The sequence below is a fragment of the Streptomyces sp. NBC_01549 genome (assembly GCF_026339955.1).
Lineage (GTDB): Bacteria > Actinomycetota > Actinomycetes > Streptomycetales > Streptomycetaceae > Streptomyces.
In genome coordinates this window covers 115,344-346,029 of record NZ_JAPEPW010000001.1, presented here as the reverse complement: position 1 = coordinate 346,029, position 230,686 = coordinate 115,344, and the positions used below count along the sequence as shown (strand labels likewise).

At 70.8% G+C, this 230,686-nt stretch carries 173 protein-coding genes and 12 pseudogenes (2 of these 185 only partly in view); 94 read left to right on the top strand and 91 right to left on the bottom strand.

Going from position 1 to position 230,686, the window contains the following annotated elements:
• Positions 1-690 carry the 3' portion of an aminoglycoside phosphotransferase family protein gene (locus OG819_RS01460; protein WP_266647623.1) on the top strand. Its footprint begins 240 nt before the window's first position, so only the last 690 of its 930 coding nucleotides appear in the window; its start codon lies beyond the left edge, outside the window; the stop codon is at positions 688-690.
• Positions 691-717: 27 nt separating this feature from the next.
• On the opposite strand, the gene treZ is transcribed toward OG819_RS01460, so the two are convergent.
• Positions 718-2,463, bottom strand: a complete 1,746-nt coding sequence (gene treZ / locus OG819_RS01455) for a malto-oligosyltrehalose trehalohydrolase (protein WP_266647621.1) — start codon at positions 2,461-2,463, stop codon at positions 718-720.
• Positions 2,464-2,704: 241 nt separating this feature from the next.
• Here treZ and OG819_RS01450 point away from each other — a divergent pair, with 241 nt between their 5' ends.
• The 3 genes from OG819_RS01450 (at position 2,705) to OG819_RS01440 (ending at position 5,187) form a co-directional block, all read left to right on the top strand.
• Positions 2,705-3,256: a DUF1707 and FHA domain-containing protein gene (locus OG819_RS01450; RefSeq protein WP_266629960.1), complete on the top strand. Its 552-nt coding sequence runs from the start codon at positions 2,705-2,707 to the stop codon at positions 3,254-3,256.
• Between the two features lie 150 nt (positions 3,257-3,406).
• The gene (locus OG819_RS01445) at positions 3,407-4,774 is read left to right on the top strand and encodes a M14 family zinc carboxypeptidase (RefSeq protein ID WP_266647619.1); all 1,368 of its coding nucleotides are present in this window, start codon (positions 3,407-3,409) and stop codon (positions 4,772-4,774) included.
• Positions 4,771-5,187, top strand: coding sequence for an SSI family serine proteinase inhibitor (locus tag OG819_RS01440; RefSeq protein ID WP_266629964.1), 417 nt, complete (start codon positions 4,771-4,773; stop codon positions 5,185-5,187). The genes OG819_RS01445 and OG819_RS01440 overlap by 4 nt, the downstream gene beginning before the upstream one ends.
• Positions 5,188-5,336: 149 nt before the next feature.
• Here OG819_RS01440 and OG819_RS01435 read toward each other — a convergent pair whose 3' ends face one another.
• Positions 5,337-6,587, bottom strand: coding sequence for a M14 family zinc carboxypeptidase (locus OG819_RS01435; RefSeq protein WP_266647617.1), 1,251 nt, complete (start codon positions 6,585-6,587; stop codon positions 5,337-5,339).
• 423 nt (positions 6,588-7,010) lie between these two features.
• Here OG819_RS01435 and OG819_RS01430 point away from each other — a divergent pair, with 423 nt between their 5' ends.
• Complete coding sequence (locus OG819_RS01430) at positions 7,011-8,111, top strand: cytochrome P450 (RefSeq protein WP_266629968.1); 1,101 nt, start codon at positions 7,011-7,013, stop codon at positions 8,109-8,111.
• Here the strand turns inward: OG819_RS01430 and treY are convergent.
• Positions 8,071-10,476: a malto-oligosyltrehalose synthase gene (treY, locus tag OG819_RS01425; RefSeq protein WP_266647615.1), complete on the bottom strand. Its 2,406-nt coding sequence runs from the start codon at positions 10,474-10,476 to the stop codon at positions 8,071-8,073. The genes OG819_RS01430 and treY overlap by 41 nt on opposite strands.
• Positions 10,477-10,536: 60 nt before the next feature.
• Positions 10,537-12,645 (bottom strand): glycogen debranching protein GlgX, encoded by a 2,109-nt coding sequence (gene glgX / locus OG819_RS01420; protein WP_266647613.1) that lies wholly within the window; start codon positions 12,643-12,645, stop codon positions 10,537-10,539.
• Positions 12,646-12,823: 178 nt separating this feature from the next.
• On the opposite strand from glgX, the gene OG819_RS01415 reads away from it, so the two are divergent.
• The 4 genes from OG819_RS01415 to OG819_RS01400 all read left to right on the top strand — a co-directional run bounded on the left by OG819_RS01415 (position 12,824) and on the right by OG819_RS01400 (position 17,261).
• Positions 12,824-13,639, top strand: coding sequence for a Tat pathway signal sequence domain protein (locus tag OG819_RS01415; protein WP_266647611.1), 816 nt, complete (start codon positions 12,824-12,826; stop codon positions 13,637-13,639).
• A 96-nt stretch (positions 13,640-13,735) separates the two neighbouring features.
• Complete coding sequence (locus OG819_RS01410; protein ID WP_266629976.1) at positions 13,736-15,055, top strand: copper amine oxidase; 1,320 nt, start codon at positions 13,736-13,738, stop codon at positions 15,053-15,055.
• Positions 15,056-15,168: 113 nt separating this feature from the next.
• Positions 15,169-16,407 carry an SAV2148 family HEPN domain-containing protein gene (locus OG819_RS01405; RefSeq protein WP_266429616.1) on the top strand — a complete coding sequence of 413 codons (1,239 nt, stop codon included), beginning with the start codon at positions 15,169-15,171 and terminating at the stop codon, positions 16,405-16,407.
• Between the two features lie 131 nt (positions 16,408-16,538).
• On the top strand, positions 16,539-17,261 hold the full coding sequence (locus OG819_RS01400) for a 3'-5' exonuclease (protein ID WP_266629978.1): 723 nt from the start codon (positions 16,539-16,541) through the stop codon (positions 17,259-17,261).
• Between the two features lie 34 nt (positions 17,262-17,295).
• Here OG819_RS01400 and OG819_RS01395 read toward each other — a convergent pair whose 3' ends face one another.
• Entirely contained in the window at positions 17,296-18,159 is an 864-nt protein-coding gene (locus OG819_RS01395; RefSeq protein ID WP_266629980.1) for a phosphotransferase enzyme family protein, read from the bottom strand.
• Between the two features lie 217 nt (positions 18,160-18,376).
• Between OG819_RS01395 and OG819_RS01390 the strand changes: the two are divergent.
• A pseudogene (locus OG819_RS01390) lies at positions 18,377-18,652 on the top strand (sugar ABC transporter permease); the annotation flags it as partial.
• Here OG819_RS01390 and OG819_RS01385 read toward each other — a convergent pair.
• On the bottom strand, positions 18,591-19,970 hold the full coding sequence (locus OG819_RS01385) for a transposase (protein ID WP_266647609.1): 1,380 nt from the start codon (positions 19,968-19,970) through the stop codon (positions 18,591-18,593). The pseudogene OG819_RS01390 and the gene OG819_RS01385 overlap by 62 nt on opposite strands.
• A gap of 239 nt (positions 19,971-20,209) precedes the next feature.
• Between OG819_RS01385 and mgt the strand changes: the two genes are divergently transcribed.
• A complete protein-coding gene (gene mgt / locus OG819_RS01380; RefSeq protein ID WP_266647607.1) occupies positions 20,210-21,409 on the top strand; it encodes a macrolide-inactivating glycosyltransferase in 1,200 nt (399 codons plus the stop codon).
• A gap of 164 nt (positions 21,410-21,573) precedes the next feature.
• Here the strand turns inward: mgt and OG819_RS01375 are convergent, their stop codons facing one another.
• Positions 21,574-23,838, bottom strand: a complete 2,265-nt coding sequence (locus OG819_RS01375) for an MMPL family transporter (protein ID WP_266647605.1) — start codon at positions 23,836-23,838, stop codon at positions 21,574-21,576.
• 276 nt (positions 23,839-24,114) lie between these two features.
• Between OG819_RS01375 and OG819_RS01370 the strand changes: the two genes are divergently transcribed.
• Together OG819_RS01370 and OG819_RS01365 are read left to right on the top strand one after the other, a co-directional pair.
• Positions 24,115-24,663 carry a DUF1697 domain-containing protein gene (locus tag OG819_RS01370; RefSeq protein WP_266629990.1) on the top strand — a complete coding sequence of 183 codons (549 nt, stop codon included), beginning with the start codon at positions 24,115-24,117 and terminating at the stop codon, positions 24,661-24,663.
• Positions 24,656-25,033 (top strand): nuclear transport factor 2 family protein, encoded by a 378-nt coding sequence (locus OG819_RS01365; protein ID WP_266629992.1) that lies wholly within the window; start codon positions 24,656-24,658, stop codon positions 25,031-25,033. Before OG819_RS01370 ends, OG819_RS01365 begins: the two co-directional genes overlap by 8 nt.
• On the opposite strand, the gene OG819_RS01360 is transcribed toward OG819_RS01365, so the two are convergent.
• On the bottom strand, positions 25,014-25,880 hold the full coding sequence (locus OG819_RS01360; protein ID WP_266647603.1) for a transglutaminase-like domain-containing protein: 867 nt from the start codon (positions 25,878-25,880) through the stop codon (positions 25,014-25,016). The two genes, OG819_RS01365 and OG819_RS01360, sit on opposite strands and share 20 nt — an antisense overlap.
• A gap of 34 nt (positions 25,881-25,914) precedes the next feature.
• Positions 25,915-26,745, bottom strand: coding sequence for an aldo/keto reductase (locus OG819_RS01355; RefSeq protein WP_266647601.1), 831 nt, complete (start codon positions 26,743-26,745; stop codon positions 25,915-25,917).
• Positions 26,746-26,784: 39 nt separating this feature from the next.
• Between OG819_RS01355 and OG819_RS01350 the strand changes: the two genes are divergently transcribed.
• The 4 genes from OG819_RS01350 to OG819_RS01335 all read left to right on the top strand — a co-directional run bounded on the left by OG819_RS01350 (position 26,785) and on the right by OG819_RS01335 (position 31,904).
• A complete protein-coding gene (locus tag OG819_RS01350) occupies positions 26,785-27,840 on the top strand; it encodes a 2-dehydropantoate 2-reductase N-terminal domain-containing protein (protein ID WP_266647599.1) in 1,056 nt (351 codons plus the stop codon).
• Positions 27,841-27,850: 10 nt separating this feature from the next.
• The gene (locus OG819_RS01345) at positions 27,851-28,462 is read left to right on the top strand and encodes a TIGR03086 family metal-binding protein (protein ID WP_266647597.1); all 612 of its coding nucleotides are present in this window, start codon (positions 27,851-27,853) and stop codon (positions 28,460-28,462) included.
• A 55-nt stretch (positions 28,463-28,517) separates the two neighbouring features.
• Positions 28,518-29,147 (top strand): DsbA family protein, encoded by a 630-nt coding sequence (locus tag OG819_RS01340; RefSeq protein WP_266647595.1) that lies wholly within the window; start codon positions 28,518-28,520, stop codon positions 29,145-29,147.
• Positions 29,148-29,303: 156 nt separating this feature from the next.
• Positions 29,304-31,904, top strand: a complete 2,601-nt coding sequence (locus tag OG819_RS01335; RefSeq protein WP_266647594.1) for a fibronectin type III domain-containing protein — start codon at positions 29,304-29,306, stop codon at positions 31,902-31,904.
• Between the two features lie 4 nt (positions 31,905-31,908).
• Here OG819_RS01335 and OG819_RS01330 read toward each other — a convergent pair whose 3' ends face one another.
• From OG819_RS01330 to OG819_RS01270, 14 genes are all read right to left on the bottom strand, one after another.
• Entirely contained in the window at positions 31,909-32,649 is a 741-nt protein-coding gene (locus OG819_RS01330) for a sirohydrochlorin chelatase (protein ID WP_266647592.1), read from the bottom strand.
• A gap of 8 nt (positions 32,650-32,657) precedes the next feature.
• Entirely contained in the window at positions 32,658-33,578 is a 921-nt protein-coding gene (locus tag OG819_RS01325; protein ID WP_266429584.1) for an ABC transporter permease, read from the bottom strand.
• Entirely contained in the window at positions 33,565-34,353 is a 789-nt protein-coding gene (locus OG819_RS01320) for an ABC transporter ATP-binding protein (protein ID WP_266431878.1), read from the bottom strand. Before OG819_RS01320 ends, OG819_RS01325 begins: the two co-directional genes overlap by 14 nt.
• 36 nt (positions 34,354-34,389) lie before the next feature.
• Positions 34,390-35,505 (bottom strand): aliphatic sulfonate ABC transporter substrate-binding protein, encoded by a 1,116-nt coding sequence (locus OG819_RS01315; protein WP_266647589.1) that lies wholly within the window; start codon positions 35,503-35,505, stop codon positions 34,390-34,392.
• Positions 35,506-35,737: 232 nt separating this feature from the next.
• Entirely contained in the window at positions 35,738-37,093 is a 1,356-nt protein-coding gene (locus OG819_RS01310; protein ID WP_266429581.1) for a sulfate adenylyltransferase subunit 1, read from the bottom strand.
• Between the two features lie 2 nt (positions 37,094-37,095).
• The gene (gene cysD / locus OG819_RS01305) at positions 37,096-38,034 is read right to left on the bottom strand and encodes a sulfate adenylyltransferase subunit CysD (RefSeq protein ID WP_266647587.1); all 939 of its coding nucleotides are present in this window, start codon (positions 38,032-38,034) and stop codon (positions 37,096-37,098) included.
• The gene (cysC, locus tag OG819_RS01300; RefSeq protein ID WP_266429576.1) at positions 38,031-38,603 is read right to left on the bottom strand and encodes an adenylyl-sulfate kinase; all 573 of its coding nucleotides are present in this window, start codon (positions 38,601-38,603) and stop codon (positions 38,031-38,033) included. The genes cysD and cysC overlap by 4 nt, the downstream gene beginning before the upstream one ends.
• The gene (locus OG819_RS01295; RefSeq protein WP_266647585.1) at positions 38,600-39,328 is read right to left on the bottom strand and encodes a phosphoadenylyl-sulfate reductase; all 729 of its coding nucleotides are present in this window, start codon (positions 39,326-39,328) and stop codon (positions 38,600-38,602) included. The genes cysC and OG819_RS01295 overlap by 4 nt, the downstream gene beginning before the upstream one ends.
• 304 nt (positions 39,329-39,632) lie before the next feature.
• Positions 39,633-41,327 carry a nitrite/sulfite reductase gene (locus OG819_RS01290; RefSeq protein WP_266429569.1) on the bottom strand — a complete coding sequence of 565 codons (1,695 nt, stop codon included), beginning with the start codon at positions 41,325-41,327 and terminating at the stop codon, positions 39,633-39,635.
• Positions 41,328-41,462: 135 nt separating this feature from the next.
• The gene (locus OG819_RS58510) at positions 41,463-41,546 is read right to left on the bottom strand and encodes a putative leader peptide (protein ID WP_310591794.1); all 84 of its coding nucleotides are present in this window, start codon (positions 41,544-41,546) and stop codon (positions 41,463-41,465) included.
• A 171-nt stretch (positions 41,547-41,717) separates the two neighbouring features.
• Positions 41,718-42,290: a GNAT family N-acetyltransferase gene (locus tag OG819_RS01285; protein WP_266630023.1), complete on the bottom strand. Its 573-nt coding sequence runs from the start codon at positions 42,288-42,290 to the stop codon at positions 41,718-41,720.
• A gap of 382 nt (positions 42,291-42,672) precedes the next feature.
• Positions 42,673-44,052, bottom strand: a complete 1,380-nt coding sequence (locus OG819_RS01280; protein ID WP_266647583.1) for a hypothetical protein — start codon at positions 44,050-44,052, stop codon at positions 42,673-42,675.
• 81 nt (positions 44,053-44,133) lie between these two features.
• Positions 44,134-45,540 (bottom strand): GAF domain-containing protein, encoded by a 1,407-nt coding sequence (locus tag OG819_RS01275; RefSeq protein ID WP_266647581.1) that lies wholly within the window; start codon positions 45,538-45,540, stop codon positions 44,134-44,136.
• 344 nt (positions 45,541-45,884) lie between these two features.
• A complete protein-coding gene (locus OG819_RS01270) occupies positions 45,885-47,519 on the bottom strand; it encodes an acyl-CoA dehydrogenase family protein (protein ID WP_266630028.1) in 1,635 nt (544 codons plus the stop codon).
• 17 nt (positions 47,520-47,536) lie between these two features.
• On the opposite strand from OG819_RS01270, the gene OG819_RS01265 reads away from it, so the two are divergent.
• The gene (locus OG819_RS01265) at positions 47,537-48,703 is read left to right on the top strand and encodes a YihY/virulence factor BrkB family protein (protein WP_266630030.1); all 1,167 of its coding nucleotides are present in this window, start codon (positions 47,537-47,539) and stop codon (positions 48,701-48,703) included.
• Positions 48,704-49,084: 381 nt separating this feature from the next.
• Positions 49,085-49,771 (top strand): helix-turn-helix transcriptional regulator, encoded by a 687-nt coding sequence (locus tag OG819_RS01260; RefSeq protein ID WP_266647580.1) that lies wholly within the window; start codon positions 49,085-49,087, stop codon positions 49,769-49,771.
• On the opposite strand, the gene OG819_RS01255 is transcribed toward OG819_RS01260, so the two are convergent.
• From OG819_RS01255 to OG819_RS01240, 4 genes are all read right to left on the bottom strand, one after another.
• Positions 49,754-50,158 (bottom strand): VOC family protein, encoded by a 405-nt coding sequence (locus OG819_RS01255; protein WP_266647578.1) that lies wholly within the window; start codon positions 50,156-50,158, stop codon positions 49,754-49,756. The genes OG819_RS01260 and OG819_RS01255 overlap by 18 nt on opposite strands.
• 394 nt (positions 50,159-50,552) lie before the next feature.
• A complete protein-coding gene (locus OG819_RS01250) occupies positions 50,553-50,768 on the bottom strand; it encodes a hypothetical protein (RefSeq protein WP_266647577.1) in 216 nt (71 codons plus the stop codon).
• Positions 50,765-51,004 carry a hypothetical protein gene (locus OG819_RS01245; RefSeq protein ID WP_266647575.1) on the bottom strand — a complete coding sequence of 80 codons (240 nt, stop codon included), beginning with the start codon at positions 51,002-51,004 and terminating at the stop codon, positions 50,765-50,767. Before OG819_RS01245 ends, OG819_RS01250 begins: the two co-directional genes overlap by 4 nt.
• Positions 51,004-51,204 carry a hypothetical protein gene (locus OG819_RS01240; protein WP_266647573.1) on the bottom strand — a complete coding sequence of 67 codons (201 nt, stop codon included), beginning with the start codon at positions 51,202-51,204 and terminating at the stop codon, positions 51,004-51,006. Before OG819_RS01240 ends, OG819_RS01245 begins: the two co-directional genes overlap by 1 nt.
• Positions 51,205-51,377: 173 nt before the next feature.
• Here OG819_RS01240 and OG819_RS01235 point away from each other — a divergent pair, with 173 nt between their 5' ends.
• Both OG819_RS01235 and OG819_RS01230 read left to right on the top strand, forming a co-directional pair.
• Positions 51,378-52,133, top strand: a complete 756-nt coding sequence (locus OG819_RS01235; protein ID WP_266647572.1) for a DUF6879 family protein — start codon at positions 51,378-51,380, stop codon at positions 52,131-52,133.
• Between the two features lie 15 nt (positions 52,134-52,148).
• On the top strand, positions 52,149-53,000 hold the full coding sequence (locus OG819_RS01230; protein WP_266647570.1) for a helix-turn-helix transcriptional regulator: 852 nt from the start codon (positions 52,149-52,151) through the stop codon (positions 52,998-53,000).
• A 1-nt stretch (position 53,001) separates the two neighbouring features.
• On the opposite strand, the gene OG819_RS01225 is transcribed toward OG819_RS01230, so the two are convergent.
• On the bottom strand, positions 53,002-53,589 hold the full coding sequence (locus OG819_RS01225) for a hypothetical protein (RefSeq protein ID WP_266647569.1): 588 nt from the start codon (positions 53,587-53,589) through the stop codon (positions 53,002-53,004).
• A gap of 162 nt (positions 53,590-53,751) precedes the next feature.
• Here OG819_RS01225 and OG819_RS01220 point away from each other — a divergent pair.
• From OG819_RS01220 to OG819_RS01200, 5 genes and pseudogenes are all read left to right on the top strand, one after another.
• A pseudogene (locus tag OG819_RS01220) lies at positions 53,752-54,380 on the top strand (DUF6879 family protein); the annotation flags it as partial.
• A 12-nt stretch (positions 54,381-54,392) separates the two neighbouring features.
• Positions 54,393-55,115 (top strand): Scr1 family TA system antitoxin-like transcriptional regulator, encoded by a 723-nt coding sequence (locus OG819_RS01215; RefSeq protein WP_266647568.1) that lies wholly within the window; start codon positions 54,393-54,395, stop codon positions 55,113-55,115.
• Between the two features lie 82 nt (positions 55,116-55,197).
• The gene (locus tag OG819_RS01210; protein WP_266647566.1) at positions 55,198-56,427 is read left to right on the top strand and encodes a transposase; all 1,230 of its coding nucleotides are present in this window, start codon (positions 55,198-55,200) and stop codon (positions 56,425-56,427) included.
• 34 nt (positions 56,428-56,461) lie between these two features.
• Positions 56,462-56,773, top strand: a pseudogene (locus tag OG819_RS01205) (Scr1 family TA system antitoxin-like transcriptional regulator); the annotation flags it as partial.
• A gap of 71 nt (positions 56,774-56,844) precedes the next feature.
• A complete protein-coding gene (locus OG819_RS01200; RefSeq protein WP_266647565.1) occupies positions 56,845-57,498 on the top strand; it encodes a ThuA domain-containing protein in 654 nt (217 codons plus the stop codon).
• Here OG819_RS01200 and OG819_RS01195 read toward each other — a convergent pair.
• From OG819_RS01195 to OG819_RS01165, 7 genes are all read right to left on the bottom strand, one after another.
• A complete protein-coding gene (locus OG819_RS01195) occupies positions 57,495-58,541 on the bottom strand; it encodes a LacI family DNA-binding transcriptional regulator (RefSeq protein WP_266647564.1) in 1,047 nt (348 codons plus the stop codon). The genes OG819_RS01200 and OG819_RS01195 overlap by 4 nt on opposite strands.
• Before the next feature lie 191 nt (positions 58,542-58,732).
• Positions 58,733-60,340, bottom strand: a complete 1,608-nt coding sequence (locus tag OG819_RS01190) for a glycoside hydrolase family 43 protein (protein WP_266647563.1) — start codon at positions 60,338-60,340, stop codon at positions 58,733-58,735.
• Complete coding sequence (locus OG819_RS01185) at positions 60,337-61,260, bottom strand: carbohydrate ABC transporter permease (protein WP_266647561.1); 924 nt, start codon at positions 61,258-61,260, stop codon at positions 60,337-60,339. Before OG819_RS01185 ends, OG819_RS01190 begins: the two co-directional genes overlap by 4 nt.
• Positions 61,261-61,262: 2 nt before the next feature.
• The gene (locus OG819_RS01180; protein WP_266647559.1) at positions 61,263-62,147 is read right to left on the bottom strand and encodes a carbohydrate ABC transporter permease; all 885 of its coding nucleotides are present in this window, start codon (positions 62,145-62,147) and stop codon (positions 61,263-61,265) included.
• An 11-nt stretch (positions 62,148-62,158) separates the two neighbouring features.
• Positions 62,159-63,490, bottom strand: a complete 1,332-nt coding sequence (locus OG819_RS01175; RefSeq protein ID WP_266647557.1) for an extracellular solute-binding protein — start codon at positions 63,488-63,490, stop codon at positions 62,159-62,161.
• Between the two features lie 378 nt (positions 63,491-63,868).
• The gene (locus OG819_RS01170) at positions 63,869-64,957 is read right to left on the bottom strand and encodes a LacI family DNA-binding transcriptional regulator (protein WP_266647555.1); all 1,089 of its coding nucleotides are present in this window, start codon (positions 64,955-64,957) and stop codon (positions 63,869-63,871) included.
• Positions 64,958-65,080: 123 nt separating this feature from the next.
• Complete coding sequence (locus OG819_RS01165) at positions 65,081-66,094, bottom strand: hydroxyacid dehydrogenase (protein ID WP_266647554.1); 1,014 nt, start codon at positions 66,092-66,094, stop codon at positions 65,081-65,083.
• A 759-nt stretch (positions 66,095-66,853) separates the two neighbouring features.
• On the opposite strand from OG819_RS01165, the gene OG819_RS01160 reads away from it, so the two are divergent.
• The 7 genes from OG819_RS01160 to OG819_RS01130 all read left to right on the top strand — a co-directional run bounded on the left by OG819_RS01160 (position 66,854) and on the right by OG819_RS01130 (position 78,143).
• Positions 66,854-68,227, top strand: a complete 1,374-nt coding sequence (locus OG819_RS01160; RefSeq protein ID WP_266647553.1) for an extracellular solute-binding protein — start codon at positions 66,854-66,856, stop codon at positions 68,225-68,227.
• The gene (locus tag OG819_RS01155; protein WP_266647551.1) at positions 68,224-69,222 is read left to right on the top strand and encodes a carbohydrate ABC transporter permease; all 999 of its coding nucleotides are present in this window, start codon (positions 68,224-68,226) and stop codon (positions 69,220-69,222) included. Before OG819_RS01160 ends, OG819_RS01155 begins: the two co-directional genes overlap by 4 nt.
• A complete protein-coding gene (locus tag OG819_RS01150) occupies positions 69,219-70,091 on the top strand; it encodes a carbohydrate ABC transporter permease (protein ID WP_266647550.1) in 873 nt (290 codons plus the stop codon). The genes OG819_RS01155 and OG819_RS01150 overlap by 4 nt, the downstream gene beginning before the upstream one ends.
• A 40-nt stretch (positions 70,092-70,131) precedes the next feature.
• Complete coding sequence (locus OG819_RS01145; RefSeq protein ID WP_266647548.1) at positions 70,132-71,658, top strand: glycosyl hydrolase family 28 protein; 1,527 nt, start codon at positions 70,132-70,134, stop codon at positions 71,656-71,658.
• 254 nt (positions 71,659-71,912) lie between these two features.
• The gene (locus OG819_RS01140; protein WP_266652534.1) at positions 71,913-75,158 is read left to right on the top strand and encodes an alginate lyase family protein; all 3,246 of its coding nucleotides are present in this window, start codon (positions 71,913-71,915) and stop codon (positions 75,156-75,158) included.
• 28 nt (positions 75,159-75,186) lie between these two features.
• Positions 75,187-76,434 (top strand): alginate lyase family protein, encoded by a 1,248-nt coding sequence (locus OG819_RS01135; protein ID WP_266630068.1) that lies wholly within the window; start codon positions 75,187-75,189, stop codon positions 76,432-76,434.
• 104 nt (positions 76,435-76,538) lie between these two features.
• Positions 76,539-78,143 (top strand): carboxylesterase family protein, encoded by a 1,605-nt coding sequence (locus OG819_RS01130; RefSeq protein ID WP_266647546.1) that lies wholly within the window; start codon positions 76,539-76,541, stop codon positions 78,141-78,143.
• Here OG819_RS01130 and OG819_RS01125 read toward each other — a convergent pair.
• A complete protein-coding gene (locus tag OG819_RS01125; RefSeq protein WP_266630072.1) occupies positions 78,096-79,214 on the bottom strand; it encodes a LacI family DNA-binding transcriptional regulator in 1,119 nt (372 codons plus the stop codon). The two genes, OG819_RS01130 and OG819_RS01125, sit on opposite strands and share 48 nt — an antisense overlap.
• Before the next feature lie 183 nt (positions 79,215-79,397).
• Positions 79,398-80,345: a homocysteine S-methyltransferase gene (gene mmuM, locus OG819_RS01120; protein ID WP_266647544.1), complete on the bottom strand. Its 948-nt coding sequence runs from the start codon at positions 80,343-80,345 to the stop codon at positions 79,398-79,400.
• Positions 80,346-80,475: 130 nt separating this feature from the next.
• On the opposite strand from mmuM, the gene OG819_RS01115 reads away from it, so the two are divergent.
• Complete coding sequence (locus OG819_RS01115; RefSeq protein WP_266647542.1) at positions 80,476-81,153, top strand: hypothetical protein; 678 nt, start codon at positions 80,476-80,478, stop codon at positions 81,151-81,153.
• Here the strand turns inward: OG819_RS01115 and OG819_RS01110 are convergent.
• Positions 81,138-82,193: pseudogene (locus OG819_RS01110) on the bottom strand (autotransporter); the annotation flags it as partial. The gene OG819_RS01115 and the pseudogene OG819_RS01110 sit on opposite strands and share 16 nt — an antisense overlap.
• 159 nt (positions 82,194-82,352) lie before the next feature.
• Between OG819_RS01110 and OG819_RS01105 the strand changes: the two are divergent.
• Entirely contained in the window at positions 82,353-83,762 is a 1,410-nt protein-coding gene (locus OG819_RS01105; protein ID WP_266647540.1) for an RICIN domain-containing protein, read from the top strand.
• 2 nt (positions 83,763-83,764) lie between these two features.
• Here the strand turns inward: OG819_RS01105 and OG819_RS01100 are convergent, their stop codons facing one another.
• Complete coding sequence (locus OG819_RS01100; protein ID WP_266647539.1) at positions 83,765-85,435, bottom strand: rhamnogalacturonan lyase B N-terminal domain-containing protein; 1,671 nt, start codon at positions 85,433-85,435, stop codon at positions 83,765-83,767.
• Between the two features lie 189 nt (positions 85,436-85,624).
• Between OG819_RS01100 and OG819_RS01095 the strand changes: the two genes are divergently transcribed.
• The 4 genes from OG819_RS01095 to OG819_RS01080 all read left to right on the top strand — a co-directional run bounded on the left by OG819_RS01095 (position 85,625) and on the right by OG819_RS01080 (position 90,456).
• Positions 85,625-86,671, top strand: coding sequence for a rhamnogalacturonan acetylesterase (locus OG819_RS01095; RefSeq protein ID WP_266647537.1), 1,047 nt, complete (start codon positions 85,625-85,627; stop codon positions 86,669-86,671).
• 78 nt (positions 86,672-86,749) lie between these two features.
• A complete protein-coding gene (locus OG819_RS01090) occupies positions 86,750-88,450 on the top strand; it encodes a DUF2264 domain-containing protein (RefSeq protein WP_266647535.1) in 1,701 nt (566 codons plus the stop codon).
• A gap of 465 nt (positions 88,451-88,915) precedes the next feature.
• Positions 88,916-89,692, top strand: a complete 777-nt coding sequence (locus OG819_RS01085; RefSeq protein WP_266647533.1) for an isocitrate lyase/phosphoenolpyruvate mutase family protein — start codon at positions 88,916-88,918, stop codon at positions 89,690-89,692.
• A 257-nt stretch (positions 89,693-89,949) separates the two neighbouring features.
• On the top strand, positions 89,950-90,456 hold the full coding sequence (locus OG819_RS01080; protein WP_266647531.1) for a CAP domain-containing protein: 507 nt from the start codon (positions 89,950-89,952) through the stop codon (positions 90,454-90,456).
• A 21-nt stretch (positions 90,457-90,477) separates the two neighbouring features.
• On the opposite strand, the gene OG819_RS01075 is transcribed toward OG819_RS01080, so the two are convergent.
• Positions 90,478-91,287 carry an alpha/beta fold hydrolase gene (locus OG819_RS01075; protein WP_266647527.1) on the bottom strand — a complete coding sequence of 270 codons (810 nt, stop codon included), beginning with the start codon at positions 91,285-91,287 and terminating at the stop codon, positions 90,478-90,480.
• A complete protein-coding gene (locus tag OG819_RS01070) occupies positions 91,280-91,873 on the bottom strand; it encodes a TetR/AcrR family transcriptional regulator (protein WP_266647526.1) in 594 nt (197 codons plus the stop codon). Before OG819_RS01070 ends, OG819_RS01075 begins: the two co-directional genes overlap by 8 nt.
• Positions 91,874-92,017: 144 nt before the next feature.
• Here OG819_RS01070 and OG819_RS01065 point away from each other — a divergent pair, with 144 nt between their 5' ends.
• A complete protein-coding gene (locus OG819_RS01065) occupies positions 92,018-93,115 on the top strand; it encodes an alanine racemase (RefSeq protein ID WP_266647524.1) in 1,098 nt (365 codons plus the stop codon).
• Between the two features lie 115 nt (positions 93,116-93,230).
• On the opposite strand, the gene OG819_RS01060 is transcribed toward OG819_RS01065, so the two are convergent.
• Together OG819_RS01060 and OG819_RS01055 are read right to left on the bottom strand one after the other, a co-directional pair.
• Entirely contained in the window at positions 93,231-94,745 is a 1,515-nt protein-coding gene (locus OG819_RS01060) for a hypothetical protein (protein ID WP_266647522.1), read from the bottom strand.
• A complete protein-coding gene (locus OG819_RS01055; RefSeq protein WP_266652532.1) occupies positions 94,720-95,469 on the bottom strand; it encodes an aminoglycoside phosphotransferase family protein in 750 nt (249 codons plus the stop codon). Before OG819_RS01055 ends, OG819_RS01060 begins: the two co-directional genes overlap by 26 nt.
• Before the next feature lie 622 nt (positions 95,470-96,091).
• Between OG819_RS01055 and OG819_RS01050 the strand changes: the two are divergent.
• A pseudogene (locus tag OG819_RS01050) lies at positions 96,092-96,282 on the top strand (cytidine deaminase); the annotation flags it as partial.
• A gap of 81 nt (positions 96,283-96,363) precedes the next feature.
• On the opposite strand, the gene OG819_RS01045 reads toward OG819_RS01050, so the two are convergent.
• On the bottom strand, positions 96,364-97,227 hold the full coding sequence (locus tag OG819_RS01045) for a serine hydrolase domain-containing protein (RefSeq protein WP_266647520.1): 864 nt from the start codon (positions 97,225-97,227) through the stop codon (positions 96,364-96,366).
• Between the two features lie 980 nt (positions 97,228-98,207).
• Between OG819_RS01045 and OG819_RS01040 the strand changes: the two genes are divergently transcribed.
• The gene (locus OG819_RS01040; protein WP_266647518.1) at positions 98,208-99,455 is read left to right on the top strand and encodes an MFS transporter; all 1,248 of its coding nucleotides are present in this window, start codon (positions 98,208-98,210) and stop codon (positions 99,453-99,455) included.
• Here OG819_RS01040 and OG819_RS01035 read toward each other — a convergent pair.
• Both OG819_RS01035 and OG819_RS01030 read right to left on the bottom strand, forming a co-directional pair.
• On the bottom strand, positions 99,386-99,640 hold the full coding sequence (locus OG819_RS01035) for a DUF397 domain-containing protein (protein WP_266647516.1): 255 nt from the start codon (positions 99,638-99,640) through the stop codon (positions 99,386-99,388). The two genes, OG819_RS01040 and OG819_RS01035, sit on opposite strands and share 70 nt — an antisense overlap.
• Positions 99,637-100,464, bottom strand: a complete 828-nt coding sequence (locus OG819_RS01030; RefSeq protein ID WP_266647514.1) for a helix-turn-helix transcriptional regulator — start codon at positions 100,462-100,464, stop codon at positions 99,637-99,639. The genes OG819_RS01035 and OG819_RS01030 overlap by 4 nt, the downstream gene beginning before the upstream one ends.
• Before the next feature lie 114 nt (positions 100,465-100,578).
• On the opposite strand from OG819_RS01030, the gene OG819_RS01025 reads away from it, so the two are divergent.
• From OG819_RS01025 to OG819_RS00995, 7 genes are all read left to right on the top strand, one after another.
• Positions 100,579-101,016: an ATP-binding protein gene (locus OG819_RS01025; protein WP_266647512.1), complete on the top strand. Its 438-nt coding sequence runs from the start codon at positions 100,579-100,581 to the stop codon at positions 101,014-101,016.
• A gap of 134 nt (positions 101,017-101,150) precedes the next feature.
• A complete protein-coding gene (locus OG819_RS01020) occupies positions 101,151-102,887 on the top strand; it encodes a PHP domain-containing protein (protein ID WP_266647510.1) in 1,737 nt (578 codons plus the stop codon).
• Positions 102,884-103,462 (top strand): hypothetical protein, encoded by a 579-nt coding sequence (locus tag OG819_RS01015; RefSeq protein WP_266647509.1) that lies wholly within the window; start codon positions 102,884-102,886, stop codon positions 103,460-103,462. Before OG819_RS01020 ends, OG819_RS01015 begins: the two co-directional genes overlap by 4 nt.
• 87 nt (positions 103,463-103,549) lie before the next feature.
• Positions 103,550-104,011, top strand: a complete 462-nt coding sequence (locus OG819_RS01010; RefSeq protein ID WP_266647507.1) for a hypothetical protein — start codon at positions 103,550-103,552, stop codon at positions 104,009-104,011.
• Between the two features lie 825 nt (positions 104,012-104,836).
• On the top strand, positions 104,837-106,540 hold the full coding sequence (locus tag OG819_RS01005; protein ID WP_266647505.1) for an IS1634 family transposase: 1,704 nt from the start codon (positions 104,837-104,839) through the stop codon (positions 106,538-106,540).
• Between the two features lie 100 nt (positions 106,541-106,640).
• Positions 106,641-107,009, top strand: a complete 369-nt coding sequence (locus OG819_RS01000) for a GNAT family N-acetyltransferase (RefSeq protein WP_266652530.1) — start codon at positions 106,641-106,643, stop codon at positions 107,007-107,009.
• A 533-nt stretch (positions 107,010-107,542) separates the two neighbouring features.
• Positions 107,543-107,815, top strand: a complete 273-nt coding sequence (locus tag OG819_RS00995) for a hypothetical protein (RefSeq protein ID WP_266652524.1) — start codon at positions 107,543-107,545, stop codon at positions 107,813-107,815.
• A gap of 2 nt (positions 107,816-107,817) precedes the next feature.
• Here the strand turns inward: OG819_RS00995 and OG819_RS00990 are convergent.
• Both OG819_RS00990 and OG819_RS00985 read right to left on the bottom strand, forming a co-directional pair.
• Positions 107,818-108,217 (bottom strand): annotated as a pseudogene (locus OG819_RS00990) (ferritin-like domain-containing protein); the annotation flags it as partial.
• 208 nt (positions 108,218-108,425) lie between these two features.
• Entirely contained in the window at positions 108,426-109,832 is a 1,407-nt protein-coding gene (locus tag OG819_RS00985; protein WP_266647503.1) for an IS4 family transposase, read from the bottom strand.
• 597 nt (positions 109,833-110,429) lie between these two features.
• Here OG819_RS00985 and OG819_RS00980 point away from each other — a divergent pair.
• Complete coding sequence (locus OG819_RS00980; protein ID WP_266647502.1) at positions 110,430-111,179, top strand: hypothetical protein; 750 nt, start codon at positions 110,430-110,432, stop codon at positions 111,177-111,179.
• 95 nt (positions 111,180-111,274) lie between these two features.
• Here OG819_RS00980 and OG819_RS00975 read toward each other — a convergent pair whose 3' ends face one another.
• Entirely contained in the window at positions 111,275-111,886 is a 612-nt protein-coding gene (locus tag OG819_RS00975; RefSeq protein WP_266647500.1) for a hypothetical protein, read from the bottom strand.
• A 681-nt stretch (positions 111,887-112,567) separates the two neighbouring features.
• Between OG819_RS00975 and OG819_RS00970 the strand changes: the two genes are divergently transcribed.
• The 5 genes and pseudogenes from OG819_RS00970 to OG819_RS00950 all read left to right on the top strand — a co-directional run bounded on the left by OG819_RS00970 (position 112,568) and on the right by OG819_RS00950 (position 116,714).
• A complete protein-coding gene (locus OG819_RS00970; protein WP_266647498.1) occupies positions 112,568-113,773 on the top strand; it encodes an acyltransferase in 1,206 nt (401 codons plus the stop codon).
• Between the two features lie 146 nt (positions 113,774-113,919).
• Positions 113,920-114,759: pseudogene (locus tag OG819_RS00965) on the top strand (permease); the annotation flags it as partial.
• Between the two features lie 84 nt (positions 114,760-114,843).
• A complete protein-coding gene (locus OG819_RS00960; protein WP_266652522.1) occupies positions 114,844-115,242 on the top strand; it encodes a DUF6153 family protein in 399 nt (132 codons plus the stop codon).
• Between the two features lie 85 nt (positions 115,243-115,327).
• Positions 115,328-115,981, top strand: coding sequence for a DUF305 domain-containing protein (locus OG819_RS00955; RefSeq protein ID WP_266647497.1), 654 nt, complete (start codon positions 115,328-115,330; stop codon positions 115,979-115,981).
• 58 nt (positions 115,982-116,039) lie between these two features.
• Positions 116,040-116,714 carry a class I SAM-dependent methyltransferase gene (locus tag OG819_RS00950; RefSeq protein ID WP_266647495.1) on the top strand — a complete coding sequence of 225 codons (675 nt, stop codon included), beginning with the start codon at positions 116,040-116,042 and terminating at the stop codon, positions 116,712-116,714.
• Between the two features lie 25 nt (positions 116,715-116,739).
• Here the strand turns inward: OG819_RS00950 and OG819_RS00945 are convergent, their stop codons facing one another.
• Positions 116,740-118,167 (bottom strand): DHA2 family efflux MFS transporter permease subunit, encoded by a 1,428-nt coding sequence (locus tag OG819_RS00945; protein WP_266647493.1) that lies wholly within the window; start codon positions 118,165-118,167, stop codon positions 116,740-116,742.
• Between the two features lie 275 nt (positions 118,168-118,442).
• On the opposite strand from OG819_RS00945, the gene OG819_RS00940 reads away from it, so the two are divergent.
• On the top strand, positions 118,443-119,105 hold the full coding sequence (locus OG819_RS00940; protein ID WP_266647492.1) for a TetR/AcrR family transcriptional regulator: 663 nt from the start codon (positions 118,443-118,445) through the stop codon (positions 119,103-119,105).
• Between the two features lie 213 nt (positions 119,106-119,318).
• Here OG819_RS00940 and OG819_RS00935 read toward each other — a convergent pair whose 3' ends face one another.
• Positions 119,319-119,642, bottom strand: coding sequence for a class I SAM-dependent methyltransferase (locus tag OG819_RS00935; protein WP_266652520.1), 324 nt, complete (start codon positions 119,640-119,642; stop codon positions 119,319-119,321).
• Between OG819_RS00935 and OG819_RS00930 the strand changes: the two are divergent.
• A pseudogene (locus OG819_RS00930) lies at positions 119,634-120,187 on the top strand (HAD-IC family P-type ATPase); the annotation flags it as partial. The gene OG819_RS00935 and the pseudogene OG819_RS00930 overlap by 9 nt on opposite strands.
• Before the next feature lie 153 nt (positions 120,188-120,340).
• Here the strand turns inward: OG819_RS00930 and OG819_RS00925 are convergent.
• Together OG819_RS00925 and OG819_RS00920 are read right to left on the bottom strand one after the other, a co-directional pair.
• Complete coding sequence (locus OG819_RS00925) at positions 120,341-121,138, bottom strand: hypothetical protein (protein ID WP_266647491.1); 798 nt, start codon at positions 121,136-121,138, stop codon at positions 120,341-120,343.
• Between the two features lie 288 nt (positions 121,139-121,426).
• Positions 121,427-121,705, bottom strand: coding sequence for a hypothetical protein (locus OG819_RS00920; RefSeq protein WP_266647490.1), 279 nt, complete (start codon positions 121,703-121,705; stop codon positions 121,427-121,429).
• Between OG819_RS00920 and OG819_RS00915 the strand changes: the two genes are divergently transcribed.
• Positions 121,704-122,072 (top strand): hypothetical protein, encoded by a 369-nt coding sequence (locus OG819_RS00915; RefSeq protein ID WP_266630137.1) that lies wholly within the window; start codon positions 121,704-121,706, stop codon positions 122,070-122,072. The two genes, OG819_RS00920 and OG819_RS00915, sit on opposite strands and share 2 nt — an antisense overlap.
• Positions 122,073-122,279: 207 nt before the next feature.
• Here OG819_RS00915 and OG819_RS00910 read toward each other — a convergent pair whose 3' ends face one another.
• The 3 genes and pseudogenes from OG819_RS00910 to OG819_RS00900 form a co-directional block, all read right to left on the bottom strand.
• Positions 122,280-122,921 carry a hypothetical protein gene (locus OG819_RS00910; RefSeq protein ID WP_266647489.1) on the bottom strand — a complete coding sequence of 214 codons (642 nt, stop codon included), beginning with the start codon at positions 122,919-122,921 and terminating at the stop codon, positions 122,280-122,282.
• Positions 122,922-123,235: 314 nt separating this feature from the next.
• Positions 123,236-123,445, bottom strand: a complete 210-nt coding sequence (locus tag OG819_RS00905; protein WP_266652934.1) for a hypothetical protein — start codon at positions 123,443-123,445, stop codon at positions 123,236-123,238.
• Positions 123,446-123,804: 359 nt separating this feature from the next.
• Positions 123,805-123,900, bottom strand: a pseudogene (locus OG819_RS00900) (DUF2000 family protein); the annotation flags it as partial.
• A 216-nt stretch (positions 123,901-124,116) separates the two neighbouring features.
• Between OG819_RS00900 and OG819_RS00895 the strand changes: the two are divergent.
• Positions 124,117-125,379 (top strand): MFS transporter, encoded by a 1,263-nt coding sequence (locus OG819_RS00895; RefSeq protein ID WP_266652518.1) that lies wholly within the window; start codon positions 124,117-124,119, stop codon positions 125,377-125,379.
• On the opposite strand, the gene OG819_RS00890 is transcribed toward OG819_RS00895, so the two are convergent.
• The 11 genes and pseudogenes from OG819_RS00890 to OG819_RS00840 form a co-directional block, all read right to left on the bottom strand.
• Entirely contained in the window at positions 125,358-126,245 is an 888-nt protein-coding gene (locus OG819_RS00890; RefSeq protein WP_266647487.1) for an ABC-2 family transporter protein, read from the bottom strand. The two genes, OG819_RS00895 and OG819_RS00890, sit on opposite strands and share 22 nt — an antisense overlap.
• A gap of 2 nt (positions 126,246-126,247) precedes the next feature.
• Entirely contained in the window at positions 126,248-126,982 is a 735-nt protein-coding gene (locus OG819_RS00885) for an ABC-2 family transporter protein (RefSeq protein WP_266652516.1), read from the bottom strand.
• A gap of 71 nt (positions 126,983-127,053) precedes the next feature.
• On the bottom strand, positions 127,054-128,049 hold the full coding sequence (locus OG819_RS00880; RefSeq protein ID WP_266630143.1) for an ATP-binding cassette domain-containing protein: 996 nt from the start codon (positions 128,047-128,049) through the stop codon (positions 127,054-127,056).
• Positions 128,046-129,218, bottom strand: coding sequence for an MFS transporter (locus OG819_RS00875; RefSeq protein ID WP_266647485.1), 1,173 nt, complete (start codon positions 129,216-129,218; stop codon positions 128,046-128,048). Before OG819_RS00875 ends, OG819_RS00880 begins: the two co-directional genes overlap by 4 nt.
• Complete coding sequence (locus tag OG819_RS00870; RefSeq protein ID WP_266647483.1) at positions 129,211-132,078, bottom strand: glycoside hydrolase family 2 TIM barrel-domain containing protein; 2,868 nt, start codon at positions 132,076-132,078, stop codon at positions 129,211-129,213. Before OG819_RS00870 ends, OG819_RS00875 begins: the two co-directional genes overlap by 8 nt.
• 29 nt (positions 132,079-132,107) lie before the next feature.
• A complete protein-coding gene (locus OG819_RS00865; protein ID WP_266630149.1) occupies positions 132,108-132,980 on the bottom strand; it encodes a carbohydrate ABC transporter permease in 873 nt (290 codons plus the stop codon).
• A complete protein-coding gene (locus tag OG819_RS00860; protein ID WP_266647482.1) occupies positions 132,977-133,942 on the bottom strand; it encodes a carbohydrate ABC transporter permease in 966 nt (321 codons plus the stop codon). Before OG819_RS00860 ends, OG819_RS00865 begins: the two co-directional genes overlap by 4 nt.
• A 20-nt stretch (positions 133,943-133,962) precedes the next feature.
• Entirely contained in the window at positions 133,963-135,228 is a 1,266-nt protein-coding gene (locus OG819_RS00855) for an extracellular solute-binding protein (protein ID WP_266647481.1), read from the bottom strand.
• A gap of 194 nt (positions 135,229-135,422) precedes the next feature.
• A complete protein-coding gene (locus tag OG819_RS00850; RefSeq protein ID WP_266647479.1) occupies positions 135,423-136,670 on the bottom strand; it encodes an ROK family transcriptional regulator in 1,248 nt (415 codons plus the stop codon).
• A gap of 81 nt (positions 136,671-136,751) precedes the next feature.
• Complete coding sequence (locus OG819_RS00845; protein WP_266647478.1) at positions 136,752-138,002, bottom strand: FAD-binding protein; 1,251 nt, start codon at positions 138,000-138,002, stop codon at positions 136,752-136,754.
• Positions 138,003-138,177: 175 nt separating this feature from the next.
• Positions 138,178-138,354: pseudogene (locus OG819_RS00840) on the bottom strand (GNAT family N-acetyltransferase); the annotation flags it as partial.
• Positions 138,355-138,540: 186 nt separating this feature from the next.
• Here OG819_RS00840 and OG819_RS00835 point away from each other — a divergent pair.
• From OG819_RS00835 to OG819_RS00780, 12 genes are all read left to right on the top strand, one after another.
• On the top strand, positions 138,541-139,887 hold the full coding sequence (locus tag OG819_RS00835; RefSeq protein WP_266630158.1) for a radical SAM protein: 1,347 nt from the start codon (positions 138,541-138,543) through the stop codon (positions 139,885-139,887).
• A 311-nt stretch (positions 139,888-140,198) separates the two neighbouring features.
• Entirely contained in the window at positions 140,199-141,722 is a 1,524-nt protein-coding gene (locus OG819_RS00830; RefSeq protein ID WP_266647477.1) for a cellulose-binding domain-containing protein, read from the top strand.
• Between the two features lie 392 nt (positions 141,723-142,114).
• Entirely contained in the window at positions 142,115-142,831 is a 717-nt protein-coding gene (locus OG819_RS00825; protein ID WP_266652514.1) for a Crp/Fnr family transcriptional regulator, read from the top strand.
• Positions 142,832-142,941: 110 nt separating this feature from the next.
• Positions 142,942-143,790: a hypothetical protein gene (locus OG819_RS00820; protein ID WP_266647475.1), complete on the top strand. Its 849-nt coding sequence runs from the start codon at positions 142,942-142,944 to the stop codon at positions 143,788-143,790.
• 5 nt (positions 143,791-143,795) lie between these two features.
• A complete protein-coding gene (locus OG819_RS00815; protein WP_266647473.1) occupies positions 143,796-146,306 on the top strand; it encodes a hypothetical protein in 2,511 nt (836 codons plus the stop codon).
• A complete protein-coding gene (locus OG819_RS00810; RefSeq protein ID WP_266647472.1) occupies positions 146,299-147,396 on the top strand; it encodes a hypothetical protein in 1,098 nt (365 codons plus the stop codon). Before OG819_RS00815 ends, OG819_RS00810 begins: the two co-directional genes overlap by 8 nt.
• Positions 147,393-147,941: a Pycsar system effector family protein gene (locus tag OG819_RS00805; RefSeq protein WP_266647471.1), complete on the top strand. Its 549-nt coding sequence runs from the start codon at positions 147,393-147,395 to the stop codon at positions 147,939-147,941. The genes OG819_RS00810 and OG819_RS00805 overlap by 4 nt, the downstream gene beginning before the upstream one ends.
• A 70-nt stretch (positions 147,942-148,011) precedes the next feature.
• Positions 148,012-150,327 carry a VWA domain-containing protein gene (locus OG819_RS00800; protein WP_266647470.1) on the top strand — a complete coding sequence of 772 codons (2,316 nt, stop codon included), beginning with the start codon at positions 148,012-148,014 and terminating at the stop codon, positions 150,325-150,327.
• A 136-nt stretch (positions 150,328-150,463) separates the two neighbouring features.
• Positions 150,464-153,940 carry a tubulin-like doman-containing protein gene (locus OG819_RS00795; protein ID WP_266647469.1) on the top strand — a complete coding sequence of 1,159 codons (3,477 nt, stop codon included), beginning with the start codon at positions 150,464-150,466 and terminating at the stop codon, positions 153,938-153,940.
• Positions 153,937-156,495: a hypothetical protein gene (locus OG819_RS00790; RefSeq protein WP_266647468.1), complete on the top strand. Its 2,559-nt coding sequence runs from the start codon at positions 153,937-153,939 to the stop codon at positions 156,493-156,495. The genes OG819_RS00795 and OG819_RS00790 overlap by 4 nt, the downstream gene beginning before the upstream one ends.
• A 58-nt stretch (positions 156,496-156,553) precedes the next feature.
• The gene (locus OG819_RS00785; protein ID WP_266647466.1) at positions 156,554-158,677 is read left to right on the top strand and encodes a hypothetical protein; all 2,124 of its coding nucleotides are present in this window, start codon (positions 156,554-156,556) and stop codon (positions 158,675-158,677) included.
• The gene (locus tag OG819_RS00780) at positions 158,674-160,704 is read left to right on the top strand and encodes a hypothetical protein (RefSeq protein ID WP_266630183.1); all 2,031 of its coding nucleotides are present in this window, start codon (positions 158,674-158,676) and stop codon (positions 160,702-160,704) included. Before OG819_RS00785 ends, OG819_RS00780 begins: the two co-directional genes overlap by 4 nt.
• A gap of 181 nt (positions 160,705-160,885) precedes the next feature.
• On the opposite strand, the gene OG819_RS00775 is transcribed toward OG819_RS00780, so the two are convergent.
• A complete protein-coding gene (locus OG819_RS00775) occupies positions 160,886-161,392 on the bottom strand; it encodes a hypothetical protein (protein ID WP_266630185.1) in 507 nt (168 codons plus the stop codon).
• Positions 161,393-161,550: 158 nt separating this feature from the next.
• Between OG819_RS00775 and OG819_RS00770 the strand changes: the two genes are divergently transcribed.
• The 6 genes and pseudogenes from OG819_RS00770 to OG819_RS00745 all read left to right on the top strand — a co-directional run bounded on the left by OG819_RS00770 (position 161,551) and on the right by OG819_RS00745 (position 168,869).
• The gene (locus tag OG819_RS00770; protein ID WP_266647465.1) at positions 161,551-164,253 is read left to right on the top strand and encodes a SpoIIE family protein phosphatase; all 2,703 of its coding nucleotides are present in this window, start codon (positions 161,551-161,553) and stop codon (positions 164,251-164,253) included.
• 192 nt (positions 164,254-164,445) lie between these two features.
• Positions 164,446-165,069: a DUF6230 family protein gene (locus OG819_RS00765; RefSeq protein WP_266630189.1), complete on the top strand. Its 624-nt coding sequence runs from the start codon at positions 164,446-164,448 to the stop codon at positions 165,067-165,069.
• A gap of 110 nt (positions 165,070-165,179) precedes the next feature.
• A pseudogene (locus OG819_RS00760) lies at positions 165,180-165,545 on the top strand (DUF6114 domain-containing protein); the annotation flags it as partial.
• Between the two features lie 28 nt (positions 165,546-165,573).
• Complete coding sequence (locus tag OG819_RS00755) at positions 165,574-166,293, top strand: hypothetical protein (RefSeq protein ID WP_266647463.1); 720 nt, start codon at positions 165,574-165,576, stop codon at positions 166,291-166,293.
• 253 nt (positions 166,294-166,546) lie between these two features.
• Entirely contained in the window at positions 166,547-167,431 is an 885-nt protein-coding gene (locus OG819_RS00750; RefSeq protein ID WP_266647461.1) for a hypothetical protein, read from the top strand.
• 202 nt (positions 167,432-167,633) lie between these two features.
• Positions 167,634-168,869, top strand: a complete 1,236-nt coding sequence (locus OG819_RS00745; protein WP_266647459.1) for a GNAT family N-acetyltransferase — start codon at positions 167,634-167,636, stop codon at positions 168,867-168,869.
• Positions 168,870-168,891: 22 nt separating this feature from the next.
• On the opposite strand, the gene OG819_RS00740 is transcribed toward OG819_RS00745, so the two are convergent.
• Complete coding sequence (locus tag OG819_RS00740; protein ID WP_266634783.1) at positions 168,892-169,830, bottom strand: L,D-transpeptidase; 939 nt, start codon at positions 169,828-169,830, stop codon at positions 168,892-168,894.
• A gap of 407 nt (positions 169,831-170,237) precedes the next feature.
• Between OG819_RS00740 and rsgA the strand changes: the two genes are divergently transcribed.
• Entirely contained in the window at positions 170,238-171,392 is a 1,155-nt protein-coding gene (gene rsgA, locus OG819_RS00735; RefSeq protein ID WP_266630195.1) for a ribosome small subunit-dependent GTPase A, read from the top strand.
• A gap of 301 nt (positions 171,393-171,693) precedes the next feature.
• Positions 171,694-173,061 carry a DNA-3-methyladenine glycosylase 2 family protein gene (locus OG819_RS00730; protein WP_266652512.1) on the top strand — a complete coding sequence of 456 codons (1,368 nt, stop codon included), beginning with the start codon at positions 171,694-171,696 and terminating at the stop codon, positions 173,059-173,061.
• A gap of 51 nt (positions 173,062-173,112) precedes the next feature.
• Here the strand turns inward: OG819_RS00730 and OG819_RS00725 are convergent, their stop codons facing one another.
• A complete protein-coding gene (locus tag OG819_RS00725) occupies positions 173,113-173,481 on the bottom strand; it encodes a PPOX class F420-dependent oxidoreductase (protein ID WP_266429302.1) in 369 nt (122 codons plus the stop codon).
• 204 nt (positions 173,482-173,685) lie between these two features.
• Between OG819_RS00725 and OG819_RS00720 the strand changes: the two genes are divergently transcribed.
• Positions 173,686-174,951 (top strand): SGNH/GDSL hydrolase family protein, encoded by a 1,266-nt coding sequence (locus OG819_RS00720; protein ID WP_266647457.1) that lies wholly within the window; start codon positions 173,686-173,688, stop codon positions 174,949-174,951.
• Between the two features lie 31 nt (positions 174,952-174,982).
• On the opposite strand, the gene OG819_RS00715 is transcribed toward OG819_RS00720, so the two are convergent.
• The 3 genes from OG819_RS00715 to OG819_RS00705 form a co-directional block, all read right to left on the bottom strand.
• The gene (locus tag OG819_RS00715; protein ID WP_266647456.1) at positions 174,983-177,292 is read right to left on the bottom strand and encodes a Tat pathway signal sequence domain protein; all 2,310 of its coding nucleotides are present in this window, start codon (positions 177,290-177,292) and stop codon (positions 174,983-174,985) included.
• 161 nt (positions 177,293-177,453) lie between these two features.
• Positions 177,454-177,936, bottom strand: coding sequence for a DUF456 domain-containing protein (locus tag OG819_RS00710; RefSeq protein ID WP_266647454.1), 483 nt, complete (start codon positions 177,934-177,936; stop codon positions 177,454-177,456).
• Between the two features lie 36 nt (positions 177,937-177,972).
• Positions 177,973-178,953 carry a TrmB family transcriptional regulator gene (locus tag OG819_RS00705; protein WP_266647452.1) on the bottom strand — a complete coding sequence of 327 codons (981 nt, stop codon included), beginning with the start codon at positions 178,951-178,953 and terminating at the stop codon, positions 177,973-177,975.
• 1,105 nt (positions 178,954-180,058) lie between these two features.
• Here OG819_RS00705 and OG819_RS00700 point away from each other — a divergent pair.
• The 3 genes from OG819_RS00700 (at position 180,059) to OG819_RS00690 (ending at position 184,203) form a co-directional block, all read left to right on the top strand.
• Positions 180,059-181,432, top strand: a complete 1,374-nt coding sequence (locus OG819_RS00700) for a PP2C family serine/threonine-protein phosphatase (protein ID WP_323139382.1) — start codon at positions 180,059-180,061, stop codon at positions 181,430-181,432.
• A gap of 83 nt (positions 181,433-181,515) precedes the next feature.
• Positions 181,516-183,258, top strand: a complete 1,743-nt coding sequence (locus OG819_RS00695; protein ID WP_266647449.1) for a pyruvate dehydrogenase — start codon at positions 181,516-181,518, stop codon at positions 183,256-183,258.
• A gap of 489 nt (positions 183,259-183,747) precedes the next feature.
• Positions 183,748-184,203: an ATP-binding protein gene (locus OG819_RS00690; protein ID WP_323137107.1), complete on the top strand. Its 456-nt coding sequence runs from the start codon at positions 183,748-183,750 to the stop codon at positions 184,201-184,203.
• 64 nt (positions 184,204-184,267) lie between these two features.
• Here the strand turns inward: OG819_RS00690 and OG819_RS00685 are convergent, their stop codons facing one another.
• On the bottom strand, positions 184,268-185,317 hold the full coding sequence (locus OG819_RS00685; protein ID WP_266429280.1) for a DUF2637 domain-containing protein: 1,050 nt from the start codon (positions 185,315-185,317) through the stop codon (positions 184,268-184,270).
• Positions 185,318-185,634: 317 nt separating this feature from the next.
• On the bottom strand, positions 185,635-186,513 hold the full coding sequence (locus tag OG819_RS00680) for a (2Fe-2S)-binding protein (protein WP_266647448.1): 879 nt from the start codon (positions 186,511-186,513) through the stop codon (positions 185,635-185,637).
• A 214-nt stretch (positions 186,514-186,727) separates the two neighbouring features.
• Between OG819_RS00680 and OG819_RS00675 the strand changes: the two genes are divergently transcribed.
• Both OG819_RS00675 and OG819_RS00670 read left to right on the top strand, forming a co-directional pair.
• Positions 186,728-187,561 carry a GntR family transcriptional regulator gene (locus OG819_RS00675; protein ID WP_266634788.1) on the top strand — a complete coding sequence of 278 codons (834 nt, stop codon included), beginning with the start codon at positions 186,728-186,730 and terminating at the stop codon, positions 187,559-187,561.
• Positions 187,562-187,931: 370 nt separating this feature from the next.
• Positions 187,932-188,231, top strand: a complete 300-nt coding sequence (locus OG819_RS00670) for a hypothetical protein (protein ID WP_266647446.1) — start codon at positions 187,932-187,934, stop codon at positions 188,229-188,231.
• Positions 188,232-188,265: 34 nt separating this feature from the next.
• Here OG819_RS00670 and OG819_RS00665 read toward each other — a convergent pair whose 3' ends face one another.
• Both OG819_RS00665 and OG819_RS00660 read right to left on the bottom strand, forming a co-directional pair.
• Positions 188,266-189,039 carry a hypothetical protein gene (locus OG819_RS00665; protein ID WP_266647444.1) on the bottom strand — a complete coding sequence of 258 codons (774 nt, stop codon included), beginning with the start codon at positions 189,037-189,039 and terminating at the stop codon, positions 188,266-188,268.
• Between the two features lie 149 nt (positions 189,040-189,188).
• Positions 189,189-190,862 (bottom strand): PucR family transcriptional regulator, encoded by a 1,674-nt coding sequence (locus OG819_RS00660; RefSeq protein WP_266647443.1) that lies wholly within the window; start codon positions 190,860-190,862, stop codon positions 189,189-189,191.
• A gap of 342 nt (positions 190,863-191,204) precedes the next feature.
• On the opposite strand from OG819_RS00660, the gene OG819_RS00655 reads away from it, so the two are divergent.
• The 5 genes from OG819_RS00655 (at position 191,205) to OG819_RS00635 (ending at position 197,840) form a co-directional block, all read left to right on the top strand.
• Positions 191,205-192,095, top strand: coding sequence for a xanthine dehydrogenase family protein subunit M (locus OG819_RS00655; protein WP_266647441.1), 891 nt, complete (start codon positions 191,205-191,207; stop codon positions 192,093-192,095).
• Positions 192,095-192,679, top strand: a complete 585-nt coding sequence (locus OG819_RS00650) for a (2Fe-2S)-binding protein (RefSeq protein WP_067375648.1) — start codon at positions 192,095-192,097, stop codon at positions 192,677-192,679. The genes OG819_RS00655 and OG819_RS00650 overlap by 1 nt, the downstream gene beginning before the upstream one ends.
• A 2-nt stretch (positions 192,680-192,681) precedes the next feature.
• Positions 192,682-195,066, top strand: a complete 2,385-nt coding sequence (locus OG819_RS00645; RefSeq protein WP_266647439.1) for a molybdopterin cofactor-binding domain-containing protein — start codon at positions 192,682-192,684, stop codon at positions 195,064-195,066.
• Positions 195,067-195,175: 109 nt separating this feature from the next.
• Positions 195,176-196,633, top strand: a complete 1,458-nt coding sequence (locus OG819_RS00640) for an NCS2 family permease (protein WP_266647437.1) — start codon at positions 195,176-195,178, stop codon at positions 196,631-196,633.
• 55 nt (positions 196,634-196,688) lie between these two features.
• The gene (locus OG819_RS00635; protein WP_266647435.1) at positions 196,689-197,840 is read left to right on the top strand and encodes an XdhC/CoxI family protein; all 1,152 of its coding nucleotides are present in this window, start codon (positions 196,689-196,691) and stop codon (positions 197,838-197,840) included.
• A gap of 28 nt (positions 197,841-197,868) precedes the next feature.
• On the opposite strand, the gene OG819_RS00630 is transcribed toward OG819_RS00635, so the two are convergent.
• Both OG819_RS00630 and OG819_RS00625 read right to left on the bottom strand, forming a co-directional pair.
• A complete protein-coding gene (locus OG819_RS00630; protein WP_266647432.1) occupies positions 197,869-200,835 on the bottom strand; it encodes a SpoIIE family protein phosphatase in 2,967 nt (988 codons plus the stop codon).
• Between the two features lie 108 nt (positions 200,836-200,943).
• Positions 200,944-201,399, bottom strand: a complete 456-nt coding sequence (locus OG819_RS00625; protein ID WP_266647430.1) for an SRPBCC family protein — start codon at positions 201,397-201,399, stop codon at positions 200,944-200,946.
• A gap of 555 nt (positions 201,400-201,954) precedes the next feature.
• On the opposite strand from OG819_RS00625, the gene OG819_RS00620 reads away from it, so the two are divergent.
• Positions 201,955-203,169: a cytochrome P450 gene (locus OG819_RS00620; protein ID WP_266630233.1), complete on the top strand. Its 1,215-nt coding sequence runs from the start codon at positions 201,955-201,957 to the stop codon at positions 203,167-203,169.
• A 10-nt stretch (positions 203,170-203,179) separates the two neighbouring features.
• On the opposite strand, the gene OG819_RS00615 is transcribed toward OG819_RS00620, so the two are convergent.
• Positions 203,180-203,947 carry a polysaccharide deacetylase family protein gene (locus OG819_RS00615; protein WP_266652510.1) on the bottom strand — a complete coding sequence of 256 codons (768 nt, stop codon included), beginning with the start codon at positions 203,945-203,947 and terminating at the stop codon, positions 203,180-203,182.
• Positions 203,948-204,244: 297 nt separating this feature from the next.
• Here OG819_RS00615 and OG819_RS00610 point away from each other — a divergent pair, with 297 nt between their 5' ends.
• The gene (locus OG819_RS00610; RefSeq protein WP_266647428.1) at positions 204,245-206,008 is read left to right on the top strand and encodes a hypothetical protein; all 1,764 of its coding nucleotides are present in this window, start codon (positions 204,245-204,247) and stop codon (positions 206,006-206,008) included.
• Here OG819_RS00610 and OG819_RS00605 read toward each other — a convergent pair.
• Genes OG819_RS00605 through OG819_RS00580 form a run of 6 tightly spaced genes read right to left on the bottom strand, consistent with a single transcriptional unit; the run spans position 205,965 to position 221,910 of the window.
• A complete protein-coding gene (locus OG819_RS00605; protein ID WP_266647427.1) occupies positions 205,965-207,932 on the bottom strand; it encodes an ABC transporter ATP-binding protein in 1,968 nt (655 codons plus the stop codon). The two genes, OG819_RS00610 and OG819_RS00605, sit on opposite strands and share 44 nt — an antisense overlap.
• A complete protein-coding gene (locus OG819_RS00600) occupies positions 207,929-209,125 on the bottom strand; it encodes a glycosyltransferase (protein ID WP_266647425.1) in 1,197 nt (398 codons plus the stop codon). The genes OG819_RS00605 and OG819_RS00600 overlap by 4 nt, the downstream gene beginning before the upstream one ends.
• Positions 209,126-209,929 (bottom strand): alpha/beta fold hydrolase, encoded by an 804-nt coding sequence (locus OG819_RS00595; protein WP_266630242.1) that lies wholly within the window; start codon positions 209,927-209,929, stop codon positions 209,126-209,128.
• A 2-nt stretch (positions 209,930-209,931) separates the two neighbouring features.
• A complete protein-coding gene (locus OG819_RS00590) occupies positions 209,932-210,279 on the bottom strand; it encodes an acyl carrier protein (protein ID WP_266630244.1) in 348 nt (115 codons plus the stop codon).
• Positions 210,269-214,786 (bottom strand): type I polyketide synthase, encoded by a 4,518-nt coding sequence (locus tag OG819_RS00585; protein WP_266647423.1) that lies wholly within the window; start codon positions 214,784-214,786, stop codon positions 210,269-210,271. The genes OG819_RS00590 and OG819_RS00585 overlap by 11 nt, the downstream gene beginning before the upstream one ends.
• Before the next feature lie 5 nt (positions 214,787-214,791).
• Positions 214,792-221,910 carry a type I polyketide synthase gene (locus OG819_RS00580; RefSeq protein WP_266647421.1) on the bottom strand — a complete coding sequence of 2,373 codons (7,119 nt, stop codon included), beginning with the start codon at positions 221,908-221,910 and terminating at the stop codon, positions 214,792-214,794.
• A gap of 686 nt (positions 221,911-222,596) precedes the next feature.
• On the opposite strand from OG819_RS00580, the gene OG819_RS00575 reads away from it, so the two are divergent.
• Positions 222,597-223,361, top strand: coding sequence for a response regulator transcription factor (locus tag OG819_RS00575; protein ID WP_266630248.1), 765 nt, complete (start codon positions 222,597-222,599; stop codon positions 223,359-223,361).
• A 32-nt stretch (positions 223,362-223,393) separates the two neighbouring features.
• Positions 223,394-224,852: pseudogene (locus tag OG819_RS00570) on the top strand (sensor histidine kinase).
• A gap of 51 nt (positions 224,853-224,903) precedes the next feature.
• Here OG819_RS00570 and OG819_RS00565 read toward each other — a convergent pair.
• The 5 genes from OG819_RS00565 to OG819_RS00545 all read right to left on the bottom strand — a co-directional run.
• Positions 224,904-225,626, bottom strand: a complete 723-nt coding sequence (locus OG819_RS00565) for an alpha/beta fold hydrolase (RefSeq protein ID WP_266630252.1) — start codon at positions 225,624-225,626, stop codon at positions 224,904-224,906.
• 33 nt (positions 225,627-225,659) lie between these two features.
• Positions 225,660-226,631: an alpha/beta hydrolase gene (locus OG819_RS00560; protein WP_266647419.1), complete on the bottom strand. Its 972-nt coding sequence runs from the start codon at positions 226,629-226,631 to the stop codon at positions 225,660-225,662.
• 179 nt (positions 226,632-226,810) lie between these two features.
• Positions 226,811-227,689, bottom strand: coding sequence for a helix-turn-helix domain-containing protein (locus OG819_RS00555; RefSeq protein ID WP_266630256.1), 879 nt, complete (start codon positions 227,687-227,689; stop codon positions 226,811-226,813).
• A gap of 163 nt (positions 227,690-227,852) precedes the next feature.
• A complete protein-coding gene (locus OG819_RS00550) occupies positions 227,853-229,730 on the bottom strand; it encodes a BTAD domain-containing putative transcriptional regulator (protein ID WP_266652508.1) in 1,878 nt (625 codons plus the stop codon).
• Positions 229,731-229,811: 81 nt separating this feature from the next.
• Positions 229,812-230,686 carry the 3' portion of an alpha/beta fold hydrolase gene (locus OG819_RS00545; protein WP_266647417.1) on the bottom strand. 88 nt of this gene lie beyond the right edge of the window, so only the last 875 of its 963 coding nucleotides appear in the window; the start codon falls outside the window, past its right edge; the stop codon is at positions 229,812-229,814.

The following is a 230,686-nucleotide window of genomic DNA, read 5'->3' as shown; positions in this document are numbered from 1 at the left end:
GCGGTGCCGACGAGCGTCGCGCACGGCGACTGGGCGGGCGGGCTGACCTACACCCTCGACACCCGGCTGCCCGGCCGCTCCGGCGAGGTGCAGCACGTCTCCGCGGTCGGGGAGGCGGACCTCGCCGGCCTGCTCACGGGGCTGCGCGAGGTGTCCGTACGGCAGGCCGAGGCGCTCGGGGTGCCACGGGCGGCGCCACGCTCCCTGGAGGAGCTGCGGACGGCCGTGGAAGCGGCCGCCGAGCGGCTCGCCGCCGCCGACGAGTTCGACCCCGGACGCCTCGCCCAGCTCACCCCGCCCGCCGCCGGCCAGCTCGCCGCGCAGACCGCGGCCGCCGTCCTCGTCCACCACGGCCTCAAGGGCGAACACCTGGTGGTGAGCGCCGACGGGCGGGTGCGCGGGGTCCTGGGCTGGACCGACGCGGTCCTCGGGGACCCCGCCGAGGACATCGCCGGGCTCGCGATCGCCGTCGGCGCCCCCGCCGCCGTACGCGCCGCCACCCTCGCCGGCTATGGCGCCCGCCCTTGTCTGCGCGGCCTGTGGCTGTCCCGGTGCGACACGGTGATCCGCCTCGCCGAGCGTCTGCGGGGCCGCGCCGAGGGCCCGCTCCCGCTGCTGCGGACCCAACTGGGCCGCGCCTGGGAGCCGATCCTCCTCGAACGGGTCACGGAACTGCCGGGCGACGACTGAGCCCGGCAGCGCGAAACCGTCCGGCGCTCACGTCTGCGTCAGCACCACACACGACTCGCCGGGCACGCTCAACAACCCGTCCGCGTCCGGCGCCTCGACCGGTTCCCACGCGGCCAGCACCCGCGCGTGGCGCAGGCCCAGCGGGATCGCGGCGGCCTCCTTGCCGAGGTTCACCGCCACCCGTACGTCTCCGCGCCGCAGGGCCAGCCAGCGGGCCTGGTCGTCGTAGGCGACCTTGACGGCGGCGAGGTCGGGGTCCGCGAGGTCGGGCTGGCGGTGGCGCAGGTCGATCAGCTCGCGGTACCAGGCCAGCACACGCGCGTGGAGAGTCTTTTCGGGCTCCGACCAGTCCAGGCAGGAACGGTCGCGGGTCGCCGGGTCCTGGGGATCGGGGATGTCCTCCTCGGCCCAGCCGTGCGCCGCGAACTCCCGGCGCCTGCCCCGCCGTACGGCCTCGGCGAGCTCGGGATCGGTGTGGTCGGTGAAGAACTGCCAAGGGGTGCCCGCCGCCCACTCCTCGCCCATGAACAGCATCGGGGTGAAGGGCCCGGTGAGCGTCAGCGCGGCCGCGCAGGCCAGCAGCCCGGGGGAGAGGGACGCCGACAGCCGGTCCCCCTGGGCGCGGTTGCCGATCTGGTCGTGGGTCTGGGAGTAGCCGAGAAGCCGGTGCGCCGAGACGCGCGTACGGTCCAGGGGGCGACCGTGGCGGCGACCCCGGAAGCTCGAGTACGTGCCGTCGTGGAAGAAACCGGACGTCAGCGTCTTCGCGAGCGTCGCGAACGGAGCCCGTGCGAAGTCCGCGTAGTAGCCCTGCTTCTCACCGGTCAGCGCGGTGTGCAGCGCGTGGTGGAAGTCGTCGTTCCACTGCGCGTGCAGCCCGAGACCGCCCTCCACGCGCGCGGTGACGAGCCGCGGGTCGTTCAGATCCGACTCCGCGATCAGGAACAGCGGCCGGCCCAGATCGTCGGCGAGAGCGTCCACGGCCGTCGACAGCTCCTCCAGGAAGTGCGTCGCGCGCGTGTCCCGCAACGCGTGCACCGCGTCCAGCCGCAGCCCGTCCAGCCGGTAGTCCCGCAGCCAGGCCAGCGCGCTGCCCACGAGATACGCGCGCACCTCGTCCGAACCCGGTGCGTCCAGGTTCACGGCCGAGCCCCAGGGCGTCTGATGGGTGTCCGTGAAGTACGGCCCGAACGCGGGCAGATAGTTGCCGGACGGGCCGAGGTGGTTGTGCACGACGTCGAGGACCACGCCCAGACCGAGGTCGTGCGCCCGGTCGACGAAACGCTTCAGCGCCTCCGGGCCGCCGTACGGCTCGTGCACGGCCCACAGACAGACACCCTCGTACCCCCAGCCGTGCCGCCCGGGGAACGGGCACAGCGGCATCAACTCGACGTGCGTGACGCCCAGTTCCGCGAGGTGTTCGAGCCGCTCGGCCGCCGCGTCCAGCGTTCCTTCAGGGGTGTACGTCCCCACGTGCAGCTCGTACAGGACCGCGCCCGGCAGCGGTCGCCCCGCCCACTCGGTGTGCCACGCGTACTGAGCCTGGTCGACCACCGCGCTCAGCCCGTCCGGGCCGTCCGGCTGCCGCCGTGAGCGGGGATCGGGCAGCACGGGGCCGTCGTCCACCGCGAACCCGTACCGCGTGCCGTCCTGCGCGTCCGCGTCGCCCGTCCACCATCCGGCGCGCTCCGGATCGCGCTCCAGCGCGCGCGTGGCGCCCGCGCAGTGGAGCGTCATCCGGTCGGCCTGCGGTGCCCACACCTCGAACCGCACAGACGGTTCCCCCTTGTCCGCTCTCCGTTGTCCGCTCTTCGTGACAGAGCGCGACGTGAGTGACGCAGCATGTCGTGACGTAGCACGTCCATGGTGCTTCACACGAGATCAATTCGCTTTCGAATCCACCCTTTTGCCGCATGTTTGCCACGTGATGGACGCGTGGAACCCACCTGTCGGCGGCAGCGGCCGTTTCCGGGTCTTCTGGACACCCCGCTCCTACTGACCGACAATCACCTCCGTGACGTCGTCTTTCGAGTTCCACACGTACCCCGCGCGGTTGTCCGACGCGGAGCGCGACCGGGCGCTGAAGGCGCTCAGTGACGGCGTCGCCCTCGGGCGCCTCTCGCACGACACGTTCGTCCGCCGGATGGAACTGGCGCTCGCCGCCCGCCGCTCCGACGAACTCGACGTGCTCATCGCCGACCTGCCCACCGAGGGGCGCTGGTCGAAACTGGTGTTCGGCACCGTCGAGGCGGTCTCCGGCTTCACCGTACGGCTGCGCAGAGCCTGGCAGGCCGAGCGGCTCCCCAAGCTGCTGCTGCCCCACCCGGGCAACAACTACCCGCTGCGGATCGGCCGCGACCCCGCGAGCGGACTGCGGCTCAACCACGAGACGGTCTCCCGCGTCCACGCCGAACTGAGCCGCCAGGGCGGCCTGTGGGTGCTGCGCGACCTCGGCTCGACCAACGGGACGACCGTCAACGGGCGGCGGGTGATCAGCGCCGCCGTCGTCAAGGAGGGCGACCAGATCAGCTTCGGACGCATGTCCTTCCGCCTCTCGTCCTCCTGAGCGACCGACCCGCACCCGCGTGAGCCTTGGCCCCGGTTTCACTCACCGATTTCCTCGAATTCCCTTACGGCCGACAGTGTTGACGTACCCCCACAGTCGTGACTGACTGTGCGTACACCATGCACAGCAGGTGAACCGACGGCACCACATTTGTGGAGGTGCGCCCTGCCGCCACTCCTCCGCTACCCGACCGTGGACGAGCTGGGCGCCCGTGCGGCCGCGCTCGTCGCCCGCCGGCCGGTCGACGCCCGACTGCGCCGCGTGGGCACGTCACGGGCGGGCACCCCGCTGTGGCTGCTGTCCGTCGGACACGGCGGACGCCAGGCCCTCGTCGTCGCCGGACCCCACGCCAACGAACCCGTGGGCGGCGCCACGGCCCTGCGCCTGGCCGAACGGGCACTCGCGGACCCCCGGCTCTGCGAGGGCGCCGACGCCACCTGGAACCTGCTGCTCTGCCTCGACCCCGACGGCGCCCGCCGCAACGAGGCCTGGCTGTCCGGGCCGTACGTCCTCGGCCACTACTTCCGGAACTTCTTTCGCCCCGGCTTCCTGGAACAGCCCGAGTGGCTGCCCGAGGGCGCGGCAGGCGCCACCCTCCCCGAGACCCGCGCCCTCCTCGACCTCCAGGACGAACTGCGGCCGGTCTTCCAGTGCTCCCTGCACGGTGTCGACGTCGGCGGCGCCTTCGTCGAGCTGACCCACGAGCTGCCCGGGCTCGCCCAACGCGTCGCCCACACCGCGGCCCGCCTCGGCATCCCGCGTGAACTCGGGCCCTACGACACCCTGTACTGGCCGAGGCTCGGCCCCGCTGTCTACCGCATCCCGCCGCCGCACCCCGGCGACCTGGCCGCCGCGATCACCGAGGCCGCCGTCGAGTCCACCTGGTTCCATCCGCACCGCTACGGCACCGTCACCGCCGTCGTCGAGGCCCCCATGTGGGGCGTGGCGGCCGTGGAGGACACCGGCCGGCCCGCCGACGCCGACGCCGTGCTGCGCTCCGTCAGCCACACGCTGCGCCACGACACACGGCTCCTGGAGGGCATCCTCGGGCGGATCCGCCCGAGCCTCGACACCTTCCCGGAAGCGGCCCGTCTCCTCCGGCCCGTGGACGACTATTTACTCGTCGGTCCCGGCCTCGCCGACTCCTGGGACCCCGACGTGCAGGACGCCGGGGAGCGCCGCCTGCCACCGCTCGACACCGCCCGCCTGACGGCCCTGCGCCTCGCCGGCCGCCGGGTCGCCCTGCGCACGGCCGGGCTGCTGCACCAGCTCGTGACCGGTTCCGGGCACGACCCGAGCGGGGCGCTGCCGGAGCTCGACCGGCTGATCGACGCGTGGTGCGCCGACTACCGCGACGGCTGCGGGGCGCGCTGGATCCCAGTCGCCCGCCAGGTCGAGTACCAGGCGCGGGTGGTGATCGCCGCGTTCGAACTCGCCGGGCGGTACGCGCCCGTGCGCTCCCATTCGAGTGAGACGGGGTGGGGTTCGCAGGCCGCGCTGCCGATGCACCGGGAATGACGAGAAAAACCCACGCGGTACGCAACGCTCTCCTCGCGACAGCCGCCCTGCTCACCCTGGGCGCGACCCCGGCCCAGGCGGCGCCCCAGGAGGCGTTCCCCGGCAACTGGCTCTACCTCACCCTCACCACCGGCGATGCCCACTCGAGCAGTATCCGCGGCACGCTCCTGCTCTGCGACCCGCCCCAGGGCCACTCCCACGCGGCGGAGGCCTGCGCCGAACTCGCCACCACCGGGGGCGACATCTCCCGGATCCCACCCAAACCAGACACCATCTGTTCCATGATCTACGGCCCGGTCACCGCCGTCGCGCGTGGGGAGTGGGAGGGGCGGCAGGTGACGTACTCGCACACGTTCTCGAACTCGTGTGTGATGGGGGCTGAGACGGGGGCGGTGTTCGCGTTGTCGGGCTGAGGTGACGTCGGATGACAAATGACGAAATCTGTCATCGGATATCCGTCATCTGATATCTGTCATCCGTTGCCTGGCATCTGGCATCTGGCATCTGGCATCTGGCATCTGGCATCTGGCATCTGCCTTCTGTCAGACGTCAGCGTCAGACGTCAGACCGCGCCGTCCCGCGCATGCCGCGCCGCCGCGACCACCGTGCGGGACTGGTGCTCGACCTGGTGCTCCAGGGGGACCCAGCGGGCCCGGAAGCGTACGGCGAAGGCGTCGCTCCAGGTGGCGACCAGGCGTTCGAGGTGCGGCGCCGCCCGGTCGTCGGCCTCCCGGAGGACCCGCAGCAGCATCGCGGCAGCCCGCAAAGGGAGGCGGCGCCCGAACGCGTCGACACTGCCGACGTAGGCCATCGTCGGGTCGGGAGGCGGCGTCCGCACCCAGTCGTCGGCCAGGCCCGGTACCAGCTCCAGCGCCCACTTCGCGGCACGCAGGAGCGGCCCGTCGGGACCGGGGAGCCTCGGCAGGACCTCCGCGAGCACCGTCTCCACCTGGAGCGCGTCGCGCAGCAGCCGGTGTGCCAGGCGCCGCATCGCCGCGTCCGGCGCGGGATGCGGCGCCGGGTCGTCCACGAGGTCGCTGGCCCACATCGGCACCTCGACGACCGCGGTCAGACCGCCGTACCGGTGGGTGTGGTACCAGGTGCTGTGCCGGGCGTCGTCGGGCATGCTCGGGTACGCGGCGTCCGAGCCAGGCGCCGGCATCACATGCACCCCGGGTCCGGAGGCGGGCCAGCCGGCGGCGTCCGACGCGCCCGTTTCCACGGGGATGTGCAGTTCCGCCGCGGACTTGGCGAAGGGTTCGGCGAGGCCCGGGATGTCCTTGGTCAGCTGTACCCAGCTGCCGCCGAGGTCGGTGCCGTGCAGGGTCACCTGAAGGTAGGGCCGCAGCTCGTCGATGACCCCGGTGAGGGCGCGGGTCTCCGGGGGCAGCCGGTCGGGCGGCAGGACGGAGGGCGACCACTCGGGCTGCTCGGGGCCGGCCGGACGGAAGAACCCGAGGTGGTAGTCGAACAGGGTGCGTGGCGTCGGCGTCACATGGAGGCTCGCGCCGTCCGGATCCGCGCAGAGCAGGAAGTGCCAAGAGGTGTCGGTCCGCAACTCCCTTTCGTGCAGTACACGTTCGGCCAGGGCCTGGAGCGTCGAGCCGCCGGTCGGCTCGTTCGCGTGGGCGCCCGCCACGACGAGGACCGCGCGTTCGGCGTGACCGATGGACAGCAGGTGAAGGGGTCTTCCCGCGCGTGAGACGCCGATCTGTCTGAGGACGCACAGCCCGGGACGGTGAGCCGCCAACGCCCGGGCGGACGATACGATTTCGGTCACACTGGGGTAGCGCAACTCCGGCAGGAGACTCACCCCCGACTTGTCCGCCCTGCGTCGCTTTCCGCAGTACTCCACGGTCTGGGGGAACTGTCAAGGAGAGGGCGGGGCGACACCCCGGGGCGCCGGGTGGCATTGATCTCCGGCAGGGCGGGTGGGCGGCGCTGAACGAGGCGTGCGCGACGCCGCTCGCGCCCCGTCCAAGGGTCTGGACCGACCTCGGGAGCCCCGGTGTCACCCGTACGGGCGTACGAGGACTGCGGTACGGGGGCCGCGATGGTCGGCTGGGGACAACCGCGTGCCGCCCACGGCGCGCAGACCCGACGTGGGAGGCCCACGGTGTTGTGTCCTCACGGCCTTCCCGTCGAAGGCGCGTCGCTCGCGCCCAACACTCCCGTCGCTACGGTCGCTCCGGTCACGTCCATCGCTCCGGTCGCGACCTCGACACGACCGCCCGTCGTGCGACGGCTGTCCGACCCCCCGAGCCTGCTCACCCCCGGCATCGAACGCGATCCGTACCCCCTGTACCGCACCCTGCGCGAGAAGTTCCCGCTCGTGTACGACCGGCCGTTCGACGCCTGGCTGGTCAGCCGGTACGCCGATGTGCGCGCCGCCCTCGCCGACCCCCGGCTCGTCGCCCCGCCGCCCGGACGCACCCTGGCCCATTTGGAGGGCGGCACGCACAGCGCGCACCGGGCGCTCGTCTCACCGGCGTTCCGCGGACACGCCCTGACCGCGCTGACCGCCGGGGTCGAACGGACGGCGTACGTCCTCGCCCGCCGTCTCGCCGGCCGCCAGGAGGCCGACCTCGTCGCCGAGTTCTGCCACTGGCTGCCCACGGCGGCGGCCGTCGCCGCACTCGGGCTGCCCTACGAGGACACCGCGCGGGTGCACGCCTGGTGCCGCACCGGCCTCGACCATCTCGGCGGGCGCCACGCAGAGCTCGACGCCTTCCTGCGCCCATACATCGCTCGCCGCCGCGCCGACCCGGGCGACGACCTGCTCTCCGCGCTGTGTACGGCGCGGGCGGACGGGCGCCCGCTGTCGGACGAGGCCGTGGCCGGGATCGCTGGGACGCTCCTCGGCGCGGGCGGCGAGGCGACCGCGCACGCGCTGGCGTCGTTCCTCGCCAACCTCCTCGACCACCCCGGCCAGCTGGCGCTGGTCCGCGCCCGCCCCGAGCTGACGGCCGGGGCCTGGGCCGAGTCGCTGCGCCGCGATCCCCCGCTGCACATCGTGCTGCGCCGGGCCGTCGAGCCGGTCGGCGCGGTACCCGTGGGCGCCACCGTGGCGTGCCTGCTGGGCGCCGCGGGACGCGACCCGGCCCGGTTCGCCGACCCGGACCGCTACGACGTCTTCCGCCCTGACCCCGGGCAGCTCGCGTACGGCTCCGGACGGCACTTCTGCCCCGGCGCGCTGCTCGCCCGGCTCACCGCGGAACACGGCCTGCACGCCCTGCTCGCTGCCCTCCCGGAGCTGCGCAGGTCCCCGGGTTTTCGGCCCGCCGCGGACGGCCTGCTCAGCCGCTCGCCCCGGAGCCTGCTGGTCCGCCCGCGCTGACCCGCTCCAGAAGGACCACCGGCAACCGCTCGAAAAGCTCCGCCACACGCGTGTGCCCGGTGAACTCCCGCTCCGGAGCGAGCACGTCCGCCCACCGCCCTTCCGGGAGGGCGAGCCGGGTGTCGCGCCAGCCGCCCGCCTGAGCCAGGCGCAGCGAGAGCCGCGTGACGGCGGAAATCACCTCCCCGGAGCGGACGAACGCCGTGCAGTGCGCGGCGCCCGGACCCTCCGCCGTCAGCGGTGTGTATGTCGCCGCGTCGCCGAAGACCTCGGGACGCCGCCCGCGCAGCCGCAGCGCCGCCGTCGTGAGCGCGGCCTTCGCCGACGCCTGCTCCAGGGGCACGAACGGCTCCCGGTTGTCCGGGTCGACCAGCGCCAGATACTCGCCCTCGGTGCCCTGGTAGACGTCGGGCACCCCGGGCATCGTCAGCTGGACCAGAGCGGCCCCCAGGACGTTCGCCCGGACGTGCGGGGCGAGCGAGGCCCGGAGGTCCGCCACGCGCCGCCCGGGCGGCCCGCAGGGGCCCGCCGCGACGAAGGCCGCCACCGAGTCCTCGTAGGCGGGGTTCCGCTCGGTCCAGGAGGTGTGCAGCCCGGCCTCCCGGACGTGCTTGAGCAGTGCCCCCCGGACGCGTTCCGCGTCGGCCGGGCCCAGCCCGAACACCGTCTGCCACGCGGCCCACGCCAGCTGGGGGTCGGGTACGCCCGTCGCCCCCTCGCGGGTCACCTCGGCCAGCACGTCCGCCCACCGCTCGGGGCACTGGCTGAGCACCGAGAGGGCGGCACGGACGTCGGCGCTGCGTTTGGTGTCGTGGGTCGACAGGGCGGTGCCGGTGGCGGGCCAGTCGCGCTGCACGCGCGCGCAGTAGGCGTGGAAGTCCTCCGGGGCCACGGCCGGAGCGCCCGGGTTCCCGCCCACCTCGTTGGCCGACAGCAGGGGCACATAGCGGTAGAACGCGGTGTCCTCCACGGACTTCGCCCGCAGCGCGGACGAGGTCTGCGCGAACCGGGCCCGAAACTCCGCGTGCTCGGGCCCGTCGCCCGCCCGCCCGAGCAGCAGGTCCCGTACGACGTCCACGGCGTGCGCCTCCTCCGGCACCGTGAAGACCGCCCGGGCTTCTTCGGCGGCCTCCTCGGTCACGACCAGGGAGGCGTCCGTGGACGGGTACGGCCGGTACACCTCGACGCGCACGAGGAGCTCGCGCAGTGCGGTGGCCAGGGCCCAGGGGGCGTGATCGCGCGGCTCCGGGTCGGGGGAGGCGGCGCACAACCGGCTCGCCACGCGCGTGAGGCGGTCGAACTCCGTGGCCAGCTCGTGCGTGATCACCTTGTACGCAGCCCGGCGCACCGTCGCCCCCCAGCGGCCGCCCCGATCGGCCTGGGGGGCCGCGAACCGCCGGTACTGGCCGAGGAGTTCCCCCGCGCCCGCCGGGTCCGTGAAGAGGCCGTCGACGTGCCGCAGGGCGTCGTAGCCCGTGGTGCCCGCGACGGGCCAGGCGGCGGGCAGCGGCTCGCCGTCCGCGAGGATCTTCTCGACCACCGTCCAGCGCCCGCCGGTCGCCTCGTGGAGGCGGCGCAGATAGGCGTCCGGGTCCGCCAGACCGTCCGGATGGTCGATGCGCAGCCCGTCGACCACACCCTCGTCCAGCAGCTCCAGGAGCTTCGCGTGGGTCGCCGTGAAGACCTCCGGGTCCTCGACACGCACCCCAATGAGCTCCGAAATGCTGAAGAAACGGCGGTAGTTGAGGTCGGTGCGGGCCAGCCGCCACCAGGCTGGGCGGTACCACTGCGCGTCGAGGAGTTCCGGCAGCGGCAGCCCCGCGGTGCCCTCGCGCAGCGGAAACACGTGGTCGTAGTAGCGCAGCACGTCGCCGTCCGCCTTCAGCCGGCCGATCTCCGCGCCGAGCCGGCCCCCGAGCACCGGCAGCAGCAGCCGGCCGCCCCCGGCGTCCCAGTCGATGTCGAACCAGCGGGCGTACGGCGATCCGGGGCCCTCGCGCAGCACCTCCCACAGGGCGTGGTTGTGGCGCGGGGCCATCGCCATGTGGTTCGGCACGATGTCCACGACCAGGCCGAGCCCGTGCTCCCGCGCCGTGCGGGCCAGGGAGCGCAGCCCCTCCTCGCCGCCGAGTTCGCCCCGTACGCGTGCGTGGTCCACCACGTCGTAGCCGTGCGTCGAACCCGGGACCGCCTCCAGGACGGGGGACAGGTGCAGATGGGAGACGCCGAGCGAGGCCAGGTACGGCACGGCAGCCTCGGCGGCCCCGAAGGGGAACTCCGGCTGCAGCTGCAGCCGGTAGGTGGCGGTGGGTGCGGCGGGTACCACCGGGGCCGGGATCTCCCGTTCGGGACGCTCAGGTGTCATGGCAACCTACGTACCCGCCTCGCCCTCTTTCGTGTCATCGGCGTACGCCTGAATGACCGGCTACGCGGGCCGTTGCAGCACGGTCAGGCTCCGGTCGAGCAGGGTCAGCCGGTCGCCGGCCTGGACCTTCGCGCCCGTGCCCGCCGTCACCCCCTCCGGGAGGGCCGTGTCGACGACCACCTGCCACTGTCGCCCGTGGTTGACCGGAACCACGAACTCCAGGGACTTGGGCGAGGCGTTGAACATCAGCAGGAAGGAGTCGTCGGCGATGCGCTCACCGCGCGGGCCCGGCTCGGAGATCGCGTTGCCGTTGAGGAAGACCGACAGCGCCTGCGCCTGCGTGGACCCCCAGTCGCGCTGGGTCATCTCGGTGCCCGCCGGGGTGAACCACGCGATGTCGGACAGCTCGTCGTGGGTGCCCTGGACGGGACGGCCGTGGAAGAAGCGGCGCCGCCGGAAGACCGGGTGGTCGCGGCGCAGCCACACCATCGCGCGGGTGAAGTCCAGCAGCTCGCCGCCGTCCTCGGGCCACGGCACCCAGGCCAGCTCGCTGTCCTGGCAGTAGGCGTTGTTGTTGCCGTTCTGGGTGCGCGCGAACTCGTCGCCGTGGCTGAGCATCGGCACGCCCTGGGAGAGCATCAGCGTGGCGATGAAGTTGCGCTTCTGACGGGCCCGCAGCGCGAGTACGGCCTCGTCGTCGGTGTCGCCCTCGGCGCCGCAGTTCCAGGACCGGTTGTGGCTCTCGCCGTCGCGGTTGTCCTCGCCGTTGGCCTGGTTGTGCTTGTTGTTGTACGAGACGAGGTCGTTGAGCGTGAATCCGTCGTGGCAGGTCACGAAGTTGATGGAGGCGAGCGGACGGCGGCCGTCGTCCTGGTAGAGGTCCGAGGAGCCGGTCAGCCGGGAGGCGAACTCCGCTAGCGTGCGCGGCTCGCCGCGCCACAGGTCTCGTACGGTGTCGCGGTACTTGCCGTTCCACTCGGTCCACAGCGGCGGGAAGTTGCCCACCTGGTAGCCGCCCTCGCCGACGTCCCAGGGCTCGGCGATCAGCTTCACCTGGGAGACCACGGGATCCTGCTGTACCAGGTCGAAGAACGACGACAGCCGGTCCACCTCGTGGAACTGGCGGGCCAGCGTGGCCGCGAGGTCGAAGCGGAATCCGTCGACGTGCATCTCGGTGACCCAGTAGCGCAGCGAGTCCATGATCAGCTGGAGCACGTGCGGGGAGCGCATGAGGAGCGAGTTGCCGGTCCCCGTGGTGTCCATGTAGTAGCGGGGGTCGTCCGCGAGGCGGTAGTACGAGGCGTTGTCGAGGCCCCGGAAGGACAGCGTCGGGCCGAGATGGTTGCCCTCGGCGGTGTGGTTGTAGACCACGTCCAGGATGACCTCGATCCCGGCCTCGTGCAGCGCCCGGACCGCCGATTTGAACTCCAGGACCTGCTGGCCGCGGTCGCCCCAGGACGCGTAGGTGTTGTGCGGGGCGAAGAAACCGATCGTGTTGTAGCCCCAGTAGTTGTTGAGGCCCATCTCCACCAGCCGGTGGTCGTTCACGAACTGGTGTACGGGCATCAGCTCCAGCGCCGTGACACCCAGCTCCGTGAGGTGTTCGATGATCGCCGGGTGGGCGAGCGCCGCATAGGTGCCGCGCAGTTCCTCGGGTAGCGCCGGATGCCGCATCGTCAGGCCCTTCACATGGGCCTCGTAGATCACCGTGTGGTGGTACTCGGTGCGCGGGCGCCGGTCGTCACCCCAGTCGAAGTACGGGTTGACCACGACCGAGGTCATGGTGTGCGGCGCCGAGTCCAGGTCGTTGCGCTTGTCGGGCGCCCCGAACGGATAGCCGTACACCTCCTCGCCCCACTCGACCGAGCCGCTGATCGCACGCGCGTACGGATCGAGCAGAAGCTTCGCGGAGTTGACGCGCTGTCCGCGCTCGGGCGCGTACCGCCCGTGCACCCGGAACCCGTACCGCTGTCCGGGCATGATCCCCGGCAGGTACGCGTGCCGAACGAACGCGTCGCTCTCGCGCAGTTCCACCGCCGTCTCCGAGCCGTCGTCCTGCAGCAGACACAGCTCGATCCGGTCGGCGGCCTCCGAGAAGACCGCGAAATTGGTACCGGCGCCGTCGTACGTGGCACCGAGTGGATACGCCTCTCCAGGCCAGACCTGCATGGATATGACTCTTCCAGTAGTGCCGCGCCCCTGAGGGCAACTCGGAGTCGAGTCTCCCCGAAAGTGAGGGAACCTCATATGACTTGTGTCCCTCTTACCCGCTGACCAGGCATACGTCGTATGCCGAACCAGTGGGGCTCAGATCACTCCTGGAGAAACAGAGGGAGTAGGGGGAAATGTGCGCAAGATAGTGCACCGCCATCTGGGAAAGGTGGTGGCGGGTGCGGCCGTCGCGGTGGCCGGGACGGCCGTGATGGTCGGGATCACCCTTCCGGGCTCGGCGGGTGCCGATGAGAGCTCGGGCGGCCTGCGCGGCGGCAGCCAGGCCGCACAGCAGGCGGGACAGGGACAGGGGCAGACGGCCGTCGAGCCCGGCGTCGTCGAGCGGGCCCCGGCCGAGGGTGACAAGGGCACCGGCCGTGACCCGCTGACCGACGACGAGACCAAGCGGGTCGAACAGATCGCGCTGAACCGGCAGTTGTTGACCTCCGGCGAGAACGTCGAGGGGCAGCGCGGCCCGCAGCGCATCGGTGTCGACCTCGCCGACCCGGAGGAGAACGAACTCGACGACCCGAACGCGCCGCGCCGCGCCGACGTCACGTTCTACGACTACAAAGACGACACGCTCGTCACCAAGACGGTCAACCTCGGCAGCGGGAAGGTCGAGCGGACGGACACCCAGCACGGTGTCCAGCCGCCCATCACTCGCGACGAGATGGTCGAGGCCGCGAAACTGCTGATCGCCGACCCGCTCGGCGCGGGCCTGCGGGCCGACTACAAGGACGCCACCGGCAAGGAACTCACCTCGCCCGACCAGCTGACGCTGAACAGCATGGTCTACCGGGCGACCTCGGGCGCCCAGCCGGCCCTCCTCGGGAAGTGCGGCGAGCACCGCTGCGTGAGGCTGTTCCCGAAGGTCAAGAACGGGTCCTGGATCGACGCCCGTGAACTGGTGATCGATCTGAGCGCCCGCAAGGTCGGCAAGCTCGGCTGAGCCGCGACCGACGCGCTCCGGGCGGCCGAGCCGCCTCCGTTCACTTTTCCAACTCACCTCCTTCTTCCGCATGCTCTGGCAAGGAGTCTCTTCGTCATGCGCGTGAACAGAATCAGTCGTGCCCGCAGCCGGACGGCGGTCGGTCTCTCGGTGGCCGCACTCGCCGTCGGCGCGACGACGGCCGCGGGTCCGGCCGTCGCCCAGCCCAAGGCCGCGCCCGCGGCGGCCCCCAGCTGCAGCACGGCGTACAAGATCGAGCAGAAACTCTCCACCGGCACCACCTGGCGCATGTGCTGGCACTACGAGAGCGAGGCCGGGCTCGTCCTGGAGAACATCTCGTACCAGCCCAAGGGCGAGGCCCAGCCGATCAAGGTCCTCACCAGCGCGAAGCTCGGCCAGATCCACGTCCCCTACGACGACGGCAAGGCCGAGTACGACGACCTCACGGGCGCCGGCTTCGGCCAGGGCCTGATGAAGATGGCGCCGGGCGAGTGTCCCGGCGGCACCATCAAGACCGTGAAGATCCCCAACTCCTGGGACCCGCAACACCCGAACGTCAACGGCCTGTGCACCACCACCCGTTCGCGCGGCCACGCCTACCGCATGGAGGCCGACACGGGCAACAAGGTCTTCCAGACCCAGGGCAAGGACCTACTGATCTACACCGTCAACAAGGTCGGCTGGTACGAGTACATCAGCGAGTGGCGCTTCCAGGACGACGGCACCATCAGCATGAACATCGGCGCCACCGGCAGCCTCTCGCCCGGCGACTACGACGCGGGCGACGGCCGCGGTTGGCCCATCGGCAAGGGCGCCAAGGCCTACGCCACCAGCCACAGCCACAACGTCTTCTGGCGGCTGGACTTCGGCCTCGACGGCTCCTCCAAGAACAAGGTCGAGCAGTACGACTCCGTGGTCAGCCCGCCCCGCAACGGCAACGAGGGCCCGACCAACAAGACCACCCTCACCAAGGTCACCAAGGAACTCGCGGGCGACGCCGCGAACATGCGCTGGTGGCGCGTCGTCAGCGACACGGGCAAGAACAAGGACAACCACGCCCGCAGTTACGAGATCGTCCCGGGCGCCACCACCAAGTACCTCGGCCGCCCCTTCACCAAGCACGACGTGTACTTCACCGAGTACAAGAAGTGCGAGCAGTTCGCCACCGACAACCTGCTCAACTGCGGCGCCGGAGCGGGCAAGTCCGTCGACAAGTACGTCAATGGACAGACGCTCACCCACCCCATCGTGTGGGTCAACGTGGGCTTCCACCACATAGCGCGCGACGAGGACCAGCAGCCCATGCCGGTCCACTGGCAGGGCTTTTCCATCGCCCCGCGCGACGTCACCGCTATGAATCCGCTCACTCCGCCGGAGCTCGCCGACCAGAACGGACATGTGGAAAACGGTAGTTGAGAAACGACCTGCCCATTGGGCTGCACCGCCCGCCGCTCCCGGAGTACCCTTCCTTGATCGTTGAGTGGGGCTGACCCACGGAAGAGCTCGGGGGAGCGGAAGGCGGTGCGCGGGTGGGCTCGGGAGGGCTGGAGTTGCCTCCTGGTGACGAGGGTCACGAGGGGAACTCCACAGATGTCCCACCCGGCGCGGTGTCCCTGGCGCGGCCGATGGAGATGGGATCCATTGGACCGGAACTGGACTGGGGCGCCGACGCCTGGCGTGAGGTGCGTACGCGCGCCCAGCGAGCCGGCCGTGCCTATATCTGGCTGAACCTGGTCGAACAGCGGCTGCGCGCGGTCGTGGCCGCTGTTCTGCGTCCCATCTACGAACCCGTCCACGGCGACGAGTGGGTGGTCGCCGCCGCCGGACCCGCCGGACAGGAGTGGGTGCAGCGTGCGGTCGCCGTGCGTGAGGTCAGCCGCCGCAAGGGCTACCTGCTCGACCCGGCCGACGACAACGTGCTGAGCTTCCTCACCCTGCCCCAGCTGCGCGAGCTGATGGTGCAGCACTGGCCGTGCTTCGAGCCCTACTTCGACGAGCGCCGGGACGTCGAACTCGCCCTGGACGAGCTGGAAGTCACCCGGAACGTGGTCTCCCGCAACCGGGCCCTGTCCGAGGCGGTCCTGGGACAGGCCGAGCGCGCCGCGGCGAAGCTCCTGGAGATCCTCGGCGCGGGCAGCGACGTGCCCTCCGCCCGCCGGCTGCCCGTCGACGCCGTCGAGGACCTGGTCGGCGACCGGTACGCGGACGTGGTCGGCGTGCACTCGGACCGGGTGCGGCTGCTGCGCCAGTTCCCCGCCGAGGACCTCTTCGGCGGCGCCCGCCGCCTCGACGCCATCGGTATCGGTCTGAACCTGCTGGTGCAGAACTTCTCCGGGCGGCGGCTCGTACGCCTGGCCGAGTCGGGCTGCCGGGTACGGCTGCTGTTCCTGAACCCCGCGTCCAGCGCGGTCAAGCGGCGCGAGCGCGAACTCGGCCTCAAACGGGGCGAGCTGAGTCGCGCCGTGGAGATGAACATCCTGCACATGCGGCGGGTGCGGGCCCGGCTGCGCGATCCCGGCGCGTTCGAGATCCAGGTGTACGACGAGACGCCGCGCTTCACGGCGTACCTCGTCGACGGGGACGGCTCGGACGGTATCGCGATCGTGCAGTCGTATCTGCGTCGCGCCCGCGGTATGGAGGCACCGGTGCTGGTGCTGCGCGGCGGCGGCCGGGTGGTCAAACCGGATGAGGTCGGCGAAGAGGGGCTCTTCCCGACGTACCGCGAGGAGTTCGAGGTGGCTTGGGCGGATTCGCGTCCGGTGTCCTGAAGTGTCGCTCCGGCCGGGGTCGTGATGTGGTGCCCGGCGCCGGGAAGCGGAACGCGGTCCTCGGACTGTCAGTGGCTCGTGCGATCGTGGAGACCACTGGGGGAAAGCACCACGAAGAAGGGGGGCCGCCCATGGGCTGGCACCGGGAGCTGCTGATCGGCTTCGACCTGGAGACGACCGGGACCGATCCGCGCGAGGCGCGCATCGTCACGGGCGCCGTGATCGAGGTCAAGGACGGAGAGCCGATAGGGCGCCGTGAGTGGCTGGCCGATCCGGGCGTGGAGATCCCGGCGGACGCGGTGGCGGTGCACGGGATTTCGAGCGAGCGGGCGGCCGCCGAAGGCAGGCCCGCCGACCAGGTCGCCGACGCGATCGCGGACGTCCTCACCGGGTACTGGAAGAGCGGCGTCCCGGTCGTGGCGTACAACGCGGCCTTCGACCTGACCCTGCTCTCCGCCGAACTGCGCAGGTACGGGCTGCCGTCGCTGCGCGAGCGCCTCGGCGGGACCGACCCCGCGCCGGTCGTTGACCCGTACACGATCGACCGCTCCGTCGACCGCTACCGCCGCGGCAAGCGCAACCTCGAAGCGGTCTGCACGGAGTACGGCGTGTCGCTGGACTCCGCGCACGACGCCTCGGCCGACGCCCTCGCCGCCGCCCGGCTCGCCCGTGCGATAGCCGACCGTCACCCGAAGGTCGCGGCCCTCGGCCCGGCGGAGCTGCACCGCCGCCAGATCGAGTGGTACGCCGAGTGGGCGGCCGACTTCCAGAGCTTCCTGCGCCGCAAGGGAGAGACGGACGCGGTGGTCGACGGGACATGGCCGATGCGGGACCTGGCGGACCAGAAGGTCTGACCGGGCCCGCACGGCCGGGGAAGCGCGGGAAGCGTCAGAACGGGTACCAGCGCACGGTCTCGTCCCCGTCCCGCAGCGACGCCACCCGCCGCTCGAACTCGGCCAGGGCCTTCGGGTTGCTCGGCGCGTGCTGGGCCACCCAGGCGCAGCTCGCGGTCTCGCGCGCGCCCCGGAGCACGGAGCAGCCCTCCCACGCGCGCACATCCCAGCCGTAGACCTCGGTGAAGGAGTCGTACGCCTCGGCGGGCAGCCCGTAGCGGTCGCGGGAGAGGGCCATGACCACCAGGTCGTGCTCGCGCAGATCGGCGGAGAAGGTCTCCAGGTCGACCAGGACCGGACCGTCGGGACCCACGTGCACATTGCGGGGCAGCGCGTCGCCGTGGATCGGGCCCGGCGGCAGATGCGGGGTGAGCGCGGCCGCGGCGTCCGCGAAGCCGTCACGCCGAGCCCGCAGATACGCCGCGTCCGCGGGGTCGATCGCCTCGCCCGCGAGCCGCAGCCAGCGCTCCACCCCGCCCAGCAGCTCGCGGGGCGGCAAGGAGAACGAGGGGGAGGGCAGTGCGTGCACCACCCGTAGCAGTTCGGCCAAATCCCGTGGCTCGGCGGGGCGTACGGGATCGGGCAGCCGGTGCCACACCGTCACCGGGTGACCGTCCACCAGGACCGGTTTGCTCTCGGCCGCCCGCACCGCGGGGACGCCCGACTCGGCGAGCCAGGCCGCGATGTCCAGTTCCCGCCGGGCGCGGTCGAGGAGTTCGGCGTCGCGTCCCACCTTGACCACCAGGTCACCGGCGGCGAACACCGCGTTCTCGCCCAGGGCGAGGAGCGTCGCGTCCGGCGCCGGCCCGGGCAGTACCTCCGCCGCGGCCAGTACGTCCCGCGCCCGTGCCTCGTCCATCCTTCGCCTCCGTGTCCTCGCGCCCAGCCCTCGTCCACGACTCTCGTGTACGGCCTACGGGTAAGGCGTCACGTTCCCGCCATCCGTCGGCCAGTGTCGCATTCACACAGGTCGGACCGTGTGCGAGGTGTCTTGACGGCCCACACGTCCCTCAAGACCATGACGGGGGCCGCCGAGGCGGCCAGACCGCCACGAGTCGCGCAAAGGAGCCGATTCCATGACGTGGGCGAGCGCGACCAGGCGGCCGTCGACCCGCACGCCCGGTGCGGGCGAGGGGCGGCGGCCCGTCGACCACGGGGCCTGGTTCCTGGTGCTGCCCGCGCTGATCCCGATCCTGGTCCTCAGTGTCGGACCGCTGCTCTACGGGATCACGCTGGCGTTCACCGACGCGCAGTCGGGCCGGACCGCGCCCACGCGGTGGATCGGGGCGCTCAACTTCCAGGACCTGCTGCACGACACCCTGTTCTGGGACTCGTTCCGGATCGGACTGCTTTGACATCCTCCCCCTTTTCAAAGAGGGGGATTCCAACCCGGGTGGGTTGAGGTTCACGGGCGCTCGAGCGGCCGGTGGCCGTTGTCACCCCTCCGGCACCGGCTGAGCGCCGAGGGCGGGGGATCCCGCCCTGTCCTGCCGCGACGTTGGATGCTGCGTTGGTGTCCGCGTTGCAGGTGAAGCCGCAGGAGGAACAGACGAACTCGGCTTGGCTCTTGCGCGAGTTCTTGTCGATCCATCCGCAGGCGCTGCACCGCAGAGAGGTGTACGGGGCGGGGACGTCCTCGACCCGGCCCGGTGCCTTGTGCCCGGTGCGCTGCCGCAGCAGGCCCCAGCCCTGGGCGAGGATGCCCCGGTTCAGTCCGGCCTTCTGCCGGACGCCTTGGCCGGGCTGCTCCATGGTTCCCTTCGCGGAGCGGGTCATGTTCTTGATGTTCAGCTTCTCGAACCGCACCAGATCATAGGTGCGGGCGAGCAGGGTGCTGGTTTTCTCGCACCAGTCCTTGCGGCGGTTCACCTCGCGGGCCTTGAGCTTCGCGGCCTTCGCGTACCCGGCTGCTTTGTGGTCGCTGCCCTTGGGTGCGCGGGCGGCGCGCCGCTGGTGTTTGCGGATCTGTGCCCGTTCCCGGACGGTGAGCTGCGGGCAGTTCAGTTTCCGCCCGTCGGAGAGAGCCGCGGTGATGGTCACGCCGCGGTCGATGCCGATGACCTCGCCCGTGCCGGGTGCGGGGACCGGCTCGGGGACGACGGCGAACGCGGCGTGCCACTGCCCGTTCTTCAGCGTGACGCGGAACGTCTTCGCGTCGGGCAGCCTCGCGCCCTTGCCCTGGGCGCTGAGGCGGAAGCGGACCCAGCCGCAGCCGGGCACCTTCACCTGAGCCCACCGCCGGTTCAGTTTCCGCACCACGACGGACCGGCCCATGACCTGCCTGCCGGTCTTCGCGTTCAGCTTCGCCGAGCCGTCCTCGTGATATTCGGGCACGCGGTCGGTGCCGATGACACGGAAGCCCTCATGCACGAACTTCTTGCGCCAGGTCGGCTCACCGAACCCGGACGTGAAGCGGGCGGCCTTGGCCTTCGCAAAGTCCTGGAGGGCCTGCTGCTGCACATCGGCGTTCCCGGCGGCCAGCCACTCGTTCTCCCGCCGGGCCTCGGTGAGTTGACGGCACTGCTCCGCGAAGCCGGGCGCGGACCTCCGGCCCGGCTTCCAGTGCGCGTGCTGCTCGACAGTGAGGTTCCACACGTACCTCGCGTGCGCACAGTGCAGCAGCATCTGCCGCTCCTGCCCACCCGTCGGGTACATCCGAAACCGTGCCATGCCGTGAACCTAGACCACACGTTCCCCAGCCGCGCACCTCATCGATCACCCTCACCCGTGCGAGTGACAACACCCGGCCGACCACCAGCCACCGGACCCAGGACCCTCGACTCCCTGTCACCACCACCTGTGCGCGGCCACCCCAGCAACCCGGGGGCTGGCGGCGACGAGGGGCGGTCGCAGCCGAGGCGGGCGGAAATACGCTGGACGAGACGTCTCGTCTCGCCTAAGGTCGCGGCATGACTACCCGCCCCGCCCACATCGCCATGTTCTCCATCGCAGCCCACGGGCACGTGAACCCGAGCATCGAGGTGATCCGCGAGCTCGTGGCGCGCGGTCACCGCGTGACGTACGCGATTCCGCCCGCCTTCGCCGAAAAGGTCGCCGAGACGGGGGCCGAGCCGAAGCTCTGGCACTCGACCCTGCCCACGGACGAGGACCCGGAGGCATGGGGGACCGAGCTGATCGACAACATCGAGCCGTTCCTGGCCGACGCGCTCCAGGCCGAGCCGCAGCTCGCGGCGGCCTACGCGGGTGACGAACCGGACCTCGTGCTGTACGACATCACCGCGTACCCGGCCCGGGTGCTCGCCCACCGCTGGGGCGTCCCGATCGTGCAGCTCTCCCCGAACCTCGTCGCGTGGGAGGGGTACGACGAGGAAGTCGGCAAGCCGCTGTTCGAGCCGCTCAAGCGGACCCCGCGCGGCAAGGCGTTCTACGGCACCTTCGCGCGCTGGATCGCGGAGAACGGCATGGACCTGAGCGTCGAGGACTTCATGGGCCGCCCCGACCGGTGCCTCGTCCTCATCCCCAGGGCCCTCCAGCCGAACGCCGACCGTGTCGACGAGAAGCGGTACACCTTCGTCGGCGCCTGCCAGGGCGACCGCGCAGCGCAGGGGGACTGGCGGCGGCCCGCCGACGCCGAGAAGGTACTGCTCGTGTCGCTGGGCTCCAGCTTCACCAAGCAGCCCACCTTCTACCGCGCGTGCGCCGAGGCCTTCGGCGGGCTGCCGGGCTGGCATGTCGTACTGCAGATCGGCCGCTTCGTCGACCCCGAGGAGCTGGGGGAGCTGCCCGGCAATGTGGAGGTCCACCCGTGGGTGCCCCAGCTCGCGATCCTCCGGCAGGCCGACGCGTTCGTCACGCACGCCGGTGCGGGCGGCAGCCAGGAAGGGCTGGCCACCGGCACCCCGATGGTCGCCGTACCGCAGGCCGCCGACCAGTTCGGCAACGCCGACATGCTCCAGGCGCTGGGCGTGGCACGCCATCTGACGATGGCACAGGCCACCGCCGAGACCCTGCGGGAGACGGTCCTGGCCCTGGTCGCGGATCCCGAGGTGGCGCGCCGCCTGGCGGTGATCCGGGAGGAGATGGCGGGAGAGGGCGGCACCCGGCGGGCGGCCGACCTCATCGAGGCCGAGCTGCCGGCGGGCACGTAGACAAGACGGGCGCGGTGGGCAGGGCCGGCCCGTAGGCAAGACCGGCACGTGGGCAAGACGGGCGCCCGGACAGGACGGGCGCCCGGACAAGACGGGCGCCCGGGCAAAGGGCCTGTTGGTTCCCTGGGGAACCAACAGGCCCTGTTGCCGACGCGGTTACGGGGTCACACCCCGGCCCGCTCGCCCTCCCGGGCCGGCGGGAGCACGGCCTCGGGCGACTCGTCGTGGGTGAGGTCCGGCAGCCGGTTCAGCCACTTCGGCAGATACCAGTTGCGCTCGCCGAGCAGCGCCATCACGGCCGGCAGCAGCACCCCTCGGATGATCGTCGCGTCGATGAGCACGGCGGCCGCGAGGCCCACACCCATCTGCTTCATGGACTGCATGGACAGCGTTCCGAAGATCGCGAAGACGGCGACCATGATGACGGCGGCGCTGGTGACGACACCGGCCGTCGTGACCACCCCGTGCCGGATCGCGTCCTTGGTGTCCCGGCCCCGCAGCCGCGCCTCACGGATCCGCGAGACCACGAAGACGTGGTAGTCCATCGAGAGTCCGAAGAGGATCACGAAGAGGAACAGCGGCAGCCAGGTGATGATGGCGCCCACACCCTCCGCGCCGACCAGCGAGGCGCCCCAGCCGTGCTGGAACACGGCGACCAGGATGCCGTAGGCCGCCGCGACCGACAGGAGGTTGAGCACGATCGAGGTGATCGCGATCGTCAGCGAGCGGAACGAGAGCAGCATCAGCAGGAAGGCGAAGACGACCACGAACGCGAAGACCGGGGCGACCGAGCCGAGCAACTGGTCGCTGAAGTCGTGCGATCCGGCGACCTGTCCGGTGATCGGGGCCTGGACGCCGTCGACCTTGCCGAGCGTGTCGGGCCGCACCTTGTCGCGCAGCAGCTGAAGGCTCTTCTCCGCCTTGTCCTGGTCGGAGCCGCCCACGAGGGGCACGTACACGAAGGCGACGTTCTGCGCCGCGTGCACCTTGATGTCGACCGGGCCGCGCGAGGCGCCCGAACTGATCGCCTCGGTACGGAAGTCGGCGAGCGCGGACTTCACGTCGGCGGCGTCGATGTCGTGTGCCTTGACGACCACCTCGGCCGGCTCCGACCCGCCGGGGAAGGCGTCGTTGACCCGGTTGTACGTCCCCACGATCGGCAGCGAGTTGCCGAACTCCTTGTCCAGCGTGAGCTGTTGCGTCTTCATGCCGAGGGCGGGAGCGGCGATGGCCAGCAGCGCCCCGGCCGCGACGACCAGCGAGACGGCGGGCTTGGCGAGCACGACCCGCAGCACCGCGCTCCAGAACCGGCTGCCCTCCTCGGCGGACCGGACGCGCTTGCCCCTGGCCCGCCGCTTGTCCGGGTGCAGGAACGGAAGGCGGCCCTTCTCGACCCGCTCACCGAGCAGTGAGAGCAGCGCGGGCAGCACGGTGACCGAGCCGACCATGGCGACCGCCACGACCATCAGCGAGGCCAGCCCCATCGCCTCGAACTCGGCGAGTCCGGTGAAGAGCATGCCGGCCATGGCCACGCACACCGTGACACCGGAGACGACGATGGCGCGGCCACTGGTGGCGGCGGCGATCCGCAGCGCGGCACCGGCGTCCCGGCCGGCCTCGCGCTCCTCGCGCTCACGGCGCAGATAGAACAGGCAGTAGTCGACGCCGACGGCCAGACCCACCAGGAGCATCACGGAGTTGGCGGTGTCACTCATCGGCTGGAGGTGGCTGACGATGCCCATCAGGCCCATCGTCGCCATGATCGCGGTGACTGCGAGCGCCACCGGGAGCAGCGCCGCCACCAGGGCGCCGAAGGCGATCAGCAGAATGCCGAGGGCCACCGGCACCGCGGAGTACTCGGCCTTCTTGAAGTCGTCGCCGAACGCGTCGGAGAAGGTCTTCTGCATGCTGGCGCCGCCGATCTCCTCGATCCGCAGCCCCGCGTGGTCCTTCTGGACGCCCTTGACGGCGTTCAGCACCGGCTCGACGCGGTCACCCGCGGTCTCCGCGTCGCCCCGCATGTCGAACTGCACGAGCGCGCTGCGCCCGTCTCTGGAGATCGTCTTCGTGTCGTACGGGGAGGTCACGTCCGTGACCTTGCCGGTCCCCTCGACGGCCTTGACGACGGCGGTGACGGCGGCGCGGAAGTCGGCGTCCGTGGCCTTGACGCTCGCGTCCTTCCCCTGGATCAGAACGCTCTCACTGGCCGGTTCCTCGATCCCGGCGTCCTCGATGATCTTCGCGGCGGTGTGCGTCTCGCCCTTGAGCTGGTCGCTCTCCTTGACGTCGACGCGGCCCGCCGCCGAGCCGATCCCCATCGCCAGGACGACGAACAGCACCCAGATCCCCACGGCGGCCCATCGGTGCCGGGCGCTCCAGCCGCCTGCCCGCGCGGCGATGCCCCGCACCCGTATGTCTCCGTTCCCCATGACGGGCCTGCCCCCTTGTGCACGGTGACAGCCCCCTGCCGTCACCTCTGCTTATGAAGGTAGGGGGCGGATAAGAGCGTCTCCTCGTGCTGCCCGGTGAACCCCACGACCTCCGGCTCCTCCCCGCGGACCCCGTCGCCTCCGCACTGGGGAGGACAGGGGCCCCTTACACCTATCCGGGCCTCTCGGGGATCCGGATCAGGGTGCGGCCGTCGATCGGGACCGGGGTGCGGGTGTTGGTCCGCCCGGGCCTGACGGCCGTCCTATGGTGTGCGGATGGCGACGACATACGCGGCACTGCTGCGCGGGATCAACGTGGGCGGCAACAAGAAGGTGCCGATGGCCGAGCTCCGCACGCTGATCGCGGAACTCGGCCACGGCGACGTACAGACGTATCTCCAGAGCGGCAACGCCGTCTTCTCCGCCGACCGCGGTGACGAGGACTCCCTGGCGGCCGAGTTGGCCGAGGCGATAGAGAAGCACTTCGGCTTCGGCGTCGGCGTACTGGTCCGCGACCACGCCTATCTGAGGGCCGTACGGGAGGCGTGCCCGTTCCCGGCCGCCGAACTGGAGGCCAAGCAGCTGCACGTCACCTACTTCTCCGGCCCCGTCGACCCCGAGCGCTTCGCCTCGGTCGACCCGGCCCTCTTCCTGCCGGAGGAGTTCCGCCTCGGGGACCGGGCGCTCTATCTGTACGCCCCCGACGGCCTCGGACGCTCCAAGCTCGCCGTGGCCCTGTCGAAGCCCCGGCTCCTCAAGGGCATCACCGCCACCGCCCGCAACTGGAACACGGTCGTCAAACTCGAGGAGCTGACCGGTGCCTGAGCACAACCCCGCCGTGGAGGCCGCCATCATGGGCGAACTGAGGCTGCTCGACGCGGAGGTCCGCCGCTCGCCGGAGCGGCTCGGAGCGCTGCTCCACCCCGACTTCTACGAGTTCGGCAGCTCCGGGCGGCTGTGGGACCGCGCCTCCGTCCTCGCCGAACTGACCGGCAAGGCCGTGCCCGGGTCGCGGCCCCTCACCGCCTCGCGGATGAAGGGCGTCCAGCTCGCACCGGACCTGGTCCACCTCACCTTCGACACGGAGGAGGACAACGGCCGCCGGGTGCACCGGAGTTCGCTATGGCGGCGGACGGAGGACGGCTGGCGCCTGTACTTCCACCAGGGCACACCGTTCAGGTCCGACCCACAGTGACCTTTCGTACGCCGCCATAGGTGGTGTACGAAACGATCTCGTCCGGGACCGTCAGCCTCGGGTCCCGGTACAGGCGGCGCAGCTCGTCCTCGCTGCCGGCCGCGGCGACGGAGTCGATCAGGGCGAGCTCCTCCGCGTCGAGCGCGGCGTCGTCGAGGATCTCCGGGCCCCAGGCGTCCCAGGGCAGTAGTTCGACGCCGTTGAGGGCGGCCAGGTCGCGCAGGACGTCGGCGCGGACGAACCACAGGCCGTGATACGACAGGCCCTCGATCCCGTTGAGGTCGAACACGCCGAACCTCCGGGGGTCGGCTCCTCCCTCGCGGCACGCCCGCCAGGCGTCGGTGGCCACCAGGAACTGGTCACGGGGCACGTCCATCGGGTCGAAGTCGATGTCGTACTCGTGGTGGACCTGTGGGTCGGCCAACCGCCAACTTCCGTCCGGCAGGCGGTACTCGGTGACCCAGTGGTCGGCGTAGTACGCGTCGAAGTACCGGGCGAAGCCACAACGGAGCCGGGCGGGCGTCCCCGTGGCCCGCAGGAGGGAGCAGTGCAGCAGCGCGAAGTCCCGGCACGTGCCCACGAACCGTTGCGCTGGCGCCCGCGGCTCGGTGAGCGGGGCGTCCCCGCGCTCCGCCAGGATCCGCAGCAGCTGCGCCGCGTACCGCGACTCCGCGTCCTCGTGCACCCGCTCCTCGGGGATCGCGTAGTCGAAGCGCCGTCCCTCGCCCCGATGGATGATCAGATCTCTGACGACACGGGCGAGTTGTTCCGGATCGCGGGGCAGTCCGCCCCTGTCCAGAGCGTGGCCGGGATCGCTGTACGGCGTCTGCTTCAGATACTGGTCCATGTCCGAGACCCTCGTCCTTGTCCCAGGGGCAAGGTCAACCCAGCGCTGCCATGTCCTCGGCGGTGAGCCGCACCGCGCCCGCGTCGAGGTTCTCCTCCAGATGAGCGAGGGATCCCGTGCCCGGGGTCGGGCACAGCACCGGGGAGCGGTGCAGCAGCCAGGCCAGGGCGATCTGCCCCGGTGTCGCCCCGTGCGCGGCGGCGATCCGGGCGCACTCCGGGTCGGCGATGAGGGAGCCGTTGCCCAGCGGGAACCAGGGCAGGAAGGCGATCCCGCGCGCCTCGCACAGCTTCAGCAGCGGCTCCGAGTCGCGGTCGAGCAGGTTGAAGCGGTTCTGGACCGAGGCGATTTCGGTCAACTCCCATGCCGATTCAAGCTGTTCGGCGGTGACGGTGTCGAGCCCGATGTGCCGGATCTTGCCCTCCGTACGCAACTCGTCGAGCGCGCCCAGCTGTTCGGCCGGCGGCACGGCAGGGTCGAGCCGGTGCAGCTGGTACAGGCCGATCGTGTCGAGCCGCAGCCGCCGCAGACTCGCCTCGCACATCGCCCGCAACCGCTCGGGCCGCCCGTCGACGTGCCAGGCACGGTCACTGGTGCGCACGACTCCGCCCTTGGTCGCGATCAACAGGTCCTCGTCGTAGGGATACAGGGCCTCGGCGACCAGCTCCTCGGCGATCGCGGGACCGTAGTTGTCGGCGGTGTCGACGAGCGTGACCCCGCGCTCGATGGCCCGCCGCAGCACGGCCACCGCGTCCCGGGCGTCCCCGCGCGACCCCCAGTAGCCGGGACCGGTCAACTGCGCGGTGCCGAAACCGAGCCGCCGCACCGGCAGCTCCCCACCGAGGACGAAGCTTTCCGAAACCATTTAATGGAGGGTACATACGACTGTGCGAGGCTCGTCTCCATGCGTTACATCATCATAGGAGCGGGAGCGGGAGCGGGAGCGGGAGCGGTCGGCGGGGCCATCGGCGGCCGGCTGGCCGAGGCGGGCCACGAGGTGGCGCTGGTCGCGCGGGGAGCGCACTACGAGGCGCTGCGCACGCGCGGACTGCGGCTCATGACCTCGGAGGGGACGCGCACACACCGGCTGCCCACGGTCGACGGGCCCGCGGCGCTCGGGGAACTGCGCGCCGACGACGTACTGGTCCTGGCGGTGAAGACTCAGGACAGCGAGGCGGCCCTGGAGGCATGGGGCCCGGCACCCGTGGCGGGCGGCGGCACAGCCGCCGAACGGCTGCCGCTGGTCTGCGCGCAGAACGGGGTGGAGAGCCCCCGGATCGCGCTGCGCCGCTTCCGCCGGGTGTACGGCGTCTGCGTCTGGCTGCCCGCGACCCTCGTCGAGCCGGGCACGGTGTCGGCGGCGGGCGCCCCGCTCACCGGAATCCTGCACCTGGGCCGCCATCCGCACGGCACGGACGAGACGGCCCGCCGCATCGCCGCCGACCTGGAGAAGGCCCACTTCGAGGCACCCGTCGTGCCGGACGTGGCCCGCTGGCAGTACGCCAAGCTGCTCGGCAATCTCGCGAACGCGATCGAGGCGGTCAGCGGCGTCCTGACCAGTGAGGAGGGCCTGGCGCTCTACGCGCGGGTGCGCGCGGAGGGCGAAGCGGTGCTGACCGCCGCCGATATCGCGTACACCGGCGAGGAGGAGCAGAGGAAGGCCCGCGACAACAAGATCCGGTTCGAGCCCTTCGACGGCTCCGCACGTGGCGGCGGCTCCTCCTGGCAGTCCCTCGACCGGGGCACCGGCACCATCGAGGCCGACTACCTCAACGGCGAGATCGTCCTCCTCGGCCGGCTGCACGGCGTACCGACCCCGCTCAACGAGCTGCTCCAGCGGCTCGCGAACACCTTCGCGCGTGAGCGCAGGGCGGCGGGATCGCTGCCGGTCGCGGAGCTCGTACGCCTGGCCGACGACGCTGTCGCGTTTGTTCAAGAGGAGCACGCGCCGCGTCCCTAGCGTGAAGGGCATGAGCAATCCGTACAAGAACGTGCACCCTTACATGGTGGAATGCGCCGCCGAGGCCGCCCGGGTGGCCGGCGGTGTCACGGCGGCGCGACTGGCGGAGCCCGGTCCCACGCACTGCCCGGACTGGGACCTGCGCACCCTGGTGAACCACTGGGTCCTCTACACCTCGCACGGCCTGGAGCACCGCGCGCTGCGCAGGCAACTCCCCGAGGAACTGACCGGCCGCGACTTCACCGCGGATCCCGGCTGGGCGCGGGCGTACGCCGAGCGGCTCGACCGCGCCGTGGCCGCCTGGGACGATCCCGAGGTGTGGGAGGGCGAAGTCGAGCTCGGGACGGCGAAGATGCCCGCCGCCGACATCGCCTCGATGATCGTCAAGGAGATGGCGGTGCACGGCTGGGACGTCGCGACGGCCACCGGCCAGGAGCTGCGGATCTCGGACGGCGCGGCCCGGTTCGTCCTGGACGTCGTCGACACGCACGCCGAGCTCTACCGTCAGTACGACGGCTTCGCCGACCCGGTACCGGTGTCCGACGACGCACCCGTCTTCGAGCGCGCCCTCGCCCACAGCGGCCGGAATCCGCACCTGGCCCACACCGTATTGGACCAGTGATTCAGAGCGGAATTGGGCCGTGTCACTGTGCCATTGACTGGCTAGCCTCGACGGTATGACGAACCCGAGGACGGACGACTCACCCACCCGCGTCGACTTCTACTTCGACCCGGCCTGCCCCTTCGCGTGGATCACCTCACGCTGGATGCTGGAGGTCGAGCGTGCCCGCCCGCTCGACCTCCGCTTCCGTGTGATGAGCCTCCACCTGCACAACCAGGGCAATGAACTCCCTGTCTGGTACAGGGAGTTGGTCGACAAGTCCGTGGGACCCGTACGGGTCGCGGTGGCTGCCGCCGAACAACACGGCGAGAAGGTGCTGCGCGACCTCTACACCGCCTTCGGCACCCGCATCCATGACCGAGGGGTCGAGGACTTCGACGCCGTGGTCGCCCACTCCCTCGCCGAACTGGGGCTCCCGGCCGAGTTGGCCGCAGCGGCCCACGACTCCGCGTACGACGAGGCGGTACGCCGCAGTCACGAGGCGGGCCGGGGGCCGGGCTCGGACGGCTATGTGGGGACCCCCACCCTCCACGTCGACGGAACGGTGTGGTTCGGCCCCGTCCTGCGGGCCGTTCCGCGGGGCGAGCGCGCGGCGGAACTCTTCGACAGCTTCCGTGTCCTCGCCGCCCACCCGGACTTCTTCGAGCTCAAGCGGACGAGGACGGGAGGACTGTCCTTCGACTGAACAGCGGTCTGGAATATGAACGCTGCTCGGATGAATCGGTGTCCAGTGGGAGGGAGTTGAGGCGTTCTCTGTCGCATTCATTGACGGTGACGCTTGATAGATCCTACCTTTCTCGGCGTTGGGTACAGGCTGATCCCACGGGAGGGGAACATGCCCATGCGCCGAAGAGCCGCCCTCATCACCCTGATCTCCACGGTCCTGGCCTTAGGAATTCCGGGCGCCGTGTCCTCCGCCCAGCCCGCGACCTCCGACCTCTACGTCTCACCGAGCGGGAACGACCACGCGAACGGCACCGCCCGCCACCCCGTACGCACCCTGGAACGCGCCCGCGACCTGGTGCGCGAACGGGTCACGGGGATGAAGGGCGATCTGACGGTCCACCTCGCGTCGGGCACGTACCGGCAGACCGCGCCCCTCACCCTCGACGTCCGGGACTCGGGCACCGGCGGCCACCAGGTGATCTGGCAGGGCACCGGGAACACCGTCATCAGCGGTGGCCGGCAGGTCGAGGGCTGGCGCCCGGTCGCCGGGAGGGCGGGCCTGTGGTCCGCGCCCGCACCCCAAAGCCTCACCGACACACGGCAGTTGTACGTCGACGGGGTGCGCGCCCAACGGGCCCGCGGGGCCGTGCCGGTGACCCTCGCCCAGACCGCCACCGGGTACACGGCGTCCTCCGACGCCCTCGCGCACTGGAAGCACCCCTCCGACGCCGAGTTCGTCTACACCAGCGGCGAGTCCCTGTGGAACGTCGAGCGCGACGGCCTGGGCCAGTGGACCGAGCCGCGCTGCCGCATCGCCGCCGTCGAGGGCACCACGATCACGATGGTCCAGCCGTGCTGGGACAACTCCAACAAGCGGGTCGAGTTCCCGGACATCCCCGGCCGCACGGTCAGCATGGTCGGGCCCGGCCACCTCACCAACGGCGGCAGGGCGACCTACGTCGAGAACGCCTACGAACTCCTGGACCAGCCCGGCGAGTGGTACCTCGACCGCGCCGCACACCGGGTCTACTACCTGCCCCGCAAGGGCGAGAACCTCGCGCGCGCCGACGTCGAGGCGGCACAGGCCGAGAAGCTGATCGACGGACGGGGCACCGCTGCCGCGCCCGTCCACGACCTCGCCTTCCGCGGCCTGCAGTTCAGCTACGCCACCTGGCTCACCCCCTCGGGGCCGGAGGGCTTCTCCGAGATCCAGGCGGGCTACACCATCACCGGCGAGAAGGGCTGGGCGACCCAGGGCCTGTGCCAGTACGTCGAGGGCGGCACCTGCCCCTTCGCTTCCTGGACCAAGATGCCGGGCAACGTCTCCTTCGCGTACGGGCAGCGCATCGCGTTCAGCGACGACGTCTTCGCCCATCTCGGCGCGTCCGGCCTCGACCTGGGCACCGGCTCGAAGGACTCCACGGTCAGCGGCAGCGTCTTCACCGACATCTCCGGCAACGGCCTGGAGATCGGCTCAGTGGACGGGCAAACCCCGGCCTCCGGGGTGCGGGTGACGGACAATCACCTCTACGGACTTCCCCGCGAGTACCACGGCGGCGTGGCGATCCTCAACGGCTGGACCCAGAGCACCACGATCGCCCACAACCAGATCGACCACGTCGGCTACAGCGCCGTCTCCCTCGGCTGGGGCGGCTGGCCCGACAAGATCGGCGACCCGGCGACCCCCAACCCCAGCCACGACAACACGGCCCGCGACAACCTGATCTTCGACTACATGCAGATGCTCGACGACGGCGGCGGCATCTACACCCAGGGCCTGACGGGCACCTCCCTGGCCGACGGCGAGAAGGTCACCGGCAACGTCATCCACGACCAGTGGGGCCTGGGCAAGAACGTCTACACCGACAACGGCTGCACCTACGAGACGGTCGAGGGCAACGTCCTCTACAACGCCTCGTACGCCAACGTCGCCTCCCGCCACACCGACTACCGCGACACCCTCGGCAACAATGACCCGACCCTCGTCAAGGACAACTGGTGGGAGGAGGGAACCTCCGACAGCGACAACAAGGGCCTGGTGACGACCGGCAACAAGATCATGACGGCCCCGTCCGACGTACCGTCGGAGATCCTCGACAACGCCGGGCTCGAGCCCGCCTACCGCGGACTGCTCAACCGCCGCGTCGGCGCCGTCTCCGCCCCGGAGGCACCCTCCCGTGTCGGTACGAGCACGGCGGGCGCCGACGCCCTGTACGTCACCTTCAACCCGAGCTTCGTGGACGGCGGCTCACCGGTGACGGGCTACACGGCGCGCGCGTACGACGCGACCGGGCATCAGGTGGGCGAACAGGCCATCGGCGCGGCCGAGTTCAAGCGCACGGCGGTCGTACGGATCGGTGGACTGCCCGCGCCGGGCGGCCCGCTCACGGTCACCGTCACCGCGAGCAACGCCCACGGCACCAGTGCTCCGTCGCTCGCCTCGCTCCCACTGGCCCCGACCGCCGTGACCGCGCCGCCGGACGCACCGACCGGCCCCAAGCTGCGTACGGCGTCCACCGCGGTCACCGTCGCCTGGACCCCGCCGACGGCCACCGGTGACGCCAAGGTCGTCGGCTACCGCGTCACCGTCTCCGACGGCCGCGCCCCGATCGACGTCACGGGGCGGGACGTCCTGGTCACCCAGCCCTCCGCGAAGGGCATGTTCCGGGTGATCGGAGGACTCAGGCCGGGCACCTCGTACACCGTCACGATTGCGACGGTGACGGCGGCGGGCACGGGACCGGCGGCCACCGTGACGGCCACCACCAAGTCGTGAGCGCTCAGGCGCCGAGCGCCGCCAGGACCGGGACGCGTGCCTCGTCGTACCGCTCCAGCAGGACCCGTACCACCTCCGGCGCCGGGCCCAGTACATCGGCCAGTACGTCCGCCTCGGCGGCTCCCCGGGCGATGCGGTCCGGGAGGAAGCCGGGCGCGAGGACGTAGGGCGCGACGGCGACACGATCGCAGCCGAGGGCGCGCAGTTCGCGTACGGCGTCCTCGGTGCGCGGAAGGGATGCGGAGGCGAACGCGGGCCGCACGGCGCACCAACCGGTGTGCCGCCACTCCCGCGCGATTTCTGCGATCACCGCGATCGCCTCCGGGTCGGTGGACCCCGCGGAGGCCAGCACGACCCCCGTCGAGGACTTGTCGGCGGGGGTCAGCCCCGCCTCGTACAGCCGGCGGTCGAGCGCCGACGTCAGCAGGGGGGAGGGGCCGAGCACCTCCGCCTGGCGGATGCGCAGGCACGCCGGGGCCTCCCGCAGGACCGCCGGGATGTCCGCCTTCGCGTGGAAGGCGCGGGTGAGGAGGAGGGGGAGGGCGACCACATCGCGTACGCCCTCCGCCGCCAGCGACTCCAGCACCCCCTGCACCGAGGGGATGTTGAAGTCGAGGAAGCCGGTCTCCACGCGCAGGCCGGGGCGCCGCGCCCGCACGCGCCGTACGAGGGCGTGCACCGTCGCGGCATGACGCGGATCGCGGCTGCCGTGGGCGATGACCAGGAGGACCGGCTGACTCGTCATGGCGTGGCTCAGCTCTTCACCAGGAGACCGCGGCTGCGCAACACCCACCGCTCCAGCGGGCTGAAGATCAGCAGGTCGATGGCGATACCGACGAACAGGATGAGGAAGATGGCGAGGAAGACCATCGACATGGAACTGGCGGTGCGGCCGTTCTCCAGCAGCTGACCGAGGCCGATGCCCAGGTCGGGGGAGGAGGCGATGATCTCCGCCGCCATCAGGGAGCGCCAGGAGAACGCCCAGCCCTGCTTCAGACCGGCCAGATAGCCGGGCAGCGCGGCCGGCATCACGATGTGCCAGGTCCCGCGCAGTCCCGTCGCGCCCATCGTGCGGCCCGCCCGCAGGAACAGCGGCGGCACCTGGTCCACACCCGACACCAGGCCGTTGGCGATGGAGGGGACGGCGCCGAGCAGGATCACCGCGAACATCATCGAGTTGTTCAGGCCCAGCCAGATGACGGCCGGCGGCACCCAGGCCACGGAGGGCAGGGACTGCAGGCCGGAGAGGATCGGGCCGATCGCGGCGCGGACGAACTTCACGCGGGCCACCAGCAGACCCAGCGGGGTGCCGATCACCAGGGCGAAGAGGAACCCGAGCAGACCGCGCGAGACGCTCGTCCAGATGTAGTCGAGCAGCGTGCCCTGCAGCCAGGCGTTCTTGACCTCGCCCCAGACGTCGGACGGGGAGGGCAGCTTGCTCGGGTCGGTGACGACCTTGAACGAGATCAGCGCCTGCCACACCACCAGCACCAGGGCGATGGCGACGAGCGGCGGCAGTATCTTCTCGACGAAGGTCTGGCGGAACGTCGGCCGGCCCGTGTGGCCGACCGTCTCCAGGGCGTCGAGGCCCGCTTCCAGGCCCGCCATGTCGCTGCCGGGGCTGTCCTTGACGGGCTGGTCGGCCGCGTCGGCCTTCGTCTCAGTGCTGGCCATGGCGGCGGATCTCCCCACGCAGTTGTTCGGTGATCTCGACGGACAGCTCGGCGACGGCCGCGTCCTCGATACGACGCGGCTGAGGGATGTCGACCCGCCACTCGTGGGCCACCCGGCCCGGGCGGGAGGACAGCAGGACGACACGCTCGGCCAGCCGCACCGCCTCACGCACGTTGTGGGTGACGAAGAGGACGGACAGCCGGGTCTCGCGCCAGATCCGGGTCAGTTCGTCGTGCAGGACGTCCCGTGTGATGGCGTCCAGCGCCGCGAACGGCTCGTCCATCAGCAGGATCTGGCTGTCCTGGGCGAGCGCGCGGGCCATCGCGACGCGCTGGCGCATACCGCCGGACAGCTCGTGCACCCGCTTCCCGTACGCGCCCTTCAGCCGGACGAGTTCGAGCAGCTCCTCCGCCCGGTCGCGGCGCTCGGACTTCGCGACGCCGCGCAGCCGAAGGGCGAGCTCGATGTTCTTGCCCGCGGTCAGCCACGGGAAGAGGGCGTGCTCCTGGAACATCAGGGCCGGACGCCCGTTGGTCGTGATGCTGCCCGCGGTCGGGGCGTCGAGGCCCGCGACCAGGTTGAGCAGCGTCGACTTCCCACACCCCGAGGCCCCCAGAAGGGTGACGAACTCGCCCGGCGCGACATCGAGGGTGATGTCGTCGAGGACGAGCTGGGGCCCCGCCGGTCCGGCGAAGGACTTCGAGACATGCTCGATCCGGGCGGCGTGCTCCACCACTTCGGCGCCGTCAGCGGCCTTGGCGAGGGTCGTGGCCATGGTCGTCACCTCCTGGGAACTCATCGGTGTGGGTCTTTACTTGACGCCGAGACCGGCGTCGTCGACCGTGCTCTCGCCCGCGGCCCCCAGGACCTTGTTCAGGAGCGTGAGGTCGTAGATCCCGTTCAGATCCGGCTTCTCCAGCAGGCCCGCCTTCACCGCGTGCGCCGCCTCCGTGTTGAGGGTGGAGGCCAGCGGGTCATTGGTGATCTGGATGGACTTCCAGGCCGGGTCGAGGACGTTCGCCGGGAGCTCCTTGCCGGAGTCGACCTTCAGCTGCGCGTTCGCCGCGGCCTTCGCCTGGTCGGAGTTGGCGTTGATCCACTTGTTGGTGTCGACCGAGCCCTTCAGCACGGCCTCGACGACCTTCGGGTGCTCCTTGAGGAACTTCTGCGACACGATGATGTTCGTGATCACGAACTTCTTGTCGGGCCACAGCGACGACTCGTCCAGCAGCACCTTGCCGCCCTCGGCGACCAGCTTGGACGCGGTCGGCTCCGGCACCCAGGCGCCGTCGACGGAGCCGGACTTGTAGGCGTCCGGGGTGATCTTGTTGTCCGTGCGGACGACCGAGACATCACCCTTGCCGCTCTGCGCGTCGACCTTCCAGCCCTGCTCGGCGATCCAGTTGAGGAACGCCACGTCCTGCGTGTTGCCGAGCTGCGGGGTCGCGATCTTCTTGCCCTTGACGTCCTTCAGGGACGTGATCTTCTTCGGGTTGACCACGAGCTTCACACCGCCGGACGCCGAACCGCCGATGATGCGCAGGCTCTTGCCCTGGGACTTGGTGAAGCCGTTGATCGCCGGCGAGGGGCCGATCCAGCCGATGTCGATGGAGCCCGAGTTCAGCGCCTCGATCTCGGAGGGGCCGGCGTTGAAGATGGAGTACTCCGCCTTCGTGCCGCCCAGCGCCTTCTGGAAGAGGCCTTCCTGGCGGCCGACCAGCGCGGTCGCGTGGGTCAGGTTGCCGAAGTAGCCGATCTTCACGGTGTCGAGGCCGTCGATCTTCGAGGATCCGGCGGCGACCTTCTCCTTGGAGGAGGAGTCGCTCTTCGACTCGGAGCCATAGCTGCAGGCGGCGAGCGCGAGCAGGGGGAGTGCGACGGCGGCGGCTATGCCACGGCGTACGAGGTTCGAGCGGATGGCAGGCACGGGAGGGGTTCCTCTCGTTGGCCCGGCGGTCACGTTTTCAGGTCGTGGCCGGGAGGTCGGCAGGTCTTCGTCGTCGCATCCGGGACGTCGGGTGGGGGGACGGGGCGCGCAGGCAGTGCGCGTACGTCAGTCCGCACATCGCGCCACTCCGCCCTGCCCGCTGCCGAGGGCGCCGCTGCCGACGCGGCCGCCCTCCTTGGCGAACGTGGAGTAGAAGTCGGTGGACGTCATGTCAGAAGTCCCACCCGTCCTCGTCGCCCTCGTCCTTGACCGGCTGCGGCGCGGCGAACGACTCGCCGACCATGCCCGCGGTCAGCGTGGTGCCGTCCGCGGGGTCGATCAGGATGAACGCGCCGGTGCGCCGGGAGTCGGCGTACGAGTCGAGCGGAAGCGGCTCGGCGGTACGGATCTTCACGCGGCCGATGTCGTTGGCGACCAGCTGACCCGGGTGCGGGTGCAGCGAGAGGTCGTCCAGCGTCAGCCGGGACGGGATGTCCTTGACGATCGCCTTCACCGTGCGGGTGCCGTGCTTGAGCAGCACGCGGTGGCCGACGGTGAGCGGCTGGTCGGCCACGTGGCAGACGGTCGCCTCGACGTCCTGCGTGGTTGGGGGCGCGTCCTTGCTCGGCACGATCAGGTCGCCGCGCGAGATGTCGATGTCGTCCTCCAGCAGGAGGGTCACCGACTGCGGGGTCCACGCCACGTCGACCGGCTTGCCCAGCAGGTCGATCCCGCTGACCTTCGTCGAGCGCCCGGAGGGCAGTACGGTCACGCTCTCGCCGACCCGGAAGGTACCAGCGGCGATCTGACCGGCGTATCCCCGGTAGTCGGGGTGCTCGGCGGTCTGCGGGCGGATGACGTACTGCACGGGCAGACGCGCGTGGCAGTGCCCCAGGTCGTGGCTGACCGGGACCGTCTCCAGGTGCTCCAGGACCGTCGGGCCGCCGTACCAGTCCATGTTCGCGGAGGCGTCCACCACGTTGTCACCGGCGAGTGCCGAGATCGGGATCGCGGTGATCTCGGGAACGCCCAGCTCGGAGGCGTACGCCGTGAACTCCTCGGCGATCGCCGCGAAGACGGACTCCTTGTACTCGACGAGGTCCATCTTGTTGACGGCGAGGACCACGTGCGGGACGCGCAGCAGCGCGGCGACGGCCGCGTGCCGGCGGGTCTGCTCGATGACCCCGTTGCGGGCGTCGACGAGGACGACGGCGAGGTCGGCGGTGGAGGCGCCGGTGACCATGTTCCGGGTGTACTGCACATGGCCGGGGGTGTCGGCGAGGATGAACCGGCGGCGCGCGGTCGCGAAGTAGCGGTAGGCGACGTCGATGGTGATGCCCTGTTCGCGCTCGGCGCGCAGGCCGTCGGTGAGGAGGGCGAGGTCGGGGGCGTCCTGGCCACGGCTCGCCGAGACCCGCTCCACGGCCTCCAGCTGGTCCGTCAGGACCGACTTGGAGTCGTGCAGCAGACGCCCGACCAGTGTGGACTTGCCGTCGTCGACGGAGCCCGCGGTCGCGAAGCGCAGGAGCGTGGTCGCCGACAACTGCTCGACCGACAGCGGCTCGGTGGGTTCGGTGGTGCTGGTCATGTCTAGAAGTACCCCTCGCGCTTGCGGTCTTCCATCGCGGCCTCGGACATCTTGTCGTCGGCGCGGGTGGCGCCCCGCTCGGTGAGCCGGGAGGCGGCGATCTCGGCGATCACGGCGTCCAGCGTGGTCGCGTCGGAGTCGACGGCGCCCGTACAGGACATGTCGCCGACGGTCCGGTAGCGGACGAGCCGCTTCTCGATCGTCTCGCCGTCCTTCGGGCCGCCCCACTCACCGGAGGTCAGCCACATGTTCGACCGCTGGAAGACCTCACGTTCGTGTGCGAAGTAGATGTCGGGCAGTTCGATGCCTTCGCGGGCGATGTACTGCCAGACGTCCAGTTCGGTCCAGTTGGAGAGGGGGAAGACGCGGACGTGTTCGCCGGGTGCGTGGCGGCCGTTGTAGAGCTGCCAGAGTTCGGGGCGCTGGCGGCGGGGGTCCCACTGGGAGAACTCGTCGCGCAGGGAGAAGACGCGTTCTTTGGCGCGGGCCTTCTCCTCGTCGCGGCGTCCGCCGCCGAAGACGGCGTCGAAGCGTTCGGCCTGGATCTTCTCGGTGAGGGGCAGGGTCTGCAGGGGGTTGCGGGTGCCGTCGGGGCGTTCGCGCAGGACTCCGCGGTCGATGTAGTCCTGTACGGAGGCGATGTGCAGTCGCAGTCCGTGCTTCTCGACCGTCTGGTCGCGGTATGCGAGGACTTCGGGGAAGTTGTGTCCGGTGTCGACGTGCAGCAGGGTGAAGGGGATCGCGGCGGGGGCGAAGGCCTTCAGGGCGAGGTGCAGCATGACGATGGAGTCCTTGCCGCCGGAGAAGAGGATCACCGGCCGTTCGAACTCGCCCGCGACCTCACGGAAGATGTGGACGGCCTCGGACTCCAACGCGTCCAAGTGCGACAGCGCGTACGGGCTGCTGTCCGTCTCCTCGGAGACACTGGCGACGGTCGTCATGCGAGACCCCTTTCGGTGAGCAGCGCATGGAGCGCGGCCGCGGACTCCTGCACGGACTGGGTGTGCGACTCGATGCGCAGATCGGGCGACGCGGGCTCCTCGTAGGGGTCGTCCACGCCGGTCAGCCCCGAGATCTCCCCCGCGGCCTGCTTGGCGTACAGCCCCTTCACATCGCGTACGGAGCAGACCTCGACCGGGGTCGCCACGTGCACCTCCAGGTAGGGGGTGCCGCCGCTCCGGTGACGCCCGCGGACCGCCTCACGGCTGTCGGCGTACGGCGCGATCACCGGGACGAGCGCCTTCACGCCGTTGCGGGCGAGCAGCTCGGCGAGGAAACCGATCCGCTGCACGTTCGTGTCGCGGTCCTCGCGCGAGAAGCCGAGGCCCGACGAGAGGAACTCGCGGATCTCGTCGCCGTCGAGCACCTCGACACGGTGGCCCTCGTCGCGCAGCCGGCCGGCCAGCTCGTACGCGATGGTGGTCTTGCCGGCACTCGGCAGACCCGTGAGCCAGACGGTGGCTCCGGTCGTCACTTGCTGCTCCTGGGAGATCTGGGTGGTCGTGGTCATCCGTGCAGCCCGCACTCGGTCTTGGCGCGTCCCGCCCAGCGTCCGGCGCGGGCGTCCTCGCCTTCCAGCACACGGCGGGTGCAGGGCGCGCAGCCGACGGAGGCGTAGCCGTCCATCAGCAGCGGGTTGGTGAGCACGCCGTGCTCGGCGACGTACGCGTCCACGTCGTCCTGGGACCAGCGGGCGATCGGCGAGATCTTCACCTTCCGCCGCTTCTCGTCCCAGCCGACGACCGGGGTGTTCGCCCGGGTCGGGGACTCGTCGCGGCGCAGTCCGGTCGCCCAGGCGTCGTACCTGGTCAGGCCCTCTTCCAGGGGCTTGACCTTGCGCAGGGCGCAGCACAGGTCGGGGTCGCGGTCGTGCAGCTTGGGCCCGTACTCGGCGTCCTGCTCGGCGACGGTCCGGCGCGGGGTGAGGGTGATGACGTTGACGTCCATCACGGCCTCGACCGCGTCCCGGGTGCCGATGGTCTCGGGGAAGTGGTAGCCGGTGTCGAGGAAGACGACGTCGACCCCGGGCTGGGCGCGGGAGGCGAGGTGGGCGACGACCGCGTCCTCCATGGAGGAGGTCACACAGAACGTCTTGCCGAAGGTCTGGACGGCCCACTGGAGGATCTCCAGAGCCGAGGCGTCCTCGAGGTCGCGCCCCGCCTGCTCGGCGAGCCGCTTCAGATCCTCGGCCTTACGGTCTTCCCGGTCTTCCCGATCTTTCTGAGTCGTCGTCATATCTCGTCCCCTCCAGCTTCGTTGCGCTGAACGCTCCCCTTTCGAGAGGCGTTCACCTGCGGAGCGCTACTGCCGGTGTCGAGAGGCCGACCGTGCTCAGCCCCTCCTTCGTCGGGGCCTCCGCGCGCTCGGTCTCTCGACACCGTCGCGCTCCTTCGGCTCACGCCTTGGGCGAGCAGCCCGAGGAACTTCAACTGGAAGGCTCGGTTGCACGCCGCGCATTCCCACGCGCCGTGGCCCTGCTCGCTCGGACGGAGGTCTTCGTCACCGCAGTAGGGGCAGTAGAAGGGAGCGGCCCGCTCACTCATGACAGCGACTCCTCGCTCGCACGGGCGGCCCACGTGGCGAAGCGCTCGTCGTCCTCGCGCTCCGCCTGGAAGCGCTTGAGGACCCGCTCGATGTAGTCGGGCAGTTCGTCCGAGGTGACCTTCAGGCCACGGACCTTGCGGCCGAAGCCGGCCTCCAGGCCGAGGGCGCCGCCCAGGTGCACCTGGAAGCCCTCGACCTGCTCGCCCTGGTCGTTGAGGACCAGCTGGCCCTTGAGGCCGATGTCCGCGACCTGGATACGGGCGCAGGCGTTCGGGCAGCCGTTGATGTTGATGGTGATGGGCTCGTCGAACTCGGGGATACGGCGCTCGAGTTCGTCGATCAGGGAAGCACCGCGCGCCTTGGTCTCGACGATCGCGAGCTTGCAGTACTCGATGCCCGTGCAGGCCATCGTGCCCCGCCGGAAGGTGGAGGGCTTGACGGTCAGGTCGAGGGCTTCGAGGCCCTCCACCAGCGAGTCGACCTGGTCCTCCGTCACATCGAGCACGATCATCTTCTGCTCGACGGTGGTGCGCAGCCGGCCCGAGCCGTGTGCCGCGGCCAGCTCGGCGATCTTCGTGAGGGTGGTGCCGTCCACGCGGCCGACGCGCGGCGCGAAGCCGACGTAGAAGTTGCCGTCCTGCTGGCGGTGCACACCGACGTGGTCGCGCCAGCGGGCGACCGGCTGGTCGGGGGCCGGGCCGTCGACCAGCTTCCGCTTGAGGTACTCGTCCTCCAGAATCTGGCGGAACTTCTCGACGCCCCAGTCGGCGACCAGGAACTTCAGACGGGCGCGGGTGCGCAGGCGCCGGTAGCCGTAGTCGCGGAAGATCGAGAGGACACCCACGTGGACGTCCGGGACCTCGTCGAGCGGGACCCAGGCGCCGAGGCGCTGGCCGATCTTCGGGTTGGTGGAGAGGCCGCCGCCGACCCAGAGGTCGAAGCCGGGGCCGTGCTCCGGGTGGTTCACGCCGACGAACGCGACGTCGTTGATCTCGTGGGCCACGTCGAGCAGCGGCGAGCCGGAGATCGCGGTCTTGAACTTGCGGGGCAGGTTCGAGAAGTCCTTGTTGCCGACGATCCGGCGGTGGATCTCGTCGATGGCCGGGGTGCCGTCGATGATCTCGTCCTCGGCGATGCCGGCGACGGGCGAGCCGAGGATGACGCGGGGCGTGTCACCGCAGGCCTCGGTCGTGGACAGTCCGACCGCTTCGAGCCGGTTCCAGATCTCGGGGACGTCCTCGATACGGATCCAGTGGTACTGCACGTTCTGCCGGTCGGTGAGGTCGGCGGTACCGCGCGCGAACTCCTGCGAGATCTCGCCGATGACGCGCAGCTGGTCGGTGGTCAGCCGACCGCCGTCGATACGGACGCGCAGCATGAAGTACTTGTCGTCCAGCTCCTCCGGCTCCAGGATCGCGGTCTTGCCGCCGTCGATCCCGGGCTTGCGCTGGGTGTACAGCCCCCACCAGCGCATCCGTCCACGAAGGTCGTTGGGGTCGATCGAGTCGAAGCCGCGCTTCGAGTAGATGGTCTCAATGCGTGTCCGCACATTGAGACCGTCGTCGTCCTTCTTGAACTGCTCGTTTCCGTTGAGCGGGGTGAAGTGACCCACGGCCCACTGACCCTCGCCGCGGTGACGACTCACCTTGCGGCGGGGCGCGGCGGCGGGATTCTGCGGGGTGGCGGCCATGGTTGATACGTCCTTCGGGACTGCGGGACAGGAAGGAGAGCGGCTCTCATCTGCGCATATGGGCGCATACGGAAGTACGCGCGCGTCATTGCGCAGAGGGAGGCAAAAGGGAGAATGTCGGCTGGGCCGGGGCTGTCAGCGCGCCGGACAGATGGCGCTGGACATGCGGCCGAGGTCGACGTGCCGCCGACTCACCAAGGCAATTCCAGTTCCAGACATGACGGAAGCGTGTCACGGGGATCTCGGACCAGTCCACCATCATCCATCATGTGGACACCCGTGTCCTGAATGGTGAGACGATGGTGTTGTCGGTCACACGGCTGGGCAGAAATGGAGATCCGGCCGCCCGGCGACCGTCCGATGACGGGCCGAGGGCCGGCCCGCGGCAGGTCAGACCGCTCGTGCGCCCGGCCAGGGCCCGGGTATGGCGACCTCCGGCTCCTCCTCCACCTTGGTGTCGAAGAGCTTGAAGCCGCGGCGCAGGTAGTTGTCCATCGCGTGCTCCCCGTCCTTGCTGCATGTATGCAGCCAGACACGCTTCGTCTCGGCCCGCCCGGGCCAGCGCTCGGCCAGGTCCCAGGCGCGTGCGACGCCGTACGAGAGCAGGTGCCCGCCGATGCGGCGGCCCCGGAAGGCGGGGATCAGCCCGAAGTACGCGACCTCCACGACGCCGTCGTCCTGCGGGTCCAGCTCGACATAGCCCGCGGGCGTCCCCCGGTCGTAGGCGACCCAGGTCTCCCCGCCAGGCCGCTCCAGGACCTCTCGCCACTGCGCGTACGTCCAGCTCAGCCGGTCGGTCCAGCGGATGTCTCCGCCTACGGAGGCGTACAGGAAGCGGCTGAACTCGGGGGAGGGGACTTCGGAGCGCACGATCCGGACGTCCCCGTCGGGCGCGATCGCGGGGAGCAGGTCGCTCGGTGCGGTCTGCTCCAGGGACCAGGTGGTCACAGTGACGTTGCTCATGAGGGCCAGGGAACCACGGGCTCCCGCCCCGCTCCAAAGCGGGGCCGGAGCCCCGGGGTGTGTTCTTCGGCTGCGGGTGGGTGGGGGCCGTTCGCGCAGTTCCCCGCGCCCCTGTGGCGGGGGCTTCGCCCCCGCATCCCCCGCCCGCCCGATTCGTTTGGCTGACGGCCGGTGGGGGCTGGTCGCGCAGTTCCCCGCGCCCCTAAGGGGCGCTGCGCGCATCTTCAGCCCGTCCGGCGTTTGAGGACGAGGCCGTTCAGGCCGATGCGGGGGTCTGGGGGCGGAGCCCCCAGGTAGGGATGGGACGGGTAGGGACGGGTAGGGGCGGCGGGGGCGGCGGGGGCGGCGGGGGCGGCGGGGGCGGAGAACCCCCGGGACTCTCCTAGCCCAGGGACTTGTCCACCGCCGTCAACGGGACCGCATACAGGACCCGCTCCGGCACCGTGTCGGGGTCCGCACCGGTGAGGGTCCACAGTTCGCCGGTGTCCTGCCAGTAGGACAGGGACGCGGTGTGCTGGCCCCAGCAGGCGTAGGACTGGTCCCCCGTGCACTGGACCGCCTCGGCACCGCTGCCGCTCTGACGCCACAGCGTGCCGTGCCGGCCGCCGCTGGCGGGGGCGTGGCCGACGTACCAGTCGGCCTTGCGCGCCCCGGCCGGCGTGTACGAGAGGACGCCCGAGAGCCCGGCGGCCTTGGTCGTGTAGGCCTCGCGCGCGTCGACACGCCCCAGGGAGTCGCCGCCGAGCAGCCCCGCCCGGCCGGCGGCGGTGCTGTACGAGTACCGCCAGATCCGGGTGCGCTCCGTGCCGTCGGCCGGCGCCGCCTCCGTGGCGACCAGGCTGTCCGGTGTCGAGGTGCGGTCCAGCGACAGGGATCCGAAACAGGGGTTCGCCCGGGCCTCGCCCGAGCCGCACGTGCCGCCCGCCGGGCTGTAGGAGCCGACGGCAGGCAGCACGTACTGGTAGCCGTCCGCGGAGTAGCCGCCGCGCACCTTGCCGACGGCTCCGCTGTTCACGCCTGCCTTGAGGAGGTGGTGCAGGTCGAAGACGAGCAGGGAGTCGTCCTGCCCCGCGCCGTTCTGCGCGGTGACGATCAGCTTGCCCTGGTACCAGACCATGCCGCTCATCCGCGAGCGGACCGCGCCGAAGTCCTTGCCCCCGTCGCGCGGGGCGACCAGCAGCACCCAGCGGTATCTGAGGGCCGCCGGGTCGGTGGCGTCGATGAAGGCGATCCGGGCCAGGCCCCGGTCCGTGGCTGAGGCCCCTGTGCCCTCGTCGTTGTGATTCCAGCCCGCCAGGATGACCCGCTGGTCGCCCCACTGGCCGTCGTCGTCGGCGTCACCGGAGGTGGTGACGGAGGCGGGCGCCCACTGCTGGGTCCCCGCGTCGTCCGCGGCCCAGCAGTAGGCGCGCGTGGCGACCGGTTCGAGCGGCAGCGCGGCCTGCTCGGTCCCGGAGCAGTCGGCCTCGTCGCGCATCGTGTGGTCGGCGCTCGCCAGCACGCCGGAGACCCCGACGTTCCCGCCCATGTTCCGGCTGAGCGTGGTGAGGGTGTCCGCGGCGACCAGGTTCTCGTGCAGCTGGAGCCTGCCGGTCTCGGAGGCCGAGGTGAGCGGGGTCAGTGCGCCCGGACTGTTGCTGCCGGTGGCCTGGGAGGTGCTGATCAGCGTGGCGGCCGCGGTGAGCGCGAGGGCGGTTCCGGCCAGTGTGGCGCGCAGCGCCTGTCCCCTTCGCCTACGACGGTGCCTGCCGCGGTGCTTCATGCGTCCTCCCGAGGAAGGCCAACTGCCCCTCATGATCAGAACGTTGACGGAGAGACGGGTGGGGTGGCCTGTGAGGGGATGCTACGTCAGAGAGCCACGTGCCTGGTCAAAGACCCCGGAAGACGGTCCCGAAATACGCTCCTTGCCTCTCGCAAGGGGCATATTCGGCCGGTCGGGTGACGCGTCCGGCTCCGGTGCGGTACAAGGGGCCCCGGGTTCGCGCGCCCTGCGTACCGCGGGCGCCGTCGAGTGGGGGAGCAGGTTCCGGAAGTCCTCCGGGAGGACCAACTCGACCTCCGCGTCCTCGCAGAAACGATACGGCCGGTGTTCCAGAAAAGCCCCGAGATACCGCCGTACGCGCGACATCTCGGCCCGCACCGTCACCGTACGGCCGGGATCGTCGAACAGGTCGTCGGCGAGCCCGGAGGCGCTGCGCCCGGCGGGGCGGACGGCCAGAAGGTAGAGCAACTCGGCATGCCGTGGGCTCAGTCCGTGACACCAGGAGCCCGCTTCGGACGAGACGGTCACCGAGGAGCGCCGCGGGTGCGCCAGGTCCAGGACGATGCGCGCGGCCCGCCTGGGCTCCGGCTCGTCGGCGGCCCGGACCAGCCAGCCGCCGGGCAGCGGCTCCACCACGCACAGCCCGAGGGCCGGCAGCCAACTCCGCCCGGGAGCGATCGCCTTGGGCAGCGCGAGCCGTCCGGTGTACGGCATTCCGGTGACCGCGGCCGTCCAGCCGTCCTGGTCCACGGCGAGGGCGCGCCCGCCGAGCCGGGCGAGCACCGGCGCCGCCACCGCGCGCAGACCCTCCAACGAAGCCAGGTGCCGCTCGCGCAGCCGCGCCTCGGCGAGCTTGGCCACCGAGCCGACCAGGGCGAGCGTCGCCGGGTGCAGGGTGTCCAGCGGCCCGCTCACGTCCACGACGCCGATCAGACTGCCGTCGCGCGGGTCGGTGATGGGAGCGCCGGTGCAGGTCCACGAGTGGTGGGTGCGCACGAAGTGCTCGGCGGAGAAGACCTGGACGGGGCGCCGGGCGACCAGCGGGGTGCCCACACCGTTCGTACCGACCACGCCCTCGCGCCAGTCCGCCCCGAGTTCGAAGCCGAACCCGTCGGCCTTGCGCAGTACGGACGCGCTGCCCTCCCGCCAGAGCACCCGGCCCTCCGCGTCCGCGATCACCATGATGTGGTGCGCGACGTCCGCGACCGAGAGCAGACCCTCGCGCAGCACCGGCAGGACATGCCGCAGCTGTGAGGTCTGGCGCCGCCGCTCGACCTCGTCGCGGACCAGCAGCCCGGCCCGGAAGTCGTGGTCGGGGTCGACTCCGCCGCGCAGCATGCGCTCCCAGGACTGCTCGATCACCGGGCGTGGCGCGAGGCGGCCGGGCTGCCCGGCGAGCGCGGCGTCGCGCACATCGCTCAGTACGCGGGCCGCCTGGGCGGCGTCCAGGGCGGCGAGCCGCGTCACGTCGATCGGCGAGTGCGCCACTGGATCCTCCCCATCCGCCCCGGACGGCCCCGCTCCTCGGCGGACAACCGATCGCTCGGCCCTTTTCGGCCATGGCGCCACGGGTCCCCCGGCCGGTACTGACAGCGGCTCTCATTGACCGTTGTTCTCATAGTGCCGCCCGGCGCCGACGGAGGGACACAGTCCGGCCACAGAAGCCTGAAAAGTTGCAACCCCCTGCAACCCTGGCGAACAGCCGTACGGGGTCGGAAACTTGAGCAACGCCGCCCGTGCGGCGTTCGCGCTCCTCACAACGGGGCCGGAGAGCGGGGGTGGTGCCGTGTCGGCGCAGCACCACCCCCGCGCCACCCGGTGTGGGGACCGGCTCAGGAAACCGGTCGGGCCCGTTCGACCACCGTGGCCAGATCCAGACTGTGCGGCAGGGTGCCGAAGGCCGAGCCCCAGTCGCCGCCCAGCCGTGAGGCACAGAACGCGTCGGCGACCTCCGGGGGCGCGTACTGAACGAGCAGCGACCCCTGCAGCACCAGCGCGACACGCTCCGCGAGCCTGCGCCCGCGGCCCTCGATACCGTCCAGGTCGGCGAGCTCGCCCAGCAGGTTCTTGATCGCGCCGTCCAGCCGGTGGTCGGCGCCACGGGCCCGGCCGACCTCCTTCAGGAACGCGTTCAGCGCCTGCGGCTCCCGCTGGATCGCCCGCAGCAGGTCGAGGGCCTGCACATTGCCCGCGCCCTCCCAGATGGAGTTGAGCGGCGACTCGCGCAGCAGCCGCGGCATGCCGGACTCCTCCACGTACCCGTTGCCGCCCAGACACTCCAGCGCCTCCACCGCCACCGGGGTGCAGCGCTTGGTCACCCAGTACTTCGCGGCCGGCACCGCGAGCCGCAGGAACGCCCGCTCGTCCTCGCCGCCGTCGTCGTACGCCGCCGCGAGGCGCATCGCCAGCGTCGTCGCCGCCTCCGACTCCAGCGCCAGGTCCGCCAGCACGTTGCGCATCAGCGGCTTGTCGATCAGCCTGCCGCCGAAGGCCTCCCGGTAGGTGCAGTGGTGCACGGCCTGCGCGACGGCCTGCCGCATGACGGCGGCGGCGCCGAGCACACAGTCCAGCCGGGTCACCGCGACCATCTCGATGATGGTGCGCACCCCGCGCCCCTCGTCCCCGACCCGGCGCGCCCAGGTCCCGTCGAACTCGACCTCGCTCGACGCGTTCGACTTGTTGCCGAGCTTGTCCTTGAGCCGCTGGATGCGGAACACGTTGCGGGTCCCGTCCTCCAGTACCCGCGGCACCAGGAAGCAGGTCAGCCCGCCCGGGGCCTGCGCCAGCACCAGGAACCCGTCCGACATCGGTGCCGAACAGAACCATTTGTGCCCGGTCAGCTCATACGTCCCGTCCTCGGCGAGCGGCCGTGCCTCGGTCCTGTTCGCCCGTACGTCACTGCCGCCCTGCTTCTCCGTCATGCCCATCCCGAAGAGCACACCGGCCTTCTGGGAGGCGGGCCGCAGCCCCTGGTCGTAGACGGTGGACGTGAGCAGCGGCTCCCAGAGGGCGGCGAGCTCCGGGTCGGTGCGCAGGGCGGGCACCGCCGCGTGGGTCATCGACAGCGGGCAGCCGTGGCCCGCCTCGGCCTGCGACCACACGACGAAGCCGGCCGCGCGCCTGAGGTGACCGCCGGGACGGCTCCAGGCCGCCGTCAGCCCGGCCGAGACGCCCTTGCCGAGCAGTCGGTGCCAGGCGGGATGGAACTCGACCTCGTCGACGCGGTTGCCGTAGCGGTCATGGGTGCGCAGCTTCGGCGGGTTCTCGTTGGCCAGCACCCCCCACTCCTGCACCTGCGCGGAGCCCGTCGTACGTCCGAGCAGGGACAGCTCCTCGCGCGCCTCGTCGAGAAGCCCTGGATCCAGATGCCGCTCGAGCGCCTCCGTGAGGGCGCGATCAGCGGCAAAGACGTCATATCCGACCAGGGGCGGAGCCTGGTTGGTCACGGTGTGGGTGCTGGCTGCCATACGGATACGGTAAGGACGTGCACCAGGCAAAAGAAACACCCGAACGGCCTTCCTCGGGCCGCTTCCACCGCGCTCGCGCGCTGTACAGGAACGTGTCGAAGCGCAGGACCGCCTGGCTGCTGCTCAAGGACACCGTCAACTCCTGCATGGAGTACCGGATCCTGGGGCTGGCGGCCGAGGCCGCCTTCTTCACGCTCCTGTCCGTGCCGCCCCTGCTGCTGAGCCTCATCGGACTGCTCGGCTACGTGGACGACTGGACCGGCGCGCACTCGATCGCGAGCCTGGAGTCCAACATTCTGGAGGCCTCCCGCACGGTTCTCACCGACAAGGGCGTCCACCAGATCGCCGAACCGATCCTTCACGACGTGATGAAGGGCGGCCGGCCGGACATCATCTCCATCGGCTTCCTCTTCGCCCTGTGGTCGGGCTCGCGTGCGGTGAACGTCTTCGTCGACACCATCACCGTGATGTACGGCCTCGACGGCACCCGGGGGATCGTGGCGACCCGCGTGATGTCGTTCCTGCTGTTCATCGTGGCGCTGCTGATCGGCTCGATCGCGCTGCCGCTGATGGTCGCGGGCCCGGACGCGGTGGTGCAGATCGTGCCGTGGTCGGCGACGCTCGTACAGGTCCTGTACTGGCCTGTCGTCATCGTGCTCTCGGTCGTCTTCCTGACCACGCTGTACCACGTGTCGGTGCCGGTCCGCTCACCCTGGGTCGAGGACGTGCCGGGCGCCCTGGTCGCCCTCGCCATGTGGGTCGTCGGCAGCTTCCTCCTCCGTATCTACCTGACCAGTACGGTCGAGGGCCCGACGATCTACGGCTCACTGGCCGCCCCCGTGGCCGTCCTCCTGTGGATCGGTGTGTCCGCGTTCGCCGTCCTCGTCGGCGCCGCGGTCAACGCCGCCATCGACCGGGTCTGGCCGGCCGCCGCCACGGCCGCGGCCCGCGCCGCGAACGAGCGCCTGCGCCAGGAGCAGGCCGCCGAGTACGTCGCCCGCGCCGCCGCCTCCCGCGCCGACGACCCCGACCCCGACGACCCGGACATGCCCTCCGAGTTCCCGGAACGCTGGTCCCGCTTCCTCCCCCCGGAGGACGTGACCTCCCGCCTGCGCACCCACGTGAAGAGCACCCACCACCCCCGCAAGCACAACGACGACGACCACCACGGCGCGCAGGAGTAGGACGACCGTCAGGGGCGCGGGGAACTGCGCGCCCAGCCCCCACCGACCGGCAGTCGAAGATCCTTCCCCAGGGGCCCCGGGAGCGCAGCTCTGGTCTCTTTCCCGGCTGCCGCCGCGCGCCGGAGCCCCCCATCAGCGGCCCTTCGGTGATGTTCTGTGCGAACCGTGCGGGCCGTGCGATCGTCCAGGACGCGCCCGAGCCCCCAGCGCCTCCTCGGCCGGCCGGGCCGGCTCCTGGCCCCGCGAGGACAGCAGCGCCGGCCGCCGAGCCCGACCACCTCCCATGCCAGGGCGCCGACCGCCTCGGCGGCGGCCGGGGAGCTGACGTCCGTGGGGTCAGCCCGCAGGGGCACCGGACGCGGGCGGCGTAGGCTGGCGTGCGTGTACGTGGAGCGGGCGTCCCGGTTGACGGGCGCCGTTGTGTGGTCCCGCGGAACGTCCGGGTCCACGGCGGGGGCCGTCCTCCCCGACGGCTGCGTGGACCTGCTTTGGCACGAGGGGCGACTGCTCGTCGCCGGGCCCGACACCCACGCGTACGTTCCCGAGGACGCGGCCGGACACTGGGCGGGCGTCCGCTTCTACCCCGGCACGGGGCCGACGTTCCTCGGCGTGCCCGCCCACGAGCTTCGCGACCTGCGCGTCGACCTGGCGGACCTGTGGCCCGCCTCGGAGGTACGACGCCTCACCGCGCGTGTCGCCGCGGCCGCCGACCCGGTGACCGCGCTGGAGCGGGTGGCACTGGACCGGGCGGCCGCTACCGATCCCCCCGATCCGCTGCTGCGGGAGGTCGTCACGGCCCTGGACGCGGGCCGGTCGATCGCGGCGACGGCCGGCCGACTCGGCCTGAGCGCACGCCAGTTGCACCGCCGCTCGCTGACCGCCTTCGGCTACGGCCCCAAGACCCTCGCCCGTGTCCTGCGCCTGCAACGGGCGCTCGCCCTCGCACGTACCGGGCTCCCCTTCGCGGAGACGGCGACCCGCGCCGGCTTCGCCGACCAGGCTCATCTGGCCCGGGACGTGAGGGAGCTGGCGGGCATGCCGCTGCGAGAACTACTCGGGCGCGGGTAGCGGCGCGAACAGGTCGACGCCATTGCCGTCCGGGTCGTGCACGACTGCGTACCGCATCCCCCAGAAGGCGTCCCACGGCTTGAGCTCGCCGTGGTACCCGACGCCGACCAGATCCTCGTAGGCGGAGTCGACCTCCGCCGGACTGTCACAGCCGAAGGCGAGCGACACCCGGCCGCCCCCGTCGGCCGGCGGTCGCCACCCCGAGTGGAAAGACCGGATCGTCTCCTCGGTGTCGACCGCCAGCCGGATCCCGCCGGGCAGTTCGGCCTCGACGTGCGGCTGGTCCTCGGAGCCCTCGGGGAAGACGAGCCCGAGGCGGCGGTAGAAAGCGAGGGTGGCGGCCATGTCGGTGACGACGAGGCCGATCACATCGAATCGTGGGGTCATGGCGTCACGGTAGACAAGGCCCTGGCGGCCGGTCTTGAAGGAATCGGACGTTGGTGCCTCTGAGCGGCAGCAGTCGACAGCGATCGATGGGCCGGATCGATACGTGAAGCCTGCATGCATCTATGAGGTGTGTGAGAAGCTCTCCGGCCGATCGCAACCGAGTACCGCAGCGACTCGCCCGCTACCGGGCGCACCGCAGAAGCTTGGGCGGTTCCCGATAGGGGTGCCCACACCTCTTCCGGGCGCACCGCTCTGGCTCCCATCCGGTTCCGGGTGGCCATCGCCGCCTGAGCCCACGGACGGCCCTCCCGCCGCACACAGACGCCCCGCCGGTACTCGCGCCCGGCGGGGCGTCTCTATGTCCAGGGAGAGCGACGGAGACCCCACGACGGGCCTACGCCGTGGCCGGGGGCGACTCCGGGGTGCCCACCAGCACCTCGTCACCCGCGCGGAATCGGTCGGTGCCGCCCTCCTCCCAGGCGACGACCACGAACAGGCCGCCCATCGTGCCGATGTCGGTCTTGGTGGTCTTCACTGTGCGCCACTGTCCCTCGTAGCCGATGTGGTCACCAGGCCCGAGGAGGGCAGCCACCTTGGTTGGCGTCGTCACGACTGCGCTTCAACGGGCCGGATGCGGGCGAGCGGAACGTCCCACTCGATCCCGCCACCTTGCGGCCGCACGTAGGCGGTTCGGCTGAGGAGCTTGCCCGACTCCTTGATGCCCTCCTCGATCACGCCGACGAGTTCGCCGGTCCGGTCGTGCATCGTGTCCTCGACGAGCGTCCCTGCCGGGTACGGCAGGTCGCCGTGGCTGAGCATCGTCGGTGGCTTCTCCGTCGTTCCCATCACTCTCGGCCCCCTCGCTGAAGCGCTTCGGCCAGGCGAGCGGCCACGTCGGCATGCACACGCCCCAGCTCAACGAGCTTCATCTGAGGGGATGCAGGGTGGACCCTCAGGGAGGGGAAGACGATCCCAACCTCGGTCAGTGCTGCTCTCAGGGACTCGGCAGCCGCGTACGGGTCGACGTCCAGTTTCTTCGTAGGCATGAACGGGACGCTAGGGAGGAGGAGTTAGGACGCGCGATGGTATTTTCTCGATTTTTCTCGTGCCCTCTCTTGCTTGGCCCGGTTTTTCTCACGAAGGTGGTGGAACCCCATGGCCCGGGGCGTGCAACCTGGTGATGCTGGGGTGATCGGCTTCCGGCGAAAGGACTCTGATCATGGCTCGACGACTGCGCTTCAACGGCACGGGCAGCGGTGAAGGTAGCTGCCCCGCAGTGCACGAGGATCTCGACACGGGCGAGGTCATCGTGCACGGGCCGCGTCTCACCGACCCTGACACCCTCGCCCAGCTTCAGCACATCGACGAGGACGAGATCCCGATCGTGATGCCGCGCAACACGCTGATCGACTTCGGGCCGAAGGACCGCGACACCGAACCCCGCATCTTCAACCCCGTGCAGTTCGACGGGCTGTTCGAGAACTTCCAGCACAGCGCGTGGCACCTGGAGATGCGCAAGCGCTACGCGGTCGACGAAGCGACCGACACCTACGCGCAGTTCGCCCGTGGCGAGGCTCCCACCTGGGATCTCGACACGCCATGGAGCCAAGGCATCCGCGCGAAGACCGATGATGGTGTCAGCGTCGGGCGGGTCCGGATCGTCGACAACCCGCCGACCGAAGGTCAGCTCTACCTGCTGGCGCACGCCGAGAAGAACGCAGCCCTGGGCGAGGACGTCCGCAACATGTGGCGCGAGGACGCGAAGCGCGTCAACCTGCCTGACGAGGACTTCTGGATCTTCGACTCACACATCGTCGCCGTGTGCATCTTCGACGATGATGACAACCTCACGGGTGCCGAGCTGATCACGGAACCGGCAGCCGTCAATCAGTACAACCGGCTGCGGGACGTCGCGCAGCACTACGGCGTTCCGTTCAAGCAGTTCGCGGCCGCGCTCGCCGCGAAGGAGGCGTAAAGCAGGTGTGTGCCGGTGAGCACGGACTATCAGCAGGCCCGCGAAGCACTCGGGGTGCGGCTCCGGGAACTTCGGCTAGCCGCCCCTGACGGTCGGCTCACCGGCACTGCCCTCGCCCGCAAACTCGACTGGCCCAACTCGAAGGTCTCCAAGCTGGAGTTGGGCAAGCAGACGGCCACCCCGGAAGACCTGGAACAGTGGGCAGCGGCGTGCGGTCAGCCCGCGTCGTACGAGGAACTGCGGGCCAGGCTTGCGGGGTTCGAGTCGCACATCCGCTCGTGGCGCAGGCAACTCGTCGGCGGACACAAGCCCGTGCAGGACGTCCACAACGAGGCGCAGGCCAATTCGAAGGTGCTGCGCGCTTGGGAGTCGTCATGGGTCATGGGCGTCCTCCAGACCCCCGACTACGCACGCGCCGTGCTCACCCGCTCCGCCGAACTGCACAGGTCTCCACGGGACATTGAGGAAGCCGTGCGGGCTCGCATGAGGCGTCAAGAGCTTCTGTACAGCGGCGGCAGGCGGTACCACGTCATCTTGTGGGAGCCGGTCTTGCGTTCGCTGGTCTGCCCGCCCTCGGTGCTCACCGCCCAACTCGACCGGCTCACGGGCGTTATCGGCATGGACACCGTGGAGCTTGGCATTGTGCCGCTCACCGCGTCCCTGAAGGTTCCGCCCGGCTTGGGGTTCTGGATCTACGACGACCGCCAAGTCGTCACCGAGGCGTGGCACGCTGAGATGTGGCTCGACGATGACGACAGCGTCGCCCTCTACCTGCGGACCTGGAAGACCCTCCGCGAGTCAGCCGTGTACGGCGCCGACGCCCACAACGTCATCAACGCGGCGCGACGCGCGCTGAACCCGCGTTGACCTACCGGGGGAGTTCCGGGTTCGGTGGGTTCACGCGATTGGTGACCGGCTCGAAGATGGCCGTCGCGCGCATCACCCTGACCAACTCGTCGTAGGCCTCGTCGGCCTTGGACGCGAGCTTCTCGACGTTCGGCCACCGCTTGGTCGTCTCGCGTACGGCCTCGGCGCGCTCCTTCTCCTCCTCGTGGCCTGGCCCGGTGCGCTTGTTCCACTTCTGCCAATCGACGAAATCCACCAGCCAGTCGCGCCAGGCTTCAAATGCTGTCCGGTGCGCGGCCTGAATCGCGGGTGACCCGTACAGCTCAAGGTTCGCCATGATCTTGGACACGTCGGCTTCATCGAAAACCGACTTCAGCGCGAGGAACACGTCGGTCTCTGGCCCCGGGTTGCGCATCACCTCGTTCCTCTTCAAGGCGACTACTCGCTCGTGCCTGAGGGACTCCTCAATGACCGCGACCTGACGTTCCCACAGCTTGTGCTTGCGCTCGCGCTTCAGGGTCGCCTTCTGAACCACCACGGCGATCAGCGCTGTTGAGAGTGACCCGAACCCCGCTCCGAGGAGCGTGGCCATCACGGGCGTGATTTCCATGGCCGAAGAGCATACGGCCTGGGACGGTATCTCCGGGGCCTCGTGCTGGCGGATACGGCCGGACGCCCCGGGTGGGTACGAGAGGCCGCCGGAGACCCCACGGGAGGCCGCCGCTGGGTATGTCCGCACCGCAGGCCGCGCCGGGGGAGGGCCGGGCGCCACATCGCGCGGCTCCGGCACTTCGGGCAGGATGAGGCCGCCGTGGTCGTGCCGCGCGAACTGCTCGTGAACTGGGGACCGAAGGAGATGGAGCGGGTGCCCGAACTGGTCGACCGGGAAACCTTCCGGCGGCTCTTCGAGACCTTCGAACACACCGCCTGGCGTCTGGAGACGCGACGCGGCTATGCGTCGGACCGGCAGGACCCCGACTATCAGGCGTTCCTGGCCACCGGATCCTCCACCTGGGATCCCAACGAACCCTGGTTCATCAACATCCGCCGCCAGACGGACGCCAGCAAGCAGGTCGGCCGCGTACGCATCGCCGACAACCCGCCCACCACGGAACAGCTGTTCTGCTCGACTACGCCCGGCACAACGCGGCCGTCGGCGAGGACATCCGCTACCTGTGGCGCCAGGATGCGGACCGGGCCGGTCTGCCCGCCGAGGACTTCTGGATCTTCGACTCGCGCCTCGTCGCCCTGCTGCACTTCGACGATGACGACAACCTGCTCAACATCGAACTGATCACGGAGCCCGCGGGGGTCGTGCGGTACTCCATCGTGCGCGACGCGGCCATGCACCACGCCGTGTCGTACGACCAGTTCGCCGCGCAGGTGGCCACGACCGAGTAGCGCGCGCGACCGGTGAGTACTGACTACCAGCGGGCACGAGCGGCGTTGGGGACGCGGCTCCGTGAACTCCGCTTCTCGTGCCCTGGCGGCCGGCTCACCGGTCGGCAACTCGCGCAGCGGCTCGGCTGGCCGGGCTCCAAGGTCAGCAAGCTGGAGACCGCCAAACAGACGGCAACCCCCGAGGACCTCCGGGCATGGGCTGAAGCGAACGAGCGGCCGGATTTGTATCCCGAACTCGCCGCCCGTCTCGCCGGATTCGAGTCCCAGATCAGGTCGTGGCGTCGCGCCCTGGCGAACGGCTTCAAGCCACTGCACGGGGGCTTGAGCAAGGAGATCGAGCGCACCTCGGAGTTATGGGTGTGGGAAGAGTCAGTAGTCGCCGGTCTGATGCAGACCCCCGAGTACGCACGCCACGTCATCCAGCGCTATTCGGAGCTGCTCGGCCCGGCCAACGACATCGAGGACGCCGTGCGCGCCCGGGTGCAGCGCCAGGAGTGGCTGTACCGGTCGGGTCGCAAGCTTCACGTGCTGATGTGGGAGGCCGCGTTGCGTTCACCTGGTGACCGGAGGGTGCCCCGCCTTCAGGCCGGGGAGGAATCCGGCTTCCCGTGTGGCGGGGCAGGAGGAGCCGGATCGCCGCCGGGCGATCCGGTGTCCGCCCGGGGAGCGGCGAGGGTGGCCTCCAGGAGGTGGAGGGTCTCGGAGTTGAGGGACTGCCGATCCGCAGTGGCCTGAGCGGTCACCCGTTCGGTCACCCGTTCGTGTAGGGCTGCCGGGATCCGGAGTGAGAAACGAACCATGACGCTACGTTGGCGGCATGAAGACGCCAAGTGAAGCCGACGAGGCCGGGCGTGCCCGGTACACGTACCGGCTGCGCGTGTCGTCCGCTGCCCGCACCGCCCTGGAAGCCGAGTGGAACCGGTGCCGGTGGGTGTGGAACGAGTGCGTCGCCAAGTCCAGGGCCGCGCACACCCGCAACCAGCACCGGCCCGAGGGCGAGGACAAGCAGACGTGCGGTCCGGCACAGCTCGACAAAATGCTGACCGAGGCCCGCACCCGCACTCCGTGGCTGCGAAAGGGCTCGTCGGTGCCGCAGCAGCAGATCATCCGGGATTTCGGGAAGTCCCGCGCCAAGGCGCAGAAGGACATCAAGGACCGGCTTGCGACGCGGCAGCGGGCCGGGATGCCCAAGTGGAAGAAGAAGCGCGACGCCGACCCGAGTCTGAACTACACCAAGCGCGGCTTCCGGCTGAAAGACGGTCTCCTGCACCTCGCGGGCAACATCGTGCTGACGGTCGTGTGGTCCCGCGACCTGCCCGCCGATCCCTCCTCGGCGCGGGTGTACCGGGACAGCGTCGGCCACTGGTACGCCTCGTTCGTCGTCCCTGCCGAGATCCAGCCGTTGCCCAGGACGGGTGCGGTGATCGGTGTCGACTGGGGCGTGAAGGAGACCGCCACCACCACGAGTGATGCCCATGACCTGCCCCATGCCGAGCACGGCCGTAAAGCCCAGGCGAAACTGTCGCGGTACGACCGGATGATGGCCCGCCGCAGACCCGCCAGGGGGCAGCCGGGCTCGAAGGGCTACCGCGAGGCGGGGAAGCTGCGCGCGAAGGCGTACAAGAAGGCCGTCCGGCAGCGGCGGGACACTGCCCGCAAGTGGGCCAAGAAGGTCGTCCGCGACCATGACGCGATCGCGGTGGAGGATTTCCGTCCGAAGTTCCTCGCCAAAACCTCGATGGCGCGCAAGGCGGCGGACGCCGCAATCGGCGCCACCAAGAAGGTCCTGATCGAGATGGGCCGCAAGCACGGGCGGGACGTCCGCCTTGTGCATCCCGCGCACACCACCATGGACTGCGCATCGTGCGGAGCGAGAACCAAGCACGCACTGCCGCTGTCGGAACGTACCTACACCTGCACCGCGTGCCAAGCCGTGTCCCCCAGGGACAAGAACTCAGCCCGCGTGATGCTCGTCCGGGCTGGTCTCAACCCGGCTGGTGCCGAAGGCGCAAGACCTCCCGGAGCGCTGCTCCGGGCGGCGGCCTGAGCCAGGAATCCCCCTCGCTCACGAGGGGGAGGATTCAATGATCTGCCCTCCCTCGGTACTCGGCGCACAGCTCGACCGGCTGACCGGCATGATCGGTATGGACACGGTCGAGTTGGGCATCATCCCGTTCACCGCCTCTGTGAAGATCGTGCCCGCCAACGGCTTCTGGGTCCTCGATGACCGCCTCGTTGTTGCGGAGGACTGGCACGCCGAACTGTGGCTGGACGACGCCGATAACGTCGCCCTGTACAAGAAGGTTTGGAAGACTCTCCGGGAGTCCGCGGTATACGGAGCCGACGCCCACAACGTCGTCAACGCGGCGCGGCGTGCGCTCAACCCGCGTTGAAGCGAGCTGACGCGCGTCCTGACCTCCCGCCTCGTTGGGGCTCACCCCACCGCGGAAATAGACTCGGTCCCATGACCACCCGCGTTCTCGTCTACACCCGTACCACCGCCTACCGGCACGACTCCATCCCGGACGCCGTCACCGCCGTACGGTCGCTGGGCGCGGCACACGGGTTCGCCGTCGACGCCACCGAGGACCCCGGCGCCTTCGAGACGCCCCTCGACCCGTACGCGGCGGTCGTCTTCCTCTCTACCAGCGGGGACGTGCTGACCCCGCGGGGGCGGACCCGGCTCGCGGCGTACGTCGAGGGCGGCGGAGGGTTCGTCGGAGTGCACGCCGCCGCCTGCACCGAGTACGACTGGCCGTACTACGGCGAACTGCTCGGCGCGCGCTTCGACCGGCATCCGGAGTACCAGCCGGGCAAGGCCCTCGTCGAGGACCACGGGCATCCGGCGACCGAACACCTCCCACCCGTCTGGGAGTTCACGGACGAGTGGTACGACTTCCGCGTCAGCCCGCGCGGTGCGGTCCGCGTTCTCGCCTCCGCCGACGAATCCTCCTACGAGGGCGGGGGCATGGGGCAGGACCATCCCCTCGTGTGGTGCCGGGAACAGGGCGCGGGCAGGGTCTTCTACACCGCGCTCGGGCACGCCTCCCAGGCGTACGAGGACCCCGGCTTCCGCGCGCACCTGCTCGGCGGCATCACGTGGGCAGCCGGTTTCTAGGCCCTCGGTACCGGGCCCGTACTCGCCCGTTCCACCAGACGCGTCGACAGTTCCGTACGTGTGCCCTCCGGCTGGTCGCCCGCCATCATGCGCACCAGCAGGCGCAGCGCCGTCGCCGCCATCTCGGAGAGCGGCTGGCGGACGGTGGTGAGGGCCGGGGTGGCCCAGCGGGACTCGGGAAGGTCGTCGAAGCCCACCACGCTGATGTCGTCCGGGACCCTCAACTTGCTTTCGGACAGGGCCTGGTAGGCCCCTAAGGCCATCTTGTCGGAGCAGACGAAGACGGCGGTGGGCGGTTCAGTCAGGTCGAGGAGTTCCCGCATGCGGCGATGGGCGCCGGTCTCGCTGAAGCCGCCGTGCCGGACGTACTCGGGGCGATGCCTGACCCCGGCCGAGGCGAGGGCCGAGCGGTAGCCGGCGATCCGGGCGTTGCCGCACATCCTGCGGCGGTGACCACCGATGACTGCTATGCGCTCGTGGCCGAGGGAGAGGAGGTGCTCCGTGGCCAGCACCCCGCCCTGCCAGTTGGCCGCGCCCACCGACACCACGCCGGGCGGTGGTTCGAGGACCGGGTCGATCATCACGAACGGGATGCGGTGCCGCTCGAGCCAGGCGTACTGGGACGGGGTGAGCTCGGCCAGGTTGAACAGCACGCCCGCCGAGCCGCGCGCGGTGAGCTTGTCCAGCCAGCCCCGCTCCGGGCGCCCGCCCCCGGTCCGGGTCAGGCCGGCCGAGACCACCGCCTCGAGGCCCGCGTCGTGCGCCGCGCCCTCCACCCCGTGCAGCACCGCCCCCGACCAGGAGCTCTCCAGCGAGTGCACCACGAGGTCGACCAGCCCCGGAGGCTTTGTCACCTCGAAGCGGGGTCTGCGGACGTAGCCGAGGCGGTCGAGGGCCTCGGTGACGCGGCGACGGGTCTCCGGGGCCACGTCCTCCCGGCCGTTGACGACCTTCGACGCTGTGGGCACCGACACCCCGGCCGCGCGGGCGACGACCGCCAGGGTGGGTCCGACCGCCGTGCTCACGCTCCCGGTAGGGGCCATCGAGAAACCGCCTCTCCGGCCCGCCCGAGGGCCGTCGAAAGTTTCGCGTCGCGCTGCTCACGCAAGGAGAACCGAGTGACGCATGGTAAGCGCTTCCTACAGTAAGCCCACCTTCGTACGGGCGTGAAGAGGCGGGTATTCGCAGGATCACGCTGGTCAAAACTTTCGAAACATCGAACGCCGACGGGAGGTCACCGGGGAGTGCAGGTGAGCCGGAAGCCGGTGAAGTCGGCGGTGAAGGCGGCGTCGACGAGGTCGTGGGCGCGGATACCGGCGAACGCGCCGGTGAAACGCAGCCGGGATCCGTAGTCGTCGGACAGGCGGCTGAAGTCGAGCGGCGGCCCGATCGGCGTGCGCTCCCCGTCTCGCAGGTACCAGAACTGCGCGTCGGCGCCGTCGACGGTCACGCCCAGGGTGACCGGAGCACCCGTGTCGATGTCGGCGACCGCGACCTGCCGGGCGCCCTCCTCGTCGCGTTCCAGCAGACTGAGCACCGTGCGGCCGGCGCCCTGCCACTGCTGGCCGCGCTGTGGCTCGCCCTCGGGTTCGGCCCAGGTCAGATCGAGCGTGAGATACGACGCGGTGTCGTACCACAGCAGCAGGCTCGCGGCCTGGGTGAAGGTGCGCGGCGCGGCCTCGACCGTGACCTCGGCCTCCGCGTGGTGCTCCGTGATCCGCTGGGCGAGCAGGCTCTGCGCCCATCGGGACTCCGGGCCCTGACGGCCGCGCAATCGGATCCAGCCGGGGCGGCCGCTGGTGTCGGCCCAGGAGGGATCCGGGTATGTGCGCAGGGTGCTCCACGGCCAGGACAGCGCGTCGGTCCCGGGCCCGGCAGCCGGGGGCCGCGGACCGGGGCGAGCGGGTACGTCGACCTCGACCGCCGGGTGCCGGCCGCCCTGGCGCAGCCGGGGCCAGCCGTCCGCGTCCCAGGTCACGGCCTGGATCGCGGTCTCGCGGCCGAGGGTGCAACGGGGTCCGTCCGGGGTCCGCAGCGGGCGGGCCGCCAGATGGCTCATGAACCACTCGCCGTCCGGCGTCTCGACCAGTTCCGCGTGCCCGGCCTTCTGCAACGGCGCTTCAGGGGCGTCCCGGGTCGTCAGCAGGGCCCGGCCGTCGAGCTCGTACGGGCCGGTGATGGTCCGGCTGCGCGCCACCCGCACGCCGTGCTCGAATCCCGTGCCGCCCTCCGCGAGCACGAGAAGGTACCAGCCGTCGCGCCGCAGCAACTTGGGGCCCTCGATGAGCCGTTCGTGCTGGAGCAGCAGGCGTGTGTCGCCGAGCGGGGCGAGGGTGTCGCGGTCGAGTTCGCTCAGCACGATCCCCGCGAAGCGCTCGCCGCCGGGACGGTGGTCGCTCTGCATGTTGAGCAGCCACAGCCGTCCCTCGTCGTGGAAGAGCGCGGGGTCGAAGCCATGGCTGCCGACACGGCGCGGGGCGGTCCACTCCCCGGCCACGTCGGTGGCGGTGGTGACGTAGGTGTCCAGGTCGAAGTAGGCGGTGCCCACCGAGCGCACGATCGAGTAGACGACCCAGAACCGCTCGCCGTCCCAGCTCAGCGACGGCGCCCAGATGCCGCCCGAGTCGGGAACCCCCGCCAGCGAGTTCCCCGGGACCGCGCCCCGCACATGTCCCGCGTACTCCCAGTGCGCCAGGTCGCGGGACCGGTGGAGGGGGATGGTGGGGAACCACTCGAACGAGCTGGTGGCCACGTAGTACCACTCGCCGGCCCGGATCAGCGAGGGGTCCGGGGCGAAGCCACGGATGACGGGGTTGCGCGCCACGGCCCGGGGCGCTGTCATTTGAGGGCTCCCAGGGTGACGCCGGTGCGCCAGTAGCGGCGCATCGCGACCATCATGATCGCCATCGGCACGATGGACAGCAGCGCGCCGGTCAGGACGAGGCTCGTCAGGTCGATGCCGGACTCCAGCCGTTTGCCGGTCCAGTTGTACAGGCCGATGTTGAGGGTCCAGTTCTTCTCGCCGCGCAGCACGGTCAGCGGGAGGAAGAACGCGTTCCAGGTGTTGACGAAGGCGAGCAGGAACACGGTGGCGCCGCCTGTCGTCATCATCCGCAGCACGATGCTGAAGAAGATCCGCAGCTCTCCGGCACCGTCGAGGCGGGCCGCCTCCAGGAGTTCGAAGGGGATCGTGGCCTCGGCATAGACCTTGGCCAGGTACACGCTGAACGGGTTGATCAGACAGGGGATGAGCATGGCCCACGGGGTGTCGACCAGCCCGATCTGCGAGAACAGCAGGTACAGGGGGAGGGTCAGCAGGGCGAGCGGGATCAGAAAGGATCCCACGACGCACGCGAACACCACGCCCCGCCCCGGGAACTCGAAGCGGGCCAGGCCGTATCCGGTGGCGAGGGCGATCAGGGTGCCGCCGAGGGAGCCGACTCCCGCGTACAGGAAGGAGTTGGCGGTCCAGCGCAGGAAGATGCCGTCCTCGTAGGTGAACAGCTGGTGCAGGTTGTCCCACAGGTGCAGGCCGGAGAACCACAGGCCGTTGCTCTGGTACAGCCCGGTCCGGTCCTTGGTGGCGGCGACGATCAGCCACCACACCGGGAAGAGGCTGTAGGCGCTGGCCAGGATCAGACCGACCAGGAGGAAGCGCTGGCCACCCCGCCCGCGGGAGGCGCCGTCGGGGCGGGTGAGCCGCCGGACGGGACGGGCGGGGGGCCGCTCGGTGGTGGGTTCGCTCCGGTGTTGCGTCAGCATCGTCAGTCGACCTCCTTCGAAGTGAACCGGTAGAAGAGGAAGGAGGCGACGCCGAGGATGAGGGCGAGCAGCACCGACAGGGCCGCGGCGTAGTGGTAGTTGCCGGCGTTGAACGCCTGGTTGTAGATGATCATGATCGGGGTGAAGCTGTCGTCGACCGTCTGCGGTGTGACGTTCCGGAACAGCGCGGGCTCGTTGAAGATCTGCAGCATCTGGATGATGGACAGCAGGCCGGTCAGCACCAGGGCTCCGCGCACGTACGGGATCTTGATGCTGCGCGCGATGCGCGCCTCGGAGGCGCCGTCGAGGCGCGCGGCCTCGAACAGGTCGCGGGGCACGCCCTGGAGCGCCGAGTAGATGATCACCATGTTGTAGCCGATGCCGTGCCAGGTGAGCAGGTTGCCGATGGACGGCCAGACCATCGAGGGCGCGAAGAAGTTCCAGTGGAACCCGAAGAGGTCGCCCAGCGATGTCAGCGGGCCCACAGTGGGGCTGTAGAGGTTGACCCACACGATGGCGGCGACCACACCGGGGATCATGTACGGGACCAGCAGCAGGATCCGGAACCTGCCCGCCGCCCGTGCGGTGAGCGCGTCCAGCAACAGGGCCAGCAGCAGGCTGAGGGCGAGCATCACCGGGATCTGGACGCAGGCGAACAGGAACACCCGCAGGACGGAGTTCATGAACGCCGAATCGGTCAGGCCGTGCCGGTAGTTGTCCAGGCCGACGAACTTCTGCGTCGTGCCACCGAGGCCGAGTCCGGACTGCTGTTCCAGGAACAGGGACTGGTAGACGGCGTAGCCGATCGGGACGAGGTACAGGAAGACGAAGCCGAGCTGGAAGGGCACCGTGAAGGCGGCACCCTTCCAGCGCTGGGAGCGGATCATGCGGGGAGCCTTTAGTTCTTGACGCTGATGCCGCGGGACTTGAGGTCGCCCACCGTCCACTCCTGCATGTGGGCCAGCAGGTCGGTGACCTTCTGGTCCTTGTTGACGACCTTGGCCCAGCCGCTCTGCATCTCCGTGAACATCGCGGTCCAGTCCGGGCCGAAGGTCCAGTCGCCGGTGACCGTGTTCAGGCTGTCCGTCACGACCTTCTTGCCCGGCTCGTAGTTGCCCCCGAGCAGCTTGTCGGAGATGGCCTCGCCGACGTACGAGTCGCCGTCGGCCAGCGCGGGCATGACGCCGTTGCCGGTGGCCGGGCTCGCCATGGTCTTGACCGCACCGGTGTCGGTGGACATCCACAGAGCCGCCCGGGCCGCCTGCTCCTGGTTCTCGCACTGCTTGGTGACCAGGGTCAGTCCGCCGCTCTGGTTGGTTCCGGCCGGGGTCTTGGCCGCCTCACCCTTGAAGGTCGGCCATGGGGACAGGGCCCACTTCCCGTTGGACTGCGTGAAGTTCTGGACCATGCCGGCCATCTGCCAGGTGGAGATCTGCCGGGTCGCCGTGCCGCCCTTGTCGTAGTTGCGCTGCACGGCCGCGTAGTCGGCGAAGGAGAGCTTGGAGTTCAGGTCGTTGTCGATGATCTCCTGGATCGTCCGCGCGGCCTTGAGGGAGCCCGCGTCCTGGAAGTTCACCTTCCACGCGTCGCCGTCGATGCCGTACCAGTGCGCCCCGGCCTGCATCGCGAGCACCTCGAGCGTGCTCGGGTCCTCACCGGCGTAGTTGGTGAGCTTGATTCCGTGCTTCTTCAGCACCTTCCCGGCGGCTATGAAGTCGTCCCAGGTCGCTGGCGCCTTCAGGCCGTACTTCTGGAAGATGTCGGTGCGGTAGATGGTGAAGGCGGGCGCCGAGCTGGTGGGAACGCCGTAGACCTTGCCCTGCACCTGGGCACCGGACCAGGCGCCGGTGTTGAACTTGTCCTTGTCGGCCTCGACGTACTTGGTGATGTCGGCGAGGGCGCCCTGCGAAACCCATGTGGTCACGTACTCCACGGTGTTCTGCACGAGACAGGGGGCGTTACCGGCCTTGACGGCGTTGGTCAGCTGCTTCTGCATGGTCAACTGGTCGGTGACCTTCGTGTACTTGAGCTTGATGTCCCTGTGGCTCGCGTTGAAGGCCTTGGCGACGGCTTCCTGGCCGTTGGCCCAGCCCCAGAAGGGGAGGGTGACCGGACCGGAGGAGGACGAGTCCTTGGAACCGGATCCACCGCACGCGGTGAGCAGGCCGGTCAGCGCGAGACCCGCGACGGCGGCGTGGACGACTCTTCTGCGGGGGCTGATGGAGTTCATCTGACCGTGATCCTTCGGGAGGTTGGCGTTCTCAGAACGAGAGGACGGAGGCTCCGTGTCGGCCGGGAAACGGCGGCCGGAAAACCGTCGGGTCGGCTCGCTTTGCGGGGTCGGGCCAAGCGGAAGCGGTAGTAAACGGTTGCTGTGGACCGTAGGCCGCGTAGGAAGCCCCTAGCAAGAGGTCTGCCGAAATTTGTTACGCCGGGTTGTCCGTGAGGTGATGCGTAGCGCCGCCGTGCGCCCCGACACGAGCAGGAAAGTGCGCAGGTCAGAGGCGCTTCGGTGATGGCCGCGCGGCCTTCTGCCCGCGCGGAGCACGCTCTTGACGAGCCGCGAAAACGTGGTGAAAACGCTTACGTAACGCGGCTGCAAAACACGCTAGGACCGCTGGGCGGGTGGCTGGACGGAGTGCCGTACGACGACATGCGTACCCAGCACCAAGTGCTCGCCGTCGCCGCCCTTGCGACGGCCGGCGCCGCCCTCTCGCCGGTCGGCCACCGCGCGCAGTGCGACGCGGCCCATCTCCTCGTACGGGACGTGCACGGTCGTCAGTTGCGGAGTGAGTTGCGAGGCCAGGGGGATGTCGTCGTAGCCGACGATCGAGACGTCCTCGGGCACTCTCCTCCCGGCCGTGCGAAGGGCCTGCATGGCACCGGCGGCGACCACGTCGGTCCCCGCGAGCACGGCCGTGAAGTCGAGCCCCCGCCGCAGACTTTCCTCGACGGCGTCGTACCCGTGCTCGTAGCTGTACGCACCGTGCAGCACCAGGTCCGGATCGAAGGGCACGCCGTACGCCTCGAAGGCCCGCCGCGCGCCCTTCAACCGTCCCTGTGCCGTGGTGAGTTCGGCTGGGCCCGGCAATACCAGGACGCGGCGATGGCCCGCGGACAGGAGGTGGCTGGCCATGGCGTAGGCGCCGCCCTCGTTGTCGTAGTCGACCGTCGTGGCCGGTACGTCGCCCTCCAGCGGCGGCCTGCCGACCAGCACGAGATGCGAGCCCGCCGCGTCGAGGGAGCGTGCGAACCGGGCCATTCTCAGCTGGTACTCGTCGAAGTCGTACGCCCCGCCGAGCAGGATCACCGCGGCGACGCCCTGCTGGCGCATGAGGTTCACCAGCGCGAGTTCCCGCTCCGGGTCGTCCCCCGTGGTGCCGACCAGCGAGAGCCAGCCCCGCAGCGAGGCGGCACCCTCGACTCCCTTGGCCACGTGCGCGAACGCGGCCCCCGTGATGTTGTTGATGAGGATGGCCACCGTCGGCGTGCCGCCGCCGGCGAGGGAGCGGGCGTGGGCGTTGGTGACGTAGTCCAGGTCCCGTACGACCTTCATCACGCGTCGGCGCAGTTCGCCCGAGACCGGGTAGTTGCCGGACAGGACGCGCGAGACGCTGGCGACCGAGACGCCCGCCTGCTCCGCCACGTCCCGGATGGTGGCCCGGCCGGCGTCGCTCGATGCCTTGCGCTGACTCACCGTAGCGGCTCCTTCGCCCTAGCGACTGCTTGACCGGACGTGCCGGGGGGGACGCCCCTGCCGGTGCCGAAACCGTATCCCATGGTTTCTTCGAGACAGGGCGGGTCGTCGGCGGTGCGGGACTCAGGCGACACGGGTCAGATCCGCGTGACGTACCTCATGGGTCGGCGGCAGGCCCTCCGCCAGGCGTTCCAGCTCCTCGACGACGATGCCGCCGAGGCGTGCCAGCTCGTTGCCGAGCGAGCCGGCGATGTGCGGGGTGAGGAAGACGTTGGGCAGGCCGTACAACGGGGATCCGGCGGGCAGCGGCTCGGGTTCGGTGACGTCCAGCACGGCACTCAACCGACCGGAGAGCAACTCGTCGGTGAGCGCGGCGGGGTCCACCAGGGCTCCGCGGGAGGTGTTGATCAGTACGCCGCCGTCCCTGATGAGCGCGAGGCGGTCGCGGTCGAGCATGCGGTGGGTCTCGGGGATGTCCGGGGCGTGCAGGCTGACGATGTCGCTGGTGCTCAACAGGTCCTCCAGGGACAGCGGTTCGGCCCCGAGCGCGGCCGCTTCCGTGGCGCCCACATAGGGGTCGTACAGCGAGACGGCGAGGTCGAACGGCCGTAGCAGTTCCAGCAGCCGGCGGCCCACGCGTGAGGCGCCGATGATCCCCACCCGCCGGCCGAGATTGCCCGTGCCGGCGGTCTCGGCGGGGGAGGGGTAGGCATGGGTGCCGCGGAAGCGCTCGCGGTGCGCGAAAGTGTCCTTTCCGCAGAGAAGGATCATGGCGAGGGTGTACTCCGCGACCGGTAGCGCGTTACTGGTCACCGCGCTGGCGACGGTCACTCCGCCCTGCCACAGGGCCTCGCCGACCAGCGACCGGACGGAGCCCGCGGCGTGCAGGACGGTGCGCAGCCGGGGTGCCGCGGCCAGGACCTCCGCGTCGAGGTGGGGGCAGCCCCACCCGGTGATCAGTACCTCGGCCCGGGACAACGCGTCCGCCACCGCCGGATCGGCGAAGTCCCGCACGACGAGCACGGGGTCGAGGTCGGCCGCCTGCTGGAGACGTGCCAGCAGTGGCGGAGGGAAGAGCAGAGGCAGGTGCACCGGATCCATGGCGAACACGGCCCTCGGCAGCTGGGCGCTGGGCATGACTCTCCTCAGGCGCTGGGGGAAACATTTTCAGAAAACGTCTTCTACCGTAGATCTGGCAGGAAGTGCGGGTCAATCGTGCGGCACGGAGAGCCGCGTGCGGAGGGCTGCGGAGCTGTCCGGCTGTATGCGCCCATGTCATGGCAGGGCGCAGCGGCACGTCGGGGAATCGCGCGGATTTGGCGTGGTCCTGCTTGTGCCGCTGGCGCGCTCCCTGACTCGGCTCTGGATCGTAAACGGTTACTTGGCAGGCGTGCAGGGGTACAGGGGCGCGGCTGCGGCTTCCGTCAGGCGGCCCTCCCTTTCGTTCCAGGCCCTGCGGTTGGGCGTGGCAGCGGGGGCGCTGAAACAACCGGTTTCTGACATGGTCGTCGAGAGAACCGTCAGCCTCCTCGTCGACCGTGGTGATCGGGCTGCGCCCCACCGGCTCGCCGGCTGTCGTCGAGACCGCGGTCCGGGAGACTCCCGCCCGAGGTGTCAACTGGGCTCCGTGCAGGCGCCCTTGTGTGAGCACCAGGGCGATGATCTGCCCTTTGCTCGACTGTCGGAGGCTGCGCGGCGCCCCTTCGGTCCGCCGGTTCATCTCGCTGAGACGGCCCATTGTTTTCGAAAGTTCGTCAAGACGCTTGACGCGGTTTCCGCACCGGAAGAAGCTCTGCCCCATCGCCCAACAACCGGTTGCCCAGCCAATCGGTCCGCGATCGCCAGGCCGATTCATGGTCGAAATGTCGAACCGATGGAGCAGGAGGTGGCGCGTTCGTGCGCCCACACACTGGTGCCCCGCTGAGCCGACGCCAATTTCTCACGCTTTCCGCGGCCGGTGCCGCGGCCGGTGCCGCGGCCGGTGCCGCGTCCGGTACGGCAGCGCTGAGTGGCTGCGCCCTGCAGGTGTCCAGCGGGGTCAGCGGTCCGGGTGAGACCGTCACGCTGATGGTCAAACCCGATGACATCTCCCCGGAACTCATCAGACAGGCCCAGAAGGACATCGGCATCAAGATCGTCACGGTGAGGTACGACCTCACCAAGCTGATCGGAATGATGACCAACGGCAACCCGCCCGACCTGGTGCGCGGTGTCGGCGCCGTGGACGCGCCGTACTTCGCGGCGCGGGACGTGGCCGAGGAGTTGGACCCCTACTTCGCCACGAGCGGCATTCTCCGGCTCGACGACCTGGACCCGGTCAACGACCTGTGGCGATACGACGGCAGGACCCAGGGCAGGGGCCCGCGCTACGGGATGGCGAAGGACTTCTCCCAGGACTCCATGTACTGGTACAACACCACGCTCTTCGACAAGGCAGGTGTCGACTACCCTCCCGAGGCGGAGCCGGTCACGTACGAGGAGTGGCTGGACAGCGCCGAGCGGCTCACTCGCCGCAGCAACGGCCAGACGATCGTCTTCGGCGGCAGCTACAACGGAGTGCTCACCCCCAATCTCCTGGCGAGCCTGACGGCGTCCGCCGGAGGAAGTCTCTTCAGCGACGACTTCTCTCGGGTCGACTTCACCACTCCCGAGGCCCGCAAGGCGCTGAGCTGGTACATCGACTACGTCCGGGCCAGGGTCGGCCCCAGCATCATCCAGCCCGACCCCAACGCCTGGGACGGTCCCACGTACCAGGCGAACCGGCTGGCCATGAGCAACTCGGGCTACTGGCTCGGCGGCCTGATCAACGCCGACAAGAAACTGGCGCCGGTGTCCCGCCTCGCCCCCGCCCCGATCTTCGAGGGCGGCCGCAGGATCAGCCCCTGCCAGGCAGGCACCGGCCTCTGGATGCCGCGAAAGGCACAGAACAAGGACGCTGCCTGGCGGGTCTTCGAGTGGTTCTTCGGCGAGGCGCCGGCCAGGGCGCGCGCCTCGAGCGGCTGGGGCATCCCCACCCTGAAGTCCCTGCGGTCGCTGATGCCGGCGCAGGAGGAGTACCAGAGGCGGGTGCTGAAGGTGCAGAACGCCGAGCTGAAGCACTTCTCGGCGATCGCCTTCACGCCCTACGCCACGGCGGATTCGCTCTACACCCTCTTCAACCAGATCGCCCCGGCCGCGATGCGGGGCCACATGTCCGTCGACACCTTGGCCGGCCGCCTGAACTCGGCCATGAACGAGCAGCTCAAGCGCGGTAAGGAGCAGGTGGGATGACGGTTGACCAGGTCTCCTCCGTCGCAGACCGGCCCGGCCCGACAGCACGCGTGGACCGCGGGCGTGCCGCGGAGCGGCCGCGGACCTCCATGACCGCGCGCAGGCACCGGGCGTTCTACCGGTTCACCGCGCCCTGGATCGTCGGGTTCCTGCTGCTGACCGTCGTCCCCATGGCGTACGCGCTGTGGCTGAGCGTCACCACGTTCGACGGCATCTCGCCCAACTGGCGCTACGTCGGCCTCGGCAACTACCGCGAGTTGTTCTCCGACTCGCAGACCTGGGACGCCCTGGGCCGCACGGGTCTGTTCGCGGTGACCTCGGTGCCGTTGTCGATCACCGCCGGGCTCGTGCTCGCCGTCCTGGTGAACCGGCCGATCAAGGCGCGCGGACTGTTCCGCACCCTGCTCTATCTGCCGGCCGTGGTGCCCCCGGTGGGCGTGGGCCTCGCCTTCAAGGCGCTCTTCGACCAGAACTCCGGTGCCGCCAACGGTGTCCTGACCCTCTTCGGAGTCGACGCCGTCGGCTGGCTCGCCGACCCCTACGCGCGGTACGTGCTCTTGATGAGCGTGCTCTGGGGCGCCGGAAACATCATGATCATCTCGCTGGCCGGGCTCCAGGACGTCCCCCGTGAACTCCACGAGGCGGCCCGCATCGACGGGGCGAGCGCCTGGCGGACGTTCCGCAGCATCACCGTGCCGTTGATCTCCCCGGTGCTCCTCTTCCAGACGGTGACCGGCGTGATCGCCTCGGTGCAGACCATCATGCCGCTGCTGCTGACGCCGGACGGCACCACGGCAGGGGTCACCGAGCTCCCGCAGTCCAACTACCTGTACATGATGCACGTGTTCGGGCAGTACTTCGCGCTCGGCCGCTACGGCTACGCCTCCGCACTCCTGTGGGTGCTCTTCGTCCTGATCCTCATCGTGACCGGACTCATCTTCAAGTTCACGTCCGGCGTGGTGTTCTACAACGTCGACCCGGAGGCGAAGAAGTGACCGCCACCAGTCCGCCCGTGAAGCCCCCGGCGTCCGCGCCCCGGGTGCGGGTACGCGTCAACCGTCTCGTCCTCTACACCGTCCTCGTCGCCCTCACCGGGCTGTTCCTCGGCCCCTTCGGCTGGCTGATCCTCACCGGACTGAAGAACCCGGCCGAACTGGCCGCCTCGCCCGTGCACTGGCTGCCCGACCACTTCCAGTGGCGCAACTTCGCGGACGCCTACAGCCTGATCGACTTCCTGGGCTACGCCCGCAACTCCCTGATCATCGCCATGCTCTACGCCACCCTGGTCACCCTGAGTTCGGCCTGGGTCGGCTTCGGATTCGCCCGCCTCGACGCGCCCGGCAAGAAGACGCTGTTCGGCATCCTGCTCGGCTCGATGATGCTGCCCCAGCTCATCACGCTCCTGCCGACCTACCTGATCTTCGCCAAGCTCGGCATGGTCGACACCTACTGGCCGTGGGTGCTGTGGGGCCTGTCCGCCGCGCCGTATCTCGTCTTCCTCTTCCGCCAGTTCTTCGCCGGTCTGCCCCGCGAACTGGAGGAGGCCGCGATCGTCGACGGCTGCGGCTACACGGCGATCTTCTGGCGGATCTTCCTTCCGCAGTCCTGGCCCGTGCTCTCCGCGAGCTTCGTGATCGCCTTCACCTGGTCCTGGGGAGACTACATCGCCCCTCAGCTGCTGCTGTCCACCGACCGGTCCACGCTCGCCGTCGCCGTCATGTCCACTTACGTCACGTCGGCCGGAACGCCGGTCGCCAACCTCCAGGCCGCGGCCTCCGTGATGTACGTCGTGCCCATCCTGCTGATCTTCCTCGTGGCCCAGCGCGGTTTCGTCGGCGGAATGTCGACCTCCGGCCTCAAGTGACCTTCCGTACCCGTTAGTTCACCCTCGCAAGGAGTCATACATGAACACGCCTCTGTCCCGTCGTACGGCCCTGCGGGCGGCCGGCGCCACCGTGCTCGCCGCCGGAGCGTCCGGCCTGACCGCCACGGCGGCCCAGGCGGACGACCTCAAGTCACGGCCCAAGCTGGTCACTTACCCACGCCCGGCCACCATGCCGACCAACACCAGCTTCAAGGTGCGGGTCCGTACCGCCTCCGACGGCGACTGGCAGACCCTCGACATCTACCGGCCACAGTTCGAGGAGATCAACGCCACCACCGGATCGGGCAAGGTCTACAGCTCGTCGATGGCGTACTTCGACTTCGACTGCTCGGTCGAGATCGAGGTCACCTACCTCAAGGGCGGCACCACCAAGGCCCGGGTGAGACCGGACGCGCTGGGCATCACGCCCGAACTCCTCGGTGACACCCTGCGGTTCACCCTCGACGAGCCGAAGGACGTCGTCGTCCAGATCAACGACGAGATATTCGACGCCCTGCACCTCATCACCAACCGCGTCGAGCACCACACCCCGTCCGCCGACGACCCGAACGTCATCTACTTCGGCCCCGGCGTCCACACCGTCACCGGCAACGTCCTCACCGTCCCCAGCGGCAAGACCGTCTACCTCGCGGGTGGCGCCGTCCTGACCGCGCAGGTCTACTTCAAGGACGTGGAGCGGTCCCGTCTCACCGGCCACGGAGTGCTGTACAACAACCCTGGCGGCGCCATCCTCTGCGAGGGCAGCAAGAACATTCGGGTCGAGGACGTCATCATCCTCAACCCGGCCGGCTACGCGGGCACGTTCGCGGAGAGCAGGAACGTCCACATCACCAAGGCGCGCGCGTTCAGTTCACGGGGCAACGGCGACGGGTTCGACGTCTTCTCCTCGACCGGGATCACCTTCGACGGCTGCTTCATGCGCAACTCCGACGACTGCATCGCCATCTACTGCCACCGCTGGGACTACTACGGCGACACCCGCGACATCACCGTCAAGAACTGCACCCTGTGGGCCGACGTCGCGCACCCGATCAACGTCGGCACGCACGGCAACTCCGACGCGCCCGAGACGATCGAGAACCTCGTCATCAAGAACATCGACATCCTCGACCACCGCGAACCCCAGATGAACTACCAGGGCTGCATCGCCCTCAACCCCGGCGACTCCAACCTGATCAAGAACGTCCGCATAGAGGACGTCCGGATCGAGGACTTCCGCTGGGGCCAGGTCATTTACATGAAGGTCATGTTCAACACGAAGTACAACACCTCGGTGGGCCGCGGTATCGACGGCGTCTACGTCAAGAACCTCAGCTACACGGGCACACACGCCAAACCGTCGCTCTTCCTCGGCTACGACGCCGAACACGCCATCAACAACGTCACGTTCGAGAACCTGGTGATCAACGGGGTCGTCGTCGCCGACTCGATGAAGAAGCCGAGCTGGTACTACACCACCGACGAGATCCAGTGGTTCTACAACGAGCACGTCACCAACCTGAAGTTCCTCACCACCGCCGAGGCCGAGGCGGCCGCCGCGTCATGACGAGCCCCGCACCTAGGCGCTCCGCCGGCTGGTTCGATCTGCGGCTCCGCCGCGGGGCGGGGAGGGGCTGTCGATCGGCTGCGGCGCCGTCGTGGCTGGTCGCGCCCCGCGACGGAGCCGCTGATGAATACAGCCACGCGCCCCTTCAGGGCGCTGCCGAGCCGCAGTCGACTACACCGGGTCCGCTTAGCCGCCGGGGCTTCCTCGGCGGCACCGCGGCCCTGCTGCTGGCGGTGGGCGCGAGCGGCCTGCTCGTGCCCGGCCGGGCGGCGGCGGCCCAGGACGACATCGAACCGGCCTTCACCCACCCCGGCCTGCTGCACACCGCCGACGACCTCGCCCGCATGAAAGCGGCGGTCGCCGCAGAGCAATCCCCGGTCTACGACGGCTACTTGGCGCTCGCGGGCCACGCCCGCTCCTCCGCGTCGTACACCGTGCAGAACACGGGTCAGATCACCACCTGGGGCCGCGGCCCCGCCAACTACCAGACCCAGGCCGTCGCCGACTCGGCCGCGGCCTACCAGAACGCCCTCATCTGGTCCGTCACCGGCAACGCCGCGCACGCCGACAAGGCCCGCGACATCCTCAACGCCTGGTCCGCCTCGCTCGCCGTCATCACCGGAGCCGACGGTCCGCTCGGCGCGGGCCTGCAGGCCTTCAAGTTCGTCAACGCGGCCGAACTGCTGCGCCACACCGGCTACGACGGCTGGAGTGACGCGGACATCGCGCGCTGTGAGGAGTCCTTCCTGCGCGTCTGGTATCCGGCGCTGTCCTGCTACACGCTCTACGCCAACGGCAACTGGGACCTGACTGCCCTTCAATCCCTGCTGGCCATAGGTGTGTTCTGCGAGGAGCCCACGCTCTTCCACGACGCTCTGCGCTTCGCCGCGGCCGGCGCGGGCAACGGCAGCGTCCCGCACCGCATCGTCACCGACGCCGGACAGGGCCAGGAGAGTGGCCGCGACCAGGGCCACGAACAACTCGCGGTCGGCCTGCTCGCGGACGCCGCCCAGGTCGCCTGGAACCAGGGCGTCGATCTGTGGGGGTACGACGACCACCGCATCCTCGCGAACTTCGAGTACGCAGCCCGCTACAACCTCGGCGGCGACGTCCCCTTCGTCCCCGACCTCGACCGCACCGGCAAGTACATCAAGAAGACCGTCTCGGCCACCGGGCGCGGCACCCTGCCACCGATCTACGAGATGGCGTACGCGCACTACGCCGGCGTCCGCGGCCTCGACGCCCCGTACACGAGAAGCGCGGTCTTCCGCGGCACCGGCGGCGCCCGCGTAGTCGAGGGCAGCAACGACGACATGCCCAGTTGGGGCACCTTCGCCTACGCCGGTGCGACAGCACCCTCGCCGACCGTACCGACGGCTCCGGCGGGCGTCACGGCGGTGGGCGAGGACATGACCGTCACCGTGACCTGGCTGCCGTCCGCGTGGGCCTCCTCCTACACGGTCCGGCGGGCCGTCTCCGTAGAGGTCCTGTACGAGGAGGTCGCGTCCGGGGTCGGGAAACCGACGTACACCGACAGCGACGTACACGCCGGCCGGACGTACTTCTACACGGTCTTCGCCTCCAACTCACGGGGCGACAGTGACAGTTCGACCTGGGCGGTGGCCACCGCCGGTCTCCCCGAACCCTGGTCGACCCGGGACGTCGGCAAGGTGCGGATCCCGGGCGCCGCGGTCTTCGACGGCGAACGGTTCTTGCTGGAGGCGTCCGGCACCGCCGACACCTACCGTCTGGCGCACCTCGCGCTGCACGGCGACGGCGCGGTCACCGCACGGATCGTGTGGCCGCTCAGCTCGCAGTACTCCAAGATCGGTGTCACCGTCCGCGCCTCGCTCGACGCGGACGCGGCGCACGCCGCCATGCTGATCCAGGGACTGCCGCTGCACACCTGGAGCGGCGTGTGGACCGTACGCCCACAGGCCGGGATGCCCGTCTCCGCCACCGGCAGCACGCCCGTGCCTGCCTCCCAGCAACAGGCGATCACCACCGGCGCGTCCTTCCCGATCTCCGACCTCGGCGAGCTGCCGGAGTCGGCCACACCGCTGGAAGCGCCGCACGTCGAGGGGGCGGGCGACGGCTACCGACTGCGGGCCCCGTACTGGGTTCGGGTGACCCGCAGGGGCCCCCGCTGTACCGGGGCCATCTCCGCGGACGGCATCCGGTGGACCGAAGTCGGCTCCACTGACGTCGAGCTGGGGCACACCGCCTACGCGGGCCTCGCCCTCACCTCGTGCCTCGGCGTCGACGAGGACTACGCCGAGACCGGCACCGGCGCCTTCGACAACGTCAGCGTCACCTCCCCGCACGGCGAAGTCTGGTCCGTGCCCCGCCCCCGTCGCACCGCGACCGACCTGCGGGCCGCCACCGGCGCCGACGCCGTCGAGCTGACCTGGACCGACCCGGACCCCGCGGCTCGGTACACGGTGCTGCGCTCCACACGCGACGCCGGACCGTACGAGACGCTCGCCTCCCGCGTCGGCCCGGTCGGCTTCGGCACCCGCCTCCGGTACGCGGACGCGACCGGGACGCCCGGAACGACGTATTACTACGCGGTCGCGAAGACCAACACCGGCGGCCGCGGTCCGCGTTCGGCGCGCACACCCGCCGCGATGCCGACCCCGGCCAAGCCCGAACTCACCTCCCCGAACACCGCGTTCGCCAACCAGGGCGTCGCCTTCCGGCATCTGCTGCGCGCCTCGCACGAGCCCGTACGGTTCACCGCGGACGGCCTGCCCGACGGGCTCCGCGTCGACCGGCGCACCGGCCTCGTCTCCGGAACTCCCACCCGGACAGGTGAGTTCACCATCACCACGACCGCGGGCAACGCGTCCGGGACCGCATCCGGCACCCTGACTCTCATGGTGGGCACGCCGCCACCCGCCCCGTGGACGTACGGCGACCTCGGCGACGTCGTCCTCGACGACCGGGACTTCGGAACCCTCGGCGTGGTGGCGATCCGCACCCCCGGCAGCACCGCGTACGACGGGGGAACCTTCTCGGTCCGCGGCGCGGGGGTCGACCTGAACGTCAACGGCCAAGGGATGACAGGCCAGTTCGTACGACGGCCCGTCACCGGCGACTGCGAGATCACCACCCGGCTTCTCTCGCGTACCGGCGCCAGTGCCGATCGCGTGGGGGTGCTCATGGCCAAGTCCCTGTCGCCGTTCGACCAGGCGGCCGGGGTGATCGTCACGGGCGGCACCACCGTACAGCTCATGCTCCGCACGACCGTGGCGGGTGCCTCCGCCTTCTCGGGCACCGCCGCGGTCACCCTCCCCGGCCTGCTGCGGCTGAAGCGCACCGGGACCGCCTTCAGCGCAGCCGTCTCCACCGACGGCGGCGCCACCTGGACCCCCCTCGCCGTGGGAGAGATCCCCGGCTTCGGTGACGCCCCCTACTACGTGGGTCTCGTGGTCTGCTCACGCAGCCCCCTGGTCCGCAGCACCACCGAGTTCGACGAGGTGAGCATCACCCCTCTCTAGATCCTCCACTGGATTGGAGCTGAACGCGATGAGCCGCACATCCCCCCACCAGCACCCCCACCCCGCGGAATTGAGTCGCCGTGGTCTCCTGAAGACCGCGGGCGGTGTCACCGCCGCCCTCGCCGTCGGCGCCGGTAGCGCCGCCCTGACCGCCGGCACCGCGGACGCCGCACCGGCGACCTTCACCCACCCCGGAATGCTGCACGCCTACGGGGAGCTCAACCGCGCCAAGGTACGGGTCGCCGCGGGCGACGACCCGTGGCTCTCCGGCTGGCAGCGCCTGACCGCCAACCGCCACTCGGCCGCCACCTGGACCCCCAACCCGCAAGCCACCATCATCCGCGGCGGCACCGGCGAGAACTACGGCATCCTCTACAACGACATCCACGCCGCCTACCAGAACGCCCTGCGCTGGAAGATCGCGGGAACCACCGCCAACGCCGACACCGCCGTCCGGATCCTCAACGCCTGGTCGGCCACGCTCACCACCGTCACCGGCAACGCCGACCGCTTCCTGGCCGCCGGGCTCTACGGCTACCAGTTCGCGAACGCCGCCGAACTCATGCGTGACTACGCCGGGTTCGACCTCGCCCGGTTCAAGACGATGATGCTCAACGTCTTCTACCCGCTCAACAACGACTTCCTCCTCAACCACAACACCGCCTGCATCACCAACTACTGGGCCAACTGGGATCTGTGCAACATGAACTCGATCCTGGCCATCGGCATCCTCTGCGACGACGCGGCCAAGTACGACCAGGCGGTGAACTACTTCAAGAACGGCGCGGGCAACGGCTCCCTCACCCACGCCATCCCGTTCGTCTACGACAGCCAGGGCCTCGCGCAGTACCAGGAGAGCGGCCGCGACCAGGGCCATACCATGTTGGGCATGGGCGAGCTCGGCGCCTTCTGCGAGATGACCTGGTCCCAGGGCGACGACCTGTACGGGTACGGCGACAACCGGTTCATGAAGTGCGCCCAGTACGTCGCCAAGTACAACCTCGGCCAGGACGTGCCCTACACGACGTACACCTGGGGCACGGGCCAGAGCTGTGCCCAGCAGTCGCAGACCGTGATCTCGTCCGCGAGCCGCGGCGAGATCCGGCCGGTCTGGGACATCCTGTACTACCACTACGCGCGCCGACGTGGGCTCTCCGTCCCGTACATCCAGGCCATGGCGGAGAGCGTGCGCCCCGAGGGCGGCGGCGGGGACTACGGCACGACCAGCGGGGGCTTCGACCAGCTCGGCTTCGGCACGTTGATGTACGCCAAGTAGGGACGTCCGCGGGCGCGTCGGTCAGGGATGTCCGGGGGAACAGCCGGAGGTGGTGTGATGTTCTGATGTAAGCCGTTCACGAAGGGCGAGGAGCTGGTGGTCGGATGGCGGTGGACGCGGCGCGGCAGACGGATCCGGTGGTCACCACCCCGTACGGAGCGGTGCGCGGCAGGTACGAGAACGGGATCGCTGTCTTCCGCGGCATCCCGTACGCGGCCCCGCCGTTCGGTCCCCGTCGCTTCCGGCCACCGGCGCCGCCCGCGCCCTGGGACGGGGTGCGCGACGCGCGCGCCTTCGGAGCGACACCGCCCAAACCGCGGTACTCCGAGGCGTTCGCCCGGCTCCTCTCCGACCCCGTCGTCCCCGGCGACGACTGTCTGAACCTGAACGTGTGGACACCGGAGCCCGGCCCCGGCGCCCGGCTCCCCGTCATGGTCTGGATCCACGGCGGAGCGCTGACCCGAGGCTCGTCGGCCGTGCCCGTCTACGACGGACGCGCCTTCGCCCGGGACGGGATCGTCCTCGTCTCGATCAACTACCGGCTGGGCGTGGAGGGTTATGGCCTCTTCCCGGACGCGCCGGCCAACCCGGGACTGCGCGACCAGCTGGCCGCCCTGGAGTGGGTGCACGCGTCGATCGCGCAGTTCGGCGGCGACCCGGACCGGGTAACCGTGTTCGGCGAGTCGGCCGGAGCCATCAGCATCGGGGCGCTGCTGGCCAGTCCGCGCGCCGCGGGACTGTTCCACCGGGCCGTGCTGCAGAGCGGGCCGCCCGAGGCGAGCGACCGCGACAAGGCGCGCCGGATGGTGCGCAGGATGGCCACCCGGCTGAAGATCCCGGCGACGGCGGAGGCGTTCGCCGCCGTGGACCGCGCCCTGCTCCTGCGCACCCAGGCCGACGTGAGCAGACTCAGCAGCCCGGTGCTCGGCGGCCCCGCCTTCGGCATCGTCGTCGACGGCGACCTCGTCCCGCGCGATCCGCTCCGGGCCCTCGTCGAGGGCGCCGCTCCCGACGTCGGCCTGCTCCTGGGCTGGACCAGCGAGGAGTACCGGCTGTGGCTGGTGCCCGGTGGTCTCCTGGAACGCGTCGAGCGGATCGGCCCGGTCGCCCTGGCCGCCGCCATGGCTCGCTGCCACTGCAGCCACGAGGTGCCCCGCGGCTACCGGGCGATCCACCCGGACGCGGGCACCGCCGACCTCGTCGGCCAGCTGGTCACCGACCACCTCCTGCGGGTCCCACTGCACCGGCTGGCCGATGCCCGCCCGCCGGGGACCCCTTCGTACGTCTACGAGTTCGCCTGGCCGTCGAACGTGCCGGACCTGGGCGCCTGCCACGCTCTGGAGCTCGGCTTCGTCTTCGACACCGCCGACGTGCCGGAGTCGGCGAAGCTCGCGGGCGAGGGCGCCCCGCAGGAACTAGCCGACGCGATGCACGCCGCCTGGGTGCGGTTCGCGGCCGAGGGCGACCCGGGCTGGCAGGCCTGGGACACCTCGCACCCGGTCCGTGTCTTCGGCGCCGGCGAACCGCACACCGTCCACGGGCCGCGCGACCGTGAACTCGCCCTGTGGGACGCGGAGCCGGCCGGGCCGCTCGGCGCTCCGGAATCCACACCCACAGCGCGCCTTCCTGCCGGTCCGCCCATGCGCGGCACGGCACCGCTGTCAGCCGTACGCCGTTTCCGTCGCCCCGGCGGAGCCCCCCGGCCGTGACGGGCGGATTCGGCTCCCTGGCCCTGCCACGGAGCCGCGTACCACCACGTGCGTCCCCAGGAGAAGGTGTTCGTCCGGGGTCTCCGGGGTGCGACCGAGGGCGGTGCGGACGGCCAGGCGGCCCAGTTCCTCGTACGGGACGTGGACCGTTGTCAGCGGGGGGTGGAGATCGCGGGCGAAGGGGATGTCGTCGTAGCCGACGAGGGATACGTCGGCCGGGACGCGTAGACCCGCCTCGTGCAGGGCGGTCAGGGCGCCGGAGGCGACCATGTCGGTGGAGGCCATCACCGCCGTGAAGTCCAGGCCCAGCTCCAGCGCCCGGCGTATCAGGCGGTGGCCTGAGTCGCGGGTGAAGTCGCCGGCCAGACGCAGCGCAGGGTCGGGTTCCAGACCGCGTGCCCGGTGAGCGGCGAGGTAACCGCGCTCGCGGCCCAGGGCCGTGGTGCTGTCCGGCTTGCCCCCGAGGAACAGGATCCGCTGGTGGCCCTGGGTGAGGACGTGCGAGCACAGGGCGTACGCGCCGCCCTCGTTGTCGTACTCGATGACCGTCACCGGCGTCCCGGCGTCCAGTGGCGGCCGCCCGCACAGGACGAGCCGAGACCCGGCCGACGCCAGGGAGTCGGCGATGCGTGCCATCCGCGCGCGGTACTCCGCGGTGTCCGTGGCGCCGCCGACCAGGATCACCGCGGCGGCCCGCTGGGCGCGCATCATCTCGATGAACTCCAGCTCGTGCTCGGCGTCGCCGTCCGTGCTGCACACCAGACACAGATGGCCGAGCCGGCTCGCCTCGCGCTCCACGCCGTGCGCCATGTGCGCGAACGACGGCCCGGTGATGTCGTCGAGGACGAACGCGAGTGTCGGTGTGCCGGCCCCCGCGATCGCCTTGGCGCGCGCGTCGGCCACATAGTCCAGCTCGCGAACCGCCCGCATCACCCGGGTACGCGTCGCCGTGCTCACCGGGTACTCGCCGCCGAGCACCCGCGACACCGTCGACGCGGACACTCCCGCGTGGGCCGCCACGTCCCGGATCGTGCGCCGGCTCCCGGCGTCCGTGGTGCTCTTCCTCGTCATGCCGGCCCCCCTTTTCTCCGCCCCCTGGGAAGTGCGGCAACATCGACGGCAACCGGTTCCCGGGCCGGAGGCTAGCAGGAGGAGCGGGACGTGACGAGAGACGGGGAACCCGGTCCGGCCGACGCCGTCGGCCGGCGTACCGGAGGGTCGCTCGCCGCCATCTCGGCAGGCTCCTCCGGGGGCCTACGCGGAAAGCTGCCCCACCGTCCGCGCGACCGATGCGATCGCCCCGGGACCGACCCGACAGCACCCCCCGATCAGCCGCGCCCCGCCCCGCCGCCAGCCGGTCACCTGCTCGGCCGTGAAGGTCGACAGCCCGTTCCAGGCCCGCGCCTCGGCGTCCCACACCTCGCCGCTGTTCGGGTACACCACCACCGGCTTCCCGGTCACCCGCGCCGCCGTCTCCACCGCGCCGTCCACATCCTGGGGGGCGCAGCAGTTCACGCCGACCGCGATGATCTCGTCCGCGTCGGCGGCCAGGGCGAAGGCCTCTTCCAGGGGCTGTCCGGCCCGCGTACGGTCCCCGGCGACGGTGTACGACAACCACGCCGGTACGCCCAGCCCGCGCACCGCCCGCAGCAGCGCCTCGGCCTCGCCGGTGTCGGGCACGGTCTCCAGGGCCAGTACGTCGGGCGCGGCGGCGGCCAGCACCTCCAGGCGAGGGCGGTGGAACCGCTCCAGCTCGGCGACGCTCAGCCCGTACCGCCCCCGGTACTCCGAACCGTCCGCGAGCATCGCCCCGTACGGGCCGACCGAGGCGGCCGTCCACAGCGGCCGGGTCACGCCCTTCGCGTGCGCGCGACGACTCGCCTCCCGGGCCAACTCCACGCTGAGGCTGAGCAGTTCGGCCGCCCGCCCGTGCGGGATGCCCCGCTTCGCGAAGCCCTCGAAGGTGGCCTGGTAGCTGGAGGTGATCGCCACGTCCGCGCCCGCCTCGAAGTAGGCGAGGTGCGCCTGAGTGATCGCCTCGGGCTGCTCGACGAGCAGCCGCGCCGACCACAGCTCGTCGCTCAGGTCGTGCCCGGCGGACCCGAGCTGGTTGGACATACCGCCGTCCAGGACGACCGTTCCGGCGGCGAGGGCGTCGGTGAGGGAGGGGGAGGAGGCGCTGCGGGAGGTCTTGCTGGTCATGTCACGACGCTAGTCGATGAGGACGGCCGTGCCGCGTCATGCCCACCTGCTGAACAGAACGAGAGCGCCCAGACCGCTGAGAGCCCCGCGTCTGCGGCATGATCCGCCGGACAGGTCCTAGCCTGGGGGCATGCGTGAAGTCGATCAACTCGGCACCGAGGATGGTGAGATCCTCCGCGCCGAAGTGCGGGAGATCTTAGGCGCCCCGGCGGACCGGGCCGTCCTCGAACCCCTCGTCCACAACCTCAAGAACGGCGTGACCGGTGGCGTGTGGCGGGTCACCGCCGATGACCGTTCGGTCGTCCTGAAGGTGCTCACCCAGGCCAAGGACGCCGACGGCGCCTGGGCCGCCTCCGACGACCCCAGGCACTGGAACTTCTGGCGCCGCGAGGCCCATGTGTACGAGTCCGGGCTCGCGCGGACCTGGCAGCCGTGGGGCATCAGGGCACCCCGGCTGCTCGCCTCCGTCGACCGCCCGGACGGCGACGTGGCGCTGTGGCTGGAGGACGTACCGGGGGAGTCCGGCAGGACGTGGTCGATCGCCCGCCATGCCGAGCACGCCCGGCGTCTGGGCGCCGCGCACGGAGCGACGCTCACGGACACTGCCGGCACCGGCACCGGCGTTGGCGTCACGGCGGGAGCCGATCGCGACTGGGACCGGCCCTGGCTTTCCCGTCGCTTCCTCCGCGACTACATCTGCGCGAAGACCGACGGCCAGGAGCTGCTCGACGACGACACGGCATGGCGGCATCCACTGGTGCGCGACCACTTCCCGGCCGGGGTGCGGGAGGCGACAGGACCGTTGTAGGCGAAGGTCAGGCGGGACCGGACGCCGCTCGCCATGTGCAGGTTGATGTAGACGGTGTCCTTCGTCCCCGGCATGAAGATCTTGTGGGTGGTGCCGTCGCCCCACTGGACGTCCGCACCTTCGATGTTGGTGCCTCGCTTGTTCAGCTGATGGGGGATGGAGCGCCAGTTGATGTCCGGGTCGCTCAACGACGGGTCGGTGTCGCCGCCCTGGTCGCTGTAGCTGTACTGGCCGGTGAGCACGACCTTGCTGCCGGGCCGCGAGTGGACGTTGACGTCGCTGCCGTACGCGCGCTGGTAGAAGTTCTGGCGCAGGGTGATCGTCTGGTAGAGGGGGGTGTCGATGATCCAGGAGCCCTGGTTGAGGATGGCACGGGTGCGGGGGAGCGCCACCGGGTACTCGGGGCGGCCCACCGCCATGCCGGTGCCGTTGTCGATCACTCCGGAGAAGGGGTGGGTGCCCGCCAGGTCGAGGGTGCCCCACATGTTGCGCGGCTGGGTGACCAGGCCCGAGCCGCTGATGGTGCCGATGTTGAAGGTGCGGGTCAGGGAGAGGCGCAGGGTGCCGTCGACGCGGACGTTGAGCTGGTTCAGCTGGTAGCCGGGCGTGTCGTAGGGGAAGTGGCCGATCAGGCCGGTGCCGCCGCCGGTGCCGTACTGGAGGGTGGCGCCCCGCTCGACGGTGATCGCGGGCGGGTCGGGGTTGCTCACGGTGGTGTAGGGGTGGTTGCCGCCTTGGGTCCGCACACTCTGTCGTTGCCGTGCCTTGGGCAGGGTGAAGTCGCTGTCCTTGGCGAGGATCAGCGTTCCGCCGCCGCGCACGGTGAGCGTGCCCTCGCCGTGGAAGGCGCCGTTGTATGTGGTCGTCCCGGCGGGCACGGTCACCACCGCGTCTCCGGACAGCGTCACGTCCCGCCCCGCGAGCACGTCGGCGGTGACATCGCGGGTGCCGGCGGCCGCCACCTGGGGGGTGGTGACCAGGAAGGCGACGGTCGCGAGGGCGCCCACGGCGGCTGCTGTCTTGTAGGTATGGCTGCGCACATCATCGGAGACGCGCACGGACGGCGGCGATAACAGAAATCTCGCGTCCATCTTTGTCACGCGCGACCCGTTGACCTTCCCGTAACACACCCTTACCTTTTCGGCGTTCGTAATGACAGATGCCGTACGAAATCTCGAACTCCCCCCGAGAGGCGTCAGATGAGACGTGTGTACGCAATCCTTGTCGCCCTGTGCTGTGCGTTCGCCGCGGCACTGGTGACCGCCGGACCGGCCCAGGCGGCGGCCCAGACCATCACCAACGGCACCCAGTTCAGCGACACCTCGGGCAACGTCGTGCACGCGCACGGCGGCGGGGTGATCAAGGTCGGCAGCTACTACTACTGGTTCGGCGAGGACCGCAACGCCGACAACACCTTCCGGTACGTGGACGCCTACCGCTCCACCGACCTGAAGAACTGGGAGTTCCGAAACCACGTACTGACCCAGTCCAGCGCCTCCGAGCTGGGCACCGCCTACATCGAGCGGCCGAAGGTCATCTACAACGCGTCCACCGGCAAGTTCGTCATGTGGATGCACAAGGAGAACGGCGTCGACTACAGCGAGGCGCGCGCCGCCGTCGCCGTCTCGGACACGGTCGACGGCGCCTACACCTACCAGGGCAGCTTCCAGCCCCTCGGCCAGTACATGTCCCGTGACATCACGACCTTCGTCGACACGGACGGCACCGGCTACATGGTGTCGGCGGCCCGTGAGAATTACGACCTGCAGATCTACAGGCTCACCGCCGACTACACGGGCATCGACGGCCTGGTCGCCAACCCGTGGGTGGGCGGCCACCGCGAGGCACCGGCGCTGTTCAAGCGCGACGGCGTCTACTTCATGCTGACGTCGGCAGCCACGGGCTGGAACGCCAACCAGCAGCAGTACGCCACCGCGACCAGCCTCGCCGGCCCCTGGACCGCGATGACCAACGTCGGCGACTCGACGACGTACAACTCGCAGACCGCGTATGTCCTCCCGGTCCAAGGGACCTCGGGCACCTCGTACCTCTACATGGGCGACCGCTGGGGCAACTCCTTCGGCGGCACGGTCAACGACTCCCGTTACGTCTGGCTGCCGTTGACCTTCCCCAGCTCGACGAGCATGAGCATGAGCTGGTCGCCCGAGGTCACCATCGACACGGCGGCCGGGACGATCACGGGGACGAGCGCCACCTACGAGACCCTGACCGCCCGGCACTCCGCCAAGTGCGCCGACGTGCCCGGCCAGTCCCTGCTGACGGGCGTCGCGCTCTCCCAGTACACCTGCAACGGTGGCAACAACCAGAAGTTCTGGTTCAAGTCCGTTGGCAGCGGCTACTACGAGCTGATGACCCGGCACAGCTCCCTGTGCCTGACCGAGAACGCCACCGGCGTCACCCAGGAGAACTGCGCCACCGCGACCACCCAGCAGTGGTCTGTCACCGCCTCCGGCGGCTACGTGCTCCTGAAGTCCCGTGCGAGCGGCGAATGCCTGGACGTGAACGGCGCGTCCACCGCCAACTCCGCCGCGCTGATCACGTACACCTGCAACGGAGGGACCAACCAGCAGTGGACGCGTGGAACATGACGTCAGGTCAGTAGATCGACGGCGTCGATGGAGGTGCCCGCGCTGAGGAAGGACGTCGACCCCGAGCCGCTCGCCACGTAGATCCTCAGCGTGTTGTACGCACTCGTGTCCGTCAGCCAGGCGGACGCGGGAACGCTGTAGGCGAATGTGTAGTTGTTGCCCCGGTACGAGCCCACGGTCAGCGACCGGGTGCTCGGCTGGGTGGGCGGCGAGGGGACGGCGGAGGTCCAGGTGTCGTTGACCACGATCTGCGGGCGGCCGTTCGCGTAGGCCGTGGTCACGCCGATGCGCAGGGTGTGCGCGGCGGCGGCCTGGGCGGCGGTCAGCTTGAAGTACACGACGATGCCGCTGTTGACGTCCTTCCACAGATAGCAGGGGAACGCCGAGGTCTCGGTGCCGCTGCCGACGACGACGTTGCCGGTCCAGGACGCGGCCCGTACGTCCGATGGATGCGCGTACGTCATCAGGTCCGCGTTCTTGAACCCGCTCGGTGTGCCGTCCCAGGCGCCGATGCGCCAGATCGCGCTCGCGTTGTCCGGGTCGTTCGAGGAGGGGATGGTGATCGTGTTGAGGGTGGTCGTCGCGCCCGCGGTCACCGTCACGGAGGTGGTGTACACGGCGAGTTCGCCCTTGAAGACGGTCAGGGTGTACGTGCCCGGCAGCACGCTCGCGATCGAGTAGTAGCCGTCCGATGCCCGTGCCGAACCCCAGTACTGAGCCGCGGAGTTGGCGAGCCCGACCGTGTAGGCGTACGCCGTGTTCCGCCCGGCGATGCCGACCCCGGCGACCTTGCCGCGGCCGCCGGCGGCCACGTACCCCGAGATGCCGAGCGAGTCGGCCCAGGAGGTGGTGAGATTCGCCGGGTAGAGCGACGAGGAGGGCGCGCCGCCGTCCGTGAAGGCGATGACGTACGGACCCTGGAGGCCGAAGCGCTCCGACTCCGTCTGGTTCTCGCCGTAGTACAGGATCTCGTACAGCCCGCCGCCGTCCGCGCTCTGGTGCCGCAGCAGAGAGCGGTAGAACGGGCCGCCGGAGGCCTTCTCGTGGTTGCTGCGCACGATCCACAGGCCGACGCTTCCGGTGGTCCAGCCGATGTAGTCGTAGTCGATGACCCGGCGCTTGGAGTAGTGCTTCGAGCGGGTCTGGCCGTCGGACTTCGCGAAGACGTCCGCGGACTCGATGGTGGTGGGCGCGTACGTGTAGGAGTCCGGCTCGTCGTTGAGGAACAGGCCCGCCTTGACACGCACGATGTACCGGGTGGCGCTGACCGACGTGTCGGCCTTGTTGGTCCACAGATAGACGTTGTTCTCGCCGCTGCGGGCCGCGTAGTAGTGCTTGAGCGTGCCGTACGCGACGGAGACGAGGATCGTCGAACCGGACTGTGCGATGGTCACGGTGGAGGTGCCGAGGCCGGACTCGACGTGCGAGTTCTTGCCGCCGTAGCCCTGGTACTCGGTGCCGCGGTAGACGAGCGAGGTCAGGTCGCCGTTGGTCTTGCTGACCTTGAAGACCAGGTTCGCGCCGGTGTCGATGACGTAGTTCGAGCCGTCGTCCGTGTAGCCGAAGCTCGCGGCGGCGGCCGTCGGGGTCAGGGCCGTCGCGCTCACGGCCGCCGCGGTCGCGCCGAGGACGAAGGTGCGGCGTCCGAGGGATCTGTCGGTGGATCCGGACATGGGGGTGCCTCCTTCGGAGGTGGGGGTGTGCGAGTGTCCGGAAGACTGACAGTTGAATCGATTTCGCGAAAGGGCTTTCGCCTCCTGGGAGTTGGCAATCATGTGAAAATGCGCCGAGCACTAGAAAGCGCTTGCGGAGAGCGGTACGGTCCAGCCGCCAGGTCATGCCGTCCCGTTGGAGGAGCCGCCATGAGACGTTTCACCCCTGCCCTGCTGGCGGCGCTGACCGCCGCCACCGCGCTGTCGGTCACGCCCGCGCAGGCGCAAGGAGGGTCCCGCCCCCTCGGCCTGGAGAACTGCACCGCGACCGCTTGCCACTTCGACGTCGCGCCCGGCACGTACGACGTGCGCGTACGGCTCGGCGGACAGGCGGCGGCGAGCACGAGCGTCAGCGGCGAGACGCGCCGGGCGCTGCTGCCCGAGACCGCCACGGCGGCCGGGAAGCCCGTTACTCGCAGCTTCACCGTGAACGTCCGCACCCCCGAGGGCGAGCCGACCGGCCCCGACGGCACCCCTGGCCTCGACCTGGCCCTCGGCGGCTCCGCGCCCGCGCTCGCCGACATCGAAGTCACCCCGGCCCGCCCCCACACCCGCCAGATCTTCCTGGTCGGCGACTCCACGGTCTGCGACCAGCCCGGCGACCCCTACACCGGCTGGGGCCAGCAGCTGCCCCAGTACCTCCGCAAGGGCGTCTCGGTCGCCAACTACGCGGACTCCGGGGAGAGTACGGTCACCTACCTCGAGAACCCCGCACTCTTCCCGACGGTCCAGCCGCTCATCCGGCGTCACGACCTGGTCCTCATCCAGCTCGCCCACAACGACAAGACGACGGACGAGCCGACGTACCGCGCGAACCTGGAGACCCTGGTCGCCGGGGTCCGCGCGCGAGGCGGCGACCCGGTGCTGGTCACCCCCATCGTCCGCCGCTGGTTCAACGCGGACGGCACCCTGAACAACGACACCGCCCTGCTGGTCAACGGCCTCGGCGTGGACCACCCGGTCGTCATCCGCTCGGTCGCCGCCGCCGAGCACGTGCCCCTCATCGACCTGACGGCCAGGACCAAGGCCCTCGTCGAGTCGCTCGGCGTCGAGGGCTCCAAGGCGATCTACCTCTACAACGAGAAGCGGGACAACACGCACACCTCCGTGCACGGGGCCACGGTCTACGCGGGCCTCGTCCGCGACGAACTCCTCGCCCAGCATCTGGTGCCCGGGCGCCAGGTAAGGGTGGGATGAGGCCCTGGGGCGTTCCGTCCGGAACCGGGGCGCCCCAGGTACCACCCGACCGAGCCGCCGAACCAGGAAGCGCCACTGATGCCCGACGAGGACCGCACCCTCAGCCCGTACACCGGCTACACCCGCGCCCACTGGGAGGCGGCGGCCGACTCCCTGCTCGCCGCGGTCGCCCCGTACGCGACCGAGAACGGCGCCCTCTACCACCTCCCCGGAGAGCACACCAGCTGGTCTGGCCGGCTCTCCGACGGCCTGGAGGGCTACGCCCGCACCCTGCTCCTGGCCGCCTTCCGCCGCGACGAGAAGGCCCTGGAGCGGTACGCCGACGGACTCGCCGCCGGTACGGCGGGCGTCTGGCCGCGCGTCGAGGACCGCGGCCAGCCCCTCGTGGAGGCCGCGTCGATCGCCCTCGCGCTGCGACTCACCCGGCCACTGCTGTGGGACCGCCTGGACGACGGAGTGCGGCAGCGGGCCGCGGCCTGGCTCGGCGACGCGTTGACCGCCGAACCCTGGGCCTGCAACTGGGAGTTGTTCCCGGTGACGGTCGGCGGCTTCCTGGCGGAGATCGGCCACGAGCCCGAGGCGTCGGCGGCCGCGATCGACCGGGGCCTGGAGCGGATCGAGGAGTGGTACGTCGGCGACGGCTGGTACTCCGACGGCCCCGGCCGCGCCTTCGACTACTACAACGGCTGGGCGATGCACCTGTACCCGGTGCTGCACGCATGGCTCGCGGACGACACCCGCCTTCTCGACCTGTACGGCGGCCGGCTGTCCCGCCATCTCCGCGACTACGCCCGGCTGTTCGGCGGCGACGGCGCCCCGATGCGCCAGGGCCGCTCCCTCACCTACCGCTTCGCGACGACCGCCCCGCTGTGGCTCGGCGCCCTCACCGGCCGTACGCCGCTGTCGCCGGGCGAGACCCGGCGCCTGGCGTCCGGCGCGCTGCGCCACTTCCTCGACCGGGGCGCGGTCGACGAGCGCGGCCTGCTCAGCCTCGGCTGGCACGGCCCCGACGAGACGGTCCTGCAGGGCTATTCGGGCCCGGCCTCCCCCTACTGGGCGAGCAAGGGCTTCGTCGGCCTGCTCCTCCCACCGGACCACGAGGTGTGGACGGCGCGGGAGGAGCCTGGCCCGACGGACCGCGCGGACGCCGTCACTCCCGTCGGGCCGCCCAACTGGCTGCTCCAGAGCACGACTTCGGACGGTCTGGTCCGACTTCACAACCACGGCAGCGAGGACGTCCGCTACGACCCCTACTACACGCGGCTCGCGTACTCGACCGCGACCGCGCCCTCGGTGTCGTACGACAACAGCGTGATCGTCGGTGACGATCCGAGCCGGACGGACATCGAACCGCTGGGCGCGGGGGACGGCTGGGTGGCGTCCCGGCACACGGCGGGTGGGGGAGCACGGGTCGTGAGCCTGGTCGTCGCGCGGGGAGCGGTGGAGGTGCGGGCCCACCTGGTGGCGGGAGCGGCAGCGGGAACGCCGGTGCGCGTCACGGGGTGGCCGGAAGCCGACGGCCTGCGCTCCGAACTCCTCCCCGTGCACGGTCTGTCGGACTCGACCGGTGTCATGGCAACCGGCGCCACCCTCTTCGTCGCCCTCGCCCGGCTCACCGGCGAGCCGGACCCCCTGCCCCTCACGGAGGCGGTGTCCGTGCGGGTGGAGGGGGAGTACGACGTCCGCGTGAGCTGGCCCTCGGGCCCCTCGACGTGCTTCGGGTTCAGGGCTTCAGACGGGCGACCTTCAGCGTCGTCGTGGTCGGTGAAGCCCCGCTGAGGGCGCTCGTGTAGGACGGGGTGACAGGGGCGTACGCCCACGTCAAGGTACCGTCCTTCAGCGCCGCCATGTCACCGGAGACGCGCGCCTGGACGACCTTGTCCGGCGTCTTGAAGGCGCCGTTCCAGTCGATCAGGCGCAGGTGGGTGCCGGTGAAGGTGCCGGTGCAGGTGCCGGCCGAGCACTTGGCGTTCTTCAGGGACTCCCAGGGTGGCGGCGGTGCGATGTGGTGGGTCTTGCGTTGGTCATACCGGGTGGTCGCCGCCGCGGGTCGAAAGGTTGCCGCAGGTCGAAAGGTTGCCCGCGCTTCTCGGTGCGCGGTGCGCGGTGCGTGGTGCGCGGTGCGCGGTGGGCGGATACGGTTCGGCGGGCGCCGAAGGATCGCGCGCTTAGCGTTGCGGGTACGAGCGACTCCCCTGGGAGGCCGACACGATGTGGGAGGCCGACATGACTTGGAAGGCCGACATGACCGCGACTTCCTTCGCCGCGCTCCACCACGCCGACGCGCCCCTCCTGCTGCCCAACGCCTGGGACCACGCCTCGGCCGCGTTCCTTGCCGCTCAGGGCTTCGCGGCGATCGGTACGACGAGCCTCGGTGTCGCCGCGGCGGCCGGACTGCCGGACGGGGCCGCGGCGACCCGGGATCTGACCGTGCGGCTCGCCCGGCAGCTCGGCGGCGCCCCGTACCTGCTGTCCGTCGATGCCGAGGACGGATACGGCCAAGACCCGGCCGAGGTCGCCGAGTTGGCGCGCGAACTGGCCGCCGCCGGAGCCGTCGGCATCAATCTGGAGGACGGCCTCGGCCCCGCCGACCTGCACGCGGCGAAGATCGCGGCGGTCAAGGCGGCCGTACCGGACCTCTTCGTCAACGCCCGCACCGACACCCACTGGCTCGGCGACGCTGCCGACGAGCGGGAGACCGTCCGCCGCCTCGACGCCTACCAACAGGCGGGCGCCGACGGTGTGTTCGTCCCCGGCCTGACCGACCCGGCCCGCATCACCGCCCTGCTCAAGACCCTCGACGTACCGCTGAACATCCTCTACTCACCCGCGGGCCCGTCCGTCGCCGCCCTGGCCGACCTCGGCGTGCGCAGGATCAGCCTGGGCTCGTACCTCTACCGGCGGGCACTGGGCGCGGCGCTGGACGCGATGGCGGACATCCGGTCCGGCCGCTCGCCGCGGGGCACCGCGCCGACGTACGACGAGGTGCAGGCACTCAGCGCACAGGACCGCACCTCCTAGGCCTGCTCCAGCTTCTTGACCTGCGCGGAGACCGGCGCCCGGGCGCCGCCCGGAGACGGTCGTCCGACTCGTGAGCCCGGGTGGTGGGGCTTAGGGTGGATCTGTACGAGGAGGCGTTGTCATGCCCCTCACCCGAGCGGCGAAAGAGGCCGCGGGCTGGTGACGGCCAAGGGCGGGGAGGGTGCCGTCACGTTCCTCGCGTCGCGTCGCACGCGATGTCGGGGAGCTGCCGACCGCCCCTGACGAAAGGGAATCCCGTGCGAACCAAGAGCAATCGAATACGTCGTGTCTGCGTTGCCGCGTGTGCGGCCCCTCTGCTGGTGCTCACCGGAGCGGCCGCCGCAGGCGCCGCGGCGACGGTCACCGTCCCCGCCGCCGTGCCGCGCGCCCTGCAGACCTCGCCCGGCGAGGTCCTGCAACTGGTCAACGCCGAACGCGAAAAGGCCAACTGCCCCGCCCTCCACGAGAACGCGCAGCTGACCCACGCCGCCAAGGTCTTCGCGGACGACGCCGCCAAGAACAACCTGACAGACCACACCGGCACCGACGGCTCCACGCCCCAGACGCGCATCAAGGAGGCCGGCTACAACGCGGGGCCGTCAGCGGAGAACATGTCCTGGGGAAAGCCCGACGCCAAGGCGGTCGTTGACGGCTGGATGGGCAGCGGGGGCCACAAGGGCAACATCGTCAACTGCTCGTACACGGACACCGGCGTTGCCGTCAGCGGAAAGTACACAGTGCAGCTCTTCGCAGCGCCTGGTTGATCCCTCCCTCTGCCCGGCGACTCAGAGCGCCTCGGTCAATCGGTCCGCGAAGGCGACCGGGTGCTGGAGGACACCGAGGTGACCGCCGGGGAACTCGACGAAGTCGCCGCCGCTGAGCTCGGCGAGCGAGGCGGCGGTGCGGAAGGGGAGTTGGCCCCGTGATTCGCTTCCGGCACCGAGCGTGAGCCGGGAGGACAGACCCTTCAGGGCGTCCAGATCCAGGGCGTGGGAGGTGAAGGGGCGCAGGACGTGTCCGAGGAAGATGTCCATCGGCGTGTTCTGAGTGTTCCGCGTGCTCTCACCCCCGTCGGCCACAGCGGACGCGGGACGCGGACCGGGCTCCCAACTCCGGCCCTCCAGACCGGCGCCGAGCCGGGCCGCTGCCGCCGCCACCCCCTCCGCACGGTAAATCTCATACACCTCCGTGATCATCGCGTGCTGCCGTGTCGCGTCCGGCAGCACGCCGATGCTCGGTGGCTCGTGCGCGACCACGCGCCGCAGCCGCTCCGGGTGGCGGGCCAGCAGGTCCAGGGCGACAATGCCGCCGGCACTGCTCCCGAAGACGTAGGCGGACTCGCCGTCCGGGAGGAGGGAGTCGAGCAGCTGGTGGGCGCGGTCGCTCCACACCTCCACCCGCTGGTCTTCGACCGGCCCGTCGAGCGGGCCGCGGGACAGCCCGAGCGGGTCGTACGTCACCACGGTGAACCGCTCGGAGAGGCGCGCGACGGCGCCGTCCAGCCCCATGGGGTGACCGGCCCCGCCGGGAATGACCAGCAGCAGGGGCCCGCTGCCCCGCATGTCGTAGTGTCCGGCGTAGTGCCCGTCAAGCATGGTCCTCATCCTTCCGCTCGCTCCGTGGCCAGTGCTCCAGGGCCGTGTGCAGGCCGTCGAGGGCCCGCTCCCACGAGGTCTGTACGTCCCTGGCGGCGTGAAAGCCGCCGATCGCCTCCAGGGCGCAGAAGCCGTGGAAGGTGCTGCGCAGCAGCCGCACGGCGTCGGTGAGGTCGGGCTCGGACAGGCCGTACGCGTGGAGCATGCCGTAGGTGATCTCGGCCGTACGCCGGAACGCGTCGGACGCGGCGCCGACGGCGGGGTCGATCGGCGTGTGCGTGGCGGCGTAGCGGCCGGGGTGCGCGAGCGCGTACGTCCGGTAGGCGCCCGCGAAGGCGACGAGGGCGTCCTTGCCGGCCCGCCCGGCGATCGCCGTGGCGATGCCGTCGATCATCTCGCCCGAGGCCAGCAGAGCGACCCGCGTACGCAGATCGTGCAGGTTCTTGACGTGCGAATACAGACTCGCGTCCTTCACCCCGAACCGGCGCGCCAACGCGGACAGGGTGACGTTCTCGAACCCGACCTCGTCGGCGAGATCGGCCGCGGCCTCGACGACACGGTCGGGAGTGAGCCCGGCACGGGCCATGGGGACCAACCACCTCGGGAGCAGTGCCTTGCCTGATTGCCCGACGGTCTCGCCGTCTGGCTGCCTAGTGGTCCTAGGCAGTGCCCTAATATACACAGGAACGTGGGGAGTGGGAGCTTGTAGTGGACTGGGGAGGACGTAGTGATGCTTGAGCAACAACTGCCCGAAGGGCTCGTCACGCCGGCGCTGGTCGTGGACGCCGACGTACTGGACCGGAACATCGCCCGCATGGCGGAGGCCGCCAGGACCGGCGGCTTCGCGCTCCGGCCGCACGCCAAGAGCCACAAGTGCGCGGAGATCGCGGTGCGCCAGCTCCGGGCGGGTGCGGGCGGGCTGTCGGTGGCGACCCTGAGCGAGGCGGAGGCGTTCGCGGCGGCGGGCGTGGACGACCTGTTCGTCGCGTATCCGCTCTGGCCGGACGAGGGCAGGGCGCGGCGCCTGCGCCGCCTGGCCGACGTGGTCGCGCTACGGGTCGGCGTCGACTCGGTGGAGGCGGCGCGTCGGCTGGGGGGCGCGGTGCGGGGGAGTGACCGCCCGGTGGAGGTCCTGGTCGAGGTGGACTGCGGCACGGCACGGACCGGAGTGCCGGCCGTGGACGCCGGGCGGGTGGCCCGGGCCGCGTCGGACGCCGGGCTCCACGTGCTCGGCGCGTTCGCCTTCCCCGGACACGGATACGGCCATGACCCCGACGCCCGGGAGCGGGCGGCCCGCGACGAGGAACGGGCCCTGGCCGAGGCGGCGGAGGCCCTGCGTGAACTGGGCATGGAACCCCAGGTGTTGAGCGGCGGCTCGACCCCCACGGCCGGCCGCTGGCGCCCCGGCCCGGTCAACGAACTCCGTCCCGGCGTCTACGTCTTCAACGACGCCCAGCAACTGGCCATGGGCTGCTGCGGTGTCGACGACCTGGCCCTCTCGGCGGCCTCGACGGTCATCAGCGTCCCCGCCCCGAACCGCTTCGTCCTGGACGCGGGCAGCAAGGTCCTCGGCGCGGACCGCTCCGCGTGGGTGACCGGCCACGGCTACCTCCCGCGGTACCCCGAGGCGACGATCACCGCCCTGTGGGAGCACCACGCGGTGGTCCACCTCCCGGAAGGCACCCCCGCCCCCCGCCTCGGCTCGGTACTCGCCGTCGTCCCCAACCACGTCTGCCAACCGGTCAACCTCGCGGAGGAACTGGTGATCGCCCGCCAGGGCGTGGAACTGGACCGCTGGAGGGTGGCGGCACGCGGGGCCAATACCTGAGTGATCGGCAACTGGCCGTCAAGCGGTCGTCATCCCTTGAGGAAGGTGGGCGGCTCAGTCGTGGCCGAGGGGCCCCGGCAGGCGTTGCGGACGCGGTTGGCGAATCGGTCTCCGTTCACCGCTCGGCCGACTGGCGGGCCGGAGGTGGTGAGGGGGTCGGGGAGGGAGCAGGGCGCGGGTCGGTAAGCGGTGGCAGGGACGTGGTGACGGGGGTCCCGTTCAGGATCGAGCCGCCCAGTTCGTGGGCGAGGAGGCGGTGGGTTCCGTGCCAGGTGGGGAGTGGGGTGCGGTCGCGGCGCAGGGCCGCGCGGTCGACGGCCTGCAGGGTGGCGTACAGGGCGAACGCGAGGACGAGGACGGACGCGATGAGGGCGTAGACGGGGGTGTAGGTGTGGTCGAACATCGAGCGGTGGGCGTCGACTTCTGAGGAGTTGACGCCGAAGAAGGCGAAGAGGAGCCCCAGGGTCGCGGTCACCGTGGTGACAAAGGTGACGGCGGCGACCGTACGGACGCGGCGCCGGTCGGCGGAGCGCTGCTCGGCCGACTGGATCGACGTCAGCTCGGCCGCCGCAGAGTTGGCGAGGCGGGACAGGCCCCTGCTGATCTTGGCGGCGCGCTCGGTCACCCCCATCGCCTCGTACAGGGCGGTGTGGTAAGCCGTCGGCCTGAGGGAGGGGATCAGCGTGGCCAGATCGGCGGGCGTCTCCACGCTGTAGCCCAGCTCGAGTTCGAGGTGGCCGAGCGCGTCCGTGATGTGTTCGAGCAGGGTGCGCCGTTCGTGGGGGCGGGCGCCGCCGTCCGAACGGTTGCGGAAGTGGCGGGTGTAGGAATCCGCGAGGACCTGGATCTCCCGCAGGCGGGCCGCGGAGGCGACGGCCTGCACGACCGAGAGGAACGCGGCGTTCTCCACGTAGTCCTGATGGCCCGTCAGGAGACTGGCATAGGGACCGAGTGCGCCGGTCGTGGTGGGGCGACGGTTCAGTTCGTCGGGCAGGCAGATGGAACTGTGTTCGGGGCGGGCGGGGAGATCGGCCCGGTAGATGACCCGCTGGACCGTGTCGGCCGACGGGACGTCCGCCGGGGTCGGGGAGGCGCGGAAGACGAGCTGGTGGCGCTCCTGGAGCAGCCCCGGTGTGGTGGCGCCGACCTTGGACGCCGCGAGCTGCTCCAGTCCGACGCCGTCGCACGCGAGGTCCGCGTAGTAGAGGTCTTCGAGGAGGGGGATGCAGGCGATCAGGGGAGCGTCGACATCCAGGGTGAGCGCGAGCAGGATCTGTCCGGAAGGCGCGGTCAGATACCAGAGCGTGGCGGTGGTGATGCTGGTTGCCTCGGCGGACGCGCTCCAGCGGTCGCAGATCACCGTGGTGGGATCGAGCCGCTCGCGGAGCAGGACGCGGGGTAACTGATCGGCGTGCTGCTCGTAGAAGGCGGCGAGCCGACCAAGTTTGAGCAGGCCGGACGGGCCGGCCGGGTGGCCGGGGCCGCCGTCTCCGTCCGCGGTGTCGCCCGGCGCGTACGTCCACGAGGTCGCGTACACCGTCGTCAGCCGGGTGCCGACGCGTGAGACGTACGGGGCGAAGGGCGCGTTCGACGCGGTCTCGGGCTCAGAGGGCGTGCCAGCGGGCGCCAAGGTCGCCCCTCCTCAACGACTCCATGCGCAGCGCGAACTCGGCTGCCTCGGACGGGGAATGAGTGACGTTCTGCATCAGCCAGGTGGTCATGCCGAGCTCCCGTACGGTGCGCAGGGTGCGATAGCCGGGGTGCTTGGTCACGTCGGCGCCGTAGATGTCGACGAAGGCGGCGTACTCGGCGGGCGGCAGCCCGAACCGGTCCACGGCCGTGGCCGTCGGCAGCAGGTCCCAGGCCCGCGGTCCCATGGCGACGGCCTCGTAGTCGATCAGCAGTACCCGCTCGCCGCGCCGCAGCAGATTGCCGCGGTGCGCGTCGCCGTGCACGAGTCCGTACGACGCCGGGTCCGCGGCGACGAGGGCGTGGAAGTCGTCCTCCGCGTCCCGGCAGGCGGAGGAGAGGAAGGCGACGTCGGCCTCCGCCACCCCCTCGGCCTTCTCCAACCTCGATCTCATCAACGGGAAGGGGTTGAGCGGCGGGACGGCGAAGTCCGGTTCCGGCAGCGCGTGCAGGGCACGCAGGAGTCGGGCCAGATCGGAGAGTTGTGGTGCGGGGAGGGCGGTGGGAGGCACGTACTCCCAGAAGGTGACCAACCGCCCCTCCGCCGCGATCGGCTGCGGAAGGTCGTCCCGGGGCGGGAGCGCCGGAAATCCCTGCGCCACGAGCCAGCGGGCGGTGGCCAGTTCCTTGTCCACCTTCGCGGTGAGCGTGTCGGAGCGGGCGATTCGGTAGACCAGTTCCCGTGCCGGGTCGGCGAAGAGCGCGTTCTCGCCGATCCTCAGCAGCTCAAGATCGCTGGGGGGGGGGTGCGCCGACTTCGCCGCAGGCAGCCTTCACTGCGGCCTCGGCCGTGGATTCGGTGAACGCACCGTACTGGGGCGGTTGTTGGGAAGGGCTCATGTCCGGTTCAGCCTTGTCAGGGGAGGTGTGGCTGTCAAGGGAGGCCAGCCGGAATACGCCGGAGACAGGCGACAGGCCAGCGAGGGGTGCTCCGTCCGGGTGAACGCGGCAGAGGCGGTTCACCGGGTGTCTTCCAGGTAGTGCCCCAGCTCAGCTGGTGCCGCTGGCTGCGTCGGCGGTGCGTAGGGCGGAAACCGTCAGCTCCTGAAGTCGCGTGCACGGATGCCCGAAGTGCTCTGCACTGGCGTGATGTGCTGAAGACGCGCGAGTCCGGTTGGGGTACACCCCAGCACCACACTTGCCGGATCGGCGAGAAGCGTCAGGCTGGAGCCCAAATCCGTCTTTCTTGACAGGTGCTTGATGGGTTCATTGAGTCCAGTCTGACGCTTCGGGGTGGGAGAGGGACGGGCTTGTGCGCGTCGGGTATGTCAGGGCCAGCAGCGTCGCGCCGAGCTGGTTCTCCTCGGCGCGGCAGCCGCCCAGGGCGCCTACGAGCTGGACACGATCGTCGCCGTGGGCGACCGCGACCGGGGGTCGTTCCCCCGTGCGGACGGTGCCGCCAGGTCCTTGTCGACCACTTCCCGGCCCTGAAGGTCATCGTCGGGGCAGGCGACCGCCTCCGGACCGCAGGTCGGTGATGGGCACCGGCAGCGTCGGCAACCCGTGTCGGGAATCAACGTCGGCAAACGGTGGCCCCGGAGCCGCTACCCGCCGGCTACTTATTCCCTGGTGCCCGAGGTAGGAGTCCAGGGCCCACTAGGTGTGGCCTGCTGCAGGAGTTTGATGCCCAGTTCGTCGGTACGGTCGGCTTGTCCGGTGAGGCGGTGGACCAGTACCCATCTGCCGTCCGGCACGGCACCGGCGAAAACGGAGGCGTCACCGGTGGCGCCGTTGTGCCAGAGCACGGTGCCGGCTCTCTGCCAGGACAAGGCGGGCTCCCCCAGTTTCTGTTCTACGAGGAGCTTGGTCACCAAGTGAGCGGTGGCCCGCGGGGTGGCCCAGAGCCCGCCGGCGGGCAGGATGGCGCCTGTCATGGTCCAGGGACGACGTGGGCGGCCGAACAGCCCGCGGCTGTGAAGGCATCTGTCTGGCGGCGGAGCGCTGGTTATCTCGGTGATGTCCAGAGGGGCAAGGACGTAGAGATCCAGAAGGTCTTGGTAGGACATACCTGCGGCGGAAGTCAGCGCGGCTCCGAGGATGGCGTATCCGAGGTTGGAGTATTCCTCGGTTTGGCCCGGGGCAGCGGTGGTGAGGGCGTCCAGTCTCTGGAGCACGGCATGCAGGGCGGCATCGTCGAAGGCGGCGTACGGGTCACGCCGTTTCACGTGCGGGGGGAGCCGTGGCAGGCCGGAGGTGTGCTGGGCAAGATGCCTCAAGGTGATGCCGGTTCCCCGCGGAACGGGCAGGAACTGCTCCAGTGGGGTGTCCAACTGGAGCACGCCCCGCGCAGCCAACTGGGCCAGCGCGGTTCCGGTGAGTGTCTTACTCAGAGACCCGATCTGGACGTATGCGTCGAGATCATGTCCATGCAGGGCTTGGGGGGCTTGGCTGCTGCTGAGGATGCAGGTGGGGATGGGGCGCATGGGAGGCTTTCAGTGGGAGGGACGGGGGAGAGCGCAGGCTGCTGTTCCGGCGGGCATCCGGTGCCGGTTGACGGCCACCCATCGGTAGATCTGGCGAGCAAGCAGGCTGATGACTGGAAGCCGCAGACAGAATGCCATCCCGCGGTAGCGACGGGCCGGCGAGGAGCCGAGGAAGCGAGCGAGAGCAGCAGCACCGCCGCCGCAGAGCGCCGTCCCTCCGTCGAGCAGGAGGACTTCCCTGTCCAAGCGCTGGAGGTGGCCGTATCAGAGGCTTGGGGAGGGACTGCCAGGGTGCGGTGAGCATCTGGGGTCGGGCGCGAACGCGGATTTGCTGAATGGCGGCCTGGCAGAAGGCACAGTCGCCGTCGAAGACCAGTAAGGGGCGCTGCACGGTGGCACCGTCCAGGGCAGTGTCGTCCACGAGGGAGGAATTCCTTTCGTTCATGAGGGGCGTGGCGGCGGAGGAATTCGGGGAGCGCGTTGTGGGGCGGCAGTTGAACGAACCGGTGCCTCGATCACCCGCAGATCCGTCACGTCGGACCAGGACCATTGCAGCGGGTCGGGCCCGACGACCTGTGGGCCTGCGGGCGAGAGAAGTACGCCATGTGCCGGCGGGACCGGAGGTGTACCCGGGTACGTCTCTCCCGACTGGATCCAGAAGAGACCGACCATGGTGCCAAGGTCCTGCGGGTGATGCTGGGGTGGCGTTGATTCCAATGTCAGCTCCTTGCTCTTGGCCGGCAGCCGGGAGGCGGCCGGTGCCGGAGCTCCCGAACTTAGGCGGGCTCTTGAGCGATGCTGTTCTGTTTGAGCCACGCATCAGGTGCGGGATGTGCGGTGCGGCGATTCCCGGGTAGTCCTGCTGGCCTCCTCAAGGGAGAGGTTCTTAGTTGCTAGCCTCTTGCTCTTGCATAAGTTGTGCAACAAGCTGGGCGGGTCGTTACCACTCGCCCTGAGTGCGGAGCCACGGGAGCCACGACATGCCCCAGTTGATACCGGACGCCGGACCTCGACGCGTCATCGCCGCCTCGAACTTCGTCTACACCGTCGGCAGTGGCCTCTACCTGACCGCCGGTGTCCTGTACTTCACCCAGGCGGTGCACCTCCCGGCAGCCCAGGTGGGCCTCGGACTCGGCATCGCCGGTTTCGTCTCGCTCGCCCTCGGCATCGCCGTCGGCCATCTCGCCGACACGCACGGAGCACGGGGCGTCTACGTGACCACCCTGGTCATCCAGGCGGCGGCGACGGCCGCCTTTATATCTGCGGACAGCTTCTGGCCGTTCGTTCTCGCGGTGTGCGTGGCCACCGGGGCGAAGGCGGCCGGGCTGGCCGCGCGCTCCCCGCTCATCAGACACTACGGAGGGAACCGCCCTCAGGAATTCCGCGCCTACCTCCGTGCCGTGACCAACGTCGGCATTTCCCTCGGCGCCCTGCTGGCGGGCTGGACGGTCCAGGTCGGCACCCTCACCGCCTACCAGCTCATGGTCATCGGCAACGCCGTCTTCTTCGCCACCTCCGCGGCCATCCTGGTCCTCCTGCCACCGGTCACCCCAGGGACCACCGCCGACGGCCCCCGCTGGACCGCGCTACGAGACCGCCCCTACCTCCTGCTCACCGCGCTCGACGGCATCATGGCCATCCAGTTCAAGGTGCTCACCGTGGCGCTCCCGCTCTGGCTGATCGAGGCCACCGCCGCGCCGCGCTGGCTCATCTCGGGCACCATGCTCATCAACACCGGCATCGTCATCGCACTCCAGGTACGAGCCGGCCGCACCGTTGATTCCCCCACGGCCGGCGGAGGCGCCTACCGGCGGGCGGGCGTGGCCTTCCTCGTCTCCTGCTCCCTGATCTCCCTGTCCGCGGGGACACCCGCGTGGGCCGCGACAGCGCTCCTCATGACAGCCGTCGTCGTCCACGCGGTCGGCGAGCTGTGGCATTCCGCCGCCGGGTTCGAGGTGTCCTTCGCCCTCGCTCCGGAGCACGCCACCGGCCAGTACCTCGGCGTGTTCGGCCTGGGCGCGGGCCTGGCCGAGGCGCTCGGGCCAGGCCTGCTCATCGCGCTCTGCATCACCTGGGGCCGCCCCGGGTGGTACGTCGTCGGAGCGCTGTTCGCTCTTACGGGCCTGGTGGCGCCGCTCATCGTCCGGCGGGCCGAGCGTCAGCGGCGCGCGGTGGATGCGGCGAAGTCGAGGAACTCCGTCCAAGTGGTGGGGGAGAGGGCAAGTTGAGGGCCGGAGGTGTTCTTGGAATCGCGGATGTGGATGGCGGTGGGGCAGGTGGCGACCTCGACGCAGTCGCCGGAGTCGTCGCCGCTGTACGTCGACTTGCGCCAGGAGAGGGCCACTTCGACGCAGTCGCCGGAGCTGTCGCCGCTGTAGGTGCTCTTGAACCAGGCCAGTTCCGTGGTGCTCATAGCGCTCCTCGCATCCGCTCCAGCAGGCTCCGGGAATCGTCAGGGGTGAGAGCCTGTGAACGCAGTTTCGCATAGCGCATGTGGAGCACACTGATCGTTTTCTGGTTGGCGATGAGCTGGCCGCTTTCCTGCCCCTCGCAGTAGCCGAGCCACTCGTTCTCCGGAGTCTCCAGCAGTTGCATAGGTCCATTCAGGCCGGCGTGGACGTGGCGCGTCAGTGGCATTAACTGCACTTCCACGTTGCGCAGTTCAGTGACCGCCAAGACGTGGTCGATCAGTTCGCGTGTTACTACCGAACCGCCGGTTCCCCGCTGGATGACGTACTCCTCGACGATGAAGCTGAACGCCGTGTTGGGCCGCTCGGTGAGCAGTTGCTGTCGGTCCGTGCGTGCGACGATCTGGGCTTCGATCTGGGCGTCCGTCAGCACGGGCACCCGCTCGTTGAAGAGAGTCCGTGCGTACCCCTCCGTCTGAAGCAGCCCCGGCACCAGCCGGTTCTCGAACGTATAGAGACTGATCGCCTGCTCCTCCAGCTCCGCCCACTCGCGGAACCAGGAAGCCAAACCCGGCTGCCGCGTGGCGTACTTCGCCGCCGCCCTCAGTACACCGAACGCATCCAATACCTCCTCCGCCCGCTCCACATACGCCCGCGGCGGCAACCGCCTCCCCTGTTCGATCGACGCCACCGTGGACGGCTGGTACCCCACCAGGGGAGCGAACTCCTCCTGCGTCAGCCCCGCCCGTTTGCGGCAGGCCTTGTGGACCAGGCCGAACGTCTTCAGACTGTCCGACGGTTCGGGCTCGTTCGTGGTGCTGTTGGTCATGCTGGGTATGGTCACGGACGGTGACTCGTACTGTCCACAGCGTGAACTCCTACAGAACGCGGCGTACGAGTGGCGTCGCTGGCAGACCCCCGTGATGCCCGGGACCGTTGAGGCATGCAAGGAGACACCCGGGCCCAAGAACCGGTCACCGTAAGTACGTTCACGCAGCTCTTCAGCAGCACCCCGCGAGGGGCCCGGCTCGCGCGGCGGCTGGTCGCCAACCGGATGGACGTGTGGGGATTCGCGTACGACAGCGAGGCGAGCGAAGACGTGAGCCTGGTCGTGGCGGAGCTGGCCGCGAACGCCGTACGGCACGGCAGCGTGCGCGGGCGCAGCTTCCGCGTACGGCTGGTGCTGCGCGACGGCGTCGTACGAGTGGAGGTGGCCGACGGGCGGACCGAGCGGCTGCCGGTGCCGCGGGAGCCGGACGGCGAAGGCGGGCGCGGACTGGTGCTCGTCGCGGCGCTGGCCGAGCGGTGGGGTGTGGAGCCGCGGATCGGGATGGCCTACAAGGTGGTGTGGGCGGAGCTACGGGTGGGCCAGGGTGGGTAGTTGAGGCGGGAGTGGCGAGTCGACTCGCCCCCATCGCCCGCAGATAACGCGCCCGCCGCCCCGCGTTCACCTTCCGCACCGAATCTCCTCGTGGCGCGCTCTCGCGCTCGCGGCGCACGACTCAGGAGGCAACCATGGGGCACGGGCACGGGCACACGCACGGAGACGGGCACGATCATCACCACCACGGCCACGATCACGGTCACGGCCACGAGAGTGAGTCGCTTCCCGCGGCGTTCGATGCCTCCGTGCCCGACGAGGCCCTGACCCCCGAGCAGCAGTCACGCCGTTCGCTGCTGCGCCGTGCGGGGCTGCTCGGCGCGGGACTCGCCGCCGGCGGCGTGCTCGCGCAGGGGGCGGCGGCGGCCGCACCGGCGTACGCCTCCGGTTCCACGAGCGGTCGGCGACGGGACGGGTTCCTCTGGCTGTCCGGTGACCACCACATCCACACCCAGTACAGCAGCGACGGCAAGTACCGTGTCGGCGACCAGGTCCGGCAGGGCGCCGCACACGGCCTGGACTGGATGGTCATCACCGACCACGGCAGCGAGACGCACGCCAAGATCGGTGTCGACAAGGTCAACCCGGACATCAAGGAGGCCCGGGAGAAGTACGAGGACACGCTCGTCTTCCAGGGACTGGAGTGGAACATCCCGGGCGCCGAGCACGGCACCGTCTTCGTTCACCCCGGCAACAACGAGGTCAGCGTCCTGAAGGCGTTCGAGACGTCCTACGACGGCGCGGTGAAGGGCGCCAGCGGGTCGTCGCCCGCCAACGAGGCGCTCGCCGTCGCCGGCCTCAACTTCCTCGCGGAGCAGGTGCAGCGGCGCAAGGTCAAGGACGCGCTGATGCTCGCCAACCACCCGGCCCGGCGCGGTGTCGACTCGCCGCACGAGATCCGCGGCTGGCGCGACGCGACCGGCTCGGGCCGTCAGATCGCCGTCGGTTTCGAGGGCGCGCCGGGCCACCAGGCGGCCGGCCTCGCCACGCCGCTCGGCATGGGGCGGGCCCGGGGCATCTACGACAACAACCCGAGTGCCGACTCCTTCGCCGGCTACCCGCTGGAGAGCTACCGCACCTGGGGCGGCTTCGACTGGATGACCGCCACGGTCGGCGGCCTGTGGGACAGCCTCCTCGCCGAGGGCAAGCCCTGGTGGATCACCGCCAACTCCGACTCCCACCAGGTGTACACGGACACCGCCGTCCGCGGCGGCCCGGACAGTGACTTCACCGCCAACGGCAAGCACACCGACCCGGTCTACGGCGGCAAGATCGACCTCACCCAGGGCGACTACTGGCCCGGCCAGTTCAGCCGTACCCACGTCGGCGCCGACGGCTTCTCGTATGCCGCCGTCATGGACGGCATACGCGCCGGGCGCGTGTGGGTCGACCACGGGCAGCTCATCAGCGGCCTCGACGCGCGGGTGGCGGGCGGCAGCCGCTGGGCGACCCTCGGTGGCGCGCTGCATGTCAAGAAGGGGCAGAAGGTCACGCTGACGGTGGACATCGCGCTCGCCGACGGCCCCAACTGGGCGGGCTTCGTACCGAAGTTGGCTCGCGTGGACGTCATCCAGGGCGATATCACGGGCGCCGTCGCGGACAAGGACACCTTCACCGCGCCGACCGCGAAGGTCGTCCAGTCGTACGAGGTGAACAAGTCCACGGGCGTGGTGCGTCTCTCGTACTGCCTCGGCGCGGTCGACCGCCCGGTGTACGTCCGGCTGCGTGGTACCGACGGCAACCGTTCCGCCACCGGACTGATGGGCGCGGCGGTTGACCCGGCGGGCCCGGCCGTGGACGTCGTCGGCGACGCGGACCCGTGGAAGGACCTGTGGTTCTACTCCAACCCGGTGTGGATCCTGCCGTCGTGACCGGACGGTACGTCGTCGGGGTGGACACCGGTCTGTCCGGAACCCTGCGGACAGCCGACCATCTCCTCCTCGACCTCGCCGCCGAACTCGGCCTGGACGAAGGGGTGGTGGGCTGCACACACCATGTGCGGGAGGGGCGGCGGCACACCGCGCTGTCCTTCTCCACCCCCTCGGAGCGGGTGGCCCGCGCGGCCTGGCGGTCGCTCACGGAACGGGAGTTCGGCGCCGCCCTCGGCGCCGAGCGGCACGGTCCGCAAGAGCTGGCGGCCGGTGCCGCGCACGCAGCCGCGGAGCACCTCGCGCGCACCGGGGGCCGTGTCGTCCGCTACGCCGGGGTCGACGCCCTCACCGGAACGGTGACCGTCGCCCGGCTGCTGGCCGTCTCCGCGGTGGAGCGGATCGTCGTCCTCGGGGCACCCGACGGTCCCGACCCGGACCAGCGGATCGTCACCCGTGATCACGTACGACCGGAGTGGCGCGAAGGGCGACTGGTCCTGGCCGCGATGCCGGCCGCGGGCGGGACGCTGGTCCCCTTCGAGGTACCGGATCCCACCCCGTGCTGCGCGGACCACTGACCCGAGGTTCCTGGCCAAGGCCAGAGCTGATCGGCCGGACAGGTCCTGGTCGAGGCCGCGGGGGTCGCGCATGGAAACCTGTGCGGCATGGAAACGTTCGCGGGCCGGCTCGACGGCGCCCGGGAGTGGTGGTCTGCCGCCATTGAGGAAGCGCAGGAAGGACGCTGGGTACGTAACGCCCTGGAACGGCAGGTGATGGCGGACATCCGGGCGGCCACCAACCCCCTGCACGGGGGACGGACGGCCCCGTTCACAGAGGACTCGTGGCACGTGCGTATCGGGCGGATCGCCAACTGGGCCGGAGTGCTCCGATTGGCCGCCACGGCAGGCGGGTGGAGACTCCAGCCCGTCATCGGGCACAGCCCCACGCATCCTGCGGGTATGGCCGAACTGCTGTCCGGCGTCTACGCGATCGGTGAGCAGGGCGAGATGTGGATGACGCGGCTTCGAGAGGGCGGGCCGCCACCAGAAGATGAGATCGCCAAGGCCGAGAGCTTCCTGACGGGGCCAGGATCCATCGAGGATCTCGAGTTGTTCTTGTACGACTGACAGCCACATGTGCGCAGGCGGCCTTGAGCGACCGCGAACGCTGGACCGGCAAGAGTGCCAGGGCTCCAGGCAGGCCGCTGGACCGAACTGCCGCCAGGTCTGGGCAGCATCGCTGGGCCGTCTCCGGGCTCCTGCCAAGTTGGCTTCGCCGACCGCTCTGTACAGTGCGCGGCGAGGGGGGCGACATGGTCGATCAGGACTGGGACGACGACACCGACTACCACCCAGCCGTGGGGCGGGCATGGTTCACGGTGGCGATCGCCTCTTGCTGCTCGCTGCTGGTTGTCAGCCTCGCTGCCGCGCTGTTTTCGGCGTGGGCGTCTTCATGGCTCTCGTGGAAGCACTCAGCGGGTAGCCGCTGCTGCGGTATCGCAGCGATCCCAGCCCGGCGTGCCGGTCCCGCTCCGGATCGCCCGTGTCGAATACGCTGCGAGGACGTCCAACCTGGCGTTCTCGACAACGCGTACGCACAAGGGAATGCGGCCCGGTCGCGGCTCTTCACGTCGGTCCGGATGGCGCGGCTGCCGGATGCGGAAGGGGTGTGGCATGAAGTCCCCAGGCGTGCACCTACGGGAGATCACCGACGCAAACCGGGAGGCCGTTCGTGCCCTCCGGGTCCGAGGTGACCAGAAGCAGTTCGTCGCCTCCGTGTCCAAGTCGCTCAAGGCCTGCGTTCCACAGTTGAGCGGGGTTCTCGGGGGTGTGGCAGGGCATCGGTGCAGGTCAGGCGGTTGCACCTAGCGCGAAAGGCCGAAAACGCCTAGTGGCACGATGTTGTCACCCCCATGCCTGTGACATGGAATGATGTGCGTATCGTCTAGCGGCATGTATGTGAAGACGACGTCCCGGCGGAACAAGGACGGGCAGACGGTCCGGTATCTGCAGCTGGCCCACAACGAGTGGGACCCGGCCGTGGGGCGTTCGCGTACGAAGGTGCTGCACTCCTTCGGCCGGGAGGACGAGCTCGACCGCGAGGCGGTGCGCCGACTGGTCGGCGCGCTCTCGAAGCTGCTGGACCCCGCGTCCGCGCTGGCCGCGACCGGCTCGGGAGACCTGTCACTGATCAGTTCCAGGCCGTGCGGCGGGGTGCACGCGCTGGACGGACTCTGGCACCGGCTCGGCCTCGACGGTGTCGTGCACCGCCAACTGGCCGGGCGGCGGCTGGATCCGCGCGTCGAACGGGTGCTGTTCGCGCTGGTCGCCAACCGGGCCCTGGCCGCCTCCAGCAAGCTCGCCGCGACCGAGTGGATCGCCGACGACGTCCACATAGACGGCCTGGAGGCGATCAGTGACGAAGCCTGCTACCGAGCCATGGATTACCTGCTGACCATCGAGCCGGCCCTGGCCAAGGAGACGTACTTCCAGGTCACCGACCTGCTCAACCTGGAGGTGGACCTGCTGTTCTTCGACACCAGCTCCACGTACTTCGAGACCGAGGACGCCGACGAACCTGTCGCCCGCGACGAACACGGCGAGCGCCTGGCCGCCGACGCGCCGGCCGAAGACGCGGTGCGACACGACGGGTTCCGCACCCACGGCAAGTCCAAGGACTCCCGCGACGATCTGCCCCAGGTCGTCATCGGCATGGCCGTCACCCGCGACGGGATCCCGGTGCGGGTGTGGTCCTGGCCCGGCAACACCGGTGACCAGGCCCTGATCCGGCAGGTCCGCGACGACCTGCGCGAGTGGACGCTGTCGAAGATCGTGTGGGTCGCCGACCGCGGCTTCACCTCCGCCGCCAACCGCCGGGCGCTGATGCGCGGAGGCGGCGGCTACATCATCGGCGAGAAACTCCGCACCGGATCACCCGAAGTACGCGCCGCCCTCTCGCGGCAGGGCCGCTATGCGTCCGTGCGCGACAACCTCCAGGTCAAGGAGGTCAACATCGGAACCGACGACCGGTTCGTGATCTGCTTCAACCCCGACCAGGCCACCCGCGACGCCGCGATCCGTCAGCGGATGGTCACCCAGCTCACCGAGGCGATCGAGGCCACGGACAAGCTGCCCAGGCCCGAACGCGACAAGCTGGCTGGGGTGTTGTCCACCAAGCCCGGTCTGAAACGGTTCTTGCGCACCACCCCGAGCGGGCTGCTGCGGGTGGACAAGAAGAAGATCGCCGCCGAGGCCAACCTCGACGGGAAGTACCTCCTGCGCTCCTCGGATCCGAAGCTGTCGGCCGAGGACATCGCCCTGGGTTACAAACAGCTCCTGGAAGTCGAGCGCGGCTGGCGCGACATGAAGCAAATTCTCGATCTCCGCCCCGTTTACCACCGCCGCGAGGACCGCATCCGCGCCCACGTCCTGCTCTGCTGGCTCGCCCTGCTGCTGATCCGCGTCGCCGAGACCTCCACCGGCCAGACCTGGAACCGCCTGCGCGCCGAACTCCAGCGCCTGCACGCGGTCACCTACACCGGCCCGGCCGGCACCTTCCGCCAGTCCACCGACCTCACCAAGCCCCAGCGCGACATCTTCACCGCCCTGAACGTCACCCCGCCCAAGAAGATCATCGATCTGACCGCAGGCCGCTGACCAGGCACTATCCCCCCGCCTAGTGACACGCCATCTCGGCGTGCTCACAGGCGTTTCCGCAGGTCAACCCACGTTTTCGTTCCCTAGTCGACACCGCTAACTGTGGAACTCAGGCAAGGAGGCGGCAAAGAAACCGGAGGCCAATCCCTGGTATCGCGCCGTGTACCGTGACGACGAGCCGGTCGGGTTCGTGATGCTGTCGTGGAAGCCGCCGGCCGGTCCTTTCGAAGGGCGGCACTTCATCTGGCGCCTCCTCGTCGACAAGCGGTACCAGCGGCGAGGGATCGGCCGAGAGGCGCTCACGCAGATCGCCGCCCTGGTCCGCGCGGACGGCGCCACCGAGCTGCTGACCAGCTACGAGCCCGGCGACGGCGAACCGTGGCCTTTCTACCAGGAGTTCGGGTTCGAGCCCACCGGGGAGATGGACGACGGCGAGATCGTTCTGCGGCTCACCTTCCCCGCTCGCTGAGCTCATACGGCTCTGCTGGCTCTTTGGCGTGCTCCCGCACCGCCGCGGGATCCCAGCCGCTGACCTCAATCCGGGCGGCGAAGACATGGGACCCCTCGGCCGTCCGCTCGGTTGACTCAGGCGTTGGGACGCTTGCCGTGATTGGCCTTCTTCTTCTTACGGCCGCGTCGCTTGTTTCCTCGCTTAGCCATGGTGCATATCTCCCAAATTGTGGACTTTCTACGCTTCGCCAGTCTAGATTCGACCCGGGGTGTCCGCATCCTGCGCTCTGCTGCGGAATGCCTGCGGGTGAACCACCGGGTGAGATGGGCCTGGTCGGCGAAGCCGGCCTCGGCGGCTGCCATCGATGGTGCCGTGCCTTCGGACAGAGTGCGCGCGGCGGCGGGTTGTTCTAGCGTCGAAGAGAGGAGGGGCAGTCCTGCCGAGCCGACGGGTCCGGGGGCCCGAGGCCACGGTCGTACACTGGGCGCGTCCGCTGCTCGGCGCTTTGAATCCGCGAATCCCCGACCAGCCCCGGAGAGCAGGTGCCTCCCATGCACACGGCGGCTCGTATCGCCGGTGTCCTCACCGGTTTGACCCTCACACTCGGCGGCGTGGCCATCGCCGCCCCCGCCGCCCACGCGGACATCCCGGCCTGCACGAACATGGTCAAACAAGCGGGCGTCGAAGTCTCGGACGCCATCAGAATGGCGTGCAACCAAGGTGTGCACGGTGACCTGCGGGGCTGTGTGAGCGCCCTGACCCAGGCCGGCACGCCGGGGGGCGCCGCGAACGGTGCCTGCCGAATGGCGGCCAACCCCCCGTGACGATAGCGCAGCGCCACCACTTCCGCGATCATCAGCACCAACAGTTCCATGCGTAGACCCATGAGACGCCGCAGCCGTACGAAGACCACGTCGCTCCAGTGCCCGGTCAACGTCGGTATGCCCCCCCGCGGCCAGCAGCCGAGCAAGTAGACGGGCGTGGTTCTGTTCCTCGGCGATGAAGAGCCGGACCGCCTGCGCGTAGTCGGTGTCGCCGGCCTGGTCCGCTTTGCCGACGAGGTTGGCGCCGTCACCGTCCTCGCCGATCTGGAAGCGCTGGATGCTGGCCCACACCGCCGGATGCAGCGTCGCGCTTTGTCCCCAGTCCGGATCACCCTGGGCGCGCCTGCGCTCGCGCTCGTCCTCGAACCGCCTTGTCCACTTGGCGAAGCCGCCCCTATGCACCCGGTCTCCCCCCTCCGGGACACAGCCACCGCGCCCCGGAGAGGGACGACGCAGGCGGACACCAAACCGTTCCACTGCTGCCAGGCACCCACAGTTCACGAATTCACATGCACGCACCGTGCGAGAGACCCGCCGGTCCCCTCGTGAACAGTCACTTCCCCAGTGCAGGTTGACATCAGCAGCTGACATCAACGTCAACACCGTTGCGTTAGCGCCGTGAGCGGCTGTTGAGGCCGTGGGCGAAGAATGCGACGGTGGTGTGGACGGTGTAGTTCTGGGCCTTCTGGGGGTGCTGTCCGGCGTTCGGGCCGTATTTGCTGGTGGGGTTCTTGCGGGTGCGGGCCTTCACTCGTTGCCGTCGGTGGGCGGGTAGGAGGTCGCTCAGGGCGGTGTGGCCGATCGTGACGACCAGGTCGATGAGGGTGCCGGGGAAGATTCCATGGCCGGCGGTGACGGTGTCGGTTGCGGCGGCCAGTAGGACGGTGAAACTGATCCGTTCCATGGGTATTTCCGGCCGTCCGGTCAGGGCGTCGTCGGCGGCGCGGATCAGAGCCTGGTAGGCGGTGAGCAGGGCGTAGACCTCCTGGTCGAGGCCATCGATGCTGCGGGAGCGCAGGATGCGGCCGTCGAGCATCGTGGCTTTGATCGAAAAATACGTGGTTTCCGCCTGCCACCTGCGGTGATAGAGATCAACGAGCTCGGCGGCCGGGAAACGGACGGGGTCCAGCAGATTGGTGATCAGCCGCCACTGCTCGGTGCGGACGGTGCCATCGGCCAGGGTGACGGTGAGGGTCGCCTCGATCACGCGCACCGGCAGCAGTACCCGCAGGACGCCGTAGCCGATGCGCGCGATGTAGGAGCCGTCGCCCAGGTGCTCGGCGGGGGTGGGGACGCGGCGGGCCCCGGAGCGCACCAGGAACCGCGCCCCGCTCTGATGGACGGCCTCAAGGAACTCGTTGCCGTCGAAGGCCGCGTCGGCCAGCAGGAGCATCGTCTTGTCCAGGGCGGTCAGAAGCCGCTTGGCATAGGGGAGTTCACCCTCGGACTCCGGTCCGAAGGCGGCGGCTATGAGCGCGCGGGTGCCGCACTCGACCAGGGCCAGCAGCCGCAGGAGCGGATAGCCGAACTCCAGACTCTCCCCGGCCCGCTTGGGGTAGCGCCAGGTGAGCGTCTCGTCGTCGGGGGTGTGCAGCAGGGTCCCGTCGACGGCCACCGTGCGCAGGCCCCGGTAGAAGGACCCGGCCTGCCCGGGGCGGGCGACGGGCCCGGCAAGCGTCTCGAACAGACGCCGCAGAGGCGCGGCCCCCACCCTGCGCCGTGCCCGCGTCAGCGAGGAAACCGCAGGACGCACCAGGGCAAGCGGGGTCAGGGCGGCGGTCAGCTTGGACCACACCGTGCGGTACGAGCGGTGCTCGAACAGCGCGAGAGCGAGGACGAAGTACACCACCACCCGCGAAGGCAGCAGCCGCAGGCGCTTCTCGCGCTGGCCGGTCTCCTCCAGCACCGCGTCCACCAGCGCGAAGTCCACGATCTGGGTCAACTCCCCCAGATGCCCCGGCGCGAACACACCCCGGGCTGTCTCGATCGTGGACGTGATGACAGAATTCTCCTGCAACGGGACCCCTGACCTTGATCGACTTTCTCGCCGATCGTTGATCTACCAGGTGGTCCCGTTGCGCTGTTCAGCAGGGCTTGACGTACAGCTCAGGGGCCAAACGCAACGGTGTTGACATCAACGTGGTCGGACAATCATGGATCTGGGTAGTCAGAGGTGGATCAGCAACCGCCCCGGAGCACGACTACGAGCAGCCCACGCGCTCCGTTGACCGAACTCCTGAAGCGGTGGCCAGCACGCCGTGGACTATCTGTGGACGGGCCCGGCCGCCCACCACCGTGCGAGGCTGTGACCAGTGACTTTGTCCGGGACCGAAGGGCCCTCCGGAGCCGTGTGCGCAGGTTCGAATCCTGCCGGGGCACCCTGTATGAGGTGCCCAAAGACCACGTCAGCAGCGGAAACGCTGAGACCGGGGTCTTCGCGTATGTGCGGGTGGATGCCGCCCGAAGCGGCCGTATGTCAGGGTCTGTGGACGAGGCGTGGACGGGATCTTGGCCCATCGCAGTAGGTCACTGACGGATTCCAGAGACGGCCGGCTCACGCGACCTCACCGCCCGCCGCGGCATGGTGCCGCGCTCGGCTGCTTAGATCATCGGCATGACGGACTGGTCTCGGCTCCACCACGCCTACGGCACGGCAGAAGACGTCCCCGGCCTGCTTGACGCAGTGGGTCCGGACGCGCAGGACTCCGGCTGGGACAAACTCTGGTCCCGGCTGTGCCATCAGGGCACCGTCTACTCGGCGAGTTATGCGGCCTTGCCCCCTCTGACCGAGATGGCGCGTCAGTGGTCAGCGGCGGACCGGCGGATGCCCCTGTACCTGGCCGGCTCCATTGTGGCCAGCACAGATCAGCCGTACGGCGATGAGGATCCCCAAGTGACCTACGCCTCCCAGATGTCCGACCTGGTGCAACTCACCGAGGAAGCCCTCCAGGACCCGGGACTCGCCGACGACCCCACGAATTACGTCGACTTGCTCGGCACGCTGCTGAGTTTCGAGGGCGTCGAGATCTGGGGCGAGCAGCTCGACGGGCTGAACGACGAGGAATACGAGGTGCCCTGCCCCTCGTGCAGTGCGGAGAACTTCATAGTCTTCGGCAAGTACGGCTTCTTCTCGACCACGGACAGCATGTACATGGAGCCTTCCACGACGGCGAGGCAGGTGCCGCTGCGACCTCAGGCCCCCGCAGCTTTGGACGGGCTGGCCGAAAGGCTCTACTCCCGCGCACTCGCAGACGATCATCCGAACATCGCGCACAAATTGACCTACGTCTTCGGTAACGCGCAGTGCGCCGAGTGTGATGCGGTCTTCGGCGTCGAGGAAGCCATCGTCGCCCGATGGGACTGATGAGACTCTGGCCACCAACCGTCACAAGCCGAACCGATCGGGGTCGTTCCGGGAACAACGAAGCCCCTGGAATTCGCCCCGGCCGCGTGGCTTACTCACGGAGAGCCGTTGGTAAGGAGCAAGTAGCAGACGCGGTCACGGTGGATGAATGTCGCGGTATCGGAGTCGCTGCCGTCGAAGTACGCCGGACGCGGAGGCTCTTCGCCGCTGTAGTAGCCGGTCGAGCGCAAGAAGTCGGGCTTGACTGAAGCGAACAACCATGCGGAACCGTCCTGGCCGAGCAGCTCGTGAACAAAATCGCGCACGAGCTGTTCGGCATCCGCCGACGAGCAGTGGTGCCCGTAGGGGCTGAAAGCCTCGCAGAGCATCCAGCGCAGCCGAGCGACGAAGCCCGCATAGCGGAGTGGGCTGGTCGTCGCGAGGAATCCCTCGCGGATGAGGGGGCGCTCGTTGGGGAGTCCACCGAAGTCTTCGTCTTCGGACAGGTTGTACCAGTCGCGATGTTGGTCGGCGGCGAGCATCATCTCCTCGAACAGCCCGCTGCGCAGGTAGGTGTGGAGGACATGCCGCTGGTTCTTCGCCGTGACTGACACGTCGGTAGCAACCTTGAGCAGCAGGGTGTTGCTGTTCATCGCCGAGTCCACGGCCGACAGGAACGCGTCGACGGCAGGACGGTCGAGATCGCCCGAGAGACCGGTGAATCTCACTGCATTCCCCTTGCCAGTTCCCCGATGACCACACCGGCCCTCCAGGCCGCGTGATCGAACCTGTCACCAAAACCTGCAGCAGACCCGTCCGTCAAATCGCCGACTACGAACGCCGGCTACGGCGCGAAGCTCACGCCCGGAACACGGCGGCGAGGCGAGCTGCACAGCAGCGCGGTACCGCAGCCCCACCGACTACCCCTGTCCGCCGCTCCGAAGCAACCGGAATGGCCGTTACTGACCGAACGAGTTAACGCTACGGATAAGGCACTCTCATGCCACAAGCGCTGGCAGGACACAGCAGCCATGAGTGTCCAACTGCGTGACAACGCAGACGAACCCCGGCGAACAAGCACGGACGCCTGCGGCCCATCAACACAGGTGAGAGGCGCTCCGGCCCAAGGCAGCGCCCCCGCCCAAGTTGCTTCGGGACGAAGAGGTCGTGGGTCCAAATCCCGCCCCCCCCGACTCGGAAAGCAGTAGGGCGGGGCCGGTTTCCCTCCAAGGGAGACCGGCCCTGATCGCGTTCCTGGGGCTCTGGGTGTCGCCTGGGCTCCACCCGGTCAGGGAAAGACACGACACCCCATCGCTGTCTGCCGAGCCTGTTGCTTACTTAGCCTTACATCAGTGGTCATATAATGCGCCGGTTACTGGCGGACCCCCGAAGGGCTACGGCGAAACCCCATGTCTTTGCCAGGCATACGGGCGGTGGTGACACCTCTCCCCAAACGCCTCGACTCCCTCACGAGCCTGCGTTTCTTCGCGGCCTTCGCGGTCTTCACCACCCACTTCACCGGGAGCGGCGGCAAGACCGGACTGGGACGGGCGCCGTTGATCTTCCCCTACGCGCAGTTCGGCGGAAACGGCGTCAGCCTCTTCTTCGTTCTTTCCGGCTTCCTGATGACCTGGGTCTTCAAACCGAACGAGCACCCAGGCGCCTTCTACTGGCGCCGCGTAGGCCGGATATGGCCCGCCCACCTGGTCGCCCTGCTGCTGGGCACCTACGCCTACTACACGGCGGCGCACCTCGCGATCAGCTGGCCCAGCCTGATCTCCTCCGCCTTCTTGGTGCAGACCTGGTCCCCGAACGTCACCCCGGCCCTCCCCGGGAACGAGGTCACCTGGACGCTCAGCGTCGAACTGCTCTTCTACGCCCTCTTCCCGCTGCTGGGCCGGATCGCGGTCAGGCTGCGCACCCGCTGGCTCGGGTCGGTCACGGCAGGCGGACTGGTGGGCATGTGGGCCGTCGACTGGTTCGCCACCACCCACTACTCGCCCGCCCACGCGGCCTGGGTGATGCGCCACCCTGTGGTCTACCTGCCGGAGTTCCTGCTCGGCATGACACTCGCGCTCGCGGTCAAACGCGGCTGGCGGCTGCCGCTGCACCCCTCGCTGCCGGTGGTGCTGCTGGCGGCCTACGTCTACTGCTACTACCAGGACCAGGCCCTGTTGCCGGCGGGAGCCGCCGCGCAGCTCGACTATCTGGTGCGGCCGGTGGTCGCGGTCCTGGCCGCACTGATCATCCTCGCCTTCGTCCAGCGCGAGGTCCGCGGACTGCGCGGCGTACTCAACGCCAAACCGATGGTCCAGCTCGGCCTGTGGTCGTACTGCTTCTACCTCCTGCACCACTCGATCAGCCGGCTGGCCATCTACCAGTGGGGCCGCATGCCCGACAACAACGGCACGCTGTTCGCACTGATCGGCATGGGCGTGGTCGTCATCGTGCTGTCCTGGGCGTTGTACTCCGCGGTGGAGGAGCCCGCGGAGAAGTGGTGGCGGCGACACACGCCGCGGCGGTGGCTGCGTCAGGGCCCGCCCGGCGGGCGAACAGTGGCAGTTCCGCCGCCTCACCGGCCAGAGACCGAACCGCGCGAGCCGGTCGCCAACTGACGAGACGCGGGTGAGCACGAAGGGCCCTAAGAACTCCTAGTTAAATGAGCGCATTTTCCTTGGAATGCCAGGCCACCAGTGAGGTATTGCCCCTGCATTCGATGGGCGCTGGCTGGCCCGGCTCGCCTCAGGAAGGGTGCAGGTCTGTGGATGCGATCGGGCACGCTCTGTCCATTGCCGGATCGATGACCTGGGAGGTCACCTGGGCGCTGATCCTCGGCTTCGCCCTGTCCGCCGTTGTACAGGCGGCCGCGCACGCTCGCCCTGTCCGCCGGGCTCGGAGCCGCCTCGTCCTCCTGCTCGTACGCGGCCGTGGCTCTCTCGCGCTCCCTCTTCCGCAAGGGCGCCGACTTCACCGCGGCCATGGCCTTCGAGATCGCCTCCACCAACATGGTCGTCGAACTCGGCATCATCATGGCCCTGTTGATGGGCTGGCAGTTCACCGCCGCCGAGTTCGTCGGCGGACCGATCGTGATCGTCGTACTTGCCGTACTGTTCCGCCTCTTCCTGCGCGAGCGGCTGCTGCAGAAGGCCCGCGAACAGGCCGCGCGCGGACTGGCCGGCTCCATGGCCGGCCGCGCGGCGATGGACATGTCGGTCCAGGGCGAGGGCAGCTTCGGCCACCGGCTGATCTCGCGGAACGGCTTCACGTCCGTGTCGCACATCTTCGTCATGGAGTGGGCCGCGGTCCTTCGCGACCTGGTGGCCGGTCTGCTGATCGCAGGCGCGATCGCCGCCCGGGTTCCGGACGACTTCTGGCACACCTTCTTCCTGGCGGACCACTCGCTCGCCGCCAAGAGTTCGCCTTCGGCGGCCCGGGCCTGATCCCCGATCAGGCAGATGCCAAGATCCCCGAGGAAGGGATCACCTGGAACTACACGACTTGGCGCAACATCGCGTTCCTGGTGCTGGCCGCGAGTCTGCTCGTACGGTTCTGGCGCACCGGCGGCCCAGCGATGCCGCGGACGATGGGCGGCTCACCCGATCACGCTGAACACGAGCGCGGCGGCGACCGTATGTACAACGGACACCGCACTGAACCGACGTCACGACTATCTGGGATGAGCCCGATGACGAGCCCGCAGCAGCACCCTCCGCGACCGCCTGTCGGGCGGTGGCGGACGCTGCTCGTGCTCGGACTGTTGGCAGGGCTGCTCGGCATGCACGCCCTGGCTCCCGGCGGTGGCCTCCACAAACACGAACGCGCCGAGCGGCAGCACACGACGGCGGCGGTCAGCGCCCCTCATGACTGCTCCGGAGACGGCCACTGCGGTGGAGGCCACCTCCAGCACGCCGACTCGACCTGCCTGTCAGGTGCAGTGACCGACGGGCCGGCATTGCCTGCCCTCGTTCCCGACCGGGTAGCCGTACCGGTACGTGCCGACACCGTGTGCTCGTACGCGGCTCCGGGCCCGGACGGCGCCCGCGCCCCACCGTCTCTGGCGGAACTCCAACTCCTGCGGATCTAGACACCGCGCGCGACCGCGCCCACTGCTCGGCGACGCGGTGCGCCTCGGCACATCCAGATCCCTTTCCCACAGCAGGAGTTCCCGTATGCGCAACACCCGTACCCTCACCCGCCGCGCCGCTCTCACGGCTACGGCTGTCACCGCCGCTCTCCTCCTCGCCGCCTGCGGCAACGACAGCGGCAGCGCGAGCAGCGGACACCAGGGCCACAGTTCCGCGTCCTCGTCCGCGGGCGCCAACGCCACCACCGCAGCGCACAACGCCCAGGACGTCTCCTTCACGCAGGGCATGATCCCGCACCACCAGCAGGCCCTGGAAATGGCGAAGCTCGCCGCCGACCGAGCCTCCTCCGCCGAGGTGAAGGACCTCGCCGCGCGCATCGAGAAGGCCCAGGACCCCGAGATCCAGACCATGAGCGGCTGGCTCAAGTCCTGGGGCAAGGACGTAACGAGGTCCGACAGCTCGATGGAGTCGATGCCCGGCATGGACCACTCAGCGCACTCCGACATGCCCGGAATGATGGACAGCAAGGACATGGCCAAACTGGAGAAGGCGTCCGGCGCGGACTTCGACACCATGTTCCTGACCATGATGATCGAGCACCACAAGGGCGCCATAGAGATGGCCGCCACCGAGAAGGACAAGGGCAAATACGGTCCCGCCACGTCCATGTCCGACGGCATCATCACCGCGCAGACCGCCGAGATCACCGAGATGAACAAGCTCCTCGGCAAGAACTGACACTCCCCGGGGAGGGTGCGGGCACCCGCACCCTCCCCACTGCACCGACGAGGCGAACATGGGCAATCAGAAGAACCCGGACGACAAGCCCGTGGCCGATGCCCAGCGCGCCCACTGGCAGGCGACCTACACCCAGCACCCGCAGATGTACGGCATGGAGCCATCCGAACCCGCACGTCATGCCGCCGAGGTCTTCCGTGCCGCCGGGGCGGGCACGGTGCTCGAACTCGGCGCGGGGCACGGCCGGGACGCCCTGTTCTTCGCCCGCAAGGGTTTCACCGTGCACGCCACCGACTTCAGTGCCACCGCCCTGGAGCAACTCACCGCAGTCGCCAGGGAATCCGGTCTCGCCGACCGGATCACGACCACCGTCCACGACGTACGCGACCCGCTGCCGCTGCCCGACGCCTCCGTGGACGCCGTGTTCGCCCACATGCTGTTGTGCATGGCCCTGTCCACGAAGGAGATCCGGGCCGCCATGGACGAGATCGCCCGGGTCCTACGCCCGGGCGGCCTCCTCGTCTACACCGTCCGCCACACCGGCGACGCCCATTACGGCCAAGGCGTCGACCACGGCGATCGCATCTACGAACACGGCGGCTTCGCCGTCCACTTCTTCGACGAGGCCCTCTTGAAGAGCCTCGCCCAGGGCTGGAAGATGCACCGCGTCGACGCCTTCGAGGAGGGCGAACTTCCGCGTCGGCTGTGGCGGATCACCCAGGCCAAGCGTTAGCCGCGACGCCGGTTCGGCAGTCACCTCAGTGCGCGTGCGGGCCGCCGGTCGTCTGCGGCTTGCTGTGCGGTACGAGGACGAGGGCGATCAGCATACTCGCCGCGGCGGTGATCGCGCTGAGGGTGAAGGCGCTGGTGAAACCGTCGGCCGCCCCGTGTTCGATGCCGGACGCGGCGACGGTGGACAGCACGGCGACGCCGATCGAACCGCCCACTTCGTGGAAGGTGTTGACGACCCCGGAAGCAAGTCCCGCCTCCTCCGGGGCGACCAGGGCGAGCGCGGTGGTGATGGCGGTGACGAAGACGACGCCGATGCCGAACGAGGCGATGACCAGGCCGGGCATCAGCCGCGTGTACACACTGCCGTCCGCGGGGAGCCAGACCAGCGGCATCGTTCCGGCCGCCGTGACCACCAGGCCGGCCACCGCGGTCGTACGGCTGCCGATCCGGCTGACCAGCTGCGATCCCAGGTGGGCGCCGATACCCGTGGCCACGGCGACCGGCAGGAAGACGAGACCGGTGGCGAGCGGGCTGTAGCCGCGCTGCTGCTGGAGGTAGACCGAGCCGAGGAAGAAGAACCCGATGAGCAGCGCGGTGGCCACGAGCATCAGGAACGCTCCGGCCAGCACCGGGCGCCGGGTGAACATGCGCAGGTCCATCAACGGAGCCCGGCTCACGCGCTCGACGGCGGCGAACGCCGCGTACAGGACGAGGGCGCCGACCAGCGGTAGGACGGCCGTCGTGCTGGCCCATCCCGCGTCACCCGCCCGTACCAGGCCGTAGATGAGTGAGGCGGTGCCTACGGTGACGAGCATGGCGCCGGGCAGGTCGAGCCGGGCGGGCTGCGGAAGGCGGCGCGGGAGCAGTGCGGGCAGGGCCGCCAGCGCGACGACGCCGACGGGGACGTTGACGAAGAACACCCACTGCCAGCCGGGCCCGTCGGTCAGGGCGCCGCCGAGCAGGACGCCTGCGGCCGATCCGGTGCCGCCGAGCGCCGCCCACACGCCAAGGGCCTTGTTCCGCTCGGCGCCGTGGAAGCTGGTGGTGACGATCGAGAGGGCCGACGGTGACAGCAAGGCGGCGCCGATGCCCTGCAGGACGCGTCCGCTCATCAGCGTGGGAGCGCCTGTGGCAAGGCCGGTGACGAGCGAGGCGGCCGTGAACAACGCCAGTCCGGCGAGCACGGTGCGGTGGGCGCCCAGTACGTCGGCCAGGCGGCCGCCGAGCAGCATCAGCCCGCCGAAGAACAGGGTGTAGGCGGTGATGACCCAGGTGAGGGCCTCGCGGCCGAGGTGGAGGTCGGCGGCCATGTCGGGCAGGGCGACGTTCACGACCGTGACGTCCAGGATGAGCATGAACTGGGCCACGCAAAGCAGCGCCAGCATCAGCCAGCGGCGGGGCGCGGGCGGCGCGGAGGCGTGCTCCGCATGGAGGGTGGAGCGGGCGTGGCTCATGACGACTCCTCGGTCCGGAGAGGCGGTGGGTGTACGCCGCGTGCCGGCGCGGTCAGGCCGGCAAGCGGGGCGAGCAAACGAGCGCTACGGCGACGCCCAGTGCGGTGTAGGCACGAGGCGGATCCCTCCCCCAGCAGCCTGGAGAACCCATGGCGAGGACACGCGGGCAGGCTCACGCCACGGCAAGCAGCTCTCTGCGGCCACTTGAACTGAACTGTACGGCTCAGTTCATATGAACTCAACCGTTCAGTTCAGGTGTCGGGTAGGCTGCCGTCATGAGCTCCACGAACGCCGCGGTCGCCAAGCAGCCACCCGCCGGGCCGCGCGCCGAGGCCAAGCGACGGGCCATCGTCGCGGCTGCCCGCGAGCTGTTCCTGCGTGAGGGCTTCGAGGCGAGCGTGGACGCGATCGCCACGGCGGCGGGCGTGTCCAAGGTGACCGTCTACAACCACTTCGGCAACAAGGAAGCCCTGTTCATCGGGGTCATCAAGGACTCACTCGACGCTCCGCTCGGGGGCGCGCTGGTCACCGCGATCGACGGCCTGGCTGACGCTGATGACCTGCGAGAAGCCCTCACCGCCGCGGCCCACGCCTGGGTCCGCGGCACGCGTACCAACCCTGACGTTCTCGCCCTGCGCAACGTCGTCAGCCGCGAACTGCACCGCTTCCCCGAACTCGGCGCCGCCTGGCAGCAGGCGGGACCGGAACGTCACCACCCCGCCGTGGCCGACGCGTTGCGACGCCTGGTGGACCAGGGTCGGCTCGACATCCCGGACATCGAGGTGGCCATCCTCCAGCTGTACTCGCTTCTGCTCTACCCGCACCTGGTGTTCAGCGCCTACGGCACGACCATCGACGACGACCTCACCGATCGCCTGATCGCCGGCGGCGTCGACATGTTCCTCGGCCACTACACGCCACGCCTCACCAAGCCGTAGTCGCCTGGCGCAGGCGGCGGCGCCGCCTTCTCACCTCGGCGACCGGCTGACGGGAAGGCCCTCAACTGCCACCGCTACTGGGACGAGCACGGACCGTATCGGGCAGTAGCTCAGAATCCGCAGGAGCGCGCTCCGCCACGGAGACCGTCCTCGTCGAGTGCTGTGCACCACCACCGTCGCGCATTGCCGCGTCGGCGGACGCCGTCGGCGCGGTCACACCCGGCGGCGCAGGACGGCCCAGCTGCCCCAGCCCGCCCGGGCCTCGACGGCGTGCCACTGTCCGGGCAGCGCGGCGGCGACGTCGTCGGCGGGCAAACACAGCGGCCCGTCCTCGCCGAGCTGGTTGATCCACAACAGCACGCCGTCGGGGCCCAGGACTCGAGCGGTCTCTGCGGGGAACAGGAGCATGTCGATCGCCGCGATGACCGCAACCTGGGCGTCGGCCACGGGCAGAGCACTGGCGTCGGCCCGCACTCGCAACGGTGAGCGGCCGACGGCCTGGCGGAGCATCTGTTCCGATAGATCCGCGCTGATCACCCGCTCGAAGGCGCTGTCGAGCAGCGTGGTGAACAGACCGGTGCCCGATCCGAGTTCCAGGCAGGCGAGCTGAACGCCGACGTGCGGGTGGAAGAAGTACGTGCCCAGGGCGTCATAGACGGGCACGCGGTGCTCGTCGGCCGGGAAAAGATCCTCGCCCAGTGGGTCATCGAGCTGCCCCACGAGCTCGCCGTCGTCAAGTCCGCGGCGGAGGCCGAAGGGCGTACGGCAGTCACCGTCGCGTGGAACGGTGAGGAGCGCGGTGTCCTCACCGTCGCCGACGCGATCAAGGAGACCAGTGCCGAAGCCGTGGCCGAACTTCGCCGGCTCGGGCTCAGGCCGGTTCTGCTGACCGGTGACAACCGGCTCGTCGCCGAGTCCGTGGCCAAGACCGCCGGTATCGACGAGGTGATCGCAGAGGTCCTCCCCGAGACAAGGCGAACGTGGTCACGCGGCTGCCGAGGGAAGGCCGTACGGTCGCCATGGTCGGGGACGGCGTCAACGACGCGGCGATCGAGGCGGGCGACCTCACCCTCGTGCGGGGGAGAGCATCCGGGCCCGATCGAAAGCGCGTTCACAGGTACCGCTCAGCATCACTGTGATGAGCAGCCGGCCGCCGTACACGGCCCGCGGCGCGAGGTGGACCACACGGACCGCGGCGCTCTGTCCTCACGGGGTCAGCCAGCCGCTGCTGTGGGTTACCGCTGGCTGGTGGCGATGTAGGTGCCGTGCCAGGTGTGGTACCAGACCTGGCCGGTGGAGGCATTGACCGACAGCATGCCGCTGATCTTCCCAGCCCGCATGGTGTGCAGTGTGTAGTAGCCGGGGTAGGGCTCCGGGTCGCCCGCGGTCAGTGTGTTGCCGTGGGCCCGGAGCCACTGCTGGGCGATGCTCCGGGCCTGCGTGGCCGAGATCCGGACCTGGCTTCGGCTGCCGTGGTGCATGCCGTAATCGGTGTTCCACATCATCGCCGGCCCGTACTCGATCTGCACGGCGCCGTCGGCGGGGTTGACCAGGACCTCGGTGGCCAGGTGGCCGCCGGAAATCTCCAGTTCGGCGTAGAAGTTCCGGGAGAACTGCATGACCTCGCCGACCCGCAGGCCGAGCCGGTCGGCGAACGCCGTCGCCCGCTGGCGGGCCTGGTCGAGGGTCTGTACCCGGGTGCCCGTACCAGGCAGCCACCAGTTGCCCATCATGCGGTTGCCCATCATGCCGGGCCCCCACGAGCCCCCGTCGCCGCCCATCATGCTGGAGCCCTCGTTGTCGCTCCACAGGTCCGGTCCCCACCCGCTGGTCGGGCCGGCCGGAGTGGAAGTGCCGTCAGGAGTGCTCGGTGTGCCGCTGCCCGGGGCGCTGGGGCTGGCCGAGACGGCGGGGGTACTGATGGCGCCCCCACCAACAAAGGCGCTGTCGTTCCCGCCGCAGCCACCGATGGCCACGGTGCCCGCCAGGGCCAGGGCCGCCACACCAGCGACATGTATAGGCCTGCGGATCATGCTCATCACCTCCGGGGCTGGCCCCCGTCGGTGGCCGCCGGACTGCGGCCGCCGGTGTCTCTACTGACCAGCCTCCCGCGGTCGGCCGGCCGACACCCGGGGCCATTCGGCCCGCACCCGCCGACGAACGGCTCACAAGCTCTGCCCCGGGGCTCTGGGCACCGGACCGGGCCCTGCGCTCCTGTTAACTACGGCGCAGGGACGAGCAGCTCAGCGTGATGCTCCGGGCAAGCTCGGCAATGCGGGCGATGGTCGCGGACCGCGGCACACGGGGGTATGCCGCCGTAGTCACCGGTGTTCCCGCAGCAGCGTCAGCCGGCGTTTGTACTCGTCCTCGTCGATCTCGCCGCGGGCGAAGCGCTCGGCGAGCAGTTCCTCGGCCGGCGTGCCTCCCCACCTGGGTTCACCGGAGGAGACGGGCGGGCCGCCGCCCTGCTGGCCGTGACGGCTGCCCGTGACGTAACGGACGAGCACGACGACACCGGCGATCACCAGCACCCAGAACAGCACCATGAAGATGGCCATGGCGGACCAGCCGCCCCAGCCCCAGCCGTCGTACCACATCATGCCGATCACCTTCTTCGGCCGGCGGGCAAACCGCCCTACCTCCAGAATGCGTCACCGGAGACCCCAAATCCGCAGCCCTGAGGCCACGCCACCGCGACTGTCGCCAAAAGCTGACGGTTTCGGCGATGTCGATCAGCGCAAGCGAATCTACGAAGCCGAACAGGCGATGGAGGAAGCGGCCGAGAAGGCAGGCGTCGGGGAGGTCGACGGGAACGAGTTCGGGGGAGGCGAAGCCGCCGTGTACGCCTATGGCCCCGATGCCGATGCTCTGTTCAAGGTCCTGGAGCCGACTCTGCGCAGTCTGCCGTTCCGGCCGGCGCACGTCATTCTCAGGCGGGGCAACAACGAAACACGTGTGGATCTGTAGGCCTGCCGAGTAACGCGAGACGTCGACGAACGCACCACAAGCGCACCAGACAGGGCCGGGACCAGCGGGGAACCACGGTGAAGGTCGGCCAGGCCCGACGTGGCCGAACCGCGGGCTTTTGCCCGGGTCGGCGCCCGAACCAGTCCCAAATGACCGCAGCTTCCCAAGCTGATGTCCGGGGGGCGGTACGGGCAAGGCGGCTTTGCCTCAGGAGCCGTCGGCTCGCCCACCGTCGGCGAACATGTCTCCAACCCGCTGCTCCGTGGCTTTGCGTGTGCCTCGCTGGATCCACAAGCAGTAGGCGGCGACGGCGGTACCTGCCAAAATGCTGACGGATGTCAGCACGATGTACAGCCACGCCCGCTCATGGCCCCAGGCGCCGGGCTCCAGTGTGTGAAGCGCCTGGCTGAGGCCGAGTCCTGCGCTCCCCGCGTACACCGCTACAGCCATGATGAGAATGCTCTTCACATGATGGCTGGAGCCAGCACCAACATTGATGCGGGACTGCCATGCGATGAGTGGGAGGCCGGCTCGCTTTTCGATCTCCTTCTCAAGACCGATCTTGTATCCGACCAGTGCTCGGGTCAGGTTGTTCAGGAACAGCGCGTAAACCGTGACGACGGAGACGCCCAGGGGCAGCCACATCAGCAGGTAGCCCTTGCCCCCTCCGATCGCGACGGTGGCCAGGAGCGCGATCACCGTGCTGCCCGCTGTGAGGATGCGGTCGCCCGAAGTTGTGAGCGCTGAGATGCGATTCCCTACGTCGCGGCATTCGTCGATCAACCAATTGACGATCTGCTCGTCAGAGAACTGCTGTGATGGCTCGGGGTCTCCGTGGCGTCCAGGCACCCCATCAGCGTCTCAGTAGTGAGAAGGCCGATCAATGGGCAGCCTGCCCTGAGTTCCGCTGACGCTTCTACCAACTCATCTGTCATGCAAGCAGATAGTGTTCCGCAGGCCCTATGGCTCTACGGCCACTGCCCGCATGGGACGAAACCCAACTCACCAAGATCCCCGACAAAACCCAGGGCAAGAGCCCCTGACGATCAAGCCCCCTACCGGCGGAGACCCGCGGGTAGGGGGCTTGTCGCTGTGGACGCCGATCGGCGGTCAGGCTGCCGGTATCGGCGATCCCGCGATGAGGAGGTTCCGTGATCTGGCGATCAGAAGGAGACGGTGACGCCAGCCTGGTGGTACTGGCCGACGGTGTCCAGGGCCTGGTCCTTGACCGCGCCGAGCTGACCCACGAGGTCCGAGCTGCTGATCGCCGTGGGGCCGGCGGCGATGCCGGCCTGCGGGCTCAGGCCGCCGGAGACGGTGTCGAGCTCGGCGTCAGAGATTTCAAGGGTCTGAACCTGGGGAGCGGAGTTCATGATGAAACTGCCCTTCGTATGGATGTTCCACAAGGGGGAGCGGCCAAGCTGGGATAGCTGGTAGGCCGCGACCGGGGGCGCGCGCCATCCGTTTCCGGACGTCTTGGCGCGATCCCGTCGGCGCGAAGGATCAAATCACGGAGGGTGCCCGGCATCCAGTCGGTCGCTGCTCCCAGCAAGGCAGTTGAAGCAGTCGGCAACTCATCCATGCACGCATGCACACGAATTGGGGGCGGTTTCTCTACATGTGGCCCCGCACAGGAAGCCGACAGCTATTGCCACGGCAGGCCCGACCAGGACAACTCCGTACCAACAGAACGCACTCGTGCCGCAGCTGCGAATTCGCTGTGCAGATTCAGTCACGTTTGCATCCGTGTCCCCTTCAGCACCTTGTCCACCGCGTTCCGCGGGCCGCCCACCGCCAGCCCCATCAGGTCCAACTCCTCCGTCGGCACGGGGCAGGGCAGGGCAGGACACGGGTACGGGTCAGTAGGCCGATGAGCGCGACATGGCTGTTCCTCACGAGGTGGGGGTGGTTCGCGCACCCGCTCCTCTAGGCTGGTCGACGACTGGATCGGGTGACGGGGGCCGACGCGGTGACGTACAGGGCGCGGCGAGGGAGAGAGCCCAGGCCTCCGGGGCGGGCCGCGGAAGCCACTGCTGACGAAGTGCTGCCGCAACCGCTGCGGCGGAACCGGGACTTCGGTGTCTTCTGGGTCGCGCAGACCCTGTCGGTCCTCGGGGACTCCTTCGCCCTGATCGCCCTGCCGCTGCTCGTGCTGCACGCGACCGGATCCGTCGCGCAGATGGGTCTGTTGACGGCCGTCGGCGGGGCGGCCTCGGTCGTGACCGGGGTCTTCGCCGGGGTCGTCGTCGACCGGGTGGACCGCAGGAAACTGCTCGTGACCTGCGACCTGGTCCGCATGGCGCTGTACGCGGTCATTCCGCTGGTCTGGGTCTTCGGACCGCGGATCTGGCTGCTCTATGTGGTTCTGCCACTGTGCGAGGCTGTCGGCATGCTGTTCTCCGTCGCCTACGTGACCGTCGTCCGCAACCTCGTCGGCGTGGAGCGGATCACGGAGGCCAACGGCAGGCTGAACGCGACCGCGGCGGCGGCAGGGGTGGTCGGCCCGGTGTGCGCGGGGCTGGTGGCGGCGTGGCTGGGCCCGGCCGCCGCCGTCGGCGTGGACGCGGCGAGCTTCGGGGTGTCGGCCGTCTGCGTCGGCTTCGTACGGTTCAAGGGCACCACACGCCCCGCACCGGGAACCGCGACCCGAGCGGGAGCGGTCCGGCGGCTGTGGACGGATCTGCTAGCCGGGGTGTCCTTCCTGGTCCGGCACCCGGTGCTGCGCGTGCTGACCGTCCTGCTGTCCTTCTTCAGCTTCCTGACGCTCGGCCTGAACGACCTGCTGATCTACCACCTCAAGCACGATCTCGGCCGCGACGACGCCGCGGTCGGCACCGTGTTCGCGGTCGGCGCGCTCGGCACGATCGCCGGGGCCCTCCTGGTGGCCCGGGTACGCCGACGCCTGGGCTTCGGCCCGACCTGGATCGGTTCGGTCGCGGTGTGCGGATGCGCGCTGGCGGGCCTGGGCTGGGCCCGCGGCCTGCCGGCCGTCGCGGCCCTGACCGCGGTCTTCCTGGGCTTCGGGAGCGTGGCGGGAACGTGCTCCATGTCGCTGCGGCAGGAGGTGACGCCGGAGCATCTGCTCGGGCGGGTCACCTCGGCGTTCTGGACCCTGCACTACGCGGCGGCCCCGGCCGGCGCGGCCGTCCTCACCTGGGCCGCGGGGCGCCACGGTACGGCGGTGGTGGGTGTGGTCGCGGGCGCCTGCTGCGTGCTCGTCGCCGTCCTGGCCCTGCTCACCCCGGTGCGCCGACCCCGTACGGACGGAGTCGGCGCCACCGGTCGTCAGCCGTTGACCCCGGAGTAGTGGCCGAGGCTCCAGCGCCACAGCAGTCGCGCGCCCAGATAGGCGAGCAGCCCCACCAGCGGTGAGGCCGCCGCCAGCCAGTACGGCACCCCCGAGTCGCCGCCGTGGCCGGTCAGCACGGCGGCCGGGAAGTAGGCGACGAAGGCCAGCGGCAGCCCGAAGGTGAGGAAGCCGCCGACCGCGCCCGGCAGCACGTTGAGCGGATAGCTGCCGAACGTGCCGAGCAGTTCCTCCAGCCACCGCCCCCAGTAGTCGGCGGCCGGGAAGCGCAGTGAGGCGCAGGCCACCACCGTGAACAGGGCCGCCTCCAGGAGCATGCCGCCCACGACACAGACGACGAGGTACGAGATCCGGGCCGCGTTCCAGTCCAGCTGGCTGCGGGTCAGCGCGCCCACCATCAGACCGGTCGCCACCGTCAGGTCGCCGATCGCGTTCGTGGGGAAGACGGAGAGCTGGAGTTGCCGGTGGACCGGCATCGGGCGGACCAGGTACGTGTCGATCACGCCCTCCTGGATGTGCCGGCCCAGTCCGTGCACCCGGCCGAGGAAGAGCACGAACAGACCGTGCGCCAGCATTCGTGTCGCCGCGATCAGCAGCACGTCCTCGCTCGCCCAGCCGCCCATCCCGGTGAACCGGGTCAGCAGCACCGTCGCGAACACGATCACCGACACCTGCCAGATCGCGCCGATCGCGATCATCAGCAGGAACTCGGAGCGGTACTCCAGCTGTGCGCGGAAGTTGAGACGCGTGATCCGCCACACGATCCGCAGGGATGTGAGTGATGTGCTGAGCTTGTCCGTCCTGATCAGCCTGTCCGTCCTGTCCGTCCTGTCCGTCCTGTCCGTCCTGTTCAGTCCGTCCGTCATGGTCAGCCTCCCTGCGAGATCACGCGCCGGGCGGCCCGGCGCCACAGCAGCCGGGTGAACAGGGCGAGCGCCACCACCCATGCTGCCTGCAGGGCGAGTTGGGGGCCCGCCTGCGACACCGGGATCCGGCCCACGTACAGCGAGAGCGGCACACTCAGGGTCGCCTGGAAAGGGAGGAAGCGGCTGAGCGTGATGAACCAGTCGGGGAAGAACCACAGGGGCGCGTACACCCCGGACAGCAGGTTCTGCGCGAAGACCAGGATCAGGATCGCGGCGCCGTTGCGGAGCGTCCAGAAGCACAGCTGGTCGATGACCAGCATCACGTAGTACAGGACCCACTGGCCGAGCAGCACACTCAGCCCGAACACCGCCGCCACGGCCGCCGACCCGGGCGGCTGGACGAAGCCGACGGCCAGACACACCGCGTATCCGGTCAACGCCCAGACGAATCCGTAGAGTTGCTCGCCCAGTGCCCGCAAGGCGTAGTAGCGCTGCGGGGACAGCGGGCGCAGGTACCAGTACACGATGGTGCCGAAGTGCATGTGCTGCTGGACGGTGTCCCGGCCCGAATACTGGTCCAACGCCCTGATCCGGGTGGCCAGTACGGCGAGGACGGCGTATGTGACGGCCTGGTCGCGGCTGAGGCCCGCGGTGGTGCCGCTCGTCGCGTACAGGCCGCGCCACAGCGATGCCACCAGCACGACCTGCACGACGAGGCGCAGCAGGGCGGCGGTCATCCGGGGCGGGGTGTGCAGCTCGCCGAGCGGGGTGACCCGGGCGGCCCGCCAGCCGCCGGGGACGGTCGCGCTCACGCGGCCTCCGCCTGGACGTACGCCGCGCGCATCACGTCCTCCAGGTCGGCCTCGTCGATCGCGAGGTCGGTCACCTCGTACCGCTCGACGACCTGCTTGAGCGCCTGGTGGACCGTCGGGGCGCCCGGCCCGTCCGGCCCGAACACCACCTGGGGGCCCTCGCGGCGCAGCACCGTGATGCCCGGGGGCGGGGCGATCACCGTCTGCGGATCGGCGAGAGTGGCCCGCACCTGCCAGGTCGAGCCGAACCTGCGCCTGATCTCGTCCAGGGTGCCGTCGAGGACGAGCCGGCCGTGGTTGATGAGGACGACCCGCTCGGCGAGCCGCTCGACCTCCGTCATGTCGTGCGTGGTGAGCAGCACGGTCCGGCCGCGCTCCTCCACCTGGTGCTTGAGGAAGCCGCGCACCTGCTCCTTGACCACCACGTCCATGCCGATGGTGGGTTCGTCGAGGAACACCACGGGCGGGTCGTGCAGCAGCGCCGCGGCGAGGTCGCAGCGCACCCGCTGGCCGAGGGAGAGATGGCGTACGCGGGTGTCCCAGAAGGTGGAGAGGGCGAGCAGTTCGTCGAACTCGCCCAGCCGGACGCGGTGTTCACGCTCCGGTACCCCGTAGATGTCCCGCAGGATCGCGAAGGACTCGCGCACCGGCAGGTCCCACCACAGCTGGGTGCGCTGCCCGAACACCGCGCCGATGTTGCGCGCGTTGCGCTCGCGCTCCTGGTACGGGACGACGCCCGCGACGCGCGCCTCGCCGGAGGTCGGGGTGAGGATGCCGGTGAGCATCTTGATGGTGGTGGACTTGCCGGCGCCGTTCGGGCCGAGCAGCGCGAGCAGTTCGCCGGGCGCCACCTCGAAGGTGACGTCGCAGACGGCCTCCTTCGCGACTCGTTCGGGCTTGACCAGGGACTTGAGCGCGCCCGCCAGACCGGGGCGGCGCACGGTGGTGTGAAAGGTCCGGGACAGTCCCCGGACGTGGATGCTGCCGCTCATGAGGACGCCTTCCGGGTCAGTGCGATCAGCCACACGGTGGCCACGAGCGAGGCCGCGGACAGGGCGGTCAGCAGCCAGGGGACGGCGTGGATCCCCGACGCCTCGATGCCCACGCCGAGCAGCGGGGGAGCCGCCACGCCACCGATCATCGAGGCCGCGATCACCCAGGCCCCGGCCCTCTTCGCCTGGGGGAGGGCCCGGTTGAGCCACGGCAGGCCGGTCGGGAAGACGGGCGCGATGAACAGGCCCACACCGGCGTACGCCACCGGGGCGGCCCCCGGTATCAGCGCCAGCAGCAGGCAGGCGGTCATTCCGGCCGCGCTGACCGCGAGGATGCGCTCGGGCGCGTACCGCAGGGTGAGCGGGACGACGAGGAAGCGGCCCGCGGTCATCATCAGCCAGTAGACGGAGGTGGCGGAGGCGGCGACCGTGGCGCTGTGGCCGACGGTCTCCAGGTGGGTGGGTTCCCAGCCGCCGACGCCCGCCTCGACGCCGACGTTCAGGATGTAGAGGAGCAGGAAGCCGACGAGGACGCGCGAGAGCAGGCCACCGGAGGTGGCGGGTGGCTCGGCCGGGGAGACGGGCGGCGCCTCGCTGCGGACGCCTCCCGTGCACAGGACGAGTGCTCCCGCGAGCATCGCGCACACCGCGAAGGCGTACGGGTAGTCGCCGGGGCCCAGCCACGCGACCAGCGCCGGGCCGAGGACCGCGCCGATGCCGAAGTGAGCGTTGAGGACGTTCAGCATGGCCGTCGAGCGGTCGCCGAAGCCGACCGCGAACAACTGGTTGAGGCCGTAGTCGATACCGCCGAAGCCGAGGCCGCCGAGGAAGGCGGCGGCGAGCGCGAGCGGCCAGTCGGGGGCGAGCGCGAAGCCCGCGCCGCCCGCCGCCATCAACGCGTAACTGGTCGTCAGTAGTGCCCGGTTGGAGATCCGGGAGTGGATCGTGTTGAAGGCGAGGACGCCCGCGACACCACCGGTGAAGTGCAGGCTCAGACCGAGGCCCGCCGCCGAGGGGGAGAGGCCGTACTCCGCACGCAGGCCCGGGACCGCCGGGCCGTAGAGCGCTTGCAGCATGCCGATGAGGACGAATCCGACACACGACGCGACCGCGGCCGGTCGGCTGAAAAGCTGCCGACCGGCCGCGGTGCTCGTGAGGGCGTCAGCCATGGATCTCCGAGAAGAGGAACGTGAATTCGGCGGGCGCGGGCCGCAGTTGGTACTGCGGAAGCGCGCCCGGACCGCACGACTGCGAGCCGATGCCCTGCTGCCCGTGGTCGAGATTGACCCAGACCGTGTCACCGGCCTTCAGATCGTTCAGGTGCTCGGCCTCGTCGAGTTGCTCCGACGTCCAGCGGCGCGCGGTGAACCAGAACTCCGGCTCGCCCTCGACGCGCAGCCCGCCGATCTCCACCCAGCGGACATCGGCCCGGGCGCCGTTCTCCTGCGGACGGACGTACGGCGTCTGGAGTGCGTCGATCGTCGATTCCCAACGCCCCACCATGGAGGCGGACTTGGTGTCCTGGTAGGCCTCGCCGGGACCGCCGCCGAACCACCTCGCACCGTCCGCCGAGCCCGGCAGGCCCAGCCGGATCCCGAGCCGGGGCAGCGGCAGCGTCCAGTCGCCCTCGGGTGCCATGGACACGGTCAGCCGCAGCCGCGTTCCGTCGGACGTCCACCGGTAGACCGTGCGCAGGGCCACCTCGCGGGCGGCGGGCGCCACCCGGGTTCGTACGGTCAGGGCGTCGTCGCCCAACTCCACCGACTCCAACCGGTGTTGCATCCGGTGCAGGCCCAGCTCGCGCCAGAGCGGGCCGTAGCGCAGGTCCGGCTGCCAGGGCGCCCCGTTGTCGTTGTCGGTCGGCGCACGCCACACGTCAAGACGCAGGCCCCCGACATCGATCCCGCCGATCGACCGCAGCGCACCCGTACGCGCGTCGAAGGCGGCCGGGCCCAGGGTGATCCGCCGCTCGCCGAGGACCGGACCGTCGCTCTGCGCAACGGCGGTGAAGGGCCGTGGCGAGAGCGGGAACTGCGCCCAGGCCACCAGGTGGTCCTTCGGCCCCCACGCGGTGTCGGCCGCGAGCGTCGCCCGTACCGTCCACTGGGTCTCCCCGCCCCGTGGGTCGGCCGACGGGTCCGGCAGCTTCACGTCCGCCGACGCGCCCGGGGCGAGCTCCGGCACCGACAGGACGCCCGACTCGACGGTCTCCCCGTCGACCTGGTACGACCACTCGAAGGCCAGCGCGGACAGATCGGCGAAGTCGTACGCGTTGGTGACCCGCACGGTTCCGTCCGCGCCGTCACCGACGATACGGACCGGCTCGAGCACCTTCTTGTACTCGATCAGGCCGGGGGACGGGGTCCGGTCCGGGAAGAGCAGCCCGTCGCAGACGAAGTTCCCGTCGTGCAGTTCCTCGCCGAAGTCGCCGCCGTACGCGAACCCGTACCGCTCGTCCTTGATGCCGTGGTCGATCCACTCCCAGATGAAGCCGCCCTGGATGCGGTCGTACGACTCGAACAGGTGCTGGTAGTCGGCGATCCCGCCGGGTCCGTTGCCCATGGCGTGTCCGTACTCGCAGAGGATGAACGGGAGTCCGCGACGCTTGTGGGTGCCGCCGTCCAGGCCGCGGCCTATCCTCTCGACCTCGGCGTGGTCGGCGTACATCCGTGAGTAGACGTCCGTGTCACGGCAGTCGATGTCACCCTCGTAGTGGATGAGCCGTGAGCCGTCCCGGCCGCGGATCCACTCGGCCATGGCGGTCAGTCCCCGGCCGGTGCCGGCCTCGTTGCCGAGGGACCAGATGACGACGGACGGGTGGTTCTTGTCGCGCTCGACCATGCGGGCCGCGCGGTCGAGCAGGGCCGGGGTCCAGCGGTCGTCGTCGACGGGGTTGTCGCGCCAGGCCTGCTCGGTGAAGCCGTGCGTCTCGAGGTCGCACTCGTCGACGACCCACAGGCCGTACTCGTCGCACAGGTCGAGGAAGGCGGGGTGCGGCGGGTAGTGCGAGGTGCGCACCGCGTTGATGTTGTGACGCTTCATGAGCAGCACGTCCTCGCGCATGGTCGCCAGGTCGAGGGCGCGGCCCCGTTCCGGGTGCCATTCGTGCCGGTTGACGCCCTTGAAGAGGAGGGGCGTGCCGTTGACCTTGATCAGGCCGTCCTCCAGGGCGACCGTGCGGAAGCCGACGCGCAGCGGGACGCGCTCGCCCTCGGTCGTGAGCACACCGTCGTACAGGTGGGGTGTCTCGGCCGTCCACGGCCGCACCGGGACGGTGACCGGCTCGCCGGTCGCGACATCGATGTCGAGGGCGGGCACGGTGACCCGGCCGTCGACGTCGGAGTCGACACGCAGGGTCCCGAGGCCTTCGACGTGGTCGTACGAGGCGTGCACGAAGAAGTCGAGGACGCCGCCCGCCGGGCGGTGCAGCAGGGTGACGTCACGGAAGATGCCCGGCAGCCACCACTGGTCCTGGTCCTCCAGGTACGAGCCCGCCGACCACTGGTGGACCCGGACCGCCAGCACATTGCCGCCGGGCTTCAGCAGATGGCCGACCGCGAACTCGTGCGGCAGCCGGGACCCCTTGAACTCCCCGATGTCCGTGCCGTTCAGCCAGACCCGGGCACAGGACTCGACCCCGTCGAAGCGCAGCACCGCCCCGCCGTCCGAGGGCCAGTCGGACGGCAGGTCGAAGGTGTGCAGATGATCGCCCGTCGGGTTCCCGGTCGGCACGTGCGGAGGGTCGACCGGGAACGGGTAGAGGTGGTTGGTGTAGATCGGTGAGCCGTGTCCCTGGAGGACCCAGTGGCCGGGGACGGACACCTCGGCCCAGTCCCCGGCGTCGTACCCCTCCGCCGCGAACGAGTCGTCCTCGGCGTCGGCGGTGGGGGACAGACGGAGGCGCCAACTGCCGTTCAGTGACAAGGTCTTGGTGTCCGAGGATGCGTACCAGGTCCGTGGTGGAAGCGACCCGGTGCCGGGTGAGACGTCCTCGACGTAGTCAGTGGCGGTAGTGGTGCGGAAAGACATCGGTCTCCTTGATCGGCCCGTGCCGCGGATCAGCCCTTGATGCCGGTCTGCGCGATCCCCTGGACCAGCCAGCGCTGGAGGAAGAGGAACACGAACACCAGGGGCAGGATGGAAATGGCGGTTGCCATGAAGATCAGGTGGTAGTTGACGGTCTGGTTGGTCATGTACGACGACAGCGCCACCTGCACCGTCCAGGCGCTGGGGTCCTGGCCGATGACCAGCGGCCACAGGAAGGAGTTCCAGCCGCTGATGAAGGTGATCGTGGCCATCGCCGCGAAGAAGTTCAGCGAGTTGGGTACGACGACCCGCCAGTACGCGCCCCAGTAGCTGAGCCCGTCCACCCGCGCCGCCTCCTCCAGTTCCTTGGGGAACCCCAGGAAGTACTGCCGGAACAGGAAGCAGGTGAAACCACTGAACAGGCCCGGAACGATGAGGCCTCGGTAGGTGTCGACCCAGCCGAGGGACGAGACGAGAACGAAGCTGGGCACGAAGGTGACCGCGGTCGGAACCATCAGGGTCGCGAGGACCAGGTAGAAGACCTTGTTGGCATGCCGGTAGGGGATGCGCGCCAGACCGTAGCCCCCCAGTGAGCAGACCAGCAGGGTGCCGACGGTCATCAGGACGGCGACGATCGCGGAGTTGACCAGGGACTGCCCGAAGTCGACCGTCACGTCGTGGAACGGCTCGGTGATGTTGCTCCACTGGATGTGGGAGGGGAACCACTTCCAGTTCTCGCCCGTGATCTCCGGGTCCGTCATCAGGGCGTTGCGGACGATCAGGTAGAAGGGGAGGAGGAACAGCAGGGCGGCGACGCCCACGGCGATGTACAGACCGGTGTTGCCGAGGACACTGCCGCGCTTGACGTGGCGTGGCTTGTCCAGCTGAGGCGTGGTGGTGGTCACTTGGACTCCTCACCCCTTCCGAAGCCCATGATCCGTCCCTGGAACAGCGTCACGACGCAGATCAGCAGGGTCAGGATGACCGCGCCCGCGCTGCCCTGGCCGTAGTCCTGGTTCACACCGAGAGCCGTCTTGTAGAGGACGGCGAGGGGCGGCTGGCCCCATGTGGCCTTGCCCATCAGGTTGTAGAACTCGTCGAAGGCCTGGTAGGCGGCGACGAGGAGCAGCAGGACCACCGCGGTCGAGGTGGCCCGCAGCTGGGGCAGCGTGATGTACCGGAAGGTCTGCCAGCCCGGCTTGGCGCCGTCGATCTCGGCGGCCTCGTACAGCTCCGCCGGGATGTTCTGCAGCGCCGCCAGGAACAGGATCATGTAGAAGCCGGACTGGATCCACAGGCGCAGCGTCACGATGACCAGCCAGTACCAGGGCGGGTTCGGGTTGGCCAGCCAGGCCGTGTTCTCCACTCCGAACCAGCCGAGAACGGTGTTAGCCAGGCCGAAGCGGACGCCGTTGAAGAGGGACATCTTCCAGATCAGCGCGGCGGCGACGTAGCTGCACGCGGTCGGCAGGAAGAAGACCGAACGGAAGAACGCCCGCATGAAGCGCAGCCGGTTCACCAGCAGCGCCAGGCCCAGTGAGAGCGCCCAGGTGGTCGGCACGATGAACGCGGCGAAGACCGTGAACGTCCCCAGGGAGCGGGTGAAGTTGGGGTCCGTCAGGATCGTCTTGTAGTTGTCGAAGCCGATGAAGTTGCTCGGCGTGACGGTGAATCGGGCGTCGTAGAAACTGAGCCAGATGCTCCAGACGATCGGGACGAAGACGAAGACGGCGAGTCCGAGGAGGAAGGGCCCGGTGAAGAGCCAGAAGTTCAGCGTGGCATTGGCCCGCAGGCCCCGCCGCGGCTTGGCCTTCGAGGGCTGGGCCGGGGTGGGGTGAGCGAGGTCGCGTGCGGTGGTGGTCGACATGTCGTGGTCCGCCCGCCGGCCTATCCGAACAGCTTCTTGAGCTCGCGGTTGACCTTCGTGTCGCACTGGTCGAGCGCTTTCTTCGGGTCCATGTTCTTGCGGACGGCGTTGGCCATGACGTCGTTGAACGCGGTGATCATCGCCTGGGTGAAGCCGATGTTGTCGAAGTGCCCGTACGTGTTGAAGAGCTTGACGGCCTCCGCGGCCTGCCCCGACTTGAGCTTGGTGGCCTGCGCGGCGATCGAGGCGCGCGGCGGGATGTGGAAGCCGTACGAGGTGGCCCAGTCCTCCTGGTCCTTCTTCTGGTCGATCCACAGCCACTTCACGTACTCCTTGGCCGCGTCGACGTTATTGCCCTTGGCGTTGACGAACATCGACCAGCCGCCGTTGTAGACGGACAGCCGGCCGCTCGATCCGACCTTCGGGAAGGGGAAGATGCCGAAGTCGTCGCCGAGCGCCTGCTGGATCGCGGGCATCGACCACATGCCGCCGAACTGGATGGCGCACAGGCCCTGGTTGATCGCGGACGGGTCCCAGAAGTCGGTCGGGGAGTCCAGCAGCAGGTGGCCGCTGTTGAACAGGGTGTGGAGCTTGGTGAGGCCCTCGATCACGCCGTCCGTGTGGTAGGCGATCTGGTTCTTGGCGTCGAGGGTTTCGGCGCCGGCGGAGAAGATCAGGTTGTTCTGGATCGCTGTCAGGTCGTTGCCGAGGAAGAGGCCCTTGACCTTGCTGGTGGTGAGTTTGGCACCGGCCTCGATCAGTTCGTCGAGCGTGGTCGGCACGGAGACGTTGGCCTTCTCCAGCATCGACTTGCGGTAGTAGAAGAACTGCGGGTCGTCGATCATCCGCACGCCGTAGATCTTGCCGTCGACCGTGTGCGACTTGATGTCGGCCGGGTTGAAGTCGTCCTTGACCGGGTCGATGATGTCGGTCAGGTCCGCGACCTGGCCGCTCTTGATCATCTGGATCTGCGGGTGGAACTCGAAGACGTCGGGTGCCTGCGCGGTGAGCAGAGCCGCGAAGAGCTTGGTCTCGAAGGTGTTGCTGGTGATCCACTGCGTGGTCACGTCGGCCTTGCTGTAGGCCTTCGCGTATCGCTTGATCGCCTGCTCGGTACCCGCCTCGCCGTAGGCGTGGAAGTACTGGACGAGGTTCTTGCCCGAACCGCTCCCGCCCCCGGAGCGGCCGTTGTTGCTTCCACAGGCGGCCAGCGGCCCCAGCGCGGCCAGCCCCGCGGCGGCCCGCAGGACGGAGCGACGGTCCCAGTTGCTGCTCATTGCCGACATGGTGACGTCCTTGTCTCTTGTACGGCTACGGCTCGAAATCGCTGTGCGGTGGCGGGACGCTAACCTTCCGTTAAGGCTTCGGCAAGGGGTTGGACGAAGTCTGTTCGAAGCGTTGTGAGCGGTTCGGTTGGCCGAACAGGGTTGTGGCCCAAGTGAGTTGGCGGACCGTCGATCCGGCGGCCCGCGGTCTTCTCCTAGAGGGCGGTGCGGCGTGGGACGGTCCTGCCGCCGGCGGGCTTCTGGCCCACCGAGTTCAGGGCGCCCTCCAGGGCGAAGGTCGCGGCGCCCAGGCAGACCGGGTCGGTGGGGATGGGGGAGAGGACGATCTCGGTGGCGGCCAGCGGCCGCCTCAGCGCGTGCCGGGCGACGGCCTCGCGGACCTCGCGCAGCAGCGGCTCGCCGAGCGTGGCGGCCACCCAGCTGCTGAGCACGACGACTTCGGGGTTGAGGAGATTGACCAGGTCCGCGATGCTCGCGCCGAGATAGCGGGCGGTGTCGCGGACGACCTGGAGCGCCACCGGGTCTCCGGCGGCGACCCCGCGGGACAGGGCGTCGATGGTGGCGGTCTGGTCGTCGGGGTGCAGCAGCGGGCTGTCCGGACTGGACTCCCGCAGATTCAGCATGATTCCGGGCGCCCCGACGTACGTCTCCACGCAGCCGTGGTTGCCGCAGTGGCACGGCCGCCCGTCAAGCACCAGCGTCGTATGGCCCCATTCGCCCGCGCTGTTGCTCACCCCCCGGTGCAGCCCGCCGCCGAGCGCGAGCCCGGCGCCGACCCCCGTGCCCAGATTGACGACGACGGCGTCCCCGCGTCCACGGGCCGCGCCGAACCACAGCTCGGCGACCGCGCAGGCGCGCAGCGGGTTGTCGAGGTAGAGGGGATAGGCGATGTGCTCGGCCAGCAGGTCGAGCAGCGGTACGTCGTGCCAGTCCCAGTTCGGCGCGTACTCGGAGATGCCGGTGTCGCGGTCCACCTGGCCCGGCACGCTGACCCCGACGCCCAGGACGCGCGCGCCCTCGATCCCGGCCTGCGCGACCACCGAGCCGACGGCCACGGCGACATGCCCGACGACCTGCTCCGGGCGGCTCTCGCCGGGGCGCATGTCCTCGGCGGCGCGGGCGAGCACGTTCAGCGCGAGGTCGAACAGCTCCACGCGGACGTATGTCTCCGCGATGTCCACGCCGATCAACGCGCCCCCCGATGCGTTGACGGCCACGAGTCCCCGGGGTCGGCCCCCCGCGGAGTCCTCGAACCCGACCTCGGTCAGCATCCCGAGGTCGAGCAGTTCACCGACGAGCGTGGCGACCGTGGCCAGGCTCAGCCCGGTGGCCGCGGCCAACTCCTGTCGTGAGGTGGGAGAGGCGGCGATGATCTGACGCAGCACCTCATAGCGGTTCGCGGTGCGGATGTCGCGCGATGTCCGCTTCGCCTGCTTTGCCACCTCGGTCCTCCGTACCGCACAGCGGGGCTCGGTCCCGGCGCGCCGCAAGGCTATGGCCTGGCGAGGACTTTCGACAAGGGGTTAGGAAAGGGGGTGAACAAAGTCCCGCACGAAGGTGTTGGTGAACTTGCCCGCCGGATCCATGCTTTCGGCCAGGGCCCTGAAGTCGTCCAGTCGTGGATAGCGCCCGCGCAGCACCTCTCCGGGCGTGGTGAACACCTTGCCCCAGTGCGGCCGGGGGTCGAACGGCTCCAGCGCCTCCTCGACCCGCCGCACCACCGGCAGGACGGCCGCCGTGTCCTCGACCCAGGTGAAGTGCAGGGCCACGGTGTCCCGGCCGTACGCGGGGCTCAGCCACTGCCGGTCGGCGGCGACGGTGCGCACCTCGCAGATCTGCAGCAGCGGCGCGATGTGCTCGCGGATCGCGTCGAGGGCGCCCAGCGCCGCGAGCGCGTGCGGGCGCGGCAGCAGGTACTCGGACTGCAGCTCGGCCCCGCTGCTCGGGGTGAACTCGGCCCGGAAGTGCGGCAGCCGCTCGTGCCACGGTCCGGGCACCCCGAACTGCTGGGTGCAGTTCTCGGCGGGCATGCCCGGCACAGGGTGCATCGCCTCGGTGGCGGGCGCGGCCCAGGGGAAGTCGGGCAGCGGCTGGTCGGTGCGGCGCTTGAGCCACACCTGCCGGAAGCCCGGACGTCCCCAGTCGGTGAAGAGACTCACGCTGTACGCCGTCGCCGCCACCGTCTCGAAGTCGAGCCCCGCCAGGGGGAGTTCGGTGAAGACGTGCTGACTCACCTCGAAGTCCGGCTCCAGGTCGAGGGTGAGGGCGGTGACGACACCGAGTGCGCCGAGGGAGGTCACGGCGCCGTCGAAGCGTTCCTCGTCGCGGCCGATCGTGACGGTCGAGCCGTCCGCCGTCAGGATCTCGACCTCGCGCACGGCGGAGGCGAGGGAGCCGTTCGTGACGCCCGAGCCGTGGGTGCCGGTCGCCACCGAGCCCGCCACGGAGATGTGCGGGAGGGAGGCCATGTTGTGCAGGGCGAACCCGTGCTCGTGGACCCGGCGGGCGAGTTCCGCGTACCGGACGCCGCCCGCGACCCGTACGGTACGGGCGGTCGAGTCGACGTCCACGGCCGGGGGCAGCGCGGTGAGCGAGACCAGTACGCCCTGGTCGCCGGGCTCGGCGATCTCGTTGAACGAGTGCCCGCTGCCGAGGACGCGGACGCGCGCGCTCTGCGCGACCAGTGCCGCGAGGGCGTCGGGCGTGTGCGGGCGGTGCAGTTCCTTGGCGGTGTACGTGATGTTGCCGGCCCAGTTGGTCAGGGTTTCTGCCATCCCTGTGGTCCTTCCCCGGGTAGTCGCCGTGCGCCGCCGTGCGGTGGCCACCGCTGGAAACTACCTCGGGGTCGGTCGGTACGGTGTTCCGGCCCCGGCCGCGCTCATCGTGTCGGTCCCGTTTACGGCCTCTGTCGCGCGGGCGATCAACAAGCTCAAGCAGTTCAGAGCCATGTACGGCGGCAAACACCTGCGCCTGCTCCGGCCCGACCACCTCGATCCGCACGCCTGGGTTCTTCACCGGCTCCGTGAGGTCGCGGCGCAGCGGCGTCCACGGCTCGTCGGCGTTCCAGCCGTCCTCGAACAGCAGATCTTGGACCAGCGCATCCACCGGCGCCTCGATGTTCGCCTGGTACGAGGTCGGGGTGTTCGAGCAGGAGTGCCGTCACCGCCTGGCCGCCGGACGTGGCTCTTCCCGTACGCGTCGCGCGGCGCGAGGGGACCCGGCACGGCCGGCGCGCAGGCAGGGGCATACCGTGAGGAGTCGAGCACGGAGACTTGAACGAGTCGGGAACAAGTCGGGAGCGAGGAGAACGGGATGGTCGGCAGCCGCACCGCGTTGGTCGAGGATCTGATGGAGCGGTTCCCGCACGTACCGCGGGAGGCTGTCTTCAAAGAGGACCTGCTCCGCGGAGGTGTGGCCTTCGACGAGTCGGCGCTCTCCGACAACGAGGACGGTGACGTCAAGCCGAAGTCGTACTTCATCTTCTCCTTCGACCACGGCACCCTGCCCGAGCTCGGCGAGGCCGCGCTGCGACGCCCGCCCGAGGAGATCATCCTCACGGGCGGGCCGTACGACCTGCGGCGCACGGTGGTGTCCGTACGCGTCAACCCCGCCTCGCCCTATCGCGTCGCCGCCGACGAAGAGGGGGTGCTCGGGCTCTACCTCGACGGGAAGCGCATCGCCGACGTCGGCGTGCCGCCGATGCCCGAGTACTACCGGCACACGCTCTCCAACGGGAAGTCCGTGATGGAGGTCGCCCCGACCATCCAGTGGGGCTACCTGATCTACCTCACCGTCTTCCGCGTCTGCCAGTACTTCGGCGCCAAGGAGGAGTGCCAGTACTGCGACATCAACCACAACTGGCGCCAGCACAAGGCGGCGGGGCGCCCGTACACCGGAGTGAAGGACGTCGAGGAGGTCCTCGAAGCCCTCGAGATCATCGACCGGTACGACACGGCGAAGGCCTCCACCGCGTACACCCTCACCGGCGGCGCGATCACCTCGAAGCTTCAGGGGCGCGACGAGGCCGACTTCTACGGGCACTACGCCAAGGCCATCGAGGAGCGCTTCCCGGGGCGGTGGATCGGCAAGGTCGTCGCGCAGGCGTTGCCGCGCGACGACGTGCAGCGGTTCAAGGACTACGGGGTGCAGATCTACCACCCCAACTACGAGGTGTGGGACCGGCGGCTCTTCGAGCTGTACTGCCCGGGCAAGGAGCGCTACGTCGGCAGGGACGAGTGGCACCGGCGCATCCTCGACTCGGCGGAGGTCTTCGGCGCGCGCAATGTGATCCCCAACTTCGTGGCGGGCGTGGAGATGGCCGAGCCGTTCGGCTTCACGACCGTCGACGAGGCCATCGCCTCCACCACCGAGGGCCTGCGCTTCTTCATGTCGCACGGCATCACGCCCCGCTTCACCACCTGGTGCCCGGAGCCCACGACGCCGCTCGGCAAGGCCAACCCCCAGGGCGCGCCGCTGGAGTACCACATCCGGCTGCTGGAGGCCTACCGCTCCACCATGGAGGACTTCGGCCTGTCCTCCCCGCCTGGATACGGGCCGCCCGGACCCGGCCACGCGGTCTTCTCGGTGAGCTCCTTCATGGACAGCCTCCCGGCGCGGGACCCCGCGGTGGCGGAAGCGGCCGGAACGAAGGCTCCGTAGGGCCGAAGAGTTCGCGGCGCCGGGGGCCGAAGGTTCAGAAAAAGTCGGCCGCGATGATACGTACCGGCCTCCCTTCCGTATCACCTTCCATGCGGCGGGAGGGAGGCTGCGCACGCTCGGACGAACGGGCGCCGCAACCGCTTGCCGTGATAATTGAATACCTCGCTTGTCAGTTGTGTGGAAAGCGTGAAAGGCTCGGGCCCCGTCGTTGTGACGGTGCTCAACTCCCTTGTACAGAGCGTGAGTTGACGGTCACGTTGTCAGACGTTTCTTGACGTTGCACCTGGAAGCAGTTGATGCAGGAGCCCCCCATGCCCGACCTGCCGACCCCCCAGAACGCCGCCGAGGCCGCACTGCTCTCGGAGTGCTGGGACGCGGTCCTGTCGTACGCCGATCTGTGTACGTCCGGTTCGGCCGCGGCCACACAGCTGGCGACCGAGGCGTTCACGCACGGCATCGGCGAGCTGCGCGCCGCAACCGCGGCATCGAAGAGTACCGGTACCGGACGCAGGGCGCTCAGGCTGCCCCGAATTCCGCTGCTGCTCGCCTCGGTCCGTTTCGTGGCCGCCACCTGGGAGGCGAACGGGCTCGGCCACCGGCTCGACCCCGACCTGCGCCTGTGGCTCCACTCGGACAAGGCCGCCCGCTACATCGGACCGCCGCTGCACCGCCCGCTCGCGCTGCGCGGCCTCAGGGACATGCAGGAGCCGGACGCCGTGCTGCTGTGGCTGGCCGAGGTCGAGTCGCTGCCGCTGCCCGCGGTGGCCCGTCGGCTCGGTCTCGACCCGGCGGCCGCGTCCATCGAACTCGCCCAGGTGCGGGCGCTGTTCCGGGACCGCTGCCACCGAAACCACCTCGACACCCCGATGGACGCCCACTGCCGCAGCTACGCGCGGCTCCTCGACGCGGTGACCCGCTCACCCACCGCCGAGACGCCTGACGACCTCTCCCAGCACATGGCGCGTTGCGTCGAGTGCGCGGAGGCCGCCGCCTGTCTGAGGCTGCACGGTGGCGGGCTGCCCGCGGCGCTCTCGAGCGGTGTGATCGGCTGGGGCGGCCTCGCGTATCTGGAACGGCGGCGCCGGGCCGCCGAGGCCGGCATGATCGGCGGTCGCACGGACGCGGCCGTGGACACGGGGCTGAACGAGGGCAAGCCGGTCCGGCCCCGGATCGGCCGGACCGGGATCCTGGTCGCGGCCGTCCTCGTGTCCGGGCTGGCGCTCACGGTCTCGCTGATGCCCTTCGGCGGCTCGAAGGCCGGTGGCGCGGCCGCCGCGCAGGACGAGTCGACGGACGGGCAGACCGTGGCGGACCCGGGCCCCTCCTTCCCCTCGGGGTCGGTTTCGGGATCGAAGCCGAAGTCGGGGTCGGGGTCGAAGTCGGGGTCGTCGGGCTCGCCCACGGTGGCGGACTCGACCTCACGGCCGGCGGGCAACTCCGATCAGGAGGCCCAGGGCAAGTCCTCGTCGCCCGCCAAGAAGCAGGGCGGGGTGACCGGCTCCACGAAGAGCGCCCCGCCCGACTGTCAGGTGAAGTACGAGATCGTCGGCCAGTGGCCGGACGGCTTCCAGGCCACGGTCACCGTCACCTCCACCAAGGCCCTCGCCACCTGGAGCCTCGGCTGGACCTTCAAGGACGGTCAGCACGTGAGTCAGATGTGGGACGGCACCTTCGTCCAGGACGACTCCCACGTCACGGCCACCGCCGCCGACTACAACAAGACGGTCGCCGCGAACGCCACCTTCACCTTCGGCTTCCTCGGCTCCTGGAGTGGCTCCAACTCGGCCGCGCGCGACTTCACCCTCAACAAGGCCAGTTGCGCGACCGTCGGCTGAGCCTTCGGCCGACCGGTGTGACGCTCGAAGACGCCGACACCGTCCCCTCACTCCGCCACCACCTCGCCACCACCCCTTTGGCGGCGGAAACCTGATTTTTCGCCAAGTCCGCCGCTCCGGCCGGTCCCCGCATCGTGGGGGCCGGCCGTTCGCGTACCGGTCCTGACCTCAAAGTCGTCGGTGGGGCGGGAGCCGGGACCGACGGTTCGGCCGCGGTCACGGCCGTGGGGGCGTCACGAGGGGCGGCCTCCCCCGGGCGACCCACCTGGCACTTCGGCACTTACCGGCCAGTACTGCCGATCTGGCGTAATTCGCTCGTCTCAATGCCTCGCTCTGTCACCATCAACGCCTCTGAAAAGTCAGGCGGCACGATTGCGGCGGGGGGCGTGGCCATGGGGCTGCTCGGCAATGAGCTGGCTTTCGCGCGCGCTCTGACCGCTCAGGAGCGCGAGAGCGTGATGGCTCTCGGCAGCCGGAAGAACTATGCGGCCGATGCCCATCTTCTGACGGAGGGCGACCGGTCCAGTCACGTCCTGATCGTCATTCAGGGCTGGGTGACCGTCTCCGTGGCGACGGACCGGGGTGCCACCCGGCTGATACTCGGTCTGCGCGGTCCCGGTGAACTGCTCGGCGAGATGGCGGCCCTGGACCCGCATCCCCGCAGCGCCACCGTACGCGCGCTGGGTCCGACCGAGGTCCAGGTCATATCCGGGGACGCCTTCCGCCGTTTCCTCGCCCTGCACCCCCGCGTCAGCGGTCTGGTGATACGCCAGCTCACCTTCCGGCTGCGCAGCGCCGACCAGGAGCGGTCCGCGCTCGCCTCGCTCACCGTGCTGCAACGGCTGGCCAGTCGGCTCACCGAACTGTCGAGAGCCGAGCCGTCCGGCCCCTACAACCCGGCTGCACCGGGCGCCACACACGCCGATGCCGGCATCGTCGTCCAACTGGCCCAGGACGAGCTGGCCGCCACCATCGGTGCGACCCGGGAAGCCGTCGCCAAGGCACTGAAGCTGCTGCGGACACAGCAGGTCGTGCGTACCGGCAACCGGATGGTGGAAATCCTCGACCCCGAACTGCTCGCCCTCCTCGCGGACGGCCATCAGGAGTAAACCCACGCCTTGTCGTGTGTAAACGGCTACAGACGGCCTTCGTCCCGGGCCCGACGCTGAGGGGGACGGCAAGTGGAGAGAACAAGGGGGCACGGGTGGACCACGGCGCGATGGATCTCACCGAAGCACGCTACGAGTTGGTGATCAGCGTCGACGCCCGGCGTTCCGGGGAGTACGACGACGTCGACAAGCAGCGCATGCGCGAGCGGATCTACCGGGTGCTGGAAACGGCTTTCACCCACGCCAAGGTGGCGCGGGACGCCGTACACATGGAGGACCGGGGCGACGGTGTGCTGCTGTCGGTGGCTGGCCGGATCGCGGTGACCCGGCTGCTCGGCCTGTGGATGATCGAGGTGCACGAGACGCTGCGGGACGAGAACCGCGGCCTGTGCGTCCCCCTGGGGCTTCGGGTGGGCATGCACGTCGGGCCTGTCCGGCACGACGTCCGGGGCATCAGCGGGCGCGCGGTGGACCTCGCCTGCCGACTGGCCGACGCTCCCCTCGCCCGGCGGCTGCTGGACGCCGAGCGGGCCGATCTCGTGCTGGTGACCTCCCAGTCGCTGTACGAGGACGTGGTCAGCAGCGGCGGCAAGTTCATCGAGCCCGCGCACTACTCCTCCGCCCGCCTGGAGCTCAAGGAGGGCGAGGTCACCGCCTGGTTCCACCTTCCCGGTCGGCCCGCTCCGGAGATCCCCGCCGCACCGGTACCTCCTGCCGCACCGGCCGGTGATCCGCCACCCACCGCGGACACGGCCGCCGGTCACGCCGATGACGTCGAGGAAGTCCAGGAAGTCCAGGAGTTCTCGGACTTCCAGGACGCCAAGGGTGACGACCCGGCCGACGCCCCCGGTGCCCGGTACACCGTCCACGGCGACATGTCGCAGCACCACGACAACGTCTACCAGCAGCCCGTGCACATCGGGCGGATCACCGGCGACGCCGGCCGACGGAAGGGCTGATCGCAGTGACCGACGATCAGCAGGCGGGCGGCGCCGCCGAGCCCGCACCCCAGAAGGGGGCCGAGGCCCGTTCGCCCGAGGCCGACGGGAGGGCCAGGAACGAACCGCCCCGTGCCGACGGGGACAAGGCCGACGGCGACGAGGTCGCCGCCGGGAACGACGCCCCGGAAGGGGGCGACGTCGAGCAGGACCAGATGGCGGAACACGAGCGCGCCGCGGGGCGGTTCAAGGAGCACACCCGCGACCCGCTCGCCGAGGAGCAGGGCGAGGACGGGACCACCGACCTCGCCGCCGCCTCGCGGGCCCGCCGCGCCACCCGGATGCTGTTCGACACCGGCCGGGACCTGAACAGCTTCGACCGCTCGTTCTTCCAGAGCGCCCACATCGGCGACATCCATCTGCGGATGGACGCCCGCCACTCCGGCGCGGGGATGCGCGGCGGCCCCGTGCCCGACGAGGAACTGCGCAGGCTCCGCCGCGTCCACGTGGAACCGCAGGGATACGTACAGCTGCGCAAGGCCCTCAACACGCGTCGGCTGCTGGTGCTCGGCGCCGCCCCCGGCACCGGACGCACCAGCACCGCGCTCTCGCTCCTTGACGAGGTCACCGGCCCCGCGGCGGACGCCACGGGCACGGAGCCCGTGGCCGGATCCCGGGTGCGCCGGGTCGATCCGGACGGCGGGGTACGGCAGTTGACGCGCTCCCTGGCCGGCGAGAGCGAGGAGGCACGGCGCGGCACCGGGTACCTGCTGGAACTCCCCCTCACCGGACCCGTCGCGCCGCCCCCGGACGAGATGGATCTGGACGGGCTCGCCGCGGCCCTGGCCGGGTGCGAGGCGTACGCGGTGGTCGTCGTCACGGTCGGGTCGGCGGCGAACCCGCTGCTGGCCGGCCGGTACGGCAGGCTCTGCCCGCCCGCGCCCACCCAGGAACTGCTCACCACCCGGTTACGGGAGCGGCTGGAGGAGCATGTCGCCGCCGCCCCGGACGGCGGTGTCCGGCTGGAGGACCTGCTCGCCGGGGCGGAGGAACTGGCGCTCCGCCAGGACGTCAAGGACGCGGTCGGGCTGAAGGATCTGCGCCCCGCCGAGGCCGAGTTGCTCGCCTCGCTGCTGGCCGGACACCAACTGGGGGAGGTCTCCCGGGACGAACTGCTGGCCGGTTGCCGGAGCCTCGCCGCCGACCAGGCCCAGGAGTGGTTCGCCGGAGTGGACCGGGCGCTGACGGCGCCTCCCGCCGAGCCGGAGGGCGGCGCGGGCCGGCCGGGTACGGCGGCCCTGTTCCACCCGGTGGCGTTCCGTATCGCCCTCGCCGTACTGGGCGGGGCCTCGCACAGCGCCGTGGCCGCCGCCGCCCATCTGCTGACCTGGGAGCTGTCCGTACAGTGCGATCCGGACCACACCCCGGCCCGCCCTCTGTTCTGCGACGACCCGGAAGCCGATCTCGCGCTCTCACGCGCCGAACTGACCGACGGCCGGATCGAGGTGGCCGGCACCGAGGTCCCGGCCCGGCTGATCTGGTACCGGGGTTCCGCGCTGCCCTCCGCGGTGCTGACCGAGATCTGGGACCGGCACTTCCCCGTCCGGGCGCCGATCGTGCGCTGGCTGCGGCTGCTCGCCGACGATCCGCGCCCCCAGGTGTGGATGCGCGCCGCGGTGGCCGCCGGGGAGCTGTGCGCACGGGACTTCGACCACGGATACGCGGAGCTGATCAGGCCGCTCGCCGAGGCGGCCACGCCCCGCCGGAGGATCTTCGCGGCCACCACGCTGGACCAGGCGGCCGGTCACGCGTCGCACCGCAAGGCGGTGCTCAAACTGGTCGACGACTGGAGCAGGTACGGGACGAAGTCGCTGCGCTGGACCGCGGCGATGGCACTGGGGTACGGGAACGCCGCGGACACGACGGACGACGCCCTGGACGCCCTGGCCCGGATCGGGGTCCGCGACGACGGGGAGCATCTGGCGGTCGCCTCGTTCAACGCCGTACGGCTGCTGGCGCTCCCGGACGGCGCCACGGTGCTGCGGCGGATGGCCGACTGGACCCACCACAAGCGCGAGGCGTACCAGGACCTCGGTCTGGTGACCACCGTCCGGCTCGCCCTCACCTCGGTGGACGAGGTGCTGCCCGACGAGCCCGACTCCCCGCTGGCGGACCGCCCCGACTGGCCGCTGCCGCTCGCCCTCGCCGTCATCCGTCCCGAACTCGTGCTCCCCACGGCCGACTTGATGTGGAGCGCACTGAGCACGGCGCGGTCGAAGGACGTGGCTCTGGACGCGCTGGAGTCCCTGCTGCGTTCGGGGGTGCGCAAGGACGGCACCGAAGGGACCCGGCCGGGGCTGGCGGCCCTGCTGCCCGCGCTGGTGACCAAGGAGAACGACCGACGGCGGCTGGACTGGCTGCTGCGCCGAATGATGAACGATCCGGAGAATCCGCTCCCCGACGCGCAGGCGCGCTCCCTGTGGTGGCTCGCCGTCCCGCCGAAGGAGAGGACGGGCGAGGAGGACAGCCATGGCTGAGGACCAGGACGCGAGGGCGAAGGCGAGGGAGCGGCTGAGGGCTCGGAAGGCGGCCGCGGGGCCCGCGGGCCCGTTCCTGCGGGAGTACACGCCGACCGGCGGGTTCCCGCAGGTGAGCGCCCAGAAGGCCTCGGTGCTGTTCTACCGCAACGGCGGCTACAGCGTGGTCACCGTCTCCGGTGTCCAGCACGTCGACAAGCGGGCGCTGGCGCGGCCGTACACCATCTGCGAGATCGCGCTCGGCACCTTTGTGACCACACTTCAGATGGAGCTGCCCGCCGCCGGCGGCACCACCTTCTTCAAGGCCGAGGTGGACATCCACTGGACCGTGACCGATCCCCATCTGGTCGCCACCGAGGTCGTCACCGATGTCGCCCAGCGGCTCACCGCCCCGGTGCTGGAGCGGCTGCGCGAGGTGTCGTCGGCCTACCGGGTGACCCAGGCCGAACAGGCCGACCGCGCCATCACCCTGGAGTGCGCCGGCGCGCGCTGGGCCGAGCTGGGCACCGAACTCGGCCTGCGGGTGCGGCTGTACGTCCGCCTGCGGGTGGACGACCGGACGATCGAGCACATGGACGGCATCCGGGACGCGCACGCCTCGGCGGAGGTGACCCGGGTGCATCAGGCCGGGTTCCGCAAGATGCTGCAGGGCGGTGAGCTGGAACAGCTCAGCTACATGCTGGCGGCCGAGCCGGAGGCGGCCAAGGACTTCCTGGAGAAGATCCGCCAGGAGGGGCGGCAGGACGAGAAGGAACGCGTCGACCGGCTCTTCGCCATGGTCGCCAGCGGTCAGATCCAGTCCAACGACGTGGAGACACAGGCCCTGAACCTCCTCAACCAGGGCCGCCACCCCCTGCAGGGGCCCATCGGCTCGCTGCCTGCCCGCCGCGAGACCCCGCAGCTGGCCCCGGCCGCCGACGAGCCATTCACTCCGGACTGGGTGGCGGACGAACCGCCCTCCCGGGCGGACCGGGGACCACGCGCGAGAGAGCCCTACCCGGGCGACCCCCAGGACGCCGAACCCGAACCGCCGCGCCGCCGCACACGCTCCCAGGACGACGGATGGTCCTGGGCGGAGGAGGACCGGTGACCGGCGACGGCCCGGCGCGCACCTCCTGCGACCCGGTCGGGCCCGTGCAGGACGGGGGTCCGCACGGGTCCGACCGGGGGGAGCGCATCGCCGAACGACTGCTGAGCACGGTCAGGGAGGACCTCGGCCGGGCCGACGCGAAGGCGGCCGTACTGCTCTCCGGAACGCTGGCGCTGCCCGCGTTCCTGATCGGGCGGCACGGCCCACTCGACTGGCGCGGGCTCGCCGACGTGACGCTGATCCTCGCCGGTGTGCTCTGGGTGGTCGCGGTGACCGCGCTGGTCGGGGCGCTCATGCCACGTACTCGCACGGTCCGCGGCCGGGACGGGGTGACGTTCTTCGGCGACCTGCTGGCTCCCCGCGATCTCGCGGGGCTGTCCGCCGGGGTCACCGAGGCCGGACGTGATCCCGCCGGATGGCTGCTCGTCCAGGCCGTGGACGTCAGCTCGATCCTGTCCGCCAAGTACCGGGCCATCCGCTGGGGAGTGGGCTCGCTCGCCCCTTCGACGGTGCTGGCCCTGGCCTGGAGTCTGACCGCCCGCTGACACGCGGCACACCACTCGACACACCGCACGCACTCGACGCAGAGACGAACCAAGAAGCTGGGGGACGGCCGTGGGAAGCATCACGGGAAGACGGCAGGCAGGAAGGGGGCGGGCGCGGCGCGCCGCGGGCCACGCGCTCGGCGGCATGGCGGTGCTGGTGTCCCTGCTGGCATCCGCCGGTCAGGATCAGGTGCCGGCGGCGGCTTCCGCACCCGCCTTCCCGGCGGTCAACTACTCCATCGCCGTGGACGAGTCCGCCAGCCTCGCACCCGAGGACATGAAGGCCGAGAAGGCCGCCGCCGCGCGGATCGCGCTGGGCGACGTCTCCTCGTCCTCCCACGCCACGGTCTTCGGGTTCGCCGCCGCCGAGTCCGACTCCCAGCGCGCGGTGGACCCGGTGTGCCCGCGGACCACGCTGGACGCCGCGGGCCGCGAGACCATCGGCGCCTGCGTCGGCAAGCTGCGCAGCCGCACGAAGAACGAGGGCACCGGCACCGACTTCCCGAGCGCGATACGCCAGGGAGTGCACGACCTCACCACCGGCACCGACCCGTCGGGGCCCCGCGTGCTGTTCCTCCTCACCGACGGGAAGCTGGACGTCCAGGACACCCCCAAGTACGGCGACCCCGCGCACCGCAAGGACGAGGGCGAACGCCAGCTGACGCAGGAGCTCGAGAACGCCGCCGCCCAGCACGTCCAGATCTGGCCGCTCGGCTTCGGGTCCGACTCCGACAAGGCGCAGCTCGAACGGATCGCGGCCGGCGGATACCAGAAGGGCTGCGTCGAACTGCCCTCCGCCCGCCCCACCGCGGGCAAGGTCTCCGGGGCGAAGGACGTCGGCCCCATGCTGGAGAAGATCTTCGCCGCCGCCCACTGCCTGCGCCACGAAGAGGGACCCAGCAAGCGGCCGCCGGCCACGGTGGAGATCGGCATCTCGCCGCTGGCGACCGTGGGCAGCATCGTCGTCGACAAGGGCGACCCCCAGGTGAAGATCACCTACCTCGACCCCAACGGCCATCAGGTCCCCACCACGGGGACGTACCGCAGGTCGAGCTTCGAGCTGGCGGGCGGCAGCGGCACCGTCGAGGCCCTGAAGATCGTCGACCCGGTGCCCGGCACCTGGCGCGTGAAGGCCGAGGCCCCGGAGGGCCACCGCTCCCGGCCCGTCGCCGTCAGCGTGCTGTGGCAGGGGGAGTTGCGCGGCGCCATCACCATGGACCCGCCGTCCCCGCAGGCCGGCGACAAGGTCACGGTGACCATGCGTCTGCAGACCCGCGAGGGCTACGAGATCAAGGACGCACGTGACTATGAGGGGCTGCGCGTCAGCAGTGAACTGACCGGCCACGGTTTCGACCCTGAGGCGCTGCGCCTCACCGACGACGGCCAGGGGTCCGACTCCAAGGCGAGCGACGGCTCCTTCACCGGTTCCGTCGAGATCCCCAAGAGCGCCGACGGCGCGCTGAAGGTGAGCGGCACGCTGACGGCCTCGGGGCTGAGCGCTGACACCCGCAGCGAGAGCGGCCAGATCGCGCCCGGAACACTGCCCGTCACCACCACGCTCGAACTGCCCACCGCGAACACCCACCCCGGCTCCACGGTCACCGGCACACTGGCCCTCCACAACACCAGCGACACCCCGCACACCCTGCGGCTGTCCGTCGCCGACCTCAAGGCCGGGCTGCTCACCGTCACCCCGGCCGAGATCCAGGTGAAGCCCGGCGAGTCCGGAACCCGGAAGGTCACGGTCGAAGTCGCCCCCCGCGACCTCTTCGGCGACCGCCTCGGTGACGGCGGGCTGCGACTCGGCGGCACCGTCACCGTCGTCGACACCACCGACCACGACCGGACGCTGATGCGCACCCCGCTCTCGGTGCGGGTCACACCCGAGCCCGGCATCTGGGCGAAGTACTGGTGGGCGTTCGTGTCCGCCGTCGCGCTGATCGCGCTGATCACCGCGGCGGTCCTCGCCTGGCTGCGCCAGCGCCGCGTCCGCAGGGACCCTTTCGGCCTGGTGCTGCGGCTGGTCTCCGCGGAGGGCGACGTCCTCGGCGAGCACCTCGCCGGACACGGACACAAGCAGTGGTACGAGTTCGCCGTCGTCGAACCCCACCGCAGCCCACGCATCGAGCGGCGCGCGCACGGCCCGTACGCCGTCCAGCGCAGCCCCGAGGGCGGGGCGGTCCTGCGCAAGCGCGGCGGCGGCCGGACCCCGCTGCCCGCCCGCGGCCAGGTCCAGTTGACCGAGACGCTGAGCCTCGCCCTCGGCGAGGACACCCGTGCCTCGAAGGTCCGCCGACCGCGGCCCTCCACCCGCACGACCGCGAGCTCCACCACCTCCGCGACCGGTACCGGGGAGAGCGGGAGCTCGTACGGGTCGTACCTGTGACGCCAGGGGCGGCCCGAGGTGCCACCGGGCCGCCCCCGCGCACCGCACCGCGGCGCGGCCGCCGTACCGCGCGCACTCCACGGACGTACCGAGCACGAACCGGCCGCCGCGACGGCCGCAAGCGGGGAGGAAACCCATGAAGATCTTCCAGCCGATGCTCTTCGTCGGCCTGGGCGGCACCGGTGGCCTGGTCGGCGCCGAACTCGAACGCAAACTCCGCGCCGAGCTGTGCGGACCGGACGGCGTCGCGCTCAGCCACCTGAGCGGACACGCCCCCTACCAGCTGCCCGACTGCCTCCAGTTCGTGTACGCGGACTACAGCGAGTCCGACCTTCAGCGGTTGCCCCAGTTCAACGTGGACCCCTCGCTGCGGGCCGCGTACGCCCGTACCTCCCGGGCCACCCACAACCTGCTGCCGAACTTCGACGCGTCACCGGAACTGACCAAGATGCTCCGGGCGAGCCTGCGCGACGAGGTCGCCGACTGGCTGCCGCCGCGCATCGACGAACCGAAGGTCACCCCGCTGCACAACGGCGCGGGCCAGCTGCCCACCGTCGGACGCGCCGCCCTCTTCGCCACGCTCCGGCACAGCCTCGCCCCCGTCCTCGAACCGCTGCTCCAGGCGATCGACGCCATCGCCAAGTCGGCCGGTGAACTGGCCGAGCTCGGCGGCGGCAAGGTCAACGGCTGCGATGTGTTCGTCGCCTTCTCGGTGGCCGGCGGCACCGGAGCGGGGATCTTCCTCGACTATCTGCACCTGATCAACCACGCCTTCCAGCTGCGCCGCTTCGACGGCGTGAAGATCTACCCGCTGGTCGTGATGCCGTCCTCGTTCTCCTCGGCGGGCGGCGGCGGACGGGAGGCGGAGCTCAACGCGGCCCGGGCGCTGGTCGATCTGTTCCGGCTGGTCGACGCGCAGAACGCGCCGAGCGAGGGAACGGAGATCGGCGACCTCGACCTCGACCTCGACTCCGGGCTCGGCATCCGCTACCCGGGCACGACACCGATCCGCCTGCGCACCGGCATCCTGCCCACGGCCTTCCTGTTCAGCCCGACCGCGGGCATCCGCCAGGACGACCTGCGCCGCTCCATCGTCTCCCTGGTGATGTCGCTGATCGGCACCGAACTGGGCGACAGCCGCCCCCGGGGCCGGGCGACGGCGACCGACGACGACTTCCAGACCTTCGCCGCGAGCTTCATCAACCGGGGTGTGCACCGCAGCGCCGTGTCCCCCACCGGCATCGGCCGACAGGGCGTCTCCACCAGCCTGGTCGCCTCCATGACAGCCCCCATGGACCAACTGGCCGACCTGGTGGCGGGCCGGCTGCTGCGGGAGGCGGTCACCGATCTCGTGGAGCGGCCGCGCGCCGTGCTGCGGGACGGCGCGGTGCCGCTGATCCGGCAGCTTTTCGCCGACTCCCACCTCGAAGAGCTGTGGGAACGCGCCCAGTTGGCCGTCCCGGAACCCGATCCGCTGCCGCGCGGCGGCAAGGCCATCGAGCAGGCGCTCGGCGAACGGATCACGGACATGCAGCGGCTGCTGTCCGACCTCCAGTCCATCGCCGACCGGCAGGCTGCCTCGATGGCCGACCGTTTCGCCCCGCGCCCCGCCATCGACAAACTCCTCCAGACCGTCGACCCCTTCCTCGCCGAACGTATCGTCAGAGGCGTCCCGGGCAGCGACGAACCGATCGCCCGGCTCGGCTTCCTCGGCATGCTCGACAGCCGCTCCCGCGCCCCCCAGCGCCCGCAGGGCGTGACCGATCAGCCGCCCAAGACCCCCAGGATCAAGGGCCGGCTGGCCGGCATGTCACCGGCCCGCTGGGGCGACGACGACGTGCAGGCGGCGCTCCAGGAACAGGACCGCTGGTACCAGTGGCGCAGCCGGACCGTGTGGCACGAGGCCTGGCGGGAACAGCAGCAGCAGTGGCAGCCCCCGGCCGGCACCGCCGGGGCCGACCTCGGACGCCTGGTCAACGCCTTCCGCAAACACTCCGACCAGGAACGCAAGGTCTCGGCGCAGAAGGGCCTCGAACTGTACGAGGACCGCACCGGAATCTCGTATCTGCTGCCGCCGCAGCGCACCCTCAACCACTTCTACGAGGACCTGGTCACCCGGCTGATCCGCCGGGAGGGAATGCGCGAGAACGACGACGAGGCCGCGCTCCTGCTCAGGATGATCGACGGGGACACCTGGCGCGAGGTCCACACACTCAGCCGCCGCAATCCGGACAACGCGGTCGCGGTCGTCAAGGCACAGCTGGAGGGCCGCATCACCCGACTGTTCGCGGAGAGCGGCGAACACCTGGAGGAACGCCCGCTGCTGCCCGCCATGGGGACCCTGCTGGCCGCCGCGGCGGGCGACGCGGACGCCGCCGACCAGGTCAGCAAGGAGGCGCTCGACCTGTTCGGCCGCAAGCTGACCGGGCTGCTGCCGGTGGGCTTCACGCCGGAGGGCACCGGACCGCTGCGGGTCCTGGTCACCCACCCGCGCGTGCAGGCCGTGGAGGAGGTGCAGGAGTACCTCGGCAAGGCGCTGCGGCTGCCGTCCGACGCCAAGAACTCCGTGGAGTACCGGGGAGTGGAGAGCGACTCCGTCACCGTGGTTCTCTTCCGCAGCGAGATGAGCCTCACCCAGGTGCCCGAAGCCCGCAAGGTGCTGCGCCAGTGGGCCAGGGCGAAGGACTCCGAGCAGGCCCAGGACGTGCTGCGCTGGCGGCAGCGGCTCGGCTACCGGGACAGCTGGATGGTGAGCAGCGAGGAGGACCGCCGCGTCATCCTGCACCGGCTGCTGTGCTGCATGTGGAACGGCCAGGTCGACGTCGTGGACGGCGAGTCGGCGTCGCCGGAACGGCTGCGGCTGCGGCTGTTCCCCGAGAAGGGCGCCCATGTGCCCGGCGTCCGGCTGCGGCTGGGGGACTTCCCCGGCGGGGTGTCGAGCTGGGCGGAGCTGCTGCGCAGTTACGAACGCTGGACCGTCCTCGACGACGAACGGACCGTGGAGGACTACTGCCGTGAACTGATGGGGGCTCAGCCGCTGGGTCTGGCCAGGAGCGCGAGCGAACCGCATCCGCTCTTCGTCGAACTCGTCGAGAAGACCGCCCCGCGTCAGCTGGAGCTGCTGGCCGACCGCCGGGAGCGGGGCGGCGAGCGGGTCGAGGGATGGGTGCGCCCGCTGTGGGAGTTCTGGGCGAAGACACTGCCGGCCGCGCTGGACACCGAGTTCGGGGACCAGCGCGCCGTCCAGCCGACCTTGCGCACGCTGCTGGAGCACGTACGCGGCGGAACTCCCGAGCCACGCGTCCGCAAGGAGTTCCCCGAACCCCGGCGTGCCGAGCCCGATGACGACGACTGGGGCACCGCACCGCGCACCTCCTTCGACAAGTACCCGAGCGGCACCGAGGAACGTCCGCGCCGCGCGTCCGTGGACGACTACGACAACGGGTACGACGGGTACGACGCCGGCCGCGGTGATCGGGGTGACCGCGTGGATCGGGGCCCCGGCGGCACCGACCGGCCCACGGTGCCCTGGGACGAGCCCGGTGACACCGGCCCGTACGGCGACGACGGCGAGCGCTCCCGCCGCAACCCCTGGGACGGTGACCCGGAGTGAAGACGTCCGAAGACCTCGGCACCGTCATCCAGCTCGACCTGCGCAGCGGCGCGGCGGAACTCGACACCGCCAAGGCCCTGCGGACCAGTGTCGCCCGGCAGTTGGGGCGGGCCGGGCTGCCCGAACCCGACGACCCGCTGTTCCTGGTGGTCGACACCCCGGCCGGGCTGACCGACCACCAGCGGCAGTACGAACTGCTCACCGCCTACCGGGCCGTGGGCGAGATCAGGATCCTGGTCCTGCTGGTGGGCAGCGCACCCGGTTCGTACGCCGGAGAGGACGAGGCCTTCCAGCCGGACCGGCGCCTGGTGCGCCCCGCGGTGCTGCGGGCCTCGGGCACCGCCCTGCTGTGGGCGGGCGATCTGCGCTCCGCGCGCACGGCGCTGGAACAGCCCGAGCCCGACGCCCCGGAGGCGCTCGCCGTCCTGGTGGACGTGCTGTCGGTCCCGGACGTGTACCTGAAGGTCCTCGACGGCCTCGGAGCGCTGCCCGACGCCGTCGCCGCGCCCGGGGTACGGCTGCTGGAGCAGGATCTGCCGCTGGAGGTGCGCGACCGGGCCTGGCGCGACGCGCTCCTCAGGTTCGCGGGCGAGGACACCGAACTCGCCCCCGACCTGCTGGCGACCGCCTCCTCCGGCGCCGACCTGCCGGAGCCGCTGCGGAGCCTGGTCGCGGGCCGGGGCGGTCGCGACCAACGGCACCGGGAGCCGGGCGGCATGGCGGACAGCACGTACCTCGCCTGCGCGCAGGCCCTCGACTACGCCGAGGACGCACTGGCCGCACTGCGGTCCCTGCCCGGGCTGTTGTGGGCCTCGCGCAGGCAGACGTTCGAGACGGACCTCGACCAGGCGCACCAGGCGCTCGGCGAGTACCGGGACCTCGTGGGCACGGCTCTGCGCGGCGGCGGCTCCGGCATGGCACCGTCGGCCGCCGAGGCGGCGGCCCGGCTCTCGGCCCTCGGACTGCGGGTGCCCTCGGCCGAGGGCATGGGGGAGCGGATCGGCGAGGGACTGCGCGAGTTCGCCGGAAAGCTGCTAGGACAGGGGCTCGCCCTGCGGTCCGTGGCCCAGCGCTTCACCGGGCTGGCCGGACGGGTGGAGCCCGTACCGGGTTCGGCACTGGTGCGCAAGCTCGCCGACCACTCCACCGAAGCGGTGTCCCGACGGCCGGCCATGGGCAGCGGCCCCGTGGCCACGGGGCGTGGCGCACTGCCCGCTGCGGCCCTGGCGGGACTGCTCGGCGCGCTGTGGCGGGGGCCTTTCGCGGCGCTGGCGATCGCCGTCCCGCTGGTCTTCCTCGCGGTGGCACTGCTCGGCGCGTCCCGGCTGCGGGGCGCGGGAGGTCCCGGCCCCTGGGGATGGGGCCCCCGGGCCGCGGCACTCGGCGGCGCCGCGGCCGGTGTGGCGGTGGCGTACGCGGTCGAGCCCCCGCTCTGGCTGAGCGCCGTCGGTCTCCTGGTGGGTCTCGGTGTCGCGGTGGAGACGGCACGCCGACTGTGGCGCACCGCGATCGACTCCTGGGCGGCCTTCCGCGCCACCACCGCGCTGCGCAAGGCCCTGGAGGGGTTGGACGCGCTGCTGGCCGAGGCGGTCCGTGAGCACTGGGCCGTCGAGGAGCGCCTGCACTGCGCCGACGCGGCCCGGTCCGTGGCCGGCATGCTGCGGGCGACGGCGGCCGCCGCGGCCGCCGAGGCGGTGCCCGAGCCCGAACGCCCCACGGTCACCGGCGCCTCCGGCACCGAGCCGCTGGACGCGGACGACTGGCTGACCAGCGCCTCGGTCCTGGAGACGGACACGTTCGCCGTGCCCGACGACGGGGACAGCGACTGGGCGAGCGCGTACGCCTGGCAGGACGGGGCCTCCTGGACCGAGCCCGTCGAGTCCGCGGAGGTCGGCGGCGCCGCCGACCCGTGGGCGGACCGCACCGCGGGGGTTCCGCGCTGGCTGGACCGCGAGAACGGGGAGGGCGGACCGGAGCTCGTCGCCGCCCTGGCCGGTGATCTGACGGACGCCGCCATGGTGGCGATGGAGCCCTACTGGGGTGCCGTCGAGCGTGGCCAGGCCGGCGCCCTCGCCGTCCGGCGCACCGAGGAACGGGTCCGCGACCTGCTCTCGACGGCCCGCCGCCACCTCCAGCACAACGGCGTACTGGCCCCGCCCCCGTTCGCCGCCGACCACCGCACCCGCGCGGGCTCGGCGAACCTGCTGGGCACCGACCCGCGCCGGGTGGCCGACCTGGTCGGCACGGAGGCGGACCGGCAGGCCGTGGTCCAGCTGTCCTCACCCGAACAGGGAACGGTGCTCAGCCGGGACCCGGCGGCCGCGGTGTGGATCAGGTTCGCACCGGAGGCCGTGCGCGACGAGGTCGAGAAGACCTGGCGGACCAGCGGCTGCGTACCGCCGGAGCAGACGCTGTGGACCTCGTCGGGACGGTACGCCGGGCTGGTCCGGCTCACCCCGCTGCGGATGGGCGTGGTGGACACCGTCCGCTCCCGCCAGAGCTCCCCGGCCGACGGCCTCGACCCGTACGACCACGAGGACGGCGACAGCTGGTGACCCGCACCCCGCATCCCCGCCCGGTGCACCCGTACGACCGAGAGGACGGCAACCGCTGGTGACCAGCACCTCGCACCCCCACCTGGCGGAGCCGGACGGTCCGCGGTGGAAGACGCTCGCGTTCGCCGTCCCCTCGGGCCGGCGCCGGGTCGCCCCCGTCCGCTTCGGCCCCGAGTCACGCCGCGATCCGCTGCTGCCCCAACTGATCCGCAACGGACTGCTCGACGACGAGGGGCACCAGTGCGTCCAGGTCCGCCTGAACGCCTCCGACGCGGCGAACCCGGCCGCGCGCGCCCTGCTCGACGCGGAGGCGGGCACCGCCCTGCAACTGCGCCGGGCGCTCGACGAAACGGAGTACGCGGCACTCTTCCCGAGGATCGTCGGCTACGAACTGGACGCGGCCGAGCCGTTCCTGCTGTACGCCGCGCCGCGCGGCGCCGCCATCGCGCGCACCCATGTGATGTCCGCGACCGACCAACGGGTCCTCACCCGTGACCTGATGCTCGCCCTGTGCCTGCTGGACAGCCAGGGTCTGGTGCTGCGCGGCATCTCGCCCGCCACCGTGCTCTGGGACGGCGCCTCGGTCCAGCTCTGGGGGCTGGAGGGAGCGGCCCGTACCGGACGGCCGAGGACCCGGTGGGGCCGGGCACCCTACTGCTCACCCGAACAACGCCGGGGCGAGGGGCTCGTCGACTCCCGGGACGCGGTGTGGAGCGCCGCCCAGGTGCTCTACCAGCTGGTGACCGGCCGGCCCGGCCCCGGCGACCGGGCACCCACCGACCTCGGCGAACACCGGGTGCTCGCGGAGACGTTACGGGGCGCCTTCGCCCCGCTGGCGGCCGACCGGCCGACCCCCGCCCAACTGCTCGACCTGCTGGCGCCGGGGGCCGCCCGGCGCGTCACGCTCACCGTGCCCGCCGACGACACGCGTGCGCACCGGGAGGCGTTCGAGCAGGCGCTGCACCTCAAACGGCAGGCACCCGTCGCCCACCAGGGGCCCGGGACACCGGCCGGGCGCAGCAGCGACGGCCAGGTGCTGTGCCCGTACTGCCTGGAGAACATCCAGCTCGACCTCGGCTCGCTCTTCGTCACCGACAGCAGGATGCAGTACAAGCCGCTGGACGTCTCGACGATCGGCAACGCCCTGCGCCGCCAGGACGTCATGCGCGGCGCCGTCCAGAAGTGCACCGCGGACCGGGACTTCCCCGAGCACTTCATCCCGGTGCCCTACCTCACCTACGGCCGTCCGCTGACCGTCGCGATGGTCGGCCAGTCGTCCACCGGCAAGAGCCATCTGCTGACCCAGATGATCGCGGAGATCACCGACGGCGGTCTGGAGCCGTTCGGCCTGAAATGGCAGTCCGTCAACCCGGAGCAGCACGCGCGGTTCGTACGGGAACGGGTGCAGCCGCTGCGCAACGGCAAGGTCCTCGACCACACCGGCGCCCTCGGCCTGGACGGCTTCGCCCGCTTCGTGGAGTCCCTCCTCATCACCGACGCCCACGGGCAGGTACGTCCGGTCGCCTTCTTCGACCTCGGCGGCGAGGACCTCGTACGGACCGACGCCGCGCTGCGCTTCCTGCTCGGGATCGACGCCCTGATCTTCGTCGTCGACCCCGCGCTCGCTCTTCCGCTGCCCCACTTGGACCACGCGAGGGAACGCTGGGGTGTCGAGGTGAACAGGGACGGCGACCTGGCCTTCGGCACCGTCCTGGACCGGCTGCCGAAGAACGGACCGTATCTGGACGTGGCCGCCGCGATGGTGCTCGGTAAGGCGGACCTCCTGCGGTTCCAGCCGCCCGTGGACCGGTGGCTCGGCCAGGCACCGGCCACCTCCCTCGACCCCGAACGGATGCGTGAGGAGAGCCGGGACGTGTACGGGCTGCTGCGCGGGCACGCGGGCCCGGCCTGGCTGCGCCCCTTCGACGCGATCCGCCGGTGCACCCTGCACGTCGCCTCGGCCACCGGTGGCCAGGAGGAGCAGGGCCGCTATCCGGCGGGGGCGGGTCCCCGGCGGGTGCTGGAGCCGCTGCTCGCGCTGCTGGCGCTGCACGGGATGGTCGACGTGCCGGGCGGCGCCGAGGCGTTCGCCGTGGGCGAGGCACCCGCGTTCGAAGCGGTGCCGTCGGGGAGGGCCGGACGAAGCGGGGGAGCGGTGGGAACGGTGAGGGAGACGAAGTGAGTGACTTCGGGGATCGGAGGAGTCCGGGCGCCCACGGGGAACAGGCCGGCGCGCACGGGCCGGGCGGTGGCGGCGCCGGGGGCTCGGTGCACCAGGTCGTCTTCCGGTGGGACGGCAACCAGGGCCGCCAGGGCACCGGCATGAAGGCCGTCGCCCACTCCTGCTCGGCCGAGCGTGCCGAGGAACTGGGCCGGGAGCTCGGCCCCTTGCTGTGGGTGTCCGGTACGTCACCCTCGCGGCCGAGCGTCGTACGCACCCTGTCCCGCGACGGTGCCGTCATGCTCGTCCAGCGCTGGCCCACCACCGACCGGGGCGGCCGGCCCAGCACGATCAGCCATGTCCTGATCGGTGACCCCGCGACCCTGAAGATCCGCCAGTGCCTCGGCCTCTCCTACGGCGGCTGGGGCAGCCGCGAGTCCGCGGAGAAGGCCTCCGGACGCCAGCGCGTGATCGAGTGCGCGCAGCTCGAGGCGCTGGCACGGAAGCGGCTCCAGGCCATGGTGGAGCTGCTGCCGACGGTCAAGCACGCGTTGATCCTGGTCGCCGCGGAGTGGCTGCGCGATCCGGCGCAGCGGGTGTCGCTGCTCGCGGAGGAGAAGGGGCAGCCCGGCTGGCCGGACCAGGACACCGTGCCGGTGGTGTATCTGGGGCTGTTCCTGCTCTTCGGGTCCTGGCTGGGCCACGAGTGGACGTTCGCCACCCACGACACGGTGGACACCCATCAACTGCGTCTGACGTGCGTCCCGCGCTGGGAGCCGGACGCGGGCGGGGCCGGTCCGCTGGCCCGGGTCATGGGCCGCAGGGTCACCCCCCGGTTCGAGCACAAGGCGGCGGCCCGACTGGTGGACCACCTCCTCGCGCACCCCGAGGCCGGCCCCGGTGTGCCCCAGCTGGTCAAGGAGCTCGGCGGCGGCGCGGAGCTGGAGTGGGCGCGGCGGCGCGTCCTGCTGAACGAGATCCTCAGCACCGACCGCCGACCCGGCCCGCGCGCCGACGCGCCCGCGCCGCGCTCCGCGGAGCCGGGCCCGGTCCGGGAAGGGGGCGAGGACCGGGAACGGGCCGAGGTGACGGCTCCGCCGCCCTCGAAGCCGTACGCGTATCCGGACCCGTATCTGGATCCGTATCCGGACTCCTACCCGGACCCGGATCCGGACCCGTACGCGGATCCGTATCCGGATTCTCATGTGGACCCGGCACCCGCGGGTCCCGCACCCGCGGGTCCTGGCTCGATGGCTCCTCCGCGGCCCCTCCATACGCCCGTCCACGGGGCGGTCGCACCCGTCGGCGGCCTTCCGCCGGACGCCGACGAGGTGTACGGACTCCACGAGGACCTCCGTGGCCATCAGCGCGGGGACCACATGCGACGCAGTCTGCTGGCGGCGCGACTGCGCGGCCTGCCCGACGAGTCGCTCCTCGGCGAGCTGCGCTCCGGCGATCTGCCGACGGAGTCGGTGGAACTCCTGCTGGACGAGCTGGGGAATGATCACCGCGTCCAGGGGCGCCGGCCGGAGATGCGGCACGAACTGTGCGCGGAGGTGCTCCACAACGGCCTGTACTTCACGCCGTACGGGCAGGCCCCGGAACCCGTTTCCCGGACGGCCATGGTCACCCGGGCGGCCGACCTCTTCACCTGGGCCGTCGCCCCGCTGGCCCGGGACGAACGCTATCTGCGCGATCTGCAGGAGCTGCTGCACCGCATGGCCCGGGACAGCCACCCCACCGGGGGCAACTGGCTCCGGCAGAGCATCGTCGCCCCGGCGGACGGCCGGGTCCCCGACCTGCCGCCGGTCCTGTGGCAGCAGATCCTGCGCGACGTGCTCAGCCGGAGCGAGCGAGCCCCCTCCGCCCCCCGGTCGCCCTACACCGTCCCAGCGCCCATGCCGACCCCGGAGCCCTCCGCCGGCCCGCCGAGACCCCCCACCCTCCTGGCCCGCCTCTCCGACCTGGCGAACAACCCCGGCTGCGTGATGGGAGCCGGCTTCGGCGTGATCGCCGTGCTCATCACCATCGTCCTGATCGCCTTGTGAACCCAGGCATGTCCAGGCTAAGGGCTGTCCCGTAATCCCCGGTGGATCAGCGCGCGGCGTCAGATGCGGTGCATCGCAAGGCGGAGGGTCGTCCTCATACTGGGCGTATTCGGGCGATCCGACAACGCGGCGAGGTGCCGTAGCTGTCGTCGTGCGCCCGCCGGGGATTACGGGACAGCCCTTAGGGAAACGCCACATCGTGCTCGCGTTCACACCCGTCGTGCTGGAGGTGCAGTCGACGGAGGTCCTGAAGGGCGGCGACGGGAAACGGGTGCTCGACCCACTGCGCCAGATAGCCGTCCTCACCGTGGAGCCGGAGCACTGATTGCGCGGCCTCCATGACGACGTGCCCGAGGAGGCCGCGGGTCTGTGTGGAGGTCCAGGAGGGTGTGCCTTCTCGGTCGGGCGCGTCGAGGCTCGTGGACATGTCGGGAAACCGGTAGATCGTGATGTCGACGTCCGAGCCCCTGCGGCGCAGGACCCACCTCACTTCGGCCGGTTCGAGGTCGAAGGAGAAGCGTTGGACGGCGAAGGTGCCGTAGAGACCCGCGACGCCATGGAGCAGGTCGGCCAGGGCATCGGTGCAGTAGCCGACGGTGTCCTGCCGCTCCGAAGAGCCGTCCGCGATGCGGCAGGTCGCCCAACCGGTGCCGCTCAGTTCCCAACCGAACCGGAGATCATTCGTCATCCCGCCCCTCGCGGTGATCGTCTCCGGAGACGGTACAGCGGAGAGATGCCACCGGTCGGGCTCGTGCCGCCGCCCTAGGCGGGTGGGCGCGTCCCCGGGCGATCACGGGTCACGGCTGGGCCGTGGCCGCTCGGGATCACCAGTGCTAGAAAGGTCACATGGCGAATCGTTTCGCCGCTTTTCGACGTCTTTCACTCAGGCCACTGGTCAGCAGGAGCCCGCGAAGTGTAGCCGGGCAGGTGTTCGTTCTTCAGGTGGCCCTGGTCGTGCTGCTCGTGGCCTGTGGTGTGTTGGCCCTCGCCCTGCAGTCGGAGCGGGACACCACCGCCGAGGCCAAGCGCCGCTCCGTGGCCACGGCGGAGACCTTCGCGCACTCTCCCGGGATCGTGGCGGCCCTGGAGAGCCCCGAACCGTCCAAGATTCTCCAGCCGCTCACCGAGGCGGCCCGCAAGGCCGCAGGCGTCGACTTCATCGTGGTCATGAACACCAAGGGCATCCGGTACACCCACCCCCTGCCGGGCCTGATCGGAAAACGGTTCGTGGGCACCATCGGGCCGTCGCTGGCGGGGAAGGTCTACATGGAAAGCGTCCACGGCCCGCTCGGCCAGGAGGTACAGGCCACCGTTCCCGTCAAGGACGCCGGGGGCAAGGTGGTGGGCCTGGTGTCGGCGGGGCTGAAGGTCAAGAACGTGACCAATCAGGTGTACCGGCAACTACCGATCATCCTGGGCGCCGGGGCCGGGGCGCTCGTGGTGGCCACCGGCGGGACGGCACTGATGAGCAGACGGCTGCGACGGCAGACCCACAGCCTGGCCCCGGACGAGATGACCCGCATGTACGACCACCATGACACGGTGCTGCACTCCGTGCGCGAAGGAGTGCTCATCATCGCCGGCGACGGGCGGCTGCTGCTGGCGAACGACGAGGCCAGACGGCTGCTGGATTTGCCGCCCGACGCCGAGGGACGACTGGTGTCGGAGCTGTCGAACCTCGACGCCGGGACGGTGGAGCTGCTCGTCTCCGGGCGTGAGGCCACCGACGAGGTGCACTTCTCCGGGGAGCGGCTGCTGGCCGTCAACCAGCGGCCCACGGGCCGCGACGGAGGCATCGAGGCAACGGTGGTGACGCTGCGCGACTCCACCGAGCTGCAGGCGGTCACCGGCAGGGCGGAGGTCGCACGGGAGCGGCTCAAGCTGCTGTACGACGCCGGACTCGGCGTCGGCACCACCCTGGACGTGCGGCGCACCGCCGACGAGCTGGCGCGGGTCGCCGTACCCCGCTTCGCCGACTTCGTCACCGTCGACCTGGCCGACGCCGTGCTGCACGGCGACGAGCCCGCCCCCACGGCGACCGGCATGCGACGCACCGCAGTGTTCGGCATCCGCAACGACCATCCGCTCTACGAAAAGGGCCGGCTGATCGACTTTCTGCCCTCCACGCCCCAGGCGCGCGGCTACGGCACCGGCCGTTCCGAACTGGTGACAGACCTGTCGACAGCCACGGGCTGGCACGCGCAGGACCCGGAGCGCACCAAGGCGATCATGGACTACGGCATCCACTCCCTCATCGCCGCGCCCATCCAGGCCCGCGGCGTCGTACTGGGCATGGCCAACTTCTGGCGCGACAAGCAGCACGAACCCTTCGACGAGGAGGAGCTGTCACTGGCGGAGGAACTGGTGGCCCGTGCCGCGGTCAGCATCGACAACGCCCGCCGCTACACCCGCGAGCACGCGCTGGCGGTCACCCTCCAGCGCAGCCTGCTGCCGCGGGCAATGCCCGAGCAGAGCGCCCTCGACGTCGGCTACCGCTACCTGCCCGCCCAGTCGGGCGTGAGCGGGGACTGGTTCGATGTGATTCCCCTGCCGGGCAGCCGGGTGGCGCTGGCCGTCGGCGACGTGGTCGGCCACGGGCTGCACGCCGCCGCCACGATGGGGCGGCTGCGGACCGCGGTGCACAACTTCGCCACCCTCGATCTGCCCCCCGACGAGCTGCTGAGCCATCTGGACGACCTGGTCGGCCGGATCGACCAGGACGAGCGGGACACGGATGGTGCCGCGGGCGTCGTGGGCGCCACCTGCCTGTACGCGATCTACGACCCCGTGACGCGCCGCTGCGTCATGGGACGTGCGGGGCACCTGGCGCCCGCGCTGGTCCACCCCGACGGAACCGTCACGTTCGTGGACGTGCCGACCGGGCCTCCCCTCGGCCTGGGCGGCCTGCCCTTCCAGACCGCCGAACTGGACATCGCGGAGGGCGCCCAGCTCGTCCTGTACACCGACGGCCTCATCGAGGACCGCAGACGCGACCTGGACGTGGGAATGGAGCTGCTGCGCGACGCGCTGGCGGGGCACCCCGACCGGTCGCCCGAGGAGAGCTGCCAGGCGGTACTGGACGAACTGCTGCCCGGGCGTCCCAAGGACGACGTCGCCCTGCTCATCGCCCGCACCCGGGGGCTGCCGTCCGACCGGATCGCCGACTGGGACGTGCCGCTCGACCCGGCCGCCGTGGCCGGGATGCGCGACACCGTGTCCCGGAAGCTCGACGAGTGGGGCCTGTCCGAGCTCGGCTTCAGCATGGAGCTCATCCTCAGCGAGCTCGTCACCAACGCGATCCGCTACGGTTCCGAGCCGATCCACGTACGGCTGATCCGCGACCGTACGCTCATCTGCGAGGTGTCCGACAGCAGCAGCACCTCACCGCATCTGCGCTACGCCGCGACCATGGACGAGGGAGGCCGGGGCCTGTTCCTGGTCTCGCAGATGGCCGAGCGCTGGGGCACCCGGTACACCCCCCAGGGCAAGGTGATCTGGGCCGAACAGGCCCTGCCACGAGTCACCGGCCGACCCGGCCCGGGAACGTAGCCGTCGGCTGAGTCTGCGACCCCGCGCCCCGCGTCATCCGGATGCCGTAACGCAAACCGCATCACCCATCTGGCCGACCTGGCGCGCCGTCGGCCACCCCGCCCGGAAGCCTAGGATCCGCCACTAGAGACAGGGACGTCGCCTACCCGTGTCTGACATCGGCGAGCCCACGTCGTGACCGGAGGAGACGGGATGCTGCACCGCGCCGGCAGGACCTCCTGGAAGCGCTTTGCCGCCGTTCTCGTCCCGAGTGTCATGGCCGCCGCGGCCCTCGGTATCGGCATGGCGCAAGGAGCGCTGGCCGCGTCGTTCCTCATCTCCGGCCAGAAGTTCCAGGTGGCCCTGGACACTCTGGACGTCCGTGGTCTGAGCATCTACGGCATGGTGGACGTGACCAGGAAGGGCGCCCTCGTACCGGTCGTGGTCACCGGCGCCAGCCGTGCGGAGATCAGCGGGCTGTGCCAGTCCGTGGTGGTCCCGATCCCGGTCCTGGGCCCGTACACACTGAGGGTCACCGGCGGCGAACGGCGCCGGGTCGAGGCGAAGAACTTGTTCCTCGACGCGACATCCCTGTCGAGCTCACAGGCGAATTTCGACGACCTCGACATCGGTGTGGCGGCGGGAGCGGTCAGCAAGGGCCCGATCAGTCGAGGGGACAGGAACTCCCGGTTCTTCGATCCCGACGGCTTTGCCCAGCAGGCGGATTCGGCCTCCCTGAGCGATGTGCACTTCACCACGGTCGCGGTCTCGGCCGCCACGTTCAACGTTCCGGACCTCGATGTGCGGCTCAGGCAAGGCCACCACGAGTGCTTCTGACCCATCGTTACGAAGCACGCACCCTTCGCCCCCGCTCGCCGCATACTCCCGCCCGCCGAACATCACGGAAAGCCCACGTGTTCTTCGAACTATTCGGCAGACGCCGGAACTTGCGTGCCGCCGCCACCGACGCCCGACGAGGATTCAGAACCTGGCGGAACGAACGGCCCTTCTGGGCAGGCCTTTTCACCTTCGCGGCGAGCTTGCCCATCATCTACTTTCCGTACGCGCACTTGAAGTTCGGCGCCATCCCCCTGGCGCTGTCGACCTCGGCCGGCGCGGGGTCGCTGATCATCGGGGTTCTGCTCGTGGCCCTGGCCATCTCCCTCTGGTTCCATCGGCAGGCGCGCGCATTCGCGGGGATCACGGTCATTCTGCTCGCCCTCATCTCGTTTCCCGTCGCCAATTTCGGGGGCCTCCTCATCGGATTGATCTCCGGCCTGATCGGCGGATCCCTGGCCTGTGCCTGGATTCCTCCGACGACCATTCCCGCGGGTGAGGACCATGGTGGCGAGTGACGACCTGACCGGTTGTGCGGCAGGCGGGCCGGAGTCCTGGCCCTGCCGTCCGAGCAGTGCGGTGAAGAGCCGCTTGACCGGCCAACTGCTGTGTCCTCTCGTCTGGGTGCCGGCAGTGGCCGCCCTGTCGTTGGCCCTGCAACACGCCACACCAGCGGCCTCGAAGACGCTGCTCGCCCCTGGCGGCATCCGCACGTCCAAGGCACCGGCAGGTGCCGGCACGCCGGTCGACCAACTGCCGGCCCGTCCGCCGAACGTCCCCTGGGTGCTGCGCGCCGACAGACTCGTACTCCGCGGCAGTACCTTCCGCGGTGTGGTCACCGTCCGGACCGCGGCCGGGTCCAAGCGGGTGCTGAAGTTCACCGCACGGTCGCTGGACTTCGGCGACCTCGACCTGACGGCGGGCCACGGCCGCGCGGCGGTGCGTCTGCGGGCCAAGCCCGCGACCACATCCACGGTCAAGGGCAAGGACGTGGTGACCCTGTACGCCCAGAAGCTGTCCGGCACGCTCGTCGGACTGGGCGACGCTCCGCTCCCGGCGGACCGCAGGGTCACCGTCACACCCGACGCGCTGCCCACGTGGCTCTCCCACCCCGCTGTTCCCACCCGCACCATCACCTTCGAGAACGTGACCGTTTCACAGGTCGCCCAGCTCAGCGGCGACATGTCCATCGTCGGGCCGGTCCTCAGCGTCGCGGCCGGGTGACCAGCGCGAATCCGCTGCCTTCGGACTGCGGCGGCGGCTTTCAGAGACCCCGCCCCATCTCGCATGCCCGGGACCCGCCCCATCTCCCACGCCCCGGACCGTATGCCCGACGAGATACTTCAAGATTTCCCGCTCAAATCCGCACTCGTGCCATGTAGTTGGACTGTCGCAATTTCGAGACCTTTGGAGGTATGTGACCATCCATCGACGGTGGGTAATCCTCGCTACCTCGGATCCGTGACCGGCGGGACACATGAACGACAACGGATACACGAGCCCGCCGGGATGGAGAGGCGGCGACGCCAACGCCGCCTATCTCGACAAGAACCTGAAGCACATCCCGGTGGAGACCTACCTCAACGACACGGTCCGCTGGCAGTTGCTGCTCCGGCTGATCGTCTCCGTCTTCCTCGCCTCGTTCCTGGCGTTCCTGCCGTTCTTCTTCTTCGGGCTCATCCTCCTTGCCGGAGGAAGTGCCAAGGGATTCGCCGCCATGATCGTGCTGGCGTACATCGCCTCGGGCATCGTCTGCTGGGTGTCTCTGCTCGGGATGCGCCTGGTCGAACCGATCGCCGAATGGCAGGTCCTGCTGGCGGACCGGAGCGGATCTCTCGACTCGGCGTACGTCTCCATCGCGGGTACGCTCGCACGTCGCTACATCCCCATCGGCCGCGCCGAACGAGTCATCGCCACCGGACTGGGCCGGGACCAGGTCCGCAGTCGCCTGGTGCTGACGGAGGGCAATTGCCAGGCCTACGTCTCGGTCTTCTCCTACGGTACGAGCCTCTACCTGGGGTGGCAGATGTGGCGCTCGCGCCGCGGGTACGCCCTGGTCGGCAGGTTCGTTGCGGACCTGATCGCGTCCATGCTGGGCCGCGTGAGTCCCGAGCGGATCATGATGCGCACCGAGGGCGTGCGGGCCATGCGGGAGGCGGTGCACGCGGCGTGCCGGGAGGGACTGGCCACGGCGGTGGACCAGGTCGTGGTGCCCATCACCTACGCCTTCCCGCAAGGACTACTGCCTCCGGTGCAGGCGGACTATACGAGGTCCGCGCCGACGCCGGGCTTCAACTCCACCGGCGCCTGGGGCCCGCCCGCGGGCGGCACGCAGGCGGGGGGTGCGCAACCTTGGACTTGAGGCGCCCCGGTTCGCCGGCTCGCTCCGCCACGTGCGGTACGAGCCGGCGGCCGGTCATGGAGGGCCCGGGAGGAAGTCGTGCGCGCAGGCCGGGAGTTCCGTGACCGGCCGCAATTCGCTTGACCTGGCCACGGGTCAACGCTGCACTGTGGCGGGACACCACGAGCCGTGGTGCCGGTATCCCGGGGAGGCAGCGGCAGTGATGGAGATCCGTCCTACGACCGACCAGGACCTTGACGTCTTCGTCGACACACTCCATGCCGCGTTCGGGCTCTTCCCGGACACCCCGGCCGAGGACGGCGGCGGGGTCTGGTGGGCGGCGTTCGAGATGGACCGCAACCTGCTCGCCGTCACGGCGGACGGACGGCCCGTCGGCACCGCCGGTGCGTACTCCTTCGAGCTCACCCTGCCCGGTGAGATCCTCACCCCGGTCAGCGGGGTGACCGCCGTCGGCGTCCTGCCCTCGCACCGACGCCAGGGCGTGCTCAGCGCGATGATGCGGCATCAGCTCGCGCAGCTGCGGGCCCGAGGGGAGTTCCTCTCCGTGCTGCTGGCTTCCGAGGCCCTGATCTACCGCAGGTTCGGCTACGGACCGGCGACCTATACACGGCGGCTGAAGATACCGCGCCACCAGGGCGCCCTCGCCGTCCCCCGGGCGTGCGGAACGGCCGACGCCCCGCAGACCGGCTCGGACACCGGCACCGTCGAGCTGCTACGGCGTGCCGACTGCGGCGAGATCATGGAAGAGGTCTACGACCGGTACCGCCGCGCACAGCCCGGCGCGCTGTCCCGGCCGCACCGCTGGTGGGCCTTGCGCGCGGGGCAGCCCCCGATCTCTCCGGCGCCGCGCCACGTCGCCGTCCACCGGGACGTCGACGGCGTCCCGGACGGGTACGCCGACTACTCGATCGGTGAGTCCCGGACCTTGACGGTCGACGAGACCATCGCCACCGGCGACTCCGCCCACACGGCCCTGGCCCGGTTCGTGCTGGGACACGACCTGGTCAATGAGGTCGTGTTCAAGCACGTCGCGCCCGACCACCCGCTGCGCTGGCAGCTCGCGGACTTCCGCGCCGCACAGGTGCACGACGACACCGACTGGCTCTGGGTGCGGCTGCTGGACGTCCCGCGTGCGCTGACCGCGCGCGGCTGGTTCATGGACGGCGAGCTCGTCCTCGACGTCGACGACCCGTTCCTCGGCGAGCACGGCCGTTACCTGCTGACCGTCCGGGACGGCAAGGCCGACTGCGTCCCGACGGACCGGGAGCCCGACCTGTCCCTGGACGTGAGCGACCTGGGCTCGGTCTACCTCGGCGGCACCGCACCGAGCACACTCGTACGTGCCGGACACATCCGGGCCCACCGCCCGGGTGCGGCCGCCCTCGCCGACGCCCTCTTCCGCGCCGAGCGCTCCCCGCACTGCCTGCACTGGTTCTGACCGGCGCCGCCACCGCGGCGCGTCACATCGTCGCGGTCGTCCCCTCCCCGGACGCGCTGCCCGCGAGCCACTGGTCCCATCCCAGGTTGAAGTCGGCGTAGCCGTTGTCGGCCGGGGCCTTGGCACGGGGCGAGCCGGTGATGGTGACGGGGTCGCCCTGCTTGACCTGGCCGTAGAACCACTTGGCGTCCGACATGGACAGGTGGACGCAGCCGTGCGAGCCGCGGGCGCTGCCGCTGCCCGGATTCGGGTCGCCGGTCGAGTAGTGCACGTACGTGCCGGACTGGGTCAGGTGGACGTCCCAGGGCAGCGTCAGGTCGTAGTAGTTGGGGCTGCCCTTTTCGCAGCTGATGCCAACGCTGCAGGAGGTCATGTGGACCTTCTCCTGCTTGTCGATGACGGCCATCGTGCCGTTCCACGTCGGATACTGGGCGCTGCCCGCGTTGATCGACAGGGTGCGCACCGCGCTGCCGTTTCGCGTCACCTTCATGGTGTGGCCGGTCACCGACACCTCTGCCCGCACGTCGTCACCGATCTTGAAGGTGTGCGTGTAGCTGTGCACGCCGTAGCGCCCGTTGCCGTTGCTGACACCGTTCATGTCGGCGTCGATCTTCACTGTCGTGCCGGAGGGCCAGTACGTCTTCGGGCGCCAGTCGGCGCGCTTGTCGCCGAACCAGTGCCAGGCGCCGGCCACCGGCTGCGAGGCGCTGACCTTCATGTGCTTCTCCACCGTGGCCCGTGCCTTGGCCGCCACCGGGTTGGTGAAGACCACCGAGATCGGCATGGCCACGCCGACCGTGGTTCCCGTCTGTGGGGTGATCGTGTCCAGCAGCATCGGCGGGCCCGCGGGCTTCGTCGGTGACGGAGAGGCGCTCGCACTCGGCTTTCCCGACGCCTTCGCGTCGTCCCCGCTCGCCTTGTCACTGTTGCCCCCGCCGCAGGCACTCGCGCCCACCAGCATCACACCTGTGAGGAGTGCGATCCCTATGCTGCCCTTGCGCCGTCCCACGACCTGCCCCGCTCTCTCGCCCCTCGGCCCTGATGGGCCCGACTCCCTGTCAGACAGCGACGGGGTGGCCCACAGTTGCACGCGTCGCGTAAAGCGTGTCTCAAGACTCGGTGCGCGGTAATTCGATGGCGACGCGGCCCGTGTGCCTCTAGGGTTGGTTGTGTTCGAGCGGCGACCAGGGGTTGCCGCGGGTGACTTGACTTGGCTTGGCTCGGGAGGTGTGACCGATGGCTGTCTTTGAGATGGGCGCTGCCCGCATCCGGAAGTTCATCAAGTCCACCTCCGTGGCCTCCGGCTGACCTCTCTTTTCCCGCGCCAGTGAGCGCGGCGCCGGGGCCACCCTTGTGAAGGGTCACCCCTTGTCTTTCTCTTCCTTTCGGCTTCCTCCTGCGCATCCTCTCGCCCTGTACGGCTGGGATGGGGAATGGGAGGCCGAGTTCGCCCCCTACGCGGCGCAGGGGCTCCTGCCCGGCCGTGTCGTACGTGTCGACCGCGGGCAGTGCGATGTCGTCACTCCGGCCGGCGTCATCCGTGCCGATACCGAGTTTGTCGTGCCCCGTGACCCGATGAAGGTCGTGTGTACGGGTGACTGGGTCGCCGTCGACCCCGAAGGTGACGATCCGCGGTATGTGAGGACGTTGCTGCCCCGGCGTACCGCCTTCGTGCGGTCGACCTCGTCGAAGCGTTCCGAGGGCCAGGTGCTGGCCACCAACATCGATTACATCGTCATCTGTGTGTCGCTCGCGCTTGAACTCGACCTCGGGCGGATCGAGCGGTTCCTCGCGCTCGCGATGTCCAGTTCGACCGGTGAGGCACTGCTGCACACGTCGGGACTCTCCTGGGAGTCCGGCGCGCAGCCCCTGGTCGTCCTCACCAAGGCCGACCTCGTGCCGGACGCGGCGACGCTCGGGCACCTCGTCCAGGACGTCGAGAGGGCGGCCCCCGGGGTGTCGGTGCTGCCGGTCAGTTCCAGCGCCGGGGAAGGCCTGGACGTACTCGCGGCGGTGTTGTCGGGTGGCACGTCCGTCCTCCTCGGGCAGTCCGGCGCGGGCAAGTCGACCCTCGCCAACGTCCTGGTCGGCGAGGACGTGATGGACGTACGGGCCGCGCGTGACGTGGACGGCAAGGGCCGCCACACCACGACGACCCGCAACCTTCTCGTTCTCCCCGGCGGGGGCGTTCTCATCGACACGCCCGGACTGCGCGGGGTCGGTCTCTGGGACGCCGAGACCGGCGTCGGGCAGGTCTTCTCCGAGATCGAGGAACTCGCCGCCGACTGTCGCTTCCACGACTGCGCGCACGTCGCGGAGCCCGGCTGCGCGGTTCTCGCCGCCGTCGACTCCGGTGCCCTTCCCGAACGCCGCCTCGACAGCTACCGCAAGCTGCTGCGGGAGAACCAGCGGATCGTCGCCAAGACGGATGCGCGGGCGCGGGCGGAGATCCGGCGGGAATGGAAGCGGAAGGGCGCGGAGGGGAGGGCGGCGATGGACGCCAAACGGGGTCGTTGGCACTGAGCCTGCGCGGAAACGGGGTCGTTGGCACTGAGCCTGCGCGGAAACGGGGTCGTTGGCACTGAGCCTGCGCGGAAACGGGGTCGTTGGCACAGAGCCTGCGCCGACGGGGTCCGGGGCTGCGCCCCGGGCCCCCGGGCGGGTTCTTCGGCTGCGGGTGGGTGGGGGCTGGTCGCGCAGTTCCTCGCGCCCCTGCACCGGGGCTGCGCCCCGGATCCCGGCTCGTCCGGTTTCGTTCGGGTTCAGTGTCGTGTCTGAAAGCCGCCAGTCGTGGGGTGCGCGGCGGCGCAGACTGGTAGGTGTGATTGACGCGGAGACCAGGTATGAGGCGGTGCGGAGCAGGGACGCCCGGTTTGACGGGGAGTTCTTCTTCGCGGTGGAGACGACCGGGATCTACTGCCGGCCCAGCTGCCCGGCGGTGACGCCGAAGCGGCAGAACGTGCGGTTCTACACGACGGCCGCCGCGGCGCAGAGCTCGGGCTTCCGGGCCTGCCGCAGATGCCGACCGGACGCCGTACCCGGCTCCGCGGAGTGGAATGTCCGGGCCGACGTCGTAGGACGCGCCATGCGACTCATCGGGGACGGCGTGGTCGACCGGGAGGGGGTCGGAGGGCTCGCCGTACGGCTCGGGTACAGCGCCCGCCAGGTGCAGCGGCAGCTCACCGCGGAGGTCGGCGCGGGCCCCGTCGCCCTCGCCCGCGCCCAGCGCGCCCACACCGCCCGCGTCCTGCTCCAGACCACCGGCCTGCCGATCACGGAGATCGCCTTCGCGGCCGGGTTCGCCAGCGTCCGGCAGTTCAACGACACGATCCGCGCGGTGTACGCCTCGACACCGAGCGAACTGCGCGCGGCCGCCGTACCGAGGGGCGCGACCGGAGCCCGGCGCGCCGTCACCCCCACCGCCGGGATCCCGCTGCGTCTCGCCCATCGAGGCCCGTACCGGTCCACCGCCGTCTTCGACCTGCTCGCCCGCGAGGCGGTCCCGGGGGTGGAGGACATCGGCGGCGCCCCCGGCCGCCGTACGTACCGCCGCACCCTGCGCCTCCCCTACGGCACCGGAATCGTCGCGGTGGACGAACGCTCGCGCGGCTGGCTCGACGCGCGGCTCCACCTCACCGACCTGCGCGACCTCACCACCGCCGTCCAACGCCTGCGCCGGCTGTTCGACCTCGACGCCGATCCGTACGCCGTCGACGAGCGGCTGGGCGCCGATCCCCGGCTGGCCCCGCTGGTCGCCGCGCGCCCCGGCCTGCGGTCACCCGGTGCCGCCGATCCGGACGAGCTCGCCGTGCGCGCGCTGGTGGGGCGGGCGGAGGCCGAGCGGCTGGTGCGGCGGTACGGGAAGGCGCTGGACGCCCCGAGCGGCACGCTCACCCATGTGTTCCCGGAGCCGGCGGTCCTCGCGGAGGCCGAGCCGGACGGTCCCCTCGGCACGCTCACCGCCGCCCTCGCCGACGGCACCCTGCGGCTGGACGCGGGCGCGGAGCGCGATGAGGCGCAGGAGGCGCTGCTGGCGTTGCCGGGACTGGACGGCCGCACCGCCGCCGTCATCCGTACGCGTGCCCTCGGCGACCCCGATGTGGCGCCCCCAGGGGTGGATGTGCCGGACGCGTGGCGCCCGTGGCGGTCGTACGCCGTTCAACACCTCATGGTGGCGGGGGAGTTGGAGTGAAGCCCCGGCGGTCATGGTCGGTGACCCTGCCGAACGCCGTCGGGGCTCCGGTCAGTCCTCCAGGCCCCAGCTGTGGATGCGCCGGGGATGGATACGGATCAGCTCCTGACTGAAGTGCGGCCCCAATTCGTGCGGGCCGGTGAGGAGTTCTGCCTCGCCGCGGATGTCGATGCCGCGCACCTTCCACGGCTGGTGGCTGACGATGTCGTCGACGACGAGCGCCACCTTCGGGTTCTTCCGCAGATTGCGCCACTTCTTCGTGGTGCCCATCGCGTAACCGCCGATCAGGATCGTCCCGTCGTCCTGCGGGAAGAAGCCGACGGGGTTCGCCTGCGGCTGCCCGTGGGCGTCGACGGTGGCCAGCCGTCCCAGCCGCTGTGTGGTGAGGTACGTGCGCTCCGCCTCGCTGAATCCGGTCATGGCAACAGCCAAACACGCCCGCGCACCGACCGCATCGGGTCCTGGTCCTAGGTCTCCTGTCCCGAGGTGGATGTCGAACGGGGGATGCCGAACGGCCGAAGCGGTCGCGATCTGCGGTCCTACGAATGATTGTTGCGGGTGAGTCGAGGCGGCCAACGGTGTGACCTTTCGTTGACCGGCCCAAGGGCAGGGAAGCGATCCCGCATGACCCGGATGACCCGCATGGCCCGCGTGATCAAGGCTCGTCATCTCTTCACCGCCCTGGTGACCGTTCTGGCGCTCGTCCCGCCGGCCGCGAGCGCCGATGCGGGGTCCACCTTCCTCACCGGCCACGGCCACGACGGCGGGGCCCAGTGGACAGGCACCTGGGAGACCGCCCCCTCCGGAACCGCCCCCGTCCTGCCCGGCGCCTCGATCCGCAACGTCGTGCACACCAGCGTCGGCGGCAGCGCCGCCCGTGTCCGCGTCTCCAACCGGCTCGGCACCGCACCCCTCCAACTCGACGGCGTCACGGTCGCGTTGCAGGAATGGGGCAGACCCACGAGCCCGAACGCCGCCCCGGGGTCGCTGCGCGTCGCCACGTTCGCCGGCCGCCGATCCGTGACGATCCCGGTGGGGCAGGACATGGTCAGTGACCCCGTCGACCTCCTGATCCCCGCCGACGCCAACCTCCTGGTCTCCGTCCACACTCCGGCCGACTCGGGCCTGGCGACCTACCACCGCTCCGCGTTCCAGGCCAACTTCCTTTCCCGGCAGGGGGACCGGACCGCCGACGAGCCCGGCACCGCGTACACCGTCACCCTCGGCAACTGGTACTACGTGACCGGTGTCGACGTACTCGACGCCCCCGCCGCGGGCAGCGTGGTCGCGTTCGGGGACTCCCTCACCGACGGCACCGGCTCGACGTCCAGCGCCAACCGCCGCTGGCCCGACCTGCTCGCCGCGCGTCTTCGCACGCTCCCCGCGCACCTTCGGCTCGGTGTCCTCAACGCGGGGATCTCCGGAAACCGCCTCCTGCTGGAGGCCGGCGGCGGCCCGAGCGCCCTGGCCCGCCTCGACGCCGACGCGCTCTCCCGCGCCGGGGTGCGCACGATGATCGTGCTGGAGGGCATCAACGACATCAAGGGCACGCCCGAGCAGAGGGATCCGCTCGCCATCGAGGACGTGTACCGCCGGATCGTGGCGCGCGCCCACGCCCGCGGGATCCGGGTCGTCGGCGCCACGATCACCCCGTACGGCGGATATGGCGCCTATACGGAGTCCCGCGAGGCGGTCCGGCTGACGGTCAACGCCTTCATTCGCAACGGCGCTCTCTTCGACGCGGTCGTGGACTTCGACGCCGTCGTCCGCGACCCTGCCGACCCGCACCGCATCCGCCCCGCCTACGACCCCGGCGACCACCTCCACTTCAACGACACGGGGATGCAGGCGCTGGCCGACGGCATCGACCTGGGCACGCTCCTCGGCTAGGGCCTGTCCGTCAGGATCCGCCGGACAGGCTCTAGGCGGGCAGACCCCACCGGGGAGCGTCCGCGTTCGGCCGTACCGGCGCGATGGTCAGGTCCGGGCGCTCGCCCCTCGCCGTGATCAGAACCGACTCGTCTTTGCGCAGGGCGACTTGGATCGTCCCGTCGCTGACGGCCCGGTACCACAGCGGCCGGCCCCGCCCGTCCCGTACGTCGATCGCGCCCGCGATGCCGTGCCGTACGACGCAGGGCGCGCCCGCCTCGCTGACCAGCCGCACCCAGCGGGTCACCCCGCCCCTGCGCACCGCGCTGAGCAGAAAGGCGCCCTGGGTGCGGAAATCGTGGACCGTCAGGTCCGCCCAGGCCGCGGGCAGGGCGGGGAAGACCCTGACGATGCCGCCCCAGGACTGGCAGACCATGTCGTGCAGGGACTGGGCGGCCGACAGCGGGGTCTCGATGACCGGGCCCGACTCCTTGTACATGGTGTTGGGCTGGATGAAGCGGGTCATGAGCTGGCCGAGGTACCTGAGGGCGTCCTCGCCCTTGCCGAGCAGTGCGGACATCGACGCGGCGCCCGTGAAGGTGTAGCCCTGAAGGGCGCCCTCGAAGCCCACCCAGTGCGCCAACGACTTCTCGATCAGGGCGAGTTCGTCGGGCGTGCGGCCGGTCAGCTCGTACAGCGGGTACACCGCGAGCAGATGCGAGTAGTGCCGGTGCGACTTCGCGAAGGGGATGTCCGCGCCGATCATGAAGCCGTTGGCGTCGGTCGGGTACGGCACCCGCTGGGCCAGCACCTCGCGCCAGCGCGGCGCCAACGCGTCCTTGATGCCGAGGAGTTCGGCCGACTCCAGCAGGGTGCGGCAGCCCCAGGTCAGCAGCATCAGGTCGTAGTTGCAGTCGCGCGAGTTGCCGCCGTACTCGGGGGAGAAGGTGGCGGGCAGGTGCAACTTGCCGTCCGTGCCCGGCTCCAGGAAGTGCAGGTAGTAGTTGATCGCCTTGCGCAGCAGGGGGAAGAGGACGTCTCGCAGGATCGACTCGTCCATGGTGTGGCGGTAGCTGAGCCAGACGTTGTGCAGGGCCCAGGTGAGGTTGCCGACCTCGGGAGTGGGCGGGTCCTGGCCGGGGATGCCGACGCCGTAACCGGTGAGGGTGCCCGCCGCGCCGTTGACGAGCTGCGGGTCCGTGGTGCGCGGGATGCCGAGCGAGTCGGCGCGGTAGCGGTCCGACACCTCCTTCGACAGGTTGCCCCGGAACTCGCTCAACGCCCTGGTCACGGCGTCGAGTTCGAGGTGGTTCGAGCCGTGGATCAGCCAGTACTCCAGCTGGACGTTCAGGTTCCACCAGGTGTTGGGCCAGGGTGTGGACTCCAGCCAGGGGCCGCTGGTCGCCATCACGGGCGCGTCCCGACGGGCCGCCGACGCCGTCTTGTAGAGCTGGATCCAGTAGAAGCGCTGGATCCGTGCGTCGGGGAGGGAGAGGAAGCTCTTGCGGTAGTAGGCGTGCCACCAGGCGCGATGGGTTCCCGCCAGCCGGTCGTACGGCAGTGCCGACGCCCCGCGTACGGTGGTGAGTGCCCGGCCGAGCGCCGTGGACTTCGGGTACGAGTGTGCGACATGCACGTACAGGCATCGTGTTCCGCCCCGCGTCCGCTCCCGCCACGCGGTCACGTGCTGTCCGCCCGACAGCAGGGGCTGTACGGCGGTGGAGACGCCGTCGTGTTCGGCGACCTCGGCGGGCGGGTTGCCCTGGTAGCCGTCCGGGAGGGGCTTGAAGTCGGCGCGCGGGCTGATCGCGTCCGCCGGGTGGAAGACCCAGCGGAAGTCGCGCTCGCCCTCGCTGGGCGTCACCTCGACGGCGAGGACCGAGCGGGAGTTGTGCACCAGGGCGCGGAGCGTGAGCGTGCCCTTGTCGGTGGTGAGCGTGCCGGTCAGCTCGGCGTCGCGCAGCCCGAGCCGCCAGTCCAGGCCCGTGATCGCGCCCACCGGCTCCAGCGTGAACCAGCCGATGGGCAGGCGGGCGAGGCCGAAGAGGGAGCCGAACTCGGGGCGGTGGTCCTGCACCTCCGAGTGCTGGACGTTGAAGCGCACCGCCTCGGTCTCCGCGCCCGGTTCGGCGTAGATACCGGAGCCGAGGAAGCCGTTGCCGAGGTACGGGCCCTCGTACCAGGTCTTCGGCATCCGCTGCCAGACGAGATCGGCGTCGTCGAGGACGGTGCGCCAGGGGTCGGAGTCGGAGGTGTCGGCGTGATCGGCCGCCCGGGCCTGGGCGGGCATGCCTCCGGCGAGCAGGGCGCCGCCGACGGCGGATCCGGTGGCGAGGACGGTTCGTCTGGACGGGCTGGGCATGCGGGTGCCTCCAGGCGGCTCGGGCGACTGCACTTCAGGCGATTCATCGGAGCTATCTCGCGATGCAACGTAGAGAATTGGACTTCAGCTCGTCAATATGAAGGGAGAGATCCGATGTGTTGGTTCGGTTGACGGTGCTCGTCCCGTTCCTTCGGGAACGCTCAGCCCCAGATCACCGCGGCCAGCCATCCGGCCGTGATCAGCAGGCAGGCGAACAGCTCCGTCAGCACGTTCCAGCCGCCCGAGCGCATGACCGCCCCCACCGCCGCCTTCGCCGGACCGTGTCCGCCCTGCCGCGGCCGCTCGTAGAGGTAGATCCCGGCGAGAAAGCCCGCGATCGCGCCGACCACCGGCAGCAGAAGGAAACCGAGCAGCGCCCCGCCCCCGGCGTACACGCGCATTCGGGGAGTGGCGCCGGCCTCCCGGAGCCGTCGGGGAGGCAGCGCCCAGCGGACCGCCTGGGCCAGCAGCAGGACCAGGGTCACGCCCACCAGGACGCCCCAGGTGAGGGCCCGTGGGTCGGACAGGGCCCACCACAGGACCGCGGCCCAGACGAGCCACGATCCCGGCACGCCGGGCACCAGTACTCCGCACAGGCCGAGCACGACCACCAGGCCGACCAGCAGGAGTTCCCACGCTCCCATCTGCCCAGGGTGACTGAGCGGGGGCGGAAGCGCAGGTCAGTCGCGGGCCACCCAGCCCTTCTCGTAGGAGTGCCAGCCCAGCTGGAGCCGGGTCGTGACACCCGTCAGCTCCATCAGCCGCTTCACCCGGCGCTGTACGGTCCTGAGGCCCAGGTCGAGCTGTTTGGCCACGCTGGCGTCGGTCAGCCCGGCCAGCAGCAGGGAGAGGATCTCCAGGTCGGTGACGTCGGGGCCGTCCGGCTCCTGCTCCATGACGCCCCGGCTGTCGAGCCGCAGCGGCAGCGCGTCCCGCCACACCGACTCGAACAGGCCCGACAGCAGCTCCAGCAGCCCGCTCGCGTGCACGACGAGAGCGGCGGGCTCCGCGGTGTGCGAGGTGAGCGGCACCATCGCGAGCGTCCGGTCGGCGATCACCAGCTTGGTCGGCACCTTGTCCACGACCCGCACCTGTTCGTCGCGGCTGAGCGCGGCGGACAGCTCCGTGAGGCCGGTGGGCTGGTCGAGGACGGCGCGCTCGAGCACCACGCGGTAGCCGACGCCCCGCTCCGCGGCGTTCTCCTCCGCGTCGTTGTCCGTCCCGGAGACCACCATCGGGTTCCCGGTGACCAACGCGCAGACCTCTGCGGTCGCGCCTAGCTGGAGCTGCAGGAACCGCTGGGTGACCGCCGCCGCGCCGATCACCACCTCGACCAGGTCGTGCACGGCGGGTTCGGTGGCCTGGGCGCGGTACTCCTCGGCGAGCAGGGCGGCCGCCAGTTCCGCCTTCTCCAGCTCGTGCCGCTGCTGGGTGAGCAGTGCGCCGAGGGCGACCCCGGGCGGCGCCGCGACCCAGCGTCCCGGGCGGCCCGAGGACTGGGCCGCGAGACCGTGCCGCTCCAGTCGGCGCAGGGCGCGCTCGGTGGCGTGCTCGCCGAGCGTGAGCCGCCGTGCGAGATCGGGCACGTCGGCGGCGCCCACGGACACCAGCGCCCGGTATGCCGACTCGTGCGTCTCGTCCAGACCTATCGCTCCCAGCATGCGGCGATGCCCTCCCCAAGTTCCATGCCGACCGCGGCCTGGCGGAAATCGGCCACGGCGCAAACCCGCCTCGGTACATCATCGCCGCGGCACCCGTAACTCTGCCAAGCTCACGCCATCGCGGCAGTGAACGCCGCCCGTAATGCCGGACTCGGGTCGGATCGACCTGCACGGACACGGGCGGAGTGATCTTGGGAGTGGCACCTTGGGGAGCGCGACAGCGCGCGTCACAGGGGAACCTCAGGGAAGGGGACCACACTCAGGACGCCGCCGGGCGGTTCTCCCGTGGGGGGTGGGATCGTCCGGCGGCTTGTGACCCGGCGTCCGACACTTCTTCAACCCTTCGCACTCATGCGGCCGTTCGACAGTCCACCCGACACGCCGTTCGACTATCAGTCCCGTGGCCGGTTTTTCCGGATGCCCCGTTTTCATCCGGCTCTCGCGGTGGACAATTAGGGGCATGAGCCAGCAGGGGGAGAGGCCCACCGGTCACGAGGACGACTGGTGGGGGCAGCTGTACGACGACTCCACCGGGGACACGGGGCCCACGCCCGTGGCCGATTCCCTCGACGACCGCTTCGCGTCGGCCGCGGGGACGGTGGGATCGGGGTCCGCGCCCCGGGCCGCGCCGGACGAACGCGAGATCCCGCCCGGGTCGGACGGGCCTCCCGCGGTGCCCGAGCAACGGGGCGGCGGCTTCTCCGGCCACCGGCCCGGCGCCACGCCGCGCGGCGACGCCCTGGGCCGGCGCCTCGCCCGCTGGGACCAGCCGGACCGTATGCCCCCGGCCGACCCACCGGACCGCACGCCACCGGCCGCCCCATCGGACCGCTTTCTCGACCCGATGTGGACCGGGGAGGACCTGGACCCCTCGGGGCGTGGGGAGGACTCCGGCCCGTCGCCGGCTGATGCGGAGCCCGGCCCTTGGTGGAGTGACAAGCCCCCGGGCCTCTCACCGAGTGGCGAGACCGCGGGCCCTGCCCGGAGCGACGAGGCTGCGCGGTCCTCGTGGAGCGAGGCGGATCCGGGTTCCGCGTGGAGCGACACGGAACCGGATTCCGCGTGGAGTGACGCGGCAGAGGGGCCCTCGCGGAGTGACGCGGGTATGGGCTTCGCTCGGGGTGGTGAGGGTCCGGGGTCGGCGCCGGGATCGTGGGAGCGCGGGAAGGGTCCCGGGGGGAGCCCCGACGCGGTGGGTGGCGGGTTCGGGCGGCAGCCCGCTCCGTGGGACCCTCCGCCCGCCGAACCGTCGGCCCCCGCGAGCTTCCCGCCGGGGCCGACGCCGCCCGGTTTCCATGCCGAGTCGCTCCGCGGCCGTACGCCCAAGGAGTCGCCCGACGCGGCGGTGTCGACGACGATGTCGGCCGACGTGCCCCCGCGGCCCAGCGTGGCGCCGCGCCCCACCGCGCCCCCGGACCCTGCCCCGCCCGGCGCAGCCGCCCCCGTGGACGCCGTCCCCGACCGTCCCGCCCCGCCGCCGCCCGAGCCGGTCCTCACCGTCCCTCACGAGCCACCCCCCGTCGACTACGTCGGATCGGGCCCGCCCACCTACGACGCCGAGCCCACCGCCCTCCCGCCCGCCGACCCGGACGACCTGGACGGCCTGGTCGCCGACACCGTCCTGGACGGGGCGCGCTACGGAACCAGCACGCTGCGCGCGGCCTCCGTGCGCGGCGACTCCGCGCGCTTCAGGGGCGAGCCCCGCCGCGACTCCCTGCTCACCGCCCGCTTCGGAGCGGGCGAGCACGCGCTGGTGCTGGTGGCGATGGCGACCGGCGCCCGGGCCACCCCCGGCGCGCACCGGGCGGCCGCCGAGGCGTGCCACTGGATCGGGCGGGCCGTGGGCCGCAGCCACGTACGGCTGGCCGAGGACATAAGGGCGGCTCGTCGCGGCGACCTGAAGTCGGGCCTGCACCGGCTCACCGACCGCAGCCTCGGCAAGCTGCGCGCGAGCGCCGCCGAACAGGGCATCGAGCCCGAGGAGTACACCGCCGGCCTGCGCTGCCTGCTGCTCGCCGCGGATCCCGAGTGCCGTACGCGCGTCTTCTTCGGAGTCGGGGCGGGCGGCCTGTTCCGGCTGCGGGACGGCGAGTGGCAGGACATCGAGCCGCGGGTCGCCGAGACCACCGGCGAGGCCGTGGTCGGCTTCGGATCGCTGCCGCACGAGACGCCCGAGGGCGACCGGCTCACCATGGACCTGGGCATCACGACACCCCCGAGCCCGTACGAGCCGGCCCCCGAACCGCCCCGCGAACCCTTCCGGTTCCGCGCCTCCGTCGCCCGACCGGGTGACACATTGCTGCTGTGTACCGGCGGCCTCGCGGAGCCCCTGCGCGGGGAGCCGCAGTTCTGCGAGCACCTGACGGAACGGTGGTCGGCGGGCGAGCCGCCCGGTCTCGCCGCGTTCCTCGCCGACACCCAGGTACGGGTCAAGGGGTACGCCGACGACCGGACCGTCGCGGCCGTTTGGGAGGCGTAACGGCGCACCGTGTGAATTCATGGACCCAAGGGACGAACCAAGGGACCCGCGGGATCCATGGATCACAAAGGGGTGCGTGCAGCATGGCCAAGCAGAACGTCGCCGAGCAGTTCGTCGACATCCTCGTCCGCGCGGGCGTCAAGCGCCTGTACGGCGTCGTCGGCGACAGTCTCAATCCGGTGGTGGACGCGATCCGGCGCAACGCGGCGATCGACTGGATCCACGTCCGGCACGAGGAGACGGCTGCCTTCGCCGCGGGCGCCGAGGCCCAGATCACCGGCAAGCTCGCCGCCTGCGCAGGCTCCTGCGGCCCGGGCAACCTCCACCTCATCAACGGTCTGTACGACGCGCACCGCTCCATGGCGCCGGTCCTCGCCCTCGCCTCGCACATCCCCTCCAGCGAGATCGGCCTCGGCTACTTCCAGGAGACCCACCCGGACCAGCTCTTCCGCGAGTGCAGTCACTACAACGAGATGATCTCCAACCCGAAGCAGATGCCGAGGCTGCTGCAGACCGCCATCCAGCACGCGGTGGGCCAGTCGGGCGTCAGCGTCGTCTCCCTCCCCGGTGACATCGCCTCCGAGCCCGCCCCGGACAAGGCTCTCGAGACCGCCCTCGTCACCTCCCGGCCCACCGTCCGCCCCGGCGACACCGAGATCGACAAGCTCGTCGCGCTGATCGACGAGGCCGACAAGATCACGCTCTTCTGCGGCAGCGGCACGGCGGGCGCGCACGCCGAGGTCATGGAGTTCGCGGAGAAGGTCAAGTCGCCGGTCGGACACGCGCTGCGGGGCAAGGAGTGGATCCAGTACGACAACCCGTACGACGTCGGGATGAGCGGTCTGCTCGGCTACGGCGCCGCCTACGAGGCCACCCACGAGTGCGACCTGCTGATCCTGCTCGGCACCGACTTCCCGTACAGCGCCTTCCTCCCGGACGACGTCAAGATCGCTCAGGTCGACGTCCGGCCCGAGCGCCTGGGGCGCCGCTCCAAGCTGGACCTGGCGGTGTGGGGGGATGTGAAGGAGACCCTGCGCTGCCTGACGCCCCGGGTGAAGCCCAAGGGGAACCGCCGCTTCCTCGACAAGATGCTGAAGAAGCACGCGGACACGCTCGAGGGTGTCATCAAGGCGTACACGCGCAAGGTCGAGAAGCACGTTCCGGTCCACCCCGAGTACGTGGCCTCCGTCCTCGACGAACTCGCCGACGAGGACGCGGTGTTCACGGTCGACACCGGGATGTGCAATGTGTGGGCGGCCCGCTACATCTCGCCCAACGGCCGTCGCCGGGTCATCGGTTCGTTCTCGCACGGTTCGATGGCGAACGCGCTGCCGATGGCGATCGGCGCCCAGTTCACCGACCGGGACCGGCAGGTCGTCTCGATGTCCGGAGACGGCGGATTCTCCATGCTGATGGGCGACTTCCTCACCCTCGTCCAGTACGACCTGCCCGTGAAGGTCGTCCTCTTCAACAACTCCTCCCTGAGCATGGTCGAGTTGGAGATGCTGGTCGCCGGGCTGCCGTCGTACGGGACCACGAACAAGAACCCCGACTTCGCGGCGGTCGCGCGGGCGTGCGGGGCGTACGGCGTGCGCGTCGAGAAGCCCAAGGAGCTCGCCGGCGCGCTGAAGGCCGCCTTCAAGCACAAGGGCCCGGCCCTCGTCGACATCGTCACCGACCCCAACGCGCTGTCCATCCCGCCGAAGATCAGCGCGGAGATGGTGACCGGGTTCGCCCTGTCGGCGTCGAAGATGGTCCTGGACGGGGGCGTCGGCCGGATGGTGCAGATGGCCCGCTCCAACCTGCGCAACGTGCCGCGTCCTTGACCGACTCCTCGTCGAGTACGGCCATAGCCGCAGCCGAGAGTCGGTAGACGGACCGAGCGCTCGCGGTCAGCACGTCGACCGGGAGGGGGAGGCGCCGGGTGGTGCGGGCCCGCCGGGTGCACCGTCGTTGTGCGCGGGGGCCGCACCGGCTCGCCTCCCCCTCGCGGACCTGGGGAAGGGGCGGCGCCCGGCCGTACCGTGCGCCTCAAGCAGGCGTTGAACAGGGCAGACAGGGCTTTCCACGGGACGGGGCACCGTCGCGCGAGCCGCCCCGGAGAGTCCTGGCGTGCGGGCTGCGTCGCCCCATGGGCCACCGTTGCGACGCGACGCCGTGCTTCCGCTCGGGAATGGCTGGTGGTTGACCATTCGAGATGACTGCCGCGTCGCCGATGGGGCATGGATTCCCGTGAACATGTTCGATCAGGAGGGGAACCCGACATCGGCATGCAGGCGGGGGTCATGAAGAGGCAGGTACGAGGGGGCGGTCCCGTGGCCATCGGGGCCTCCTCGGCACAGGCAGTGGAGGAAGAAGCGACCGACGACGCACGGGGCCAGCCGGCCGCCGCACAGCTCAGGCGGCGTCTGGCCAGGGCTGATCTGCGAGCGGTGCCAGAGGCCCGCAGAGCGCTGAGGGAACTCTTACGGCACTGGGGGAAACCGGAGAAGTCCGAGATAGCCGAGTTGCTGACCAGCGAACTCGTCACGAACGCCCTCATCCACACCGACCATGACGCGGTCTTGACGGCCACCGTCGGACCCCGCGGACTCCGCGTGGAGGTACGGGACTTCGTGGGACGCAGGCCCAGGCTGCGGGTACCGATCGCCGACGACGGTACGCACGGCAGAGGCCTCGTCCTCGTCCAGTCCCTCGCGGACGCCTGGGGGGTACGCCCCCACGGCGTGGGCAAGTCGGTGTGGTTCGAACTGGACGGCGGCGCGGTGTAGTCACCGCGCCGCCGTAATTCCTGTCCGGGGTCCGGCCGTTCAACGGCCGGACCACCCCGGTGTCTCAGCCGAACTGCTGCTCCAGGTCCTTGAGCTTGCGCTCCAGGGAGTCGAGCCGCGGCAGGGCCATCGTGTCGTCCTCCGCGGTGAGATCGACGGTGATCGGGTCACCACTCTTGCGGACGGGCTGAAGGGAGGGCCGTGAGCGTACGGGCAGCTCCGGCGCTATGGCAGGCTCCGCGGTGGCCTGCGCGGGAGCACGCTCCACGGTCGTCTCCAGCTGCTGCCGGCCACCACCACCGCCACCACGGCCGGGCAGGCCCCGGTGACCGCGGCTGAGCGCCTTGAGGTGCGCCCGCTCGACCCGCTCCTCGTTGCGCCGGCGCAGGCGGTTCTGCTCCTTCTGGCGCTTGTCCTCGCGGACCTCCTCCACCGCCTCGTCCAGCGTGCGGACGTTCTCCAGGAGCATCAGCGACCAGGCGCTGTAGGTCTCACGGGGCGCGCGCAGCCAGCGGACGATACGGATCTGCGGCAGCGGACGCGGGACCAGGCCCTGCTCACGCAGCGCGGCACGGCGGGTCTGCTTCAGCGCCCGGTCGAACAGCACGGCGGCCGACAGGGACATGCCCGCGAAGAACTGGGGAGCGCCCGAGTGGTCCACACCCCGGGGCGCGTGCACCCAGTTGAACCAGGCGGCGGCACCGGCGAAGGTCCATACGAGTATCCGGGAGCCGAGCGCCGCGTCACCGTGGCTGGCCTCGCGCACGGCGAGGACGGAGCAGAACATGGCCGCGCCGTCCAGACCGAACGGGACGAGGTACTCCCAGCCGTCGGTGAGTCCGAGGTTCTGCTGGCCGAAGCCGACGAGGCCGTGGAACGAGAGCGCCGCGGCGACCGCGGCGCAGCAGAACAGCAGCACATAGGAGGCCGTGCCGTAGACGGCTTCCTTACGCCTGCGACGCTCCTCGCTGCGCTCCCACGAGTCGTCGCTGTTGCTGCTCGCGTTCTCCCCGGACCGCTTGCTGCGCGCGAGCACCGCCACCGCCGCCAGCAGTCCCAGGAGCAAAACGGCGCCCGGAAGGAGCCAGTTCAGCGATATGTCGGTCAATCTCATCTGGGGTCCCTTGCATTGGGATAGGGCGTAACGCCCGCCATATTGGCCCACGCCCGTCGCCCCTCAGGGGGTTTCGGGGCAAGAGGCCGCCAAGGGAGTGCAAGGGGATGCGCAGGGCGACATTCTGCTCGAACTGCCGCGCGAGGGACGGGAGTTGAGTGCGAATAAGATTACCCGTACGGATGGTTCTACGGAAAGTTCCTGCGACAAGTGAGGAAGTTGTGAAGTGCCCGCCATCTGTCGGGCACCCGTCGGGGGTCTCAATCGGAGTTGATCTTAGAGCATCCGGGGGCCCGTCCGTACGGCGGGGGCGGCGCTCAATCCGTCGGAGCGGCCGTCAACTTGGCGATGCGGTCCGCGTCGCAGATGCGCGGGCAGTTGACGCAGGTGCCCTCGGGGCGAAGGGTGTAGAAGAAGCAGCAGCTCGCCCGGTCGCGGGTGGGCAGGGACTCCCCCTTCGGGCCGCTCAGTTCACGGAACGCGGCGGATCCCACGTACGGCCGGGTGGCCCCCGGTAGCAGCAGCTCCAGCTCGCGCAGCGCGCGCCGCTCCTCGCCGAGCAGCTCCGCGACGTACCAGAGGCTCTCGACGACCTCGTCGGTCGCCATGCCCCACAGGGCCCGGCCGCGGCGTCGCATGCGCGGGCCGAAGCCGCCGAGGACCGGCTCCAGGTGCTCGGCCGTCGCGGCCCGCACCTCGGCCCGCAGTGCCTCCTCGTCCGGGACGACCCGGGCGCCGGGCAGCCCGGCCGCCGGGTCGCCCGGCAGGCAGGCGAATTCCTCGACCCGGACCGCCATCAGGCCGAGCGTGCGCTGGAATGTGACGCGCTCCACAGAGAGGCGGGGCACCCGGCGCAGCAGGAACCACGGGACGGTGATCAGCAGGCAGGCCGGCCAGGCGTACCGGTGCAGTCCGAAGCTCGCCACCACGTCCGGGCGCGCCCGCTGTCCGTAGTCCCTGATGACCTGCGCCTCGTCCCAGGCGAGGAACGTGTCCAGGTCGGCCCCGCCCGCCGCGAGCCCGGCGGCGCCGACCCAGCCGTCGCCCTTCGGTGCCGCTTCCCCGTGATCCAGTTCCCGCACGCTCAGGTCCGGAAAGACCTCGGTCAGCCGGGTGTACGCGTCCGCGACGGCCGAGCGGGCGGGGTGGGCGTCGGTGAGGCCCAGGGCGCCTGTGGTCAGGGCGGGAGCGGACATACGGGAGCCTCCGCTTCACGGTCGTTGGCAGGTAAGGCTTACCTTACCCGGAATACTGGATGTTTGAACTGGGGCCATGTGCGCCTATGGTGCTTGACGGACGGGTGACAACCGCCGCAATGACCCCCAAGTACCACCAAGCCCGGAGGAGGACCCCGTGGAGCAGGCCGGTTCGCTGAGCGCGCGCGGTTCCACCGGGTCGGCGACCCCGGACATCCGTACGGCGTCCGTTCGGGTGCCCGCACGGTCGCGGGCGGCGGACATCGAGCGGGAGCCGGAGCGGGGCGTCGCCGCGGACGAGTCCCGGTCCGCCCCAGGGGCCCGCGGTGAGCACACCCACAGCGAGCCGGCCATGCCGCACCCCGGCGTGGAGAGCCCGCCCCCGCCCGCCGGGAGCGCGCGCCCCGGCGTGGAGAACGCGCGCCCCGTGATCCAGCGGGCCTCGGTGCGCGGGCAGATCCTCGACGCCCTGCGCACCGCCCTCGTCGCGGGCGAGCTCGCCCCTGGACAGGTGTACTCGGCTCCCGTGCTCGGCGAGCGCTTCGGGGTCTCCGCCACCCCTGTACGCGAGGCGATGCAACAGCTGGCCGTCGAGGGCGCCGTCGAGGTCGTACCGAACCGGGGCTTCAGGGTCGTCCGGCGCGGGACGCGCGAGCTGGCCGAACTCGCCGAGATCCGCGCCCTCATCGAAGTCCCGGTGCTGCTGCGCCTCGCCCGTACGGTGCCCGCCGCGCGCTGGGCCGAACTGCGTCCGCTCGCCGAGGCGACGACGCGCGCCGCGTCCGCGGGCTGCCGTGCCACCTATGCCGAGTGCGACCGCTCCTTCCACCACGCGATCCTCGCCCTCGCCGGCAACCACCAGCTCGTGCAGATAGCCGACGACCTGCACCGCCGCGCCCAGTGGCCCCTGGTCGGCGGTCCCGTCTCGCGCGGCCGCGCGGACCTCATGGCCGACGCCGCCGAGCACACCGCCCTCCTGGAAGCCCTGATCGCCCAGGACCTCGCGGTCGTCCAGTCCCTCGCGCGAGAGCACTTCGCCGGTAGCTAGGGCGTGTTTCGAAAGTCCCGTCTGGTCCGCGACGCCTGGCACGGCGCCTCGCCGCGTTGTCGGGATCGTCCGCGTACGCCCAGTACGCGGACGACCCTCCGCCTTGCGATGCACCGCACCAGACGCCGCGGACCCCGCCCTTCGGGCGGACGACGCTACTTTCGAAACACGCCCTAGTGCCGCGGCAGGCAACGTTCGCCCCGACGGGCGAACGTTGCCTGCCGCGGCACTAGAACCTGCCCGGTACGTCCCCTTCCTCCGACGGAGGTCACGGCTCCGTACGCGCAGGGCAACAGGACGCGCCGACGGGAACCCGAACGGCCCCGCACGCGTGCCCCTCGGTAGCAGCAGCGAACCGGGGGAGACCACGATGCCCGACCCGTCCTGGCAGGCGATGCAACAGGCACAGCAGGCCCAGCAGATCCACCAGAACCACGTACGCCACCACCGCGAGGCGCACGACATGGCCCGGGCCCATGCCCGTCACGTCGGCGCACCGCACACACACCGTCCCGTGCCGCACACCGGCGCCCGGGGCGGCGGGCTGCGCGGCGTCCTGGCCCTGATCGTCCTCGTCGGGGTCGTGGTCTACGTCGCCCACGACCCCGAACTCCGCACCACGGTGGAGCACTTCGCCCGCAACCTCTTGGCACACGTCCAGAGCAGCTGACTCCAGGGGCGCGACTGCCCCTCGAGCGGAGCGGTCACGCTGTTGCGGCAGGCGGGGTCAACTGCCGGGCCAACCAGGTGGGCACACCCCCGAGCAACCGGAACAACCGTCCCGCCTCCGCCCGCAACCGAGACGCCTCCGGCTCTACCTCGGCATCAGCGAGCGAGGCCAACGCCGGAGCCGTCCCCACCAGGTACCCCAACTCCTCCCGAATCCGCAGGGATTCACCGAACCCGTGCCGCGCCTCGGCCAACTCCCCGTCCCGCAGGGCGAGTCCGGCAAGGTGCCGCCAGGTGAAGGAGAGCAGGAGGGGGTCGCCCAGGGCGACAGCACCGGCGTGGGCACGCCGGTACGCGGCCCGCGCGGCCTGCGGCGACTGCGCAAGGTTCTCGGCGAGCAGCCCGCGCCGGAAGTCGAGCAGCGCCCGCCCCGGTGCCCCCGGGGCGATCAGCGCCGCGGCCCGTCCGAGCGCGGCCCGCGCCTCGTCCGCCCGGTCGCGCACCCCGAGCAGCGTGGCCGCGTACGCGAGCTGCCCGCGCTCACAGGCCGCCGCCCCGCGCTCGTCGTCGCTCTGGGCCACCGCCTCCGCCGTCCGCAGCGCGTCCTCGGCCTCGGGCCAGCCCTGCTCGGTGTACAGGCACCGCTCGACGAGGAGCGAGGCTCTCTGCAGCGCAGGACCCGCCGTCCCGGGCTGGAGCAGTGCGGCCGCGTCGACCCAGCAGGCGCGTGAGCGCAGCCGCCATACCGCGGTCTGGAGTGGATCGTTCCCTGCGTTCGTTCCGGAACCAGACATGGCGGAATGCGCCACGTTGCCCTCCCCGAGCACGCCATCGAGCTGTTGAGTGGTGGCATCTCAGCACGGATCACGGCACCCGGCCAAGAGGGTGGGTGAAGGATTTCACAAAGTCGTGGGACTGGTGCGTCACTTGCTGACACGCGCCGCACGGACCCATGACCTCAGCTCATGCGCAACGCCAGGAAGAAGTCGAGCTTGTCCTCGAGGCGGGAGAGGTCCCGGCCCGTCAACTGCTCGATGCGGCCCACCCGGTAGCGCAGTGTGTTGACGTGCAGGTGGAGCCGTGTGGCGCAGCGCGTCCAGGAGCCGTCGCACTCGAGGAACGCCTCCAGGGTAGGGATGAGTTCGGCGCGGTGGCGGCGGTCGTACTCCCGCAGGGGGTCCAGGAGCCGCGCGGTGAAGGCGCGGCGTACGTCGTCCGGGACGAAGGGCAGCAGGAGGACGTGCGAGGCCAGCTCCTGGTGTCCGGCCGCGCAGACGGGGCCGGGGCGGGCGGCGGCGACCCGGCGCGCGTGCCGGGCCTCCTCCAGGGCGCCGCGCAGCCCCTCGGCCGAGTGCACGGCGGCGCTGACGCCGAGCGTGAGCCGCCCGTCGTCGTTCAAGCCGGCCGACAGCGGGTCACGTACGGCCTCCAGGAGCGCGTCCGCGAGGACGCCCGACTCGGAGCCGTCGTGCTCCGAGGAAACCGCCGGAAGGGGTACGAGCGCGATCGCCTCCTCACCCGTATGGGCGGCGGCGATCCGATCGGAGTGCTCGGGGCCGCTGGTCAGCGGGTCGACGAGGATCTCCTCCAGGAGCGACTGGGCGACCGGCCCGCCCTCGATCCGGCCGTCGTCCCACTCGACGCGGGCCACCACCACCTGCCAGTGCGGTGCCGCGCCGAGCCCGGGCAGCAGCACCGGCGCGGCGACGCGCAGCCGGGCTGCGATCTCCGCGGGCGCGGCCCCCGTCTGCACCAGCTCGAGGACCTCCTGCGCGAGCCGGCGCCGTACCGTGCGCGCCGCGTCCCGCCGGTCCCGCTCGACCGCGATCAGCTGGGTGACGCCCTGGAGCAGGTCGAGCCGCTCCGCGGGCCACTCCGCGGCGTCCGCCTCGACCGCGAGCAGCCAGTCGGAGAGCACCGTCTCGCGCACATCGCGGGAGGCGCCCGCGGAGCGCCCGGAGGAGCGGATCGGGAAGAGGGAGTACGCCGTCGTGCCCACCATCACCCGGTGCGGCCCGCGCCGCCCGGTGCGGGCCGCCGCGAGGTGCTCGCCCGCCAGCTGCGCGGACACGTCGGCGGGCAGCGCGGCCCCCGCGAGCTTCGAACCGGCGATCGGGCGTCCGGTGGGGGAGAGCACCCAGGCCCGCAGGTCCAGGTCGGTGCCGAGCAGGTCGAGGACCACGTCGGGGCCGCCGCCCGCCGGGCCGGAGGTCATCATCCGTCGGTGCCGGTCCACCACGGCCGCCAGGTCCCCGGCGCGCTCGCCCGAGACCTGTCGTACGACATGCTCGGTGATCGTCGCGAACGCCACCGACTCGTGCACGGCGAACAGCGGCAGCCGGTGCCGGACGCAGGCCAGGACAAGGTCCTCGGGGACGTCGCCGAGCTCCGCCTCACCGGCGGCGAGGGCCGCGACCCCGGCGGCCGCGAGGATCCGTACGAAGGGCTCGGAGTCCGCGGCGCCGTGCCGCCAGGCGAGGCCGGTGAGGACCAGCTCGCCGCCGGAAAGATAGCGGCTGGGGTCCTTGAGGTCCGTGGTCATCACACCGCGTACGGTGCGGTCCAGCTCGTCCTCGCCGCCGAGCAGCCGCAGGCCCAGCGCGTCGGTGTCCAGCAGTGCGCGCAGCCGCATTCTCGTCGCCGCCGTTCTTGTCTCGAAATCTACGATGGGTCTGAAGGTGAGCAATGGGCGAGCGGGTCCGCGAGCCGTACTCCCTGGTCCCAGCGTGTGCTGGTTGTTTCTTCTCGTTTCCAGAGGAAAACGAGGAGGTTACTGATGACCTCCGTTCATACGAATCTACAAGATGAGCGCCCTGGCCAGCCAACTCCTTCATGGTTTCGGTGACTGACCCCGGTGGAGGACAGAGCTGTGTACTGACCTCACTCCACGTGAACACCTCATGAACGAGCCCGAGCCGCCGCACACGATCTGGCTTGATCAGAACGACCCACGATACGAAGAAGAGAGCCACTCATGGACTTCCTTCGCCCCGCCAGCTGGGAGGAGGCGCTCGCCGCGAAGGCCGAGCACCCCACCGCTGTGCCGATTGCGGGTGGCACCGATGTGATGGTCGAGATCAACTTCGATCACCGCAGGCCCGAGTACCTCCTCGATCTGAACCGCGTCGGCGAGCTGAGCGAGTGGGACGTCGGCGAGGAGAGCGTGCGCCTGGGCGCCTCCGTTCCGTACACCCGGATCATGGAGAACCTGCGCGGCGAACTCCCCGGCCTGGCCCTGGCCTCCCACACCGTGGCCTCCCCGCAGATCCGCAACCGTGGCGGCGTCGGCGGCAACCTCGGCACCGCCTCCCCGGCCGGTGACGCCCACCCCGCCCTCCTCGCGGCGGGCGCCGAGGTCGAGGCCGAGTCCGTACGGGGATCGCGGCTGATCCCCATCGACGCGTTCTACACCGGCGTGAAGCGCAACGCGCTCGCGCCCGACGAGCTGATCCGCGCCGTCCACATCAAGAAGGCCGACGGCCCTCAGCAGTACTCCAAGGTCGGCACCCGCAACGCGATGGTGATCGCGGTCTGCGCCTTCGGTCTGGCCCTGCACCCCGAGACGCGTACGGTCCGCACCGGCATCGGCTCGGCCGCGCCCACCCCGGTCCGCGCCAAGGTCGCCGAGGAGTTCCTGAACGCGGCGCTCGAGGAAGGCGGCTTCTGGGACAACGGCAAGATCATCACCCCGTCGGTGGCCAAGCAGTTCGCGGACCTCTGCTCCGCCGCCTGCAACCCGATCGACGACGTCCGGGGCACCGCGAGCTACCGCCGCCACGCGGTCGGCATCATGGCCCGCCGCACCCTGACCTGGACCTGGGAGTCGTACCGCGGCACCGCCGCCACCACGGAGGGAGTCGCGTAATGCGCGTCAATTTCACGGTCAACGGCCGTCCCCAGGAAGCCGACGACGTGTGGGAGGGCGAGTCCCTGCTGTACGTGCTGCGCGAGCGCCTGGGTCTGCCCGGCTCCAAGAACGCCTGCGAGCAGGGCGAGTGCGGTTCCTGCACGGTCCGCCTGGACGGCGTACCGGTGTGTTCGTGTCTGGTCGCGGCCGGTCAGGTCGAGGGCCGCGAGGTCGTCACGGTCGAGGGCCTCGCGGAGTTCGCCAAACAGCGCGCGGAGCACGGCGGTTGCGCCACCGGCTCCTGCGGCACCTCGCTGGACGAGGCCAGGCGCTGGGAGTCCAAGCCTCAGGACTCCCACACCGGCGAGGGCGGAGAACTCTCCCCCATCCAGCAGGCGTTCATCGACGCCGGCGCCGTCCAGTGCGGCTTCTGCACCCCGGGTCTGCTGGTCGCCGCCGACGAGATGCTGGAACGCAATCCGACGCCGACCGACGCGGACATCCGCGAGGCGCTCTCCGGCAACCTGTGCCGGTGCACCGGCTACGAGAAGATCATGGACGCGGTCCGCCTCGCGGCCGCCCGGCAGTCCGAGGCGGTCTGACCATGGGAACCACGGGTACACCCACCAACCTCACACAGGACTCCAAGACCAAGGGCGGCATCGGCGAATCGACACTCCGCCCGGACGGCATCCTCAAGGTCACCGGCGAGTTCGCGTACTCGTCCGACATGTGGCACGAGGACATGCTGTGGGGTCAGATCCTGCGCTCCACCGTCGCGCACGCCGAGATCGTGTCCATCGACACCGGTGAGGCCCTCGCGCAGCCCGGCGTCTACGCCGTCATGACGTACGACGACCTACCGACGGACGTGAAGAACTACGGTCTGGAGATCCAGGACACCCCGGTCCTCGCGCACGGCAAGGTCCGCCACCACGGTGAGCCGGTCGCGATCGTCGCCGCCGACCACCCGGAGACCGCGCGCCGCGCCGCCGCGAAGATCAAGGTCGAGTACCGCGAGCTGCCGGTCATCACGGACGAGGTGTCCGCGACCGCGCCGGACGCGGTCCTGGTCCACGAAGGCCGCACCGACCACCACATCGGCCACGTCCCGCACCCGAACATCGTGCACCGCCAGCCGATCGTCCGCGGTAACGCCGACGAGGCCGCCAAGAGGGCCGACTTCATCGTCAAGGGCGAGTACACCTTCGGCATGCAGGACCAGGCGTTCCTCGGCCCGGAGTCCGGTCTCGCCGTGCCCGCCGAGGACGGTGGCGTCGACCTCTACATCGCCACCCAGTGGCTGCACTCCGACCTGCGTCAGATCGCCCCGGTCCTCGGCCTGCCCGAGGACAAGGTCCGGATGACGCTCTCGGGTGTCGGCGGCGCGTTCGGCGGCCGTGAGGACCTGTCGATGCAGATCCACGCGTGCCTGCTCGCCCTGCGCACCGGCAAGCCCGTGAAGATCGTCTACAACCGCTTCGAGTCCTTCTTCGGGCACGTCCACCGCCACCCCGCGAAGCTCTACTACGAGCACGGAGCGACCAAGGACGGCAAGCTCACCCATCTGAAGGCGCGGATCGTGCTGGACGGCGGGGCCTACGCCTCCGCCTCCCCGGCGGTCGTCGGCAACGCCTCCTCACTGGGCGCGGGCCCGTACGTCGTCGACGACGTCGACATCGAGGCCATCGCCCTCTACACCAACAACCCACCCTGCGGCGCCATGCGCGGCTTCGGCGCGGTCCAGGCCTGCTTCGCCTACGAGGCCCAGATGGACAAGCTCGCCGACAAGGTGGGCATGGACCGGGTGGCCTTCCGTCAGCTCAACGCGATGGAGCAGGGGACCGTCATGCCGACCGGGCAGGTCGTCGACTCACCGGCCCCGGTCGCCGAACTCCTGCGCCGGGTCAAGGCGATGCCGCTGCCGCCGGAGCAGCAGTGGCTCACCGCCGGCGAGGCGGCCGACGTACGGCAGCTGCCGGGCGGCCTCTCCAACACCACGCACGGCGAGGGCGTCGTACGGGGCATCGGCTACGCGGTCGGCATCAAGAACGTCGGCTTCTCCGAAGGCTTCGACGACTACTCGACGGCCAAGGTCCGTATGGAGGTCGTCGGCGGCGAGCCGGTCGCCACCGTGCACACCGCGATGGCCGAGGTCGGCCAGGGCGGTGTCACCGTCCACGCGCAGATCGCCCGCACCGAGCTGGGCGTCGCCCAGGTGACCATCCAGCCGGCCGACACCCAGGTGGGCAGCGCCGGTTCGACGTCCGCGTCGCGGCAGACGTACGTCACCGGTGGCGCCGTCAAGAACTCCTGCGAGCTCGTCCGCGAGAAGGTCCTGGAGCTGGGCCGCCGCAAGTTCGGCACGTACCACCCCGCTTGGGCGACGGCGGAGCTGCTCCTGGAGAGCGGCAAGGTCGTCACCGACGGCGGCGAGGTCCTGGCCGACCTGGTGGACGTGCTCGGCGACGAGTCCGTCGAGATCGAGGCCGAGTGGCGGCACCGCCCGACCGAGGCCTTCGACCTGCGCACCGGACAGGGCTTCGGCCACGTCCAGTACACGTTCGCCGCGCACCGCGCGGTGGTCGAGGTCGACACCGAACTCGGGCTGGTCAAGGTCATCGAGCTGGCCTGCGCCCAGGACGTCGGCAAGGCGCTCAACCCGCAGTCCGTCGTCGGCCAGATCCAGGGTGGCACCACCCAGGGCCTGGGCATCGCGGTCATGGAGGAGATCATCGTCGACCCCAAGACCGCGAAGGTGAAGAACCCCTCCTTCACGGACTATCTGATCCCCACGATTCTCGACACGCCGACCATCCCGGTCGACGTGCTCGAACTCGCCGACGACCACGCCCCGTACGGGCTCCGTGGCGTCGGCGAGGCCCCGACCCTGTCGTCCACCCCGGCCGTCCTCGCGGCGATCCGGAACGCGACGGGTCTGGAGCTCGACAGGACGCCGGTACGTCCCGAGCACCTGACCGGCAAGTAACCCTCTGTTCGTCTCGGGCCGTCCCCCGGATCGTGCACCATCCCAAATCCCGCAGCGACCACCGTGGTCGCTGACGCGGGTGCCCCTGTGAACCTTGGGAGATGGCACCATGACCCAGCAGTCAATGGAGCCCAGGACCGTCGCCGATGACGCGGGTGCGGGTACCCGCGTCCCGGCCGGGCGGTCCTGGCTCGACCGTTACTTCCACATATCCCAGCGGGAATCCACGGTCGCGCGTGAAGTGCGCGGCGGCGTCACCACCTTCATGGCGATGGCGTACATCCTCCTGCTCAATCCCCTGATCCTGTCCGGCAAGGACGCGGCGGGTCACACGCTCGGCCAGAACGCGCTGATCACCGCGACCGCGTTCGCGGCGGCCTTCAGCACACTCCTGATGGGCTTCTTCGGCAAGGTGCCCCTGGCTCTCGCCGCGGGGCTCTCCGTCTCCGGAGTGCTCTCCTCGCAGGTCGCCCCCCAGATGACCTGGCCGCAGGCCATGGGCATGTGTGTGATCTACGGAGCGGTCATCATGCTGCTGGTCGTCACCGGCCTGCGCGAGATGATCATGAACGCGATCCCGCTGGCACTGAAGCACGCCATCACCATGGGCATCGGCCTGTTCGTCGCGCTGATCGGCTTCTACAAGGCCGGATTCGTGCACCAGGGGAAGTCCGCCCCGGTCACCCTCGGCCCGGCCGGTGAACTCGCCGGCTGGCCGGTCCTGCTCTTCGCCGCCACCCTGCTCGCCATCTTCATGCTCCAGGCGCGCGGCATTCCCGGCGCGATCCTGATCGGCATCGTCGGCGGCACCGTACTCGCCGTGGTCCTCAACGCCCTCGGCGTCATCGCCCCCGAGCAGTGGGCGAGCGGCGCCCCCGAACTGCACGGCGGCGCGGTCTCGATGCCGGACTTCTCACTCTTCGGCAAGGTCGAGTTCGGCGGCTGGGGCGATGTCGGCGTGATGACGGTCGGCATGATCGTCTTCACGCTCGTCCTCGCCGGGTTCTTCGACGCGATGGCCACCATCATCGGCGTCGGCACGGAGGCCGGACTCGCCGACGCGAAGGGCCGGATGCCGGGTCTGTCCAAGGCGCTGTTCATCGACGGCGCGGGCGGAGCGGTCGGCGGTGTCGCCGGCGCGTCGGGCCAGACGGTCTTCGTCGAGTCGGCGACGGGGGTCGGCGAGGGCGCCCGTACGGGCCTCTCCTCCGTAGTCACGGGCCTGTTCTTCGCGGCCTGCCTCTTCTTCACCCCGTTGACGGCGATCGTCCCCGGCGAGGTCGCGGCGGCGGCGCTGGTCGTCATCGGCGCCATGATGATGATGAACGCCCGCCATGTGGACTGGGCCGACCGCGCCACCGCGATCCCGGTCTTCCTGACCGTCGTCGTCATGCCGTTCACGTACTCCATCACCGCGGGCGTCGCGGCCGGAGTGCTGTCGTACGTCGCCATCAAGATCGCCCAGGGCAAGGCCCGGGAGATCGGGGCATTCATGTGGAGCCTGACGGCGATCTTCCTCGTCTTCTTCAACCTGAACCCGATCGAGAGCTGGATGGGCGTGCACTGACCCACCCCTTCCGGTCGACGACCCTCCACGCACCCCCTGTTAAGGAGACCGAGACATGCTGGACATCGCCGAAGAGCTGCACCGGTGGGTCGAGCAGCGACGCGACTTCGCCGTGGCCACCGTGGTGGCCGTCGGCGGCAGCGCGCCCCGCCGACCCGGCGCCGCACTCGCCGTCGACTCCGACGGCACGGCGATCGGCTCGGTCTCCGGCGGGTGCGTGGAGGGCGCGGTCTACGAACTGTGCCGGCAGGCGCTCCAGGACGGCGAGACCGTCCTGGAGCGCTTCGGATACAGCGACGAGGACGCCTTCGCCGTCGGTCTGACCTGCGGCGGCATCATCGACATCCTCGTCACTCCGGTCAGGGCGGGCGACCCCGACCGGCCGGTGCTCGGCTCCGCGCTGGCCGCCGCCGCGACGGGGGAGGCGGCGGCCCTCGCGCGGATCGTCGGCGGACCCGCCGAACTGCGAGGCCGCGCGCTGCTCGTCCGCCCCGACGGCTCGTACGAGGGTGGCTTCGGCGCCCATCCCGAGCTGGACCGCACGGTGGCCGGCGAGGCGGGCGCCTTCCTGGACGCGGGCCGCACCGGCACCCTGGAGATCGGAGAGCAGGGCTCCCGTTGCGGAGCACCGCTCACCGTTCTGGTCGAGTCGTCCGTGCCGCCGCCGCGCATGATCGTGTTCGGCGCGATCGACTTCGCGTCGGCGCTGGTCCGCATGGGCAAGTTCCTGGGATTTCACGTCACGGTGTGCGACGCCCGCCCGGTCTTCGCGACCGCCACCCGCTTCCCCGACGCCGACGAGATTGTCGTCGAGTGGCCCCACACGTACCTGGAGCGCACGGAGGTGGACGCCCGGACCGTCTTGTGCGTCCTCACCCACGACGCCAAGTTCGACGTACCGCTGCTGCGGCTCGCCCTGCGGCTTCCGGTCGCGTACGTCGGCGCGATGGGCTCCCGGCGCACGCACCTGGACCGCAACGACCGACTGCGCGAAGTCGGCATCACCGAGCTGGAGTTGGCGCGCCTCAGGTCCCCCATCGGCCTCGACCTGGGCGCCCGCACCCCGGAGGAGACCGCCCTGTCCATCGCCTCGGAGATCGTGGCCGACCGGCGCGGGGGAAGCGGGGTGTCACTCACCGGGGCGCACACACCGATCCACCACGACGCGACGTCGGCTGCGGCGCGGCGGATCGGGTCGGTGGCCTGAGCCGGGTCGGCGGAGCGGCGCGGGGCGGCTACTGGGGGGCCGAGCCGGGCAGTTCCTGGTCGCCGGAAGTGAGCGCTTCCAGGTCTCGGGCGAACTCCTCGCAGTCCAGCAGCGGCAGGTCCAGGACGTCGGCCGACGGGCCTGCCGGGCTGTCCGGGCCGAGCAGCGGCTGCTCGGTCCAGATGCACTTTCCGGTCGCCGTGTAGCGGGTGCCCCAGCGCCGGGAGAGCGCGGTGATGAGTTGGAGTCCGCGTCCGCCTTCGTCGGTCTCCGACGCCCGGCGGATGCGCGGCATGGTCAGACTCCCGTCGAAGACCTCGCAGACCAGCTCGGGGCCGCGCAGGAGGCGCAGCCGCACCGGTCCCTTCGCATGGCGCACGACGTTGCCGACCAGCTCGCTGACGAGGAGTTCCGTCGTGGGCGTCAGGTTGTCCAGGCCCCAGGTGTGGAGCTGCTCGCGGACGTGACAGCGGGCCTCCCCGGCCGCTCGCGGGTCCTCGGGGAGCGGCCAGGAAGCCATGTCGTCGTCGGTCAGCGCGTGGAGGCGGGCGACGAGGAGGGCCGCGTCGTCGGCGGTGGAGTCCTCGGCGGGCAGCAGTCCGGCGGTGACGGTGTCGCAGAGGCGCTCCAGGTCGGCGGCCACTTCGCCGGAACCCTCGTGCGCGGCCCGCAGCAGCCGGGCGAGTTCGGCCATGCCGTCGTCGATCTCGCGGGTGGCCGACTCGACCAGGCCGTCGGTGTACAGGACGAGGAGGCTCCCGTCCGGCACGGTCATCTCGAAGGTCTCGAAGGGCGGCTCCGCCGCGCCGAGCGGCGGATCGGGGGTGAGTTCGGGGAAGTGCACACTGCCGTCGGGATGGACCACCGCGGGCGGGGGGTGCCCGGCGCGGGCGACGGAGCAGATCTGGGTGGTGGAGTCGTAGAGCGCGTACAGGCAGGTGGCGTAGGACTCCTCGGCCATGCCGCCGACGATGTCGTTGAGGTGGCTCATGATCTCGTCGGGGGGAAGTTCGAGGTCGGCCAGGGTGTGCACGGCTGTGCGCAGCCGCCCCATGGTGGCCGCCTCGGGCAGCCCGTGGCCCATCACGTCTCCGACGACCAGGGCGACCTGACCGCCGGACAGGGGAATGATGTCGTACCAGTCGCCGCCGACGTCCATGCCCTGACCGGCGGGGAGGTAGCGGGCGGCAGCGGTGCACGCGGGCAGTTCGGGCAGGCCGCTGGGGAGCAGGCTGCGCTGGAGTTCCTGGGAACGGGTGTGCTCGGCGTCGTAGAGCCGGGCCCGCTCCAGGGCCTGCGCGACGAGGGCACTGATCGTGGCCAGCAGGGTGCGCTCCTCGTCGGTGAGACGGCGCGGCTGGTCGAAGGAGACCACACCCACCCCGAACGTGTGGCCGGACGCGGTCAGCGGCATGAACGCCCAAGCCTGCTTGCGCCCCTGGGTCGGCCGGGCGACAAGCTTGGGGTAGCGGGTCGTGTATTCGGCACGCGAGCGGAGGAACAGCGGTGTGCCGGACAGGATCGTGTCCCAGAACGGGTCGTGGACCACCCGCGGGACGCCGTTGATCGAGTCGAGGAAGGCGCGTGGATAGCCGACGGCCCCGACGTTGTACAGCCGGTCGCCCTCGATGATCTGCACCAGAAGACCGGAGGCGCCGAACGGTGGCAGCACGCGCCGCGCGACCGCCTCCACCACGTCCCGAGAGGTCGTCGCCTTGGCGAGGGAGGCGGTCAGCTCGGCGATCCGGGCGGCGCGCTCGGTGGCGGCGTGCTGGGCGGCGGCGCGTTCGGCCTCGTGTCGCCGCTTGTCGGTGACGTCGGTGAAGTAGAGGGTGAGGCCGTCGGGTCCCGGGACCAGCCGCAGGTGGAGGAGGCGCCCGGTGTTCGGGGCCTCCATGTCGAAGCCGGCGGGCTGCTGCGCGGCGGCGGCCTCCCGGCAGCGCTTCTCCAGGTCGGGGACCTGCTGGACGGAGGGAAGCTCCCACAGAACGCGGCCGAACACCTCCTCCTCGGAGGAGCCCAGCATGTGCTCCGCCGCCAGGTTCAGGAAGAGGATCCGCCAGTGGTCGTCCACGGCGAGGAAGCCGTCACTCATGTGGCGAAGAGCCCGGCTGAGCGCGTCGAGGGCGGAGCGGGACTCGTTGGTCTCCCATCCCATGCCGATCATTCGTACGGGTTCGCCTTGAGCGTCGTAGGTCGCCCGGGCGCGGGTCTGGGTCCATCCGTAGGTGCCGTCCTGGCGGCGCACCCGGTACTCGGCCTCGAACACCGTACGGTGCCGGAGGGCTCTGTCCGCCGCTCTCAGGGTCGGCGCCAGGTCGTCGGGGTGGACGATCCTCATCCAGTCCTCGATCCTGCCGGTGAAATCGGCCGGACTGGTGCGGTAGAGCTCCAGGGCGGCCTCGTCCCAGACCAGCTCGCCGGTCTGGACGTTCCAGTCCCACGAGCCGACCGGGACCTCCTTCAGAGCCTGCCGCAGCAGGCCACCGCTCAGTTCTTCCCGGAGGTGCCGAGCGGGCGGCGGTGCCTGGCGGATGCGCTCCTCGGTCCAGGCGATCACGGCCTGGAGGAAACCCCACTGCTCGACGGTCGGCTCCCCCTGGTCGCCCATCACCACGGTGAGCGCGCCGATACCGCGGGCACCGTAGAACACCGGCACCGACGCCAGCCCGGTCCCGGGCCATGAGACCGCGCCGGATCCGGCGGAGACGGGCTGTTCGCCGGATTCCGTCGGAGCCCACACGCCCCGGCCCTGGTGCAGGACCCGGGCCGGGGCCAGCGGGCCTTCCTGGTCGATGATCTCCCAGGGCCGGGTGAGGGCGGCGGGAAGACCGGCCGCCGACACCAGGCGCAGCGCGGACATGGGACCCCGTAGATGGATCATGCCCCCCAGGGCGCCAAGCTCCCCCACCGCGTGCTGGAGCGTCAGCCGGAAGACTTCACTCTCCACGACACCGGGTTCCACTGCGCTGAGCAGAGCCAGCCGTGCATTCATGATGCAAAGCCTACAATTATCCCGATTCATGCAATGGTGTGGGATCCGTCACGGGCACGGAGCGTCAGAGTCCCGGGCGGCGCGGCCGAGACCGGAGACGGGCCGTCGTCAGGCGGCCCCTGGGGAAGCCGGCCGCAGCAGGCCTTCCACCGCTCGTCCGAACATCCACCGTCCCGCCCACCCCAGTGGCCGGTCGAGGAACCGCGGCAGCCACCGTACGTTCAGATCCTCCTGCCAGAGCACCCGCGAGCCCCCGCCGGTCACCGGACGGACCTCGATCTCGGCCCACCCCGTGACGAACGTGCCCCGCTTGACCAGCCGGCACCTTCCCGCGCTCCCGTCCAGGGGCGGTCGCCAGATGACGACCTCCATGGGGTCGTCGAAGGCCACCGGACCCATCCCCGACCGGGCGACGAACACCGTGCCCTCGCCGGTCGGCGGCGGGGTGCGCACGGTGACCCGGGTCAGCGGGACGACGGCGGCGTGCCGGGGCCAGTCGGTGAGGCGACGCCAGCTCTCCTCGACGGGACAGGAGGACGCGTACTCCAGTTGGAAGAGGGCCACGGGCCGATCGTAGGCGGCCGACGCACGGAAGGGGCCGTGCCGGTACGTGGCGAGCCCGTCACTTACGTTCGACTTTGGAAGCGGCTCCCCGCAGGGCAACGTCTGATCCGGCGGCGACGGGCTCGACGTACCGGCACGGCCCCGACCCACCCACGGCCCCGCGGGTCAGTACGTCGTGTCCGTGTCCGTTTTCCGGCGGTGCCGCCCTACGTCGTAGAGCTGCCCGAAATATGGACCGTCGCCGCGAGCGCGTCCGAGGCCTCGGATTCCGCGGGCGCGGAGAGCGGCGCGGCGCAGGCCTCCCGGCGGACCACGGCGGCCTCGTCCCGGGTGCCCGGCGCGCGATGCCAACCGCGCCGCCCGACCGGCCGCCCGTCGATTTCGGCTCGGCCGCAGGGTAACTCCCGTTCATTCCAACGCTGTTGACATGCCGTCCGCCAGGCACCAGGCTATCCGGGGAGCGCTCCCCGTTTGCTTTGCGTCCCCCATGATCCAGCGGTCGTCCGAGGTGCCGGGGACCTCGACGGCCGACCGGTCCAGAGAGCAGGAGTTCACGTGCCGGACCAGCCCTACGTCATCGACCCCGCGGGCGCCGACCTCCACGGCGAGGCGGATCTGCTGCGCGGCCGCGGCGCCGCGGCCCTCATCGAACTGCCGGGCGGCATACGGGCCTGGGCGCCCACCCGGTACGAGACCCTCAGGCAACTCCTCGCCGACGACCGGGTGTCCAAGGATCCCAACCAGCACTGGCCCGCCTGGATCGAGGGCGAGTACCGCGAGAGCTGGATCACCCTGTGGGTCGGCGTCACCAACATGTTCACCGCGTACGGCGCCGACCACCGCAGGCTGCGCAAACTCGTCTCGCCCGCGTTCACCAAACGCCGCACGGACGCGCTCAAGCCCCGCATCGAGGAACTCGCCGCCACGCTGCTCGACCGGATGGCCGAGGCACCCGACGGGCGGGTCGACCTGCGGTCCGCCTACGCGCACCCGCTTCCGATGCAGGTGATCTGCGAGCTGTTCGGCCTGCCCGAGGACCGGCGCGCCGATATCGCACGCCTCATCGAGGCCAACATGGACACCACCATCACCCCCGAACAGGCCATGGCGACCTACCGGGAAGTCCATGAACTGCTCGCCGGACTGGTCGCCGCCAAGCGCGAGCGGCCGGGCGACGACCTGACCACCGCCCTGATCACGGCCCGGGACGAGGAGGGTTCGCAACTCGCCGAGAGCGAACTGATCGACACCCTCCTCCTCGTCATCGGCGCGGGCCACGAGACCACCGTCAACCTGATCGGCAACGCGGTGCACGCCCTGCTGACCCACCCCGAGCAGCTGCTCCGCGTACAGAACGGCGAGATCCCCTGGAGCGAGGTGATCGAGGAGACCCTCCGCTGGGCCCCCTCCATCGCCAACCTCCCGCTGCGGTACGCCGTCGAGGACATCAAGCTCCCCGACGGCACGCTGATCGCGCGGGGCGACGCGATCCTGGCGACGTACGCGGCGGCGGGCCGCGATCCCCTGCGGCACGGCGAGAGCGCGGGCCGCTTCGACCTGACCCGTGCGGACAAGGAGCACCTCGCCTTCGGCCACGGCGTCCATTACTGCATCGGCGCCCCGCTGGCCCGCCTGGAGGCGTCCCTCGCGCTCCCCGCGCTCTTCGCCCGCTTCCCGGGCCTGGGCCTCGACGACACACAGGGTCCGGCCCGCCTCGCCGAGTCCTTCATCGGCCACGGCTACCGGGTGCTGCCGGTGCGGCTGAGCTGACACGCGGACATCAGGGGCGGTAGACGGTACCGGGCTTCGCCTTCCCCGGCGCCAGCAGCTGCGGCACGGTCACGAACACGTACCCCCGCTCCTTGAGCGCGTCGATGATCCCGGGCACCGCGGGCACGGTGCCCGGGTAGAGGTCGTGCAGCAGGATGATCCCGTCCCGGGTCGACTGCTTCAGCACGCGCTCCTGTATGACCTTGGGGTCGTACGTCTTGTAGTCCTTGGCCGTCACGCTCCACAGGACCTCCGAGAGGCCGAGCTCGCGGCAGATCTTGTGCACGGTGTCGTCGGTCCGCCCCTGCGGCGGGCGCATGAGCGTCGGCCGCTTTCCGGTGAGCTTCTCTATCGCGTCGTCGGGCTTCTCCAACTCCTCGCGTATCTCCGCCGGCTTGATCTCCGTCAGGATCTTGTGGTCCCAGGTGTGACTGGCGACCTCGTGTCCCTCGGCGGCCATCCGCTTGACGAGCTCCGGATACTTCTCGATGTGCCGCTTGCCCAACAGGAAGAAGGTCGCCGGGACCTGCTTCTCCTTGAGCACGTCGAGGAGTTTGGCCGAGTTCTCGCTCGGCCCGGCGTCGAAGGTCAGCGCGATGCACTTGGCCTGGCGGCAGTCCACCGTTCCGAACTTCGCCGGGGTGCCGGCGGCGGCCTGCGCACGGGCGGCGGCCGGCGCGGTGGTGTGGAGGGTCGTGCACCCCGTCAACGGCAGGGCAAGCGAAACGGCCGCCAGAAAGGCGGCCGTCGAACGCAACCTGATCCCCGGTCTTCTCATCTTCATGGTCAGCGAAGGCATGCGGAGACTCTACATCTGGTGTATACACCGCATGTATAGGGGTCCCTGTGGCGTCCGGGTTCCGGAGAAACTCCCGGTCGGACGTCCAGTAGCGCCCTCGACCGGACGCGAAGTCCGCTCTCGAACGACACCCCCGCCGCCGTGGCCTCCCTCGCCCGTGTGTACAGGAGTGTCCGGGGTTGTGCGGTCTCCGCTCGTACGGGGCTTGTAGTGACATCCACACATTAAGTAGGGTCACTCCGTGTGCAAGCGCTTTCTGTAGGGGGAGGAGCCCCAGTGACACCCCGCAAGACCTTCCTCGCCGCCCTCGCGGACGCCGGCGTCCCCCTCGACACCGCGTTCGTCGAGTTGCTCACCGCGACCGCCGAGACCAGCGCCAAGGCCGTCCTCGACGGGTACGCCGCCGATCTCGTCGAACTCCGTGACGGCGGCGAGGCCCGCGCCGCCACCCGTTCGCTGCGCACGCTCGTCTCGGTGTACGTGCACGAGGGCTCGGCCTACCACCACTCCGTCGCGCTCCTCGGCCCCGCCGCCGAACTCGCCGACGCGCTCGCCGAGGAGCAGTACGACAACGGGCTGTGGGAGCACGGGGCGGACGGCAACCCGGCGGACACCGCCTTCTCGGTCGTCGACCTCAACCTGATTCATCACCTGCTCGACGAGGACGCCCACGAGCCGACCACCGGGCTGCGCGCGACGATCGAGCGGATCCTGCGCCTCGCGGGCCCCTCCCTCGCCACCGGGGGCGTGCACACCGCCAACCACCGATGGCTGGTCTGCGCGGCCCTCGCCCGCATCCACGCCCGCTGGCCCGACCCGGCCTACCCCGAGCGCATCGAGAGCTGGCTCGCCGAGGGCATCGACCAGCTGCCCGGCGGCGAGTACAGCGAACGCAGCCCCATCTACTCGGCAGCGGTGACCAATCCGGCGCTGCTCGTGCTGGCCCGCCACTACGGACGCACGGACCTCTACACGAACGTACGCGACAACCTGGCCGCCAACCTGTACGTCATCGAGCCCAACGGCGAGGTGGAGACGGTCCATTCACGCCGCCAGGACCAGACGAGGGTCCGGCATCTGCCCGAGTTCTGGCTCCAGTACCGGGAGATGGCGCTGCGCGACGGCGACGGACGGTTCGCGGCGGTGGCCGCGCTGCTCCAGGAGCGCGGCACCGGCCAGACCTTCGGCGAGACCCCGGCCGGCGAACGCCTCGCCCAGGTCCTGGACCAGCCGGAACTCGCCGCCCCGCTGCCCGAAGTGACCTCCCTGCCCGACGACTTCGAGCACCACGACGACAGCAGCCGCCTGGTCCGGGTGCGCCGCGGGACGCACACAGCGAGCATCTTCGGCGGTACCGACTTCCCGGAACTGCACGCCATCTCGTCCGGTCTGTCCACCAATCCGACCTTCTTCAAGATGCGCAAGGGCGCCGCGATCCTCGACTCGCTCCGGCTGGCCCCGCGGTTCTTCGCGCTCGGCCACTTCCGGTCGGAGGGACTGGAACGCACGGACGAGGGCTGGCGGCTGCACGCCGAGGTCCGTGGCGCCTTCCACCACCCGCTGCCGCCCGAGCACCGCCGCCCCGACGGCGCCTACGCCCTCAGCGACGACAGCCGCTTCTGGTCCGCGATGGACTTCCCGCACCGCCCGAAGGAGTACCGCACACTCCGCACCGAAGTCCTGGTCCGTGAGGTCGGCACCGGAGCCTGGGACATCTCCTTCGACCTCTCCGGCGAGGGCTGCGCGAGCCCGCTCGCCCTCGAACTCTGTTTCCGCCCCGGCGGCACCCTGACCGGGGACGGCCTCGAACCCGTCCCCGGCTCCCCGGACACCTTCCAACTCGTCACCGGCGAGGCCACCTACACAGTCGGCACCGACCACATCACCTTCGGCCCCGGCAACGGCAAGGGCGGCCGCCAGCCGGCGGTGGTCGACCCGGGCGAGCGCTACGCGTGGCTGAGCGGCTCCCTGACCCCGGACGGGGTGCGGGTACTGATCACGGGGCGCTCACCGCTGACGTACCGGTTGACGCTGCGCTGACGGGGTGCTCGGCCGGTTCGGCGGCCAGGAGTTGGGTGGCGGCCAGTTCGCGGTAGAGGTCGTCGTCGTCGACCAGGGAGCGGTGGGTGCCCACGGCGCGGACGTCGCCGTGTTCCAGGACCACGATCTGGTCGGCGTCGGTGACCGTGGACAGCCGGTGGGCGATCAGCAGGACCGTGCAGCGGCCCGCGGTGCGGGCGACGAGTTCGCCGAGGGCCTGTTCGTTGCGGGCGTCGAGCTGGGCCGTCGCCTCGTCGAGGAGGAGCACCTGGGGCCGGCGCAGCAGGGCGCGAGCGATGGCGAGGCGCTGGCGTTCGCCGCCGGACAGGGTGACTCCGCGCGGGCCCATGGGCGTGTCCAGGCTGTGGGGAAGGCGGGCGAGGAGGCCGTCGAGGCGGGTGACGGCCAGGGCTTCGGCCAGCTGCTCCCCGGTGGCCGAGGGCGCCGCGTACAGCAGGTTGTCGCGGAGGGTGCCGGCCATCACGGGGGAGTCCTGCTCGACATACGCGATCCGGCGCCGGACCTCGGCGCGCGGCAGGGCCGCGATGTCCTGGCCGCCGATCCTGATCGTGCCCGCGGTCGGCTCGTAGAAGCGCTGGAGAAGGGAGAAGAGGGTGGTCTTGCCCGCGCCCGACAGACCGACCAGCGCGGTCCGGGTGCCCCCGGGAACGGTGAAGCTCACGCCGCGCAGGGCCGGAGCGCGGCCGGGATAGGTGAACTCGACCCCGGTCAGTTCGACGGCCGGTGGTGCGGCGTGGGCGGGGGTGTGCGCGGGTTCGGCCGTGTCGATGTCGTCCTCGACCGGCAGCGCGCCCGCCTCCTGGATCCTGCCCACCGCGCCCAGCCCCTGCTGGAGTTGGGCCGCGCCGCCGACCAGCTGCGACACCGGGCTCGCCAGGAAGAAGACGTACAGGAGGAAGGCGATCAGTTCGGAGACCGACATCGAGTGGTGGGCGACGAAGGTGCCGCCCACGCCGAGCACCACCAGGAACGCGGTCTGGATGGCGGCGCCGCCGACCATGGTGACGAGGGCGCTGTAACGGGCGCCGACCAGCCCGGCGGCGTACGCCTCGTCGACCGCGTCCTCGGCGGTGCGCGTCTCGCGGCCCTCGGCGCCGTTGGCCTTGACCGTGCGGGCCGCGCCGAGGGTGCGGTCGAGGACGGCGCCGACCGCTCCGACGGACGCCTGGGAGCGGGCCACGGCGGCCTTGATGCGGGGCAGGACGACGGTGATCACGACACCGACCATCGTCAGCACCAGCAGCGTGACGCCGAGCAGACGCGCGTCGAGCGTCGCCATCATGAACAGTGCCCCGGCGAAGGTCAGGACGCCGTTGACCGTCATGATCAGGCCCTCGGTGGCGGCGCTCTTGAGCAGCGTGCTGTCGGAGGTGACGCGGGCTATCAGGTCGCCGGGGGCCCGCCGGTCCAGCTCGGCGACCCGCAGCCGGATCAGACGGTGCACGAGAGCACGCCGCACCTCTCGCACCACCCGCTCCGAAGTCCGTTGCTGGAGCCAGGCGTTGAGACCGGTGAGCAGGGCGCCCGCGACCAGGAACACGGCCAGCAGCGCGACCGGCGCGACCACGCTGCCGCCGCCGTCCAGCCGGTCCAGGATCGCCTGCGCGAACTTCGGCTGCACCAGCCCCGACACACTGGCCAGGAGAGTGAGCACGAGGGAGAGGAGCAGCACGCGCCAGTGGGGCCGGGCGTAGGCGACGAGAGCGACGAGCGAGCCGGTGGGCGGGTCCGGCGCGGCCGGTTCGGGTTCTGGTGCGGCGTCGGTCGGGTCGGGCCACGGCGACTCGGGCGCTGTCGCAACGTGGTCCTGGTCCTGGTCCTGGTCCTGGTCCTGGTCCTGGTCCGGGCCGGGACGAGGGCGGTCGGCTGTCGGCCGGTGCTCGGGCGTGCCGTTGTCGCTCATGCGTCGCCTCGTCCTCCCGTCACGTCCGAACCAGCCGCCAGCGCTTCGAGACGGGCGGCGGCGGAGGCGCTGCCGCCCGCGGCGCGGAAGGACTCCCCGACGGCCTCGGCCGCCTTCCGGTGGCCCTCGGCCGGGTCGAGGACCGTCTCGACCGCCGCGCGGATCCTGGCCGCGTCCGCGCGGCCGAACCGCAGCCGTACCCCTGCACCCGCGTCCACGACCTGCCCGGCGACGATGGGCTGATCGTCCCGGATCGGCGCCACGACGAGCGGGACACCGTGCCACAGCGCCTCGCACACGGTGTTGTGCCCGGCGTGACAGACGACCGCGTCGAGGCGTGGGAGGAGGGCGAGTTGGGGGACGTGGGGGCGCAGGAGGACGTTGTCGGGGACCGGCGCCTCGACCAGCCCGCCGGGATCCACGAGCACCGCCCGTACTAGGCCGACCAGTTCGCCCAGCCCCTCCGCGGCCGCGTTCAGAAAACGGGCCCCGGCGTCGTTGTTGGCCGTGCCGAGACTGACCAGGACGACGGGCAGAGGTGATGCGTCCAGCCAGTCCCAGGGGAAGTCGTCGCCACTCGCGGTGCGGGCGGCGACGGAGGGGCCCACCAGCCATACCCGGTCGGGCAGTTCGGCCGGACCGAGCAGCGCGCGGGTGGTGTACGCCAGGACGCCGTGCGGGGAGAAGCGGGGGTCCGCCGAGCCGAAACCGTCGCAGATCCGGTTCCGCAACCCCGCCAGCAGCCCGTCCAGCCACGCCGTGACCTTCGGCATACCGGCCAGCGGGTCGACCAGTTCGGCGGAGGTGGTGGCGGAGGTCACCCAGACGCGCCCGAGCGATTCGGCGACCAGCGCCCCCGCCACCGCCTGCTGGTCGCAGACGACGACATCGGGGTCGTACGTCTCGATCGCCGTCCGCACCCCGGGCGCCATCGCGTCCGCCAGTGGTACGAGGAAGCTCTCCCAGAGGAACTGGAACGCGGCCGGTCCCTTCAGACCGGCGGGCCGGGAGAGTCCGTCCTCGGGGAGGGCGCAGGGGAAGACGACGGCGTCGGATCCGACGAGGGCGTGGACGAGTTCAGGGTGGCCCGCCCACGCGATCTCGTACCCGCGCCCGGCGAGCGCCGCCGCGGTGCCCACGGCCGGGTTGACGTGCCCGACCAATGGCGGCACCACGAACAGGAACCTGCCCATCTAGAGCGCCTCCCGCAGGGTGTGCGCCTCCTGGCCGAGCAGCCAGTCGCGGACCAGGGCGTAGGTGTCCGTGGTGGCCTCCACCAGTACCGAGTGACCGCGGTCGGGCAGCACGACCGTACGGCAGTCGGCGAGCGAGGCCTCCAGCGTCCCGGTCTGGGCGGAGAGGTACGACGCGCCGCCGAAGATGGCGAAGACCGGGCAGCGGATCGCGGACAGGTCCTCGTCGATCAGAGCGCTGAGCGGGAGCTCCTGGGCGAGCGCGGTCTCGTCGAGCACCCGGCCCGCGGCCCGGAACGGCCGCTCGTTGTGCCGGCCGGGGTTCTCCCGCAGCCACTGGATGACTTCCTGGACTACCAGGCCGCCCCCCTCGCCGACCAGGCCCGCGGACATGGTCTCGGCCCAGGTCCGGGCGGGCGGCTCGGCCTCGATGGCGATGACACTGGCGACCCGCTCGGGGCGGGCGGCGGCCATGGCGTACGCGACGGCGCCGCCGAAGGAGTTGCCGACCAGGTGCACCGGGCGGTCGATCGCCAGCGCGTCGAGCAGTCCGTCGAGGTCGGCGACGAAGTCCTCCATCCGGTAACCGGTCGGCGGCCGGGAGGTCTTGCCGTGCCCGCGCAGGTCGTACATGACGACGTCCAGGCCCTCCTCGGCGAGGCGCGGCGCGAGGCTGAAGTAGTAGCTGGCGAGAGTGTCGATGAGCAGGCCGTGGATGAGGACCACGACGGGGCGCGGGGAGCCGCTGTCGTGACCCAGCCGCTGGACGTGTACGTCGATGCCGTTCACCCGCGTCGTCGCCATGGTCAGGCCACCTCCGCGACGGCCAGTGAGTCCACGACGTAGCCGACGAGATCGCCGACGGTGAGCGCGATGATCTCCTCCAGCCCGCGGTCGGCTATGAACGCGGCGAAGTTGACCCGCGCGCCGTAGAACTCGCGCAACTGGGCGGAGAGGGTGACGAGGTCGATGCTCTCCAGCTCCAGGTCGTCGTGGAAGGACGTGTCGAGGGTGATCTCGCAGTCGTCGAGCCCGTACTCCTCCAACACGGTGCGCAGGATGGCCGAGATGTCCGCGAGCGCGGTCGCCGCGTCGGGCGCCGAGGTCTGTGCTCTGTCCGACTGGCCCGCGGGGCGGTCGAGTTCAGTGGTCATCTTCGTTCTCCTGATCGTTGACTGCCGTCCAGGCCACGACGTACTCCTTGGCGGGCCCCGCGGACGGCCGGGGGGTGGTCAGCGCGCGGTGCCGCACGCGGTACTCCTCGCCCGCGGCACGGACGGTCAGCCTCTCGCCGTCGGCCGCGGTGATCTCGAACCGCTTCGGCTCGCCGCCCAGTCCGGTGCCGCGCGCCTTCGCGACGGCTTCCTTGGCAGCCCAGAAACGGGTGAACCAGAGCCGCTCGGGGGCTCCTCGCGGCTGGCGGACGAGTGAGGTGAGCAGCTCGCGTTCGGCGGTCGTGAGGGCCACGGCGAGGGTGCCCTCGGGCCGGTCGGTGACCTCCTCGATGTCGATGCCGCAGGGACCCTCGGTCCTGGCCATCGCCACGGCCGTCTCGCCGCGGTGGGCGAGGGAGACGTGCAGCGCGGGCAGGGTCCTGCCGTAGCCGCCGGTCACGAAGGGCCGGCCGGCCGGGTCGTTGCCGACCCTGACCTCGGCCGGGTAGACGGGGCCCGCCCCGGCGTCCCACAGCACGTTGCGTACGGCGTCCTTGGCGGCGATCCGGCCGAGCAGCCACTGCCGCCGGCCGCGCGGGGCGTGCGCCGCGTACCGTTCGCGTTCCTCGCCCGCCAGGATGTTGCGCATGATCAGCTCGCGGGTGGCCAGATCGGGCCACTCCTCGTGGACCAGCGCCCAGCCGCCGGGCTGCATCCGGGACAGCGTGTACCGCTCGGGCTCCCGGTCCACCTTGCGGATGCGCGGATTGCTGTCGAACCTGCGGTCCTGCCAGCCGCTGAACTCCGCCCACACCCGCCCGCGACGGACCAGCTGCATGTCCGCTTCGAGCGTGGCGTCGGTGACGGAGGTGATCCGGATCAGGCACTCCAGGCGCTCGCCGGGCGCGGGGTGCGGGCCGTGGAAGCGGATCTCCTTCATGCCGACCGGGAACACCGTCGTCCGCACCGGCTGCCGGGCCATGATCCAGTAGCCGAGGAGCTGTCCCACGTTGTCCAGCAGGGCGCCCGGCGCGGGCGGGGTGACGAGCACCCCGCGCACGTGCCGGTCGCCGACCGCGGTCAGTTCGCTCAGGCCCTGGAAGCGCGGGCCGTGGAACATCCAGCGGCGCGAGTACAGCTCCGCCGCGGTCAGCTCGGGCCTCTCCTCCAGCGTGGCGGGAAAGGTCCAGGGCGCGGGAGGCGTGAACCGGGTCTGATCCGGGGCGAGTTCGACGACGGCCCGGGCGTACGGGCCGAGCGAGGCGGTGACCCGGTCCGGGCCCTCGGGGACGATCCGTACGGGGATGTCGACGGCCGGAGTGGCGGTGATCCACTGGTGCAGCCGTACGTCGTGGACGGCCACCGCGCGCCGACCGGGCGCCGCCCGTTCGGCGAACTCCATGAGGTGGGCGATCACGGTGGTGCCCGGGACCACGGGCCAGCGGTCGGCGGGGTCGGCCTGGGCGGGCTGCCGGAAGAAGCAGTGGTCCAGGAGGTAGGGCATGGTGTCGACGGAGACGTGGAGGGCGGTTTCGAGGGGCTGGAGGGGGCGGGGCCCGGGTGTGGCGGGTGTGGAGGGCGCGGCCGTACGAGGGGCCGGCGCGCGGCCGTCGCGCGGGGCCCCGCGTCCGTGTCGCCCCGCCGCCACCACGTCCGAGGCGAACGCCGTCGCGTCCCGCAGCAGTGCCGACAACTCCGCTCCCAGCGGGCCCTGTTGGTCCAGGGCGCCCGCATCGTGCGGCCCGGTGTGCTGCGGCCGGGACAGCGCGGCGCTCACCCGGTCGCGGGTTTCCGCGTCCAGGGACACGTTCGCGCCGCCGAGGTCCAGCCGGACCGGCCGGCCCGGACGGCGTCCCGCACGGGCCGGCGCGGCGGCCCGTGCCCTGCCCAGCAGCGGGGCGAGGTCCGGCGTGGCCCCGTCCGCCCACAACGCGCTCGCCACACGGTGGAGTTGGGGAAGACCCGAGCGGTGCGGGGAGTGGGCGGGGACCACGAGGTGGTCCCGGCCGTGCAGGGTGTCGCCGATGAGCGAGCCGAGCTGTCCCGCGCCGAGCTGGACAAACGCGCGGAAGCCCGCCGCGTACATCGTCTCCACCAGGGGCCGGAAGCGGACCGGTTCCAACAGATGGCGGATGAACAGCTCACGGATCGCCGCCGGTTCGTCCGGGTAGGGGGCGACGGTCGTCGCGGACCACAGGGGCAGCGCGGCCGGGTGCAGGGTGTAGGCCTCGGCGGCCTTTCTGACCGGGCCGAGGTAGGGCTCCAGCATCGGGGTGTGGAAGCCGGAGCGGAACGGCAGGATCTGCGAGATCACCGCCCGGGCCCTGAACACCTCGACCAGCGCGGCGACGGCGGGCTCGGGGCCGCAGATCATCGACTGGTTGGGCGCGTTGTCGTGGGAGAGGACCACGTCCCCGCGGCCGTCCAGTTCGGTCAGTACCACCTCGGCGGGGGCGCCGATCGCGGCGAAGGCCAGCCCGGGGACGCTCAGCGCGTCGGGGTCGAATCCGGCGAGGAAGGCGTCGATCTCCTCCGGGGAGTGGATCCCGGCGGCGGCCATCGCGGTCCACTCGCCGAGGCTGTGTCCGGCGAGCGCGTCCGGGACGACGTCGAGCCGCCGCAGCGCGGTGTCGAGGAGCCGGCCGAGCTCGAAGACGCCGGTGCCCTGCCGGCCCACGTCACCCACGGTGGCGTCGGTGACGGCGCGCGACCAGGGCAGCCCGAAGTGCCGTGCGATGTCCCCGGAGTTGGGCGCGAACTCGGCCTCCAGGCCCGGGAAGACGAACGCGAGCCGGCCGCCGACGGGCCCCAGCAGCGGACGCGGCACGAACCACACGTCGCCCCGGCCCCGCCACCCCTTCCCCTTGGCGACCGCCTTGCGGGCCAGCGCCAGCCGCTTGGCCGTCGGCCCGACGACGGCGAGCCGCACCGGATCGGCGGCGGGGGCGCGTTCGTCGAGACCTGAGGCGAGGATCTCGGAGTCGGAGCGGTCAAGGAGCGCGGCCATCGCCTCGGGTGTCGGCGCGGTCAGCCGCAGCACCGGCTCCGGCTCGTACACCTCGGCCGGCCGCCGCGCGACCGTGACCTCTTCGAGTACCACGTGGGCGTTGATGCCGCCGAACCCGAAGGCGTTGACGGCGGCCCGGCGCACCGGCTGCCGGTCGTCGGTCCGCCAGGGGCGGGCGGCGCCGATGGGGGTGAAACGGGTGCGGGCGAGCGCCGGGTGCGGGTCGTCGCAGTGCAGGGTCGGCGGGAGCACCCCGTGGTGGACGGCGAGCGCGGCCTTGATCAGCCCGGCGACGCCCGCCGCGGGCATGGTGTGCCCGATCATCGACTTCACCGAGCCGATGACGGCGGCCGGCGCGTCCCCGGACGTGTCCGTCGGCGGCGGCCCGAACACCTCGGCGAGCGTGATGAGTTCGGTGCCGTCGCCCGCCGGGGTGGCGGTGCCGTGCGCCTCCAGGAGCCCGATCGACCCGGGGGCGGCCGGGTCGAGCCCGGCGGCCTCCCAGGCCTGGCGGACCGCGCGGACCTGGCCGTCGGAGTCGGGCGCCATCAGACTGGTCGTACGTCCGTCGGAGGCGACGCCGGTGCCGGTGATCGCGGCGTAGATCCGGTCGCCGTCCCGCTCGGCGTCGGCCAGCCGCTTGAGGACGACGACACCGGTGCCCTCACCGATCAGCACCCCGTCCGCGCCCCGGTCGAACGGCCGGATGCGCTCGCTCGGGGAGAGCGCGCCGAGTTGGCTGAACACACTCCAGAAGGTGATGTCGTGGCAGTGGTGCACCCCGCCCGCCAGCATCACGTCACAGCGCCCGCTGCCGAGTTCGCGCACGGCGTGGTCGACGGCGATGAGCGAGGAGGCACAGGCGGCGTCCACGGTGTAGGCGGGCCCGCGCAGGTCGAGCCGGCCGGCCAGCCGGGACGCGGCGAGGTTGGGCACAAGACCGATCGAGGACTCCGGTGCCTCGGGCCCGAGCCGGTCGGTGAACGCCTCGCGCACCGCCTCCAGTTGGTCGGCGCCGAGGTCCGGAAGCAGCTCGCCCAGGGTGCGCACGAGCTGGCTCGCGGTCCGTACCCGCTGGTTGAGCCGGACCAGGCCGGGGGTGAGATAGCCGCCCCGGCCGAGCACCACACCGACCCGGTGCCGGTCGGCGGGCAGCCGGCCCGGGCCGCCCGCGTCGGCCAGGGCGCCCGCGGCCACCCGCAGCGCGATCAGCTGGTCGGGCTCGGTGGCCGGGACCGCGGCGGGCATGATCCCGAACTCGGTGACGTCCACCTCGGCCAGTTCGTCCACGAAACCGCCGCGCCGGCAGTAGACCCGGTCGGCGCGGCGCTCGGCGCCGGGCGCGTAGTACTCGTCGGCGTCCCAGCGGCCAGGCGGCACCTCGGTGATGGCGTCGACGCCGGAGACCAGGTTGTGCCAGTACGTGGCGAGGTCGGGGGCGCCCGGGAAGAGCACCGACATGCCGACGATGGCGACCGGTTCGGCGCGGGCGCCGGTCATCCCGGTCACCAGCCCGACGCCGTGTAGACCACGGCGGTGTCGCCCTCGGGCCCCCAGGCCAGCTCGCGCAGCAGGCTCATGGTGCCCTCGTCGGGGTCGATGAGCTGGATGCCGCGGCCCGCGTAGTGCCGCATCAGCTCGGGGGTGACCATGCCGTGGTTGCCGTCTCCGGTCGGTGCCCATGGACCCCAGTGGACGGTCAGCCCTCGGCGGCCGGTACCGGAGTCTGCCCAGCGGGAGCCGAGGGTCTCCAGGGCGTCGTTGGCGGCGGCGTAGTCGGACTGGCCGCGGTTGCCGAGAGCGGCGGCGACACTGCCGAACAGCACGGCGAACCGGGGGCCTTCTCCGTCCGGCAACTCACCCAGCGCGTCCAGCAGTTCGCGCGCGCCGTCGACCTTCGTACGGAACACCCGGTCGTACGACCGGGGGCTCTTCTCCGCGATCAGCTTGTCCTCGATCACACCGGCCGCGTACACGACGCCGTCGAGTCGGCCGTGCTCGGCGTGGATCTCCTTCACGGCCCGGCGCACGGTGTCGCCGTCCAGCGCGTCCACGGTGCGGTAGCGCACCTCGGAGCCGAGCGCGACGAGTCCGCGCAGGGTGGCTCGCACCTCGCGTTCGGCCTGGATCCGGCCGATCGCCCGCTCGATCTCGGCGGGGACGCGCAACCCGCCCGCGATGAGCGCGGTCCGCAGTTCACCGGCGGTGCTCGCGGCGGCGAGGGCGGGGTCCTCCCCCTCCCCGTCCCCGGAGAGGGCGGTGCGGCCGAACAGTTCGATCCGGCAGCGGCTCGCGGCGGCCAGGGTCGCGGCGAACCGCGCGGTGATCCCCCGGGCGCCGCCCACCAGCAGGACGACCGAATCGGAGTCCAGGCCGAGCGCGGCGGCCTCGGCGGCCCCGTCCCCGGCCGGGCCCGCACCCGTACTGCCGAGCAGACCGAGCCCCTCCTCGGCCATGCGCAGTCCGCGCCGTGTGCCGGGGGAGCGCAGGACGACCGGCTCACGGTCGGGCGCGGTGAGCTCGGCGACCAGCTCCGCGGCGATGTCCTCGGGCGCGGTGCCGGGCGCGTGCTCGACGACCCGGGCGACCGTGTCGGGGTACTCCCGCGCGAGGGAGCGGAAGAAGCCGCGCAGACCGGCGGAGGCGCCCGCGGCCAGCACCCAGCGCGGGTTGCCCGCCAGCACCCGCTGATAGGCGGGGAAGACGTCCGGCAGCACGGGCGGGGCGTCCGTTGCGACGAGGTGGACGATCCCGTCGAACTCTCCGTCGGCCGGGGGCGCTTCGGCGGTCAGCGCGTGGGCGCCGTGCGCGGTGAGGCGTGCGGTCAGCGCCTCGGCCACCGGTCCGGAGCCGAGCAACAGGAAACTGCGGCCGATCAGCAGGTCGCTGGTGGGCGCCGGGCCGGCGGGGGCGAGGTCGAACTCCCGCATCACGAGGCGCCGGGGTGCCACGACGACGGGTTCGGGGCCGGCGGGGCCGGCCTCCGGTCTCTCCGGCTCGGCCACCTCGCCCCGGGCTCCCGCCACCAGCGCGGCGATGCTCGCGGCGGTACGCGCCTTGGCCAGCTCCTCCACGTCGGCGTCGCCCGTCGCGGTCAGCCCGAGCCGACCTGCCAATTCGCCCGCGATTTCGGCTCGTTTGATGGAGTCGACGCTGAGGTCGGCTTCGAGGTCGAGGTCGGGTTCGATCATGTCGACGGGGTAGCCGGTGCGCTCGCCGATCACGTCGAGGACGAGCGCGAGGACGGACTCGGCGGTCGGTGCGACGCTCACGGAGGCTCCGGCATCCGCACCGGCGGGAGCCGGGGTCGTTCCCGTTCCGCTCACCCGCTCGACCAGTGCCGTGATCGCGGCGGCGGTACGCGCCTTGGTCAGCTCTTCCACGTCGGCGTCGCCGGTCGCGGTCAGCCCGAGCCGACCTGCCAATTCGCCCGCGATTTCGGCTCGTTTGATGGAGTCGACGCTGAGGTCGGCTTCGAGGTCGAGGTCGGGTTCGATCATGTCGACGGGGTAGCCGGTGCGCTCGCCGATCACCTCGAGAACGACCGACAGCACCGACCCACCTGCCGGTACGGCCACTGCATCCGGCGCGGCGGCGGGCAGCGCGGTCACCGTGACCGGAGCGTCGGCGTACGTGACCGGGGCGGGGGCGGGGGCGGTGGGACGTACCCCCGGATCCGCTCCCAGATACCCCAGCATCACATCCCGCTGCGCCGCGATCATCTCCCGGCTCGTCCGCAGGAACTCGCTGATCAGGGCCTCGGATCCGGAGACCGCCGCCGGTCCGACGGGGCTGCTGTGGGTCACGAGGGCCTCCGGTACACGCTCGGCGGGGTGGAGTGCGGCGGCGGGGATCGCGCCGTCCGCCCTACGGATCAGATGGCCGTCGACCGTCCAGGCGGCGCGTCTGGGACGCGGGGCGCGGGCGTCGGCGGGGATCGCGTCCCGGCCCTGGAAGAGCCACGAGGTCCTGATGTCCACACCGGCGACGGCCAGTTGGGCGAGCGCGGCGAGGAACCCGACGAGACCCGTGCGCCCGGCACGTCGGCCGTCCTCCAGGGCGACCGTGCGGTGCGGCCGGTCCCCGAGGACCGTGCCCACCAGCCGGGTCAGCACCGAGCCGGGTCCGGCCTCGACGAAGACCCGGGCGCCGGCCTCGTACATCGCCTCGATCTGGTCGGCGAAGCGGACGGGTGAACCGATCTGGGCGGCGAGTTCGGCCCGGACCGCTTCGGGGTCCTGCGGGTATCGGGCGGCCGTACGGTTCGACCAGACAGGGAAGTCGGTCGACGTGAACGGAACTCCGGCGAGCACCTCGGCGAAGGTCTCGCCGGCCGCCGCGACCAGCGGGCTGTGGAACGCGCAGGCGACCGGGATGCGCTGTGCGCCGAGCCCCTGGGCGCGCAGTCGTTCCACGGCCGTGAGAACGTCCTCGGTGGGGCCCGAAATGACCGTCTGACGGGGCGAGTTGCGGTTTGCCGTCACCACCGAGCCGGCCAGACCCGCGGCCGTCAGGGCCGCCGCGACCTCCGGCTCGCCCGCGGAGACGGCGGCCATGGTGCCGGGATCGCCCTCGCCGGTGGCGCGCAGGATGGCGGCGGCCCGTTCACGACTGGTGCGCAGCAGGGCGTCGGGGGTGAGGGCGCCCGCCGCGGCCAGCGCGGCCAGTTCTCCGTAGCTGTGGCCCGCTGCCATCGCCGGGCGCACGCCGGCCCTGCTCAGGAGCTGGAACGCGGCGAGTCCGGTCAGACCGAGCGCGGGCTGCGCGACGGTCGTGTCGGTGATCCGTTCCTGCTGCTCCTTGCGGCCCGCCTCGTCGAAGGCGGTCGGCGGGAAGAGGACGTGGGCCGTCGTCTCGTCGAGTCGCAGGTGGCGCTGGAGTTCGGGGAAGGCGACGAAGAGTTCGGCGAACATTCCGGGCCGTTGGCTGCCCTGCCCGGGGAAGAGCAGCGCGATGCCGCCCGGCTCGCTGTCGCCCGTCCCGCTGTCGTCAGCGGTGAACAGACCCTCCTTCGGGGCGTGTTCACCGGAGACCGCCCGGCGCAGCAGCGCCGTCAGCTCCTCGGTCGACCCGGCGACGAGGGCGATCCAGGTCCGGGCGCTTCGGGCGCCCCGGGTGGCGGCGGCCTCGGACCGCCGGGACGCGGCGAGCGCGAAGTCCCTCAGCCGCCACGGTTCGTACGGTCCGGACTCCGCCTCCACGAGGGCGAGCAGCTCGGTGGCGGCCCGTACCGCCGCCGCCCGGTCCGCGCCCCGGAACGTGAAGAGCTCGGCGGGCCACTGCTGGGCCGAGGTGACCGGCGGTGGCCCGTCCTCGTAGGCCCGCAGGACGACGTGGAAGTTGGTGCCGCCGAAGCCGAAGGCGCTGACCCCGGCGGCCCGTTCGGCCGGGGCGGCGGACCAGGGGCGGGCCTCGGTGTGGAAGGCGAAGGGGCTGCTCTGCGCGTCCCACGCAGGGTTCGGCTGGGTGAGGTGCAGGGTCGGCGGCTTCACGCCGGTGTGCAGGGCGAGCGAGGTCTTGATCAGTCCGGCGAGTCCGGCCGCGCACTTGGTGTGCCCGATCTGCGACTTGACCGAGCCGAGCGCGCAGGCCCCGGGCGGCGCCCCGGCCTCCTCGAACACCCGGGTGAGGGAGCCGAGTTCGGTGCGGTCGCCGACGACGGTGCCGGTGCCGTGCGCCTCGACGAGCCCCACCTCGGCGGGCGAGACGCCCGCGTTGCGGTAGGCCCGGGTCAGCGCGTTGTACTGGCCTTCGGGCCGGGGCGCGGTCAGGCCGAGCGCCCGGCCGTCGCTGGCGCTGCCGACACCCTTGATCACCGAGTACACCCGGTCGCCGTCCCGCTCGGCGTCCGCGAGCCGCTTGAGGACCACACAGCCGACGCCCTCGCCGAGCGCGATGCCGTCGGCGGCGCTGTCGAAGGGAGCGGAGCGGCCCGAGGGCGAGAGGGCGTGCGCGGAGGCGAAGAGCAGGTAGTCGTTGATGCCGTTGTGCAGATCGGCCCCGCCGCACAGCACCAGGTCGCTGGTCCCGCTCACCAGCTCCTTGCATGCCACGTCGACGGCGGTGAGGGAGGAGGCACAGGCGGCGTCCACGGTGTAGTTGGCGCCGCCGAGGTCGAGGCGGTTGGCGATCCGGCCCGCGATGACGTTGGCCAGGACGCCCGGGAAGGAGTCCTCCGTGAGGTGGGGCAGCTGCTCGTCCAACGCGGGCGGCAGGCTGCCCAGGTAGGCGGGCAGGACGGAGCGCAGGGTCATCGCGTTGGAGAGGTCGCTGCCCGCCTCCGCGCCGAACACGACCGACGCGCGGGACCGGTCGAAGGACCGGCTGCCGTAGCCGGAGTCCTCCAGGGCGCGACGCGCCGCCTCCAGGGCCAGCAGCTGCACCGGCTCGATCGCGGGCAGCGAGGCGGGCGGAATGCCGTACCGCAGCGGCTCGAAGGGGATCTCGGGGAGGAAGCCGCCCCAGCGGGACGGGGTCTTCTCCCCGGCGCCCTCCAGATCGTGGTACAGCTCGGCGTCCCAGCGGGTCGCGGGCACCTCGGTGACGGCGTCCTCGCCCGCCAGCACGTTCGCCCAGAAGGTGGCGAGGTCAGGAGCGCCGGGGAACATGCAGGCCATGCCGACGATCGCGATGTCCAGCGGTTCGGGGGAGGGTTCGGCGGCGCCTTCCCCGATGCCGAGGGCCTCCCGGCGCGCCGCCAGGAAGCCGGCCGCGCCGGTGGTGACCGAGGCGTGCAGAGCGGCGACGGTGGTGACGGCGGAGCGCAGCACGGCGACCTCACCGGCCATGAACATGCCCTCGGCGAGCTGTCTGTCCTCGCCGACCGCGCTCAGCCTGCCGTCGACCCGCTCGATGCCCTTGCTGGCCAGCCGCAGCCGCCCCACGTTGAGCTGCTCCAGCTGCTCCCAGGCCTCGCGGCCGGGTGTCCCGCGGGCGGCGAGGTCCTCCTTGACGGCGGCGAACTCGTCGGTGAACGGGCTGTGCACACAGCGGGTGGCGTGTCCGGGCGCGGTCTCCAGGAGGTCGGTGCGCTCGGCGTCGATCACCTGACGCTGGAACAGGGGCAGCACCGCGCCCGCGCTCACGGCCTCCTCGGTGAACAGATACGCCGTGCCCATCAGCACGCCCACGGCGGCACCCCGGGCGGTCAGCGGCGCGGTGAGCGCGGTGACCATGGCGGCGGAGCGTTCGTCGTGCACCCCGCCCGCGAAGAACAGCCGGAGTTCGCCCGCGGTGCCGTTCTTCGCGCCCGCCAGGAAGTCGTCGAGCACGCCGAGCTGTGCCTCCCACAGCGGGAAGCTGCCCCGCGGTCCCACATGGCCGCCGCACTCGGCGCCCTCGAAGACGAACTTGCGCGCGCCCGCCTCCAGGAACTGCTTCAGCAGCCCCGGCGACGGCACGTGCAGGAAGGTGGAGATGCCCACCTCCTCCAGCGCGGCGGCCTGCGCGGGACGTCCGCCCGCGATGATCGCGTGGGACGGGCGGATCTCCCGTACGACCTCCAGCTGGGCGGCCTTGATCTCCTCGGCGGCGAAGCCGAGGACGCCGACGCCCCAGGGCGCGTCGCCGAGCGCGTCCTTGGTCCGCTCCAGGACGGCGCGGGTCTGGTCGGCGCCGGAGAGCGCGAGCGCGATGAAGGGCAGTCCGCCGTGGCCGCCGACCTCGGCGGCGAACGCGGCCTGGTCGCTCACCCGGGTCATCGGCCCCTGGGCGACGGGCAGTTCGCTCCCGAAGGGGCGGGTGCCCGTTCCGTCGCGGCCGAGACCGGGGCCCGCGCTCTTCGACGAGTCGAGACCGGGGCCCGCGCTTTTCAACGAGTCGAGGACGGCGTCCCGTACGCCCCGCACCGCCGCGTGGACGGTGCCCCAGCGCTCCTGGAAGCGGTCGGCGAGGAAGCCGTCCTGACCGATCTCGGGGGCCGGCGCGCCCTCTGGGGCACCCCTGCGCCGTAGGACGCGGCGGCCGTCCTCCACGGTGGTCTCGGACCCGTCGAGCCCGGCGAGCAGTGCCGGCGTCCCGGCGGGGAGTTCGGCCTCGGCCTCGGCGAGCAGGGCGAGCTGGGTGTCCAGGACGACACCGGCGCCGCCGCCCGCGACGACGGCCGCCGCGGTGTGCGGACCCGCGCCGCCGCAGGCCCAGACGGGCAGGTCCAACTCGTCTTCGGCGAGGAGCTGTTGGAGCAGTACGAAGGTGCTCAGTTCGCCCACGGGGCCGCCTGCCTCGTGGCCCCGGGCGACCAGTCCGTGCGCCCCGGCCGCGGCGGCCCGTAAGGCCTGTGCGCGGTCGGTCACCTCGACGAGTACGCGGTGGCTGGGGAAGTCGGCGGGCGTGCAGGAGGCGTCGGTGGTCAGCAGGACGGCGTGCACACAGGTGGGAAGGTCCCGCGCGGGAAAGGCATCGTTGTCGCGGAGCCGTACGCCGAAACCGGCGGCCGACCATTCCTCGGCCAGCGCGAGTTCCGCCGCCGCCCGGCGCCCACCCGCGGTGAGGTCGAGCACCCCGAGACCGCCCGCCCGTACGGCGGCCGCGGTGACCCGTGCCGAGGGGACGGCGAACGGGTTCAGGGCGATGACGATGTCCTCTACGGCAAACGGGCCGGAAGTATCGAAATTCGGCACAGGCACGCGAACGCTCCAAAATCGCACGAGGGTGATCATCGGTGGGGGAGAGCGGAGAGCGCTTGCGCTTCACAACGAGCCGACAGCCGATGCGAAGCACGCTCATGCTTATTGCGCATCCTCGTGAAAGTCAAACTCTCAAGGAGGCTGTCATTACCGGAAGTAACATGGTTGACACAGTCGCCTCGGAGCCCTGTGCGTGCCGACAACGGAGGCCTGGTTGCGGTGAGTTGACGGAGCTGGTCACTGTCGGTCGGCGCGTTCCGCGCCCCTGATTCGGCCTGCGGCAATGCTTGCTGACGTAGTGTCGAGCATGGGGTCCACTTCGATCTTGCGGAAACGAAATGTTTCCCTCGCTGTAAATTGAAACCTTTATTAGTTCCCCTCTTCATAATCAAAATTCATGATGGGCAAAAGGGTGTGATTCGGCACTTGGGTGCGAATAGTCGCGATTCGTACTCGCCAGTAAGTTGGCTGGTTTCAACAACACGGCCCGGCCGCGGGAGCGGCCGGGCCGTGGCTGGATCCGAAGGTGCCGGGGCGGATCACTCGGCATGGAACGTCGCGTCCGTCCTGGCGAGTCAGGCGGCCCAGCCGTTCGACGACCGCTGTCTGTCATGGCAGCACGACGCGCCGAGCCTGCCCGGTGGGAGCTGTCGTTTTCCTGTCGCTCAACTTTCAAGTGTTTATCGATGTGGATCAGAGACGTCGGCTGCTATGGCGTCGACGGCCACGTCACGCACTATGAGGAGGTGGAAAAAGTGCGCCTCCTGGTCGTGGACGACGACCCTCCCATCGCCGACCTCGTCGCGACGGTCGCCCGCTACGAGGGCTGGGAGGCGATCACCGCGTACTCCGGCGAGGACGCGCTGCGCCGGGCAGCCGAGTTCCGCCCCGACATCGTGGTGCTCGACCTGATGCTGCCCGGCCTCGACGGGTTCGCCGTCCTCGACCGGCTGCGGCAGTCCGGGACGATGGTGCCCGTGGTCTTCCTCACCGCCCGCGACGGCGTCGCGGACCGGGTCGCGGGCCTCACCCGCGGCGGCGACGACTACCTCGTCAAACCGTTCGCGGTCGAGGAGCTCATGGCGCGGCTGCGGACCGTGCTGCGGCGCGCCGCGGGCCCCGGCTTCCAGCGCTCCGTGCTCCAGGTCGCCGACCTGACGATGGACGAGGACACCCGGGAGGTGCGGCGCGCCGACCGGCTGCTCACGCTCACCCCGACCGAGTACGAGGTCCTGCGCTACCTCATGCGCAAGTCGCCCACCGTCCTCACGAAGGCCCAGATCCTCGACCACGTGTGGGAGTACGGCTTCGGAGGCCGCTCCAACGTGGTGGAACTCGTCGTCAGCCGGCTGCGCCGCAAGCTCGACGGCAGCGGCGAGTCCGACAGCGGCGAGTCGCTCATCCACACGGTGCGGGGCGTCGGATACGTGGTGCGACAGGTCGCCGAGTGAGCGGCCCCCAGGCCGGCGGAGCGCTTGCCCGCCTGCGGGGCGTCTACCGCCGGACACGCCTGGGCACCCGGCTGGCCCTCGGCATCGGCGTGCTGTCCCTCGTCGTGTTCGCCGTCGTCGGCACGGCCCTGACGACGTACATGAAGGACTACCTGGAACGTCAGCTCGGCGAGCAGATGAAGCTCGTCCAGGTCACCCAGTCCAAGGACGCCCAGGCACACGGCACCGTCCAGCGGCGGCCGTACTACGGCTGGTTCACCGCCGTGTACGACGTCAAGGGCCGTACGGCGGTCCTGCGCAAGCCCGCCGACGTCCCCGCCGACACCGCCGAACTCACCGCCACCGCCCAGGCGTTGCCGGACGGGGGGCGACGCGCACCTGCTGCGCACCGCGCACATCGAGGGCGAGGGCATGTACAAGCTGCGCGCCTGCGAGGTCGACCCGGGCGTCGTCCTCGTCACCGCGGCGCCCATGCAGGACATGCAGGCCACCGTGCGGCAGCTGATCACGGTCCAGGTCGTCACCTTCGCGCTCGCCCTGCTCGGGCTCGTCGTGCTCGGCCGGACCGTACTGCGGCGCGGGCTGAGACCGTTCAGCGACATGGCGCACACCGCCCGCGGCATCACCTCGCACAACCTCACCGGCTCGGCGCGGCTGGAGGTGCGGGCCGGGGGCGGGCGTGGCGGACCCGAGGTCGAGGAACTGCGCACCGCGTTCAACACCATGCTGGAGCACATCGACGACGCGCTCGCCGTCCGCACCGAGGCCGAACAGCGACTGCGCCGGTTCGTCGCGGACGCCTCGCACGAACTGCGTACGCCCCTGATGTCGGTACGCGGCTACGCGGACCTCTTCCAGTACGCCGCCGCCAACGAGCCCGAGGAACGCGAGAAGCACCTGGCCCGGCTGCGCGCCGAGGCCGCCAGGATGGGCGTACTCCTCGACGACCTGCTCCTCCTCGCCCGCCTGGACGCCGCCGAGGTGGAGACACCGCTGCGGCTGGAGGACGCGGACCTGGTGGAACTGGCGCGAGAGGCGGCGGACGCCTTCCGTGCCGGACGAGGGGAGCACGCGCTGTCCGTGACGGCCGGCCCCGACCCGGTGCGCCTGCGCCTGGACCCCCTGCGCATCCGACAGGTCCTCGACAACCTGCTCACCAACGCCGCCATGCACACCCCGGTGGGCACGAAGGTGTGCCTGGAGGTGTCGGCCACGCAGGCGGGGCAGCCGGGGCGCGTCGGCTCGTCCGGCACGGCGGTCGTGCGGGTCTGCGACTCCGGGCCCGGGATTCCGCCCGCCGACCAGGAGCGGGTCTTCGACCGTTTCTACCGCGTCGACAAGGCCCGTAGCCGCGACCGCGGCGGCAGTGGGCTGGGCCTCGCGGTCGCCCGCTCACTGGTCCGGGCCCACGGCGGCACCATCGAACTGAACAGCAGCCCCGGCTCCACGGCGTTCACGATCCGCCTCCCGCTCCCGCGTGCGCTCCCGTGACTACGGGGGAGTACGTCCGCACAGCCGCCGTCGGTTCGCTCAGCCGGTGCCTCAGCCGGTCGCGCGGACCGCGTCGCGGATCAGCTCTGCGACCACCCGCGGCTGGGACACCGCGACGGCGTGCGAGGCGCCCTCGACCTCCAGGATCGTCGCTCCCGCACGCTTTGCGCCGAAGCGCTCGACCTCGGGGTTGATCGCCTGGTCCGCGGCGGCGACCAGGGCCCAGGAGGGCTTGGTCTTCCACGCGGCGGCGCTCGCCGTCTCAGTGAACGCCCCGGCGGCGAGCGGACGCTGGGCGACCGCCAGCACCTTGGTGACGTCGGCGGGGACGTCCGCGGCGAAGACGGACGGGAATGCCTCGGGGAGGATGGTGACCTCGACGGCCGGGTCGCCGCCCTCGACGGGATACGTGGTCTGCTTCAGGCTGCTGCCCAGCGGCGAGTCGGGGAAGCGCCCCTGCAACTCGCCGAGGCTCTCGCCCTCCTCGAGGACGTACGCCGCGACGAAGACCAGCCCGACCACGTTCTCCGCGGTACCGGCGACGGTGATGATCGCGCCGCCGTAGGAGTGACCGACCAGCACGACGGGGCCGTCGATCTGCGCGGCCACCGAGGCGATGTACGCGGCGTCGGAGGCGAGAGAGCGCAGCGGGTTCGGCGGTGCGACGACGGGGATGCCGTGGTTCTGCAGTTCCGCGATGACGCCGGACCAGCTGGCGGCGTCGGCGAACGCGCCGTGCACGAGCAGGGCGGTGGGAGTGGTGTTCCCGGACATGACTGTTTCTCCTTGTCGGTCTTGTGGACCTGGTCAGCCCGCGTGCAGCGCGGTGTGCAGCGTACGGGTGGCCATCGTCAGGGCGGCCTCGGCGGCGTGGGTGCCGCGCAGGGCGTTGAGCATCACGAAGTCGTGGATGATGCCCTGGAAGCGCACGGCGGTGACGGGCACTTTGGCCTCGCGCAGCTTGCCCGCGTAGGCCTCGCCCTCGTCGCGCAGGACGTCGGCCTCGCCGGTGATGACCAGGGCCGGAGGCAGGCCGGTGAGCTGCTCGGTGGTGGCGCGCAGCGGGGAGGCGGTGATCTGGGCGCGCTCGGCCTCGTCGGTCGTGTACTGGTCCCAGAACCACTGCATGCCGTCGCGGCGCAGGAAGTAGCCGGTGGCGAACTGGTGGTAGGAGCCGGTGTCGAAGCTCGCGTCGGTGACCGGGTAGAACAGCACCTGCTGGAGCAGCGGGACATCGCCGCGCTCCTTGGCCATCAGGGTCAGCGCGGCGGTCATGTTGCCGCCGACGGAGTCGCCGGCCACCGCGAGGCGGGTGCCGTCCAGCCCCTTGGACGCACCCTGCCGCACGACCCACTGCGCGACGGTGTAGTTCTGCTCGATGGCGACCGGGTAGCGGGCCTCGGGCGAGAGGTCGTACTCGGGGAAGACCACGGCGGCCTCGGCGCCCACGGCCAGCTCGCGCACGAGGCGGTCATGGGTGTGGGCGTTGCCGAACACCCAGCCCGCGCCGTGGATGTAGAGGATCACCGGAAGGGTGCCCTCGATACCGGCGGGCTTTACGATCCGGGCGCGGACACTGCCCGTCGGACCGCCCGGGACGGTGATCCACTCCTCGTCGATGTCCGGCATCTCGATCTCGCCGGACTGCACCTCGTCGACGGCCTTGCGGCCCTCCGCCGGGGCGAGGTCGAACAGGTACGGCGGATTGGCGGTGGCTTCCGCGAAAGCGGCGGCCGCCGGTTCCAGTACAGGCTTGACCGGCTCTACGGCGTCGGACATGGGAATCTCCTGAAGCGTTGTTCCTGGGTACGCCGGGCAATGTTCCGGCCTCGCACCCACGCTAAAGACACGGTGCGGGTGTGAATGGTCCATCAGCGCACCGCCGTTGAACTCACAGCGCACGAAAGAGGCCTGGGGACCGTCCACCACCGAGTGACCACCGAACGCGAGCGGCCGTCTCAGCGGCGGTCGGCGGGCGTGCCGCGGCCGACGGTGTCCCGCCATTCGCTGGGCGACATGCCGTACGCGGCGCGGAAGACCCGGCTGAAGTGGCTGGCGCTCATGAACCCCCAGCGGTTGGCCACCGCCGCGATGGTCCGACCGCCCCGGACGCGGATCATCAGGTCCCGGCGGCACTCCTCGAGCCGACGCCGCTGGATCCACCGGCCGACCGTGGTGCCCTCGTCCTGGAAGAGCCGGTGCAGATAGCGCGCGGAGATGTGATGGGCCCCGGCGATCGTCTCGGGGGAGAGGTCCTCGTCGGTCAGGTGCAGGTCGATGAACTCCAGGATCCGGGCCATCATCGGTGTCCGGGCGGCGGGCGTGCCGGTCGCGTCCCGGCCCAGCCGCTCGGTGGCGAGGGTGGCCAGCACGTTCACGGCGTTCCAGGCGAGCAGCTCGCCGACCGGCGGCCGGGACGAGGAGGCCGTGTCCGCGAGTTCGGACAGGAACGGTGACAGCAGGCTGCCCAGCCGGGACATACGGGGAACCGACGTCCCCGCGAGCCGGCGCACGTCCGTCTCGCAGAGCCCGAGCGACTCGTACGGCACGAGGAACACCTTCGTACGGAAACACGCCGGGAAGTCGAGCGCCGCGGGTTCGTGCGCGTCGTAGAAGCAGATGTCTCCCGGCGTGAGGAAGACGTCCTCGGGCTGCCGCGGACTGTGCGCGCCGCTCCCCCCTCCTACGCCCGCCGCACCTCGTATGCCTACGAAGAGGTACTCGCCGCTGTCCCGGGCGACCAACCGGTGTGCCCGCCGGGCCGGTTGGGGCCGGCCCGCCCCGGGCAGCTCCGTGGGTGCCGCGCCCGAGACGACGATGTCGAGGCCCATGGGCATGCGACACCTACCGCTCTCACCCGTCTCCCCGCGGCCGGTCCCCATGGTGCTGAAACTGGACGTCATCCGCCGTTGCCTCCGAGCCCTGCCGAACTGTCGAGAGGAGCGGCGACGCCTCGCGGGCCGGTCGTCCACTCCGCTCGGAGAGTAGGTCGGGCGGAGTTCAAAAAGAGTGACGCGGGAGTGACAGGGGCTCCGTCACGGCGGCTTCAGCGGCCTCGGCGAGCTCGGTGGCGAACGCGCGTAGCAGGACGTGCACGGTGTAGCGGCCCGGAGCGTGTTCGCACACGAGATGGGCGTCGGCGAGGCGGTCGAGGATCGGCCCGGCCTCGCGGGGCGACAGACCGGTGAGGCCGGCGGCGGTGTCCGCGGTGATGTCGGGGCCGCGGTGCGGCGCCACGAGGCGCAGGAGCCGGGCGTCTGCGGACGCCAGCGACCGGTGGGAGGCGGCGAACGAGGCGCGGGCGTCGGCCGTCCCGCCGACGCCCGCGAAGGCGTCGAGGCTCCCGTGCGCGGCGCGGAGTTCGGCGGCGAGGGCGGCCAGCGGGAAGTCGGGGCGGCTGACGGCGCGCGCGGCCACGATGGCCAGGGCCAGCGGCAGTCGGCCGCAGCGCTCGATGATCTCCTCGGTCGCCTCGGGTTCGGCGGCCAACCGCTCGGGGCCGACGCGCAGGGCCAGCGCGGCGTGGGCGTCGGTGGTGGACGGCAGTTTCAGACACAGCGGCCGGGCCCCGGAGGCGATCAGACCGGGCAGCCGGTCACGGCTGGTGACCACGGCCAGACAGCCCGGGGCGGTGGGCAGCAGCGGGCGTACGTGGTCGGTGTCGGCCGCGTCGTCGAGCACGACGAGGACGCGTCGGTCCGTCAGCAGCTCGCGGTAGAGGTCCGTGAGCGCGGCCGTGTCGTGCGGGAGCTGCCGAGGCGGTGCTCCGAGCGCCACCACCAACCCACGCAGCGCCTCCACGGTTTTCGTCGCGGGTCTGGCGGCCGGGTCGTGGCCGCGCAGCTCGACGTAGAGCTGACCGTCCGGGAACCGAGGCGCGACCTGGTGGGCCCAGTGCACGGTCGACGCGGTCTTCCCGACGCCCGCCATTCCGCTGACCAGGATCGTTCCGGGCGCCCCGGAGGACGCCGCCGCCCCGGCGAGGGCGGTCAGCTTCCCGAGCTCCTCGCCCCGGCCGGCGAAGACCGTCAGGCCGGGCGGCAACTGGGCCGGCCGGGCGAGGAGCCTCACCGGTTCGGACAGTGGTGTCCTGACCGGTCGGTGCGCCGGGGGCGCGGACGCCCGCAGCTCCTGCCGGAGGACCCGGGTGTGGGCCTCGCTCAGCTCGACGCCCGGGGCGACCCGCAACTCCGCGGCCAGTCGGCGCCGTATCTCCTCGTACGTCGTCAGCGCCTCGGCCTGCAGTCCGCAGGCCGCCAGCACCATCACGAGCCGGGCGTGCAGGGGCTCGTCCAGGGGCTCCAGTTCGACGGCCCGGCGCAGGCTCGGCAGTACGAGGCTCGCCGTGCCGCACAGCAGAGCCGCGTCGGCCGCCATCCGTGTGGTGAGCACCAGTTCGTGTTCCACGGCGCGGAACAGGGCGTGCTCCCGGGCCGACGGGGGGAGCCCCATCGCCGCCGGCCCGCGCCACTCGCCGAGGGCCCCGACGAACTGCCGTACCGCCACCTCGGGCCGGCCGGTGGCGACGGCCCGCTTGCCCTGCCGGGTGAGCTCGCGGAACCGCAGCAGATCGATCTCGTCCGGCTCCGCGTCCAGGAGGTAGGCACCGGTGCGGCGCGGCAGACGACGGCCGGGTGCGCGGGGCGGCAGCCCCGGTTCGAGCAGCCGCCGCAGCGCACCGACATAACGGCGCACCACGTTCGGAGCGCTGACCGGCGGACGGCCCGCCCACAGCACATCGACGATCTCGCTCACCTGCACCGGCCGACCCGCCCGCACCATGAGCAGCCCCAGCAGGGCGCGCTGCTGCGGGAACCCCAGATCGAGGTCCCGCTCCGCCCGCCGGACCCGCAACGGGCCCAGCACCTCGAACCGCATCACGTCGTCGAACTCCCCCTTCCCACCCTTGACGCTACCGGGATTCAGGACCGCACCGCGGGGAGGTCTCGGCGGCCGGGCTCAGGCGCAGCCTCTGAGGAATTCGATGAGCGCCGCGTTCACCTCGTCCGGGCGTTCCTGCTGGGTCCAGTGCCCGCAGCCGGCCAGTTCGAGGGGCTTGCGCCACAGGTTGGGCATGAGGTCGGGGAGGCGTGCGATGAGCTCGGGTGTGCCGGGGAAGGCGGGGACGGCGTCGCGGTCGCCGTAGACGTACAGGGCGGGCGGGGTGACGACGGCGCCGTGCCACGGAGCGGTCAGTTCCCAGTTGCGGTCGAGGTTGCGGTACCAGTTGAGAGCGCCGGTGAAGCCCTTGGAGAAACTCTCCGTGAGCGCGTCGAGATCGTCCTCGGTGAACCACTCCGGCAGTACCTCGGGGTCCGGCATGGCCGCGAGCCAGCCCCGCTCGGGGTCGACCAGCGGCTGCTTGCGCTCGCGGGCGACCGGAGCGTCGCCGGAGGCCGAATAGAAGAACTTCCGCAACGCGGTGCGGGTGTCCTTGGCGAACTCGGCGTCGGCGACACCGGGGCGGTTGAAGTAGTTCCAGTAGAAGCGGCCTTGGTACCTCTTCTCCATGGCGGCCAGCGGAGGCTCCGTCCCCCGGAACGGGGGCGGCACGCTCAGACCGGCCACCCCGAGCACCATGTCCGGTCGCAGCAGCGCGGTGTGCCAGGCGACCGGCGCGCCCCAGTCGTGCCCGACGACGTACGCCTTCTCCTCGCCCAGGGCCTGGATCAGTCCGACGACGTCGCCGACCAGGTGGAGGATGGTGTACGCGTCGACGTCGTCGGGACGGTCGCTGCGCCCGTATCCACGCTGGTCGGGGGCGACCACTCGGAAGCCCGCGTCGGCGAGAGGGCCGAACTGGCGGTGCCAGGAGTGCCATGACTCGGGGAAGC

Excerpts from the sequence above, each read along its gene's own strand:
- OG819_RS01440 (WP_266629964.1), top strand. The coding sequence starts at position 4,771 with ATGACGAGAAAAACCCACGCGGTACGCAACGCTCTCCTCGCGACAGCC.
- treY (WP_266647615.1), bottom strand. The coding sequence starts at position 10,476 with ATGACACCTGAGCGTCCCGAACGGGAGATCCCGGCCCCGGTGGTACCC.
- glgX (WP_266647613.1), bottom strand. The coding sequence starts at position 12,645 with ATGCAGGTCTGGCCTGGAGAGGCGTATCCACTCGGTGCCACGTACGAC.
- OG819_RS01410 (WP_266629976.1), top strand. The coding sequence starts at position 13,736 with ATGCGCGTGAACAGAATCAGTCGTGCCCGCAGCCGGACGGCGGTCGGT.
- OG819_RS01400 (WP_266629978.1), top strand. The coding sequence starts at position 16,539 with ATGGGCTGGCACCGGGAGCTGCTGATCGGCTTCGACCTGGAGACGACC.
- OG819_RS01395 (WP_266629980.1), bottom strand. The coding sequence starts at position 18,159 with ATGGACGAGGCACGGGCGCGGGACGTACTGGCCGCGGCGGAGGTACTG.
- OG819_RS01385 (WP_266647609.1), bottom strand. The coding sequence starts at position 19,970 with ATGGCACGGTTTCGGATGTACCCGACGGGTGGGCAGGAGCGGCAGATG.
- mgt (WP_266647607.1), top strand. The coding sequence starts at position 20,210 with ATGACTACCCGCCCCGCCCACATCGCCATGTTCTCCATCGCAGCCCAC.
- OG819_RS01375 (WP_266647605.1), bottom strand. The coding sequence starts at position 23,838 with ATGGGGAACGGAGACATACGGGTGCGGGGCATCGCCGCGCGGGCAGGC.
- OG819_RS01370 (WP_266629990.1), top strand. The coding sequence starts at position 24,115 with ATGGCGACGACATACGCGGCACTGCTGCGCGGGATCAACGTGGGCGGC.
- OG819_RS01360 (WP_266647603.1), bottom strand. The coding sequence starts at position 25,880 with ATGGACCAGTATCTGAAGCAGACGCCGTACAGCGATCCCGGCCACGCT.
- OG819_RS01355 (WP_266647601.1), bottom strand. The coding sequence starts at position 26,745 with ATGGTTTCGGAAAGCTTCGTCCTCGGTGGGGAGCTGCCGGTGCGGCGG.
- OG819_RS01350 (WP_266647599.1), top strand. The coding sequence starts at position 26,785 with ATGCGTTACATCATCATAGGAGCGGGAGCGGGAGCGGGAGCGGGAGCG.
- OG819_RS01345 (WP_266647597.1), top strand. The coding sequence starts at position 27,851 with ATGAGCAATCCGTACAAGAACGTGCACCCTTACATGGTGGAATGCGCC.
- OG819_RS01340 (WP_266647595.1), top strand. The coding sequence starts at position 28,518 with ATGACGAACCCGAGGACGGACGACTCACCCACCCGCGTCGACTTCTAC.
- OG819_RS01335 (WP_266647594.1), top strand. The coding sequence starts at position 29,304 with ATGCGCCGAAGAGCCGCCCTCATCACCCTGATCTCCACGGTCCTGGCC.
- OG819_RS01330 (WP_266647592.1), bottom strand. The coding sequence starts at position 32,649 with ATGACGAGTCAGCCGGTCCTCCTGGTCATCGCCCACGGCAGCCGCGAT.
- OG819_RS01325 (WP_266429584.1), bottom strand. The coding sequence starts at position 33,578 with ATGGCCAGCACTGAGACGAAGGCCGACGCGGCCGACCAGCCCGTCAAG.
- OG819_RS01320 (WP_266431878.1), bottom strand. The coding sequence starts at position 34,353 with ATGGCCACGACCCTCGCCAAGGCCGCTGACGGCGCCGAAGTGGTGGAG.
- OG819_RS01310 (WP_266429581.1), bottom strand. The coding sequence starts at position 37,093 with ATGACCAGCACCACCGAACCCACCGAGCCGCTGTCGGTCGAGCAGTTG.
- cysD (WP_266647587.1), bottom strand. The coding sequence starts at position 38,034 with ATGACGACCGTCGCCAGTGTCTCCGAGGAGACGGACAGCAGCCCGTAC.
- cysC (WP_266429576.1), bottom strand. The coding sequence starts at position 38,603 with ATGACCACGACCACCCAGATCTCCCAGGAGCAGCAAGTGACGACCGGA.
- OG819_RS01295 (WP_266647585.1), bottom strand. The coding sequence starts at position 39,328 with ATGACGACGACTCAGAAAGATCGGGAAGACCGGGAAGACCGTAAGGCC.
- OG819_RS01290 (WP_266429569.1), bottom strand. The coding sequence starts at position 41,327 with ATGGCCGCCACCCCGCAGAATCCCGCCGCCGCGCCCCGCCGCAAGGTG.
- OG819_RS58510 (WP_310591794.1), bottom strand. The coding sequence starts at position 41,546 with ATGTCTGGAACTGGAATTGCCTTGGTGAGTCGGCGGCACGTCGACCTC.
- OG819_RS01285 (WP_266630023.1), bottom strand. The coding sequence starts at position 42,290 with ATGAGCAACGTCACTGTGACCACCTGGTCCCTGGAGCAGACCGCACCG.
- OG819_RS01280 (WP_266647583.1), bottom strand. The coding sequence starts at position 44,052 with ATGAAGCACCGCGGCAGGCACCGTCGTAGGCGAAGGGGACAGGCGCTG.
- OG819_RS01270 (WP_266630028.1), bottom strand. The coding sequence starts at position 47,519 with ATGGCAGCCAGCACCCACACCGTGACCAACCAGGCTCCGCCCCTGGTC.
- OG819_RS01255 (WP_266647578.1), bottom strand. The coding sequence starts at position 50,158 with ATGACCCCACGATTCGATGTGATCGGCCTCGTCGTCACCGACATGGCC.
- OG819_RS01245 (WP_266647575.1), bottom strand. The coding sequence starts at position 51,004 with ATGGGAACGACGGAGAAGCCACCGACGATGCTCAGCCACGGCGACCTG.
- OG819_RS01240 (WP_266647573.1), bottom strand. The coding sequence starts at position 51,204 with ATGCCTACGAAGAAACTGGACGTCGACCCGTACGCGGCTGCCGAGTCC.
- OG819_RS01235 (WP_266647572.1), top strand. The coding sequence starts at position 51,378 with ATGGCTCGACGACTGCGCTTCAACGGCACGGGCAGCGGTGAAGGTAGC.
- OG819_RS01225 (WP_266647569.1), bottom strand. The coding sequence starts at position 53,589 with ATGGAAATCACGCCCGTGATGGCCACGCTCCTCGGAGCGGGGTTCGGG.
- OG819_RS01210 (WP_266647566.1), top strand. The coding sequence starts at position 55,198 with ATGAAGACGCCAAGTGAAGCCGACGAGGCCGGGCGTGCCCGGTACACG.
- OG819_RS01200 (WP_266647565.1), top strand. The coding sequence starts at position 56,845 with ATGACCACCCGCGTTCTCGTCTACACCCGTACCACCGCCTACCGGCAC.
- OG819_RS01195 (WP_266647564.1), bottom strand. The coding sequence starts at position 58,541 with ATGGCCCCTACCGGGAGCGTGAGCACGGCGGTCGGACCCACCCTGGCG.
- OG819_RS01190 (WP_266647563.1), bottom strand. The coding sequence starts at position 60,340 with ATGACAGCGCCCCGGGCCGTGGCGCGCAACCCCGTCATCCGTGGCTTC.
- OG819_RS01185 (WP_266647561.1), bottom strand. The coding sequence starts at position 61,260 with ATGCTGACGCAACACCGGAGCGAACCCACCACCGAGCGGCCCCCCGCC.
- OG819_RS01180 (WP_266647559.1), bottom strand. The coding sequence starts at position 62,147 with ATGATCCGCTCCCAGCGCTGGAAGGGTGCCGCCTTCACGGTGCCCTTC.
- OG819_RS01175 (WP_266647557.1), bottom strand. The coding sequence starts at position 63,490 with ATGAACTCCATCAGCCCCCGCAGAAGAGTCGTCCACGCCGCCGTCGCG.
- OG819_RS01165 (WP_266647554.1), bottom strand. The coding sequence starts at position 66,094 with ATGCCCAGCGCCCAGCTGCCGAGGGCCGTGTTCGCCATGGATCCGGTG.
- OG819_RS01155 (WP_266647551.1), top strand. The coding sequence starts at position 68,224 with ATGACGGTTGACCAGGTCTCCTCCGTCGCAGACCGGCCCGGCCCGACA.
- OG819_RS01145 (WP_266647548.1), top strand. The coding sequence starts at position 70,132 with ATGAACACGCCTCTGTCCCGTCGTACGGCCCTGCGGGCGGCCGGCGCC.
- OG819_RS01135 (WP_266630068.1), top strand. The coding sequence starts at position 75,187 with ATGAGCCGCACATCCCCCCACCAGCACCCCCACCCCGCGGAATTGAGT.
- OG819_RS01130 (WP_266647546.1), top strand. The coding sequence starts at position 76,539 with ATGGCGGTGGACGCGGCGCGGCAGACGGATCCGGTGGTCACCACCCCG.
- OG819_RS01125 (WP_266630072.1), bottom strand. The coding sequence starts at position 79,214 with ATGACGAGGAAGAGCACCACGGACGCCGGGAGCCGGCGCACGATCCGG.
- mmuM (WP_266647544.1), bottom strand. The coding sequence starts at position 80,345 with ATGACCAGCAAGACCTCCCGCAGCGCCTCCTCCCCCTCCCTCACCGAC.
- OG819_RS01115 (WP_266647542.1), top strand. The coding sequence starts at position 80,476 with ATGCGTGAAGTCGATCAACTCGGCACCGAGGATGGTGAGATCCTCCGC.
- OG819_RS01105 (WP_266647540.1), top strand. The coding sequence starts at position 82,353 with ATGAGACGTGTGTACGCAATCCTTGTCGCCCTGTGCTGTGCGTTCGCC.
- OG819_RS01100 (WP_266647539.1), bottom strand. The coding sequence starts at position 85,435 with ATGTCCGGATCCACCGACAGATCCCTCGGACGCCGCACCTTCGTCCTC.
- OG819_RS01095 (WP_266647537.1), top strand. The coding sequence starts at position 85,625 with ATGAGACGTTTCACCCCTGCCCTGCTGGCGGCGCTGACCGCCGCCACC.
- OG819_RS01090 (WP_266647535.1), top strand. The coding sequence starts at position 86,750 with ATGCCCGACGAGGACCGCACCCTCAGCCCGTACACCGGCTACACCCGC.
- OG819_RS01085 (WP_266647533.1), top strand. The coding sequence starts at position 88,916 with ATGACCGCGACTTCCTTCGCCGCGCTCCACCACGCCGACGCGCCCCTC.
- OG819_RS01075 (WP_266647527.1), bottom strand. The coding sequence starts at position 91,287 with ATGCTTGACGGGCACTACGCCGGACACTACGACATGCGGGGCAGCGGG.
- OG819_RS01070 (WP_266647526.1), bottom strand. The coding sequence starts at position 91,873 with ATGGCCCGTGCCGGGCTCACTCCCGACCGTGTCGTCGAGGCCGCGGCC.
- OG819_RS01065 (WP_266647524.1), top strand. The coding sequence starts at position 92,018 with ATGCTTGAGCAACAACTGCCCGAAGGGCTCGTCACGCCGGCGCTGGTC.
- OG819_RS01045 (WP_266647520.1), bottom strand. The coding sequence starts at position 97,227 with ATGCGCCCCATCCCCACCTGCATCCTCAGCAGCAGCCAAGCCCCCCAA.
- OG819_RS01040 (WP_266647518.1), top strand. The coding sequence starts at position 98,208 with ATGCCCCAGTTGATACCGGACGCCGGACCTCGACGCGTCATCGCCGCC.
- OG819_RS01035 (WP_266647516.1), bottom strand. The coding sequence starts at position 99,640 with ATGAGCACCACGGAACTGGCCTGGTTCAAGAGCACCTACAGCGGCGAC.
- OG819_RS01030 (WP_266647514.1), bottom strand. The coding sequence starts at position 100,464 with ATGACCAACAGCACCACGAACGAGCCCGAACCGTCGGACAGTCTGAAG.
- OG819_RS01025 (WP_266647512.1), top strand. The coding sequence starts at position 100,579 with ATGCAAGGAGACACCCGGGCCCAAGAACCGGTCACCGTAAGTACGTTC.
- OG819_RS01020 (WP_266647510.1), top strand. The coding sequence starts at position 101,151 with ATGGGGCACGGGCACGGGCACACGCACGGAGACGGGCACGATCATCAC.
- OG819_RS01010 (WP_266647507.1), top strand. The coding sequence starts at position 103,550 with ATGGAAACGTTCGCGGGCCGGCTCGACGGCGCCCGGGAGTGGTGGTCT.
- OG819_RS01005 (WP_266647505.1), top strand. The coding sequence starts at position 104,837 with ATGTATGTGAAGACGACGTCCCGGCGGAACAAGGACGGGCAGACGGTC.
- OG819_RS00995 (WP_266652524.1), top strand. The coding sequence starts at position 107,543 with ATGCACACGGCGGCTCGTATCGCCGGTGTCCTCACCGGTTTGACCCTC.
- OG819_RS00980 (WP_266647502.1), top strand. The coding sequence starts at position 110,430 with ATGACGGACTGGTCTCGGCTCCACCACGCCTACGGCACGGCAGAAGAC.
- OG819_RS00970 (WP_266647498.1), top strand. The coding sequence starts at position 112,568 with ATGTCTTTGCCAGGCATACGGGCGGTGGTGACACCTCTCCCCAAACGC.
- OG819_RS00960 (WP_266652522.1), top strand. The coding sequence starts at position 114,844 with ATGACGAGCCCGCAGCAGCACCCTCCGCGACCGCCTGTCGGGCGGTGG.
- OG819_RS00955 (WP_266647497.1), top strand. The coding sequence starts at position 115,328 with ATGCGCAACACCCGTACCCTCACCCGCCGCGCCGCTCTCACGGCTACG.
- OG819_RS00950 (WP_266647495.1), top strand. The coding sequence starts at position 116,040 with ATGGGCAATCAGAAGAACCCGGACGACAAGCCCGTGGCCGATGCCCAG.
- OG819_RS00945 (WP_266647493.1), bottom strand. The coding sequence starts at position 118,167 with ATGAGCCACGCCCGCTCCACCCTCCATGCGGAGCACGCCTCCGCGCCG.
- OG819_RS00940 (WP_266647492.1), top strand. The coding sequence starts at position 118,443 with ATGAGCTCCACGAACGCCGCGGTCGCCAAGCAGCCACCCGCCGGGCCG.
- OG819_RS00925 (WP_266647491.1), bottom strand. The coding sequence starts at position 121,138 with ATGATCCGCAGGCCTATACATGTCGCTGGTGTGGCGGCCCTGGCCCTG.
- OG819_RS00915 (WP_266630137.1), top strand. The coding sequence starts at position 121,704 with ATGCCGATCACCTTCTTCGGCCGGCGGGCAAACCGCCCTACCTCCAGA.
- OG819_RS00920 (WP_266647490.1), bottom strand. The coding sequence starts at position 121,705 with ATGATGTGGTACGACGGCTGGGGCTGGGGCGGCTGGTCCGCCATGGCC.
- OG819_RS00905 (WP_266652934.1), bottom strand. The coding sequence starts at position 123,445 with ATGAACTCCGCTCCCCAGGTTCAGACCCTTGAAATCTCTGACGCCGAG.
- OG819_RS00890 (WP_266647487.1), bottom strand. The coding sequence starts at position 126,245 with ATGACGGACGGACTGAACAGGACGGACAGGACGGACAGGACGGACAGG.
- OG819_RS00885 (WP_266652516.1), bottom strand. The coding sequence starts at position 126,982 with ATGACCGCCGCCCTGCTGCGCCTCGTCGTGCAGGTCGTGCTGGTGGCA.
- OG819_RS00880 (WP_266630143.1), bottom strand. The coding sequence starts at position 128,049 with ATGAGCGGCAGCATCCACGTCCGGGGACTGTCCCGGACCTTTCACACC.
- OG819_RS00875 (WP_266647485.1), bottom strand. The coding sequence starts at position 129,218 with ATGGCTGACGCCCTCACGAGCACCGCGGCCGGTCGGCAGCTTTTCAGC.
- OG819_RS00870 (WP_266647483.1), bottom strand. The coding sequence starts at position 132,078 with ATGTCTTTCCGCACCACTACCGCCACTGACTACGTCGAGGACGTCTCA.
- OG819_RS00860 (WP_266647482.1), bottom strand. The coding sequence starts at position 133,942 with ATGTCGACCACCACCGCACGCGACCTCGCTCACCCCACCCCGGCCCAG.
- OG819_RS00855 (WP_266647481.1), bottom strand. The coding sequence starts at position 135,228 with ATGTCGGCAATGAGCAGCAACTGGGACCGTCGCTCCGTCCTGCGGGCC.
- OG819_RS00845 (WP_266647478.1), bottom strand. The coding sequence starts at position 138,002 with ATGGCAGAAACCCTGACCAACTGGGCCGGCAACATCACGTACACCGCC.
- OG819_RS00835 (WP_266630158.1), top strand. The coding sequence starts at position 138,541 with ATGGTCGGCAGCCGCACCGCGTTGGTCGAGGATCTGATGGAGCGGTTC.
- OG819_RS00830 (WP_266647477.1), top strand. The coding sequence starts at position 140,199 with ATGCCCGACCTGCCGACCCCCCAGAACGCCGCCGAGGCCGCACTGCTC.
- OG819_RS00825 (WP_266652514.1), top strand. The coding sequence starts at position 142,115 with ATGGGGCTGCTCGGCAATGAGCTGGCTTTCGCGCGCGCTCTGACCGCT.
- OG819_RS00820 (WP_266647475.1), top strand. The coding sequence starts at position 142,942 with ATGGATCTCACCGAAGCACGCTACGAGTTGGTGATCAGCGTCGACGCC.
- OG819_RS00810 (WP_266647472.1), top strand. The coding sequence starts at position 146,299 with ATGGCTGAGGACCAGGACGCGAGGGCGAAGGCGAGGGAGCGGCTGAGG.
- OG819_RS00795 (WP_266647469.1), top strand. The coding sequence starts at position 150,464 with ATGAAGATCTTCCAGCCGATGCTCTTCGTCGGCCTGGGCGGCACCGGT.
- OG819_RS00775 (WP_266630185.1), bottom strand. The coding sequence starts at position 161,392 with ATGACGAATGATCTCCGGTTCGGTTGGGAACTGAGCGGCACCGGTTGG.
- OG819_RS00770 (WP_266647465.1), top strand. The coding sequence starts at position 161,551 with ATGGCGAATCGTTTCGCCGCTTTTCGACGTCTTTCACTCAGGCCACTG.
- OG819_RS00765 (WP_266630189.1), top strand. The coding sequence starts at position 164,446 with ATGCTGCACCGCGCCGGCAGGACCTCCTGGAAGCGCTTTGCCGCCGTT.
- OG819_RS00755 (WP_266647463.1), top strand. The coding sequence starts at position 165,574 with ATGGTGGCGAGTGACGACCTGACCGGTTGTGCGGCAGGCGGGCCGGAG.
- OG819_RS00750 (WP_266647461.1), top strand. The coding sequence starts at position 166,547 with ATGAACGACAACGGATACACGAGCCCGCCGGGATGGAGAGGCGGCGAC.
- OG819_RS00745 (WP_266647459.1), top strand. The coding sequence starts at position 167,634 with ATGGAGATCCGTCCTACGACCGACCAGGACCTTGACGTCTTCGTCGAC.
- OG819_RS00740 (WP_266634783.1), bottom strand. The coding sequence starts at position 169,830 with ATGCTGGTGGGCGCGAGTGCCTGCGGCGGGGGCAACAGTGACAAGGCG.
- OG819_RS00725 (WP_266429302.1), bottom strand. The coding sequence starts at position 173,481 with ATGACCGGATTCAGCGAGGCGGAGCGCACGTACCTCACCACACAGCGG.
- OG819_RS00720 (WP_266647457.1), top strand. The coding sequence starts at position 173,686 with ATGACCCGGATGACCCGCATGGCCCGCGTGATCAAGGCTCGTCATCTC.
- OG819_RS00715 (WP_266647456.1), bottom strand. The coding sequence starts at position 177,292 with ATGCCCAGCCCGTCCAGACGAACCGTCCTCGCCACCGGATCCGCCGTC.
- OG819_RS00710 (WP_266647454.1), bottom strand. The coding sequence starts at position 177,936 with ATGGGAGCGTGGGAACTCCTGCTGGTCGGCCTGGTGGTCGTGCTCGGC.
- OG819_RS00705 (WP_266647452.1), bottom strand. The coding sequence starts at position 178,953 with ATGCTGGGAGCGATAGGTCTGGACGAGACGCACGAGTCGGCATACCGG.
- OG819_RS00700 (WP_323139382.1), top strand. The coding sequence starts at position 180,059 with ATGGGCTTCGCTCGGGGTGGTGAGGGTCCGGGGTCGGCGCCGGGATCG.
- OG819_RS00695 (WP_266647449.1), top strand. The coding sequence starts at position 181,516 with ATGGCCAAGCAGAACGTCGCCGAGCAGTTCGTCGACATCCTCGTCCGC.
- OG819_RS00685 (WP_266429280.1), bottom strand. The coding sequence starts at position 185,317 with ATGAGATTGACCGACATATCGCTGAACTGGCTCCTTCCGGGCGCCGTT.
- OG819_RS00680 (WP_266647448.1), bottom strand. The coding sequence starts at position 186,513 with ATGTCCGCTCCCGCCCTGACCACAGGCGCCCTGGGCCTCACCGACGCC.
- OG819_RS00670 (WP_266647446.1), top strand. The coding sequence starts at position 187,932 with ATGCCCGACCCGTCCTGGCAGGCGATGCAACAGGCACAGCAGGCCCAG.
- OG819_RS00660 (WP_266647443.1), bottom strand. The coding sequence starts at position 190,862 with ATGCGGCTGCGCGCACTGCTGGACACCGACGCGCTGGGCCTGCGGCTG.
- OG819_RS00655 (WP_266647441.1), top strand. The coding sequence starts at position 191,205 with ATGGACTTCCTTCGCCCCGCCAGCTGGGAGGAGGCGCTCGCCGCGAAG.
- OG819_RS00650 (WP_067375648.1), top strand. The coding sequence starts at position 192,095 with ATGCGCGTCAATTTCACGGTCAACGGCCGTCCCCAGGAAGCCGACGAC.
- OG819_RS00645 (WP_266647439.1), top strand. The coding sequence starts at position 192,682 with ATGGGAACCACGGGTACACCCACCAACCTCACACAGGACTCCAAGACC.
- OG819_RS00640 (WP_266647437.1), top strand. The coding sequence starts at position 195,176 with ATGACCCAGCAGTCAATGGAGCCCAGGACCGTCGCCGATGACGCGGGT.
- OG819_RS00635 (WP_266647435.1), top strand. The coding sequence starts at position 196,689 with ATGCTGGACATCGCCGAAGAGCTGCACCGGTGGGTCGAGCAGCGACGC.
- OG819_RS00630 (WP_266647432.1), bottom strand. The coding sequence starts at position 200,835 with ATGAATGCACGGCTGGCTCTGCTCAGCGCAGTGGAACCCGGTGTCGTG.
- OG819_RS00615 (WP_266652510.1), bottom strand. The coding sequence starts at position 203,947 with ATGAGAAGACCGGGGATCAGGTTGCGTTCGACGGCCGCCTTTCTGGCG.
- OG819_RS00605 (WP_266647427.1), bottom strand. The coding sequence starts at position 207,932 with ATGAGCGACAACGGCACGCCCGAGCACCGGCCGACAGCCGACCGCCCT.
- OG819_RS00600 (WP_266647425.1), bottom strand. The coding sequence starts at position 209,125 with ATGGGCAGGTTCCTGTTCGTGGTGCCGCCATTGGTCGGGCACGTCAAC.
- OG819_RS00595 (WP_266630242.1), bottom strand. The coding sequence starts at position 209,929 with ATGGCGACGACGCGGGTGAACGGCATCGACGTACACGTCCAGCGGCTG.
- OG819_RS00590 (WP_266630244.1), bottom strand. The coding sequence starts at position 210,279 with ATGACCACTGAACTCGACCGCCCCGCGGGCCAGTCGGACAGAGCACAG.
- OG819_RS00585 (WP_266647423.1), bottom strand. The coding sequence starts at position 214,786 with ATGACCGGCGCCCGCGCCGAACCGGTCGCCATCGTCGGCATGTCGGTG.
- OG819_RS00575 (WP_266630248.1), top strand. The coding sequence starts at position 222,597 with ATGTGGATCAGAGACGTCGGCTGCTATGGCGTCGACGGCCACGTCACG.
- OG819_RS00565 (WP_266630252.1), bottom strand. The coding sequence starts at position 225,626 with ATGTCCGGGAACACCACTCCCACCGCCCTGCTCGTGCACGGCGCGTTC.
- OG819_RS00560 (WP_266647419.1), bottom strand. The coding sequence starts at position 226,631 with ATGTCCGACGCCGTAGAGCCGGTCAAGCCTGTACTGGAACCGGCGGCC.
- OG819_RS00555 (WP_266630256.1), bottom strand. The coding sequence starts at position 227,689 with ATGCCCATGGGCCTCGACATCGTCGTCTCGGGCGCGGCACCCACGGAG.
- OG819_RS00550 (WP_266652508.1), bottom strand. The coding sequence starts at position 229,730 with ATGCGGTTCGAGGTGCTGGGCCCGTTGCGGGTCCGGCGGGCGGAGCGG.